Here is a 223907-nt window from a genome sequence, read left to right on the forward strand (position 1 = left end):
TTCCCCCCGCAAACCCGCAACCCACCTTCGTGAGCCACAGCGCAAGAGCCAAAGAGCAAACCAAATACTCTTCCCTCAACAGATATACAGCTTGAAAGAACAAATCCCCACCCGAGGCCAGAACCCTGACCAACGGCACCACCGCATCTCTGCGAGGGAGGGAACCACCGAAGCGGCGGGGGAGAGCATCTAGCGGATCAACCCGCCACTTGCAACCCCGCCTTCCCAGCGAACCGATCAGAACCGTGTGGCTCGTCGTCGGTGGCGGGCTTCTACGGCCCACAACGCACACTGTCAACGGACCCCCGCACATGCCGTCACATGTCTGCCATAACCGCCAACCCCTTGACATTGCTGCCGACGTTACATTGCGGGAATGCCTTTCCTGTTGACTTGCCGGCCGCACCCCAAGAAGTTCCCCGCCGGGACCACTCGGGACATGACAACAGTATGATATCGAACCTGCGCCTCGCCCTGTGCCTCTGCGTCGCATTTGCTGTCCCGGCAGCCCAGGCGACCGCATCGGACCCGCCGGCGGAGGCGCAGCGCATCGTCACCGTGGAACCAGGTGACACGCTGGGTGGCCTGCTGGGCGATGCCGGCGTCGATTCCGCGGAGGCACATGCGGCCATCGCCGCCCTCACCCCCGTGTTCGAGCCGCGCCACCTGGCCGTCGGGCAGGAAGTCGGGCTGCGGATGGATGAGGAGAACGCCCTCATCGGTCTCGAGATCGCGCCCCGCCCCGGCCACACCATCTCGCTGCAACGCCAGGATGAGGGCTGGGCGGTGCAGGAAGTGGTGACGCCGCGCCTGCGCCACCTCGCTCGCGTCGATGCGCAGGTCACCGGCGGCGTGTTTTCCGCCCTCACCCGCGCCGGGCTGCCGGCGCCGCTGACCCACTCGCTGATCCGCGCCCTGTCGCATGAGGTGGATTTCCAGCGTGACCTGCAGCCGGGAGACCGTGTGGCTGTCGCCTTCGAGCGGCTGCGCGGCCCGGATGGGGACCTGCTCGGGCACGGCCAGCTCCACTACGCGGCCCTCACCTTGTCCGGCCGCGTGCTCGAAGTCTGGCGGCATGCCCGGCCCGATGGCGATGTCGCCTGGTACCGCGCCGATGGCCGGCCGCTGCGGGGCGGCTTCCTGCGGACCCCGCTGGATGGGGCCCGGCTGACCTCCGGCTTCGGCATGCGCCGCCATCCGGTGCTGGGCTACAGCCGCCGCCACACCGGGCTGGATTTCGGCGCCCCCAGCGGCACGCCGATCTTCGCCGCCGCGGACGGCACCGTGGCCTCGATGCGCTATGAGCGTGGCTATGGCCGCACCGTGCGGCTGCGTCATCCGGGCGGCGTGGAGACCGTCTACGCCCACATGTCGCGCTTCACCCGCGGGCTGAAGGCGGGTGCGCGGATCAGGCAGGGGGCGGTGATCGGCGCAGTGGGCTCCACCGGCATGTCGACCGGTCCGCATCTGCATTACGAAATCCGCATCGCCGGCGTGGCACAGAATCCGGCCCGGGTCGCCCTGCCGGGCGGGGAGCCGCTGCGCGGTCGCGAACTCACCGCGTTCCGCGAACACCGTCAGGTGCTCGGCCGGCAGATGGCGGGCCTGACCGCCGCCCATACCGAGGTCGCGCTCGCCGCCGATTGAGGCGCCTCAGTCACCGCCGGCCAGGCTTTCCTCCAGCCGCACTTCGGGGGAGAGCCGGCTCGGCAGCAATTCGCCCCGGCGTTCCAGCAGCGGGTGGGCGACCATCGCGAAATGCGCGCCGATCCGGCGCAGGTCCCGCACCGCATCCAGCAGCAACCCGGCCGCCGCGCCACCTTCCGCCGCGCTGCGGTCCGCCGCCTCCGCCATGCGGGCGAGGGCCAGGCGCTCGGCGTCGCGCAGAGCCTCCTTCTCCCGCACCAGGCGGCGCGCCGCCTCCGCATCCTCCCGCATGAAGACCGCGACGGCGAGCCGAAGCTGCGCCTGCAGGCGCTGATGCAGCGCGGTGATCTCGGCGGAGATATCGGGCGGCAGCACCAGGCCGCGCCGCACCCGCTTGGCCGCCAGCCCGCCCAGGTCGCGATCCAGCACATCCCCGGCATGTTCGAGCGAGACGGCGAAGGCGCGGATCTCGGCCAGGCGCCTGCCCTCCTCCTCCCCCAATATCTCCTGCGGGATGCGGGCCAGGTAGAACTGCACCTGGCGATGCAGCCGGTCCACCACGTCATCCAGGCGCTTGGCGGCCTTGGGACCTTCCCGGCTGCCATCCTGGAAGGCGGTGATGGAGGCGGCGAGCATCGCCTCCACCGCATCGGCGATCCGCAGCACCTCCCGCGCCGCATTGGCCAGGGCCACCGGCGGCGTCTCCAGCGCGCCGGTATCGAGGTAGCGCGCCGCGCCGGCATCCTCCGCCTGCGGCCGGTCCGGCACCCAGCGTTGCAGCAGGCGCGACAGCGGGCCGAGCAGCGGCCAGGCCAGCACCGCGGTGCCCAGGTTGAAGGCCAGATGCGCCTGCGCCGCAGCCAGCGCGCCCACCGGGCCGAGCAGCGCCGCCGCCTGCGGCAGCAGCGCCAGCACCAGCGCGGCCCCCACCACCCGATTCACCAGATTACCCAGCGCCACGCGCAGCCGGGCGCGATCCGGCCCGGCATCGCCCAGCGCGGCCAGCAGCGGGTTCAGCGCGCTGCCGAGATTGGCGCCGAGCACCATGGCGATGCAGGCCTCCGCCCCCACCGCGCCGGAGGCAGCCAGCGCCGCGATGAACAGCATGGCGGCGACGGAGGAATGCGCCGCCCAGGCCAGCACCGCCGCCACCAGCAGGTTGGGCAGCGGCATGGCGGCGATTGCCCCCAGCACCTGGTGCAGCGCCGGGGAGGCCTCGACCGGCGCCATCGCCTGGCCGAGCAGGTGCAGCGAGGTCAGCATCAGCCCGAGCCCGATCGCGACCCGCCCGAGGTCCCGCAACCGCCCGGCCGCGCCGCGGCGGAAGGTGACCACCCCGGCCAGCACCAGGGCCGGCGCCAGGAAGCCGGTCGGGAAGGACAGCACCAGCACGATCAGCGCCGTGCCGAGGTTGGCACCGAGCATGCCGGCCAGCGCCGGCGCCAGCGCCACGCCGGCCCCGGCGGCGAAGCTGCCGAGCATCAATGCCGTGGCGGTGGAGGATTGCAGCGCGGCGGTGATCGCCAGCCCCGCCAGCACCGCCCGCCCGCGTCCGCCGAGGCCGATCCCCAGCACATGGCGCAGCCGCATCCCGAAGCCGCGCTGCACGCCGGACTGCACCATGTGCAGCCCCCACAGCAGCAGCGCGGCGTGACCAGCCAGTTCCACCAGCAGCAGCGCCTGCGACACCGCCTCAAACCCCTATTGCATGACCGGGCAGCCCGGCTTGTCATAAAACTGCAATATTGAAGTCTAGGCCTCGCCTCCTGGCATGCAAGCTCCGATCGCGGCTTCCGGTTCCGGGGCGACGACGGCCAGTGGATGGATTTCCCGTAACCCCTTCCCCCCGGCAGCCGCGCAGCCCATCTTGGCGCGATGAACTGGACCCTGATCCTCGGCGCCGTCGGGTGCCTGGCGGCCTGCTTCGCGGCGGCTTCCACTGGCGCCATCTTCAAGCCTGGGGCCTGGTACGCCAGCCTCCGCAAGCCGTCGTGGAACCCGCCCAACTGGCTGTTCCCGATCGCCTGGTCGATCCTGTACCTGATGATGGCGGCCGCCGGCTTCCTGGTGTGGCGGGAGGATGGGCTGGGCCTGCCGATGCTGGTCTGGGCCGGGCAGCTCGTGCTGAACGCCGGCTGGTCCGCGGTGTTCTTCGGCCTTCGCAAGCTGGGCTGGGCCGTGCTTGAGGCGGCGGCGCTGTGGGCCGCGATCCTCGCCTGCATCCTGCTGTTCGCGCCGATCTCCGCCACCGCCGCCTGGCTGATGGTGCCCTATCTGGCCTGGGTCAGCTTCGCCGTCTTCCTCAGCTACACCATGTGGCGGCTCAACCCCGGCCCGCATCCGGTGATGCGGCGGGACGAGGCGGGCACCCTGACGCAGCGGGCGCAGATGTAGCCTGTCGGATTTCTTGACGGCAGGCGCCTCGCCTGCCGGAGGCCACCGGCCAAGCCGTTGATTTGACACCACGTTCCGGTGCGGCATTCATGTTGCTTTTCCCTTGGACATATCGTTTTTCCTGTCCATGGGAACATTATTGATGCACATGAGAAGCCGGATCTTTGCCACTCTCGCGCTGCTCGGCGCCAGCGTCGTGGCCATGCCCGCTTTGGCCGGGCCGCTGACCGCGACCGACATCCTGCGGCAGTTCAACTTAGTCACAATTGGCGATTTTTCCAGCAATTCGGACGTCGAAGGGCGCAGCGTCATTGGTGGCAACCTCACCGGCGGCGCCACCTTCTTCAACAATCCCGGTGCCGCCGCACCCTCCGATTTCCGCGCGCTGACCGTCTATGGCAGCTCCACCACGGGCGGCCCGATGAACGTCAACAATGGTGGCGGCGTCACCATCGCCGGCTCGGCCGCCGGCATCATCAACACCAATGGCGGCGGCGGGCGCTCCATCAATGGCGGGCCGGATGCCCCGGCGCCGGGTCCGCTGCCGGGCTTCGCCGAGACCTTCGCCGCGCCGCTCAGCGCGCTTTCGGCGGAGCTGGCAGGCCTGGCCGCCAACAGCGCACTGCCCGGCCCGGCGACCCCCGGCTTCCCGAACAACGTGCCGATCACGGCCAGCGCCGGCCCAGGCCTTGCCGTGTTCAACGTGACGGTGGCGGAGCTGTCCGCCTTCGCCTCCTTCAGCCTGAACCTGAACGGGCGCGATGGTGCGGTCATCAACGTGACCGGCGGGTCCTATACCGGCCAGGCCAATTTCCTGAACGCCACCAGCGTGGCGCGGGACGTGATCTGGAACTTCGTGAATGCCACCAGCATCGACTTCCAGCGGCAATGGGGTGGGACCGTGCTGGCGCCGAACGCGACCGTCCGCAACCACACCCCGATCGAGGGCAGCCTGTTCGCCGCCGCCTATGATGGGCGTGGCGAATTGCACAGCCAGCCGATCCGCTTCGACCTGCCGACCAGCGACCCTGTTCCCGTGCCGGAACCGGCGAGTCTGGCGCTGTTCGGCCTGGGCCTGGCGGGCCTCGGCCTGGCGCGCCGGCGCCGCCGCGCCGCCTGAAGCGCGGCTTCAGCAGCCTGCCAGGGCACGGTCCGTCGCTTTGGACGGATCACGCCCTGGAAGGGGGCTCAGCGCCGGGTTCTCGTCCTGGCTGGCGCCGGGCGCGCGGCATGGCGGCGAATCGTGCCGTCACGCTGCGGTACCGCCAGGGGCGTCACCCGCACCCGCGCCGTGCCGCTCTGCCGCATTCCAAGCTGGCGTGCGGTCCGCGGGCTGACATCCAGGATACGCCGGCGGGACCGCGGCCCCCGGTCCTCGATCCGCACCCGCGCCGTCTCACCATTGTCGAGGTTGGTCACGCGCGCCACCGTGCCGAGCGGCAGGGTCCGGCTGGCCGCCGAATCGGATCCTGCGTCGAAGCGCTCGCCATTGGCCATGCGCTGGCCATGGAAACGCGGGTGGTAGAAGGACGCCTCGCCAAGCTGGATGCGGCCGGTGGTGTCGTCCCCCGGCCTTGCCCGTAGCTCATCGGCCAGGGCGTAGCCGCCCATGCAGGCGAAGCCGACCAGTGCCGCAAGCCATTTCCGTGGACCGGACATCGAAACCCCCTCGCTGCCTGTCACCAGACAGGACGCGCCAGAGGGCAGATGGTTCGATCAATCAGCCCAGTAGAGGCGGTTCGGATTGTCCACCGTCACCCGGCGGATCAGGTCGGGGTCGTCCGTCATCGCGCCCAGCAAATCCACCAGGTCGCCATCATTCGGCATGTCGCCGGCAATATTCGGGTGCGGCCAGTCGGTGCCCCACAGGCAGCGATCCGGCGCGGCGGCCAGCAGCGCCTGGGCGAAGGGCACCGCATCCAGGAACGGCGCGCCGGCAGAGGACACCCGCTCCGAACCGCAGATCTTCACCCAGGCCAGCGGGTTCTTCATCAGCTCCAGCAATTGCTGGAAGGCCGGTTGCGCCACGCCGTCCTTCGCCTTCACCCGGCCCATATGGTCGATGACGAAGGGGATGCGGATCGAGGATATGGTGTCGGCCAAGGGCACGATGTCCTGCGCATCCAGGTGCAGCACCACATGCCAGCCCAGCGCCTCCGCTTGTGAGAGTACGCGCTGGAAGAAATCCATGTCCGGCATGCCGCCCAGGTGGCGGACGAAGTTGAAGCGCACGCCGCGGATGCCGCCTTCATGCAGCCGGACGAGCTCCGCATCCGTCACCCCCTTCTCCACCACCGCGACGCCGCGCATGGTGCCGCCGGATCGGGCGATACCGTCCAGCGTCACCGTCATGTCGCTGCCATGGCAGGAGGCATGCACGATGACGGCACGGGACACGCCGAGCTTGCGATGCAGCGCCACCAGCCCCTCGAAGGGCGCATCGGGCGGCGTGTAGGCGCGGTCCTCGGCATAGGGGAAGACGGCGCCGGGGCCGAAGACGTGGCAGTGGCTGTCACAGGCACCGGGCGGCAGCACCAGGCGCGGGGTGCGGGTGTCCGGGTCCGGGCCCTTGCAGGTGGGAATCTCTTTCTTCATTGGCGAGGGATTCCAGCCTTCTCGATCACTTCGGTCCAGCGCGCCGTATCGGCCCGCAGCAATTCGCCCATCGCCGCCGCCGTGCCACCGCGCGGCTCCACGCCCACGCCGGTCAGCGCAGCGCGCAGCTCCGGCGTGGCCAGCGCGGCATTCACCGCCTGGTTGAAGGCGGCGATGGCCTCGGGCGGCGTGCCGGTGCGGGCGACCAGGGCGTTCCAGGACGCCACGTCGTAATCCGGCACCCCGGCCTCCATCAGCGTCGGCACATCCGGCAGGTTCTCGGCCCGCGTCGCGGAGGTCACCGCCAGCACGCGCAGCGCGCCGGCCTGGATCTGGCCCATGATCGGGCCGGTGATCTCGAAGGCCGCATCCACATCGCCGCGGATCAGCGCGGTGGTCAGCGCCGGGGTGGCGGGGAAGGCGATGGTCTCGAACTGCGTGCCGGAGCGGATCTTGAACAGCTCCGCCGACAGGTTCTGCGTGCTGCCCGCGGTGATGCTGCCGATGTTCAGTCTTCCGGGGTTTGCCCGCAGCCGCGCCAGCAACCCGGCGATGTCGCGGTCCGGCGAATTGGGCGCAACGACGACGGCGATCGGGAAGGCCCCCATGGTCACCACGGGGGCGAAATCGGTCAGCGGATCAAAGGGCAACTGCCGGAACAGTGCCTTGCTGATCGCGGTGCCGTTGGAGGCGACGAGCAGCGTGTGCCCATCTGCCGGCGCCGCCATCAGCTGCTGCGCGGCGACGATGCCACCGGCGCCGGGCCGGTTGTCGATCACCGCCGGCTGGCCGAGCCGTTCGGAAATCCGCTGCGCCACCGCGCGCGCCGTCAGGTCCGCGACGCCGCCCGGCCCGAAGGGCACGACGATGCGGATCGGGCGGCTGGGGGACCAGGCGGATTGCGCGCGGGCCGTGCCGAGGGCCGGCAGGGCCAGCGCGGCGCCGAGCGTGGCGCGACGGGTGATCCGGGTCACCGGCCTATTCATTCGTCACATTGGCGCGGCGGATCACATCGCCCCAGCGCTCGCGTTCGGAGATGATCAGGGCGCGGAACTGCTCCGGCGTGCCGGGCGCGGCATCGGCGCCTTCCGCCGCCAGGCGCGGCTTCAGCTTCTCGCCCTGCAGCGCCCGCGTGCTGGCGGCGTTGACGCGGTCGATGATCGGCCGCGGCGTGCCGGCGGGGGCCACCAGCCCATACCACTGCACGGCGTCGAAGCCGGTGATGCCCTGCTCATCCAGCGTCGGGATATCGGCGGCGCTGGACAGCCGCGTCAGGGACGACACGCCGATGGCGCGCAACAACCCGCCACGCACCGGCGGCAGGATCGGCGGGCCGCCCGTCATCGTCATGTCGATCTGGCCGGCGATCAGGTCGTTCATCATCGGGCCGGTGCCGCGATAGGGCACATGCGTCAGCTCGATGCCCGTCGCCAGGCAGAAGGCCACCACGGCGGTATGCGCGGCCGATCCATTGCCGCCGGAGCCATAGGTGATGGTGCCCGGCGAGGCCTTGGCGCGCGCGATCAGTTCCTGCGCCGTGGTGATCGGCAGCTTGCGCGTGTTCACCGCCAGGATGTTCGCCACATTCGCCACCAGCACGATGGGATCGAAGGAGGTGACGGTGTCGTAGGACAGGTTGCGGTACAGCGACGGGTTCACCGCCAGCGTGCCGATATGACCCATCATCAGCGTGTAGCCATCCGGCGCCGAGCGGGCCACCAGGTCGCTGCCGACCGTGCCGCCGGCGCCGGCCCGGTTCTCCACCACGAAGGGCTGGCCGAGCGCGTCCTGCAATTCGGCGCCGATCGCGCGGGCCAGGATGTCCGTGCTGCCGCCGGGGGTGAAGGGCACCACCAGCCGCACCGGCCGCTCCGGCCAGGCACCCTGGGCGCGCAGGATGCCCGGTGTCGCAAGCAGGCCGGCGCCGGCGAGCAGCGTGCGGCGGGGCAGGTGCAGGTGCAGCTTGGTCATGTTGTTTCCTCCGGTTGGATCAGCGCGCCGTCGCGCGCCAGGTCGGTGATTTCTTGGGCCGAAAGGCCGGCCTCGGCGAGCAGGTCGGGCCCGGCGGCGCCCAGGCGCTGCGCGGCGGGCAGGGTCGGCGCCATGCCGCCCGACAGGATATTGGGCGCGCCGATGGCGAAGGTGGCGCCCTCCGTCGGGTGCTCCTCCTCCCGCACCATGCCGGTGGCGCGGAGGTGCGGGTCGGTCAGCAGGGATTCGATGGTGTTGTAGGGCATGGCCGGCACGTCGTGCCGGGTGAACAGCTCCAGCCATTCGGCGGTGGTCCTGCCCACCAGCGCGGTCGCCCGCAGCGCAAAGTAGTCTCTGGTATGCGCCGTTCTGGCCGCGACATTAGCAAAACGCGGATCCTCGATCAGTTCCGGCCGGCCGATGGCGCGGAAGAAGCCATGCGCCTGCGCGTCGGTATTGGCAGAAACGGCGATGAAGCCATCCGCCGTCTTCAGCGGCCGCGCCTCCGGGCTCAGCACGCGCTGGTCGCCGGGCGGGCCCAGCGCGGGCCGGAAGGACATCGGGCCCAGATGTTCCTGCAGCACGAAGGCCGCCATATTCTCGAACATCGGGATTTCGAGGCTCTCGCCGCGCCCCGTCTTCTCTCGCCGGTACAAAGCGAAGCCGATCTGCTGCGCCGCGATCAGGCCGCAGACATGGTCCGCCACCAGCATCGGCACGTAGCGGGGTTCGCCCGTGGAGGCCTCGAAGCAGCCGGCGATGCCGGAGACGCCCTGGATGACCGTGTCGTAGGCCGGCTTGCCGGCATAGGGGCCATCGGTCCGGAAGCCGACGATGGAGCAATGGATCAGCCGCGGCAGTTTCTCCGCCATGGTCGCGGCATCGACGCCGAGTCGCTTCTGCGCATCGGGCCGGATGTTGGTCACCAGGATGTCGCAGCGCGCCGCGATGCGCGCCAGCACCGCCTTGGCGCGCGGATGCTTCAGGTCCAGGCAGATCGAGCGCTTGCCGCGGTTGAAGTTGAGGAACTTCCCCGCCATGCCCGGCGTGCGCCCCTTGCCGCCGAGCTTGCGCAGCAGGTCGCCATCCGGGCTTTCCAGCTTGATGACCTCCGCGCCCTGTTCCGCCAGCACGCCGGTGCAGACGGGACCGACGACGACGGAGGACAGGTCGAGGACACGCAGCCCGGCGAGCGGTCCGCTCATCTCAGACCAGCTCTTCGAGGGCCTGCGGGAACAGGCGCATATACGCCTCGCCATGGACCATCGGCTTGCCGGAATTGCGGCCGCCCTGCATGCCGCGGTTCAGCGCCACGCGTTCATAATACGCCCAGAGGTGCTTCTGCGCCGGCAGGCACTGGAAGGCCTTGAACTTGGTCTCCCACACCTCGGAGATGTTCAGCAGCACATCCGGTTTGAAGTCGCATTGCTCGGGCTGATGCGGCTCGAACAGGAACATGGCCGGCGCGGAATAGGTGTAGTCGGCCTGCGGCTTGTGGCCCATCGCCTGGGCGATAACGCGCGCCTGCTGCGCGAAATGCGCGGCCTCGGGGTGATCGAAATTGTACGGGTCCTTCAGCGCATGGCTGAGAACGAAGCTCGGGTTCAATTCGCGGAAAATATCGATGGCGCGGTCGAGCATCTCGGGCGTCCGGCCCAGCGGATAGTCGCCGGCATCCATGAACTCGATCTCGGCACCGAGCACCGCGGCGGCCGCCTCGGCCTCCGCCTTGCGGCCGGCCTTCACGCCTTCCAGCGTCGCGCCCTTCTCCTTCCACGCGAACTGGCTTTCGCCCCGCTCGCCATAGGACATGCAGAGGATCTTCATGCGGTAGCCGCGCTTGGCGTGCAGCGCGATGGCGCCGCCGGCGCGCCAGACGAAATCGCCCGGATGGGCGGTGATGACGAGACCGGTCTTGGACATGCGATTTCCTCGGGTGGCGCGGTTGGCCCGGAGAATGGCGGCCCGGGGCGGATGCGACAAATGGAAAGAACGGGAGGACTATGCCGTTTTGTGCATGTTCCGTGCCCTCAGGCGCCGGGCGCCGCCTTTGGCGGGCGCAGGTTCCAGTATGCCCTCAGGCGCCGGGCGCCGCCTCCCGCGGCTTGGCTGCGCGGCATCAGCCGCGGCGGCCATTCGGCCGCTCGCCCGCCTTTGGCGGGCGCAGGTTCCCGCATGCCCTCAGGCGCCGGGCGCCGCCTCCGGCGGCTTGGCTGCGCGGCATCAGCCGCGGCGACCATTCGGCCGCTCGCCCGCCTTTGGCGGGTGCAGGTTCCCGCATGCCCTCAGGCGCCGGGCGCCGCCTCCCGCGGCTTGGCTGCGCGGCATCAGCCGCGGCGGCCATTCGGCCGCTCGCCCGCCTTTGGCGGGCGCAGGTTCCCGCATGCCCTCAGGCGCCGGGCGCCGCCTCCGGCGGCTTGGCTGCGCGGCATCAGCCGCGGCGGCCATCGGGCCGCTCGCCCTCAGGCGTCGGGCGCCGGTCCCGATGCCACCTTGTCCCGCGGCCTGGCCCGGAAATGCCGCCGCAGCAGCGTCAGCAGCGCCTCCGCTGCCGGAGACAGCGGCACCCCGCGGCGGGACACGACGCCGAGCCGGCGCAGCACCCCCGGGTCGCGCAGCGGTACCGCGACCACGCCCGGCGACCGCGCCGCATCCACGGCCAGAAGCGGCACCACCGCCAGCGCCAGGCCGGACTCCACCATGCTGATGGCGGTGGCCAGGTGCTGCACCTCATACCGCCAATCCATCGCATCCCGCCTGGCGCCCAGCGCCTCGTCCAACAAGGCGCGGTTGCCGGTATGCGGCGCCACGCGCACCAGCGGGCGGCCCTCCAGATCGGCCCAGGACAGGTGCGGGCGCGAGGCGAAATCATGCGCCGCGGGGCAGGCGACGACGAACGGCTCAGTCAGCAGCGGCACGATATCCAGGTCCCAGCGATTGGCCGAGACGATGGTGATGCCGAACTCCGCCTCCCCCCGCGCCACGCCATCGGCGATCTCGCTGGCCGAATGGTCGAAGACCTTCACCGTCACCGCCGGATGCGTCCGCGCGAATTCCACCAGCAGGCGGGGGATGTGATGCACCGCGATGGTCGGCAGGCAGCCGATGGTGACGGATTGCTCGCCCCGCCCCGCGCCGGCGCGCAGTTCCGACAGCACCGCCACCAGCGCCTCCACCGGCCCGCGCGCCCGCCCGGCAAGTTCCAGACCCGCGGGTGTCAGCGTCACCTGCCGCGTGGTGCGCGCCAGCAGGCGGCAGCCCAGCGCATCCTCGAACTTCCGGATGCGGTGGGACAGGCCGGTCTGCGAAAGGTTCAAATGCGCCGCCGCCTTGCGGAAGGACCCGCGCTCCGCGATCGACAGGAAGGCCTCAAGCCCGAGGAAATCGACCGCCATCTCAGGCCGTGCGGCCCTGGTCGAGCCGGATGCAGACCTGGTCGTCCTCGATCGTCACATCCCAGACCAGCAGCGGCTCCCAGCAAGGTTCGGCGGTGGCGCGGCCGGTGCGGATGTCGAAGCGGCCGGCATGGGCGGCGCATTCCACCTCATCGCCCAGCACCCGGCCCTCACCCAAATGGCCGGGCCCGTGGCTGCACGCATTCTGCGTGACGAAGAAGACGCCGCCCAGGTTGAAGACCGCGAAGTCGCCTTCCTCCGTCTCCACCTTGCGGCCCTGGCCTTCCGGCACATGGTTCGTGGCACAAAGCCGCAGCATCATTCCGCCGCCGGCCGCAGCCGCCCCGGCAAGGCGAGGCCGGTCAGGTCGCTCACACGGGCGAAGCCGCGCCGCTCGCAGAAGGCTTCCAGCCCCTCCAGCACGGCCGGCATGGCGTTCGGGCTGACGAAGCTGGCCGTGCCGACCTGCACCGCGCTGGCCCCAGCCATCAGGAATTCCACCGCATCCTCCGCATTCGCAATGCCGCCCACGCCGATCACCGGGACGCGCACCGCCTGCGCGCATTGCCAGACCAGGCGCAGCGCGATCGGCTTGAAGGCCGGTCCCGAAAACCCGCCCATGCCGGCACCCAGCTTCGGGGCCATGCGGTCGATGTCGATGGCGAGCCCCAGGATGGTGTTGGCCACCACCACCGCATCGGCCCCCGCTTCCTCCACCGCGCGCGCGACGGCGGCGATATCGGCGGTGTTGGGCGACAGCTTGGCCCAGATCGGCAGCGCGCAGGCGGCCCGCATGGCGGCGATGGCGGCGGCGGCCGATTCAGGGTGCATGGCGAAGGCGCGGCCATCCTCCTCCAGATTGGGGCAGGAGATATTGGCCTCGATGGCGGCGACGCCGGGGGTCGCCGCCAGCCGTGCCGCGGCCTCCGCGAAGGCCGCGACCGAATCGGCGGACAGGGAGACCACCAGCGGCGGCGTGAAGCGGCGCCAGTCGGCCATTGCCTGGGCGCAGAAATGGTCCAGCCCCTTGCCGGGGATGCCGATGGAATTCAGCACCCCTGCCTCCGTCTCGCATAGGCGCGGCAGGGGATTACCCTCCCGGTATTGCGGCGTGACGGATTTGGTCACCAGCGCACCGAGCCGGTTGAGGTCGAACACCTGCGCCAGTTCCGGGCCGAAGGTGCCCGAGGCCGGCATCACCGGGTTGGCCAGCGTCATCGGGCCGATGCGGACCGCCATGTTCACCATGCCAGCGCCGCCTGCAGGTCGAAGACCGGCCCTTCCGCGCAGACGCGCAGGTTCTGCACCGTGCCATCCGGCGCGCGGATCTGCCGCACGCAGCAGAAGCACATGCCGAGGCCGCAGCCCATCTGCTGTTCCAGCGCGATCTGCCCGGGGATGCCGTATTCCGCCGCCAGCCTTTGCAGCAGCAGGAACAGCCGGTTCGAGCCGCAGGTGAAGACCCCATCCGGCGGGTCGTCTTGGAAGCGGGCGCGCAGCAGCGCCTCCACCGCCGGCACCGCGCCGCTGCCGTCGCTGTCGAAGACGGCGGTGATCGCGGCGCCCGAATCGCCCGCGAATTCCTCCGCCATCAGATCCTCCGGCGCCTGTGCGGACAGTACCGCCTGTACCGCGACGCCCTGCGCCGCGGCCGCTTCCGTCAGCGGCGCCAGGGTGGCGAGCCCGACGCCGCGTGCAACGATCAGGATGCGGCGCCAGCCCGGCCCCAACCGAAAACCCTGCCCGAGCGGCCCGAGCAGCGAGAGCCGGTCCCCCGCCCGCAGCGCCGCCAGCGCCGCCGTGCCGCGACCCTTCACATGCAGCAGGAAGCCGAGATCCCGCCCCGGGCCGCAGCGCCAGATGCTCATCGGCCGCCGCAGATAGGGGCCGTTGCCCGCCCCGTCCCGGCACAACAGGTGAAAGAACTGCCCGGGTCGGCTGGCGGCGGACAGCGCCGGGGCGTCCAGGATCAGGCGGTGGTAGCGACGGCCGACCGGTGCGCTCTCCAGCACCCGCGCCTCCGCCTCCACCACCGGAAAGCCCGCCGGCCCGAGATCCATGCCTGCTCCTTCCCTGGCTCCTAGACCATGATCCGCGAACACGGATCATGGTCTAGGCTTTGCTGCGAGGGTGATTCACCGCTACGGCGATTCCGCCTTCGCGGATCACGCTCTACCGCAGGCTGCGGTTGCGCCGGGGCGTCGGGCCGCGGAAACGCGCGGAGGGTGCCTCCCCCAGCCCGAAGCGCAGGCCAAGCCGGCGCAGCCGTGCCTTGCGCCAGGCCAGCGCCGCCAGCACGAGATCGCCGATCGCCATGCCCTGCAGCACCGCCAGCACGTTCTGGGCGGCATCACCCCGCCCCGGCGCCAGGCCCGCCGCGACCAGCCCGAGATCCGGCCCGACCTGCCGCGCCAGCGCCAGTTCCGTGGTCGCGCCAGCGGCGATCCAGGCGCCGAGATTGCCGCCGGGGCGGCTGAAATCGGCGCTGTCCACGAAGAAGGCCCCGGCCCAGCCGAGCACATCCGCCGCCACATCCGCCTGGCCCAGCGCCACCAGCGTGGCCCCCGCCTGCAGATCGGCGGCACGGATCACCGGCGCCTCCGCGCTGCTGACGGTGATGACGAGGCCGGCCTTCGCCGCCGCTTCCGCCGGAGTGGCGGCGGGCTGCAATTGCAGGGGGAGCATGCCCTGGTGGCCGGCGCAGAAGGCTTCCACCGCCTCCGCCTGCCTGGCCGCGACATGCAGCGTGGTCAGCCCTGGCAGGGCGGCGGCCAGCGCCGCCGGCAGGTGCGCGGCGATTTGGCCGGCACCGATCACCGCGGCGCTGGTCACGCCCGGCGCCACCAGCAGCCTGGCCGCCAGCGCCGCCGTGCTGGCGGTGCGCAGCGACCGCAGCCAGGACGCCTCGATCAGCGCCAGCGGCTGGCCCTTGGTGTCGGCCATCCAGAACCAGTCGCGCGCCGCCTCGCCTTCCGACAGCAGGCGGAAGCCGGCCAGCCCCGATTCCGGCAGCACCGCGCCCTTCACCCGGAATTGCGCCCCCGGCGTCGCCAGGTGCAGGCTGGGCGGGTCGGACAGCACCTGGCGGGCCTGGCCGTATTCCTTCCAGGCATCCTCCACCGCCTCCAGCGCTTCCTGCGGCGTTACCAGGCCCTCGGCCTCTCCGCTGCGGAGGATGAGGAAATCGTCGTTGTCCATGCGGCGCCCGGCCCAGTAAAAATCCCCCTAATGGTGCGGCGGCGCGGCGCGGATGCCAAGGGCCACGAACCAGGGGCCACAATCGGAGCCGGCACCTTGCCACCCAGGCCACCCTGGGCAAGCCTGCCCGGATGGACTCCGCCTTGCCCCCCATCGCCCCGGATCTGGCCGAACTCGCCCGGCGCCTTTTCGCCGAGCTGCGTGCCGCCGACCATGATGGCACCGGCATCACGCGGGAGACCTATGGCCTGGGCGAAACCGCCGCGATGCGCCGGATCGAGAAGCTGGCGCAGCAGGCCGGGCTGGCCACGGAATGGGATGCCGCCGCCAATCTCCACATCACCCTGCCCGGCACCGATCCCTCCCTGCCCGCCGCCGCCTGCGGATCGCATCTGGACAGCGTGCCGCAGGGCGGCAATTTCGATGGCGCGGCGGGGGTGATTGCCGGGCTGCTGGCCCTGCTCGGCGCCCAGCGGGATGCACAGCGGACGGGGCCGCGCGCCCGGACGCTGCTGCTGCTGGTGATGCGGGGCGAGGAAAGCGCCTGGTACGGCCGGCCCTATCTCGGCTCCTCCGCCCTGTTCGGCGCCTTCGACCCGAAATGGCTCGACCTGCCCTGCCTGCAGGATTCTTCCCGAACGCTGCGCGACGCCATGGCGGGCGAAGGCGCGGAGGTCGCCGTGGTGGCGGCGCGGCGGAAGCTGCTGGACCCCGCAAGCCTCTCCCACTTCGTCGAGCTGCATATCGAGCAGGGGCCGGTGATGGTGGCGCGCGGCGTGCCGGTGGGCCTGGTCTCCGGCATCCGCGGCAATTTCCGCCACCCCGGCGCCCGCTGCCAGGGCGAGGCCGCACATTCCGGCGCCGTGCCGCGCTGGCTGCGGCGGGATGCGGTGCTGGGCGCGGCGGACCTCGCCATGCGGCTTGATGCCAGCTGGCGCACCCTGCTGGAACGCGGCGAGGACCTGGTGATGACCTTCGGCATCTTCACCACGGACCCGCGCGAACACGCCATGACGCGGGTGCCCGGCGAGGTGCGCTTCACGCTGGAATACCGCAGCGAATCCGAGGCGACGCTGGAGGATTTTCTCGCACTTGCCGAATCGGAGGCGGCCGAGATCGCGCGCGAACGTCGCGTGCGGATCGAGCTCGGCCCGGCGGTGCGTACCCCGCCGGCGGTCATGGATGCGCGGTTGCTGGCCCACGCCCAGGCGCTGTGCGGCGCCGCGGGCCTGCCGCACGAAACCCTGGCCAGCGGCGCCGGGCATGATGCGGCGATCTTCGCCAATGCCGGCGTACCCAGCGCCATGGTCTTCGTCCGCAACGAGCACGGCAGCCACAACCCGCATGAGGCGATGGAGATGGAGGATTTTCTCGAAGGCGCCGCGGTGCTGCAGGCCCTGCTGCTGCAGGGCGCGGAGGTGGTTGGCCGATGACCGAGGAACAGGCCATCGGCCGCCGCACGGCGCGCATCCTGCTCGATACCGGCAGCATCCTGCTGCGGCCGGACCGGCCCTTCATGCTGTCCTCCGGCTGGGCCAGCCCGGCCTATCTCGACATGCCGCGCGCCCTGTCCTTCCCGCTGGCGCGGCGCGCGCTGCTGGCCGGCGCGGAGGAGCGGATCCTGGCCGAGATCGGCTTCGACGGCTTCGACGCGGTGGCGGCCACCGAACAGGGCGGCATCGCCATCGGCGCCATGCTGGCGGAGCGCTTTCACCTGCCCTTCGTCACCGTGCGCAGGCGGGCGCAGGGCTTCGGCGCGGATGCGCATATCGAAGGCGCGCTGCGGCCCGGCGCGCGCACGCTGCTGGTGTCCGACGTCACCACCGATGGCCGCAGCAAGGCCGGCTACAGCCGCGCGCTGACGCGTGCGGGGGCGGAGGTGACGCAGATCTTCGTGCTGTTCAAATGGGGCATCTTCGACCGCGTGGTGACCGACATCGCCGATGTCGGCGCGCGGCTCTTCGCGCTGGCGACCTGGGAGGATGTGCTGCCCGAGGCCGAGGCGCGCGGCGCGCTGCCGCCCGCGGCGCTGGCGGAGCTGCGCCGCTACCTGGCCGACCCCTTCGCCTGGTCTGCCGCGCATGGCGGGCTTCCGGCGCCGTGAAGGCCCTCTCCCCCATCCTTCATGGCGAAAGGGGTGCGTGAGGGGCTGCGCAGGGCGGCGCAGGCGTGGCCGGTCGGCAGGCCCCCTCACCCAACCGTTGGACCCATGCGTCCAACCCCCCCCTCCGGGGGAGGTGGCTCTCGTCAGGCGGCGATCTCGACGCCCGAAACGGCGATCAGCGCGCCGCAGCGCAGCGTCTCCCGCAGTGCGGTCCAGGCCACCGCCATCTCCGCCAGCGGCGCCGAGAGCAGGGAGACGGTGAGCCGGGCGCCGGCCGGCGTTTCCAGCACTGGGTTGGCATGCAGCACGGCCAGCGCAGCGCCGAGCGCGCCCTGCGCCACCAGCTCATCCCCGTTTTCCGCCGTCAGCAGGTAGACCAGCTCCAGCCCCAGCTCCGGCCGCGCGGCGCGGGTGCCGTGCGGATCGAAGCCGAGCGGCCGGTTGGCCAGGCGCGCATCCGGCCGCAGATGCAGCAGCCGCAGCGAAATCCCCTCCGCCCCCTCGGCGGCGGAAAGCAGGACCGGCTGCGCCGGTTGCAGCCGGTCCCGCAGCAACGCGACCAGCGCGGCGGAGGCATCGGCGATGGAGGTGGTCCGGTCCTGGCCTGGCATCACCGCTGGCTCCCCTTGTGATGCCGCATGGTGCCGCCGGCCGGGGGCCGGCGGCAAGATGGGGTCAGGGGCGCATGCGGACGTGGCGCAGTTCCAGATCCTCATTCGCCCGCAGCGGCAGTTCCGCCACCGTGTCGCGCACGGCGAAGATCTGCGGTTCCTGGTGCAGCGGGATCATCGGCAGCAATTCCTGGAAGCGCGCCCAGTATTGGCCCGAAAGCGCCTGCCGCTTCGCCTGGTCCGTTTCCACCGCGATCTGGCGCAGCAGCTCGGCCATGCGGTCGTCCTGGAAGCCGCCCCAGTTGAAGGATCCCTCGCCCAGCAATTCGCGGCCGGGATTGGTGATGTCGAAATTCCCGGGCGTCCAGCCCAGCATGTAGAACATGTATTCCTTGTTCGCGCCGCGCTGCAGGAAGCGGCCGAAGGGAATGCTCTCCAGCCGCGCCTGGATGCCGACGCGCTGCAACATGCCGATCGCGGCCTGGCAGATCGCCTCGTCATTCACGTAGCGGTTGTTCGGGCAGCTCAGCGTGATGGCGAAGCCATTCGGGAAGCCGGCTTCCGCCAGCAGCCGGCGCGCGGCAGCGGCATCGAAGGGCAGGCGCTGGTTCTGCTGCTCCACGAAGCCGCTGATCGCGGTGCCGATCGGCAGGCCGGAGGCGACGGTGGAGTTGCGCAGGATCACGCGGGTGATCGTGCCCATGTCGATCGCCTGGTACATGGCGCGGCGCACGCGCACGTCGCGCAGCGGGTTCGGCGTGCCCGGCGCATCGGCGTTCTCGGCGCGGTTCACGTCGAAGGCGAAGTAGATGGTGCGCGCCGTCGGCCCCTGGATCAGGCGGAGACCCGGCGCCTGCGACACGCGCTGCACATCCTGCAGCGGCACATGGTACATCGCGTCCAGCTCGCGCGACAGGATCGCGGCGACGCGCGTCGGCGGGCTCGCCACCGGGCGGAACACGGCGCGGGTGATGCCATGCTGCGCGCGGTCCCACCAATCCGGGTTCGGCACCAGCACCGTGCGTTCATCGGCCAGCCGCTCCGTCACGCGGAAGGGGCCGGTGCCGTTGGTGTTGAGCTGCGCGAAGGTGCTGGTGGCACCGGGCTGGCCGGCGCGCGCCACGGCCATGGCGTTGTTCGCCTCGATCCAGGACTTCGAGGTGATGAAGAACAGCGTCAGGTCCTGCAGCAGGATCGGATTCGGCCCGCGCGTCTCGAACTCCACCGTGTGGTCGTCGACCGCGCGCACCGCGGCGACCGACTGCACGACATAGGCCATGTCGTTCTGCTTCACGCGTTCCGCCGCATGCACCACATCGGCGGCGGTGAAGGCCTCTCCGCCATGGAACTTCACGCCGCGGCGCAGGTGGAAGCGCCAGACGGTGGGGGAGACCAGCTCCCACCGCTCGGCCAGCGCCGGGGAGAGCGAGCCATCCGGCTCCCGCCGCACCAGCGGCTCATATACGTTGGACTTCATGGCGTTGGTGACGCCGTGATTGTTGGCGTGCGGGTCCAGGCCGAGGATGTCGTTCGCGGTCGCCCAGGTGAAGGTGCTGGCCTGCGCCGGCGCCATCGGTGCCCCGGCCAGCAGCGCGCCCAGCGCCAGCGCGCCCAGCGCGCCGCGCAGCGTCATGCGGGTGTTTCTACGCATCATTGTGCCTTTGTTCCCTGTCTTCGCAGGGCGGCAGGATGCGCAAGGCGCCGGCATTCTGTCCAGCGCATCGCGGCGCTCCCGTGCCGGCATCACCCGGCTTCGGGCGGTGCCAGCGGCAGCAGCAGGTGGGAGGGCTGGTCGGCGTCCACGAACAGCGTGTTGACCGCCACCCGCATCCGCCGCGCCTGGCCTTCCGGTTCCCCGGTCTGCGGGTTGATGTCGTAGTGGGGGAACTCGCTGGCGGCGATGTCCAGCCTGATCCGGTGCCCGGCCAGGAAGCGGTTGGCGGTCGGGAAAAGCTCCACCGTGATGGCGGTGGGCACGCCCGGCTGCATCGGGCGCGGATTGGCAGGGTCGTCGCGGTAGCGGCAGCGCAGGATGCCCTCGCACAGATTCATGACGAAGCCCTGCGGGTAGTCCACGCTGGCGGGATGCACATCGATGAGCTTGGCCGTGATGTCCGTATCCGGCGCATCGGTGGCCACCCAGAGCCGCGCGGTGACCGGGCCGATCACCTCCACATCCACCTCCAGCGGCGGGGTCTGGAACACCAGCACATCGGGGCGGCTGGCCAGCGGCAGGAAGGGCGCGCGGCAGCCGAACAGATCCGGCCTTTCCCGCTGGTCCATCGGCCCGCCGGCGATGACCGGCTCCATCGATGTGATGGCCCCGCCGATGGTCGGCACCGGGTGGCGCGGATCGGCATCCCAGGTGAGCGGCGCGGCATCGGCTTCAGGCGGGGCTTCCGCCAGCGTCCCGTCGCCATGGAGGTGGAAGGGCAGGATGCGCGTGCCGGGCAGCGGCCAATCCGCCCCGCTGCGCCAGCGCCCGCCATGGTCCAGCAGGCCCTTATCCGTGCGCCGGCCGCTGCCGCCGCCCATGACGAAGACGCGGATGGCGGGCTCCGCCTCGACGCCATTCGGTGCGTCCTTCAGCCAGCGGTCGAAGACCCGCAGGCGGAAGGCGCGCCAGTCGCCGGCCCAGGAATCGATGGTGGCGTCGGGGCCGAACTCCACCTCGCCAAACGCCGTCTCGCTGCGATTGCCATGCGTCCAGGGGCCGAGGATCAGCGAAGGCGTGCCGCGCCCGGCATCGCGCAGCCCGCAGAAATTCTCCGTCGCGGTGCGCGGATAGGGGTCGTACCAGGAGGACATGTGGATGGTCGGCACCGCCGCGTAGCGGTCGTGCCAGCCGCGCGCATAGATGCCGAGGCGCTGCCAGTATTCATCCCGCGCGCCGTGTTCCCATTGCTCAAACAGGTAGTCCTCGTAATCCGGCGCATGGCGCACGGGCGAATGGCCGCGCTTCCAGGGGAAGCGGTGAAACCATTCCACCAGATCCTCCGCCGCCAGGGCGGCCGCGCGCACCGGGTCCGCCTTGGTCTCCGGCGCCAGGCGGGCCTGGTTGAAGGCCCAGCTCGCCTGCTTCAGCTCGAAGGCGCCGCCCCGGCGGATGCCGCCCTGCCAGGCATCGGAGAAGCCGCCGGAATCGAGGATCTGCACGGCCAGGCCCGGCGGGTCCAGGCAGCCCAGCGCCGCCTGGGTATGGGCGGCATAGCTCAGCCCCATCGTGCCGATGCGGCCATTGCACCAGGATTGCTCGCATATCCAGGCGCAGCAATCGTAGCCGTCCTCGCCGTCGGACAGGTATTTTTCGAAATTCCCTTCGCTGCCGTAGCGGCCGCGGCAATCCTGGTAGACCACCGCGTAGCCGTGCCGGACGAAGTACGCGGCAATCGCCTCCCGCGTCTGCGGCCCGGGGTCCGCCGCGGTGCGTTCGGAGCGGGAGGTTTCGCGCTTGCCGTAGGGCGTGCGCTCCAGGATCACCGGCCAGGGGCCGTCGCCTTCCGGCAGCCAGGCGTCGGTGGACAGGCGCACGCCGTCGCGGCAGGCCACCATCGCCTCGATGCGGCGCATCTCAGCGCACCGGCGCCAGGTGGTGCGCCAGGGTGCTTTCCTCGACGCCGCCGGCATAGGTGAATTCCGCCCGGTGCGCCCAGACATTGTCCGGGAAATGCAGCGGGATGATGCCGGTCTCCCGCGCCGCGATCTGCTGCGCCTGGCGCAGCAGCGCATCGCGCCTGGCGCCATCCACCACGCCGCGCGCCTCGCCCATCACCGCATCGAATTCGGCGCTGGAGAAGCGCCCGCGGTTCAGCCCGCCAAGGCCGCGATCCCGGTCGAAGCTGTGCAGCACCTGCGACATGCCGAGCCAGGCATCGCCCGTGGTATGCCCGAAGCCGATCAGAAACGCGGAAAATTCGCGCCGCCCGGCGCGGGTGAAGAAGACGTTGGAGGGCATCACCTCCACCCGCGCATCCAGCCCGATCCGCGCCCAGAACTGCGCCACCGCCTGCGCCGTCTTGTCATCCTCGACATAGCGGTTGTTGGGCGAGTGCAGCGTGATCCGAAAGCCCTGCGGATAGCCCGCCTCCGCCAGCAGGCGGCGCGCCGCCGCAACGTCGTAATCCGGCACCGGCAAATCCGGGTCGAAGCCCACCTGCCCCCGCACCGCCAATTGCCCGGTCGGCCGCGCCGCGCCGGCCAGCACGCGTTCCGCGATGGCGGTGCGGTTGATGCCGATGGACAGCGCCTGGCGCACCCGCATATCCTGCAGCGGGTTGGCCGCCAGCGCGCTGCCATCCCGCGCGGTGACGAAGGGCGAGGGCACATTCGCCTGGTCCAGCCCGAGATAGATCATGCGCGAGGAGGGGGAGGCGGTGACCCGCACCTCCGGCCGCGCCCGCAGGCGCGCGATCTCCCCGGGCGGCACCGCCTCGATCAGGTCGGCATCGCCGGCCAGCAGCGCCGCCATGCGGGCTGCGTCATTCGCCACCGGGCGGATGGTGGCGGTGGCGAAGGCGGGCTTTTCGCCCCAGTAGCCGTCGTGGCGCGCCAGCCGTAGCGCCTGGCCGCGCTGCCATTCGACGAAGCGCCAGGGGCCGGAGCCCACCGCCGCGCGGCCGCTGTTGAAATCCGCCGTCGTCGCATCCGCCGCCGCGCGGGCGGAGACGATCCAGGCCGTCATCGCATTCAGCGGGATGGAGGGGTCGGAGCCACGGGAGCGCAGGCGGATGGTACGCTCATCGACGATCTCGATCGCCGTCACGCTGCCCGCCAGGCGGATGAAGGGCGCCGGGCTGTTCGGCACGCGCGGCATGCGTTCCAGCGAGAAGCGCACATCCTCCGCCGTCACCGGGGTTCCGTCATGGAAGCGCGCATCCGGGCGGATGCGGAATTCCCAGACATCCGGCTCCGGGTTGGAGAATGTGGTCAGCCCCGCGGTTGGCTTCAGGTCGCGGTCGGAGGCGACCAGCGCCTCGAAGATCTGTCGCGCCACGGCCTGGTTGGCGCCGACCAGTGCGAAATGCGGGTCGATCGAGGAGGTCTCGGTCTGGATCGCGATCCGCGCCTCCTGCGCCATCGCGGGAAGGCCGAATACCAGGCTGGCGAGGATCAGGGGAAAGCGGCGCATGGGCGGGACTCCGCGGGCGTGGAAGCCCGCAGCGTAAGGCGGGTGCCGTCAGGCCGCCAGCGCTCGCCGGGGCGCCAGTGGGGGTGCCAGTGGGGGTGCCAGTGGGGGCCCCAGCCGCGCCTCCCAGGCGCCCCGCGCGCGTTGACCGACGCGGTCATGCAGCAGCAGCGTCGCCAGCGCGGATTGGCCGGCCTGCAGGCAGGCCTGGATCAGGATGCGCTCGAACAGGTCGCGCTGCGCGTCGCTGCCGCCGAGCCGCTGCATCTGCGGGCGCAGCGGCAGCAGCAGCGCCACCGCCTCCGCCGCATCGCCGCGCAGCGCGGCGGCGATGCCCTGGGCTGCGGGCAGGCCGAGCGGCGCCAGCAGCCGCGCCTGGGTATCGGTCTGCGCCAGGGCGCGCAGCCGCATCGCCGCCAGCTTCGCCTCCAGCTCCGCCACCCGCCCGGCGGCGCCCAGCGCCAGGACGTGATGCAGGTCGATGAAGGCGAGGCCCGGATCGGCGGCCTGGCGCGCCGCGACATCCGCCAGCGCCGCCCAGCGCGCGGCGCCCACCGGCAGGCCCTGCGCCTCCAGCCGCCAGAGCAGGGAGGCGGCATTGGCGAAGTCGCGCACCTCCTCGGACGGGGCGGCGGCCACATGGTGGTCGAACAGCGCCAGCGCCGCCTCCGCCTGGCCGAGATGCAGGTGGAACAGCGCGGCATGCCAGTGGATGTGGCGGCCGAAGGCACCGCCGGCGGCGATGCGCGGGCCGAGCTCCGCGATCCAGTCCAGCCCCGGCCCGGCACGGCCGGCGCGTTCCAGCACATGCGCCACCGCATGCGCGCCCCACAGGTCATCCGGCGCCGCGGCCACCGCCTGGCGGCCGATGCGCTCCGCCGCCGCGGCCTCGCCGGTTTCCTCCAGCGCGAAGGCATGGCAGCCGAGGATGTAGCCATGCCCGGGCACGGAGGCATCCCAGGCCGGCAGCGCGGCCTCCACGGCCAGCCGCATGGCGGGGGCATCGCCCAGCATGAAGCGGATGGCATGCGCCAGCTTCAGCGCCAGGGCATCCAGCGGATCGGTCCGCAGCAGGGCTTCCAGCCGGGTGGCCGCCGCCGGCATGTCGCCCTGCACCGCCCAGGCCTCCAGCGCATCGACCAGCGCCGCCTCCCGCACCGTGCCGCCACGCTGGCGCAACGCCGCGCGCGCCGCGCCGAGATGCGTCAGCGCGGTGTCCTGCAGGCTGCCCCGGGCCTGGATCAGGGCGCCGAAGCCGCCCAGGCAGCGCGCCGCGACCAGGCCCGGGTCGGCCTGCAGGGCGCGCTGCACATGGCCGCCGGCATCGGCGCGGTGCGCCAGCAGCGCCGCCACCGCCTGATCCAGCGCCGCCACCGCGGCCGGCGCATCGGTGGTCATCTCCAGGCCCCGTACATCGCGCATCGCCAGCCCCTCTCGCTTCCACGGGGGCTTCGCGGCGAAGGGGCGACCGGTTACGCGGCGGGGCGGATCAGCCCTGCGAACGGTCCAGGAAGCGCTGCATCACCTGCTGGCTGGCGCCGTCGCTGAACGCCTCCCGGTGCAGGCGGCGGGCGGCGGCGAAGGTGTCGTCGAAGCCGGGCTGGGTCACCTCCCGGAATCGCTGCTTGTTCAGGCGGAAGGCGAGCTTCGGCTTGGCGGCGAGTTCTGCCGCGATGCGCAGCGCGGTGGCGCGCACCTCGCCAGCCGGCACCAGGTGATGCAGCAGGCCGAGGCGATGCGCTTCCTCCGCCTCCATCATGCGGCCGGTCAGCACCAGCTCGGTGGCGCGCGACAGGCCGAGCATCTCGCGGATGATCCAGAAGCCGGTGGCGCTGACGATGCCGGAATTGATCTCGGGCTGGCCCATCTTCGACCCGGCATGACCGACGCGGATGTCACACAGCAGCGCGACCTGGAAGGCGGAGCCGGCGGCCAGGCCGTTCAGCGCGCAGACCATCGGCTTGTCGAAGGCGCGGATGGCGCCGTAGAGCGCGCGCCATTCCTCGATCCAGCCCTCGGCGCGGTCGCCGTCGAAGTTCTTGCCCTCGTTGAGATCCTGGCCGGCGCAGAAGGCGCGTTCCCCGGCGCCGGTCAGCACCACGGCCTGCACATCCGCATCGGTTGCCGCCTCCGCCAGCAGGGACAGAAGGCGGGCGCGCATCGGCGCATCCCAGGCATTCAGGCGCTTCGGGCGGTTCAGGGTGATGATGCGGAGCCCGGCCTCGGTGCTGGCCAGGACGTGGTCTTCGGCGGTCTCGGACATGTTGCTCCTGCCTGGCGGCGGCGTTACCCAACCGGATAGCCGCAAACGGGGTGCGATCAAAGTGGCCGAGGGGTTTCTCGAATTGCTGCGGGCGGCGGTGGCGGCGGAGCCGGATCGCGTCTTCGCCCGCACGGAACAGGCCACGCTGACGCTGGCGGCGCTGGATGCGGAAAGCGATGCGCTGGCCGCCGGGCTGCGCGCGCGCGGCGTGGCGCGGGGGGACCGGGTGGCGGCGGTGCTGCCGAATGCGCTGGACTCGCTGGCGCTGATTTTTGGCATGGCCAAGGCCGGCATCGCCTGGGTGCCGCTGAACCCGCAGCTCAATGAGGCCGGGTTGCAGCACATCCTGTCGCTGACCCGGCCGAAGCTGGTCCTGCAGGACGGCGAGGCCCCGCGCGCAGCCGGCGGCTTCCACGAAGCGCCACCGGACGCCGCCGAGGATTTCGCCATCTGCACCACCTCCGGCACCACCGGCCCACCCAAGGGCGTGCGCGTCTCCCACCGCATGCTGCGCCTGGCGGGCGAGGGCGTGGCGCTGGTGGCGGAGGCACGGGACGGCGACGTGATGTTCCTGTGGGAACCGCTGCACCATATCGGCGGCGTCCAGATGCTGGTGCTGCCGCTGCTGAAGCGCGCCGTGCTGCACCTGGTGCCGCGCTTCAGCGCCAGCGCCTTCTGGGGCCAGGTGATCGCCGCGCGCGCCACGCATCTGCACTATCTCGGCGGCATCCTGCAGATCCTGCTGAAGCAGGACCCGACGCCGGCGGAGCGTGCCCACCACCTCCGCATTGCCTGGGGCGGCGGCTGCCCGGCGGAGCTGTGGCCGCAGGTGCAGGCGCGCTTCGGCGTGGCGCTGCGCGAATGCTACGGCATGACGGAGGCCTCCTCCTTCTCCAGCTTCAACGCCGATGGCACGCCGGGCTCCGTCGGCCGCGCCATGCCGTGGTTCGAGCTGGCGGTGGTGGATGAGGCGGGCCTCGCTGTGCCGCCCGGGGCGCGCGGGCAGATCGTGGTGCGGGCGAAGGACCCGCTCGCGCTGACACAGGGCTATCTCGACAATCCCGAGGCCACGGCGCGCGCGCTGCGCGATGGTGCGCTGTTCACCGGCGATTCCGGCAGCCTCGATGCGGCGGGCAACCTGTTCTTCCACGGCCGCATGACGGACAGCGTGCGGGTGCGCGGCGAGAATGTCGCGGCATGGGAGGTGGAGACGATCGCGGCCCAGCACCCCGATATCGCCGACTGCGCCATGATCGGCGTCGCCGCCGAGATCGGCGAGCAGGAGATCAAGCTGTTCCTGCAACCCCGCCCCGGCGCCACGCTGGACCTGCCCGCCTTCGCCGCCTGGCTCGCCCCGCGCCTCGCGCGCTACCAGCGCCCGCGCTACCTGGCCTTGGTCGCGGATTTCCCGCGCACGCCGAGCCAGCGCATCCAGAAATTCGCGCTGCCCACGGGCACCACTGACGCCTTCGACACGCGCGCATGACCGCGCCCTGCATCCTGGCCGCCGATCTCGGCGGGTCGAGCCTGCGCGTCGCGCTGATCGGCCGCGACGGCGCCGTGCTGGCGCTGCACGCCACGCGCCACAGCCTGGGCATCGAGGCCGATGCGGAGGATTGGTGGCGCGGCCTGCGCGACGGCGCCGCGGCGCTGCGCCGCGAGGCCCCGGCGGATTTCGCCCGCATCGGCGCGGTGGCGATCAGCGCCTTCACCCGGTCCCTGGTGCTGGTGGATGCCGTGGGCCAGCCGACCCGCCCGGCCCTGCTGTTCACCGATGCCCGCGCCGCTGAGGCCCTGCCCGGCCTGCTGGCCCGCCTGCCGCCGGACCATCCGGAGCGCCCGCAGATCAATGCCTTCCACCCGCTGGCCCGCCTCGCCTGGCTGGAACAGGCTGATCCGGCGGCGCTGGCGCGCAGCGTGGCGGTGCTCGAGCCGAAGGATTTTCTCAATTCTCGGCTGACCGGGCGGATGGCCTCGGACCGCGTCTCCTCGGCAAGGCTGGCCGCCAGCGCGGATCTGCTGCCGGCACCGCTGCTGCCGCCGCTGCTGCGGCCGACGGAGGTGCTGGGCACCGTGCAGCCGGGCACCATCGAAGGCCTCGGCCCGGTGCCGGTGCTGGCCATGGCGAATGACACCTGGGCGGCGGTCGCCGGCCTCGGCGCGCTGCGGGATGGCCATGCCTATTGCATCTCCGGCACCACGGAGGTGCTGGGCCTGCTGCACCACAGCCCCGCCCAGGCCGCCGGCCTGCTGACGGTGGAATGGGACGGGCTGTTCCAGATCGGCGGGCCCAGCCAGCACGGCGCCGATGCGCTGGCCTGGCTGGCCGGGCTGGGCCTCGACGTGATGCGCGGCGACCCGCCACCCGCCGACCCGATCCCGCTGATCTTCCTGCCGACGCTCGCCGGGGAGCGGGTGCCGCATTGGGACCCCGATCTGCGCGGCGCCTTCCTCGGCCTGCGGCGGGACCATGGCGCGGCCGAGCTGGCGCGGGCCGTGATGCAGGGCATCGCCTTCAACAACCGCACCGTGCTGGACCGCGCCGAGGCCGCCGCGGGCCGCCAGGCGGTGGCGCTGCATCTCGGCGGCGGCGGCGCCACGCCGGGCTGGGCGCAGCTGCGGGCCGATGTGCTCGGCCGGCCGGTGCTGCTGCCGGCCACCGCCGAGCCCGGACTGCTCGGCGCCGCCATCGTGGCCTTCGCGCATCTGGAAGGCACCGGGCTGGCGGCGATGCAGGACGCGCTGGCCCGCCCCGCCGCGCGCATCCTGCCCGATGCGGCACGGCATACGGAGGCGACGCGGCTGCACGCCATCTTCCAGGCCGCCGAGGCCGCCGTCGCGCCAATCTCCCGCCGGCTGGCTTGACGCGCCCCCCGCGAGACCGAGGATGGCAGGATGACAGGCTTTCTCACACGCTATGGCGCGGCCCTGGCCGGCGTCGCCCTGTTCTGCGGCTTCGCGCTGGCCTCCCCGGTGTTCCTCACGGCCGGCAACATGGCGGTGGTGTTCAAGGAGACCGCCTTCCTCGGCATCCTGGCGGTGGGCTTCACCCTGGCGCTGGTCACCGCCGAGATCGACCTCTCGGTGGCGGAGGTTGCCTCGCTGGCCGCGGTGGTAACCGGCGCGCTGGTGCATGGCGGCCAGGCGCCCTGGATCGCGATCTGCGCCGGGATGGCGGTGGGCATCGCCTGCGGCGCGGCGAACGGCCTGGCCGTGACGGTGCTGAAGGTGCCGTCGCTGATCGCGACGCTGGGCACCGCGGCCATCGCCAAGGGGCTGGGCTTCATGCTGACCCAAGGCGTCGCGTTTGTGGGGCGCTGGCCCACCTCCTTCACCGGGCTGGCGCGCGGCAATACGGCGGGGCTGCCGAACCTGGTGTGGTGGCTGGGCGGCGTCGGGCTGGCCGCGTGGGTGCTGGTGAAATGGACCCGCACCGGCGCGCATCTGGTCGCGACCGGGGAGGCCGATGAGGCCGCGCGGCTGGCCGGCATCCGCACGCTGTCCATGAAGCGCCTGGCGCTGACGCTGGCCGGCGCCTGCGCGGGGCTGACGGCGGTGCTGCTGGCCTCCTCCCTGTCTTCCGCCGCGCCGGGCATGGCCAACGACCATTTCCTCTATGCCATCGCGGCGGTGCTGCTGGGGATGAGCATGTTCGAGCCGGGCCGGCCGAATATCCCGGGCACCTTGTTCGCGGCGCTGACGCTGAAGGTGCTGGGCAACGGGCTGGTGCTGCTGGGCGCCGAATACTACTGGCAGGACATCGTGCTGGGCACGATCATCCTGGCCTCCGTGGCGCTGTCGGCCGCCGGCACCGGCCGCGCGCCCTTCGTGAAGAAGCTGAATTTTCGAACGGGGAAATGACCATGACCGAGACCACACGCCGCGGCGTCCTGCTGGCCGGCGCTTCGCTGCTCGCCGCGCCCGCCCTGGCCCAGGCGGCAACGGAAATCGCCATCATCGGCTTCCAGATGAGCAGCGAAACGCACGCCCGCGCCGCCAATGCCGCGGCCAGCGCCGCCCGAGCCAAGGGCTGGAACGCGACCGTGCTGAACAGCGAGGGCGCCCTGCCCCGCCATGCCGAGCAGCTCGACACGCTGATCCAGCGCCGCCCGAAGGCCATCATCGTCGCCATGGGCAAGCCGGTGGAGGCGGAGGCGCAGTTCCAGCGGGCCAAGGCGGCGGGCATCCCGGTCGTCACCATCATGGCCGGTGCCTCGCCACACACCGTCTTCGACATCCAGGTGAACGAATACAAGGTCGGCGCCGATGCGGCACTGTGGCTGCTGGGGGAGCTCGGCTACCAGGGCAACATCCTGACCCAGCGCTTCGAGGGCAATGTCGGCACCCGCATCCGCGGCAAGGTGCTGGATGCGGTGCTGTCGGAGAATACCGGCGTGCGCGTGCTGGCCACCCACACCATGGCCCGCACCGCCTCCTGGCGCGACGATGTCCGCCAGGGTTTTTCCGGACTTCTGCTGCGGCATGCCGCGAACACGCAGGGCATTTGGGCCAGCTTCGACGGCCAGGCCTTCGTCATCGACGACCTGCTGCAGGCGCGCGGCGTGAAGAAGGGCGACATCAAGTTCGTCTCGATCGATGGCGGCGCCGAGACCTATCGCCGCATCGCCGACCCCGAGAGCACGCTGATGGCCACCGTCACCATCCCCTTCGAGGAAATGGGCAACAAGGCGGTGGAGGCGGTGGACCGCATCGTGCTGAAGGGGGAGGCGAAGGGCGCCATGGCGTCCGGCCCCTACCTGTTCCTCGATTCCCAGCTGGTGGACGGCAACAACGTGCAGCGCTTCCTCTGACCATGGCGCTGCTGTCCCTGCGCGGCATCGGCATGCGCTACGGCGCCGTGCAGGCGCTGACCGGCATCGACCTGGATGTGACGGAAGGCGAGGTGCTGGCGCTGTGCGGCGACAATGGCGCCGGCAAGTCCAGCCTGGTGAAGATCCTCTCCGGCGCGCAGGCGCCGAGCGAAGGCAGCATGGCGCTGGATGGCGACGCCACCCGCTTCCGGGGGCCGCAGGATGCGCTGCGGCGGGGGGTGGCCACCATCTACCAGGACCTGGCCGTCGCACCGCGCCTGTCCATCTGGCAGAACGTGTTCCTGGGATCGGAGCTGACGCGGCCGCCCTTCGGCCTGCTCGACAAGCGCCGCATGGCGGAAGCCAGCCGCGGCTACCTGGCGCGGCTGGCGGTGGACATCGCGGAGATGGACACGCCGGTGGAGCGGCTTTCCGGCGGCCAGCGCCAGGCGGTGGCGATCTGCCGGGCGCTGCGCTGGGATGCGCGCATCATCATCATGGACGAACCCACGGCGGCCCTCGGGGTGAAGGAGACGGCGCAGGTGCTGGACCTGATCCGCCGCCTGCATGCCGAAGGCCGCACCGTGATCCTGGTGAGCCACGCAATGGGCGATGTGGTGGCAGTGGCGCAGCGCGTGGTGGTGCTGAAGGGCGGCCGCAAGGTGGCCGACCGGCCCGTTGCCACCCCCGATGGGGCCCTGCGGGCGGAGGAGTTGGCTCAGCTCATCATACGTGGCGCCGCATGACGAGAATGTTAACAGCAGCCTAGCGTTTCTGAGATAGTCTCACCGCCCGCAGAACATCGCGCGAATGTGAGAAAATATGGTGGAGCAACCGGCGTCCGCTACTGCACGTTCCTGCCAAGATGCTGCGGTGCCACATGCGCGCAGCCATCCGCAGGAATGCAACCGATGACCGAGCGTGAGCTGGACCAGAAGATCGCGGAATTGGACCGCATGCTGAACGACCCGGAAACCCGCATGGACCCGCACAAGGTCTGGGCTCTCCTGGCCGAGATCAGCCGCCAATCCGTAACCTCGGCCATCGGGCCGGCCCATGCACCGGGCCTCGGCGCGACGCGCGCCGCCTGACCCTCAGGCCTTATCAGCCCTTCCGGGCCGCGATGAGGAATTCGCGGTTGCCCTCCGGCCCCAGCAGCGGGCTGGCTTCCACGCCGAGCACCTTCCAGCCGGGCAGTTCGGCCCACCAATGCCGGATGCCGGCGCAGACGCTGTCATGCACCCGCGCATCCCGCACCACGCCGCCCTTGGCGACATTCGGCCCCACCTCGAATTGCGGCTTTATCAATGCCACCGCCCATGCCCCCGGCGCCGCCAGGGATAGCGCCGCCGGCAGCACGGTGCGCAGGCCGATGAAGCTGGCATCGCAGACCACGGCGCCGGGCGCCTCGGGGATATTGGTGGTGTCGATGTAGCGGGCATTGGTGCGCTCCATCACCACCACCCGGGGATCGTTGCGCAGCTTCCAGGCGAGCTGCCCATGCCCGACATCCACGGCAAACACCTTCGCCGCGCCATGATGCAGCAGCACATCGGTGAAACCGCCGGTGGAGGCGCCGACATCCAGGCCGGTGGCGCCAGCGCAATCCAGCCCGAAATGCGAAAGGGCGTGCGCCAGCTTCACCCCGCCGCGGGATACCCAGGGATGGTCCTGGCCGCGCACCTCCAGCGGCTGACCCTCCTTGATGGTGTCGCCCGCCTTGCTGACCCGCGCCTCGCCGGAGAATACCTTGCCGGCCAGGATCAGCGCCTGCGCCCTCGTGCGGCTTTCCGCCAGGCCCCGATCCACCAGGGCCTGATCCGCGCGCTGCTTCGGAATCCCGCCCATCAGGCGGCGAAGCGCTTGAGGACGGCACGATCCACGCTGATTCCAAGGCCGGGCCCCTGCGGCACCTGCACCATGCCGCCGGCGAAGCCGATAGGCTCCGCCAGCAGCGCATCCCGCACCGGATGCGGCGAGCGGTCCAGTTCCAGCAGCGGCGGGCGGGGGAACAGCCCGGGCGGGTTGTCCGGGATCACCGCCAGCAGGTGCAGGGACGCCGCCAGAGCGACGCCGGTGCCCCAGACATGCGGGTTGATCCGGACGCCGAAGGCATTGGCCATGTCGGCGATCTTCTTGAGCTCCGAAATGCCGCCGCAGGCCGCCACGTCGGGCTGCAGGATATCCGCGACGCGCCGCGTGATCATGTCGCGGAAGCCCCAGCGGGTGAAGGACGCCTCGCCGCCCGCGACCGGGATCGGCTGGCCACGCTTGACCTCCAGGTAGCCGTCCAGATCCTCCGGCTGCACCGGCTCCTCGAACCAGCCGATGTCGCAGTCTGCCACGGCGCGCCCGAAGGCGATGGCGGCGGGCACGTCATAGGCGTGGTTGCAATCCACCAGCAGGCCGATGTTCGGGCCGATGGCGTGCCGGAAATCCCTGGTCAGCGCGATATCCTCGTCCAGCCCCCAGCCGGTCTTCAGCTTGAGGATGGCAAAGCCTTCCTCCAGCCGCGCCTCGGCTTCCTCCGTCAAATAGTGCAGGTGGTCGCGGCGTTCACGGCGATAGAAGCCGGTGGCATAGGCCTGCACCTCGGTGCGGATCGGCCCGCCCATCAGCCTGTGCACGGGCAGGCCGAGCGCCTGGCCGGCAATGTCCCACAGCGCGATGTCCAGCGCAGAGATCGCCTCGATCACCAGCCCGCGCTGGCCGTGGTCGCGCAGCCGGTTGTACATCGTCTGCCACAGCGCCTCCCGCGCCATGGCGTCCTGGCCCACCAGCAGGGGGGCGAACCAGGCGCAGATCGGCGCGGTCAGTTCCGGCGGGCCGAAGGCCTCGCCCCAGCCGACGATGCCATCCTCCGTCACCACCTCCACCAGCATGGCGCCGCGGCGGCGGTACCAGGCCTGGGAATAGGCGAAGGGCTCGGCGAGGTCCGCCATCAGCACATGCGGCGTGACCGACCTGATCCGGGTCCCGCGCATCATCGTCCGCAAACGAGTCGAGCTTGAGGATCAATGCCCGCTGCGCTCATGCGCGTTGTCCCCCGGTGTCGGCCCTGCCGGGCAATAATCCGCAAGCTCTCAGGCGCGCGCCGGCTGCGCCTTGGCATGCTCCATGCCCAGCGCGGCCTGCGCCGTCGCCACGATGTGCCGCGCATTCAGCCCGGCCTGGTCATACTGCACCTTCGGCGCGGCATGGTCGATGAAGGTATCCGGCAGCACCATCGGGCGGAGCTTCACCTGCCCGTCGAGCAGCCCCTTCCACAGCAGATGATGCGCGACGAGGCTGCCGAAGCCGCCGACCGAGCCTTCCTCGATGGTGATCAGCACCTCGTGGTTCTTCGCCAGGCGTTCCACCAGGGCGCCATCCAGCGGCTTGGCGAAGCGCGCATCGGCGACGGTGCAGGACAGGCCCTGCGTCGCCAGCTCATCCGCCGCCTTCATGCATTCGGCCAGCCTGGCGCCATAGGACAGGATGGCGACGGAATTGCCTTCCCGCAGCACGCGGCCACGACCGATCTCGAGCGGCGTGCCGCGCGCCGGCAGCGTCAGGCCCGTGCCCTCGCCGCGCGGGTAGCGGAAGCCGCTCGGCCGGTCGTCGATCTGCGCGGCGGTGGCCACCATGTGCATCAACTCGAGCTCATCCGCCGCGGCCATCAGCACCATGTTCGGCAGGCAGCCGAGATAGGCGATGTCGAAGCTGCCGGCATGGGTGGCGCCGTCTGCCCCCACCAATCCTGCCCGGTCCATGGCGAAGCGCACCGGCAGGGATTGCAGCGCCACGTCATGCACCACCTGGTCGTAGGCGCGCTGCAGGAAGGTGGAATAGATCGCGACGAAGGGCTTCAGCCCCTCCGTCGCCATGCCCGCCGCGCAGGTCACGGCGTGCTGCTCGGCGATGCCCACATCGAAGCACCGCTTCGGGAATTTCTTCGCGAAAAGGTCGAGACCGGTGCCGGCCGGCATGGCGGCGTTGAGCGAGACGATCCGCTCATCCGCCTCCGCCTCCGCGATCAGGGCATTGGCGAAGACCTTGGTGTAGCTGGGCGGGCCGGGCGGGGCCTTGGCCTGTTCGCCGGTGATGACGTTGAACTTCTGCACGCCATGGTACTTGTCGGCGCTGGCCTCGGCGGGGGCGTAGCCCTTCCCCTTCTGGGTCACGACATGCAGCAGGATCGGCTGCGCATCCTCCGCATCCCGCAGGTTGCGCAGGATCGGCAGCAGGTGGTCCAGGTCATGGCCGTCGATCGGGCCGACATAGTAGAAGCCCAGCTCCTCGAACAGCGTGCCGCCGGTCAGCAGGCCGCGGGCGAATTCCTCGGCCCGGCGGGCGGTGCGCTCGATCGGCCGCGGGAAGCGCCGCGCCAGCTTCGCCATCATCTCCCGCACCGAGAGGAAGGGGCGGGAGGAGACGACCTTCGACAGGTAAGCGCTCATTGCCCCCACCGGCGGGGCGATCGACATGTCGTTGTCGTTCAGGATGACGATCAGCCGCGCCTTGACCGCGCCAGCATTGTTCATCGCCTCATAGGCCATGCCGGCGGACATCGAGCCATCGCCGATGATGGCGATGACATGCCGGTCATCGCCCTTCATGTCCCGCGCCATGGCCATGCCGAGGCCGGCGGAAATCGAGGTCGAGGAGTGCGCGGCGCCAAACGGGTCGTATTCGCTCTCCGCCCGGCGGGTGAAGCCGGACAGGCCACCTTCCTGCCGCAGGGTGCGGATGCGGTCGCGCCGGCCGGTGAGGATCTTGTGCGGATAGGCCTGGTGGCCGACGTCCCAGATCAGCCGGTCGCGCGGCGTCTCGAACACCGCATGCACGGCGACCGTCAGCTCCACCACGCCCAGCGAAGCGCCCAGATGCCCGCCCGTCTGGCTGACGGCGTCGATCGTCTCGGCGCGCAACTCCTCCGCCAGTTGCTTGAGCTGCTCCCCCGAATAGTTGCGGAGATCGGCCGGAACGCGGACCCGATCGAGCAGGGGAGTCACGGGGGGCGCCATGGTTGTCAGCTCTTCCTCTCGATGGTGTAGGCGGCCAGGTCACGCAACAGATCGGCACGCTCACCGAAGCTGTCCAGGTGGTCCCGTGCCTGGGCCACCAGCCGTTCCGCCTGCATCCGGGCCCTGTCGAGCCCGAGCAGGCCGAGCAGCGTGGCCTTGCCCGCCTCGGCATCCTTGCCGGTGCGCTTGCCGGTTTCCGCCGCGCTGGCGGTCGCGTCCAATAGATCATCCGCGATCTGGAAGGCGGCGCCGATATCACGGCCGAATGCGGCCAGCGCATGGCGCTGGGCCGAGGGCGCCTTGCCAAGGATCGCCCCCGCTTCGGCGGCGAATTCGATCAGCCGCCCGGTCTTCAGCAGCTGCAGCCGCCCGACCTGCACCTCGTCCAGCGGTTCGGACGCGGCTTCGGCCAGCATGTCCAGCATCTGCCCGCCGCACATGCCGCGCGCGCCGGCCGCCTTGGCCAGGCAGCGCACCAGTTCGATCCGCACGGCGGTATCGGCATGGGTCTCCTCATCCGCCAGCGTGCCGAAGGCCATCGCCTGCAGGGCATCGCCCGCGATGATGGCGGTGGCCTCGTCGAAGGCCTTGTGCACGGTGGGCTTGCCGCGCCGCAGGTCGTCATCATCCATCGCCGGCAGATCATCATGCACCAGCGAATAGGCGTGCAGCATCTCGATCGCCGCCGCCACGCGCAGGGCCGCCTGGCGGGAGACGCCGAATTGCCGCGCCCCTTCCAGCACCAGGAAGCCGCGCAGCCGCTTGCCGCCGCCGATCACGGCATAGCGCATCGCCGCCAGCAACGGCGCCTCCGGTCCCTCGGCCGCGGGCAGGATGTGGTCGAGGGTGGCGTCGATCTCGGTGGCGGCCTGGGCGAGGGCGGCCTGCAGCGGGGGCATGATCGGGGTGTCCGGCATCAGGCCATGTCACGCAGGCCGGCGGCGGAACCCGGGGGCGATTCGACGATGGCCTGCACCTTGGCCTCGGCCTCCGCCAGCTTCGCCTCACAGTGGCGGCGCAGCAGGGCACCGCGCTCATAGGCCGCCACCGCTTCCTCCAGCTTGCCCTTGCCTGCTTCCAGGTCCTTCACGATCCCCTCCAGCTCCGCCAGCGCCTCCTCGAAGGAAAGGGAGGCGACCTGCCTTGCCGTGTCAGGCTGAGTTGACATCAGTCTTGTCTTCCATGGGAAGGGAAATATCTCGGCCCGGCGTAGCCGGGCGGAAGGCGGCTGTAAAATGCTGCCATCAGGCGCGCATCAGCGCGCGGACATGGGCCGCCGTGGACAGGGCCAGCGCCTCCAGGTCGTAGCCGCCCTCCAGCAGGCTCACCAGCCTGCCCGAGCAATGGCGGTCCGCCAGGCCGCAGAGCGCTTCCGTCAGCCAGGTGAAATCCGCCTCCCGCACCCGGAGCTGCGCCAGCGGGTCGCTGGCATGGGCGTCAAATCCAGCTGACACCACGATGAGGTCAGGGGCGAATCTGTCAAGCGCAGGCAACAGATCATCCTGCCAGGCGGCGCGGAAGGCGGCGCCGTCGGCACCCGGTGGCAGGGTCGCGTTGAAGATGTTGCCCACCCCGGTTTCATGCACGTCGCCGGTGCCGGGGTAGCACGGCCATTGATGGCTGCTGGCGTAGAACAGGCTGGCATCGGCCTCGAAGCAGGCCTGGGTGCCATTGCCGTGATGCACGTCGAAATCCACCACCGCCACGCGAGCCAGGCCGTGCGCCGCCTGGGCGTGCCGCGCCGCCACCGCCGCATTGGCGAACAGGCAGAAGCCCATCGGCCGCTTCGGCTCCGCATGGTGGCCGGGCGGGCGGGTGGCGCAGAAGACGCGGCGCACCTCCCCGGTGCAGACCGCATCGACCCCGGCGATGGCGGCACCCGCGGCGCGCAGCGCGGCCTCGGCGCTGCCTGCGCTCATCAGCGTGTCGGCATCCAGCGCGACGATCTCATCGCCCTCCGGCCGGATGCCGAGGATGGCATCGACATAGCCGGCGGGATGCACGCGCAGAAGCTGCTCCACCGTCGCCAGCGGCGCCTCTGCCCGGATCAATTCGAGAAACTCGCCGGCATCCAGCGCGCGCAGCACGGCGCGCAACCGGTCCGGACATTCCGGATGGCCCTCGCCGGGGTCATGGCGCAGGCAGGCGAGGTGGGTGAACAGCAGCACGCTCATGCCTCGGGCTCGGCCTGCGCGGGCGGGTCTTCCCGCTTGCGCAGGGTGAAGCGGAACTGGCCCTTATCCTCGGAAAAGCCGACCAGCGCATGGCCGGTTTCCGCCGCATAGGCGCGGAAATCCTTGACGCTGGCGGGGTCGGTCGCCAGCACCACCAGCCTTGCGCCGGCGGGCAGCGACCGCAGCGCCTTGTTCGCCTTCAGCACCGGCAGGGGGCAGGTCAGGCCCTGAACATCCAACAGCGTCTCGCTCATGCGCCTGAATCCACCACCGCGCGGCGGAAAGGGCAAGCGCGCTTGCGGCAGGCGCCGCCGGGCGGCACCCTGGGCGCATGAATTGGCGCATCGGCATCGATCTCGGCGGCACCAAGGTGGAGGTGGCGGCGCTGGACCCCGGCGGGGCGCTGCGCCTGCGCCGCCGCCTGCCCACCCCCGGCACCTATGCCGAGACGGTGCGCCGCATCGCGGAGATGGTGGCGGCGGCGGAGGCCGAGATCGGCGCCACAGCGACCATCGGCTGCGGCATCCCCGGCAGCGTCAGCCCCGCCACCGGGCTGATCCGCGGCGCCAACTCCACCTTCCTCAACGGCCAGCCGCTGCAGGCCGACCTGGCCGCCGCCATCGGCCGGCCGGTGCGGCTATCCAACGACGCCAATTGCCTGGCGATGAGCGAGTTTCACGACAGCAAGGGCAGCGGCTTCGCCGTCATCCTCGGCACCGGCGTCGGCGGCGGGGTGGTGGTGGAGGGGCGGCTGGTGGAGGGCCGCAACCGCGTCGCCGGCGAATGGGGCCATACCCCCCTGCCCTGGATGACCGCCGCCGAATTCCCCGGCCCGGCCTGCTGGTGCGGCCAGCACGGCTGCATCGAGACCTTCCTCTGCGGCCCCGCGCTGGCCGCCGATGCCGATGGCCCCGGCGCGCGGGATGCCTCCGGCCTGCCCTCCCGCGCCGCCGCCGGCGATGCGCGGGCACAGGCGGCGCTGGACCGGCATGTGGACCGGCTGGCCCGCGCGCTGGCCGGCGTGATCAACCTGCTGGACCCGGAGGTGATCGTGCTCGGCGGGGGCCTGTCCAACATGGCGCATCTGTATGAGGCGCTGCCCCGGCTGATTCCGCGCCACGTCTTCTCCGACAGCTGCACCACCCAGGTGGTGCAGGCGCGGCATGGCGACAGTTCCGGCGTGCTGGGCGCCGCGCGGCTGTGGTGACGCGCCAGGCCATCGCGGATCTGCTGATGGCCGGCGCGGTGGCGCTGATGCTGGTGGCGATGTGGCACCTGCTGCAGGCCATGGCCGCCACCTTCCGCGCGATGCGCGCCGGGCATGGCGGCGCCTGGCTGCTGTGGGACGCGCCGCGCTTCCACGATGCCGACCGCGCGCCGCCGGCAGCCCGGCCGCATGTGCGGGCGGTGATGGCGCGCTTCCACCGGCTGTGGCCCTGGGCGCTGGCGGCGATGGCGCTGGCGATTCCGGCGGCGATCCTGGCGCCCGCCTGATGCCCGCGCTGTGCCGGGACTGCCTGGCCCGCGACCCGCCCGGCGCCACCTGCCTGGCCTGCGGCGGGCGCCGGATCATCCGGCATGATTCGCTGTTCACCCTGCCCATCGCCCATGTCGATTGCGACGCCTTCTATGCCAGCATCGAGAAGCGCGACCGCCCGGAACTGCTGGCCCACCCCGTGATCGTCGGCGGCGGGCGGCGCGGCGTGGTCTCCGCCGCCTGCTACCTGGCCCGCACCCGCGGCGTGCGCAGCGCCATGCCGATGTTCAAGGCGCTCGCAGCCTGCCCCGATGCGGTGGTGATCAGGCCGGACATGGCCAAATACGTCGCCGTGGCCCGCGAGATGCGGGAGATGATGGAGGCGCTGACCCCCCTGGTGCAGCCGCTGTCGATCGATGAGGCGGTGCTCGACCTCTCGGGCACGGAAGCGCTGCACCGCGCCCCGCCCGCGGTGGTCCTGGCCCATTTCGCGCGGGAGGTGGAGCGGCGCCTGCGCATCACCGTCTCGATCGGCCTGGCGCCGAACCGGCTGCTGGCCAAGCTGGCGGCGGAACGCGACAAGCCGCGCGGCTTCGCGGTGCTGGGGCCGGAGGCGCGGGACTGGCTGGCGGGGCAGCCCGTGACGCTGCTGCCCGGCGTCGGCCCCGCGCTCGCGCGCAAACTGACCGCCGCCGGCTTCACCCGCCTCGGCCAGCTGGCCGGGCTGGATGCGCGGGAGGCGGCGCGGCGCTTCGGCGAGGATGGACCCGCCCTGGCCGCCCGCGCCCGCGGCGAGGACAGCCGACGGGTCGATCCGGCGCGGGAGGCGAAGAGCATCTCCGCCGAGACCACCTTCGAGACCGACCTGCGCGCCCTGGCGGAGCTGGAGGCGCCGCTGTGGCAGCTGTGCGAGAAGCTCGGCCGGCGCCTTTCGGAAAAGGGCCTGGCGGCGGCCGGGGTGGTGCTGAAGCTGAAGACCGACAAATTCGAGACCCGCACCCGCACCGTGCGCCTCGGCCGGCCGACGAAGCTGCCGGAGATGCTGTTCCGCGCCGCTCAGCCGATGCTGGCGAAGGAGGCGACGGGCGCGGCCTTCCGGCTGATCGGCATCGGATCGCAGCCGCTGGCGCCCGGCGACCAGGCGGATCTGCCGGACCTGGCGGACCCGGATGTGGCGCGGCGGGCCGGGCGCTGGGCGGCGGTGGAGAAGCTGCGGGCCCGCTTCGGCGCCGATGCGGTGATCAGCGGGCGGGCACTGGGCGGCCGGAAGCGGGACGCGGAGTAGGCACGGCAGCAGCCCGTTTTGCTGCTGGATTGAGCTTCTCAACCGGAAAGCCAACGAATCGGGCGTCGCTCCACCCAGGCGAACACAATTTGTGTTTTAGGATTATTTTCACGTTCCGGCGAGATTTCCTGCCGGATATGGAAGTGGCGCCTCGGCTAAATCATGCTGTTCCGACGTTTCCTGCATCATGTTCAGGCAGGTAGCGGCTTTGACGGCAGGGCCAGGGATCCATGAATACGGCATCACAGGCTTCGCCCTTGCCACCCCGGGAATTCACGTCGCGACAGGGCGCCGTGCAGATCCTCGGCGATCTGGGCTGGAAGGTCTTGCAGGAGGATCCGGGGCCGGACGCCCCGGTGCAGGTGGATCTTGTCCTGGCGCACGCGAATTATGGGGTGGCGCTGCTGGACCTGGAGCCGCGCCCCACGGCCGCGCCGGTGCAGATGCTGCACGAAAGGCTGCGCTCCATCGGCTTCCGGCGCAACTGCTCCGGCACGGTGCCGGTGATTCATCTGGTGCTGGGCGAGCGCGACATGTGGCGCCTGCTGTTGATGCTCGACCATGCCTTCGCCGCGGCGCCGGCGATCGCCCAGGCGGGCGACCCGAGGGGGCTGCGCTGGATGGAGCAGGTTCGGCTGGCCCTGCGTCCGGCGCCCACTGCCCCGGAAGATGCCCAGGGAGGAAGCAAGAGAGGGAGCCAGAGAGGAAGCCAGGGAGCCGCCCCGGTCGGTAGGGCGACGGCGTCTGCGCCACGGGCTGCGAAGCCGGCGGATGCGACGACGCCCGATGTTGCGGCCGCCATCGCGGCGTTGCTCTCCGCGGCGGATGACGGCGCTCCGGAGAATGCGGGCAAGCCGCCGCATCGCGCTCCCCCCCGCCGCCTTCTGGTACCGATCGCGGGACTGTCGCTGGTGGCGTTCGGCATGGCGGGTGCTTTCCTGCATGCCCCGGCCACCGCGCCGCTGCCGGCAACCTCCGTCACCCAGGGGGCCGCCGGCACCCAGGCGGCGGCCGACACCCCCTTGCAAGGCGCGCCTTTGTCGTCGGACCCGGCTGCCCTGGCGGAGCCCGACCCGCCGCCCCTGACCCTCGCCGCCTATCGCCAGAAGGTCGAGGCGGACCTGTCGTCCGAGCCTGCCGGGACACCACCTGCCACCGTCACGCGGTCGCCGGAACGCGACAAGCCGCGGCTGACGCCCGCAGTCGAGGCGCGAGCCGCGACGGCCGATCCCGTTGCGGTGGAGGCCCAGGCGGCGCTGCCGCCAAGCCCGGCCCCAGGCGGAGAGGCCGCCGACGCGCCCGTGCCGACGGCCCAGCTTCCCCCTGCGGCGGCGCCAGGCGACATCATCCTGTGGCAGCGGCCGCCCGAAGCGGAAGCTGCGGCGGATGGCGCGGCACAGGCAGCCTCGCCGTCGGCAGACGCGCCGGAAGCAGCTGAGCCCGCACCCGCGCTCCAGGAGCCGGACGAGGCCCGGCCGGAAATGCGCCTGGCGGAACTTGCGGCCGCGGCCGCTCCGGACGACGTCACGCCGCCAGCGCCCGGCACCGCGCCGCCCCCGGCCAGCCGGCCCCCCGAAAGCCCGTCCGCGGAGGGCGAGCCCGAGCCCCTCGCCGCCCGGGCGACGACCCTGCCGGCCGCTGCCGCATCGGGAACGCAGGCGACGGTGCCGCAACCCACGACCGCAGCCGCCAGCCTGACCTCAGGGGCCGAAAGCGAAGGCTTGGCCGCGGCCGAATCGGGCATTCAGGAGGCGGTGCCGGCGGACACAGCCGCACCACAACCCGCGACTGCGACCGCCAGCCTGCCCCCGGCGACCGGGAGCGAAGGCTTGGCCGGCTCTGGGGCCACCCCGCCGGCCGAACCGGGCATTCAGGAGGCGGTGCCGCCGAACACACACGCACCGCAACTCACGACCGCAGCCGCCAGCCTGACCTCAGGGGCCGAAAGCGAAGGCTTGGCCGCCTCTGGGGCCACCCCGCCGGCCGCGGCCGCATCGGGTATGCAGGAGGCGGTGGTACCAGGCGCCGCTGCGACAGGACCAACGGCCGCAGCAGCGAGCTGGGCCTCGGCAACCCCAGTGCCTCAGGCCGAGACCACGCATCTGGCGGCCTCGGGGGCGGCTATGTCGGCCGCGGACGCCAGCTCGGCTTCCGAGAGCATGGCAGCCGGGAATGAGCGTGAGCCCGCCGCCGGATCAGGGGTGGCCCTGCCGGCTGCTTCCACGGAGGTGACGGTGTCACCGGCACCGGAGCCAGTGGCCGCAGCCGCCAACCTGGCCTCCGAAAGCCCGGCTTCCGCGGACGAGAGCGAGCCCCGCCTGGCACAGGGCGCGGCGCCGCCGGCCTCAGCGGCATCGGGGGTGCAGGAGGTGGTGCAGCCGGACCCTCCTGTACCGGAACCTGCTGCTGTCGCCTCCAGCTTTGCCTCCGGAAGTCGGGCATCCGAGGCGGATCACGCGTCCTCGGCCGCCTCGGGGACAGCCCTGCCAGACGCTTCCGCAGCGGAAACGCAGGCGACGGAGCGGCCGGATGCTCCGGCACCGGCGCCCGCAGCCGCAGCAGCCAGCATGGCCTCCGGAAGCTCCGCATCCGAGACGGAGCGCGCGTCCTCGGCCGCCTCGGGGACAACCCTGCCGGACGCTTCCGCAGCGGGAACTCAGGCGACAGAGCGGCCGGATGCTCCGGCAGCGGTGCCTGCGGCCGCAGCAGTCAGCATGGCCTCCGGAAGCTCCGCATCCGAAACGGAGCACGCGTCCTCGGCCGCCTCGGGGACAACCCTGCCGGACGCTTCCACAGCGGGAAGGCAGGTGACGGAGCGGCCGGATGCTCCGGCGCCCGAGGCCGCAGCAGCCAGCATGGCCTCCGGAAGCTCCGCATCCGAGATGGAGCGCGCGTCCTCGGCCGCCTCGGGGACAACCCTGCCGGACGCTTCCGCAGCGGGAACGCAGGTGACGGAGCGGCCGGATGCTCCGGCACCGGCGCCCGTGGCCGCAGCAGCCAGCATGGCCTCCGGAAGCTCCGCATCCGAGACCGAGCGCGCGTCCCTGGCCGCCTCGGGGACAACCCTGCGGGACGCTTCCGCAGCGGGAAGGCAGGTAACGGAGCGGCCGGATGCCCCGGCACCGGTGCCCGCGGCCGCAGCAGCCAGCATGACCTCCGGAAGCTCCGCATCCGAGACCGAGCGCGCATCCCTGGCCGCCTCGGGGACAACCTTGCCGGGCGCTCCGGCACCGGTGCCCACGGTCGCAGCCGCCAGCGTGGCCTCCGAATATTCGGCGGTGCGAGAGTCGCTTGCGGCACCGGAGGGATCCATGCCGGCCGCTGCCACGCCGCGTGCGCCGGTGGCGACGGCACCGGAGCCCGCGGCCGCCGGCCCGGTCGCCGCCGACCCGGTCGCTGAAGGTCCGGTCGTCGAAGGTCCGGTCGTCGAAGGTCCGGTACCGGGGGGCGAGCGTGCGCGCGTTGCCGCTCCTGAAGCGACCGTGTCGGCCGTGGCAGTGCAGGCTGTACCATCTGCGCCGCCGCAGCCTGCGGCACCGCAGGCGCCGGCCGAGGTCCCGGCAGCGGCGCGCGTGGCGCCGAGGCCTGCGAAGTCGGACAAGCCGATGTCCGGCAAGGTCGCCAAGCCCTCCGCGGCGCCACGACCCGCGCCGGTCCAGGTGGCGCCGGCGGCGCCCTCAGCGCCGGCCGCCGTGGCGGAACCCGCCCCGACACCAGTTCCCCCCACACCGGCCACCCCTCCACCGGCCACCCCTCCACCGGCTGCGGCCACAGCGGCTGCACCTGCGCCTGCGCCCTCCCCACCGGCTGGCCCGGCAGGCCCGGCCTCGGTGCAGACCGCGCCAGTGGCGGCAGTACCCGCCGAACCGGCACAAGCGGAGGCGGCTCAGGGCGGCGCAGCGCCCGGGGAGACCGCCGCCGCGGCACCGGCCTTCGTGCAACCGGCGCCCGCAGCTGCCCTGGCGCCCGAACCCGCGCCAGCGCCCTCACCTGCCCCAGCCCAACCTGGCCCCGTCCTAGCTGCGCCCGCCCAAGCTGCCCCCGCCCAACCTGCGCCCGCCCAGCCTGCGCCCGCCCAACCTGCGCCCGCCCAACCTGCGCCCGCCCAACCTGCCCCCGCCCAACCTGCCCCGGCCCAGGCTGCGCCGCCGGTGGCCAGGCTTGCGCCGGCGATCGTGGCGCTGCTGATCGCGCGGGGGGATGAGATGCTGGCGCGGGGCGATATCTCAGCCGCCCGGCTGCTCTATACCCGTGCCGCCAGCGCCGGCAGCGCCGCCGCGGCCACCGCGATGGGCCGCAGCTTCGACCCGGCGGTGCTCGGCGAGCTCGGCGCGCGCGGCATCCGGCCGGACCCGGAGCAGGCCGCCTACTGGTACCGCCGCGCCACCGAGCTCGGCGCGACGCGGCAATGAGGCGCCGCGCGAAACTTCACCACCGCAACGCAGGAGGATCGGCATGAGCGGCACGTCCCGGATTGGCGCCTCGCCCGAGATGGCGCGCCGCAAGCTGCTGCTGGCGCTGGCCGGCGGCCTGGTGGCGCCGGCGGCGCTGGGTGCGGGTTCGGCGCTGGCGCAGCCGATGCCCGGCAATTCCATCACCCGGCTGAACGCGATGGCGGCGCGCGCCAATGCCGGCACGGTCGGGCTGATCGCGGGCGGGGTGGACGGCACCTATATCCGCATCGCGGCCGACCTGGCGGCGGTGCTGGACGATGGCGACCGGGTGCGGGTGATCGCGATGATCGGCCGCGGATCGGTGCAGAACATCGCCGATATCATGGTGCTGCGTGGCGTGGACCTCGGCATCGTGCAATCGGACGTGCTGGCCTATGCGCGGCGCGAAAGCCTGTTCCCCTCCGTCGAGCGGCTGATCCAGTATGTCTGCAAGCTGTATGACGAGGAGATCCACATCCTCGCCCGCCCGGGGATCGAAAGCGTGCGGGACCTGGCGGGCCAGCCGGTGAATGTGGATCTGCGCGGCAGCGGCACGGCGATGACCGCCTCCCTCGTGCTCGGCGCGCTGGGGATCGAGGTGCAGGAACAGAACGCGCCGCAGGATGTGGCGCTGGAGCGGCTGCGGCGCGGGGAGATTGCGGCGCTGGTCTATGTGGCGGGCAAGCCGGCGCGGCTGTTCACCGGCATCGCGGCGGATTCGGGCCTGCGCCTGCTGCCGCTGCCGGCCGAGGCGGCGCTGCTGGAGACCTACCTGCCTTCCCGCTTCACCGCCGCGGATTATCCGGCCCTGGTGCCGGAGGGCGGAATCGACACCATCGCGGTGGGCGCAGTCCTGGCCGCCTATGCCTGGCCCGCGGGGTCCGAGCGCCACCGCAAGGTTTCCCGGTTTATCGCCGCGCTGAACGCCAATTTCGACGCCTTCCTGCGCCCGCCGCGGCACCCGAAATGGCGCGAGGTGAACCTTGAGGCGACGGTGCCGGGGTGGACGCGGTTCGAGGCGGGGCCGGGGTAGGCGCCGAAACGCCTTGCCGCTGACCAACTGGGGCACTATTTCTGCCCATGTGGTCGGAGGCCGGGCAGCATGCTCACCAATTACGATGCGAAGGCGGTGGCGGCGCTGATGGGCATCGCCTTCCTGCTGGACGCCGAGGCCCCGCGCGACGCCACGGGCGGGGATGCGGATTTCGTGATCCGCCTGGGCGACGCCACCCTGCGGATCGTCGAGGGCCGGACCCTTGCGGCCTTCGGCGGCGGCCGTGAGCGCAAGCCGCGGCCCGGGCCGCACAGCGTCTCCCTCCCCTCCGCCGCGCTGATCGAGAAGGCGGTGGAGCGCGGGCTGCCGCGGCAGGCGCTGCGGCATGTGGCGGAAAGCCTGGCCGGCGGCGACAAGGCCCATGCCACTAGCCTGGAATGGGGCGTGGTGCCGAAGACGACCCTGGAACGCCGGGCGACGCAGCTCTCGCCGCAGGAAAGCGAGCGGACGGAGCGGGTGGCCCGGCTGTTCGTCCATGCCCGCCGCGCCTTGGGGACGGAGGCGGAGGCGCGGGACTTCATGACCACCCCGCACCCCGCGCTGGACGGGCGCAGCCCGGTGGATGCGGCGCGCAGCGACCTCGGCACGCGGCGGACGGAGCAATTGCTGAACGCGCTGGAATACGGGCTGGCGCTGTAGCCGCGTGCGGCTGTGGCGCATCGTGACCGGGCCGCACCCGATCTGGTCCGGCGAGGGCGCCCGGCTGTTCGGGCAGCGCTGGAATCCCCCCGGCCTGGCCGCGATCTACGCCGGCAGCATTTTTGCCCTTTGCCTGGTGGAGGTGCTGGTGCACGCCAACCGCAAATCCCCGCCGAGTGCGGCACGCTGCGTGATGGCGGAGGTGCCGGAGACGGTTTCGCGGGAACGCTTCGACCCGGCGCGACATCCGGGCTGGGATGATCCGTTCGAGACCTCCGTGGCGCAGGGCTTTGGCGGGGCCTGGCTGCGGGAGGGACGGTCGGCGCTGCTGATCGTGCCGTCCGTGGTCACGGGCGGGCGGGATGAGAATGTGGTGGTGAATCCGGGGCATCCGGATTCGTCCCGAATTGTGGTGGGGGTGGAGGAGCGGGTGGTGATGGATCCGCGGATTTTTGGGCGGTAAGGCATCCGCCTCGAAATGCTTCTAGCTGCTTTCGAGACTTGGTAATGTATCAGAATACCGGGCGTGGGTGATGGCGTCACGCAAAAGCATCGTCATTCGCCTGTGCAGATATACAAAGCGCCGAAGCGCATCTTGGCCCGGAGCCGACGAGTCACGGGGACTTAGCGGCATCTCAATGAAGGGATAGATAATTCCTTCCCGCTCATACACGTCGTATCGAAGCCACCGCGCGCTTTCCATCGCGCCAAGCGGACGCCTATGGAGAAATTCATTGCGATACTCCGTGAGATCATATAGCCAAGAATTTTTGTTGGTCATGTCATCGATCTTAATTATCTCGGCCACCATGGGATCTGATTGAAGGTGCGCATTACTGGACTTCATGACCCAATCCTTAAACCGGTTCATGGCGTCAATTTTGGCCGGCGCGCCCATCTGACAAGCGAGCAGGGCCGCGAAATAGTCACGAGCGCTCGCAAGTTCAGAAAGGACCGAATGAAACGCAAGCTGTAGATCGCTCAGCGGGATATTACTAAAAAGATTGCCCGGCTTTTGCTTTACTTGGATCGCAGCGATCAGTTGTGCCCTGTAGTGGTCGGATGCATCGCGAAGCCGTATGCCTGCCGCCCTCAGGCTGAAGGATATATGGTCCGCAAGCTCGGCGTATCGCTTGTCGCCTGCCAGTTCGGCGTTACTCGCGATGGACAGCCATTGATCAGCTGGCTGACGCCGGTCCTTGCCGAGGCCATCAAATGGCGTCCAATGTCTGGATAGTAGCGGCCCTTCAAGCCCGCTGATTTCGTCGCTGCCGAACAACTCCGCGCCGAGCGTCTGCGCCAAATCTGCAATTGACGCGATCGGCAGAGGCTTAAGTAGACGCTTGGTTCCGCCTACAATCACGGGGTTCCATGTCCAGAATCCCTCGCGAACGCCGAAAGCCCTAATCCCACCGGTTACGTGCAGCTCATGAGCTACACGAGTTGTCCCTATGAGGATTTCGTCCGCTCGGGTTGGTCGATTGGTGGCAGGCATAGCGGATCGGCTCGCTCCGCATCTACTTTCGCGACAGGTAAGCGCGCTGCCGGTTCATGACTATCTCCCTCACCTCACCATCCGCACCACCCCCGAAAAATCCACGCCCCCGCCCCCCTCCTCCACAAACCGCCGGTAAATCTCCAGCGCCTTCTCCCCCACCGCCAATTCCAGCCCCTCAGCCTGCGCCGCCCCCACCGCCAGCCCCAGATCCTTCAGCATCAGGCTCGCCGCAAACCCCGGCGCGTAGTCCCGGTTGGCCGGACTGCCCGGCACCGGCCCCGGCACCGGGCAATAGGTCGTCAGGCTCCAGCTCTGGCCGGAGGATTTCGAGGCCACGTCGAACAGCGCCTGGTGCGAAAGCCCCAGCTTCTCGGCCAGCACGAAGGCCTCGGCGGTCACGATCATGGTCGCGGCCAGCATCATGTTGTTGCAGGCCTTGGCCGCCTGCCCCGCGCCGGCCGCGCCGCACAGGATCGCCGTGCGGCCCATCACCCCCAGCAGCGGCTCCACCGCCGCGAAGGCGGCCGCATCGCCGCCGACCATGAAGGTCAGCGTCCCGGCCTCTGCCCCCATCACCCCGCCGGAGACCGGCGCATCCAGGAAGGCGCGGCCGCATTCGGCGGCCAGGGCGCGGGCCGTCGCCACGTCGATGGTGGAGCAATCGACCAGCACCGCATCCTCCGGCGCCGCCGCCGCCACGCCGCCGCTGCCCAGCAGCGCGTCCCGCACCTGTGGCCCGGCGGGCAGCATGGTGAAGACGAATTCCGCCTGCAGCGCCGCGGCCGCGGCACTCTCGGCCGGCGTGGCGCCGGGGATGGCGGCGATGGCGGCCGGGGACAGGTCGAACACCGTCACCGCATGCCCCGCCTTCACCAGGTTGCGCGCCATCGGCGCGCCCATATTGCCGAGGCCGATGAAGCCGATGCGCGCCATGGCGACGTTCCCTCTCCTGTGTTGGCCGAAACGCTACGCCGGGTGCAGCGCCACGTCACCGGCCGCCACCACGAAGCGGGCGCGGTCCTCCACCGGGGCGCCGGGGCTGCTCACGAAGGGCAGGGCGCGGAAGGTCGCGAAGCAGTGCCGGCCGGTGAAATGCTGCAGCGTGTAGCCGCGGCGGTTGTTGTGGAAGGCGATATGCGGGTTGGCCGCCAGCAGGGCCGCGCTGCCGCGCCGCTGCTCGCTGCCATCGCCCTCGCTGCTGATGGAGGTGGCGGTGAATTCGCAGGCCAGCGCCGGGCCCTCCGGCTCCGCCGCCACCGTGGCGGCATAGGCGCTGTGCACGTCGCCGGAGAGCACCACCAGGTTGGTCGCGCCGCGCTGGTGCAGCCCGTGCAGCAGGCGGGTGCGGGCGGCGGGGTAGCCATCCCACTTGTCCATGCCGATGGCGCCGTTGGGGAAGGTGCGCGCGAACATCGGCACCTGCTGCGCCAGCACCTGCCAGGTGGCGGGGCGGGCGGCGGCACCGTCCAGCAGCCAGGCTTCCTGCGCGGCGCCGAGCATCTGCGCCTCCGCCCGCGCCACCTCCGCGCAGGGGGGTTTCGTGCCGTCGCCGCAGGGCTGGTCGTCCCGCGCGCCGCGCGTGTCCAGCAGGTGCAGCGCCAGGTTGCGGCCGAAGTGCAGGCGGCGATGGGCGGTGATGCGCGGGCCCTGCGGCAGGGCGCTGCGGCGCACCGGCATATGCTCGTACCAGGCCTGGAAGGCGGCGGCCTTGCGCAGGTCGAAGTCGGGGCCGGTCTCGCCGCGGCCACCGACATCGCCGGTCCAGTTGTTCGCCACCTCATGGTCGTCGAAGGTGACCGCGAAGGCGTGCGCGGCGCTGGCGGCGGCGAGGTCCGGGTCCAGCCGGTACTGCGCGTAGCGGGTGCGGTAGTCGGCCAGCCCGAAGGTCTCGCCACCCGCATGGCTGCGTACCGTGCTGCGGCCGGAGGAGACGGCGCCGATCGGGCGGCCGGCATATTCATAGATGAAATCGCCGTAGTGGAAGACGAGGTCCACCTCCTCCTGCGCAATGTGCCGCCAGGCGGTGAAGAAGCCGTGTTCGTAATGCTGGCAACCCGCGGTCACCATGCGGAAATCGGCGTCGGCGGTGGGCAGCGGCGCGGTGCGGGCGTGGCCGGTGGGGCTGGCCTCGCCGTGCAGGCGGAAGCGGTAGAAATAGGGGCGCTGGGGGCGCAGGCCCGTCACCTCCACATGCAGGCTATGCGCCCATTCGGGCCGGGCGAGCGCCTGGCCGGCGGCGGCGATGCTGCGGAAGGCCGGGTCCTCCGCCACCTCCCACGCCACCTCCACCGGGGCGGGGGGCATGCCGCCATCGGGGGCGAGCGGGTCCGGCGCCAGGCGGGTCCAGATCACGAAGCCGTCGGGCTGCGGGTCCCCGGCGGCGACGCCGAGGCGGAAGGGCTCGCTGGTCATTCCCCCTGGCAGGCGCGATTCCGCCCTGGTGGAGAAGGCCGGCCCGAGTGCCGCCAGCCCCGCCAGGCCGGTGGCGCCGCGCAGCAGGCCGCGCCGGGATAGATCGGCCAGATGTCGCCGCACCGATGCCATACCGAATCCACCTTCCCCCGTCGCAATGCAAGCTGTGCGGCGGAGCGGGTGGCTCGGCAAGAGGTGAGGGTCGGGCATGAGCGAGGCGGGTGGCAGCGTGGCGCGGGCTGGCCTATGCAACGGGGCCATGGCAATCCCCCGCACCCTTCTCCTGCTGCTGCCCGCCCTGGCCCTGGCCGCCTGCCGCCCGAGCTATTCGCCGGACGACTACGCCACCGCCGCCGTGCAGCAGATGAACCGAGTCGAACAGGCCGTGATCATCGGGCGCCGCCAGGTGACGGTGACGGCGGAAGGCAACACCGGTGCCGCCACGGGCGGCGCGGCGGGCGGGATTCTCGGCTCGCAGGCGCCGGGCGGCAACATGGCGGGCGCGATCGGCGCGGTCGGCGGCGCGCTGGTCGGCGGGTTGTTCGGCGCGGCGACGGAACGCGTGGCCGGCAACACCACGGCCTATGAATACATCGTCCGCAAGCCGAACGGGGACCTGCTGTCCGTGACGCAGCGGGACGAGATCGCGCTGGCGATCGGAGAGCGTGTGCTGGTGATCGCCGGGGCGCAGGCGCGCATCGTGCCGGACTACACGCAGCCGGTGCCGGAAGAAGGCAGCGGCACCCCGACGCCGGCCACCCTTCCGGCGGCGATCCCCTCGGCCGCCACGGCGCCGGGCCCCTCGGCCGCCACGGCGCCGGGCCCTGCGAGTGTGGCCCAGCCAGACCAGGTTCCGGCGCAGCTGAACCAGGGTCCGCAACAGCCAGACCAGGGTCCGGTGCAGCCGAACCAGGGCCCCGCGCTGCCGGAGGATGAGGCGCCGTCGCCCGCCCGCCTCGCGCCGCCCCCAGGCACGCCCGCCCCGGTCGAGGCTGCGCCCGGTACGGAACCGCTGCTCGCCCCCTCGGCCGCCCCACCCGCCGCCACCCCCTAGCCATCTGGCACGCGGCTTGCGCTGCCCGGCGCATGACCCGCACCCTCCTGACCCTGCTGCTGATCCTGCTGCCCGCCACGCTGCACAGCCAGGCCGCCGGCGCCCAGGCGCCCCGGGCCGAGCCAGGCCTGCTATGCCGCGCCGCCATCCAGGCGGCGGAACGCGCCGCCGGCATCCCGGCGCATCTGCTGACCGCCATCGGCCGCGTCGACTCCGGGCGGCGGGACCCGGAGACGGGTTCCTTCCACCCCTGGCCCTGGACCATCAATGCCGAGGGGCGTGGGCAGTTCTTTGCCAGCAAGGCGGCAGCCATTGCCGAGGTGCAGGCCCTGCAGGCCCGCGGCGTGCGCTCCATCGACATCGGCTGCATGCAGGTGAATCTGCGCCACCACCCGGATGCCTTCCCCAGCCTGGACGCCGCCTTCGACCCGGCGACCAACGCCCGCTACGCCGCGCGCTTCCTGACCGAGTTGCATGGCCGCACCGGGGATTGGACCCGCGCCGCCGCCGGCTACCATTCCATGACGCCGGAACACGCCGAGCCCTACCGCGAAAGGGTGCTGGCGGCCTGGGCGCGCGAACAGGGCCAGCCGCATCCGCCGGTGGCACTGCCCACAGCCACGGCCCGCGCCACGCCCCCGGCGATTCCTCCCGGTTCCGGTGGCGCCGGCCTGTCCAATGGGGCGGAGCGGGCGGCCGTGATCGCGGCACCCTCCGGCACCGCCGGGCGCGGGCTGGATGCCTATCGCAGCCTGCCGGTGCCGATCGCCGGGCGCACCCGCGGCCTGCTGATGTCGCGCCGCTAACCTCGTCTTCAGAAGGCGCGGCCTAGCCTGCTCTTCATCCCGGAACCGCAAGGAATGCGGCGCCCGGGCATGGAGCCAACGATGTCCCTGCGGGTAAAAATCCTTCTGCCGGTGCTGCTGCTCGGCCTGGGCCTGATGTTGATGCTGGGGCAGGCGGGCCTCGGCGCCTGGCAGGCGATGCAGTTGGCGGATCGGCAATTGCAGGCCGAAGCGCAGGTGGCGCAGTTGGTCGAAGCCGGCATCGCGCTGGCGGTGGAACGCGGCACCACCAATGGCATCCTCGGCAACCCCGGGGCGGCCCCCGCCGCCGCCTACGCCACGGCCCGCGCGGCCCGGCAATCCGCCGAGGCGGCGCTGGATACGGTGCTGCCGGCGCTCGGTGACCAGCCGGTGCTCGCCCCCACCCTGGCCCGGCTGGCGGAGGCCCGCGGCATCGTCGCGCGGATGCGCGCCGCGCTGGATGCGCCGCGCGGCCCGCAGGCCCCGCCTCTGCCCCGCCCCGCCGAATGGTTTCCCGCGACCACCGCGCAGATCGACGCCATCGCCGCGCTGCGCCACGGCATCGAACTCGCCACCACCGGCGCGGCGGATCAGCGCGCCCGGCTTGCCGCGCTGCGCGGCGCGCTGGCCGATATCGCGGAGCAGGCGGGCCGCGAGCGCGGGCTGATGAACGGGCTGATCGCGCAGGGCCGCCCGCCGACCGCGGCCGAGCACCGCACCCTGGGCGGCAACATGGCCCGCGCCGCCGAAGGCTTCGCCGCTGCCGCCAATCTCGCCAACGGCCTGCCCGATGCCGTCGCCGCCCCCCTGGCCGCCGCCCAGGCCGCCTGGCGCGACGGGCTGCTGCCCCGGCGCAAGGCGGTGCTGGACGCGGCGGATGCCGGTGCCGCCTATCCGCTGACCCCGGCCGAATGGTTCGCCGAGGCGACCCGCGCCATCACCGCCGTGGTCGCCGCCCAGCGCGCCGCCAGCGCCGCGCTGGCCGAGGTGGTGGCCGCCGGACGGGCGGCCGATGGCCTGCAGCTCTGGTTGCATGCCGCCGCGCTGCTCGGCGGGCTGTGCGTGGCGGCGGGTGCCCTGGCCTTCCTGAGTGGCGGCGTCGCCCGGCCGCTGCGGCGCGCCATGCAGGCGCTGCGCCAGGTGGCGGAGGGGCAGCTCGACCACCCCATCGCGCAACGTCGCGCCCCCGGGGGACGCGGCGCGGATGAGGTGGATGGCGTGCTGGCGGCGGCGGAGGCCCTGCGCCACGTCGCGCTGCGTGCCCGCGCGGCGGCGAATGAGGCCGAGGCGCAGCGCCAGGCCGCGGCGGAGGACCGCATCATCACCATGCGCGACATGGGCGACCGCATGGATGGCGAGGTGCGCGACGCCGTCCAGATCGTCTCGGACCGCATGGAACGGCTGCGCCAGGGCGCCGATGCGGTAGGCGAATCCGCCTCGCTGATCGCCCAGGACAGCGCGACGGTGGCCGCCGCCGCCGAACAGTCGCTGACCGCGGCGCAATCCGTGGCCGCGGCGACCGAGGAGCTGACCGCCTCGATCGGCGAGATCGCCCAGCAGGTCAGCCGCACCGCCGCCGCCGCGCGCAATACCTCCGAGCTCGGCCGCCGCGGCGCCGAGACCATCGCGGGGCTGGCCGCCGCCGTCGGGCGGATCGGCGGCGCCGCATCCCTCATCGCCGATGTCGCGGCCCGCACCAACCTGCTGGCGCTGAACGCCACCATCGAGGCGGCCCGTGCCGGGGAGGCCGGCAAGGGCTTCGCGGTGGTCGCCAGCGAGGTGAAGCAGCTCGCCGCGCAGACCGCCCGCGCGACGGAGGATATCGGCCGGCAGGTGGCCGAGGTGCGACAGGCGACGGAAGCGGCCACGCGCGCCGTCCACGACATCGCCGGCTCCGTCGCCGAGGTGGATGTGGCCGCGGGCGCGATCGCCGCAGCTGTGGAGGAACAGGCGACGACGACGCGGGAGATCGCCGGCATCATCGCCCAGACGGCGGAAGCAGCGCGGGAAGTGGCGCAGCGGATCGCCGGCGTGTCACGGGAAACGGCGCGCACCGATACCCTGCTGACCACGGTACGCGACGACACCACCGGCGCCGGCGCGGCGGTTACCGCGCTGAGCAGCAAACTGGTGCGGGCGGTGCGCAGCGCGACGCGGGAGACGGATCGACGGATCGCCCGGCGCTACGCCTCCACCGCCGCGGCGAGGCTGTTGCTGGGCGCCATGGAGGTTTCCGGCCGGCTGATCGACATCTCGGAAGCCGGCCTCGCCGTGGCCTGCGATGCCACCCCCGCCATCGGCAGCCGGCTGCGGGTGCAGGTGGCTGAGCTCGCCATCGATGCCACGCTGGTGGTCGTGCATGCCGGCCAGGGCTCGGTGCGCGGCAAGCTCGAAGGGCTTTCGGCCGCCGCCCGCCAGCAGCTTTCACTGCTGGCGGAGGCAGCCGAGGCACCGGATCACGCGGCGGCCTGAGCCGTGTCGCCCTCGCCCACGGCCACCGGCCGCAGTTCCAGCCCATCCGGGCTGGCGCTGACGCGCACCACAGTGCCGTCATGCAGGGTGCCTTCCAGCAGCAGGCCCGCCAGCTTGTCCTGCAGGCTGCGCTGGATCACGCGCTTCAGCGGGCGGGCGCCGTAGCTGGGGTCGTAGCCAGCTTCCGCCAGCCACTCCCGCGCCGCCTCGTCCAGCTCCAGCGTGATCTTGCGATCCTCCAGAAGCTTCCGCAGGCCGCGCAGCTGGATGTCCACGATCGACGCCATGTCGCTGCGCGCCAGGCGCCGGAACAGCACCACCTCATCCAGCCGGTTGAGGAATTCCGGCCGGAAGCGTTCCCGCACCGCGCGCATCACGGCCGGCCGCGCCGCCTCGATATCCGAGGTTTCGGGCAGTTCCGCGATTGCCTGGCTGCCGAGGTTGCTGGTCAGCACGATGATGCAGTTGCGGAAATCCACCGTGCGGCCCTGGCCGTCGGTCAGGCGGCCATCATCCAGCACCTGCAGCAGGATGTTGAAGACATCGTCATGCGCCTTCTCCACCTCGTCGAACAGGATCACCTGGTAGGGCCGCCGGCGGATCGCCTCGGTCAGCGTGCCGCCTTCCTCGTAGCCGACATAGCCGGGTGGGGCACCGATCAGCCGGGCGACGGCGTGCTTCTCCATGAACTCGGACATGTCGATCCGGGTCATGGCGCGCTCGTCGTCGAACAGGAAGCTCGCCAGCGATTTTACCAGCTCGGTCTTGCCGACGCCCGTCGGGCCGAGGAACAGGAAGGAGCCGATCGGGCGGTTGGGGTCCTGCAGGCCGGCGCGCGCCCTGCGGACAGCCTTGGCCACTGCCTCCAGCGCCTCCTCCTGCCCGACCACGCGCTGGCGCAGCTGGTCTTCCATCTTCAGCAGCTTGGCGCGCTCGCCCTCCAGCATCTTCTCCACCGGGATGCCGGTCCAGCGGGAGACGACGGCGGCGATGGCTTCCTCCGTCACCGCCTCATTCACCAGCCGCGCATCGCCATCGCCGGCTTCCGCCAGCTTCTTCTCCAGCTGCGGGATGACGCCGAAGCGCAGTTCGGAGGCCTTCGCCAGGTCGCCGCGATTCTGCGCAAGGTCGAACTCGGTACGCGCGTGATCCAGCTGCTCCTTCAGCTTCTGGCTTTCCACCACGACGGATTTCTCCGCCTCCCAGCGCTGGGTCATCTCGTCGGAGCGTTCCTCCAGCTCGGCCAGCTCCTTCTCGAGCTTCACCAGGCGGTCCTTGCTGGCAGCGTCGCTTTCCTTCCGCAGCGCCTCGCGCTCGATCTTCAGGCGCATCAGGTCGCGGTCGATCGCGTCCAGCTCCTCCGGCTTGCTGTCCACCTGCATGCGCAGGCGCGACGAGGCCTCGTCCATCAGGTCGATCGCCTTGTCCGGCAGGAAGCGGTCGGTGATGTAGCGGTTCGACAGCGTGGCCGCGGCCACCAGCGCCCCATCCGTGATGCGGACGCCGTGGTGCAGCTCGTACTTCTCCTTGATGCCGCGCAGGATGGAGACCGTATCGGCCACGCTCGGCTCGCCCACCATCACCGGCTGGAAGCGCCGCGCCAGCGCCGCGTCCTTCTCCACATGCTTGCGGTATTCATCGAGCGTGGTGGCGCCGACGCAATGCAGCTCGCCACGCGCCAGCGCCGGCTTGATGAGGTTGGAGGCGTCCATGGCGCCATCCGCCTTGCCGGCGCCGACCAGCGTGTGCATCTCGTCGATGAACAGCACGATGTCGCCGGCGGCCTCCTCGACCTCCTTCAGCACGCCCTTCAGGCGTTCCTCGAACTCGCCGCGATACTTGGCGCCGGCCACCATGGAGCCCAGGTCGAGCGCCATCACCTTCTTGTTCTTCAGCGCCTCCGGCACGTCGCCGCGGACGATGCGCAGCGCCAGGCCTTCGACGATGGCGGTCTTGCCGACGCCCGGCTCACCGATCAGCACCGGGTTGTTCTTGGTGCGCCGCGCCAGCACCTGGATGGTGCGGCGGATCTCCTCGTCCCGGCCGATGACGGGGTCGAGCTTGCCCTCGCGCGCCAGCTGGGTGAGGTCGCGCGCGTATTTCTTCAAGGCCTCGAACTGCTCCTCGGCATTCTGGCTGTCCACGGTGCGGCCCTTGCGGAGCGTCGCGATGGCCGATTCCAGCTTCGCCACCTCCGCCTTGGCGGCACGCAGCGCGCGGCCGGCCGGGCCGTCGCTGGCGGCGAGTGCCACCAGCAGGCGGTCCTGCGCCACGAAGGCGTCGCCCGCCTTGGTCGCGGCCTGCTGCGCCGCATCCAGCACGCGGACGATATCCGGGGTGAATTGGGGCTGGCCGGCACCGGCGCCCTGCACCTTGGGCTGGCGCGCGATTTCGGCATCCACGGCCTGCTTGGCCACGGCGGGATCGCCGCCGGCGGCACGGATCAGCCCGGCCGCGGCGCCCTGCTCGTCATCGAGCAGCGCCTTCAGCAGGTGCTCAGGGGTGACCCGCTGGTGGAATTCGCGGATCGCGATGGTCTGCGCCGATTGGAGGAAGCCGCGGGCGCGGTCGGTGAATTTCTCGATGTCCATCCTGATGTCCCTCTCGTGAGCGGACTGGGGCGCCCCTCGCCCCCGATCGGGCAGCGGGGAGGTCGCTTGTGAAGATGATGTGGTAAGCGGGGAGCCTGCGCTTCAAGGGCTTTCGACATGCGCGTTGAACGGATTTCCCGCTACCCGGTGAAGGGCCTGTCGCCCGAGGTGATGGAGGAGGTGGCGTTGCGGCCCGGGGACGGCCTGCCGGATGACCGGCGCTTCGCCTTCGCCCAGGGCGACAGCCCCTTCGACCCGGCGGCGCCCGTCTGGCTGCAGAAGCGGCACTTCGCCTGCCTGATGGCGAATGCGCGGGTCGCCGCCATCCGCTCCGCCTATGATTCCGCCAGCCACACCCTGCTGCTGCGGGCGGATGGCGTGGCGCCGCTGGAGGCGCCGCTCGGCACGCCGGAGGGGCGGGATGCCGCCGCCGCCTGGATGACGGCGTATCTGGGGCCGGAGGCCCGCGGTGCGCTGCGTTTCGCGGAAGCTCCGGGCCACGCCTTCACGGATATCGCCGCGAAGGCGGTGTCGCTGGTCGGCCTGGCCTCGGTGCAGGAACTCGGCGCCCGCTTCGGCATGGCGCTGGACCCGCTGCGTTTCCGCGCCAACATCCTGTTCTCCGGCGCCGCGCCCTTCGCCGAGCTGGACTGGATCGGCCGCGAGATCCTGCTCGGCGGCGCCCGGCTGCGCGTGTTCAAGCGCACCCAGCGCTGCGCCGCGACCGAGGTGAACCCGACCACGGCGGAACGCGACGCGAAGCCGCCGAAATGGCTGCGCGAGCAGTACGGGCATGCCGATCTCGGCATCTATGCGGAGGTGATCGAAGGCGGTCGCGTCGCGACCGGCGATGCGCTGGAGCCGGTGCAGGCCGAGCTGCTCGGCTGAAGGCGGTGTGAATGGAGGCCGGACGCCGAGGCGCCCGGCTGGCCATTCAGTCCTCGCGGTCCTCGCGCTGGTCCGGCCCGGCATCATCCCGGTCGCGATCGCGGTCACGGTCCCGGTCGCGATCCCTGTCGCGGTCCCGATCCCGGTCACGATCCTGGCCGTTGCCGTTCTGATGCGCATAGGGGGTGGATTGGGCGACGGAAACCGCGCCTTCGCCCTGCTCCGCCTGCGGCTGCTCGCCGCCTTCCTGGTCCTGGCCCTGGTAGCGGCGCTGCGGCGGGTAGGGCTGGCCGCCCTGCTGCTGCTGCGTCGCCTGGCTCATGGCGTTCAGGATGCGGAAATAATGCTCGGCGTGCTGGAAATAGCTCTCCGCCATCACCCGGTCGCTGGCCCCGGTCGCGTCGCGGCCAAGCTGCAGGTACTTCTCGAACAGCTGCTGCGCCGTGCCGCGCAGGCGCATATCCGGGCCGTTGCTGTCGAAGATATGGTTGCGGTTCATCGGCTGATGACCGCCGCCACCCCCGCCGCCGCCGCCGCCGCCGCCACTCTGGCGATACGGCCCACCGCCGCCGCCGCCCCCGCCACCATGGCGATTGCCGCCACGGCCGCGCATGCGTTTCATGTTCATCGGTATGGCGTTCGCCGTCTCGCAATCGCGCCGCCGGACCAGGGGGAACCCTGCCGGGAACGCGGGATTATCGGGTTGCGTCGTCGCGGCAGGCCTTCATGCGACGGGGGTCAAACCGAACCCGTATCGTCGCGCTCGCCCGGCCGCTTCTGCCGGCGGTGGGGGGCCGTGCCCCTCTCCGCCACAGCAACTTAATCCCGCGCAGCCGGACCGCCAAACGGTTTTTTTGCAAGAATCAGTGCCCGATCCACGCCGCCGAGGTCTTTTCGGCAGCCGAGAAGCCCCAGCCCGGCCTGCAGCGCCAGAGATTCCACCGCCGCGCGCTGTCCCTGGCCCAGTTCCAGCACCGCGACGCCGCCCGGCGCCAGGAGATTCGGCAGCGCCTGCGCGAGCACGCGGTAGGCAGCCAGCCCATCCGCCCCGCCATCCAGCGCCAGCCCCGGCTCATGCCGCGACACCTCCGGCATCAACCCGGCGATGGCGGCCGATTCGATGTAGGGCGGGTTGGACAGCACCAGGTCGAAGCGGCCGGCCAGCGCCGCATCCCAATCCCCCGCCAGGAAGGCGGCCCGACCGGCCAGCCCATTCTCCCGCGCATTGCGTGCCGCCAGCGCCGCCGCTTCCGGTTCGCGATCCACGCCGATACCGAAGGCGGCCGGCCGTTCGGCGAGCACCGCCAACAGCAGGCAGCCCGTGCCGGTGCCGAGGTCCAGCACCCGGAGCGGCGCCGCCGCATCCGGAAAGGCCTCCAGCGCCGCCTCGACCAGCGCTTCCGAATCGGGGCGCGGGATCAGCGTGGCGGGGGAAACGGCCAGATCCAGGGTCCAGAAGCCCTGCCGGCCGAGGATATGCGCCATCGGCACATGCGCCAGCCGCGCGGCCAGCGCCGCGCCGAAGCGGGCCACGGCCTCCGGCGGCACTTTCTGGCGCGGGTCGCGCAGAAGCTGCTCGGGCGTGGCGCCCATGGCGTGGCCGAGCAGCAGGCGCGCCTCCAGCCGGGGGCTCTCGATGGAAGCGGCGCGCAGAACCTGGCCGGCCTGGCAGAGAAAGGCGCCGACGCTCTCACCCGGCTCAAGACCATCGGGTTCGCAGGTGGTCATTCGCCCTCGGCGGCCAGGCGGGCGGCCTCATCCTCCGTGGTCAGGGCGCCGATGATCTCCTCGAACTCGCCCAGCATCACGCGGTCGATCTTGTGCAGGGTCAGGCCGATGCGGTGGTCGGTCACGCGGCCCTGCGGGAAATTGTAGGTGCGGATGCGCTCGGACCGGTCGCCGGTGCCGACTTGGCCCTTGCGGTCCGCCGAGCGCACCCCGGCCAGCCGCGCGCGCTCCGCCTCATACAGCCGGGCGCGCAGCACCTTCATGGCCTTGGCCTTGTTCTTGTGCTGCGACTTCTCTTCCTGCATCGCCACCACCACGCCGGAGGGGATGTGGGTGATGCGGACGGCGCTGTCGGTCTTGTTCACATGCTGCCCACCGGCGCCGCTCGCCCGGTAGGTGTCGATGCGGAGATCGCCCTCATTGATGTGGACGTCCACCTCCTCGGCCTCGGGCAGCACGGCCACGGTGACGGTGGAGGTGTGGATGCGGCCCTGGGTTTCCGTCGCCGGCACCCGCTGCACCCGGTGCACGCCGGATTCGAATTTCAGCTTGGCGAAGACGCCGCGCCCCTCGATGCCCGCTGTCGCGCCCTTCACGCCGCCGAGGTCGCTGGCGTCGTAATCCAGGATCTCGAAGCGCCAGCCCTGCGACGCCGCATAGCGCTGATAGGCGCCGAACAGCTCCGCCGCGAACAGCGCCGCCTCATCGCCGCCGGCGGCCGGGCGGATTTCCAGGATGGCGCTGCGGCTGTCCGCCGCATCGCGCGGCAGCAGCATCAGGCGGATCTCGCGCTCCAGCTGTGGCAGGCTGTCGCGAAGCTGGTAGTACTCGGCCTCCGCCAGCTCCCGCATCTCGGGGTCAGCCAGCATCGCCTCCGCCTCGTCGCGCGCCTTTTCTGCGGCGCGGTAGGCCGAGACCTTGGCGACCAGCGGTTCGAGCTCGGACAATTCCTTGGACAGCGCGCCGACCTGGGCGCCATCCGCGGTGTTCAGCGCGTGCCGCACCTCATCCGCCCGGCTCAGCAGCCGGTCGAGTTTCTGGGGCAGGCTCATGCGGTCAGGCGGCTGACCGCCTCCGCCAGGGGGATGATCTCCTGGCTGCCGGCATCGAGGTCGCGCAACTGCACGGATCCCTGCGCCAGCTCATCCTCGCCGAGGATCAGCGCCGCGCGGGCCGAGAGCTTGTTGGCGCGTTCCATGCGGCGCTTGAGGTTGCCCTTGTAGGCGATCTCCGCCACCACGCCGGCCCGCCGAAGGTCCTGCAGCAGGCCCAGCGCGGCGGCTTCCTGCGCCTCCCCCACCGGAATCACCGCGACCGGGCGCGGCGCCGGGGGTGTGGCGGCCAGCAGCATGGCCAGCCGCTCCACCCCCGCCGCCCAGCCGACGCAGGGGGTGGCGGGGCCGCCCATTTCCTCGACCAACCCGTCATACCGGCCGCCGGCCATCACCGTGCCCTGGGCGCCCAGGCGATCCGTGACGAATTCGAAGGCGGTGTGGCTGTAGTAGTCGAGGCCCCGCACGATCCGCGGATTCTTCCGAACCGGCACGCCGAAGGTCGCCAGGTGGTTCAGCACCGCCTCGAAGAAGGCGGCCGCCTTCTCGGTCAGGAAGGGCTGGATGGTGGGCGCGGTGGCGACGATGCGGCGGTCGCCCTCATCCTTGCTGTCCAGGATGCGCATCGGGTTCTTCTCCAGCCGCACGCGGCTGTCGGCCGAGAGACCCTCCTGATGCGCCGTGAAATGGGCGACCAGCGCGGCGCGGTAGGCGTCGCGGCTTTCCGCATCGCCCAGCGTGTTGATCTCCAGCACCACGCCGTCGCTGATGCCGAGGTCCTGAAGGATGTGCCAGCCGGCGGCGATCACCTCCGCATCCGCCAGCGGCTCCGCCGCGCCCAGCACCTCGGCGCCGATCTGGTGGAACTGCCGGTAGCGGCCCTTCTGCGGGCGCTCGTAACGGAACATCGGGCCGGCGTAGAACACCTTGCGCGGCAGGTTGGACTGGGTGAGGCCGTTGGAAACCAGGGCGCGGCAGATGCCGGCGGTATTCTCCGGCCGCAGCGTGATGGAATCGCCGCCGCGATCCTCGAAGGAATACATCTCCTTGGAGACGACGTCGGAGGTCTCGCCCAGGCTTCGGGCGAAGACGCCGGTGCTCTCGAAGATAGGGGTGGCCCATTCCTCGTAGCCATACAGCGCCATGATCCGGCGGGCGGCCGAGATCACATGATGATGCGCGCGGAAATCCTCGCCGATCAGGTCACGGGTGCCGCGGACGGGCTGGAGCGGGGGATTGGCCATGGCGTGGCGCGTAACGCGGCGCGGGCCGTGCGGCAAGGCCCTGGACGCGGTGGAGGGCGGCGCCCTGCCACGGGCATCGCCCCGAGTGGGGTACCAGCCAGGCGGATCGCAGCCCGGACCCGACGACTGAGCAAGAGATCCGGGCATCCGTTCCCGAGGCACGGCAAAACTCAACTTTCCTTACGAACCATGCGACATCTTTGCTGCCGGCATGTGTTCCCAAACCAAAGCACCGCCGTTATATTGAATAATTGTTCTGATGAGGAAACAAGCCATGCGCCTGGTGCGGTTTGAGCGGCCTTCGGAGTCGCAGCCGGACATCTACATCAACCCGGATTACGTGATCCGCGTCCGGGAATGGGGCAAGCCGGAAGACCCGCAGACGGCGATTTTCCTCGAAGGTGACGAGCCGCGCATCGTCGTGGTGGGCGAAATCGCCGAAGTAACCGCCAAGCTGGTGGGCGAATCCACCAAGTAATTCGCCCGTTTTTCTGCGATCCCCGCCGGGGATCGCTCCACGGGAACTGGCGCGGCTGTGGGCGGCGGCCTGGGCGCGGCCGGCGCCGCTACTCCGCCGCCTGCGCGGTTGCCGCCGCCGCTTCCGCCGCCTTCGCGTCCCGCATGGCCGCGGCGCGCTTTTCCACCAGTTCGACGATGTGCTCCACCATCTCCTCGGTCTTCACGGTATGGCTGGTCTTGCCCATGCCATAGACCATGTGCGTGCCCGCCCCGCCGCCGGTCAGGCCGATATCGGTCATCAGCGCCTCGCCCGGCCCATTCACCACGCAACCGATGATGGACAGGCTGATCGGCTGGTCGATATGCGCCAGCCGGTCCTCCAGCTTCTCCACCGTGCGGATCACGTCGAAGCCCTGCCGGGCGCAGGAAGGGCAGGAGATGACCTTCACGCCGCGGTGGCGGATATGCAGGGATTTCAGCAGGTCCCAGCCCACCGAAACCTCCTCCTCCGGCTCCGCCGACAGCGAGACCCGCAGCGTGTCGCCGATCCCGGCCCAGAGCAGCGAACCCAGCCCGATGGAGGATTTCACCGTGCCCGCCCGGCGCCCGCCGGCCTCAGTGATGCCGATATGCAGCGGGTGGTCGCAAGCCTCCGCCAGCTGCTGGTAGGCGGCGACCGCCAGGAAGACGTCGGACGCCTTCACGCTGATCTTGAACTCGTCGAAGCCTTCCTGCAGCAGATGGTCGGCGTGCCACAGCGCGCTTTCGACCAGCGCCTCCGGATTCGGCTCGCCGTATTTCTCCAGCAGGTGCTTCTCCAGGCTGCCGGCATTCACGCCGATGCGGATCGAGCAGCCATGGTCGCGGGCGGCCTTCACCACCTCCTTCACGCGTTCCTTGCTGCCGATATTGCCCGGGTTGATCCGCAGGCAGGCGGCGCCGGCCTGGGCGGCTTCGATGGCGCGGCGGTAGTGGAAATGCACATCCGCGACGATCGGGACATTCACCTCCCGCACGATCTCGGCCAGCGCGGCGGTCGCTTCCTCCGTCGGCACGGAGACGCGGACGATATCGACGCCCGCTAACTCCGATTTGCGGATCTGCGCGATGGTCGCGGCCGCGTCCTCGGTCGGCGTATTGGTCATGGTCTGCACGGTGATCGGGCTGTCGCCGCCCACCGGCACGCGGCCAACATGGATCAGCCGCGACTTGCGGCGAGTGATCTCCTGGTAGGGGCGGTAGGACATGGGGTTTCCCTGATCTCTGCCGAGAGCCGCGACATCTCGCCCTTCAGCATAGGGTGTCGGGGCGGAGTCTCACAGGGGGAGGGCTGCCGTCAGCGCCCCGGGCTGGCCGCGGCGGTGGGACCCTGCGGCCGCTGGCGCAGCCGGTCGGGCGCCAGCGGAATGTTGCGGCGGACGCCGACCTGGCCTTCCAGCACCTCCGACAGCACGCCATCCACCACGATTTCCAGCCCCTGCGCGCGGCCGACATCCAGCAGAAGATTGTCCCGCGCGGGCACCGCCCAGAATTCGCCGGGCCGAAGCACGCGGTTCACCAGCACCTGGCCCGAGCGCTGGTCGCGCACCTGCACCCAGGCGCCGTCGGGGCCATCCGTATTGGCACGCAGCGCGACGCGGGTGCCGTCCGGCAGGCCGGGGATCACGATCGGCGGCGGTGCGGCCGGCACCGGCGGCGCGGCGACGACCGGCGCCGGCGGCACCACGGGCGGCGGCGCGGTGGGTACCGGGTTGCTCGGCACGGTGGCGGCCTGGGCCGAGGTATTGGCGCTCGACCCACCCTGGCCTTGCCCACCCTGGCCTTGCCCACCTTGGCCCTGGGCAGCCAGCCCGCCAGGTGGCGGCAGCGCGCCCATGGGCAGCGCGCCGACCGCCGCCGTGGAAGGACGCGTGGCGTCGCCGCCGGGAAGCTGGCTGCGGCCCTGCTCGGCCGCGGCCTCCAGCCGTTGCGGCACCGGCGGCACCACATCCACAGTACGGTTGCCGCTGCCGGAAATATTGTACCAGGCGACATAGGCGCCGATCGCCAGCACCGCGCCCACCACCACCACGGCCCCGGCCGGCACGCCGCGTTCCGGCACCGGTTCCGGGAATACCAGATTGGTCTTGCGGTTCACCGCCGCGCCGGACAGGTCGCGGAAGCGCCGCACCATCTCATCCGCATCCAGGCCGAGCGCCACCGCATAGGCGCGCACGAAGCCCACCGCGTAGGCGGGGCCGGGCAGGTCGCGGACGCGGCCTTCCTCCAGCGCTTCCAGATAGGGGCGGCGGATGCGAAGCCGCTGCGCCATTTCCTCCACCGAAAGGCCGAGGGACAGGCGCGAGTCGCGCAGTTCCTCGCCCACGCGGGCCGTTTCGGCGCCGCCGGTCTCGATGTGTCGCTGGGTGCGTTTCAGGTCATAAGCCACGGTTGTGACACCTACCGCGCGGCCCCTTGGCCCGCAAACCGATTCCGGCCGGCGCCGCGCCGAATCTGCCGAAGCGCCGTGCTACCTGCGTCGCGCCGCCAGCGCCATGGCGGCCTGCGTGACGAGTTCCTGAACGATCTCGGCCACCGGTTGTTCCCGCGTCACCAGGCCCACGCTCTGCCCGGCCATCAGCGAGCCATTTTCCACATCGCCATCGATCACCGCGCGGCGCAGCGCGCCGGCCCAGAAATGCTCGATCTCGAGCTGCGCCGCGCCCTTCTCCACCTCGCCGGCCAGGAAGCGGCGGATGGTTTCCGCCTGGTGCTCCAGGAAGCGCTTGGTGCCCCCATTCTGCAGCGCGCGCACCGGGATCACCGGAAAGCGTTCATCGAGCTGGATGGTGGGCAGCGCATCGCGCGCGGCACCGCGGATGAACGCCTTCTTGAAGTTCGCATGCGCGATCGATTCGGTGGCGCAGACGAAGCGCGTGCCCAGCTGCGCGCCGGCCGCGCCCATCTCGAGGTAGGACAGGATCGCCTCGCCCCGGCCGATGCCGCCGGCGACGAACACCGGCACGTCGCGGATATGCGGCAGGATCTCCTGCGCCAGCACGGTCAGCGAGACCGGGCCGATATGCCCACCGGCCTCGCTGCCCTCGATCACCAGCGCATCGGCGCCGGAGCGCACCAGCTTCTTGGCCAACGCCAGCGCCGGGGCGAAGCACACCACCTTGGCGCCGCCATCCTTCGCCGCCTTGATGGCCGAACCGGGCGGGATGCCGCCAGCGAAGACGATGTGCCCGACCTTGTGCTCGATGCAGGTCTGCACGAGCTGTTCCAGCCGCGGGTGCATCGTGATCAGGTTCACGCCGAACGGCTTGTCCGTCAGCGCCTGGGTGGCCACGATCTCCTCCGCCAGCCGCGGCGGCTCCATCGCGCCGCAGGCGATCACGCCGAAGGCGCCGGCATTGGACAGGGCCGCCACCAGGTTGCGCTCGCTGACCCAGGACATCGCCCCGCCCATGATGGCGTAGCGGCTGCCGAAAAAGGCGGCGCCGCGCGCCATCAGCGCATCCACGGCGGCCAGGCACTCGGCCGGCGGGGCCTCGGCAACCGGGGTCTGGGTCAGCGCATCCATCCTCTCAGCCCTCGCCGCGGCGCGCGGGTTCCGGGCCGTCCAGCCCATAGGCGGTGTGCAGCGCGCGGACGGCCAGTTCGGTGTAGTCGGCGGCCACCAGCACGCTCACCTTGATCTCGCTGGTCGAGATCACCTGGATGTTGATGCCCTTCTCCGACAGCGTCTTGAACATGGTGGATGCGACGCCCGCATGGGTCCGCATGCCGATGCCGACGACGGAGATCTTCGCCACGTCCGGATCGGCGATCAGCGCCTCGAAGCCGATCTGCGCCTGCTGCTTTTCCAGCAGGTCGCGGGCGCGCGGCAGGTCGGACCGGCCGAGGGTGAAGGTCATGTCCGTGCTGCCATCGTCGCCGATGTTCTGCACGATCATGTCCACATTCACATTGGCGGCCGAGAGCGGGCCGAAGACGGAGGCGGCGATGCCGGGCCGGTCCGGCACGCGGCGGAGCGTCACCTTGGCTTCGTCCCGCGAATAGGCGATGCCGGACACGATGGGCTGTTCCACGATCTCATCCTCATCCACGACAAGCGAGCCTGGCTTGTCCTCGAAGCTCGACAGCACCTGCACCCGCACCCGCTGCTTCATGGCGAGTTCCACGGAACGGGTCTGCAACACCTTGGCCCCCACCGAGGCCAGTTCCAGCATTTCCTCGTAGGAAATCCTGTCCAGCTTGCGGGCGCGCGGCACGATGCGGGGGTCGGTGGTATAGACGCCATCCACGTCGGTGTAGATGTCGCAACGATCCGCCTTCACCGCCGCGGCGATCGCCACCGCCGAAAGGTCGGACCCGCCACGGCCCAGCGTGGTGATGCGGTTGTCAGGGCCGATGCCCTGGAAACCAGCGACAACCGGCACCTGGCCCATCTGCATCCGCTCGATCAGCAGCGCACCCTCGATGCTGTCCACGCGCGCCTTGCCGTGCGCGTTGTCGGTGCGGATCGGCACCTGCCAGCCCTGCCAGGACCGCGCATCCACGCCCACCGTCTGCAGCGCGATGGCCAGCAGCCCGATGGTCACCTGCTCACCGGTCGCCACCACCGTGTCGTATTCCCGCGCATCATGCAGCGGCGACAGTTCCTGGCACCATTTCACCAGTTGGTTGGTCACGCCGGACATGGCGGAGACCACCACGGCGACCTCGTTGCCAGCCTCCACCTCGCGCTTCACGCGGCTTGCCACGTTGCGGATACGGTCGAGGTCGGCGACGGAGGTGCCGCCGAACTTCATCACGATGCGGGCCATGCTCGGGTCCGGGGGGTGGGTCCAGGGGGTCGGGCGAGGCAACCCCTGTTGCGCCTCGCCGGGACGCGGACAGATAACGGGGGGACGGCCGGCGGGCAACCATGTCCCAGCCAAACGCGGGGCCCAGACGGAGGGAATGCAGCCATGAGTGGCACGACGCTGGAGGCCGAGCGGGCCAAGTTCGACGCGCTGGCTGGCCAATGGTGGGACCCGGACGGCCCGATGAAGCCGCTGCACCGGATGAACCCGCTGCGGACGGGCTGGATCGCGGACCGCCTCGGCGGGCGCGATCTTACCGGCAAGACCATCCTGGATGTCGGCTGCGGCGCCGGCCTGGCGTCGGAGGCCTTCGCCCGCATGGGCGCCACCGTCACTGGCCTGGACGCCGCGGGCGCCGCCCTGGCCGCCGCCCGCGCCCATGCGGCAGCCGGCGGCCTGGCGATTGACTACCTCCAGGGCGGGCCCGAGGATCTGCTGGCCGAGGGCGCCCGCTTCGACGCGGTGGTGGCGCTGGAGGTGATCGAGCATGTGGAGGACCGCGCCCAGTTCCTCGGCGCGCTGGCGGCATTGGCGAAACCCGGCGCGCCGATCTTCCTCTCCACCCTGAACCGCACCGCGCGGTCCTTCCTGTTCGCCAAGCTCGGCGCCGAATACCTGCTGCGGCTGCTGCCGATCGGCACGCATGACTGGCGCATGTTCGTGACGCCCGGCGAACTCGGCGCGGCGCTGCGCCCCACCGGCTACCGGATCACGGAACTCGCCGGCATGAGCATGTCGCCCGCCGGGCAGTGGCGGGCAACGCGGGATCTGGCGGTGAACTACCTGGCGATGGCGCGGCGCTGAAGCCCGGCCCGGGACCGTCCATCGGGCGCCCCTGGGCAAAACCTGCCGGTCAAGGGGCAGGTTATCCCCAAAGCCGGGGATTTCCCTGGGGATAAACCGTGGCATGTCCTGTGGAACCCCTGGCGCCAGCTTGCCGCGCTGCGATGTTCCTTTTGTGTTCGCGCAACGGTGTAAAATATCATCCGGCCCGCGAAGTGTATCCGCAGCGCCACAGAAGAAGTTTTCCACATTTCCGGGGGTAAAGCTGTGGAGAAAGCGGCGGGAAACTCCCGGGAAGATATCCGCCGAAAGTCGATTGACACCAAGAAGATGCAGGCTGGTCAAAGCGGATGGAAGACCATCCTGGCAGACTCAACGATGATATTTCGAAGTCTTAACGGCGACCTAGCCAGGGCGCGAATTCCCCGGCGAGCCATTCCGCCTGCGCCGGAGTCAGCTCCGCCGCGTGCCGGGCGGGTACCGCCTTGTTGCGGTAGGTGAAGGCGAATCGCTGCACCCACAGCCGCACCAGCCAGTTCGGGCAGGCTATCCCCAGATCGGCCTTGATCGCCTCCACCGCCTCCGCCATGCGGAAGGCGCAGATGGCATAGTCCAGCGCCAGGGTGCGCGGCAGCGCCGCCCAGATCGCCTGTTCGCGCAGGTAGCGGTGCACCCCGGCCACCGCATCCGCCAGCGTCACGAACTCCGCAAAGGCCTGCTCGCCGCGGCTGCGCGCCAGGCGGCCGGCATCCAGCAGGGACAGGCAGATGTCGCGCGGGTCGCGGTGGTTCACATGGGCGGAGACCAGCCCGCGCGCCGCCAGCGCGCGGTATTCCGCCACCCATTCCGGGCCGGGGCAGGCATGGGTCTTGACGATGCGGATGCGCCCTTCCGCCGCCGCTGCCAGGGCGCGCAGCGCCGCCGGGTCCAGCGCCTGGGCAAAGTTCACCTTGTGGCCGCCGGGCAGCAGGTGGCGCGGCAGCAGGGGCTGGCGGTGGCCGCCGAGGCGGGCCACGGCCTTGGCCAGTTCAAAGGCGAGCGTGCTGCCGGATTTCGGGATGCCGTAGCTGAAGACGAGCATCGCGCGCCCCCCGTACAGATGCCCGCCTCAGCCGTCGGCGCGCGGGACCCAGGGCAGGCGGGCGATGTCGATACCGTCCTCGGCCAGCGCCTCGGCCTCGGCTTCCGTGGCCTCGCCATAGATGCCGCGGACCTCGACCTCGCCATTGTGGATCTTGCGGGCCTCCTCGGCGAAGCCGTCGCCGACATAGTCGCAGGATTTCTCCACCTCGGCCCGCATGCGCTGCAGCATCGCCAGGAGCTGGGCCGGGATCGGCCCGGCCGCGACGCGCTGGGACATGCCCCCGCCATCGGGCGGCGAGCTGACCGGGGGTGTGGGGGCCGGCGCCTCGGCCGGCTTCTCCGCCGCCTCCTCCACCACCGGCGCCGGGGCGGCCTTCTTGCGGGATTTCCGTACAGCGGGCGCCATCAGCGCGCGGCTGACCTGGGTGCTGCCGCAATGCGGGCATTCCACCAAGCCGGCGGCTTCCAGCTTCTCGAAGCCGGCACTGTCCTGGAACCAGCCGTCAAATTCATGCGCTGCGCTGCAGCGAAGCTGATAATGGATCATGCCATCCCGCCCCCGGACAACCGGCCCCTGCTCAACCAGCCCGTGCTCAACCAGCCCGTAACGGCGCCCGCAGCTTGCCTCATCCGGCCAGGAGCGGGTCGAGCCCACCCTTGCGGTCCAGCGCCATCAGCTCGTCGCAGCCGCCAATATGCCGGTCATCGATGAAGATCTGCGGCATGGTGGTGCGGCCGCCGGAGCGCGCCTGCGCCTCCCGCCGTGCCTCGGAGCCATGCGGCGCGGGCTTCTCCTCAAAGGCTGCGCCCTTGCGCGTGAACAGCGCCACGGCGCGGGCGCAGTAGGGGCAGAAATCCTGGGTGTAGATCTCGATCTTGGCCATTCACCTGAAATCGGGCCGCGCGCGGCTCCGGTCAAGCCTCCCCTGGGGTCAAGCCCCCCTTGGGGTCAGCCTTCCGCCTGCAGCCGCGGGTCCGGCACGCGGGCGGCGGCCAGCACGTCCACCGCCGTGGCACCCGCCGCCAGCAATGCCCGGGCGCAGGCTTCCGCCGTGGCGCCGGAGGTCATCACATCATCCACCAGCAGCACCCGCAGCCCGGCCACGCGCCGCGCGCCGGCCGGGGTCAGGCGGAAGGCGTCCTGCAACAGGGCCGCGCGTTCCGCCGCGCCCCGATCGCCGAGCGGCGGGGTGGCGCGCGGACGGCGCAGCAGGTCCGGGATGCAGGGCAGGCCGGAGAGGGCGGCCAGCCGCCGGGCCAGCAGCGCCGCCTGATTGTAGCGCCGCGCCACCAGCCGCCGCCAATGCAGCGGCACCGGCACCAGCAGATCGGCGCGGCCCAGCAGCCCCGCCCCCGCGCGCGCCATCATCGCCGCCAGCGGCCCGGCGAGTTCCGGGCGGTCCGCATGCTTGAAGGGCAGCACCAGGCGCTGGGAGCCGGCATCGTAGCGCAGCGCGGCGCGGGCGGCGGCGAAGGCGGGCGGGCGGGCGAGACAGGCGGGGCACAACCCGCCCGGCCCGGCCTGGCCGGCATGGATGAAGGGCACGCCGCAGCGGGCGCAGAAGGGTGCCGTCACCCGCGTCAGCAGCCGGAAGCAGTCGCCGCATTGCGTGCCCTGGCGCTCCACCGGCGCCTCGCAGGTCAGGCAATGCGGCGGCAGCAGCGCATCCAGCGCGGCGCGGCCCAGCCGGTTGAGAAGGGTGCTACCAGGCGCCGAAGGGGGCATCGCCGTCGCGTTCCACCGCATGCACCAGGTCGATCTCCCAGGCCAGGTAGGCGCGCATCGCGTCCTCGACGCCGCTGTTGCGGTCATAGGGGCGCAGATAGGCATCGACGCATGCGTCGTCCGGCGGGTCGGTGCGGCCCGCTTCCAGCGGGAAGCCCGCCGCCTGCCAGGCCGCCGTGCCGCCATCCAGCACCGCCACCTCCGCCACGCCCAGCCCGCGCAGCTCCGCCGCCCCCAGCGCCGCCAGATCGGCCGAGGGCGCGGCGACCGCCACCGGCCGCCCAGCCGGCAGGCGCGGCAGCACGGCATCGAGGCGCGTCCGCACGCCCCAGATCGCGCCCGGGATATGCCCGGCCCGGAAGGCCAGCGAGCGCGCCAGATCCACCACCGCCACCGCGCCCGCCCGCACCGCATCCGGCGCCACGCGGGGGATGTCGGGGCGCAGCGCCTCCGGCAGGCGCGGGATGACGGCGCCGGTCTCCAGCGCGCCCTGCAGGCCATCCGTCAGGACGAAGACCTCCCACCCGCCCAATTGGCGCAGCCAGCCGGCGGTCATCGCGGCGCGGGTGCCGGTATCATCCACCAGCACGATCCGCGCGCCGCGTACCGCTACCCAGCCATCGGTCGCCTGCACCAGCTGCCCGCCCGGGGCGCTGAGCGAGCCCGGCAGGTGGCCGGCGGCGAATTCGGCCGGGTCGCGGACATCCAGCAGATAGGTGCTGCGCCCCCCTGGCCCCTGGGCCTCCGCCTGCATCGCGGCCAGCCCGGCGCGGTCCGTCCAGCGCACCCCTGCCCCCTCCGCGAAGCGCCGGGCGCGGGCCAGGGTCTCCGCGGCATCAGCCGGCGTGCCCTCGGCATAGCGTTCGGCGCGGCCGCGGTTGCAGGCGAAGCCGGCCAGTTCCCAGCCCATGGTGCCGTTGCGCAGCGCCACCACCCGGTTCGGCAGCCCGGCGCGGCGCAGGCTTTCCGCGCCGAGAATGGAGCGTGTGCGGCCGGCGCAGTTCACCACCACCGTGGTGCTGGGCCGCGCCAGCATGCCCGGCACCCGATAGGCCAGCTCCGCCCCCGGCACATTGGTGGCGCCGGGGATCGACATGGCGTGGAATTCCGCCATCGGCCGGCTGTCCACCACCAGCAGATCCTCCCCCGCCGCCTGCATCGCGGCGAGCTCCGCGGCATCGACGGAGGGCGTCTCGTAGTGGTGCTCCACCCATTCGCCGAAGGCCTTGGAGGGGACGTTCACGCCGGAGAACAGCTCAAATCCCGCCGCCTGCCAGGCCGGCGTCCCGCCCTCCAGCACCGCCACATCGGGCACGCCCAGGCTGTGCAGAACGGTGGCCAGACGATCGGCATGGCCCTCCCCGCCATCGGTGCAGACCACCCGCACATCGCGCCGCGGCAGCAGGCCCGGCGCGCGCAGCTCCGCCTGGGACAGCGGGCAGGGCACCGCCCAGAACAGATGGGAGGCGCCGAATTCGCCCTCCTCCCGCGCATCCAGGATGGCGAGTTCCCGTCCGTCCCGCAGCCAGGATTTGAGGGTGGCGGGGGCAATCCTTGCGGTCATCGGGGGCGTGTCCTCATTCGTTGCGGGCAGGCTAGACCGGCTTGTCGCCGGGGCGAAGCGGGCGCATCTGCGGGGGATGGATGCGATGCAGGTTTTCGACCGCAGGCTGGTGCGCCGCCGCCGCGACCGGGCGGCCGCCACGATGGACCAGGTGGCGCCGATCCTGGCGGATTGCGCGGATCGGCTGCTGGACCGGCTGGACGACACCACCCGCCGCTTCAGCCGCGCGCTGGAGATCGGCGGCCGCGGCGTGGTGGCGCCGATGCTGCGCGCGCGGGGCATTTCGTCGGTCATCTCCACCGACCTGTCGCCCGCCATGGCCGCGCGCGCCGGCGGCCTGGCAGTGGCGGCGGATGAGGAATTTCTGCCGTTTGCGCCCGAAAGCTTCGACCTGATCGTCGCCTCCCTGTCGCTGCACTGGGTGAACGACCTGCCGGGGGCACTTATTCAAATCCGGCGGGCGCTGGCGCCGGATGGGTTGTTCCTCGCCTCCCTCCCCGGCCTCGGCACCCTGCAGCCGTTGCGCCAGGCGCTGGCGGAGGCGGAGAGCACGCTGCGCGGCGGGCTCTCGCCACGCGTTTCCCCCTTCCCGGAGTTGCGCGACGCCGCAGGGCTGTTGCAACGCGCCGGCTTCGCTTTGCCGGTGGCGGATATGGAGGAAGTGGGCCTGGCCTACCGCACCCCCCTCGCCCTGCTGGCGGATCTGCGGGCCGCCGGGGAAGGCAATGCCGTTCTGGCGCGCGACCCGCGCACTCCGCCGCGCGCCCTGTTCCCGATGGCCGCCGCCGCGCTGCCGGCCGGTCCGCAGGGCATCGCGCCCGGCCTGCGCCTGCTGATGCTGACCGGCTGGGCGCCGCATGAAAGCCAGCAGAAACCCGCCCGCCCCGGCAGCGCCACGCATCGGCTGGCGGATGCGCTGGGCACGGTGGAACGCAAGGCGGGCGAGCGGCCGAATTAGGGCGCAGCCCCCTGCGGAGCGGCAAAGCTAAACGCTGCGGAGCAGCGAGGCTCAACCACGCAGCCCAGCTTCCCACCCGCCGCGCCTTGCAACACCGGGGACCGCAGCGCATCTTCACCGCCATATTTTTGGCATCAGATCCGGACGGTCAGCACATCATGGAGCAGCAGGGCGGCGAGAGCCGTCGCATCACCCTTCACGCCCCCGCGGATTTCGAGGGGATGCGTCGCGCCGGCCGGCTTGCGGCGGAGACCCTCGACATGATCACCCCGCATATCCAGCCGGGGATCTCGACGGAGGCGATCGACCGGCTGATCCACGACTACATCCTGGCCCATCACGCCATACCGGCGACGCTGGGCTATCGCGGCTACACCAAATCCTCCTGCACCTCGATCAACCATGTGGTCTGCCATGGCATCCCGGGGGATCGGGTGCTGGTGGATGGCGACATCGTGAATATCGACGTCACGGTCATCCTGGATGGCTGGCACGGCGATACCAGCCGCATGTATGTGGCCGGCACCGCCTCCACCAAGGCGCGGCTGCTGATGGATGTCACCTATGAATCCATGATGCGGGGCATCGGCGTCATCAAGCCGGGCGCCACGCTGGGCGATATCGGCCACGCCATCCAATCCTATGTGGAGCGCAACCGCTTCTCCGTGGTGCGGGATTTCTGCGGCCACGGCATCGGGCGGCGCTTCCACGAACCGCCCAACGTGCTGCATTTCGGCCGCCCGGGCGAGGGCCCCGTCCTGAAGCCCGGCATGTTCTTCACCGTGGAGCCGATGGTGAATGCCGGCCGGCCCGAGGTGAAGGTGCTGGATGATGGCTGGACCGCCGTGACCCGCGACCGCAGCCTCTCGGCGCAGTTCGAGCACATGGTCGGCGTGACGCAGGATGGCGTGGAGATCTTCACCATCTCGCCCACCGGCCTGCACAAGCCGCCCTTCGGCGCCTGAGGGGCACCCGACGCGCAAAGGTTGAACATCCCCCGGCTTCGTTGCACCCTCGGTGCAGAGCCAGGGGAGCCAACATGGCCCGCAAGCCGCAATTCTCGGAGGCCGGCGCCAGCTTCGGCGGGCTGTTCACGCCCGTCCTCGACGGCGCCGGGCCGGAGCCGCCGCCGCCCGGCCATCTCGGCCATCGCGCCCGCATGCGGACCCGGCTGCTGACCGCCGGGCCGGACAGCCTGCTGGACCACGAGATGCTGGAGATGCTGCTGTTCCAGGCACTGCCGCGCCGCGACACCAAGCCCATCGCCCGTGCCCTGCTCGCCCGCTTCGGCAGCTTTGCCAACGCCATCGCCGCCCCGGCGCGGGAATTGCAGCAGGTCGAGGGCATGGGGGAGGCCGGCACCGCGGCGCTGAAGACCGTGCACGGCGCGGCACTGCGGATGATGCGGGCGGAGGTCAAGGACCAGCCCGTGCTCAACAACTGGGACCGGCTGATCTCCTACCTGTCGGCCGCCCTCGCCCGCGAATCCATCGAGCAGTTCCGCCTGCTGTTCCTCGATTCCAAGAACCGCCTGATCGCGGACGAGGCGCAGGCCCGCGGCACCGTCAACCACACGCCGGTCTATCCGCGGGAAGTGGTGAAGCGCGCGCTGGAATTGCAGGCGACGGCGCTGATCCTGGTGCACAACCACCCCTCCGGCGATCCCACCCCCTCCCGCGCCGATATCGAGATGACGCAGGAGGTGAAGGCGGCGGCGGCCGTGCTCGGCATCGCGGTGCATGACCACCTGATCGTCGGCAATGGCCGGCACCTGTCCTTCCGGCGGGAGGGGCTGCTGTAGGTTGCCAAGCGCCACGAAGCAGGCGCAACCTTTCCCGCATCGTGGGACGGACGCAGATCCGCCCGAACGGAGGGAACGATGATGCACAAGCTGCTGCGCGCCTGCGCGCTGGGCCTGGGAAGCCTCGCGCTGCCGGCCAATGCCCCCGCCCAGGCCGAGGTCATCCGCTTCGAGACGCTGGAAAGCGCGCCGGCCTTCCAGGGCCGCAGCTTCGAGGGCACCGGCCCGTACCTTCGCATCACCGGCCGCGCCACCATCGCGGTGGACCCGGCGGACCCGCGCAATGCCGTGATCGCCGATATCGACCGCGCGCCCCGCAATGCCCAGGGGCGGGTGGAGGCGATGGCCGATGTGGTGCTGCTGCGCCCGGCGGACCCGGCCCGCGGCAATGGCACGCTGCTGGTGGATGTGCCGAATCGCGGCCGCAAGCTGGCGCCCCAGCTGTTCGACGATGCCGCGCAGCCCGGCGCCAACCGGGCGGAGCAGGATGCCGATGCCGGCATCGGCTTCCTGCACCGGCAGGGCTATTCCATGGCCTGGATCGGCTGGCAGGCGGACATCCCCTCCCGCCCCCTGCAGCTCGCCTTGCAGGCGCCGACGCTGACCGGCGTCACCGGCCCCTCCCGCGACGAATTCCTGTTCGACCACCTGCGCAACCCGGTGACCGCGACGCTGAGCTGGCCCATCGCGGACCCGGCCAGCCTGCGCGTGACGGTACGCGGCCACTGGTCCGAACCGCGGCAGACCCCCGAAGGCCTGGCGATCCGCGCCACCGGCGACCGCACGGTGGAGATCACCCGCCCCGCCAGCGGCTTCGATGCCGGCGCGCTGTACGAGGTGACCTACACCGCCCGCGACCCGATCGTGACCGGCCTCGGCTTCGCCGCCATGCGCGACGTCGCCGCCTTCCTGCGGCGGGAGGGCGGCCCGGAGAATCCGCTGGCGCATCAGGGCCGGCCCACCGTGCAGCGCGCCATCGGCTTCGGCGTCTCCCAATCCGGGCGCTTCCTGCGCGACTTCCTGTGGCTCGGCTTCAACGAGGATACCAGCGGCCGCATGGTGTTCGACGGGCTGATGCCGCATGTCGCCGGCGCGCGGCGCATGGCCACCAACTACCGCTTCGGCCATCCGGGCCGGAATGCCCGCCACCCGCAGGACCCCGCCTGGCAGGCCGACCTCGGCCCCTTCACCTATGCCACGATGCAGGACCCGATCACCGGCCGGCGCGACGGGCTGATGCTGCGCTGCCGGCTGAACGCCACCTGCCCGCGGGTGATGCAGACCGACAGCGAGCATGAATGGTGGGCCTCCCGGGCTTCGCTCCTCGTGACGGATTTCGAGGGCCACCACATCGAGCTGCCGCCGGATGTGCGCGCCTACATGATTGCCGGCACGCCGCATTACGCCGGCCCCGCCGAAACGGTGCGCCGCGCGCCCACCATGGCGCTGCCGGTGAACCCGATGGATGCCGGCCCGCCGATGCGCGCCCTGCTGGTGGCGATGCAGGACTGGCTGGCCGAGGGGGTGGAGCCGCCGGCCAGCCGCGTGCCGATGCGCGCCCATGGCACGCTGGTGGAGGCCGCGCAGGCGGTGCCGGTGAACATCCCCGGCCTGCCCTATGCCGGCCTCTTCACCGGCGCCGCCTTCTCCGACCAATCGGTCTTCCCGCCGAAGCTGATCGGCGAATACCCGGTCTTCGTGCCGCTGGCGGATGCGGATGGCATGTCCATCGCCGGCATCCGCATGCTGCCGCTGGCCGTGCCGCGCGCCAGCTACACCGGCTGGAACCCGCGCGCCGAAGGCCATGGCGCCGGCACGCTGTTCCCGCTGCAGGGCGCCGTCGCCCCCTTCGCCGCGACCCGTGCGGACCGCATGGCGGCGAACGACCCGCGCCCGTCGCTGGCCGAGCGCTACGCCGATGACGCGGCCTATGTCGAGGCGGTGCGCCAGGCGGCGGCGCGGATGGTGGCGGAGCGCCTGCTGCTGCGGGAGGATGCGGCGCGGGCCGCCGAACGGGCCGCTTCGGGGCGGCTGGCGCAACTCGGCCAATAGGCGAGCGACGCATGAAACGCGGCGCAGCGGGCGACGCCCCCTGCGACGTTGACCGGCGGGGGCGGAACTCGGCATGGTGTCGAAACATGCCCCGCCCCATCACGCTGATCCCCGCCCTGCTGCTCGGCCTGCTTCCCGCCCTCCTGACCGGCGGCGACGCCTTCGGCCAGGGCAAGCCGCCGCCGAGCAACGCGCCAGGCTTCCGCCAGGGCTTCCCACCGCTGCCGACCAGCAAGCCCCCGGCGCTGGCGCCGGGACCGCAGGCCGGCACAATCCCGGGCAAGCCGGGCGCCCCGCCCTCGGCTGGTACCGGGCGCATGCTGTCCTCCGGCACCGGCTTCGTCGTGGCGCCCGGCCGGGCGCTGACCAACGCGCATGTGGTGGAACGCTGCCGCGGGGTGCGGGTGCGGCTGGCCGATGGCACGGACGCCACCGCCCGCGTGCTGCGCGCCGACCGCCAGCGCGACCTGGCGCTGATCGAGGTGCCGCGCGAAGCCGGCCCGGCCCTGTCCTTCCGGCGCGAGATGAACATCCGCCGTGGCGAGGGCGTGGTGACCTACGGCTTTCCGCTCGCCGGCATGCTGTCCTCCGGCCCGACGCTGACCACCGGGGAGGTCTCGGCCCTGGCCGGGCTGGCCGATGACCAGCGGCAGTTCCAGATCTCCGCTCCGGTGCAGCCGGGCAATTCGGGCGGGCCGCTGCTCGACCTGTCGGGCAATGTCGTGGGGGTCATCGTCTCCAAGCTCAACGCCGCCCGCGTGGCGCAGCGCACCGGCGACATTCCGCAGAACGTGAATTTCGCGGTGAAGGGCAACGAGGCGGTGGATTTCCTGCGCGATGCGGGCGTCACCCCCAGCCTCGGCGATGGCCCGGCGCGCACGGCGGCGGAGGTGGGCGAGATTGCCCATCCCTCCACCCTGTTCATGCGCTGCATGGGGTAGAACGGGATCCGCGAAGGCGGATTCGCCGTAGCGGTGAATTACCCGCTCAGCAAAGGCCAGGCCATGATCCGCCTTTGCGGATCAGGGTCTAGGCCTTCCGCAGCATCCCCGCGACCACGGCAGCCAGCAGGACGGAGGCGACCCACCAGGGTTGCCAGACGCCGAAGGAAAGCTGCCAGGTCACCACGGCGGACACCGCCATGCCGAAGCCCGCCGGGCTGGCGCCGGCGGCCAGCAGTGCCGCGGCGCCCAGCGCGGCCCCCAGCAATGCACCGACCAGCCCAAGCTCCAGCCAGATCTGCAGCGCGGCATTGTGGGTGTGCAGCGGCAGGCGACGGGCGGCGGGCACGCCAAACCAGTGGCGCGCCTCGGGCGAGGTCAGGCCGTATTCCACCAGTGTCTCAGGCGCGAAATTCTCGCTGCCGCCGGGAATTGCGCGGCTGGATTCCATGCCCCAGCCGAGCAGCGGCTTCTCCGCGATCCGGTCCACCACGAAATCCCAGATCAGGATGCGATGCGCGGCCGATCGCGGCAGCGGCTCCAGCGAGGGCGCCTGGGACAGGCCGAAGGCGAAGACCAGTGGCGCGGCCAGGCTGAAGGCGGCAAAGCCCAGCGCCGCCAGGCGCGGCACGGCGCGCGGCAGGACCATCGCCAGCCCGGCCGCCGCCACCCCGGCCAGCGCCGCGATCTTGGCGGAATCCGCCGGCAGCCACAGCGCCACCGCCAGCCCCGCCGCCACCAGCAGGCCGCGCAACGCCCAGGCCATCGGCACCGCCAGCACCAGCGGCAGCAGCAGCACCATGAGGGACACGGCCGGCTTCAACCCGAAGCTGATCGCCGGCATGTCCGGAAAGCCGCGCACCGCCAGCCGCAGCCAATTGCCGCTGGCATGGTCCGCCGCCGCCAGCGCCAGCCCCAGCGCCAGCCCGCCCGCCAGCGCGAAGGCCAGGCGCCGCGGCGCCGCCTCCTCCGCCAGGGCGCGGGCCGTCATCAGCGCCAGGCCGAGCAGCGCCGCCAGCCCGCCGATGGTCTGCAGCGCCCGCACCGGCTCCGGCGACCAGATCATCGCCACCCCGCACCAGCCGAGCAGCGCCACCGCCAGCCAGGCCGGGCGCCCCATCCGCGGCCAGGGCCACGCGCCCCGCACCCGCCGATGCGTGACCACCGCCAGCACCAGCGCGACGGTCACCGCCAGCGCCATGGCGCGGAACTGCGCCACCGCCAAAGCCGGCGCCACCGCCAGCAACACCGCCACCGGCATGGTCGGGCTACGATGCCAGGGAAGAGTCACTTCCGCCCCCCATGCCGCTCCGGCTCCAGCCGCGCCTTCAGGTAGGACAGCAGCGGAAAGGCCCCCGTGCAGAAGGCCAGCAGCACGCCCCAGGCGCCCTCCCGATACCCTTTCCGACTCACATAGGATTTGAACGCGCGCGAGACGAAGCGTCGCAGATTGCCGGCCAGCGAGCCGATATTCCCGCTTTCCAGCAGGTCCGCCGCCTTGGCCGAGGAATACTTGTCCAGCCGCCGCAGCATGTCCGACACATCCCGGTCGACCAGATGCACCAGCGCCCCCTGCTCGATCCGCGGCCCCTGCCGGCCCACCCAATCCAGCCCCGGATGCACCCGCTGCGCTCGCCACTGCTTGGCGCCGCGCCGGAACAGCCGCGGCACCGAGGTCGTGCCGAAACTGCCGGCCCAGCCATGCCGGATCAGCCGGTCGCCCACGTAATTTTCGACCATCACCTGATGCCAGGCGAACCCCGACTCCCCAATCACCCGCCGCACCGCCAAGGCCAGATCCGGACTGACCCGCTCATCCGCATCGACCTCCAGCACCCAATCGCCGGTACACGCCGCAATGCCAGCATTGCGCCGCGCGCCCTCCAACTCCCACGCCCCCTCCAACACCTGCGCCCCCGCAGCCCGCGCCAAATCCGCGGACCCATCCGTGCTGCGATCCAGCACCACCACCACCTCATCCGCAAAGGCCACCGACGCCAGACACGCCGGCAAACGCTGCTCCTCATTCCGCGCGACAATCAGCGCAGACAGGCGGGGGTGGGACATCGGGAGGGCCTTCAGTGGGTGCGCGGGCTGTTTGCAGGAGGAACGCTGTTCCCCCTGCACCCCCTTGCCAGGGGCCTCGGGCCCCTGGACCGCGAGGACTTTAAGCGGAGAAGCGGAGGGGGCTTGAGGAAACGTCGACCAAACGGTCGTTCCGGCCCCCTCCGCTTCTCCGCTTATGACTCATGGGTTCAAAGGGCCAAAGCCCTTTGCGGGGAGGTGCAGGAGGGGCAGCGCCCCTCCTGCGAACCACCCGCACAACCCACTCAGGCCGTCCGATCCCCACCCCCGCTCGTCAGTGCCGCCTGGGCGGCCGCGAGGCGGGCGACGGGGACGCGGTAGGGGGAGCAGGAGACGTAGTCGAGACCGACGGAGCCGCAGAAGTGGATGGAGGCCGGGTCGCCGCCGTGTTCGCCGCAGATGCCGAGTTTCAGGTCCGGCTTGGTCTTGCGGCCTTTCTCGGAGGCGATCTGCACCAGGGCGCCGACGCCGTCGATGTCGATGGAGACGAAGGGGTCTTTCGGCAGGATGCCCTTTTCGACGTAGAAGGGCAGGAACTTGCCCGCGTCGTCGCGTGACAGGCCGAAGACGGTCTGCGTCAGGTCGTTGGTGCCGAAGCTGAAGAAGTCGGCGGCTTCGGCGATGCTGTCGGCGGTGAGCGCCGCGCGCGGCAGTTCGATCATCGTGCCGACCTGGTAGATGATGTGGTACTTCGTCTCGGCGAAGACTTCCTGGGCCACGCGGTCCACCAGGGCGCGCAGGATTTCCAGCTCGCGCCGCACGGCGACGAGCGGGATCATGATTTCCGGCACGGGCGCCTTGTGGGTTTCCTGGCCGATGGCGACGGCGGCCTCGAAGATGGCGCGGACCTGCATCTCGTAGATTTCGGGATAGGTCAGGCCGAGGCGGCAGCCCCGGTGGCCGAGCATCGGGTTGGCTTCCGAAAGGTCCGCCGCGCGGCGCTGCATGGCGGCGACATCGGCGCCGAGGCTCAGCGCCACTTCGGCGATCTCGCTGTCCCGGTGCGGCAGGAATTCATGCAGCGGCGGGTCGAGCAGCCGGATGGTGACGGGCAAGCCCGCCATGATCCGGAACAATTTGAGAAAGTCGTCGCGCTGGAACGGCAGCAGGCGGGACAGCGCGTCGCGGCGGCCGTCTTCCGTATCCGCCATGATCATCTGGCGCACGGCGCCGATGCGCTCCGGGTCGAAGAACATGTGCTCGGTCCGGCAGAGGCCGATGCCCTCGGCGCCGAATTTGCGGGCGGTCTCGGCGTCCAGCGGGGTTTCGGCGTTGGCGCGCACCTTCATCTTGCGGACGCCGTCGGCCCATTCCATCAAGGTCGCGAAGTCGCCGGAAAGCTGCGGCTCGATCATGGCGACGGTGCCGGCGAAGACTTCACCGGTGGCGCCGTCCAGCGTCATGGTGTCGCCGGCCGCCATGCGCTTGCCGCCGGCGGTCAGCGTCTGGCCGGCATAGTCCACGGTGATGGAGCCGGCGCCGGCGACGCAGGGCCGGCCCATGCCGCGGGCGACCACGGCGGCGTGGCTGGTCATGCCGCCACGGGTGGTCAGGATGCCCTTGGCGGCGTGCATGCCGTGGATGTCCTCGGGCGAGGTCTCGATGCGGACCAGGATGACCGCCTCGCCCTTGGCGGCGCGGGCTTCGGCCTCATCCGCCGAGAAGACGATGACGCCGCAGGCTGCGCCCGGGCTGGCCGGCAGGCCTTTCGCCAATGCCTTGCGCGCGGCCTTGGGGTCGAGCGTCGGGTGCAGAAGCTGGTCCAGCGCCTTGGGGTCGACGCGCTTGATCGCCTCGGTCCGGTCGATCAGCCCCTCGCGCGCCATGTCCACGGCGATCTTCAGGCTGGCGGCGGCGGTGCGTTTTCCGTTGCGGGTCTGCAGCATGTACAGCTTGTTCTGCTGCACCGTGAACTCGATGTCCTGCATGTCCGCATAGTGCTTTTCCAGCTTCTCGCGGACGGCGACGAGCTCGGCATAGGCGTTCGGCATGGCGAGCTCCATGCTGCGTTCGCCGGGCTTGGCGCGGGATTCGGCCATGGGCTGCGGCGTGCGGATGCCGGCCACCACGTCCTCGCCCTGCGCGTTGATCAGGTATTCGCCGTAGAAGAAGTTCTCGCCCGTGGAGGGGTCGCGGGTGAAGCAGACGCCGGTGGCGCAATCCTCGCCCATATTGCCGAAGACCATCGCCTGGACGTTCACGGCGGTGCCCCATTGCGCGGGGATGTCGTGCAGGCGGCGATAGGTATTGGCGCGCGGGTTCATCCAGCTGCCGAAGACGGCGCCGATCGCGGCCCAGAGCTGGGCATGCGGGTCCTGCGGGAAGGGCTTGCCGGTGACTTCCTCGACCATGTCCTTGTAGCCCGCGACCACGCGGTGCCAGTCCTGCGCGGTGAGGTCGGTGTCCTCCATCACGTCGCGGTCGAGCTTCACATGCTCGATGATCTCCTCGAAGCGGTGGTGGTCCACGCCGAGCACGACGGAGCCGAACATCTGGATGAAGCGGCGGTAGCTGTCCCAGGCGAAGCGCGCATCGCCGGAGGCGGCGGCCAGGCCGTCCACCGTCGCGTCGTTCAGGCCGAGGTTGAGCACCGTGTCCATCATGCCGGGCATGGAGACGCGGGCGCCGGAGCGGACCGAGACCAGCAGCGGCTTGTGGTGATCGCCGAACTTGGCGCCGACGGCCTGTTCGATGCGGCCCAGGGCTTCGGCGACGGCGCTGCGCAGCTCCGGCGGGTAGGACTGGCCGTGGTCGTAGTAGTAGGTGCAGACCTCGGTGGTGATGGTGAAGCCGGGCGGGACGGGCAGGCCGATGCTGGCCATTTCCGCGAGGTTGGCGCCCTTGCCGCCCAGGAGATTGCGCATGTCCGCGCGGCCCTCATTGTGGCCGGCGCCGAAGCTGTAGACCCATTGAGTCATGGAACGGCGTTCTCCTGTTTGGACTGTTACGGAGCTTCCCGGGGGAGGTCAGGATGGGGTGGGAGGGAGGGCGCCGCTTTTCAGCCTTCGATCCTGGAAAAGTCTGCAACGGTATCCATGCCGCCCCTGAGCCGTGCGAGCAAGCGCAGCCGGTTGGCGCGAGTTGCCGCGTCGGGGTCATTGACGATGACCTTCTCGAAGAAGGCGTCGAGCGGGGCGCGCAGCGCCGCCAGGGCGGACATGGCGGCGGCGAAATTTTCCGCAACCAGCGCCTGGGCAACGACGGGTTCCGCCTGGTCCAGCGCCCCGGCCAGCGCCTGTTCCTCCGGCGCCGTCAGCAGGTTTTCGGCAATCGGGCCTGTGTGAGGACCGTCCTTCTTGTCCTCAATTCGCAGAATGTTGGCGGCGCGCTTGGCGGCGGCGAGCAGGTTGGGGCCGTCCGCCCCCTCCACCAGCGCCTTCAGCGCCTCGGCGCGGGACAGCAGGCGCAGCAGGTCGTCCTCCCCTGCCTGCGCGAAGGCGGCGGCGACCAGGTCGTGGCGGGCGCCTTCGGCACGGAGCTGGACGCGGAGGCGCTCGGCGAGGAAGTCCAGCAGCCCGGCGGCGAAGGCGGCCACCATGGGCGGGTGTGCGCTGCCACGGGCCGGCTGCCAGCCGGTCTTCAGTTTGTCCTGCGCGACGGCCATGCCGAATTCCGGGGTGGCGGTTTCGCCCAGCGCCTGGGGGAAGCCGAAGAAGGCCTCGGCCAGAGCATCCTCCAGCCGCAGGCGCAGCCGGTTCTCGCGGATGATGCGGATGATGCCGAGCGCGGCGCGGCGCAGCGCGAAAGGGTCGCCGGAGCCGGTGGGGCGTTCATCCACGGCGAAGAAGCCGGCCAGCAGGTCCAGCTTGTCCGCCAGTGCCACCGCGATGGCGACGGGTTCCGCCGGCACCGCATCGCCCGGGCCGAGCGGCCGGTACTGCGTGCCGATCGCCTCCGCCACCCGCGGGTCCTCGTTCTGGTGCAGCGCGTAGTAGCGGCCGATGGTGCCCTGCAATTCGGGGAATTCGCCGACCAGCCCGGAGGCAAGGTCCGCCTTGGCCAGCTTCGCGGCGCGGGCGGCCAGCGCCGGGTCGGCACCGACATGCGGCGCCAGCCAGCGCGCCAGCTTCTCCAGCCGCGCCACGCGCTGCCCCTGGGTGCCGAGCTTGGCGTGGAACACCACCGTATCCAGCTTCGGCAGGAAATCCTCCAGCTTTTGCTTGCGGTCCTGGTCCCAGAAGAAGCGCGCATCGGACAGGCGGGCGCGCAGCACCCGTTCATTGCCGGCAACCAGCGTCGCCCCACCATCGGTGGCGGCGATGTTAGCGACCAGGCCGAAGAAGGGCGCGGCGCTGCCATCCGGGCGGGTCAGCGCGAAATAGCGCTGGTTAACCCGCATGGTGGTCCGCATCAGCTCCGGTGGCAGGTCCATGAAGGCGTCGTCGATGCGCCCCAGCAGCGGCACCGGCCATTCGACCAGCCCGGCCACCTCCTCCAGCAACCCCCGGTCCGGCACCACCGCCACACCCTGTCCGGCGGCGAGCTTCGCGAGGCCCTGCTCGATCAGCGCCATGCGCTCGGCGGCATCCGGCACCACGAAGCGGGCGCGCAGGCCGGCTTCGTAGTCGGCGAGGCCGGTCACGGCGAAGACGCGGTCCTCGGCCGCCATGATCCGGTGGCCCTCGGTGAGGTTGCCGCTGTCCATCCCCGGCAGCGCGGCGATGGCGAAGGGCACCACGGCGCCGTCCAGCAGGCACAGGATGCGGTGCAGCGGGCGGACCCAGGTGAAGGGGCCGTTCCAGCGCATGGATTTCGGCCAGCCGAAGCCGCCGACCAGCCCGGGCAGGACCTGCGCCAGCAGCGCCGCGGCGGCGACGGTCTCGCCCGGTTTTTGGAGCACCCAGAAGCCGTTCTGCTCCACCAACTGCTCGCGGGAGGCACCGTGCTTGCGGAGGAAGCCGTCCAGCGCCGCCGGTGGCGCGGCGGTGCGCGGGCCGCGCTCCTCCTTGCCCTCGGTCGTCACCTCGGCGCGCAGCGTGGCGGACAGGCCGATGCGGCGTGGGCCGTAGAACGGCTTCGGGGCGCCTTCCAGCAGCGGCGCCGCGGCAGCGGCGAAGGCTTTCGCCAGGTCTTCGGCCCCGCGCGCCTGCATGCGCGCCGGGATCTCCTCGGAGAAAAGTTCGAGCAGAAACTCCGGCATCAGATCGCGGCCTTCACATCGGTCTCGGAAAAATCAGCGCCCTTGAACAGCAGCGGCGCGTTGCGCTCCCGCGCCAGGGCATAGGCGAAGCAATCGCCGAAATTCAGCGCGGCCTTGTGGCGGCCCTTGCCGAAGCGGCGCCAGGCTTCCAGCGCCAGGCGCGCCTGGGTTTCGGTGAAGGGCACGACCTCCGCCTCCGCATCGGCCAGAAGCCGGTCCACGCACGGCCGTATCGCCGGGCCGGCCTTGCCCTCCGCCACCATGCCCAGCTCCAGCAGGGTGCCGGCGGAGATCGCCACATCCGGCGCCTCGGCCAGCAGCGCCGTGAAACGCTCGGCCTCCGGCTCCTGCCGCAGAATGGCCATGAATGCGGAGGTATCGACGATCACCTGGGCAGGCCGTTCTCGTCATAGAGGTCGCTGTGATCGCTGGTCGCGCCGGGCGGGAACAGTTTCGCGGACTCCCGACCAATCGCCACCAGCGCCTCGTACTTCCGGCGCACCTTGTCTTCCCGCGCCGCGCGTTCGGCGGCCAGGCGAACCTGCACCGCTTCCCGCAGCGCCGCGGTGGTGCTGGTGCCGAGCAGTTCCGCCAGCGCCTTCGCATCGGCGATCAGCGCATCGTCCTTGATGTTCAACTGGCCCATGGCGCCCTCACGGTAGAACGGATGGCAATCATGGTATAAAAACCCGGAAAAGTCACGCGGACTCGCCCGCGACCCAGGCCTCGCAGCAGCCCTTCGCCAATGCCCGGACGCGGCCGATATAGGCGGCGCGTTCGGTCACGCTGATGGCGCCGCGGGCGTCCAGCAGGTTGAAGCGATGGCTGGCCTTGATGCACTGGTCATAGGCGGGCAGCGCCAGCGGCGGGTCATAGGCCAGCAGGGACTGGCATTCCTTCTCGGCGTCGGCGAAGTGCTGGAACAGCATCGCCGTGTCGGCGGCCGTGAAATTGTGATGGCTGTATTCGACCTCGGCGCGGCGGAACACCTCGCCGTACTTCACGCCGCGGCCGTTGAAATCCAGCTCGTACACGTCGTCCACGTCCTGGATGAACATCGCCAGGCGTTCCAGCCCGTAGGTCATCTCGAAGGACGGAACCTCGCAGGTGATGCCGCCGACCTGCTGGAAATAGGTGAACTGACCCACCTCCATCCCGTCGCACCAGATTTCCCAGCCCAGGCCCCAGGCACCCAGCGTCGGGCTCTCCCAGTCATCCTCGACGAAGCGGAAATCGTGCTTCATGGGGTCCAGGCCGAGGTCGCGGTAGCTCGCCAGCAGCAGGTCCTGCGCATCCGCCGGGCTCGGCTTCATGATGACCTGGTACTGGTAGTAATGTTGCAGCCGGTTCGGGTTCTCGCCGTAGCGCCCATCGGATGGACGGCGGGAGGGTTGCACATAGGCGGCCGACCAGGGCTTCCCCCCCAGCGCCCGCAGCGTGGTGGCCGGATGGAAGGTGCCGGCGCCGACTTCCATGTCGTAGGGCTGCAGGATCAGGCAGCCCTGCGCGCTCCAGAATTTATGGAGGCGCAGGATGATGTCCTGGAAGGAAGGGGGTTTTTCGGACATGCCGGGTACGGGTCTTGCCGGGAAGGGTTAGGCCGCTTCAATACCCCCCCGCCGCCCTGCCGAGCAAGCGAGGGCCCGGCCAGCAAGGGACGCCGCGCCTGACCGAGACCGAGCGCCTGATCCGCGCCTACTACGCCGCCTTCGACGCAGGCGACCGCACCGCCATGCTGGCCCTGCTGACCGACGACGTGGTGCATGACCCGAACCAGGGCACCCGCCGCACCGGCAAGCCTGCCTTCGCCGCCTTCCTGGCGCAGATGGATGCGGCCTATGCCGAGCGCATCGCGGACCTGGTGGTGATGGTCGATGCCACCGGCACCCGCGCCGCGGCGGAGTTCACCGTGCTCGGCCGGTACCAGCGCACCGATGAGGGCCTGCCCGAGGCGCGCGGCCAGACCTACACGCTGCCCGCCGGCGCCTTCCTGACCATCCGCGACGGCCGCATCGCGCGGGTGGCGACGCATTACAACCTGCCGGACTGGATCCGTCAGGTTTCCGCCTGAGCCACGAAATCCAGGATCAGCCGGGCCAGCGTCTCCGGCGCCTCGATCGGCAGCATGTGGCCGCTGCCCTCGACGACATGCAGCCGGGCACCGGGGATGCCGGCGGCGAGTTCCTCGGATTCCGGCACGGATCGCAGCGCATCCTGCGCCGCGGCCACCACCAGCGTCGGACAGGTGATCTCGCCCAGCCGGTCATCGAAGGCCGGGCGCGGCAGCAGCGATTGCCGCAGGAACACCGCGCCGCCCAGCCGGTCCCCCATGCCGCGCAGCCGGTCCACCAGCGCCATGTCGCCGGCGCGGTCGGGGTGCAGGCCGCGGGCGATGGCGCTGCGGCTCATGCCCCGGAACGCCTGGTCGGCCGGGCGGCCGGCGATGGCCTGGCGGCGGGCGCGCTGGGCGGCGCTGTCGCCGCGGGCGGAGGTGGCGACCAGCACCAGGGCGCGGACCCGCTCCGGCGCCATCCGCGCCACCTCCCGCGCCACGAAGCCACCCATGGAGAAGCCGACCAGCACGAAGCGCCCCGGCACCTCCGCCAGCACGCGCGCCGCCATGGCCTGCATGGTGTCGTCCTGGAACAGGTCGCCGTGATGGATCGGGCCGAGCGGCGCCAGCAGCGGTGCCATCTCCTCCCACAGCCCGGCATCCAGCATGAAGCCGGGCAGCAGCACCACGCTCATGCCTTCGGGCCCGCGTTCGGCCGGCATGCGCTTGGCCTCGTCGGCGGCCGGACGCAGGATGCGGTGGAGAAGGAGAACATCATGCCCGAGATCATCATCTATGCCGTTGCCGGCCGCACCACCGAACAGAAACGCGGCCTGGTCAAGGACATGACCGAGGCGATGGTGAAGAATTTCGGCGTGCCGGCCGAGGCGGTGACCATCCAGATCGTCGAATCCGACAAGGATTCGAAGGCCAAGGGCGGCGTGCTGTTCAGCGAGCGGTAGCGGCCGGCGCCCCGCCCGAATCCTGCTCACCTACCGGTGAAGGCGCGCGGGGTCCGACCTTACGGCGCCAGACAGAAATGGTTAATAGCGGCCACCCTAATTCCCAGCAGGGTGCGGCTTCCGCACGTCAGCGCGGGAGTTCTGCATGTTCCAGCTCTATGACTGCGTCACGAACATGCACGACCCGCGCATGGTCCTGCTGGCGGCGCTGGTCTGCATCCTTGGTGCCCATGCCTGCTTCGCCCTGCTGCGCCATGTGCAGCAGCATCCCGGAAGCGGGCGCCTGCGCGGCATCGCCATTGCCGCCTTCGCCAGTGGCAGCGCGACCTGGGCGACGCATTTCATCGCCATGCTCGCCTACCAGCCGGTCGCGACCATCGGCTACGACCCGGGCCTCACGCTGTTCTCCCTGCTGACGGCCCTGCTGGTGGCAGCCTGCGCCTTCGCCCTTGCGCTGCGCGGCGGCGCCTGGCACCGGCTGACGGGCGGCGCGCTGCTCGGCCTCGGCATCGGCACAATGCACTACACCGGCATGGCCGCCTGGCGGGTGGGCGGCGCGGTGCTGTGGGATGACGGCACCATCGCCATGTCGCTGCTGATCGGCGTCGGCTTCGGTGCGCTGGCGCTGCGCCTCGGCCTTGCGGAAGGGCGCGCGGCGAGGCTGCTTGGCCCCATCCTGCTGACGCTGGCGATCTGCGGCCTGCATTTCACCGGCATGACCGCCATGCTGGTGCTGCCCGACATGGCGCTGATCGAGCAGTTGCCGCCGGCCGATTCCCGCTGGCTTGCCTACCTGGTCGGCGCCGGCGGCATCGCCATCCTGCTGCTCAGCCTCTACGGCCTGGCGCTGCAGCGCCGCGACCAGCGGCAGCGGCACGATGAGATGCTGCGCATGCGCCATCTGGCCGATGCGGCGGTAGAGGGGCTGCTGGTCTGCGACGGGGAACGGCTGGTTACCGCCAACCAGAGCCTGGAACTGGTGTTGGGCCGCAAGCCCGACGACCTGGCCGGCCTGCGCCTTGAAGACCTGGTGCCGGATTCGGCTACGCGCAGCCTGCTGCTGCAGGACAATGCGCGGGCGGAGGGTGATGCGCTGGATGCCGAGGGTCGCAGCATCCCGATGGAAATGGTCTCCCGCACCATCAGCTATGGCGGCGCGCCGCATCGCGTCATCGCCTTCCGCGATCTGCGCGACCGCCGTGCGGCGGAGGCGCAGATCCGCCACCTGGCGCATCACGACGCGCTGACCGGCCTGGGCAACCGCGCCAATTTCGGTGAGCGGCTGGCGCTGATGGTGCAGCAGGCGCACACCCAGAAGACGCGCTTCGCGGTGCTGGCGCTGGACCTCGACCGCTTCAAGCTGGTGAACGACACGCTGGGCCACCCGGTCGGCGATGCGTTGCTGGTCGAGGTGGCGTCCCGCCTGCGGGACACGGTGCGCGACACCGACCTGATCGGCCGGCTGGGCGGTGACGAATTCGCCGTGCTGCAGAGCGGCGGCGAGCAGCCGGAAGCCGCCACCGCACTCGCCTCCCGCATGGTTTCGGCGCTGGCGCGCCCGTTCTTCGTCGATGGCCAGGTGCTGAACATCGGCACCAGTATCGGCATCGCGCTGTTCCCGCAGGATGGCGCGGATTCCGCCGCGCTGCTGCGCAACGCCGATCTCGCTCTGTACCGTGCCAAGACCGATGGCCGCGGCGTCTTCCGCTTCTTCGAGAAGGAGATGGACGCCCGCATGCAGGAGCGCCGGCGGATGGAGCTGGATCTGCGGGAGGCGCCGAAGCGCGACCAGTTCGAGCTGGCCTACCAGCCGCTGCTCGGCCTGGACAGCAACCGCATCACCGGCTTCGAAGCGCTGCTGCGCTGGCGCCACCCGGAGCGCGGCCTGATCCCGCCCGCGCAATTCGTGCCGCTGGCCGAGGAGACGGGGCTGATCGTGCCGATCGGCGAATGGGTGCTGCGCGAGGCCTGCCGGGAGGCGGCAAGCTGGCCGGGCGAGATCGACGTGGCGGTCAACCTCTCCGCCGTGCAGTTCCGCAGCCCCGACCTGCTGGCGATGGTGCAGGGCGCCTGCGCCGCCGCCGGCCTGCCACCGCAGCGGCTGGAGCTGGAGATCACCGAGAGCGTGCTGCTGGCCGATACCGCCGGTACGCTTGGCGTGTTGCATGCGCTGCGTGCGCTCGGCATCCGTGTCTCGCTGGACGATTTCGGCACCGGCTATTCCTCGCTGAGCTACCTGCGCAGCTTTCCCTTCGACAAGATCAAGATCGACCGCTCCTTCATCGCCGACATGAACAGCAACCCGGATGCCGCCTCCATCGTAAGGGCGATCCTCGGCCTTGGCCGCAGCCTCGGCATCCGCACCACGGTGGAGGGTATCGAGACCGCGGCGCAGCTGGAGTATGTGCGGGAGGAGGGCTGCGACCAGGTGCAGGGCTATCTGATCGGCCAGCCGAAGCCCGCGAGTTCCGTCGCCGGCCTGCTGCGCGAGGCTCGAATCGCGGCCTGAACGGCGTGCCGGCGGTGTTGCAGGCGATGGCGCAGCTGCACCGGCCATGCCGTTCCAGCAGGTCGCGGCCCGTCACCACCACGCGGCCAGCCGGCCGGGTAGAAGTCGGGCGTGTCCAGCTCCGGCGTGCGGTGCCTCGCGAATGCCCCGGCGCTCAGTCGCGCGGCAGGTACAGCGTCACGCAGGTTCCGGCGCCGGGGCTGCTCGCCAACTCCATGCCGCCGCCGATCTGGCGCAGCATGCCATCCACCATGCTCAGCCCCAGCCCGCTGCCGCGACCGGGCGCCTTGGTGGTGAAGAAGGATTCCCGCGCGCGCGCCAGCACCCCGGCCGTCATGCCCTCCCCGGTGTCGGCGACATCGATGGCGACGTAGGCACCGGCCTCCATCCCGGCGACCGGCGGCTGTCCAGCGTCCAGGTTCCGGGTGGTGATGATCAACCGGCCTCCCTCCGGCATGGCGTCGCGGGCGTTGATCGCGAGGTTCAGGATCGCCAGTTCGAACTGGTTCCGGTCCGCCCTGGCGGGCCGCAGGTCGGGCGCCGCGCGCAGCAGGACGCGGACGCCCCGACCCAGCGTGCGGTCCAGCAGCGCCGCCATCTCCGCCAGGGACTGGTTCACATCCACCGGCTCCGACGCCATCGGCTGTTGCCGCGCGAAAGCCAGCAGCCGGGTGGTGAGCGCGGTGCCGCGCTGCACGCTGCGATGTGCTTCGGCCAGCAGGGCCGCGGCGCCGGCGCCATTGCTCTGCCGGCCGAGCAGCTTCAGGCAGCCCGCCATCGCCAGCAGCACGTTGTTGAAATCATGCGCCACGCCGCCCGCCAGCTGCCCCAGCGCCTGCATCTTCTGCGCCTGCAACAGGGATGCTTCCAGTTGCCGGCGCTGCGTGATGTCCCGCGCCCGGCCCAGAATGCCCCGCACGGCGCCATCCGGCCCCGGCAGCGGCATGTACACCGCCTCGTAGGTCAGGGTTTCACCGCCATAGGTGACGGTCGGCTCGTAGGCATAGGCCTGGCCGGTCGCGCGCACGCGCTCCAGCCCCTCGGTGATGAGGCCGCCAAATTCGTCGCCAAGGACCTGCACGGGTGTCCTGCCGAGAACATGTTCCGGCGCGGCGCCGATGCGCGCCAGGGCCACCGGATTGAGCGCCTCATAGACGAAGCTCCGGTCCTGCATCACGCGGACCTGGAACAGGCATTCGGGCGCATGGTCGAAATACACCTGCAGCGTGTCGGCGGCGGCTGTGGCGGCTGCGGCGGGTGGAGCCGGACCGGATGCCTCGCCGGGCGTCACGGCCTGCGCCTTCAACCGCCCGGGCCTGGCCGGTTTATGGAGCCGGGGTGGCCGCTCCAGCCTGGCGTCCGCCAGATGCAGCGGCTTCAGGCTGGGCGGGCTCCGCCCTCCCTTGGCCACGTAGGCGGCCCTCCAGGCCTCCAACCTGGCAGGGTCGCCAGATGCATCAGAACCGTTCCCCGCCGCATAGCCTGTCGTGAACTGGCGCATGGCGAAACCCGAGCCGTTGTGAAACGAAGGTAGCGCCAGCTCCTTACAGGAAAAGAATATATCTTAAACGACCTGTCTCAATTTGCTGTGACTGGATCATTCATTGTCAGGCTTAGAGGCCGAGCCGCGCCCAGGCCGCACGGGTCTCCACCGCCTCCATCGCGCCTTCGGCGAATGCGGCGCCCGAGAGAAGCCGCAGCGGCCAGGGCGGGCGGCGGGCGCCGATTGGGATGATCTGCGCCTTGTCGCCATGCCGCGCGCGGAGTTCGGCCGTCACCTCCCCCAGCCGGTCGGCCAGGCCGAGTTCCACCGCACGGCGGCCGCTCCAGAAGCGGCCGTTGAACAATTCGGCCTCCGGCGCCTTCAGCTTCGCGCCGCGGCGGCTGCGGACCCAGTCGCGGAAGACTTCGTGCAGTTCGGCCAGCAGCGTCTCCAGCCGCGCCACATCCTCCGGCCGCTCGGGGCGGAAGGGGTCGAGGAAGCTCTTCTCGGTGCCCGCGGTGTGCATGCGCCGCTGCACGCCGATCCGGCCGATCGCCTCCTCCAGCCCGAAGCCGGCGCTGATCACGCCGATCGAGCCGAGGATGCTGGCCGGGTCGGCCACGATCTCATCCGCCGCGCAGGCCAGCCAATAGCCGCCGGAGGCCGCGGCATCCTCGACATAGGCGGTGACCTTCACCTTCTTCTTGTCCGCCAGCCGGCGGATGCGCTGCGCCACCAGGCTGGACTGCACCGGCGATCCGCCAGGGGAATTCAGCACCAGCGCCACCTCCGCCAGGCGCTTCATGCCGAAGGCGCGGTCGATCAGCGGGCCGCTGGCCTCGGCGCTGATGCCGGTGGTGGCGAAGGGGCTGGCGCCGCGGGCGGTGATGGCGCCCGACAGGCGAAGCAGGGCGATGCGGGGCGGCCTGGGCAGGAAGGGAAGCTTCATCCCGGATAGATGCGCCGCCGCGACGTCCACACAAGCGTCCCCCTTCCGCCGCAACCGCCCGCGCGCCATTGTCGCAGCGATACCTGTGAGAGACCGATGGCCAAGCCCCTTCCTGTCCTGATCGCCGGCGCCGGTCCGGTCGGCATGGTTGCCGCCGCCTACCTGGCCGGGGAAGGCATACCGGTCACCATCGTCGAACAGGCGAAGGACCTGCCGACCGACCTGCGCGCGTCGACCTTCCACCCGCCGACGCTGGACATGCTCCGCCGCTTCGGGATGGTGGACAGCCTGATCGAACAGGGGCTGGTCTGCCCGCAATGGCAGTTCCGCGACCGCGCCACCGGGCCGATCGCCACCTTCGACATGGGCGTGCTCTCGGCCGATACGGACCACCCCTATCGCCTGCAATGCGAGCAATGGCGGCTGACCCAGATGCTGCGGGACCGCATGGCGGCGAACCCCGATGTCAGCTTCATCTACGATGCCCGCGCCGCGGATGTGGCGCAGGATGCGGATGGCGTGACGCTGGTGATCGAGCGCCATGACGGCAGCACGGAGAAGCTGGCCGGCAGCTACCTGATCGGCGCCGATGGCGCGCGCAGCGCCGTGCGGCGCGCCGTGGGCACCGAGTTCCGCGGCCAGACCATCCCGGAAATCTTCCTGTCGCTCTCCACCACCTTCGCCTTCCATGAGGCGATCCCGGACCTCGCCGACATCTCCTACATCTCGGACCCCGAGGAATGGTTCGTGCTGCTGCGCACCGCGACACTCTGGCGCGTGCTGTTCCCGACCGATCCGGAGGAGACGGAGGAGCGCATGACATCCCCGGCGCGGATGCAGGAAAGGCTGCAGGCGGTGGTGCCGAATGCGGCGGGCTATGAGGTGGTGCACCGCACCGGCTACCGGGTGCATGAACGGGTGGTGGACGAATACGTCCATGGCCGCGTCTTCCTGGCCGGCGATGCCGCGCATATCAACAACCCGCTCGGCGGCATGGGCATGAATGGCGGCATCCATGATGCCTTCAACCTGGCGCAGAAGCTGGTCGAGGTCTGGCGCGGCGCACCGCTGGAGAGCATGGGCCGCTACGGGCGGCAGCGCCGCAAGGTGGCGCTCGACGTGGTGCAGCAGCAGGCGTTGCGGAACCGGCAGATCCTGAACCAGCGCGACCCGGCGGCACGCCGCGCCTACCACGACGAATTGCGTGCCACGGTGGCCGACCCGGCGAAGCATCGCGCCTACCTGCTGCGGTCCTCGATGATCCAATCCCTGCGTGACCTGGAGGCGGTGGCATGAGCGGACACCCCGAGGCCGAGATCTACCACCGCCAGGGCATGGGCCAGACCGCCGGCATGGGCAACCGCCCGGCGCTGGTGATCGTCGATTTCGTCGTGGGCTTTGCCGATCCCGAGCATTTCGGCGGCGGCAACATCGCGCCCGCCATCGCGCAGACGGTGCATCTGCTGGCCTTCGCGCGTCGCCACAAATGGCCGGTGGCGCATACCCGCGTGGTCTATGCCGAGGATGGGTCCGATGCCGGCGTCTTCACGCTCAAGGCGCCGTCCCTGCTCAAGCTGACCGAACATTCGCCGCTGTCGCAGATCGTGCCGGAGCTGACGCCGGTGGCTGGCGAGCACATCGTCCGCAAGCAGGGCGCCAGCGGCTTCTTCGACACCAACCTTGCATCCTGGCTGCGCTTCCAGGGCGCCGATACCGTGGTGGTGGCGGGCTGCACGACGTCCGGCTGCGTGCGGGCGACGGTGGTGGACAGCCTGCAGCACAATTTCCGCACCATCGTCCCGACCGATTGCGTCGGCGACCGCGCGATCGGCCCGCATGAGGCGAACCTGTTCGACATGGGCCAGAAATACGCGGACCTGAAGATGCGGGCGGAGATCGAGGCGGCGGCGCGGTAGGACGCGCAACCAATCGTTCCGAGCCCCTCTATCATGGGAAGGCGGGAGGTGGTGAGGTCCGGCCCATATTCCGCACAGGTGAACCGCGATGCCCGGCCTGACCTACCTCTATCTTCCGGTCGGCTCCGCGGAGATGATGGATTTCGCCAATGACTGGAACGCCGATCTGCGCCGCACCGGCCGGCCGGAATGCCCGGTCATTTCGAACACCAGCTCGGGCGGGCTGAAGGCGGTCCGGCGCCTGTTCGGCCAGGGCATGCTGAAGGTGCTCGGCACCGAGGACACGCTGTTCGTCATCGCCCATGGCGCCGCGCGCGGGTCCCGCCGCATCGGGGCGGACCGTGGTGGCGTGCAGGTCGGGCGGGAATGGGAGGGCGGGGTGATGAAATCCTGGCTCGCCACCGAATTCGCCCGGCATCTGGAGAAGGAGGGGCTGCGGAAGGATTTCGTCGATCTGCGCCTGTTCGCCTGCGGCTCCGGCCTCGCCGCGCAGGCCACCGGCATTTCCTACGCCGAGGCGCTGTGGAACGAGATGCGCCGCACCGGCTATGCCCGGCTGGAAATGACCGGCTATCTCGGCTCCGTCCGCACGTCGTTCCTCGGCCAGCCGGTGGTGGAATATGCGCCGCGCGGGGGCGTCACCATGCTGCCGGTGCATGAGGCCTGCGTGCACTACCCGCAGGTGGCGACGCGGCCCCGACGCTGAGAGGCCCCAACGCTGAAAGGCCCCGACGCTGAGAGGCCCCGGCGCTGAGCGGGGAACCGGTCGCCGGCATCATTCCGCCGCGGCCGGCACCGGCAGCTTCATCCAGCCGGGCACGAAGGGCGTCAGAAGCGCCCCATCGGCGGTCAGCGTCACGCCCGGCGCCACCGCATCCAGCCGCAGCAGCGCCAGGCCGTGGCCGTCCCGGGCGGAGCGCATGACACCCACCTCGACGCCATCCCGCAGCACCGGCGTGCCGGCCGGCGGCAGGCCGCCTTCCACCCGCACCGGGATGATCCGGCGCTTCAGCAGCCCGCGATACTTGGTCCGCGCCGTCAGCTCCTGCCCCATGTAGCAGCCCTTGGTCCAGGACACGCCGCCGAGTTCGTCGAAGCCACCTTCCAGCAGCACGGATTTCTCCGGCTCCAGGTCGCGGCTTCCATCGGGCAGGCCGAGCCGCAGGCGGTGCAGGTCGTAATCCGCCTCCGTCGCATCGGCGGCCACCTGCTGCGCCACCAGCGCGCGCCAACCGGCCTCCGGCAGGCGCGGGTCGGGCGCGGACAGGGTGCCGGGCGGCGGCACCGCGCCGCCCCAGCCCGCCAGCACGGTGAAATCGGCGGAGGCATCGCGCAGGGTCACCTTGGCGCGCAGCCGGAAGCGGGACAGGCGCTGCACCAGCAGCGGCACCTGCGCGGCCTCCGCATCCAGCAGCAGGCGCTCCGCCTCCGCCAGGATGAAGAAATCCGCCAGCCACTTGCCCTGCGGCGTCAGCAGCGCGGCCCAGACCGCACGGCCCGGGCCGGCGGCGGCAACATCATTGGACACCAGGCCCTGCAGGAAGCCGACCCGATCCGGGCCGGCCACTTCCACAACGCCGCGTCCGGTCAGAAGGGTGATCGGCATGCCCGGCAGATGGGCAAGATGCGACCGCGTTGCAACCAGCCCGAAGCCGGGAGCCGCTTGGGGCGATTCCGGGCGCCGTGCTAGGCAGGCGGCGCATGCGCATCCTTTTCGTCACCGCCACCCGCATCGGCGATGCGGTCCTGTCCACCGGGCTGCTGGACCATCTGCTGCGCGCCCATCCCGGCGCGCGCATCACGGTGGCCTGCGGCCCGGCGGCGGCCGGGGTCTTCGCCCGGATGCCCGGGCTGGAACGGCTGATCGTGCTGGCGAAGAAGCGCTTCTCCGCCCATTGGCTGGACCTGTGGTGGCAGGTGGCGCGTACCCGCTGGGACCTGGTGGTGGACCTCCGCGCCTCGGCGCTCGCCTGGATGGTGCCGGCGCGGCGGCGGCTGACGGGCAAGGGCGGCAGGCGGCCGGGGCACCGGCTGACCCATCTCGGCGCGCTGCTCGGCCTGGCGCCGCCGCCGCTGCCCGTCGCCTGGACCGCCCCGGCGGATGAGGCGCGCGCCGCCGCCCTGCTGCCGGGCGGCCCCTGGCTGGTGCTGGGACCGACTGCCAACTGGTCCGAGAAGGTCTGGCCGGCCGCGCGCTTCATCGCGGTGGCCCGCGCGCTGACCGGGCCCGGCGGCGCCCTGGCCGGGGCGCGCATCGCCATCCTCGGCGGGCCGGGGCCGGGCGAGCGCGCCATGGCCGCGCCGGTGCTGGACGCCTTCCCGGAGGCGGTGGACCTGGTCGGCACCCTGGCACTGCCGGAGGTGGCGGCGGTGCTGCGCCGGGCGGCGCTGTTCCTCGGCAATGATTCCGGCCTGATGCATCTGGCGGCGGCCACCGGCGCGCCCACCATCGGGCTGTTCGGCCGCAGCAGTGCCGCCGAATACGGCCCCTGCGGCCCCCGCGCCGTGGCGGTGGAGGCCGATGGCCCGCCCTTCGAGTCACCGATGACGGCCCTGCCCGAATCCCGCGTGCTGGCGGCGGCCGAACGCCTGCTCGCCGCGCCGATCCCCGCCTCCGCTGAACCGGCATGAGGGTTGCGCATGTCATGGCTGGCGCCGTGCAGGGCGGGGCGGAGGCCTTCTTCGAACGGCTGGTGCTCGCCCAGCACCGCGCCGGGCTGGACGTTCTGGCGGTGATCCGGCGCGAGCCGGGCCGCGCCGCGCGGCTGGCGGCGGGCGGGGTGGCGCCGGTGCAGCTCGGCTTCGGCGGGCCGCTCGATTGGCTGACGGCGGGGCGGCTGCGCGCCGCGCTGCGCGGCTTCCGGCCGCAGGTGGTGGTGGCCTGGATGAACCGCGCCGCCGGCTTCGCCCGCGCCGCCACCAGCCCCGGCGATGGCTGGGCGATGGCCGGGCGGCTCGGCGGCGCCTATGCGCTGAAGCACTACCGCGGCTGTGACCTGCTGGCCGCCAATACCCAGGGTCTGTGCGACTGGATCACCACCCAGGGCTGGCCGGCGGATCGCGTGCGGCTGGTACCGAATTTCGCCGCCGACCTGGCCGGCACGCCCCCCGCCGCCCTGCCCTTCCCGCCCGGCGCGGTGCCACTGCTGGCGATGGGCCGGCTGCACCCGAACAAGGATTTTCCGACGCTGCTCCGCGCCATGGCACTGCTGCCGACACCGGTGCATCTGGCGCTCGCCGGTGAGGGGCCGGAACGGGCGGCGCTGGAGGGGCTGGTGCGGGAACTCGGCCTCGGCAGCCGGGTGGCCTTCCTCGGCTGGCGCCAGGATGTCGGCGCGCTGCTCGCCGCCAGCCGGATGCTGGTGGTGCCATCGCGGATCGAGCCGCTGGGCAATGTGGTGCTGGAAGGGTTTTCGGCCGCGCGCCCCGTGGTGGCGACCGCCGCCGATGGGCCGCGGGAGGTGATCCGCCCCGGCGAGACCGGGTTGCTGACCCCGATCGGCGACCACGCCGCTTTGGCCGCCGCCATCACGCAGCTTCTGGACGACCCGGCCCGGGCCGAGGCGATCGCCACCGCCGGCCGCGCCGCCTTCCTGGCGCGCCACGCCGAAGGGCCGGTGCTGGCCGCCTGGGCCGCCTTCCTGGCCGAGGCGGCCGCGCGAAAGGAACAGGGCTGATGTGCGGCATTGCCGGCTTGGCGCTGAAACAGGGCCTGACGCCCGACCCCGCGATCCTGCACGCCATGCTGGCCGCGCTGGCGCATCGCGGGCCGGATGGGCAGGGCGTGCATATCGCGGACAATGTGGGCCTGGCGCATAACCGCCTGGCGATCATCGACCTGGCGACCGGCGACCAGCCCCTCTTCGCCGGTCCCACCACGCTGGTCGCGAATGGCGAGATCTACAACTACATCGAATTGCGCGAAGCCCATGCGCTGGTCTGCGCCACCGGCTCCGACTGCGAGCCGCCGCTACACCTGTATCGCCGGGACGGCGTGGCGGCCACGGCGCAGGCGATGCGCGGCATGTACGCCATGGCGCTGCATGACCGCGCGACCCGCCGCCTGATCCTCACGCGCGACCCCTTCGGCATCAAGCCGATGTACCTGGCCGAGGTGCCGGGCGGCATCGCCTTCGCCTCCGAACCCCAGGCGCTGCTCGCCGCCGGGCTGGTGCAGCCGGTGGTGCGGGCGGAGGCGCGGGACGAACTGCTGCAGATCCAGTTCACCACCGGCGCCGAGACCATCTTCGCCGGCATTTCCCGAATCCTGCCCGGCGAAACCGTGGTGATCGCCGATGGCGCCATCGTCGAGCGCCATCGCCGCGCCGCGCTGCCGGAAGGCGGGCCGGTGGCGGTGACGGAGGAGGAGGCGCTGGCCCGGCTGGACGCCGCCTTCGAGGACAGCGTCCGCCTGCACCAGCGCAGCGACGTGCCCTATGGCCTGTTCCTGTCGGGCGGCATCGATTCGGGGGCCGTGTTGGCGATGATGGCCCGGCTGAACAGCCAGCCGGTGCGCGCCTTCACCGCCAGCTTCGACGTGCCGGGGGCGGCGGATGAACGCGCGGCGGCGGAAGCGGCGGCGAAGGCGCATGGCGCCATCCACACCCTGGTCACGGTGACCGAGGCCGAGGTCTGGCGGCACCTGCCGAAGATCGTCGCGGCGATGGACGACCCGGCGGCGGATTACGCCATCATCCCCACCTGGTTCCTCGCCCGCCGCGCCCGGCAGGATGTGAAGGTGGTGCTGTCCGGCGAGGGCGGGGACGAGCTGTTCGGCGGCTATGGCCGCTACCGCAGCGCCATGCGGCCGCTCTGGCTCTGGGGCCGCCGGCCGCGCGCCACCGGCGCCTTCGACCATGTGAAGGACGTGCTGCGGGAGGCGCCGCGCACCTGGCGGGACGGCATCGCGGCGGCGGAGGCCGCAACCGCCCTGCCCGGCCGCACCCGCCTGCAGGCCGCCCAGGCCGCCGATATCGCGGACTGGCTGCCGAACGACCTGCTGACCAAGCTGGACCGCTGCCTGATGGCGCATGCCGTGGAAGGCCGCACCCCCTTCCTGGACCCGGAAGTGGCCGCCTGCGCCTTCCGCCTGCCGGACAACCTGAAGGTGCGCCGCCGCACCGGCAAATGGCTTTTGCGCGCCTGGACCGCCCGGCATGTGCCGGGGGCGCAACCCTTTGCCGCCAAGCAGGGTTTCACCGTGCCGGTCGCGGCCTGGATCGGCGGCGTGGGGGACCGGCTCGGCCCGCTGGTCGCCGCCCAGCCCGGGGTGGCGGAGGTGGCGAAGCCTGACCGGGTCGCCAGCCTGTTCCGCAATGCCGCCGGCGACAAGCACCGCGGCTTCGCCGCCTGGCACCTGCTGTTCTACGCGCTGTGGCACCGTGCCCATGTGGAGCGGCGGGACGTGGCGGGCGATGTGTGGCAGGTGCTGGGGGGCTGAATCGGGTGTCGCCGAATTGGGGGCGGGATGTCTCCTCTCGACCCTTCTCGGCGGTTACGACCTCGTCCTGAGCCTGGCTCCGGGAAGTCGTTCCGTTCGTGCCCGGAGCGCGCATTCCGGCACCTCGCCCCTGGAACTCGCAGAGAGCGTGGGAAGGGGCAGGTCGTCCCTGCCCGCTAACTCAGGGGCGGCCCGACCAGCTCGACACCATGGCGAAGGCAGGCCTCGGCGAGGGCTTCGGCCTGCTCGGGCGAGGGTGGCCCCGCGGCATCGGGCAGGCCGTCCCGTTCGGCGGGTCGGCCGAGCGCGCGGACGAGGCCCTCGAAGTCGCCGCCCCGCACGATCGTCAGGAAACGCGCTCCACCTGGGGATTCGGCCCGGTAGGTGTGCGGGACGCCCTTCAGTGTGAGGAGGCTGTCGCCTGCATGGGCGCGAAGCTCCCGCGCGCCGGCGAGAAAGCGGAGCTCCCCCTCAAGCACGTGGAAAACCTCGTCCTCGTTGCGGTGGACGTGGAGTGGCGGCGAATCCCCGTAGGGGACGCGATGCTCGAGCACCGAAAGGCCGTCCGTCCCGTCCGTGTGGCGGATGCGAAGGATGACCTGCGTGTTCAGGAACCAGAGGTGCTCCAGCGGGTCTTGATCGGTCGGCATTGCTTCAGCCCCGACGCTTTGAGGGTCTCGCAGCCTGCAACATCTCTCAGCTCAGTGCCAGCGTGGAACGGTCAGGTCCGCTCCGCCTTCACGCCGAGCCGGCCCCTGAGTGACTGTGCCGCGCGCTGCGGTACGCTTATAGAAACCGGGACAGCAGAGGACAGCGCCGCCATGACCCAGACCTATGACCTCGTCCTGCGCGGCGGCACCGTGGTCCTGCCCTGGGGGATGGAGGCCACCGATGTCGGCGTCCGCGCCGGCCGCATCGCCGCCATCGGCGACCTGCGCACCGCCAGCGCCGCCGAGACCATCGACTGCACCGGCCTGCATGTGCTGCCCGGGCTGATCGACAGCCACGTCCATCTGCGCGAGCCGGGCGATGCGGCGGTGGAGACCATTGCGACCGGCACCAGGGCCGCGGTGCTCGGCGGCCTGACCACCGTCTTCGACATGCCGAACACCAATCCCTCGATCACGACGCGGGAGAAGCTGGACTGGAAGCGGGACTTCGTCGCCGGCCGCGCCTGGTGCGACATCGGCTTCTATGTCGGCGCCGCGAAGTCCAACATCGCCGAGCTGGCGGCACTGGAAGCCGAGCCGAATGTCTGCGGCGTGAAGGTTTTTGCGGGCAGCTCCACCGGCGACCTGCTGGTGGAGGATGATGCCAGCCTGGAAGCCGTGATGCGCAGCGGCCGGCGGCGCATCAGCTACCATTCCGAGGACGAGTACCGACTGCAGGCGCGCAAGCCCGCCTACACCACCGGCATGCCGCACCGGATGCATGCCGAATGGCGCGATGTGGAATGCGCCTTCCTCGGCACGCGGCGGCTGATGGCGCTGGCCCGCAAGACCGGGCGGCCGGCGCATATCCTGCACGTCTCCACCGCCGAGGAACTGAACTACCTCAAGGATTTCCGCGATGTCTGCACGGTGGAGGTGCTGCTGAACCACCTGACCCAGACGGATGAGGCCTATGACCGCCTCGGCGGCTACGCCGTGATGAACCCGCCGATCCGCGACGCGCGCCACATGGAAGCAGCCTGGGCGGCGGTGGCGGATGGTACGGTGGACAGCGTCGGCTCCGACCACGCGCCGCATAGCCGCGCGGCGAAGGAGCGCCCCTGGCCGGAATGCGGCGCCGGGCTGACCGGGGTGCAGACGCTGGCGCCGCTGATGCTGGACCATGTGAATGCCGGCCGCCTTTCCCTGCCCCGCATGGTGGATCTGCTGAATGCCGGCCCGGCGCGGGTCTTCGGCCTGGTCGGCAAGGGGCGGCTCGCCGCCGGCTACGATGCCGATTTCACCGTGGTGGACATGAAGAAGACCCGCACCATCGAGGAAAGCTGGATCGCCTCGCCCTGCGGCTGGACTCCCTTCGCCGGGCAGAGCTGCACCGGCTGGCCGGTGATGACCATCATCCGCGGCCAGGCGGTGATGCGCGAGGATGCGGTGCTGGGCGAGCCCGCCGGCATCCCGGCCCGCTTCGCCCCCTGAACCGCCTGCATCCATCAGCGGTTGAGGCGCCCCTTCGCGACTGGTAGACGCGACGGGGGGATCGGGAGATGGTGATGGCGCAGCAGGACAAGGGTGTCGTGGATTGGGCGGCCCGGCTGCGTGCCTCGCTGGCGCCGCGCCAGGCGGCGGTGGAGCCGGTGGCCCAGGCTGCCGGGGAAACCAGCCCGCCGGAAGATCTGGCGCCGCCCGATCTTGGCCCGCTGGCCGCATTGCTCTCCGTGGCGCCGCCGCCCCCGGCGTCGCAGCCCCCGTTGCTGATCCCGGCCCCGGCTTCCCCCCCGACCCCGGCCCCGGCCTCGCCGCAGATCCCGCCGGAGGCCACCACGCCGCCGCCGCCGGCCGGGTTGCTGTCCTTCCTGGCCACCGCCCCCGCCAAGCCCGCCGCGCCGATCTGGGCCAGCCCCCTGCTGGCCGCTCTCGGCGGCCGCAACTCCGACCCCACCGAGACGCCCGCCACCGACTTCGCGCCGTCCGCGGCCCCCTCCGCCGTGCCGATGCCGGCGCAGTCCGAGGCGTCGATGCCGGCGCGGTCCGAGGCGCCGATGCCGGCTCGGGGCGATGCGGCCCCTGTGGAAGCGCCCCCGGTACAGGCGCCCCCACTCCAGGCGCCTCCGGTCCAGCCCTCCCCCACCGAGGCGCCTCCGGTCACGCCCCCTGGGACCGCCGCTCCGCCGGTCGCGGTGCCCGTGCAGGCGCCGGCCGCGGCACCTACGCCGCAGACCATCCTTGCCAGCCGTCCGGTCCTCAAGGCCGCGCCGGCGGCGGCAGTTCAGCCCGCGGTGCCCGTGGGCAAGACGCCCGCGCCGGAGGCGCCGGCGAGCAAGCCGCCCGTGACCCGCGCGCCAGAAGCCAAGACGCCCCAAACCCAGGCGACCGAAGTCGTGGCTCAGGAAGCCAGGGCGACCGAAGCCAAGGCCGCGGAAGCCAAGGCGCAAGCGGTGGAACCACCGCCCGTCGTGCAGCCCAAGCCGGCCGCACCCGCTGCCGCCAAGCCCCCCACCCCCGGAACACCCACGCCCGGAACACCCGCGCCAAAGTCCCCGGCGGCAGTTGCACCCGCAGCACCCAAGCCCGCGGCGCTTGCCAAGCCTGCGGTCCCACCGAAGGCTGCGCCGCCGAAGCCCGCGCCTGCGCAGGACCCGCTAGGCCCGGCGCAGGTCGCCGCGGCGCATCTGGCCGTGCTCGGCAGCGCCATGCCGGCCGGGGCGACCGGCGAGGGCGCCGACTGGGTCGGCCTCGACCGCAGCCTGCAGGAAGCGCGGAAAAGCTGGCGGGCGCTGTTCCTGGGCGTGCAGCCTCCCGAATTGCCGCTTGCCGCGGCGCTCGCCTCCCGCCGGCGCGGGCTGGTGCCTGTGGTGCATGCCACGGAATCCGACCCCGGCCGCTTCGGCCGCCTGCTGACGGCGCTGCAGGCGGAGGGTCTGGAGGCCGGGGCAGCGCGGCTGCTGCAGGCCGCGGTGGGCGCGGACCCGGACAAGCTGCCGCCCCGCGGCGCCCTGGCGCAGGACCTGCTGGAGCGGGAGGAGACCTGGGACTACCTCCGCGTCGGCGTGCCCCGCCTGCTGTCGGGCCTGGTGTCCCGCGCCCTGCCGGCGCTCAGCGCGCGGGTCCGCTGGCTGATGCTGTCGCCGATGAACCGGGGGGAGGAAGCGGTCGCCATCAAGATGCTGTCCGGCACCTGGCGGCTGGTGGCGGAACGCCCGGTCGTGCTGAACCTGGCCAATCCCCGGGTTGGGGAAGGCCCGGGCATCCAGCTCTGGCGCGGCCCCCTGGCCTGAGCCTTTTTCAGGACCTGGGCTCCGGCAGGCTCAGGGCGCAGGCGGGTCCGCCACCTGCCGGCCGGCGTTGAAGGGGCGCGTGGTCCAGCAATCCGTGCTGCCGAGCGACCGGGTGCAATAGGCGGCCGGCGCCGGCGGGGCGGCTGGCGGCGCGCACCAGCTTTCCCGTCTCTCGAGCCGCACCAGCGAGCAATCCCGCCCGGTCACCAGGCTGGCCACATGGTCCACCGGGGTGCGCCCGGTCAACACCAGGGAAGCTCCGCTGACCACCAGCACCGGCCCCGCGCTCGCCGCCACCGTCGGCCCGACCTGGCAGCCGCCCAGGGCAAGGCCGCCCAGGGCGAGCAGCAGGGGCGCCACCGCGGGCAGCTTGCGCCGGGCGAACCGGGCCGAAGGGGCGCTTTCGGGGCAAGGCGGGCTGGGCATGGGCGGGAACCTACGGCGCCGGGCTTAACGTGACCTGTACGGACAGCTATGGTCCGGCCCCTTGCGGACCAAAGGATTGCCCGTGCCCGATATCTTCGACGAGATCGAAGAGGATCTCCGCGCCGATCGCACCCGCCGCCTGGCCAAGCGCTGGGGTGGCGTCGTGATCGGCGTGGTGCTGCTGGCGCTGGCCGGCGCCGGTGGCGTGCAGGCCTGGCGCTGGAGCGAGGCGCGGCAGGCCGCCACCGCCGCCAATACCTACCTGGCCCTGCACCGTACCGCGGAAGCGCCGGGCGCGGACCTGCCCGCCGTGGCCGATGGCTTCGGTGCCCTGGCGCGCGAGGCCCCCGATGGCTACCGCACCCTCGCCCGGCTGCGTGCCGCCGCGTTGAAGGCTGAGACCGGCGACGTGCCGGCGGCGCTGGCGCTGTGGGACCAGGTGGCCGGCGACAGCGCGGCGGAGGCGCTGTACCGCGACCTCGCCACGCTGCTGTATGTCGGCCACGGGCTTGAAACGGCGGACCCGGCGCAGCTGGCCGCCCGCATCGCGCCGCTGACCCAGCCGGGCAATGCCTGGCAGGCCCCGGCGCGGGAAATGGCGGCCCTCGTCGCCATTCGCCGCGGCGACACCGCGGAGGCGCGGCAGCAATTGCAGGCGCTGGCCGCGGATACGGCGGCGACACCTGGGCTGCGCGAACGCGCGCAGCGGCTGGCGGCGGGGCTCGGATCATGATGATGAACAAACTCTCCCGCCGCGCCGGGCTGCTTGGCGCGGCCGCGCTGCTGTCCGGCTGCTCCGGCCTCAATAATCTGTGGGGCAGCAGCAAGACGCCGCTGCCCGGTGAGCGCCGCAGCGTGCTGACCGCCGACCCGCCGCTGGCCGCCGATAGCGGGGCGGAGGGCAATGTGGCGCTGCCGCCGGCCTCGGCGCTGGCGGAGTGGCCGCAGGCGGGCGGCCCGCCGAGCCACGCGCCGGGACACGCCGAATTCACCGCGGAGCCGCGCCAGGCCTGGCGGGCCTCGATCGGCGGCGGCTCCGGCTACCGGTCGCAGCTCACCGCCGGGCCGATCATCGCGGGCGACACGGTCTATGCCGTCGATGCCTCCGGCCAGGTTTCAGCCTTCGCGCTGGCCGATGGCAGCCGCCGCTGGCGGGTGGAGACGACGCCGGAGGATGAAAGCGCCGGCACGGTCGGCGGCGGCGCCGCCTTCGCCGATGGCGTGCTGTATGTGGCGACCGGCATGGCCGAGGTGCTGGCCCTGTCGCCGGAGGATGGCGCGGTGCGCTGGCGGGTCCGCACCCCCGCGCCGACCCGCGGCGCGCCGACCGTGGCGGGCGGGCGGATCTTCGTGGCGACGCTGGAGAACCACCTGCTCGCCCTGTCGACGGAAGACGGGCGCCGGCTGTGGACGCATCGGGCCGGGGCGGCCAGCACCCTGCCGCTCGGCCTGCCCGCACCGGCGGTGGAAGGCGAGGCGGTGGTGGCCGGCTTCGGCACCGGCGAGCTGACCGCGGTGCGTGCCTCGGATGGGCGGCTGCTGTGGTCCGAGGGGCTCGGCACCATCGGCGCCACCAGCCTGGCCGATATCGTCGGCGTCACCGGGCTGCCGGTGATCGATCGCGGCCGGGTGCTGGCAACCGGCATGGCCAATACCACCATCGCGGTGGATCTGCGCAGCGGGCGGCGGCTGTGGGAACGCACCTTCGGCGGCGGCACTGGCCCGGCCGCGGCGGGCGATTGGGTGTTCTCCGTCACCCGCGCCGGGGAAGCGGTGGCGGTGGGGCGGGATGATGGCCGCATCCGCTGGGTCTCGGAACTCGACCCCTCCCCGGCCGGTGGCCGGCGGGATGAGGCGGCGCGCTTCGGCCCGCCGATCCTGGCCGGCGGCTATGTGATGGTGCCGTCCAGCCGCCGCGAGGTGCTGATGCTGGCGCCCGGCGATGGCAGCATCGCCGGCCGCGTGCCGCTTTCCTCCGGCGTCACCCTGCCGGCCGCGCTGGCACAGGGCACGATGGTGCTGCTGGGCGATGACGGGACGCTGATGGCGCTGCGCTGAAGCGGCTTCCGAGATCAGGGACCGCGGCCGGCATGTTCCGCCGGCCGAGGGGCGTGGCCCGTCCGGCCAGCGAGGGCATGGACCGCCGCGCCGGGGCGCCATGACGAGCAAGCGCGCGCCAGATGGCGCGTGCGGTGCTATGTAGGAGCTTGGCCGCGCGCACCGCGGGGCCTGGACCTTTGGAATACCATGCAGACCGTCGCCATCCTCGGCCGGCCCAATGTGGGCAAATCCTCGCTGTTCAACCGCCTGGCCGGCCGGAAGATCGCGCTGGTGGACGACACCCCCGGCGTCACCCGTGACCGCAAGGAGGTCGAGGCCGAGATCGGCGGCATCCCGGTGCGGCTGATCGATACGGCGGGGCTGGAGGAAGCGGCGCCGGATACGCTGGCCGGGCGGATGACCGCGAGCAGCGAGGGCGCGCTGCGCCAGGCCGACCTGGTGCTGTTCGTGGTCGATGTCCGCACCGGCCTGACCGCCGCCGACCGCGCCTTCGCCCAATGGCTGCGCAAGGCGCCCTGCACGGTGCTGCTGGTGGCGAACAAGGCCGAGGGCCGGCTGGGCATGCAATCGGCGATGGAGGCCTATGAACTCGGCCTCGGCGACCCGATCGCGGTCTCCGCCGAACATGGCGACGGTTTTGGTAATCTGCATGACGAAGTGCGGGACCGCTTGCAGGCGGAACCGCGCCGCGGACGGGGGGAGGAGCGCGAGAGGCCGCTGCGGCTGGCAATCCTCGGCCGCCCGAATGCCGGCAAATCCACCCTTCTCAACACGCTGGTCGGCGAGGAACGGATGATCACCGGGCCGGAGCCGGGGCTGACACGGGATGCGATCAGCGTCGAATTCCGCGACGCCGAGGGGCCGATCCGGCTGGTGGATACCGCTGGCCTGCGCAAGAAGGCCCGCATCGAGAAGCATCTGGAGAAGATCTCCACCGAGGCCAGCATCGCCGCGCTGAAGGAAGCCGAGGTGGTGATCCTGGTGGTCGATGCGATCCAGGGCATGGACGAGCAGGACCTCCGCATCGGCCGCCTGGCGGAACGCGAGGGGCGCGGCCTGGTCATCGCCTTCAACAAATGGGACGCGGTGGAGGATCGCACCGCGACGCGCCGCAAGCTGGAGGACACGCTGACCGCCAGCTTCGCGCAGATGAAGGGCATCGCAGTGGTGCCGCTATCTGCCGCGAATGGCCGGGGCCTCGAGAAGCTGATGCCGACGGTCCGCACCGTCTATGACCTGTGGAACCGCCGCGTGCCGACCGGCGAGCTGAACCGCTGGTTCGAGACGATGAAGGAACGCCACCAGCCGCCGCTGGTGGAGGGCAAGCGCATCAAGCTGCGCTACGCCACCATGCCGAAGGCCCGCCCGCCCACCATCACGGTGTTCGGCACCCGCGCCGAGATGCTGCCCGAAGACTACCGCCGCTATCTGGTGAACAGCTTCCGGGAGAAATTCGACATGCCGGGCGTGCCGATCCGCCTGCATCTGCGCGGCACGGACAACCCCTACGGCGAGGAAGAGTAGCCGGCGCGAAGCCCGCTCCACCCATGAAGAATGGCGGAGCGGGCCATACGCTCACCCGCCCAGGAAATCCTTGATCGCGGCGTCGTACTGGTCATCCCGCTGCCACCGCTTCGTCGCCGCGTTATCCGGCAGGCCGCGCAGATCCTTCGGTGCGGTGCCGTCCCGCAGCGCCTTCAGCGTGTCATGCACCGCCTGCATCGCCGCCGGGAAGGTGGCGTGGCCCTGCAGCGCCACCCGCCCGCCATGCGCCGCGAAGGCCGCCGCGCCGCCAAGGCCCGCCTTGGCATTGCCGACCAGGATCGGCAGGCCCGTCGCCTCCCGCAGCGCATCGAGCTGGGCGAGGTCGGTCAGGCCGGTGATGAAGATGCCGTCGGCGCCGGCCTCGGCATAGGCGCGCGCACGCGCCACCGCATCCGCCACCCCGGTCAGCGACAGGGCGGAGGTGCGGGCGACGATCACCAGCGCGGGGTCGCTGCGGGCGGCGAGCGCCGCGCGGATCTTGCCCAGGCCCTCCTCCAGCGACAGCAGCGCCGGCTTGTCCGGGCCAAAGGGGCGCGGCAGCAGCGTGTCCTCGATGGTCAGGGCGGCTACGCCGGCCGTCTCCAGCTCCTCCACCGTCCGCATCACGGACAGGGCGTTGCCGTAGCCATGGTCGGCATCCACCAGCAGCGGCGGGGCGCCGGCGCGGGTGATGCGGCGGATCAGATCGGCGAATTCGGTCAGCGTCAGGATGATGTGGTCCGGCGCGCCGAGCACGGCGAGCGAGGCGACGGAGCCGCCGAGGATCGCCGTCTCGAAGCCCAGCTCCGCGGCGATGCGGCCGGAGATGGCGTCGAAGACGCTGGCCGGATGGACGCAGGTGGAGCCTGCCAGCACCGCCCGGAAGGCCTGTCGCCGCTCGGTCGCATTCATTGTTCTGTCCCGTCCCGCTTCAAGGCGTCTTCGATCCGGCGGCACGCCGGAGGATCTGGAAGACGCGTCCTGGATCGGGCGCAGGGTAGCGCGCCGCCGGGCGGCTGACAGCCCACCCGGCGGCGCCCTCCGCCCGGCCCGCCATCATGCGGCGCCGGACGGCATTCGGTCAGCCCTGGCCTTCGAGCGGCAGCGCCACGAAGGCGTTGCCCGACTCACGGGAGAGCTGCAGGGCGATGGCCGGGCGGCCCTCGCGCCGCGCGGCGGCCACCGCCTCCATCACGTCGCGCGGGCTGCTGACCTCGCGGCCGCCGGCGCGCAGGATCACATCACCGGGGCGCACGCCGCGGCTGGCGGCGACGCTGCCGGGATCGACGCCGGCCACCTGCACCCCCTGGGCCGCGTCCTGGCCCTGCAGCTTGCTGTTGGGCAGGGCACGCTGCGCGGGGGCCAGGCGCAGGCCGAGCGAGCCGGGGCGCTCTGCCTCCTGCTGTGCCTCCGCCTGCTGCTGCGGCTGTGCCCGCAGGCCGATGGTCACCGCCTGTTCGGTGCGTTGGCCATCGCGCAGCAGGGTGAAGGTGGCGCGGCTCTCGGGCTCCAGCTCCGCCACCGCCAGCGCCAATTCGCGCGGCGTGCCGATCTCCTTGCCTTCCAGGCCGACCACCACATCCCCGGCGCGCAGGCCGGCGCGGGCGGCAGGGCTGTCCGGCTCCACGCTGGCGACCAGCGCGCCGCGCTGGTTCGGCAGGCGCAGCGCCGCGGCCAGCTCGCTGTCGATCGGCTGCATCGCCACGCCCAGCCAGCCGCGCGCCACCACGCCATCCCGCTGCAGATCCTCGATCACATGGCGCGCCATGCGGGACGGCACGGCGAAGCCGATGCCGACATTGCCGCCGCCCGGCGCGTAGATGGCGGTGTTGATGCCCACCACCTCGCCATTGCCGTTGAACAACGGGCCGCCGGAATTGCCAGGATTGATCGGCGCATCGGTCTGGATGAAGTCGTCATACGGCCCGGCGCCGATCTGCCGGCCGCGGGCGGAGACGATGCCCGCGGTCACCGACCCGCCGAGGCCGAAGGGGTTGCCCATGGCCACCACCCAGTCGCCCACGCGGGTGGCATCGCTGTCGCCCCAGGTCAGCGTCGGCAGCGGCGAACCGGACTCCACCTTCAGCAGGGCGAGGTCGGTCTGCTGGTCGCGCCCGACCACGCGGGCCGGCAGGTCACGGCCGTCGGCCAGCTCCACGCGCACGGTGGCGGCATCGCCCACCACATGGTTGTTGGTCACGATGTAGCCGGCGGCATCGATGATGAAGCCGCTGCCCTGGCCCATGCGGGCGCGGCCCTGCGGCGCCTGGCGCGGGCCGGGCTGGCCCGGGCGCTGCTGCTGCTGGAAGCGGCGGAAGAACGGCTCCAGCGGCGTGCCGCGCAGCTCGGGCGGAATCTCCGCCACCGCGGCGGCCGGCGCCTCCCCGGTCACGGTCACGCGCACCACGGCGGGGGCGACGCGGGCGGCGAGGTCGCCGAAGCCAACCGGGCCGGCCTGGCGCGGCAGGGTGATGGCGGTATCCGGCGTGGATTGGCCCGGCGCGGATTGACCCGGCGCCGTCTGGGCCTGGCCGGTGAAGGGCAGCACGGTCAGCGCGCTGGTGCCGAGTGCGAGCGACAGCAGGCCGGCGGCCAGCACCTTCCGGTTGCACGGGGTCTTGTTCAGGGTGTTGCTCATGACGTGGTCCTCTGCGATGCGGGATCGGCCCGTTCTGGACATCTCGGGTGTTGGGCATCTTGGGGGGCCGCCTCACACCCGCCTCGCGGCTGGCCTACGAATTGGTAAGGTTGGAGGAGCGCCCGCTTGCGGATCCTGCTGGTGGAGGATGATGCCGGCACGGCGGCCGAAGTGGCGCGCGGGCTGACCGGAGCCGGGCATCTGGTGAACCATGTGCCGGATGGCCGCGCCGGGCTGATGGAGGCGATCGGCGGCGGCTACGACCTGCTGGTGGTGGACCGCATGCTGCCGGGCCTCGACGGGCTGGGGGTGATCCGCGCCCTGCGCGCCGCCGGGGTGGCCACGCCTGCACTGATGCTGACCGCCCGCGCCGGCCTCGGCGACCGGGTGGAGGGGCTGGATGCCGGCGCCGACGACTACCTGGCGAAACCCTTCGCCTTCGCCGAGCTGCTGGCCCGGGTGCATGCGCTCGGCCGCCGCCCGCCGCTGAACGCGGAACCCAGCCTGCTGCGCGTGGCCGATCTCGAAATGGACCTGCTGCGCCGCAGCGTGACCCGCGGCGGCCAGCGAATCGACCTGCAACCACGGGAGTTCCGGCTGCTGGAGGTGCTGCTGCGCCAGGCCGGGCGGGTGGTGACGCGCAACATGCTGCTCGAGCAGGTCTGGGACATCCATTTCGACCCGCGCACCAGCGTGGTGGAGACCCACATCAGCCGCCTGCGCGCCAAGCTGGGTGAACCGAGCCTGATCCACACCATGCGCGGTGCCGGCTATGTGGCGCGGGCACCCGATGCATAAGGAAACGCCAGCCCGCTGGTGGGCCACCACCGGCTTCCGCATCACCCTGCTGCACCTGGCGCTGACGCTGCTGGGCACCCTGCTGCTGGCGGGCATCGGCTTCTGGGCCTCCTCCCGCTTCGCGGTGCAGCAGATCCAGGCGGAGATCGAGCGCGATGCCGGGGTGCTGCTGAACGCCGGAAGGCTGGGCGGGCCGGCCTCCATCGCACTGTCGATCGAGGCGCGGATCGCCTCCGACCGCAGCGGCACGCAGTATTTCCTGCTGTCGGGGCCGGATGGCGGGCGGATCGCGGGCAATCTGGCGGCGGCACCGCGCAGCGCCGGCTGGGCGACGATGGGGCTGGATGCCGCGACGGATGAGAGCGTGCTGCTGGCGCTCGGTACGCCGCTGCCGGCCGGGCACTTCCTGCTGGTCGGCCGCGACCTGGCCCCGGTGCGGGATCTGGAGTCGCGGCTGATCGGCGCCGCCGGCTGGGTCGGCGGGGCGGCGCTGCTGCTGGCGCTGGGCGGCGGGCTGGTGATCGGGCGCAGCGTGGTGCGCCGCGCCGCGCAGATGGAGCGCGCTTTGGCGGAGGTGGAGCAGGGAAGGCTCAACACGCGGCTGGTGGCGCGGCCGGGCGGCGATGAATTCGACCGGCTGGCGCGGCGGGTGAACGCCACGCTGGACCGGCTGGCCGCCACCATGGCGGCGCTGCGCCAGGTGACGGATGACATCGCGCATGACCTGCGCACCCCGCTGACCCGGCTGCGCCAGCGGTTGGAATCGCTGGAGGGGCCGGAGGCGGAGGCTGCGGTGGCCGAATGCGACCGCATCCTGGAGATTTTCGCGGCCTTGCTGCGCATCGCCCAGATCGAGAGCGGCGCCCGCCGCGCGGCTTTTTCGAACGTCGACCTGCATGCGGTGATGGAGACGGTAGCGGAGCTTTACGCGAGTGCGGCCGCCGAGCGCGGTCAGGCGCTGGAGACGGACCTTGCGCCCGGCGTGACGATGCAGGGGGACCGGGATCTGCTGGCGCAGATGCTGGCGAATCTGGTTGAGAACGCCATCCGCCATGGGCGGGAGGGCGGCCGCGTGGTGCTGGCGCTGCGGCCAGGACCCGAAATCACCGTGGCGGATGACGGGCCGGGCATCCCGGATACGGAAAAACCCCTGGTTTTCCGCCGCTTCCACCGGCTGGACGCCGCCCGCAGCACGCAGGGCGCGGGACTCGGCCTGGCGCTGGTGGCGGCGGTGGCGGAGCTGCATGGGCTGGCGGTGACGCTGGAGGATGCCAGCGCGGCGTCACCGCCCGGGCTGCGGGTGCGGCTGAAAGCGTAAGCTACGCCGCGACCTTGGGCAGGATGCGCCACTTCGCCTCGGCCCAGTCGAAATACAGCGTCCGCGCCTTCTGGCAGAGCGGCCCCGGCTGCATGTGGCGGCCCTGCCAGTTCGAGCAGGGCAGCACCTTGCCGTAGTTGCCGGTGGAGAAGATCTCGTCCGCCGTCTCCAGTTCCTCCGGCTTCACGGCGCGTTCCTCGACCGTCACGCCGGCTTCCCGCAGCAGGGCGATGACGCGGGCGCGGGTGATGCCGGCCAGGAAGGTGCCGTTCTCGGCGGGGGTGATGACCTTGCCATCCTTGGCGAACATCAGATTGGCATGGGCGAATTCGGCGACATGGCCGATCGGGTCGCAGACCACCGCCGCCTCATACCCCTTGTCATGGGCGAAGGCGGAGGCGCGGGAGCCGTTGGGGTAGAGGCAGGCGGCCTTGGCGTCGGTCGGCGCCTGGTCCGGCGCCGGGCGGCGCTGCGGCGCCAGGCAGGCGGAGAAGCCTTTGTATTCCGGCAGCGGCGCGTCGTAGATCGCCAGGATGAAATCCGTGCTGTCCGGGTCCGGTCGCGCCGCCCCCAGGCCGCGGCGGATGAAGAACATCGGGCGGATATACAGCTCCGCCTGCGGGCCCATGCGGCGGATGCCCTCGCGGCACAGTTCCTCGATCTCGGCGGGCGTTTTCGTCGGCTTCATCAGCATGTTGCGGGCCGATTGCACGGCGCGGGCGCAATGCAGGTCGAGGTCCGGCGCGACGCCGCCGAAGGACCGGCCGCCGTCGAAGATCACGCTGCCGAGCCAGAAGGCGTGGTCCATCGGGCCGATAACCTTCGGCTCCTCGGTAGACCAGTTGCCGGCATACCAGTAGACGCCCGCCATGGCGGCAGCCCCTTCTTCCCGTGTGTTCCCGCCGCCCTGAATGACACGTCGCGGGGGCAGGTTGAAGGGGGCGGGCGGCGGGCCTAGGGTGCGCGCTCCAAGGGTCACCGGGGGGATCGATGCAAATCCATTTCGTCGTCCATGATGAGGGCGACAGCGTGGGCGTGGTGGTGGTGGAAGGCCTGAAGGCCGGCACCAGGCTGAATGGCTGGATCATGGACCAGGACAAGATGATGGAGTTCGACTCAAAGTCGGACATCCCGATCGGCCACAAGCTGGCCATCCGGTCCATCGCCAAGGGCGACACCATCATGAAGTACGGCACGGATATCGGCCGCGCGGTGGCCGATATCGGCGCCGGCGAGCATCTGCACGTGCACAACGTCAAGACAAAGCGCTGGTAGGGGAACGGAACCGATGGGCCTGAACCTGAGGGACGCCTCCTTCGAAGGCTGGCGGCGCGAGAACGGCCGGATGGGCGTGCGCAACCACGTCATCATCCTGCCGGTGGACGATCTTTCGAACGCTGCCGCTGAGGCGGTGGCGAACAACATCAAGGGCGCGCTGGCCATCCCGCACGCCTATGGCCGGCTGCAGTTCGGCGCTGACCTCGACCTGCATTTCCGCACGCTGATCGGCACCGGCACCAACCCGAATGTCGCCGGCGTCATCGTCATCGGCATCGAGCCGGGCTGGACCGGCAAGATCGTCGAGGGCATCGCCAAGTCGGGCAAGCCGGTCGAGGGCTTCGCCATCGAGCAGAATGGCGATATTTCGACGATTGCCAGCGCGTCCCGCGCAGCATATCGGCTGGTCAAGCACGCCTCGAAGCTGAAGAAGTCGAAGGCGCCGCTGGTGGAGCTTTGGGTTTCCACGAAGTGCGGCGAGAGCGACACCACCTCCGGCCTCGCCTCCTGCCCCACCGTCGGCAATTCCTATGACAAGCTCTGGGCCAACGGCAATACGCTGGTCTTCGGCGAGACGACGGAGCTGACGGGCGGCGAGCACCTGGTGGCCGCGCGCTGCAAGACGCCCGAGATCCGCACGCAGTTCATGGCGATGTTCGACCGCTACCAGCGCGTGGTGGAAGCGAACAAGACCAGCGACCTGTCGGACAGCCAGCCGACCAAGGGCAATATCGAGGGTGGCCTGACCACCATCGAGGAAAAGGCCCTCGGCAACATCACCAAGATCGGCAAGAAGTGCACGGTCGATGGCGTGCTGGACAAGGCCGAGGTGCCGACCCATTCCGGCCTGTGGTTCATGGACAGCTCCTCGGCCGCCGCCGAGATGGTGACGCTCTGCGCGGCTTCCGGCTTCGCGGTGCATACCTTCCCGACCGGCCAGGGCAATGTCATCGGCAACCCGATCCTGCCGGTGATCAAGCTGACGGCGAACCCCCGCACCCAGCGCACCATGTCCGAGCACATCGACGTCGACGTGACCGGCCTGCTGCAGAAGCAGATGAACATGGACGAGGCCGGGGAGGCGCTGCTGGACTGCATCCTGCGCACCGCCGATGGCGAACTGACGGCGGCCGAGCTGCTCGGCCACCGCGAATTCAGCCTGACGCGGCTCTACGAGAGCGCATGAAGCCTTCGGCGCCGGGCCTCGGCCCGGCGCCGCATCGCGGGGATGATGCCACGCCGTGACCCCGGCCATCTTCGCAGACCTGCAGCACCGCCACGCGGAACCGCATCGCGCGCATCATGACTGGGCGCGCATCTCCGGCATGCTGGCCATGGCGGAGGAGGTTTCCCACGCGCTGTCGGACAAGCCGGCCTTCATCCTGGCCATCCTGTTCCACACCGCCATCTTCGACCGCGCCAATCCGGAGGCGGAGGCGCAGAGCATCCGCGTGATGCACCGCCATCTCGGCCGGACCCTGCCGCGGCACATGCTGGCGCGGGCGGAGACGCTGATCCACGCCGTGCTGCGCCAGGAAGCGCCGGAGACGGACGACCCCGGCCTGCGCGCCGATGCGGCGCTGCTGCTCGACATGGACAATGCGGTACTGGGCGAGACGGCTGCGCGCTTCGACGCCTTCGAGGCCGCGAACCGCCACGAATACGCGCATCTGCCGGATGACCGCTACCGCGCCGGGCGGATCGCCGCGCTGCAGATGCTGCTGTGGCGCGACCGCATCTACCACACCGACCGCTATTGGCTGGAGCGCGAGAAGCGGGCGCGGCGCAACATCGAATACGCGTTGGTCCAGCTCGAAGGCCGCTGAGGCCGGCGAATCGCGACCGGGGCTGTCTCAGGCGGCCCGCAGGGCCTTGGCTCGCCGCGCCGGCGCCCGGCGCCTGAGGGCAAATCAGTGATGAATAAACACCGGGCAGCGCGCGCGGCGCAGCAGGGCGTGGGTGGCACTGCCGGTGAACAGGCGGCGCAGGCCGCTTTCCTCGAAGGACCCCACCACCAGCATGCGTGCCTGCAGGGCCTCCGCCTCGGCCAGCAGCAGGTCGGCCGGGCGGCCGCCGACCATGGCGAGCGGCGTAGCCTCCAGCCCATGGCGGCGCAGATAGGTGCAGCCCTCCTCCGCCATGGCCAGCGCTTCCTCCCGCGTCTCGGCGGCGGAGGCGACGCGCAGCGGGGCGCCCTCGGCCAGTCCGAGCAGAGCAAAAAGCTGCAGCGCCACCATGGCAGGGATCGAGGCGTCGTAGCCGACCAGCACCGGACCCTCCGCCAGCACCGGCGCCGGGGGGATCACCAGCAGCGGGCGGGCACCTTCCAGCAGCAGGCGCTCGATCACCGGCGCGACGCCTTCCTCCGTCGCTTCCAGGCCGAGGGTGCTGTCGCGGCCGATCACCAGCAGGTCATGGGTGGCGCCGGCGCGCAGCAGGGCCGGCTCCGGCGCGTCATCCAGCTTCACTTCATCATAGGGGTGGCCGGCCGCCGCGGCGGCGCATTCGGCCAGCGCCAGCTGCGCGTCTTCCTGCGCCCGCTTGACCCGGGCTGCGTCGCGCTTCGCCTTGAAGGCGGCACCACCGAGCGGGACGAGTTCATGCTCGCTTTCGGTATGCGGCCGGTCCAGCACCACCGCAGCGGTCAACACGGCCCCGGTGCGACGCGACAATGCGATGGCGGCATCGCGTGCCGCCTTGGCACCGGGCGTGTCATCCAAAGCGACCAGAATGCTACGCAGCATAGGCGATCCTCCTGCCCGCCCATCCTAACGCAGCATTGGCGCCGGCGGCACCCTGCCCCCGGAGCCTGACCCATAAGGTCGGCGGCTGAGAGCCGGTCGCGGATTTTTCGTCCTGGCCAGGACGGCGACGCCGCCAGGGCTGAAAAGCCGCACTGGACCGACCCGCCGATCTTCCGGGTCAGGCTCAGTGGCAGGCGGCGCAGGTGCCGGCGGCCAGGCGGCCGATTTCGCCCGGCGCCTGAACGCCCTGCATCAGCAGCCAATGCCCAAGCAGCGCGACACCCGCCAGCACCACCAGCAGCCCGACCAGCCTGAGCATGGCAAAGCCCCTTTCCCGGATGGCGCGCAGGCTACAGAGCGCGATGGCGGGCTGACAGTTACGACAGCGGGAAGCCGGCCGGCAGCAGCCCGGCCGCGCCGAGCAGCCGCAGCGCCGCCTCGCGCCGGAAGTCCCGCAGCGCGGCCATGTCCGGTGCCGTCGTGTGCAGCGCGAAGGCCACGGGCGGCGCGGCCTGCCGGCGCAGGAAGCCGACATACCAGCCCTCCGCCCCAGCAGGCCGTCGCGGACCGGCGCCGGTCTTGCCGTGCAGTACCAGGCCCGGCGCCGCGCCGGCGCGGCTGGCCTCCTCCAGCGCCGCCAGGCTGGCGGGGCTGACGCCGAGGCGGCCTTCCAGCAATGCGGCCAGGAAGCCCACCTGTTCCCGCACCGAAATCCGCAGCGTGCCGTCCAGCCAGAAGCGGTCCGATCCCTCTGCCGCCACCGCATTGCCGTAGCGCCAGCGGGCCAGCGTCGCCCGGTAGCGCGCGCCGCCCACCGCCTGCGCCAGGTCGCGGAAGTACCAGACGGTGGAATCGGCGAAGGCGCTGCGGAGCGTCTGGTCGCGGCGCCAGGCGGCCGGCCACCAGGCGGCGGCCGGGCGCCGCGCCGGGTTCCAGCGCCGGGGCGTGTCCAGCCCGTCCACCACGCCTTCCTCCAGCGCGATCAGCAGATTGGGGATCTTGAAGCTGGACCAGGTCGTGTGGCGGCGGTCCAGGGCGCTGCCCGCCAGCACCCATGCGCGGCCGCCGACCTCCTGCGCCAGGAAGCTGACATCCCGCCCGGAATCGGCGCCGAGCGCGATGCGCGGCAGGGTCTGCTCCGCCTGCGCCAGCACCGGCCGCGCGGCCAGCGCCGCCGCCCCCGCCAGGACCAGACGGCGCCTCATCGGGGCCTCATCGGGGGCGAAGTGCCAGGAAGCCGAGCGAGCACACCACCAGCCCCGCTGCGAAAGTGGCCAGCGCCGCGGCCGGGCCGCCCCAGCCGGCCATGGCTCCCGACAGCGCCTGGAACACCGCGGCACCGGCGAAGAAGAACAGGTTGGCGGCGGAAAGCGCCCGCCCCGCCTGCTCCGGCGGCACCGCCGAGCGGACGATGGAGAAGGCCAGCACCTGGAAGGAGATGACGGCGCCGAAGGCCACCAGCAGCGCCGCATCCCAGGCCACCGGCAGCATCGGCCGGCCCAGCGCCTCCGCCAGCCAGCCGCCGGGGCCGCCGCCGATGATCAGCAGGATGAAGCCGGCACAGAGCAGGTGGCTGCCCGCCAACAGGGCGCGGGCATGGCCGATGCGGCGCAGCACCAGCCCGGCCAGCAGCGGGCCGATGGTCAGCGCCACGGTGCAGGCCAGCAGCACATTGCCGGCATCGACGCGGTCCAGCCCCTTGCCCTCCATCAGCCAGGGCCCGCCCCAAAGGCCCCGCAGGCCCAGCACCGCGGCGAAGGAGGCGAAGACGAAGACCATCACGCCGCGCAGCGCCGGCTGGGCGGCCATATGCGCCACCTGCCGCACATCCTCCGCCAGGCTACGCGGTGGCTGCGCTTCGGGCCGGTCCCGCGGCACCAGCAGCGCCACCAGCGGCAGGGCGAGCGTCGCGATGCCGGCGCAGGCCCAGAAGCCGGCGCGCCAATCCACCGCCTCGATCAGCAAGGCGAGCGGGCTGGCCGAGAGCAGCATGCCGGTATTGCCCACCGCCTGGATCAGCCCGGACCAGACCGCGAAGCGGGAAGTGGTGAGGCCGCGGGCGGCGAAGGTGATCGGGCACATCAGCATGCCCGAGCACCCGGCCCCAAGGACGATCTGGGCAAACAGCATGGACCAGGGCCCGGTCGCCAGCGCCCCCAGCACCGCGCCGCATCCGGCCACCGTCAGCAGGCCGAGGGCCACGCGCTGCACGCCGAAGCGATCGAGCGCGATGCCGACCGGGATCATCACCACGGCGAAGGCCAGCGGGAAGGCGCCGGTGATCTGCGCCAGCGCCTCCGCCCCCAGGCCGAGGTCGCGCATCAGCACATCCGCCGCCACCGCCGGAATCGTCCGCACGGCATTCGAGAAAATGTGGCCGAGGCACAGCACCAGGATGGGCAGCGCCATCCCGGCCTGGGCGGGGGACATCACCTCAATTCCGGAACATCTTCCCCGGATTCATGATGCCCTTGGGGTCCAGCGTCGCCTTCAGGCTGCGCATCACGGCCAGCGCCTCCGCGCCATGTTCCGTCTCCAGGAATTCCCGCTTGCCGAGGCCGATGCCATGCTCGCCGGAACAGGTGCCGCCCAGCGACAACCCGCGCGCCACCACGCGCCGGTCCATGTCCCAGGCGCCTTCCAGCCCCTTCGGATCCTCCGGATTGTAGAGGATCATCTGGTGGAAATTGCCGTCGCCGACATGACCGACGATGCAGGTGGTGTGGCCGAGTTCGGTGGCTTCCTGCTTGGCGCCGACCAGCGCCTCCGCCAGGCGGGAGATCGGCACGCAGACATCGGTGGTCAGCGCCTTGTGGCCGGGCTTCCAGGCGATGCCGGCCCAGTAGCTGTCATGCCGGGCCTTCCACAGCTTGGCGCGCTCCGCCGGGTCCGTCGCCCAGCGGAAGCCGCTGCCGCCATTGTCGCTGGTGATCGCCTCGACCAGCCCGGCCTGTTCGGCCACGGCGGCCTCCGTGCCGTGGAATTCCAGGAACAGCGTGGGCAGGGGCACGAAGCCCTCCAGCTTCGAGAAGGCGATGGAGGCAGCCATCATGTCGTCGTCCAGCAGCTCGATCCGCGCCACGGGGATGCCGAGCTGCATGACCTGGATGGTGCTTTCCACCGCCCCGGCGAGCGTCGGGAACTGCACCACCGCGCTGCTCATCGCCTCCGGGATGCCGTGCAGGCGCAGGCGGACCTTGGTGACGACGCCGAGTGTGCCCTCGCTGCCGACGAACAGGCGGGTCAGGTCATAGCCATTGGCGGCCTTGCGGGTGCGGCCGCCGGTGGTGATGACCCGGCCATCGGCCAGCACCACTTCCAGCCCCAGCACGTTTTCGCGAATGGTGCCGTAGCGCACGGCGTTCGTGCCGGAGGCGCGGGTCGCCACCATGCCGCCCAAGGTGCAGTGACTGCCTGGGTCAACCGGGAAGAACAGGCCCTTATCCCGGAGAAATTCGTTGAGCTGCTGGCGCGTCACGCCCGGCTCCAGCAGGCAGTCCATGTCCTGCTCGTTCACCTCCAGCACCGCCGTCATGCGGGACAGGTCCAGGCTGACGCCGGCGCGCACCGGGTTCACATGGCCTTCCAGGCTGGTGCCGGCGCCGAAGGGCACCACGGGCACGCCATGCTGGTGGCACAGCGCCAGAAGCTGGCTGACCTCCTGCGTCGTCTCCACGAAGGCGACGGCATCCGGCATGGTCGGCGTGGAGCTGTCCTCGCCATGGCTGTGCTGCTCGCGGATCGCGGCGTTGATCGTCATGCGGTCACCCAGGAAGGCGGTGCCGGCGGCGATCACGGCATCGACCGGGCGGGGGGAGATGGTGTTCATGCGGCGCAGCTTGCCATGCGGAAACCTGCCTCGCAAAGCGCCCCAGGCGCGTTGACGCCCCAACGGCCCCGGCCTAGCGTCCCAGTCATCATACAACCACCCGCGGGGGAACGAAGAAAATGGCAAACGGCGTCAAGGCGGCCTGGGCAGCAGGCAAGCCGGTGGTGAACGGGTGGCTCGCCATCCCGAGCGGCTTCACCGCCGAGGTGATGGCCCTGGCCGGCTGGGACAGCCTGACGGTGGACATCCAGCACGGCCTGCAGGACTACATGTCCATGGTCGCCTGCTTTCAGGGCATGCAGCCGCATGGCGTCACGCCGATGGTCCGCGTGCCGTGGAACGAGCCGGGCATCATCGGCAAAGTCTTGGACGGTGGGGCCAAGGGCGTGATCTGCCCGATGGTGAACACGGAAGCCGAGGCCCGCGCGCTGGTCTCCTATTGCCGCTACCCCAACAAGGGCACGCGCAGCTTCGGCCCGATCCGGTCCGGCATGTATGGCGCAGCGGCCGACACCGATGCGGCGAATGAGGACGTGCTGGTGATCCCGATGATCGAGACCAAGACGGCGCTCGACAACCTGGAAGCCATCGTCAATGTGCCGGGCGTGGACGCCATCTATATCGGCCCGTCCGACCTCAGCCTGTCGCTCGGCATGGCGCCGCTGCAGGACCGGCGGGAGCCGGAATTCCTGGCGGTGCTGGACAAGATCCGCACCACCGCCCAGGCGGCCGGGGTGAAGGTGGGCATCCACACCATGACGGGCCAGTACTCGAAGGAGATGTTCGAGCGCGGCTTCAACCTGGCGACCATCATGAACGACAGCGGCCTGATGCTGACGGCCGCGAAGGCGCAGGTGGCGGTCGCGCGGGGCTGAGCCTCCCGGACAGGGACAGGGGCTTCGGCCCCTGTCTCAATGAGGCCAAGCTAGGCGACGATTCCGCCGCCTCGCATGACCTTCTCGAACTGGAAGGCATCGCCATCGGGCAGGTCGTCCTGGGCCGGGTGGTTCGGGTCGGAATGGTGCTTGTTGAAGAACTCGATAATCCTGAAGCCGCACTTGTTGACGTAGAAGTGGATGTTTCGCTTCTCGAAATACGGGGTGTGCGTCTGCCATGTGATCGTCTCGGGATATCTCTGCTCGATGGCGCGCCAGGCCTCGAGGCCGATACCGCGACCCTGCTCGCCCACCCGCAGGAAGAACAGGTCGAGCGCGTTGTGATGGGTTGTCGTGTCGATGGTCAGCACGGCGCCGCCAACCTTCTGACCGTTGCACAGGATGCGCAGCACCACGGCGCCCGGGGCATTCATCGCATTGGCAAGATCTTCGTCCGATGGGATGGGCCCGTCCGGTAGCGATCCGAACTCATCGACCACAGCCACCGCGAAGGCGTCCTGCAGTTCCTTCTTGAAGTCGGCGACGTCGCTGGGTTCCGCAACGGCGAGGGTGATCAGGTCTTCGCTCATGGCGTAAGCCTATATCGCCATGCACCCGAGGTTTAGTGCGGCACAGGGGCAAGAGCGGTCGCCTGGTGCATAAACCAGAACGTCTGCCCGAGGCTGATCCCGCCGAAGCCCTCCCCCACGCTTGCGGGGAGCTGCGGCGCTGCAGCAGCGCCGCAGGCTGGTTGGGTGGGGGGCAAGCCCCTCACCCATACGGCGTCCCCTGCGTATTCACATACAGGCTGTAGAGCGACCTGCTCGCCGGCATGAACAGCCGGTTCCGAAAACGCCCGCCGAAGGCGACATTGGCGCAGCGTTCCGGCAGACGGATATGCCCGATCGGCGTGCCGCCCTTGTCCAGCACCCGCACCCCATCCAGCTCCGGCGTGCCCATGCCCCAGCCGCACCACAGATTGCCGTCCACATCGACGCGGAAGCCATCCGGCGTCTCGCCATCCCGGCACTGGTAGAAGGTCCGGCTATTGGACAGGCGGCCGTCATCGCCGACATCGAAGGCGCGGATCACCCGCGGCGTCGCCGCCGCCTCCACCACATACAGGATGCGTTCATCCGGCGAGAAGGCCAGGCCATTGGGCCGGCCGACATCGCCGGTGGCGACGCTGATGCGGCCATCGGGGGCCACGCGATAGACGTTGGTCGGCAGTTCCGGCTCCGCCCGCTCGCCCTCATAGAAGCCGAGGATGCCGAAGGGCGGGTCGGTGAACCAGATGCTGCCGTCCGACTTCACCACCACGTCGTTCGGGCTGTTCAGCCGCTTGCCGTCATAGCGATCGGCGATGACGGTGATGCGGCCATCGGGCTCCGTGCGCGTCACGCGGCGGGTCAGGTGCTCGCAGGTCAGCAGGCGGCCCTGGCGGTCGCGGGTATTGCCATTGCTGTTGTTCGAGGGCTCCCGCAGCACATCGACGCGGCCCGTCGTCTCATGCCAGCGCATCAGCTTGTTGGAGGGGATGTCGGACCAGACCAGGCAGCGCTGGTCGCCGAACCAGGCCGGGCCCTCGCTCCAGCGGAAGCCGGTGGCAAGCCGTTCCACCGCGGCGAGCACCAGGCGGTAGCGGTTGAAGGCGGGGTCGAGCACCTCGATGGCCGGATCGGGGTAGCGGCCGGGCGGCTCGCGTTGCGCGAGGGCGGGCGTGGCGAGCACGGCCCCGGCGGCGCCCAGCAGGGCGCGGCGGCTGGCATGCATCTTCTCGAATTCCTTCCCTTGAACGCGGCCTCTGCGGGCCGGCGGGGAAGGCTGGCATGCGGCGGCGCGAGGCGGCCAGCCCGCCGCGGCGCCGCGGCCATGCACCGTGGCGTGAGGCTGGTGTCAGCCGCGCAACAATTCCTCCACCATCGCCCGCGTCGGCGTGGCGCCATCCCGCGCCCGCAACCCGCCGGCGGCGGAGGCGAAGCGCATCGCCTCCGCCACGCCCTGGCGTTCCGCCATGGCCAGCGCATAGGCGCCGTGGAACACATCGCCGGCGCCGGTGGTATTGGTGGCCTGGACGCGGAAGGCGGGGGTGACGCGCGGCTCCGGGTCCGCCGCCGTCAGCCACAGCGTGCCCTTCTCGCCCCGTGTCACCGCGGCCGTCTGGCAGCCGGCGGCGATGGCCTTGCGCAGCCCCTCCACCGGGCGCGCGCCGGGCGCGTAATTGGCCAGGCCGGGCTGCGAGAAAATCGCGTGGTCGGCGCGCGGGATGAGGTCCACCAGCAGCCGCGTCTCGCTTTTCTCGCCGTCGATCACGGTCGGCACGCCGTGCAGGCGGGCGTGGTCCAGGGCGCGGGCGGCGCCCTCCGGCCAGCGCGGGTCGCACAGGAAGGCCTGCGCCGTTTCCAGCAGGTGCAGCGGCAGCCACTCCGGGTCCGTGCCGAGGTTGTCGCCGCGATAGGAATAAATACTACGCTCCCCGACCGGGTCCACCAGCACTGCGGAAACCGGCGTGCGCGCATGGGTCGCGACATGGCAGTGGGAGACATCGACCCCCTGGGCGGCCAGCGCCTCCAGCAGCGGCTTGCCGTTGAGGTCATCCCCCACCCGCCCCCAGAAGATGCAGCGCCCGCCCAGGCGCGCCACCCCCACCGAGGCATTGGCCGCCAGCCCACCCGCGCCCAGGCTGTAGCCGGTGGCGCGGTTCTTCGATGGCGGCTGCACGATATCCTGCACGAGGAAAGTGTGGTCCATGACGACACTGCCGAGGCAGACAACGATTGGTCGGAGATCAGGCTCGTTCATGCCACCCAGGGTTCCACCAGCGGGCAGGTTTCGCCAAGCGAAGATTGCTGCACCGCCAAATCTTCCGCCGTGGTTGCAGGCGCGCATCCTGCATCTGGGGCCGGAGCTGCTGGTGCTGGACAAGCCCGCGGGGCTGCCCGTTTCCGCCCGGCAGGGGGAGACGCTGGAGACCTGGCTGCCGGCGCTCAGCCTCGGCAAGAAGCGGGTGCCGCAGCCGGCGCACCGGCTGGATACGGACACCGCCGGCTGCCTGGTGCTGGGCCGCACCGCGCCGATGCTGGCGCGGCTGAACGCCCTGTTCGCGGCGCGCCAGGTGGGCAAGGCCTATTGGGCGGTGGTGCGCGGCGGGCCGGCGGGCGAGTCGGGCGTGGTGGAGGCGCCGCTCGCCAAGACCAGCAGCGCGGCACGGGGCTGGCGGATGCAGGTGGATGCGAAGGGCGATCCGGCCCGCAGCCTCTGGCGGGTGCTGGGGCGCGGCGCCGGGCTCACCTGGCTGGAGCTGGTGCCGGAGACCGGGCGGACGCATCAGCTGCGGGTGCATTGCGCGCATCTCGGCTGCCCGATCCTGGGGGATGGGATGTATGGCGCCGATGGGGAACGGGGCGAGGCTGGGGGGCTGCACCTGCTGGCGCGGTCCCTGACCCTGCCGCTGGACCCGGCGCAGCATTTCGAGGCCCCGGTGCCCGCGCATATGCAGGCCGCCATCAAGGCCTGCGGCACGGCGGTAGGCTGAGCGCCTGCCCCCACCCCGCCCCCCCCCCGCAAGCGGAGGAGGGAGATGCACTTACCCTCCCCTGCAAGGCGGGAGGGTGGGGGCCAGCCGCCCCCCTACCGCACCCGCAGCTCCGCCCCCGCCGCCACGCCATCCGCATCCAGCACCGTCACGCGGTAGAAGCCCGGCCCGGGCGGCACCCAGGCGGCCTCCCGCCGCGCCCGGTGGTGGTCCAGCGGCGCGCCATCCACCAGGAAGACCAGCGGCCGGCGCCCCCCGGCGGCGCGCAGCGTGACGGGACCACCCTCCGCCAGCACCGCCCCCGGCATGGGGAAGACCAGGCGCAGCCGGTCGGCGGCCTCGGCGAAGGGGCGCGGCGTGGCGCGCACCGCAAGCGGCTGGCGCGGCGCGGCCGGCAGCCGGGCAAACAGCGCCGCCAGCGCCGGCAGCGCCACGCCCCGCCCGGTCAGGCCCGGAACCGGCGTGCCATCCGGCCGCCCGACCCAGACACCCGCGACATGCCGCGCATCCAGCCCCAGCGCCCAGCCATCCCGCCCGCCCCAGGAGGTGCCGGTCTTCCACGCCACCCCCCGCGGCCCGCCACCCGGAAACGGCTGCACCAATATCCCCGCCACGCTCGCCGCGGCGCGCGGCAGCACCACCTCGGGCCGCTCGGCCGGTGGCGTGGGAACGGCCACCAGCGGCCCGGCCCGGCCCGCATCGCCGAGCAGCGCATACAGCGCGACCAGTTCTCGCAGCGTGGTCCCTGCCCCACCCAGCGCCAGCGGCAGGGAGGGTTCGGCCCCCCGCGCCAGGCGTGGCGGGCTGCCGGCCAGCTTCAGCGCGGTGGCGTAGCGCAGCACGCCCAATTCGCTCAGCAGCGCCACGGCCGGCAGGTTCAGCGATTGCCGCAGCGCGTCGGCGGCGGTGATGCGGCCGACGAAATCGCGGGAGAAATTCTCGGGCGCATAGCTGCCGAAGCGGAAGGGCAGGTCCGCCACCAGCGTTTCGGGCCGCGCCACCCCGGCCTCGAAGGCCAGCGCATAGAGGAAGGGTTTTTGGGCCGAGCCGGGGGAGCGCACCGCGCGCGTCAGATCCAGCATGCCGGCGCGGGTCTCGACGCCGAAGCTGCCGCCGACCAGGGCGCGGATTTCGCGGGATTCGATTTCGGCTACCACCATCGCCATGGCGGCGTGGTCGGACAGGGCCAGCAGGCGGTCTTCCGCCAGCGCCTCCGCCGCGCGTTGCAGGTCGCGGTCGAGCGTGGTGGCGATGCGGGCGCCCGGCGCGGCGTCGCGCGCCAATTGGCGGGAGAGGTGCGGCGCCAGGCGCGGCATGGGGTGGCGGGCGCCGGGCACCGGGCTGGCCAGCGCCAGGTCGCGCTCCGCCGGGCTGACCTGGCCGGCGCCGGGGGCGCGCTGGCGCAGCAGGGCGTCGCGGGCCGCGCGTGCAGCCTCCGGGTGCCGGTCCGGGCGCAGCGCCTCCGGCCGCCGGGCCAGCGCCACCAGCAGCGCGGATTCGGCGGCGTCGAGCTGGCCGGGCGGGCGGCCGAACCAGGCGAAGGCGCCGGCGCGCAGCCCCTCCAGATTGCCGCCCTGGGGGGCGAGGGTGAGCCAGATCCCAAGGATCTCATCCTTGCTGAACCGCGCCTCCAGCTGCAGGGCGCGCAGCATCTCGATGGCCTTGCTGCGCAGCGTGCGCGGGCGCGGCTCCAGCAGCCGGGCGGCCTGCATGGTCAGCGTCGATCCGCCGGAGACGACGCGGCCGGCGCGCACCCATTGGAAGGCGGCACGGGCCAGCGCCAGCGGATCGACGCCCGGATGCCAGCGGAACCGCGCATCCTCCGCCGCGACCAGCATGGCGAGGAGGTGGGGCGGCACATCGGCCGGCGCGGTGGGCAGGCGCCAGATGCCGCCCGGGGCCGGCAGGGTGGAAAGGGTGCGGCCGTGGCGGTCCAGCACCTCCACGCCGGAATGCAGGCGGGCGAGGTTGGGGGGGAAGGCGCGGTCGAGGAAGAACAACCCGATCGCAAGCGACATGGCTGCGAAAGCGAGGGGTCTCCCTCTCCCCCCGCGGAGGGGGGAGGGTCGGGGTGGGGGGGGCTGCGAGGGACGCGGGTCGCCCCCGCCTTCCAAGGCCCCCCCCACCCAACCAGCCTTCGGCGTCGCGGCAGTGCCGCGACCCCCTCCCTTCGGGTGGAGAGGGCTTTTTCCGCCCGCCCCCATCACTCGCCCGGCAGCACCGTGATGCGCGCCGCGTTCTGCCGCGCGAAGATGCCCGGCCGGTACATGTCCTGCGCCTCCATCCCCGGCAGCTCGAAGCTGCCGGCAGTCACCGCCCGCACCCGCACGGCGAAGCGGGCCAGCGGGCTTTCGGCGGTCAGTTCCAGCGCAGCGGCGTAGCGGTCATCCCGCGCCGGCTGGGCATCCGGGTCGGTCAGCGTGCCGAGCCACGGCATGCCCTGCACCTCGCCCGGGCCGAGCCGCCCGGCAATCTCCCACCCCGCCGGCAGGCCCTGGATCACCATGGCCAGGTGGCGCTCATTGTCGGTGGCCCGCGCCTCCATCAGCAGCACGAAGCCGGTGCCGGCGCGCAGCGCATCCAGGTTCAGCGGCTGGCCATCCAGCGCGAAGAAGCGCCGCGCCACCCGCATGCCCTGGCTGGCCGCCGGCAGGGGGGAGGTCGGCACGCCGGCGATCGACACCGCCTGCACCACCGGCGCATCGCCACGGTTGCGCGCCTCCCCGGCCGCCGTCAGCGGCGCCGTCACCACGCCCGCCACCGGCAGGTCCCGCCCATCCAGCGTGATCCGCGCGGGCCGACCGTCGCGGCCCAGCACGAAGGCCGCGGCGACGGCCCAGGCCTGTTCCTGGGTGTTGCTGACGGCGGGCGTGAATTCCGCCCCCGGCAGGCGCGCGAGCAGCGCCGGCAGCCGGTCCTGGGCCACGCCGGATTCGCGTAGCAGCAGGGCGGTGGCCAGCGCATCCCGCGCCGCGCTGCCGAAATCGGCGTGCCAGACCTGCCGCGCCGGGGCTTCCAGGCTGGCCGCGAAGATCGCCGCCGCGCGGTCCCGGTCGCCCGCACGGGCGAAGGCGCTGGCGAGCTGCGCCTTGGCGAGCGGCGTCGGCAACTGGTCGAGCTGCTCCGCCAGCCGCCGCGCCGCACCCAGCCGGTTGCGGCCGGCCAGCGCCAGCACGTGCACGCGGTACGCCTGGACGGCCAGGTATTCCGGCGAGTTGCCGCTGCCTTCCAGGTCATCCTCCACCGATTGCAGCGCCGCGTTCAGCGCCGCCTCCGGCACCGGGGCGCCATTGGCGCGGGCGCGCAGCAGGGCCTCCGTCGCATACAGGCTGGCCCAGTCATGCACGCTGCCCTCGGCGCTCCAGTAGCCGAAGCGCCCGGAATAGGTCTGCCGGTCGAGCACCGAGGAAATCGCCCGGCCGAGCAGCGCCGCATCCTCCTGCGCCGTATCCGGGTTGGCCGGGGCGTAGGACAGCGCCAGCAGGCGGGATCCGGCCTGCTCGACGCAATCCAGCGGGAAACGCTTGAGCCCCGCCAGCAGCGCCTGCGGATCGTAGCGCACCGGCGCGCCCCAGCTTGCCGTGGCGCGCCAGGTGCCAGCCAGGAAACGGGAGGATGGCAACGCCACGGGCGCGGTGGCGCCCGGCGCCAGGGTGCTGATGGCGACCTCGCTGACCGCGGGGCGGGAGGAGCGGACGGTGATCTCCGCCTCCCGCTCCGTCCTGAAGCCGCCGGGGCCGGTGACGGCCAGGCGCAGCGTGCCCTGCCCGACCGATACGCCGCGCAGGCTGGTGGCCGGCACGGCGCGGGCGCCAGCGGCGAGCTTGGCGTCCAGTGTCGCCGGCCCGGCCAGCGCGATCGCCCCGGTGGCGGTCAGCGTGGCGCGGAAGTCGCCGGGCGGCAGTTCGACATTGTGCAGCAGCACGGGCAGCCGGACTTCATCGCCCGGCGCCAGGAAGCGCGGCAGCAGGGCCTCCGCCACCGCCTGTTCGCGGATGGTCATCGGCCGGGCCGCGCTGCCGATGCGGGCGCCGTCCCAGGCCACCACCATCAGTCGCACCTCGCCGGCGAAATCCGGCAGGTCGAGCGGGATGGTCGCGGTGCCATCGGCGGCCACTGCCACCGGCCCCTGGAACAGCGCCACCACGCGCTGCGGCACCTGCAGCAGCGCGCTGGCATCCATGCCGTCGCCACCCTGGCGCAGCACCGCGGCCTCGCCCTCCGCCGGGGCGATCAGGCGGCCGTAATCGTCCCGGATATCGAGGCCGAGGCGCCGCCGGGCCAGGAAATGGCCCACCGGATCAGGACTCGAAAAGTTGGTAATTCGGAGAATGCCCTCATCCACCGCCGCCAGCGTCACCATCGCGGAGGCACCGGCGCCGGGGAGGCGGATCGGCACCTCGATGCGCGTGCGCGGCCGGGCCAGCGGCGGCGTGTCGATCGCCACCTCCAGCCGCCGCGCCGCCGGGTCCAGCCCGAGCCAGGCGAGCCCCAGCGCGCGACCCGGCCGGCCCGCACCGGCGCCCCCACCGGCACCGGGCCGGAAGACGGTGACGGCGACATGCGCACCGGGGCCCCAGGCGGCGTCAACCGGCACCTCGATTTCGGCACCGGCTTCCGGCACCTCGATCTCCCGCAGCGAGACCACGCGATCCGTCAGCACGGCGATGCTGGCGCGCCCGGCGAAGGGCGGGGTGATGCGCAGCCGGGCGGTGTCGCCGGCGCCATAGGCGCGGCGGTCGGCGGCGACATCCACGCGGTCCGGCACCTCCGCCGCCTCCGCCTGCGCCCAGCCGGCGCGGAAGCGGTAGCTGGCGATGCCGAGGCCGTTCGGCTCCGTCACCTCCAGCCGGTAGCGGCCGAAGGACAGGGTGCGGGCGAAGCGGGCGGGGCGGCCGGGGGCGACCTGGACCTCGGCGGAATCCACCGGCTCGTCGCGCCACACCGTCTCGTAGCGGGCCAGGCGTTCGCGCATCACGATCCGCCAATCGGGCCTTTCGCGCACCAGCCGCACGCGCAGCGTGCCGGCGGTGGCCTCGCCCGCCGGGTTCACGGCGGCGATGTCGAAGGCGGCCTCCGCCCCGTCATTCACCGCGCCGCCCTCGAAGGCCGGGCGGATGGCGAGCAGCGTGCCGCGGGCGCGCACCGGCAGGGACAGGCGCGTTCCGCTGGTCCGGCCACCGGGTTCGGACATCAGCACCGACACATCGGCGCGCAGCGGCCGCGTGGTGTCAGGCGCCTGGGGCAGCAGCAGCGACAGGGTCGCCTTGCCCTCCGCATCCGTCTCCGGCACGTCGAAGACCTGCAGGTCGGGTGTGAAGCTTTCGTCCATCAGGCCGAAGCGCCAGCCGCGCCAGGCCTCGAAGGGCTCCGGGTCCACGGACAGGCGCAGTTCCGCCGTGCCGGTCAGGCCGGCGCCCGGCGCGCCGTACAGGAAGCGGGCGGCGACGGGAATTTCCATCTCCTGCCCCGGCACCAGCGTGCCGGGGGCGGGGCCAGCATTCACCTCCAGCCGTTCCGGCACGAAGGCATCGACGCGGAAGCTGGTGGTGCCGATCGGCGGCGCGTTGGGGTCCGCCAGCACCTCCACCGTCCAGGCGCCGGCCGGGGCGCTGGCCGAAAGGGGCACGGGCGCGACGAAGGCGGCGCCCTGCACGCGGTCCGGCACCGTCTCGAAGAACACCTGGCCGTTCGGGCGCTTCACCCGCAGCCGCACCGGCAGGTCCACCGGCTGCCCGCCGCCATCGCGCAGCAGCGCGCCCACCTGCACCACCTCGCCCGGGCGGTAGATGCCGCGGTCGAGCCAGAGGAAGGCATCGAGCGGCCCCGGATGCGGCCGCCCCTCGGCGCCGCGATCGGTCAGGTCGAAGGCGGCGCTTTCCAGGTTGAGCGTGGCGAAATCCTCGCCGGAGAAGGCCTGCACCGCCACCGGCGCCAATTGCCCGGCACCGCGCAGCACCGCCGCGTTGAACCGCGCCAGGCCATCCGGCCCGGTCATCGCTTCCGCCAGGATATCGTTGTTGCGGGCCAGCAGCACCGTCCGCACCGCGCCGCGCGGCACGGCATCGGAAAAGCCGCGCACCTGCACGGCCAGGCCCTGCGGCCCACGCCAGGCGGTGATGCCGAGATCCGTCGCCATTACGGCGAGCGAAGCGCTGCTGCCGCGCTGCGTGCCGTCGCCGGGCAATGCCACCAGCACATACATGCCGGGGCCGGCGGTCCGCAGCGCCTCGGGCAGTGGCAGGGCGTTGCGCGCCATGCGGTTGGGCTCCGCGGCCGGCAGCTCGGCGCGGCCTTCCCACACCACGCGGCCGAGATCCTCGGAGAGGTTCTCCGCCATCCAGTCGTCCATCGTGGTGCCCGGCCGCCAGTCGCGCATCAGCGGTACCAGGTTCCGCTCCGTCACCCGCACCAGCTTGAGGCGCAGGGCGGCGACGTTCACGGTCGCGACCGTCACGCGGGGGTCCTGGCCCGCTGCCTGTGGAGCCCGGGGCAGCAGGAAGGCGCGGTTGTCGAAGGCGATGCGGGCCGGACGGTTCGGCATGGCGATGCGGTAGGTCAGGTCACGCTGCACGCGCAGCCCGTCTTCCCCCGGCAGGCCGGCGCGCACCACCAGCCGCGTGGTCTCGCCCCAGGGCAGGCCGGCGACGCAGAGTACGTCGCCTTCCCGCGTCACCGCCATCGCCGGCAAGCCGGGTTCGGCGCGCAGCCAGTCGGCCGGCTGCCAATCCGCGCGGCGGGCGGGGGCGGAGGTGAAGGCGAGGCAGGCGCGGGCCGGTTCGGCATCCGGTTCCGTCGTGATGCGGCGCACCAGCAGGCCGGCGGTGCGGCGGGCGCTGGCCAGCGCCTCCCGGTGCCGCGCATCCTCCGGCGCACGCTCGACCACCGCCTCCAGCGCCTCGATCTGCCAGACCGGCTGGTCCATCCGGCGCAGCGCCTCCGCCATCGCGAGCAGCGAGGGGATCTCCGGCGCGCCGCCTGGCACCATCATGTAGGCACGCCATGCCGCCTGCAGCGCCCGCCGCGCCTCCGGCGGGGTGCGGGAGAGCTGGGCGCGGGACAGCGCGAGCCAGGTGTCGCCGGAGGCATCGCCGGCGCCGACCCTTTCCTCCCACGCCGCGACGGCCGCGGCCCAATCCTTGCGGGCTTCCGCCGCGCGGGCCCGGGCTTCCGCCTGGGCGCGCTGCTGCGGCGTGCCGCCGGCGGGGAAGCGGCGGGTCAGTGCGCCTTCGTACTGGCCCGCATCGTCGGAGAGCCCAGGGGGGTCGAAGGCCTGGGCGGAAAGCGGCAGCAGCCAGCCGAGCAGCAGCAACAAGGGCAGCAACAAGCGGGGCGACATGGCGGGCTCCTGCGCGGCGTTTTCCGCAGCATGGCACGGCGCTTGCGCTTCGTGCAGCCGTCACGGACGGCGCATGCCCAGATTCCGTTGCGCGTCGTTTCGCCGCGCCATTCACCCTTTCGCAAGCCGTACCGGGGCAGCCTGACCCGGGGCACCGCATGAGGCGGGCCGGCAGCAAGGACCCGCAGCATGAAGCGCGCGCGCAAACGCGTCCTGATCACCGGCGGCGCCGGCTTCCTCGGCTCCCATCTGTGCGAGCGGCTGCTGGCGGAGGGCGAGGAGGTAATCTGCCTCGACAATTTCTTCACGGGATCGCGCGACAATATCCGCCACCTGCTGCCGCATCCGCATTTCGAGGTGATCCGCCACGACGTGACGCAGCCGATCCAGCTGGAGGTGGACGAGATCTACAACCTCGCCTGCCCCGCCTCCCCGGTGCATTACCAGCATAATCCGGTGCAGACGGTGCGAACCTCGGTGCATGGCGCCATCAACCTGCTGGAGCTGGCGAAGCGGCTGGGCGCGCGGATCTTCCAGGCTTCCACCTCGGAAGTGTACGGCGACCCTGCGGTGCATCCACAAACGGAAAACTACCGCGGCAACGTCAACCCCATCGGCATCCGCGCCTGCTACGACGAGGGCAAGCGCTGCGCGGAGACGCTGTTCTTCGACTACCACCGCCAGGACGGCGTCGATATCCGCGTCGCCCGCATCTTCAACACCTATGGCCCCCGCATGCATCCGAATGACGGGCGCGTGGTGTCCAACTTCATCGTCCAGGCGCTGCAGGGCGAGGCCATCACGCTGTATGGCGATGGCAGGCAGACCCGGTCCTTCTGCTATGTGGACGATCTGATCGACGGCATCATCCGCCTGATGCGTGCGCCGGATGGCATCACCGGCCCGGTCAATCTCGGCAACCCCACCGAATTCACCATCCGCGAATTGGCGGAGGAGGTGACGCGGCAGACCGCATCCCGCGCCGGCTACGTGCTGCGCCCGTTGCCGCAGGATGACCCGATGCAGCGCTGCCCGGACATCACCCTGGCGCGCAGCCTGCTCGGTTGGCAGCCGGAGGTGCCGCTGGAAGCCGGGCTGCGCCGCACCATCGCGTATTTCGCCGAGACGCTGGGCCTGCGCGTGCCGGAACCGGCGCTGCTGCGCGTGGTGGCGGGGCGCTGATCGCGCGCCGATTTACCAGGCGTCCATACCGGCCGCGATAGGCTGCGCGCATGACGATGGCCGACAGAAGGTTGGCACCGGAGCTCACGGCGCTGCGCTGCGTGTTCCTGGTGGCCATGCATCACGGCCTGCAGCTTGCGCCGGATGAGCTGCCGCAGCCGGGACATGGCGACATGGTACCGGCGGTGCTGCGGACGCTGCATGCCGCGGGGCTGAAGGGCCAGGCGCTGCGGCGCGCGGGGTGGGAAAAGGCGGCCGGGCTCGGCACCGCCTACCCGGCCATGGTCGTCCGCAATGACGGCAGCTGGATCATCCTGATCCACACGCTGGACGGCGCGGATGGCGAACCCGTGGCCGCGGTGCTCGACCCGACGCGGGAAGCGGATGGCGTGCAGCTTCTGACGCGCGCCGCGTTCCTCGCCGAATGGTCGGGAACACTGGTGCTGGTCAAGCGCGTGCATGCGCTGGATGATGAGGAACAGCCCTTCGGCCTGCGCTGGTTCCTGCCCGAGATCATCCGCCATCGCCGCCTGTTCGCCGGCGTTGCCATCGCGGCGCTGGTGGCGAACCTCATCGGCTTTACCATCCCGCTGCTGTTCCAGGTACTGATCGACAAGGTCATCACCCACCAAGCCTGGAACACGCTGTATGTCGTGGTGGGGGCCTTCGTGCTGCTGACGGCCTTCGATGCCATCTTCGGCTATATCCGCCAGCAATTGATGCTGCTGGCCAGCAACAAGATCGATGCCCGGCTTGGCGCGCGCACCTTCGGGCATCTGCTGTCGCTGCCACTGTCCTTCTTCGAGACCCATGCCGCCGGCGTGGTGGTGCGGCACATGCAGCAGACGGAAAAGCTCCGCCACTTCCTGACCGGTCGGCTGTTCCAGACCCTGCTGGATGCGGCGCTGCTGCCCGTGCTGCTGGTGTTCCTGGCGCTGTATTCCGGCGTGCTGACACTGGTGGTTCTCGGCTTCTCGCTGGCCATCGCGCTGGTCATCGGCGGCATGGTGCCGACCTTCCGCGCCCGGCTGAACCGGCTGTATGCGACGGAAGGCGCGCGACAGGCGCATCTGGTGGAAACCCTGCACAATATGCGCGCGGTGAAGTCACTGGTGCTGGAGCCGGCGCGGCAGCAGGCCTGGGACCGCAAGCTGGCCGCCGCGGTGCGCCAGCATGCCAGCGTCGGCCGCATCGGCGCACTCGGCAGCGTGGCGACGGGTGCGCTGGAGAAGCTGATGCAGATCGCCGTGCTGGCCACCGGCGCCACGCTGGTCTTCGACGGCGCGCTGACCATGGGCGCGCTGGTCGCCTTCACCATGCTGTCCGGCCGCGTCTCCGGCCCGCTCGTGCAGATCGTCGCGCTGATCAACGAATACCAGGAAGCGGCGCTGTCCGTGCGCATGCTGGGCACGGTGATGAACACGCCGCCCGAACGCGGCGCCGCCACCCGCAGCGCCCGCCCCACCATTACCGGCCGCCTCGCCTTCGAGGATGTGACCTTTCGGTACCCCGGCGCGGCCGTGCCGGCTCTGGACCGGGTTTCCTTTGCCGTGCAACCCGGCCAGGTGATCGGCGTGGTCGGCCGATCCGGTTCCGGCAAGACCACCATCACGCGGCTGATCCAGGCGATCCACGCACCGCAATCCGGGCTGATCCACCTGGATGGCGTGGATATCCGCCATATCGAGCTGAACCACCTGCGCCGCGGCATCGGCGTGGTGCTGCAGGACAACCTGCTATTCCGCGGCACCATCCGCGACAACATCGCGGCCACCCGCCCCGATGCGGGCCTTGATGAGATCATCGAGGTCGCGCGGCTCGCCGGCGCGCAGGAATTCATCGACCGCCTGCCATTGTCCTACGACACGATGGTGGAGGAAGGCGCCAGCAACTTCTCCGGCGGCCAGCGCCAGCGCATCGCCATCGCGCGCGCGCTGCTGACCCGCCCGCGCCTGTTGATCTTCGATGAGGCAACCAGCGCGCTGGACCCGGACAGCGAAGCGATCATCCAGCGCAATTTGGCGGAGATCGCGCGCGGCCGCACCATGGTCATCGTCTCGCACCGCCTGTCATCGCTGGTGACGTCGGATGCAATTCTCGTCCTCGAACAGGGCAGGCTGCTGGATTGCGCGCCGCATGGCGTGCTGCTGGAGCGCTGCGAGATCTACCGGCACCTATGGCAACAGCAGACGCAGCACCTGCGGTGATGCGCTTGCGCCGCAGCAGACCCCCGCCGCGGCGCCTGGCGGCGGAGGCGGTGGCGTTCCAGGACGATCTGGAGGCGCTGATCGCCGAGCCGCCCTCGCCTTTCCTGGGCGGCGCACATTGGTGGCTGGCGCTGCTGGCCCTCGCGCTGCTGGCCGGCGCGGCGCTGGCGCGCATCGACGTGGTGGTGACCGGCAGCGGCCGCCTGGTGCCTGATGCGCCGCCGCTGGTGCTGCAACCGATGGAACGTGCGGTGCTGCGGGAAGTGCTGGTGCGGCCCGGCCAGGCGGTGCGGCGCGGCGACGTGCTGGCGCGGATGGACGCCACCTTCGCCGAAGCCGACCAGCAGGCGCTGGCGGCCCAGGCCCGGTCGCTGCGTGCGCAGCTCGGCCGCGTGGAGGCCGAGCTGGCCGGCGCGGAACCGGCGCGCGGCGAGAACCCGGACAGCGCCCTGCAGGCCGTGCTGCACGCCCAGCGCCAGGCGCTGCGCGCCGCCCGGACGAATGCGCTGGACCAGGACATCCAGGCGCTGGAGGAAGGGCTGCGCGCCACGCGCATGCAGCAGGCTTCGCTGGCCGAGCGCGCCGCCATCGCCCGGGACGTGGAGGCGATGCGCCTGCGGCTGATGGAGGGTCAGATCGGCTCCCGCCTCAACCTGCTCGCCGCCCGCGTGCAGCGGATGGAGGCGGAGCAGGCGGAGGAGGCGGCGCGCAGCCGCGAACAGGAACTCGGCCACAGCCTGGCCGCGCGGCGTGCCGAACGCGAAGGCTTTCGCGATGAATGGACACGGCTGCTGCTGGAAGATGCGGTGCGGCTGCGGGGCGAGCTGGTGCGAGTGGAGGAATCGCTCGCCAAGGCCACGCGCATGCAGGCGCTGACCACGCTGCTGGCGCCGGCGGATGGCGTGGTGCTGGAGGTGGCGCGCCGTTCCGCCGGCTCCGTGCTGCGGGAGGCGGAGCCGCTGGTGGTGCTGGTGCCGGCCGATGCGCCGCTGATCGCAGAGATCACGCTGCGTTCAGCCGATATCGGCCATCTGCGCGTGGGCGATCCGGTGGTGCTGAAGGTGGATGCCTTCCCGTTCCAGCGCCACGGCCCGCTGCTCGGCACGCTGCGCGCCATCAGCCGCGACAGCTTCGGCGCCAACCAGCCCGGCGGCGGCGAGCCGCTACCGGGCGGGCCCACCGTGCATCGCGGCCAGGTGGAGATCGCGCCCGGCGCCGTGCTGCGGCTGGAGCCCGGGCTGGCGCTGATCCCGGGCATGACGCTGGCAGCCGAAATCAAGATCGGCGACCGCAGCGTGCTGGGCTACTTCCTCACACCGTTGATCCGCGGGATGCGGGAAAGCCTGCGGGAGCCTTGATCATACCAGATCCCACTTATCGGAACCTGCGCCCGCCGAAGGCGGGCGAGCGGCCGAAGGCGGCGATCGGTCACGATCGCCGGGATTTGGTATCAGGCTGCGAGAGACAGCGAAAGCTGCACGGCCCTGCGCGGCTTGCGCAGCACGCCGATGAAGTAGCCATTGTGCCAATCGCTGTCCTTGAACGCGATCTCCGGATGCGTGTTGTCCAGCGTGGTGCGGATCTCCGCGCCGTACAGCATCTGCAGCCCGCCCTGCACGATGGCGCGATGCGTGCCGGCGCGCACCGGCCACCAGTTCCAATCGTCGCAGATGAAGACGAACTCCTCCGTCAGCGCCGGCAGGGCGGCGATCAGCCCGTCATGCTGATCCTGTTCCTCATGCGGACCGTCGAACAGATAGACCTCGAAGGGCGTGTGACGGGCCGCCAGATCGGCGAAGGGCACGGCGCGGAAATCCGCCTCGATCACCTCCACCGCCGCCGCCTCCGTGCGGAACTGCGCGAGGTTGCCGAGGAAGGCGTCGCGCGGGCCGCCGAACTGGCTCCAATTGTCGATCGCGACCGCACGCACGGCGTTGCCATGGATGGCGCTGCACAGCGTCGATCCCATCCAGCTTCCCACTTCCAGATAGCCGGTACGGCCCAGCTTGCGGAGCAGGCCGTTGATGAAATGGCGGTAGCGCGCGCCGGACATGCCGTCGATCGTGTAGAAGCCCTGCGCCCGGTCGATCGGCGCTGCCAGCGCCTCCGACAGCGCGAGGCGCAGCGGCGCGACCAGCCGGGCCTCCGGCTCGATGAGGATTTCGCTGAGATGGGTCATCGGGGATTTTCTCCGCATGCGGGGCTGCGCCATATCTGAGCCGCTTTGGCTGAATCGAGCGTGAATGCGCGCGCCTCCAGCATTGGGTAATCCTTTGCCGCCAGACTGCCCGGGAACCCGCCCGGAAAATCCGAGACCATGGAAACCCTGCCCTCCTCCCGCCCCGGCGCCCTTTCCAGCCGCCTCGTGCTGCATGTCGGCTGTGGCGCCGCGGCACCGGACAAGTTGCCGGCGCATTTCTTCCCGGCCGGCGAATGGCGGGAGATCAGGCTGGACATCGACCCGGATGTGGCGCCCGACGTGCTTGCCTCGATCACGGATATGGAGGCCGTGGCCGATGCCTCCGTCGATGCCGTGTGGTCGTCCCACAATCTGGAGCATCTGTTCCCGCATGAGGTGCCGCTTGCGCTGGCCGAGTTCCGCCGCGTGCTGAAGCCGGGCGGCTTCGCGCTGATGACCATGCCGGATCTGCAGCAGATCGCGAAGCTGGTGGCGGAGGACCGGCTGATGGAGGCGGCCTACCTGTCCCCGATGGGACCGATCACGCCGCTCGACATGCTGTACGGTCATGGCGGGTCGCTGGCGCAGGGCAATGTCTTCATGGGCCATCGCGGCGGCTTCACCGCGCGGTCACTGGAATCGGCGCTGCTGACCGCCGGCTTCCCCATCGTCCGCGTGGTGCGCGATGACAGTTTCGCGCTGTGGGCCACAGCCTATATGGGCGGCGTCACGCTGTAAGCCGTACCGTCTCCAGCGCCGCTTCCAGGCGGCGCGTGAAGCCGGCGCAGTCGCCCAGCGTGCGCGCCCAGGCATCACCCGCCAGCACATGCCGCGCCGCCTCGTGGCGGGCGGGATCGGTGGCGAGGGCGATGGCGCGGGCGACATAATCCTCCCGCGTTCCCGTGATGCCATCGGTCAGGCCGATTGCGGTCAGCAGGCTGCACGCCATGCGCGCGGCGAAGGCCTTGCCCGCCAGGGTCAGCAGCGGCAGGCCCATGCGCAGCGCGTCGCTGGCCACCGTGCCGGAATTATAGGGCGTGGTATCCAGGAACAGATCTGCCAGCCGCATCCGCGCCAGGTAGCGCGCCGGTTCCACGCGCGGGCCGAACACCAGGCGCTCCGGGCCGATGCCCGCCGCCGCCGCGCGGGCGCGCAGATTGGCGCTGGCACCGTGGCCATCTTCCGCCAGCCACAGCACGGCGCGCGGCACGGCGTGCAGGATGCGCATCCAGTCGCTGAACATCTCCGCCGTGATCTTGTAGAAATTGGCGAAGCAGCACAGCACGAAGGCGTCTTCCGGCAGCCCTTCGCCGGCGCGGGTCAGCACCGGCAATTCCGGCATGCGGCTGTCATTCGCCTGGTACAGGCCCTCGATCGCCAGCGGCTTCGGCGCGTAGAGATGCGCCACATCCGGCGGCACCGCGATGGCATCGCACAACAGGAAATCCAGCTCCGGCAGTGGCACGCTGCCGATATAGCCGAGATAGGTGCCCTGCACCGGCGCCGGCTTCCAACGCAGCGCGCCCAGCCTGGCGCCGCGCGTCAGGCCGTTCAGGTCGATCAGGATGTCGATCTCGTCCGCGCGGATGCGCCGCGCGGCCGCCTCGTCGTCCATTCCCGCGATGCGGACATGATGATCCAGCGCCGCGACGACGCGGGCGCGGATGTCGCTGCCATCCTCGGGCGATGAACAGTAGCCGAAGATCTCGAATCGCCCGCGATCGTGGCGTTCCAGTACCTCCGCGATCAGGAAGCTCATCGCATGCCGGCAGAAATCGGAGGAGACGTAGCCGATGCGGATCCGGTCATGCGCATAGCCATGCCGCGGCGCCAGACGCTGCGGCGCGGCTGGCACCTTGCGATCCAGCCAGGTGGCGACGATGCGGCGTTGCAGGTCGATATCGTCGAACAGTGCCAGCGCGCCGAGCGGCCCGGCATGCAGCGCCGCCTGTTCCATCGTCAGCCCGGGAGTGTCGCCGGCATGCACCGGCCACAGGCACAGTTTTTGGCGCAGATGCGACCAGTGCTGCAGCACGTCGGGCTGGTCGGCTTCGCTGATCAGGCTCTCGCGCAGCGCCCGCTCGGCCTCGGCGAAGCGTCCCACCTGTTCCAGAACGCGGCCGCGCTGGTTCAGCAATTGGCGCCGCGTGGCTTCCGGTTGCAGCGCCTGCTGCCAGGTGGCCAGCGCAGCATCCGTCTGCCCTGCCGATTCCAGCGCCAGGCCGAGGTTGATGGCCGCCTCGTGGAAATCCGCCTTCAGCGCCAGCGCGTTGCGGTAGCAGGTGGCGGCCTGGCTGAATTCACCGGTCTGCGCAAAGGCAACGCCCAGATTGAACCAGGCGGCCATCGCCTGCGGATGCGCGGTGTTGGCGGCGAGCCAGGCCTTGTAGCCGCCGATCGCGACGGATTGCCGCCCTTCCCGGCTTGCCTGTTCCAGCAGCGGCAGCAGGCCCTCGAGGCGGATGGCGCGCAGCCCGCGCTGGCGCCGCGCCTCCTCCGCCGGCGGCAGCAGCGCCGGCCATTCGGCGCGGGCGAGAAGGCCCGCGAGCCAGCCGATATCCAGCGTATCGGATGCCGTCAGCGCATTCATGGCGTGCTCCACATGCGGCCATCCGCCGGCAGGTGCTGGAAGGCGTTGCGCCGCGCCAGTCTGTCGCGCCAGCGCGCCACATAATCCGGCAGCGTGCCGGTCTCCTGCGCCTCATGATCCTCGGCAGCGCCGAGATCGAGATAGGTGTCGAGGTTGCGGAGATCCGGCCGCGGCAGGCGGCCTTCGCGGAAATCCTGCCACATGCCGTCGAAGGCCTGTTCGATGTGCCGGACGAAGTTCCCGGTGTCGAACAGCAGCGAGGTCTGCCGCGCCGCCAGCAGCCCCGCCCGCAGGCCGCGCAGCCGCGCCGGGTCCCGGCCCAGCGCGATGGCCTGGGCGACGTAGTCCGCCGGCGTGGCGCAGACCAGCTCCGGCAGGCCGGCGGCGCGCACCAGGCTGGCGCAGACGCGGCTGGCGAAGCCGCGGCCGGGCATGGTCAGCACCGGCGTGCCCATCCACAGCGCGTCGGATGCGGTGGTATGCGCGCCATAGGGCGCCGTATCCAGGAACAGGTCGGCCGCTGCGTAGCGCGCGACATGCTCAGCATTGCCGGCCATCGGCGCGAAGATCAGCCGCGTCGCGTCGATGCCCGCCGCTGCGGCCCGTTCGCGCAGCTTCACATCCACCGCATCGCTGGATTTCAGCAGCCACAGCACGCTGCCCGGCACGCCGCGCAATACCTGCATCCAGCGATCGAAGCCGAAGCGGGTGATCTTCTGCGTGCCGTTGAAGCTGCAGAACACCACGACATCCTCCGGCAATCCCAGCGCGGCGCGGGTGGGGGGCGTTGCGACCTCGCGGTGGCGGTCATTCGGCTGGTAGCAGGGCAGCCGTCGCACGGCTTCGGAGTAATAGATCTCGCTGCCTGGCGGGATGATGACCTCGTCGGCCAGGATGTAGTGATGGTACGGCGTGCCCATGGTGCCGGCATAGCCGAGCCAGTTGACGATGACGGGCGCCGGCCGCCGCGACAGCAGCCTGGTGCGCGCGCCGCGGGTATGGCCGTTGATGTCCACCAATATGTCGATGCCGTCCGCCAGCATGCGCGCCAGCGCGGCATCGTCGTCCATCGGCGTGATGTCCAGCCAATGTTCCACGCTGTCGCGGATGCGCGCCTTCACCGCATCCTCCTGCGGGATGCCGCAGTAATAGACGAAGACCTCGTAGCGGCTGCGGTCATGCAGCCGGTACATGTCCGCCGTCAGATGCCCGATGGCGTGCGAGCGCAGGTCCGAGGACAGGTAGCCCACCCGCAGCCGCGGCGCCGCCGGCCGCTGCGCGAAATCCGCTTCCGTCTGGAAACTCGCCGGCACGCCGAATTCGGCGCGGCTGTAGGCGGCGGAAAGCGCGAGCGCCAGTATCGGGTCGTCGGTATGGGTGATCAGGCTCAGCGGCGCCATGCCGCGCAGCAGCGCCGCGCGGTCCAGCGTGCCCACTGGCTCCAGCAGCGGCCATGCGCATTGCCGTTGGCGCAGGCTGATCCAGTGCTGCACCACGTCGCGCTGCCTCGGCGCGAGTTCGATGATCTGGCGCAGATGTTCCTCCGCCTGCGCATGGCGCTGGGCGCCCTCCAGCACGCGGGCGATGTGCTTCAGCGCGGTGGTCTTGTAGGCCAGGCTGTCGCCGGACAGCGCGGCCAGGCTCGCCGTGGCATGCGCCCAATGGCTGATCGCGGGCTCCGTCGCGCCCAGCCTTTCATACACCACGCCGAGGTTGATGAAGGGCGGCAGGAAGGTGGCGTTGCGACGGATTGCCTCGCCGAAGGCGATGGCCGCACCAGCCAGGTCATCGAGGCCCGAGAGCAGCACGCCATAGTTGAAGTAGACCGCATGGCCCAGCGGGTCCGCCGGGTTGCACGCCAGCCATTCCCGGTACAACGCGGCCGCCTGCGGCGCCTGGCCCGCCAGGGTCAGCCGATGCGCCGTGCCGAACAGCTCGGCCACACTCTCATTCTGCATGCTTCCGTCCTGGCGCGCTGCAACCTGCCGCAGCAGCCTGACGCGGTCGGGTGAAGATTGCGTTAGCGCTTTCACGACGCGTGGATTCATCACCCGTCAAGGCTTCCTCGCCTACCTTCCCGCGACGCCGGGACGACAAGATGTCCACCCCGTTGCGACCACGCCGTTTCTGCCGGGCTTGCTGGGCCCTGGCGTGGCCGATTTTCCCCGGCAGGGAGTGATGGCGATGGCGCTGTTCGATTCGTTGACCACCACGCAGATCGGTCAACTCACGACCACGACCATTGCCGCGCTGCGGACCACCGAGATCCGTAGCCTGGCCGCGACGCAGATCGCGGCGCTGACAACGACGCAGATCGGCGCCCTGGCTGCGACACAGCTCGGCGCGCTGTACACCACGCAGGCCGCGGCGCTGGAGACGACGGATATCGCCGTGCTGACCAGCGCGCAGCTCCGCGGCCTGGTTTCCACCCAGATCGCCGCGCTGACCACCACGCAGGTCGGCGCCCTGACCTCGACGCAGTTCGGCGCCCTGAGCTCGCTTCAGGCCGCGATGTTGTCGACCACGCAGGTGGCGGCGCTGACCACCACGCAGCTCGGTGGCCTTGGCACCACCCAGGTGGTCGGCCTTACTTCGCAGCAGATCGCGGCGCTCACCACCACCCAGGTCGCCGTGCTGACCTCCACGCAGATCGGCGCCATCGGCGCGACGAAGATCCGTGGGCTGGAGACCTCCGACATCGAGGCGCTGACCACCACGCAGATGGCCGGGCTGACGACGGCGCAGCTTGCGGCGCTGACCAGCACTCAGGCGGCGGCGTTCGAGACGACGGATCTGGTGGCGCTGACCACCACCCAGCTGCGCGGCCTGGTCTCGACGCAGCTTGCCGCACTGACCACGACGCAGGCAGCGGCGCTGACCACCACGCAGCTTGGTGGCTTGACCTCGGTCCAGATGGCGGCGCTGAGCAGCACCCAATTGTCGGCGCTGACCACGACGCAGGTGAGCAACCTCGGCACCACTCAGGTCGCCGGCCTCACCTCCGGGCAGATCGCCAGCTTCACCACCACGCAGGTAGGCGTGCTGACCTCGACGCAGATCGGCGCGATCCGTTCCAGCCAGATCCGCGGCCTGGAAACCACGGACCTTGCCGCGCTCACCACCACCCAGGTCGCCGGCCTCACCAGCCTGCAGCTTGGCGGGCTGAGCGCGACGCAGATCCTCGCGCTGGAGACGACGGATCTGGCGGCGCTGACGACGACGCAGATACGCGGCCTGACAACGACCCAGATGGGCGCGCTGACAACGACGCAGACGGAGGCGCTGACCACGACGCAGCTTGCCGCGCTGGGCACGACGCAGGTTGCCGGCTTCGGGTCGCTGCAAATGGCGGCGCTGACCACCACCCAGGTCGGCGCGCTGACCTCCACCCAGATCGCCGCCATCGGCAGCGTCGCCCTGCGCGGCATGGAGACCACCGACCTCGCCGCCCTCACCACCACCCAGGTCGCCGGCCTCACCAGCCAGCAGCTCTCCGCGCTGACCTCGACCCAGGCGGTCGCGCTGGAGACCACCGACCTCGCCGTCCTCACCACCACCCAGCTGCGTGGCCTCACCACCACCCAGATCGGTGCATTGACCACCACCCAGGCGGTGGCGCTGACCTCCACCCAGGTCGCCGGCCTCACCTCCACCCAGTTCGCCGCCATCACCACCACTCAGCTCGCCGCGCTCACCACCACCCAGGTCGGCGCCCTCGGCACCACCCAGGTCGCCGGCCTCACCTCCACCCAGCTCGCCGCGCTCACCACCACCCAGGTCGGCGTGCTCACCACCACCCAGATCGCCGCCATCCGCTCCAGCCAGATCCGCGGCCTGGAGACCACCGACCTCGCCGCCCTCACCACCACCCAGATCGGCGGCCTCGGCACCGCCCAGATCGCCGCCCTCACCACCACCCAGGCCGCGGCGCTGGAGACCACCGACCTCGCCGTCCTCACCACCACCCAGCTCGGCGGCCTCACCTCCACCCAGCTCGCCGCGCTCACCACCACCCAGCTCGCCGCCGTCACCACCACCCAGGTCGCCGCCCTCACCACCACCCAGGTCGGCGGCCTCACCACCACCCAGGTCGCCGCCCTCACCACCACCCAGGTCGGCGCCATGGGCACCACCCAGGTCCAGGGCCTCACCACCGGCCAGCTCGCCGCGCTCACCACCACCCAGGTCGCCGCGCTCACCTCCACCCAGGTCGGCGCCATCCGCCGCAACTGGATCCGCGGCATGGAGACCACCGACCTCGCCGCCCTCAACACCACCCAGATCGGCGGCCTGTCCTCCGACCAGCTCAACGGCCTGACCAACACCCAGCTCGCCGCGCTCGAGACCACCGATCTCGCCGTCCTCACCACCACCCAGCTGCGCGGCATCACCTCCACCCAGCTCGCGGCGCTGACCACCACCCAGGCCACCGCCCTGACCACCACCCAGGTTGTGGGTCTCGCCACCACCCAGCTCACCGGCCTGACCAGCACACAGGTCGCGGCCTTCACCACCACCCAGATCGGCGCGCTGACCACCACCCAGATCGCCGGCCTGGCCACCGCCACCATCCGTGGCATCGAGACGACCGATCTGGCCGCGCTGACCACCACCCAGATCGCCGGCCTCACCAGCCAGCAGCTCTCCGCGCTGACCTCGACCCAGGCGGTGGCGCTGGAGACGACGGATCTGGTGGCGCTGACCACCACGCAGCTGCGCGGCCTGGCCAGCACCCAGCTTGCGGCGCTGACCACCACCCAGGCCACCGCGCTGACCACCACACAGGTCGCGGCCCTGACCACGACGCAGGCGGCGGCGCTGACCACCACACAATTGGCAGTGCTGACCACGACGCAGATCGGCGGGTTGGGCACCACCCAGTTGGCCGGCCTCACCTCCGCCCAGCTGGCCGCGCTCACCACCACCCAGGTCGCCGTGCTGAGCTCGACGCAGATCGGTGGCATCAGCAGCGTGGAGATCCGCGGCCTGGAGACGACCGACCTGGCGGTGCTGACCACCACCCAGTTCGGCGGCCTGACTTCAACGCAGCTCTCCGCGCTGACCTCGACCCAGGCCACCGGCCTGACCACCACCAGCCTCGCCGCGCTGACCACCACCCAGCTCGGCGGCCTGACGGTGACGATGGTGGGGGCGCTGACCACCACCCAGGTGGCGGCGCTGACCAGCACCTCCATCACCGCGCTGACCACGAAGCAGATGGAGGGGCTGACGACGACCCAGCTCGCCGCCCTCAGCACCACCCAGGTCACGGCGCTGGAGGTGGCGGACATCACGGCGCTGACGGACACGCAGGTGGCCGGCTTCACCACGACGCAGATCGGCGCGATGACCGCCAACCAGGTGAACGCGCTGTTTGCCTGAAGCTGCGGCCGGAGGGCGGGGGGCAATCCCTCCGCCACGGCAGGGCGAGAGGGAATTGCGGGCGGCGGGGATCGAACCCGCATGGCACTGGGCCGAGGGTTTTTAAGACCCTTCCGTCTACCGTTCCGGCACGCCCGCCTGTGGGCCGACTATGCCGTGCCTGGCGTCACCTCGCCAGGGCGGGCCCGGCCGGGGAGGGAAGACGAGCCTCCGCCACATCGGTCTGCGGCAGGATTGATTCGATGGGCCGCAGCACGGTCCACCACTCGCACTGCTCCTCCCGCCCCCGTGCGGCGCACCAGATGCGGCCGACGCCAAGCGGGCGCATGCCCAGGCCGCGCAGCACGGCGCGGGAGGCGGTGTTGTCCGGCTGCACCGCGGCACGCACCTCGCTGACGCCAAGCTGGCCGAAGATGGCCGCCAGCGCCGCCGGCGCGGCTTCCCGCATCAGGCCCTCGCCCTGGAACCGGTCGCCCAGCCAATATGTCAGCACGGCACGGTTGCGGTCGGCCTCGGAACGTGCGGCACTGATCCAGCCGACGATCTCGCCGCCATCGCGACGCGTGATCACCATCGGCAGGGCCAGCCCGGCCATCGCGGCCGCGCGGGCTTCACCCAGCCGGGCGGCCGCCGCCTCGGGCGCCAGATGGACCGGCCAGGAGGCCAGCCTGGCGCTGATATCGGGCCCCATCAGGCTGGCAAGCGGTGCCGCATCTTCCGGAAAGGGCAGGCGAAGGCACAGCCTGGCCGTGCATACCTCCCGAACCTGATCCCCTGATGCGTTCATGAATCGAGTCTGGCATCGTTAACGTCTTCCCACCAGCCTCGCGATCAACCGGTGGGCGAGTCTTTTTCTAGGAAGATCAAAGACACGCGCCAGACTCCAGGCACCATGCCGAACATGTGATCTTGCTTCGGAAAAGGTAAAAAATCCTTGTTTTCCGTGATAGCGCCCCTGCCCTGAGGCGCCTGTTCCGCCGAATCCCAGGGCGGGAAACGCCGCATATTCGACCGTCCGGCCGCTGACCAGGGCGCCGGAACGGGTGGCGGCGCCCACCGCCGTGCGCTCCGCCCGGCTGGCGCCGAACAGGTAGATCGCGAGGGGCGCCGGGTGGGCGTTGATCCAGCCGATCGCCGCCTCCAGCCCCGCCATTTCCTCCACCGCCAGGACCGGGCCGAACACCTCCTCCCGCCCCAGCGCATCGCCCGGCTGCGGGAAGGCGAGCGTCAAGGCGCGCTGCCGGCCAGGGCCATCGGGGCCGAGCGGTTGCTGCGCCACCCCCTGCAGCAGCCGGTCCAGCCGCGCCGCCTGGGCATCACTGGCCAGGCCCGATTCGGGCAGAGCGAGGCCGCTGGCGCGGCAGGCGGCAGTGAAGTCAGCGATGGTGTGGCCGACCAGCAGCACGGTATCCGGCGCCACGCAGGTCTGCCCGGCATTCACCGCCTTGCCGACCAGGATATCCCGCGCCGCCACGGCCAGATCCGCCCCCGGCAGCACCACCGCCGGGCATTTGCCGCCGAGTTCCAGCGTCACCGGCACCAGGTTGCGCGCGGCGGCCTCCGCCACCTTGCGGCCGGTTTCCGTGCCGCCGGTGAACATCAGGTGGTCCCAGCGCTGGGCGGCGAAATCGGCCGCCACATCCGGCCCGCCCAGCACGGTGGCGGCGATCTCCGGACCCAGCGCCGCCTCCAGCACCTCCGCGATCAGCGCGGCGGTGCGGGGCACGGCCTCGCTCGGCTTCACCGCCACGCGGTTGCCGGCGGCCAGCGCATCCACCACCGGCACCAAGGCGAGCTGCACAGGGTAGTTCCAGGGCGCCATGATGCCGACGATGCCCTTCGGCACCGGCTCCTCCCACGCGCTGGCCGGCCAGAAGGGGTAGGGCACGGCGACGCGGCGGGGCCTGGCCCAGCGGCGCAGGTGGCGCCGCGCATGGCGGGCGGCATCGACGGTGCAGAGCACATCGGCCAGCAGCGTCTCCAGCCGGGACCGCCCGCCGTAATCGGCGTCGAGCGCGGCGGCCAGATCCTCCGCCCGCGCCAGCAGGGTCTTCGCCAGCCGGTCGAGCAGGTCGCGCCGCCGGTCCAGCGCCAGCCGGCCATCGCGCGCCTCCGCCGCGCGCAGCTGCGCGAGTGCCGCGGCGGGTGTGCGGCATGGCATCAGGCGGCGACGGCCTGGCGCGCCTGGGCGGAGAGCAGGGCCGCCGCGGCAGCCTCGCCGGATCGGATGGCGGCCTCGATCGTCGCCGGCAGGGCAGCCAGCGTCCAGTCGCCGGCCAGGGCGAGGTTGGGCAGCGGGCGGCGCGGCGGGGCCGGGGGCGGGTTCAGCCCGTGCCGCGGCGTCGCCCGGCGTTCGCGCACCGCCCGCGCCGGGGGCGATTCCACCGGCCAGTCGCCGGGCAGGCCGAAGCGCAGCGCCGCCTCCCGCACTTCCGGCCAGATCCGCGCCGCAGCCTCCGAATCGTTCAGCCCGACACTGTCATCCGCCGCGCTGACGGTGACGGAGACGCCGGAGGGCCGCACCAGCACCCATTGCGCCAGCCCGCCCAGCAACCCGAGGAAGCGCACCGGTCCTTCCTCGAGCCGGTTGAAATGCACGTTCAGGATCGGCGCATGGCGGGTGGGCACCGGCAGGTCGGGCAGCAGGCGCACGGCTTCCCAGGGCGGCAGGGCCAGCACCACGGCATCGGCGGGGCCGATGGGCTGCACCGCCTCGCCCAAATCCAGCCCGGTGACGCGCCCGCCTTCCTGCACCAGCCCGCGCAGCCGGCTGCCGGTGCGGAGGTTGGCGCCGTGGCAGGCGAGAGTCGCCAGCGCCGGCGCCACCAGATCCGGCCCGAGGCCCTGGCGCGCCACCAGCAGCCGCGCCGCGCCCTTGCCGCCGAGCCGCCGCAGCACCGCACCCAGCCGCCGGGCGGAGGCTTCGCCCACCGGGGTGTTCAGCGCCGCCACCGTCAGCGGCTCCACCAGCGCGCGCAGCAGCTTCGGGTGGTGGGCGAAGGCGTCCGCCACGCTGCGATCCGGGCCGGGCAGCGCCAGGCGCAGCAAGGCGAGCAGGCTGCCCAGCGTCACCCCTTCCGGCCGCCGTGCCGCATCGCCCCAGCCGAGGGGGGAAAGCGCCACGCGGCGCGCGCTGCCATTCTCCAGGTCCAGCACCGGCAGGCCGCCCGGCTCCGGCTCCACCCAGCCCTCCCGCGCGCCGATCTGCACCAGGAAGCGCAGCGCGGCGCGGTTGGCGCCGAGCAAGGCGTGGGTGCCGTTGTCGGTGCCATCCGGCAGGGCACGGCAGCGGCCGCCGGCCACCGGAGCGGCCTCATGCAGCGCGACGCGCTGGCCGCCGCGCACCAGGGCCAGCGCCGCCGCCAGCCCGGCCACGCCGGCGCCAATGACGTGCACCGTCATCTGGGCACCGTCATGCGTGCAGCCTCACGGCTTCACCGCCAGCCAGGCCATGCGCAGCTTCTCCGTCCGGGTCAGCCGCGGCCGCTGGCGCGGATGCGCGAAGCCTGTGGCCAGCATGCGGTCCAGCAGCCGGCGGTAGCCCCACATCATGATGCGCGCCGGTTTCATCGCCTGGGCGTCATGCTCCCGCAATTCCAGTTCCGCCCGCGCGAAGCCGGCCGCCGCCCGCGCCGCGAGGTCCTCGCAGCATAGCGCGAAATTCGGGTGGGCGACGATGGCAGATGGGGTAGCCGGCGGCACATCGTGGCGAGCAAGCAATGAGGCCGGGACATAGACGCGGTCGATCGCCGCATCCTCATCCACGTCGCGCACGATGTTCACCAGCTGGAAGGTGCGGCCGAGCGCCAGGCCGAACCGCTCCGCCCCCGGGGCGCCGAAGATGCGTACCGCCATGGCGCCGACGCTGCCGGCGACGCGGCGGCAATAGGCATCCAGCGCCGCCTCGTCCGCCAGGCGCAGCCCGGGGGTCGCGTCCGTCTCCATGCCGTCGATCATCGCCACGCATTCGGCCAGCGGCAGCGCGAAGCCGGCGCGCGCCCAGGCGAGTTCGGCCGACAGCGCGCAATCCGGCTGCACCAGCTTGCCGCGCCAGGCGGCGAGAAGGCGGCGCTTCTCCGCCTCCGGCATCGCGCCATCCGCGATGTCGTCCACCGCGCGGCAGAAGCCGTACACGGCGTAGAGCGCCCGGCGGCGCTCGCCCTTCAGCACCGCCATGCCGCGGCCGAAGCTGCTGCCGGCGCGATCGACGCGGGCGCGCACCACGGCGGCATTCCCGGGCGGCGGGCGCAGCAGGCCGGTGAAGGCGGCGGCGAAATCGGCGCGACGCAGCGCCACCCGCCCGGCCACCGGGTCCGCCGCGCGCAGCCGGGCCAGCAGCCGCCAGGCCAGCGCCAGGGTCACCGCCGCCTGTCGCTTCAGGCGGGAGCGCAGCAGGCGCGGCAGCGGGGCCGCCACCTCCAGCGCCGCCTCCACCCGGTCCAACGCCGCATCCAGCACGGCGCGGCGATGTGGGTTTGCCGGGGCGAAGAAGGCATCCTCCCCGCCCGCCAGCGCCATCCAGGAGCAGGGCAGGTAGATGCGATCCATCGCCGCGCGATCCGGCACCAGATCCTGCAGGTGGTTCAGGATCTGCAGCGCCGTGCACAGCGCATCGGCGGCAGGCGCGGCCTGCGGATGCGCCTCCCCATGCAGGCGCAGCAGCATGCGGCCCACGGGTTGCGCCGACCGCGTGCAGTAATCCTCCAGCGCGGGCCAATCCGCGTAGCGCGACTGGACCGAATCCTGCCGGAAGGCGGAGAGCAGCAGCCGGGCCTCCGCCGTGCCCACCTCGGCCAGGGGGCCGCGCGGATCGTCCAGCAGCCGCTCCATCGCATCCAGCCGCGCGAGCTTCGCTGCGGGCGCCAGGTCCGGCGCATCCGCGATATCGTCGGCGGTGCGGGCGAAACGGTAGAAGGCGAGCACCTTGGGCCGCAATGCGGGCGGCAACAGGCGCGAGGCGACGGGGAAATTCTCCGTCGTCTCCGTCCGGTTCGGCGCACCGGCGGCAGGCCCGGCCGCGAACTCGGACTGGTCCATGGTCAGGGCAGGATGGGGATTGGGCGTGGGGGGCGGGCGAGCGCGCGGTTCATTGCGGCCCCCTCACCCAACCTGGGGCGGCTATTACGCCGTGCCATAGGCGCGCCCCTTCCAGCCGGCGGGCTTGCCCATCAGCGCGCGGGCCAGCGCCACCCACTGGATGGACAGCGCCACCAGCACCGTCAGCGGATGCAGGGGAATGGTCCACCACGGCTCCCGCACCCGCAGCGTGACGGCGGCGCGCAGCGCGAAGCCGAGCGCGAGCGCCAGCACCGCGGCGCTGCGCGGCAGGAAGAAGAACGGCCAGAGATGCGCGCCGGCGAGCATGACCGTCCAGATCGGCAGGCCCACCGGCGTCGCCATGCCCTCCCGCGCATTCTTGATGAACCCGGCCCAGCTGTCGCGGAAGTTGGTGTACATGCGGCAGGTGGCGAGGCCGTGGCCCTCCACGATCTCGGTCGCCAGGCCGTGGTCGCGCATGCGGCGCGCCAGCGCCAGGCCATCATGCAGCACCCCGCGCACCCCCTCATGCCCGCCACTCGCAAAATAGCCCTCCCGTTCCACCAGCAGAAGCTGGCCGCAGGCCGCGGCCATGCCGGGCCTGCGGGTGAAGGCGCGGCCACCGCCGGGCAGGTAGCAGAACAGCAGGAAATTGATCATCGGCACGGTCAGCGCCTCGCCCAGCGAGCCGATCACCTGCTTCGGCACGCCGGTGACCATCGCCGTGCCGGTGCGCGCGGCATGGCCGGCCATGCAGGCGGCGGCCTCCGGCGCCAGGCGCACATCTGCATCGATGAACAGGAAATGCGTGCCGCGCGCGGCATCGGCCAGGCGGGCGCAGGCATGCACCTTGCCGGTCCAGCCCGGCGGCAGGGCGGGCGCCGATTCCAGCCGCACCCGCGCATCCCGCGCCGCATAATCGCGCACGATCCGGGCCGTTGCATCGGTGGAGCCATCATCCATCACCACCACCTCCACCGCCACGTCGCGGGAGGCAAGGGCGGCATCCAGGCAGCCGGCGATGTTCGCCCCCTCGTTGCGCGCCGGAATGAGGATGGAGACCAGCGCGCCTTCCCGTGGCGTACCGCGCGGCGGGCGCACCAGGAACAGGTTCACGACGCCCATGGTGGCGGGGAACATGGCGAGGGCGAGCGCAATCCAGGCCCAGGTGAATTCCAGATCCATCGCCTAGCCCGCCCCTCCCGTGGGATCCCCTTTGGGATCATGTCTTGGATCGAATGATTGTCCCTTCGCCGCCGAAAGCAAGCGCCGCCACATCTGGTAGATGCCGCCCATGCCTTCCGGGCCACGCAGCAGCGTCTCGAACCGCGCGGGATCGCGCGCGATGGCATCCTCCGCCAGGCGGTCCATGGTGGCGGCCAGCGAGTCCGACAGCACCAGCAGCCGATCCTCCCGCCGCAGCGCCGCCAGGCTGGTGGCCTCGATGGGCGGGCCGAAGGCGCACAGCATCTCCGCCTTGCGCTCGGTCCAGAACGGGTAGTCCAGCGCCAGCGGCACGAACAGCGCATCGGGCGCCATCTCCGCCAGGCGGGACATGCCGGGGGCGATCGGCACCGGGCGTTCGCGCACGTCGCTGAAACGGCCGGGAGCGTTCATCCACAGCATGCGGTCCGGCGCCGCCAGCACCTGGCGCGCGGTGCGCAGGAAGGCGACGGCGCCGCGCGGGTTGCCGTTCTCCACGCCGAACACGCCGATGCGCGTCATGAAGCGGTAGCGGGACAGCGCCGCCGCATCCATCGGGATGAACATGCGCCGCCCCGGGAACAGCCGCTGCGACAGCAGCATGAAGGCGACGCCGTCCCACCAGCCCGGATGGTTGGCGAAGACCACCAGCGGCCGCGCGCCGTAATCCTGCGGCATGCCCCAGCGCGCTACCCGCGCGGCCCGCATATGCGTGCGGAAGAAGCGGGTGAACATGTAGTGGAAGAACGCCATGCGGCGCGGGTCGTAGAGCGTGACGGGACTTGCGCCCGCCTCCCCCCCGGCCCTGTCCGGCATGGCGTTCATGGCATGGCTACTCCGCCGCGGCGGCCAGCTCCGCCTCCCGCCGCCCGGCCTCGCGCGCCGCATCGGACATGCCGCGCCCGCCACGGTCGCGATCCAGCGCATCCGCGGCGATCCAGCCGGACATCATCACCATCGGCATGCCCGGCCCCGGATGCGCGGCGCCGCCGCACAGATACAGGCCCTTCACCATCTTGGAGCGATTGCCCGGCTTGAAGGCGCCGGTGAAGCTGCCATGGCTGGCGAGGCCATAGATCGCGCCGTCCAGCACCTTGTAGCGCTCATGGATATCGACCGGCGTGAGCTGGCTTTCGACCACGATCCGCTCCTCGATATCCTCCAGCCCCGCGGTGCGCTTCAGCTTGTCCAGGATGGTCTGGCGATACTTCGGGAAGATCTTCGACCAGTCGTGGTGCGGCCGCAGATACGGGGTGTGCACCAGCACATACAGCGCCTCCCCGCCCTCCGGCGCGGTGCCGTCATCGCTGCAGGATGTCGCCGCGAGATACGCGGTCGGGTCGGGGGCCGGCTCGCCCTTATTGTAGATCGCGTCGAATTCCTCCTCCGCATCGCGGGAGAAGACGAAGTCATGATGCGCCAGGTGGTCGTAGCGCTTGTTCAGGCCGAGATAGAGCACCACGCCGGAACAGGCCGGCTCGAATTTCCGCTTCGCATATTTCCGGCCGGGCGCGCCGCCCACCAGCTCCGTGTAGGTCCGCACCGCATCCATGTTGGAGATCACAGCGTCGCAGGCGATCGTCTCACTGCCCAGGCGAACGCCCTTGATGGCGCCGTTCTCGATATCAAAGCCGGTCACTTCGGCATTGGTGCGCAGCTCCGCGCCCAGCTCGCCGGCCAGCTTCGCCAGGCCCTCCGCCACCGCGCGCGTGCCACCCACCGGATACCAGACGCCCTCGCTGGCCTGCATGTCGCCGATCGAACACACCACTGCCGGCGCCAGATAGGGGGAGGACCCGATATACTGGCAGTAATGATCCAGCATCTGCGCCAGCCGGGCATCCGGCACATGGCCGCGGATGACCTTGGCCGCGGTCTGGCCCATCTTCAGCGACAACACGTCCCGGATCGTGCCCGGATTCATGTTGGCCTTCATGTCGATGGTGTCCGTCACCCCCTCGACCGGCCGCCAGAAGAAGAACTTCTCGGAGACGCCATGCAGGTGCCGGCTTTCCTCCTGGAACTTCCGGTAGCCCTCGCCCAACCCACGCCCCGGCGCGAACTTCTCGATCTCCGCCTGCATGGTGGCGACATCGGCCATCAGGTCGATCTGCGTGCCATCCTCGAAGAAACAGCGCCATTGCGGGTCCAGCCGGATCAGCGGCAGCTCCCGCGCCTGGTCGCGCCCCGCCTCCGCATAGATCCGCCGCAACACCCGCGGCACCGTCAGGATGGTCGGCCCCATGTCAAACCGGAACGACCCGGACCCATCCGGCGCCTCCAGCTTCAAAACCGCCGCCTTCCCCCCCATCCAAGGGTTCTTGTCCAGCACCGTCACCTTGTGCCCACGCGCCGCCGCAACACAGGCCGCGGCCAGCCCACCGAGGCCACCCCCCACCACCACCACCCGGTCTGCCATGCGTGCGTCCTCCGTGTCGTCCGAAGTCTTAACAGGTTTGCGCGGGTGGTTCGCAGGGAGGGCGCTGCCCTCCCTGCGAACCACCCGCAAAGGGCTTTGGCCCTTTGAACCCGGGGATGAGGGGTGGAAGGGAGGAGGGGCAACACGGGACCACCGGCCCAGCGGACGCTCCACGCCCCTCCTCCCTTCCACCCCTTAATGGGATTCCAAAGGGACCACTGTCCCTTTGGCGGGGGTGCAGGGGGCAGCGCCCCCTGCAGGCCACCCGCGGTAACCAGGTTAAGGCTCCGCCGCCACCGGGGTTGCCGGCTGGAAGCCGCTGCCGGGGGTGGGGCGGCTGGGGGCGGCGGACAGGCCGAGGTCGGCGGCGAGCAGGCCGGTGGTGATGCGGGCGCCTTCGTAGATCACCGGCAGGCCGCTGCCCGGGTGGGTGCCGCCGCCGACCAGGTACACGCCCTCCACGTCGCGGAAGCGGTTGCCGGGGCGGAACAGCAGCATCTGCGGCAGTTCATGCGACAGGTTGAAGGTCGCGCCGAAGCCGACGTTGTAGTCGCTCTCCCAATCCTGAGGGGCGACGATGCGCTCGTACTTGATGTGCGGCCGCAGGTCGCCGAGGCCGAGCACCTTCAGGCGATCCAGCGCGATCTCCCGGAAGCGTGCGCTCTGCTGCGCCCAGTCCGGCTGCACGATCAGGTTCGGCACCGGCACCAGGACATACAGCGCGGAGTGGCCTTCGGGGGCCAGGGTCGGGTCCGTGGCGCCGGCGTGCTGGACATACAGCGACGGGATCTCCGGGATCTCGCCGGATTCAATCTGGCCGATATTCTCCCGGTACTGCTCGGACAGGATGACATTGTGGTGGGCGACGCCCGGCAGGGTCCGGTCCAGGCCGAGGTAGAGCATGAAGGTCGAGCAGGAATAGCGCGCCTTGCCGATCTTCTTGTCGGTCCAGGTCTTGCGCAGGTGGTTCGGGATCAGCTTCGGGATGGCGCCGGCGAAGTCGGCGTTCACCACCACCGCATCGGCATCATGCCGCGTGCCGCCGATCTCGACGCCCTTGGCGCGCTTGCCGTCGAAGGCGATGCAGTCGATCGGGCTGTTCAGGCGGATATCGGCGCCGAGGCGCTCGGCCACCCGCGCCATGGCGTTGGAGACGGCGCCGCAGCCGCCGATCGGGTGGAAGACGCCGTGCTCGTATTCCAGGAAGGACAGGATGGTGAACAGCGCCGGGCATTTGAACGGCGACATGCCCAGGTATTTGGTCTGGAAGGAGAAGGCCAGGCGGACCCGCGGGTCCTTGAAGTGCCGCGCCAAGTCCCGGTCCACGGTGGACCAGGGCTTCATCAAGGGCAGCGCCTTGATCATGTCCGGCCGGATCATGTCGGCGGCGGTGGAGAAGGCGCGTTCCAGCACTGGCCGGAAGGCTTCCAGCTTGGCGCGGTTTTCCGCCATGAAGGGGCGCAGGCCCTTGGCATCGCCCGGCGAGATGCGGGCGATCTCGGCTTCCATGCGCTCCAGATTGGCGCTGGCGTCGAGCTTCGTGATGTCGCCGCCCTGCTCGAACAGCAGTCGGTATTGCGGCTCCAGCCGCCGCATATCGACTTCCTGTTCGAGATCCGCGCCGCAGCGGGAGAAGATCTCCTTCAGGATGCGCGGATACAGGAAGAAGGTCGGCCCCAGGTCGAAGCTGTAGCCTTCCGGGGAGGTCAGGGTGCGGGTACGCCCGCCCACCACCTCATCCTTTTCATAGACCGTGACCCTGGCGCCGGAGGCGGCCAGCAGCATGGCGGCGGCGAGGCCCCCGGGTCCGGCGCCGATAATGGCCACCTTGGGACGGGAGCGGTGAAGGGCGGGGGAGGACAAGGGTGCGGTCATATCGGTTGGCAGCAGATGCGTCCGGTCCGCCAGGGCGCAAGAGGCATGATCAACTGGTTAATGCCGCGAGGCCGTGGGCAGCGCCGCGCCCTGTTCGATTTCCATGCATCGCGCTTCCGCCCGGGGCAGCAGCCGGGCCAGGTAGAAATCCGCCAGGGCGGCGCGATCCGGGCTGGCGGAGGCGGCACGGGCCAGCATCCAGCCACCCAGCAGCCAGCCGCAGGCATCCAGATAGGCGGCCGCCAGCGACTGCGCCGCATCCGGGTCCCGCCCCTGCAGGCCGAGCAGCAGGTCGGTGACCGCAGCAAGCCGGGCGGTGGCATGGGCCAGGCGCGGATCGGTGGCGGCGACCTCCGCCAGCAGGGCGCGCATGGCGGCACCCCCGTCGCGGGCCAGCTTGCGAACCAGCAGGTCGATCGCCTGGATGCCGTTGGTGCCCTCGTAGATCGGCGCGATCCGGGCATCCCGCATCACCTGCGCGGCGCCGCTGTCTTCGACGAAGCCCATGCCGCCATGCACCTGGATGCCGAGGCTGGCGGTCTCCACCCCCCGATCCGTGCACCACGCCTTCACGATGGGGGTCAGCAGGGCGAGCCGGGTGGCGCCGGCCTCCTCGCCCAGCAGGTGGTGGCGATCCAGCGCCGCGGCGGCCTCCAACGCCAGCAGGCGGCCGGCCAGGGTGGTGGCGCGCATCTCCGCCAGCATGCGGGCCACGTCCGGGTGATGGTCGATGTTGCGGCCGTTCTGGCTGCGCTGCGCCGCGTAGGCTTCCGCCAATGCCAGCGCCCGCGCACCCTGGCCGACGCCCTGCACGCCCACGGCGAGGCGGGCGGCGTTCATCATGGCGAACATGGCGTTCAGCCCGCGCCCCGGCTCACCCACCAGCTCCGCCTCCGCACCATCGAACAGCATGATGCAGGTGGGGGAGGCGTGGATGCCCATCTTGTGCTCGATACCGCCGCAGCGCAGCGCGTTGCGGCCGCCCTGGGGCAGGATGCGCGGCGCGGCGAACAGGGAGATGCCCTTCGATCCCTCCGGCGCGCCGGGCAGCCGGGCCAGCACCAGGTGCAGGATGTTCTCCGTGAGGTCGTGCTCGCCCCATGTGATGTAGATCTTCTGGCCGTGCAGGGCGTAGCGCCCCTCGCCAAGCGGCTCCGCCCGGCAGCGCAGCGCCGAGAGGTCGGAACCCGCCTGCGGTTCCGTCAGGCACATGGTGCCGGTCCATTCGCCGGAGACCAGCCTGGGCAGCCAGCGCGCCGCCTGGTCCGGCGTGGCGTGGCCCGCCAGCAGGTCGATGGCGCCGGCGGTCAGCACCGGGCCGAGGAAGAAGGCCATGTCGGCGGCGGAGGCGAGTTCCGTCACCGCGATCCACAGCGCATGCGGCAGCCCCTGCCCGCCATGTTCGGTGGGGGCGGCGATGCCCTGCCAGCCGCTGTCGATCCAGTCCCGCATCAATTGGGTGTAGTGCGGCGGGCAGGTGACGGTGCCGTTGGCGTAGCGGGCGCCGTGGCGGTCCGCCTGCTGCCAGCCCGGGGCCATCTTCTCCCCCGTGAAGCGCGCGGCTTCCTCGACCAGGGCGGCGATGTCCGCCGCCTCCAGCTTCGCGCCGGCGGCCTCCGTCAGGCCGGGCAGGTCGATCACATGCGTCAGGCCGAGGACCAGGTCGTCGGTCACGCTCATGCCGCTTGTTCCTGTTCGAGATCGGCCAGCAGCCCGGGCGGCGGCGGCGTGGCACCGGCGGCCCATCCGGCCAGCCCCGGCGCCAAGGCGGGGTCGCCCGCCGCCCGCGCCAAAGCCAGGCCGAGCAGCGCGCCGAATTTGAAGCCGTGGCCGGAGAAGCCGGACATGACGAAGGCGCGTTCTCCCAGCCGCTCCACCACGAATCGTTCCTCCGCCTCGACGTCATAGTAGCAGGCGGCGGCGGAGATCACGCGATAGCTTTCCAGGTCACGGATGCGATGGCGGGCGAGGCCGAGAATCTCCGCCGCCTCCGCCGCCGTCGCCTCCCGCGGTGCGTCCGGGTCGGTGGTGGGGGCGAAGCGGTGGTCGCCGATCTTCAGCGGCGTGCCGGCCACGGGCGGGACAGCGTAGAAGCCGCCATCCCCTGCAAGGTCCAGCAGCATCGGCGCCGACTGCCAGGCGGCCTCGTGTTCCGGTGGCGGCGCCAGGCGGACGATGATCTGCCGCGTCGGCCGCACCCGCGCGGCCAGGCCTGGCACCAGGCGCGGCGCCCAGGGGCCGGCGGCGAACACCAGCAGGTCGGCCTGCAGCCGCACGCCATCCGCCAGCGTCACCGCGCCATGGGCGGGGTCCACCGCAATGGCCTGGCCGCGGCGGATATCGATGCCGCGCGCGGCCAGCCGGCGCGCCAGCAGCTCCACGATGCGCCGCGCCAGCAGCACGCCGCCGGAAGGCAGGTGGAAGGCGGCGGCGATGCCGTCCGGCATAAGGAAGGGGTGCCGCGCGGCCACCGTTGCGGCGTCCAGCTCCGTCACCGCATGGCCATCGCCGCGCAGTGCGGCGCGGCTTTCGGCCAGCCAGCCGCCCGGACCGTTCGCCAGGGCCAGCACGCCGGTCGGCACGTAGGGGCGTTCGCCGGCCTCGGCGAACAGCAGGTCCCAGGCGGCGAAGGCCGGGTCGATCATCCGCATGTAGCCGGTGGCGGCGCCATAGGCGTGGCGGATCAGCCGGTGGTCATCCACCGAACTGCCGCGCGGATTGGGGACCGGGTCCTGGTCCACCACCCGCACCGACCAGCCGGCGCGGGACAGCGCCCAGGCGGCCGAGAGGCCCATGACACCGGCACCGAGCACGAGAGCGCTTTGCATGGCGCCAGTCTGGCCTGCCCTGCCGTGGTTGTGGAAGGGGGGTCGCCGGTTACACCAATAGCAGGCTTGCCCCGCCCCGCAGCGCCGCGCCCGGCGCCAGCACATGCATCGGGCCGTACGCGGCGATGTGGGGGCGGTTCACCGCATCCGGCGCGTGGCTCACCGGCTCCACGCACAGCACCGGGATGCCGCGCGGGGCATAGACCTGCAGGTTGCGCGCCCAGTCGCCGGTGGCGCGCAGTTCCAGGTCCGGGCCGCCCGGGCGGGTCATCACCGCCACGCCATCCCAACCCGCGAAATGCGTGTCCAACCCCTCCAGCACCGCCTCCCCGCCATTCAGCCCGGCGCAGGGGCGCGGGGCGATGGCCAGGTTGCGGGCGTCGCGGCCGAAGATGGTGCTGGCGGCGAAGCGCAGCCTGGTGCCGGTGGGGCGGGTGAAGAAAGGGTGCCAGCCGATGCCCATCGGCGTCGGCGCGTCGCCGGTATTGGTCAGCGTCAGGTCCAGGGTCAGGCCCTCGGGCGCCAGCGCCACCTCCAGCCGCGCGGCGCAGCGGAACGGCGCATGGTCCACGGTGCAGGCCAGCACCGCGCGGTCCGGCGCCTGGGCTTCCACGGCCCAGACGCGTTCCCGCACGAAGCCGTGCAGCGCATGCCCTTCCAGCGGCCGGTTGATCGGCATGACGTAGTCCCGGCCACCCACGGAAATCCGCCCATCGGCCAGGCGGTTGGTCCAGGGCGCCATCAGGAAGGCGCTGTGCAGCCCGCGGTTCGGGCTTTCGCCCTCCGGCACCGGCTGCACGATGTCCTGCCCGCGCCAGGACAGGGCGCCGATCGCGGCGCCCTGGCTGACCAGGACCGTCGCGTCCCAGTCGCCGGAAGCGATCCGGATCATCGTTTGCCCTCAAGCGCCGGGCGCCGGCTCCGCCGGCTTGGCTTCATGCCCTCAGGTGCCGGGCGCCGGCTCCGCCGGCTTGGCTGCGCGACACTTGTCGCAGCGGCCGTTCGGCCGCTCGGCCGGCACGAATGCCGGCCGCAGGCCGGATCCCCGATCGCGGCCATCACTCGAGGTCGAATTGGTCGCGGGGGGAGAAGCCGCCCTTGCGGCTGTATTCGATCGAGGTGTAGCCGCCGCCCTGATACCGCTCCTCCACCGCGTCGTCGGAGACGATGTGGCCGACCTCGGCGCGGAAATCCTCGGCAGTATCCTGCGGCGCCCAGCCTAGCCGGTCCCGGTGGTCCTCGGCCCAGAAGCTGTCCGGGTTCTTCGAGGCACCCCAGACCACGCAGTGCCCGACGCGCTCGGCCTCGATGGTGCGGGCGATGAGGCGGGCCAGATCGGGGTAGGACAGCCAGGTGGCCAGCATCCGCTTGTTGATCGGCTTCGGGAAGCAGGAGCCGATGCGGATGTTGACGTTCTCCACCCCGTGCTTGTCCCAGTAGAGCCGGCCCATCAGCTCCCCATACACCTTGGACAGGCCGTAATAGCCATCCGGCCGGAAGGCGCAGTCGGCGTCCAGCTTCGCGGCATTGCCCTGCGGCCTTTCATGGAAGCCGATGGAGTGGTTGGAACTCGCGAAAACCACGCGGGCGCCGAACATCCGGGCGGCTTCGTAGATGTGGTACAGCCCGTGCAGGTTGGGGCCGGCCACTTCCTCGAAGGGCCGTTCCACGCTGACGCCGCCGAAATGCAGGATGGTGCCGCAGCCTTCCGCCTGGCGCACGATCGCCAGCGAATCGGTCAGGTCCGCCTTCACGAAGCTGGCGCCCTTCGGCAGTTCGTCCGGGAAGGGCACGATGTCCGTCAGGCGCAGCGTGTAGCCGGCGGCCGACAATTCCTTCGTCAGCATGCGGCCGAGATTGCCGGAGGCGCCGGTCAGCAGGATGGGCTTGGTGTCGGGCATGGTGGGAATCCTCAGTCGGCGAAGCAATGGATGGCGGTACCCTGGCCCAGACCCTCGGCGCGGAACAGCCCACCCAGCGACGGATGCGCCGTCAGCGTCGCCGCATCCTGCCCGGCGCGCAGGCTTGTGACGAACAGGCTGGCGAGCCCGGGCCCGGCGAAGCAGGGCATGGTGGGGGTGGGCACCGGAAAGGCGAAGTGGCGCAGGATCGCGCCCTGCGGCGAGATCACGTTGATGCGCCCGGCGGAGACACCGGCGGACCAGTAGTTGCCCTCGGCGTCGCAGGCGGCGCCATCGGGGCGGCCGGTCGCCTCGTCCAGCTCGCGCACGCGCCGCCAGGGGCCGATGGCGCCCGTCGCCGGGTCGAAGCCGGCGCTGTCGAGCACGGCGCGGCGACTGTCGGATTGCCAGATGGTCCGGCCATCCGGCCCCCAGGCCAGGCCGTTCGACACCACCAGCCCATCCCGCCGGCGCTCCACGCCGCCATCGGGCGTGACGCGCCACAGGATGCCGGTGGGCTGCTTCTCCGGCCGGTCATCCATGCTGCCGACCCAGTAGCAGCCATCGGGGCCGACCTTGCCGTCGTTCAGCCGATTGTGGCCCGGCTCATCATTCATGCTGGCGAAGGGGGTGATGGCGCCGGTGGCGGGGTCGAGCCGCACCACGCTGGCGCGCTGCGCCACCAGCAGCGCACCGCTGCGGCACAGCGCCAGGCTGCCGCAGACCTCCGGCACCGGAATGCGGCGGGTGACGCCGGTGGCAGGGTCGAAGCGGATGACGCAGGGGGCAAGGATGTCCACCATCCACAGCACGCCGCGCTTCGCATCCCAGACCGGGCTTTCGCCGACCTGCGCGCGCAGGTCGGCCGCCAGGCTGAACACCCCGCTCAGCCCTCGTAGCCCAGCAGCAGCCGCGGCAGGGTCAGCGACACGGCCGGCCAATAGGTGGTCAGCACCAGCGCCAGCGCGATGGCGCCGTAGAAGGGCCAGATGGTCTTCATCACCGCCTCGATCGGGATGCGGCCGATGGCGCAGCCGACGAACAGCACGGCGCCGACCGGGGGCGTGGTCAGGCCGAGGCCGAGGTTCATCATCATGATCATGCCGAACTGCACAGGATCCACGCCAATGGCGACGACGACGGGCAGGAAGATCGGCGTGGTGATCAGGATCAGCGCCGCCATGTCCATGACGCAACCCAGCAGCAGCAGGCACAGGTTGATCATCAGCATGATGACGACGGGGTTGGAGCTGATCGCCAGCATCCCTTCCGTCAGCAGGTCCGGCAGGCGGTACAGAGCCAGCAGATAGGCGAAGGCGGTGGCAGTGCCGACCAGCAGGAACACCACGGCGGAGGTGCGGACACTTGCGGCGACAGCGACCTTGAAATCAGCCCAGGTCAGGCTGCGATAGACCAGCACTGTCACGAGAAGTGCCCAGAGCGTGCCGAAGGCCGCGCTTTCCGTCACGGTGAAGACGCCCGACAGCACGCCACCCAGAATGATGAAGGCGGTGAACAGCCCCGGCAGCGCATCGACGAAGCGCCAGAACAGGTGGCGGAAGCCGGCCCAGGGCTCCGACGGATAGCCGCGGCGCACAGCCATCACATAGGCGGCGATGGCGAGGAATCCGCACATCAGCAGCCCCGGCACGATGCCGGCGACGAACAGTGCGGTGACGGAGATGCCGCCGCCCGCCGCCAGGCTGTACAGGATCATGTTGTGGCTGGGCGGGATCAGGATGCCCGCGATCGAGGAGGTCACGGTCAGCGATACCGCATAGTCCACCCCATAGCCCTTCGCCTTCATCGCCGGGATCAGGATGACGCCGGTGGCGGAGGTATCGGCAACGGCGGAGCCGGATATGCCGCCGAACAGCATGGAGGTGGAGACATCGACCATGCCGAGCCCGCCGCGCATCCAGCCGACCGCGGCGGAAGCCAGCGCCACCAGCCGGCGCGCGATGCCGCCATGCAGCATCAACTCCCCGGCGAAGATGAAGAACGGGATCGCGAGCAGCGCGAAGATGCTCATGCCGCTCGCCATCTGCTGGAAGGCGACGGCCGGGTTGATGCCCTCATACAGAAAGCCGGCCAGGGCCGCGATGCCCAGCACGAAGGCTACCGGCACGCCGGAGACGACACCGAGGACGAAGATCCCGAAGATCAGGAAAAGGCCGAATTCCACGCGAGTCTACTCCAGGAAGGCCGCGGCGATACCGCGCTGTTCGGGGCCGTCCTTGTTCAGGATGTCGCGCAGCACCTGCTCGATGGCGAAAAGCGTCACCAGCCCGCCGCAGACCTGCAGGGGCACATAGGTCCAGCCCTGGCTGATGCCGAGCAGCGGGATTTTGAAGTTCCAGACCATCTCCACCAGTTCCTGCGAGTAGATCATCATGGCGAAGCCGAAGACGCCGACGGTCGTGTCGCAGCCCACTGCGATCCAGCGCTGTGCCTGCATCGGCAGCGCCTCGCGGAAGCCGAGCACCGAAAGATGGAAACGCTCCCGCACGCCGACGGCGGCGACCGGCAGGGCGATGCACAGGATGGAAAGGGTCGCGGCGCGCTCGATCCAGGTCGGCGTGTCGTTCAGCACATAACGGCCGAACACCATCCAGCCCATCATCACCACCAGCCCGACCAGGGCGCAGCCGGCGACGACCACGACGACATGGCAGAAGGCATCGAGCACGCGTGAAAACATCGCCATGGCGTATTGCATCCTGGCAGCGGAAGGGATGGCGAGGAGAAAAAAAAGGGGGCGGCCGGGCCGCCCCCTTCGGCGCATCACGGCAGGGCGCGGATCGCCTGCACCATGCCGGCCAGGCGCGGCGTCGACGCATACTTCGCGTAGACCGGCTCCATAAGCTGCGACCACGGGCTGCGATCGGTCAGCTCGATCACGGTCACGCCCGCGGCCTCGACCCGCTGGCGCGAAACCCGCTCCCGCTCCGCCCAGAGCTGGCGCTGCAGGGTGGCGCTTTCGCGGGCGGCATCGCGGACGATGTTGCGCTCCTGCTCATTCAGGCGGCGCCAGCGCTGCTGCGACACGGCGAGCACTTCCGGCACGTTGGAGTGTTCCGTGGTGGTGTAGTAGCGCGCCACCTCGAAATGCCGGGTGCTTTCATAGGACGGGAAGTTGTTCTCCGCCGCGTCGATGACGCCCGACTGCAGGCTGGTGAACACCTCGCCGAAGGGCAGCGGGGTCGGGTTGGCGTTCAGCGCACGCATCAGGTCGATCCACAGATCGCTGGTCTGCACGCGGATCTTCAGGCCGCGCATGTCGGCCGGCGTGCGGATCGGGCGGGTGGAATAGACGCTGCGGGCGCCGCCATCGTACCAGGCCAGCGCGATGATGCCGATCGCCTCGAGGTCCTTGGCAATCTCCTGCCCGGCCACACCATCGATCGCGGCGTGGCTGTGCGCCACGTTGCGGAACAGGAAGGGCAGCGTCACCACATTGGTGGACGGCGCCAGGTTGTTGAAGGGCGAGAGGTTGAAGTTGCCGAAGTCGATGGAGCCCAGCCGCATCTGCTGGATCGCCTCATCCTGCTGGCCGAGCTGCGCGGAATGGTAGGTGCGCATGCGGATGCGGTTGTTGGTCCGCTGCATCACCAGCTGGCCGAAGCGGTCCAGCCCCTGGCCATTCGGGTAGTCCGCCGCATGGATGTTCCAGCCACGCCATTCCTGCGCCGCGGCGGGGGTGGCCGCCAGGGGCAGCAGGGCGGCAGCCGCAAGGGCCGCCGCGCAAAAGGCCGTGCCGGCCTTGGCGCCAATCGCGCGCAGAGCTTTCATGGATTGTCTCTCCTTCCCCTCCCGCGGCCTTCTGGCAACGGGTTATACGACATCATACAACCGGCTCGCGCCGCTTTGTCAATTCGCGCCGCGCAACCCCCGCCCCCCTGGCGCGCTGACGCCGTGTGGGATGCCAGGAGGGCAGCATGGACCGCGACAGCACCATCGAGGAAGCCGAGGCCGGCGGCGTCCGGTTGCTGCCCGCCGGGCTGATCGGCTTCCTGGTCTATCCGGCCGTACTGGAGCTGATCGTTGCGCATCCGCCGGCCAACGACCAGATGGCGCCACCCGCCCAGGGCTGAGCCGCCAGCGCTGAACCGCCAGCGCCGCCCGCCCAGCGCTGAACCGGCGGAGCGTCCTGCGGGCTTGCCCCCGCCGCCCATCCTGGCCAGCATCCGGCGCATCCCAGCCGGAAGCGCCCGCCCATGCCGCCTATCACCCTTGCCGAAGCCGCCGCCGACCTCGCGGCCGGCCGCACCACCGCCGCCGCGCTGACAGAGGCGGCGCTGGACCGGATCGCCGACCCGGCCGGCGAAGGCGGGCGTGCCTTCCTGGTTGTCCACGCCGACGCCGCGCGGGCTTCGGCTCAGGCGATGGATGCGCTGCGGCGCGCCGGCCGCACGCCCAGCCCCTGGGCCGGCATCCCGATCAGCATCAAGGACCTTTATGACGAGGCCGGCCAGCAGACCCGCGGCGGGTCCCGGGCGCTGGCGGATGTGGCGCCGGCCACCGCCACCGCACCCAGCGTCGCCCGGCTGCAACGAGCCGGGTTCGTGGTGCTGGGGCGCACCAATATGGTGGAATTCGCCTTCTCCGGCCTCGGCCACAACCCGCATTTCGGCACGCCGCGTAGCCCGTGGGATCGCGCCACCGGGCGGCTGCCGGGCGGGTCTTCCTCCGGCGCCGCGGTGGCGACGGCGGATGGGATGGGCTTTGCCGGGCTGGGGTCCGACACCGGCGGGTCCTGCCGCATCCCTGCCGCGCTGTGCGGCCTGGTCGGCTGGAAGCCCACGGCGAAGCGGGTGCCGCTGACCGGCACGCTGCCGCTTTCCTTCTCACTGGACAGCCTCGGCCCCATCGCGCGCTCCGTCGCCTGCTGCGCCGTGATCGACAGCCTGATGGCCGGCGAGGAAGCCTGGTCGCCGGGCCTGCCCCTGCCGGTGGCCGGGCTGCGCCTCGGCGTGCTGCAGGGCTATGTGACCGAGAACTGGGATGCCGGCGTGACCACCGCCTTCGAGGCGGCGCTGGAAAAACTCTCCGCCGCCGGGGCGCGGGTGGAGCGGCTGGTGGTGCCCGAACTGGCCGAGATCCCGAAGGCCAATGCCACCGGCGGCTTCGCCTCCTCCGAGGCCTATGCCTGGCATCGCGGCCTGATCGAACGGCAGCGCGACGCCTATGACCAGCGCATCCTGGCCCGCATCCTGCGCGGCGGGCAGATGTCAGCGGCCGACTACATCCAGCTCGGCCAGGACCGTGCGCGGATCATCGCGGGTTTCGCGGCGCGCACGGCGGGCTTCGATGCGGTGGTGTCGTCCACCTGCCCGCTGGTGCCGCCGGCCATCTCCGAGATCGAGGATGAGGCGGAGTATGGCCGCATCAACCTGCTGCTGCTGCGAAACACCAGCGTCGGCAATTTCCTCGACCGCTGCGCCATCAGCCTGCCCTGCCACCGCGCCGGGGAGGCGCCGGTCGGCTTCCAGCTGATGGGCGAGCATGGCGGCGATGCCAGGCTCTTCGCCGTGGCGCAGGCGGTGGAGGCGGCGCTGGCGGCGTGAGCCCGCGCTTCGGCAATCTGGCGGAAGGCGAAGCCCCGGCGGAGGGCGCCGAGAGCTTCGCCACGCTGCTGGAACAGGGTGGCGTGGTGGTGCAGCGCATCGCCTCCCACCGCGCCGCCAGCCCGGACGGCTTCTGGTACGACCAGCCCGGGACGGAATTCGTGCTGCTGGCGCGGGGCACCGGGACGCTCGGCTTCGCCGATGGCACGCGGCGCGCCATGGCGACGGGGGATTGGGCGGTGCTGCCGGCAGGCTGCCGGCACCGGGTGGAGGCGACCGGCGCGGATGCGCTGTGGCTGGCGGTTCACCTGCCGTCCGGCTGAGAGACCTCTGAGAACACTGGCGGGTCGGCTGCATTCTCAAACGGTCTCTCAACCTCCAGCAGCGGCACCACCGGCTGTTCATCCTTCAGCGCCACGCCCGTGGCGCCCAGGCTTCGCGCGGCGGCGACCAGCCAGAGCAGTTTCGCCGTGGCCTCCGCCACGCTCAGCCCGCCGGGGCGGATATTGCTGATGCAGTTGCGCTCGGCATCGGTGCGGCCAGGGCGCGGGGCGTGGGTCAGGTAGATGCCCATGCTGTCGAGTGCGGACAGGCCCGGCCGCTCGCCGATCAGCACCGCGACCATGGCCGCGCCCAACGCCTGGCCGATGGCATCCCCTATGGCGACGCGCGCCTGGGTGGCGATGACCGGCGGCGCCACATCCCACCCCGCCGCCTGCAACCCCGCGGACAGCGCCGCGACCAGCGCGGGCGCCTGGGCCTGCACCCCGGTGGCGCAGAGGCCATCGGCCACGACGATGGCGAAGCAGCCGGGCCGCGGCGCCAGCACAGTACCCTCCGCCAGGCGCCGGCCGAGATCCGGGCGCAGCAGGTAGCCGCGCCGGTCCGGTGCCGCGCTCGCCACCACCTGCGCGCCCAGCGCCGCCTGCAGCGCGGGCACATCGAGCTTCGACCAGACCGCATCGCGCGCCTGGGCATGCGCCTCCTGGAAATCCAGATGCGCCGCGGTGGGCAGCCCGTTGCCGACGCGGCCGAGCGCGACGCGCGCCGCGGTGAAACGGCGCAGGTCACGCCAGAGGGTGGGTGCGCTCACAGCAGGCCGGCCGTGGCCATCGCCGGCGGCAGTAGGTCCGGCGTGCGGTCCCCCAGCCCCATGCGGTGCAGCCAGACGGCGAATTCGGGGGCCGGCTTCTTGCCCAGCGCGGCGCGGACATAGAGCCCGTCATGGAAGGAGGTGGATTGGTAGGCGAGCATGGTGTCGTCCGCCCCCGGCACGCCCATCACATAGGTCACGCCGGCCACGCCGAGCAGCGTCAGCAGCGCGTCCATGTCGTCCTGGTCGGCCTCGGCATGGTTGGTGTAGCAGACATCCACCCCCATCGGCAGGCCGAGCAGCTTGCCGCACATATGGTCCTCAAGGCCCGCACGGGTGATCTGCTTGCCGTCGAACAGGTATTCCGGGCCGATGAAGCCGACGACCGAGTTCACCAGCAGCGGCCGGAAGCGGCGCGCCACGGCATAGGCGCGGCATTCCAGTGTCTGCTGGTCCACGCCGTGATGCGCATCGGCCGACAGCGCGCTGCCCTGGCCGGTCTCGAAATACATGCAGTTGTCGCCCAGCGTGCCGCGCTTCAGGGACAGCGCCGCCGCATGCGCCTCCGCCAGCAGGGACAGGGACACGCCGAAGCTGTCATTCACCGCCTGGGTGCCGCCGATGGATTGGAACACCAGGTCCACCGGCGCACCGCGCTGCATGGCCAGCAGCGTGGTGGTGACATGCGCCAGCACGCAGGTCTGGGTGGGGATGGCGTAGCGGTCGCGCACCGCATCCAGCAGGCCCAGCACGCGGCACAGGTTGTCCACATTGTCGGTCGCCGGGTTCACCCCGATCACCGCATCCCCGGCGCCGAGCAGCAGCCCGTCCAGCACCTGCGCCGCGATGCCCTTCGGGTCGTCCACCGGGTCGTTCGGCTGCAGTCGGATGGACAGCGTGCCGGGCAGGCCGAGCGTGTTGCGGAAGCGCGTCGTCACCCGGCATTTGGCGGCGATCGCCACCAGGTCCTGCAGCCGGCAGATCTTCGACAGTGCCGCCACCATCTCGGGCGTCAGGCCGGGCGCGAGGGCGGCCAGCGCGGGCGCATCGGCCTCCGCCAGCAGCCAATCCCGGAAGCCGCCGACCGTGAGGTGCGCGACGGGGGCGAAGGCGGCGGCGTCATGGCTGTCCAGGATCAGCCGCGTCACCTCATCCGCCTCATAGGGCACCACGGCCTCATCCAGGAAATGCCGCAACGGCAGGTCTGCCAGGGCGCGCTGCGCCGCCACCCGCTGTGCTGCGCTTGCGGCCGCGACACCGGCCAGCGCATCGCCGGACCGGAACGGCGTGGCGCAGGCCAGAAGCTGGCGCAGGTCGGCGAAGACATGCCGCGTGCCGCCGACCGTTGCGGAAAAACCCATGCCACCCTCTCCTTCACCCCAACCCGCGCCCGGGTTCACCCCACCCCGCGCCCGGGTTCACCCCACCCCGCGCCCGGGTTGCCACCTGAAGCCTCCGGGGGGAGGATGCCACAGATACGGAGGAACGGTATGGACCGCGAGAAGCTGGAAATGCGCCCGGATGCGGCCGCGGAATGGCCGGATGGCATCTACGCGGCGCTGAAGGCCAATGGCATCACCCAGGTGGCCCTGGTGCCGGATGCCGGCCACAGCCGGCTGATCAAGCGCTGCCTCGCCGACAATAAGATGACGGTGGTCACTCTGACGACCGAGGAAGAAGGCGTCGCCATGCTGTGCGGCGCCTGGCTCGGCGGCGTCAAGGGCGTGCTGCTGATGCAGTCCTCCGGCGTCGGCAACTGCATCAACATGCTGTCGCTGTCGCATATCCACCGCACGCCGCTGCCGATGATCGTGACCATGCGCGGCGACTTCGCGGAATTCAATCCGGCGCAGATCCCGATGGGCCAGGCGACCCAGACGGTGCTGGAGGCGATGGGCACCATCGTGCACCGCGCCGACCGGCCGGAGGATGTGGCCGCCACCGTCGATGCGACGCTGCGCCTGGCCTTCAATACGTTCCGCCCGGCGGCCACGCTGCTCGGCCAGCGCCTGATCGGCGCCAAGACCTTCGGGAAGGACTGAGCCATGGCCGAATACCCGAACCGGCGCGATCTGGTGCGCGCGCTGCTGGAAGACCGTGGCGAGCTGATGGTGATCGCCGGCCTCGGCGCCTCCGCCTGGGACATCACCGCCATCGGCGATACGCCGCGCAATCTTCCCCTATGGGGCGGCATGGGCGGCGCCGCGATGATGGGGCTTGGCCTGGCGCTGGCGCAGCCTTCCGCGAAGGTGCTGGTGATCACCGGTGATGGGGAGATGCTGATGGCGCTCGGCGCCATGGCCACCATCGCGGTGCAGAAGCCGAAGAATCTGTCGATCGTCGTGCTGGACAATGAGCATTACAGCGAGACGGGCAACCAGGAGACGGCGACGAAGCACGGCGTGGACCTCGCCGCGATGGCGCGCGGCGCCGGTCTGAAGGAAGCGCGCACCTTGACGAGCCTGGCGGAAGTGCCCGCCCTGCGCGCGCAGATCCATGCCGGCGCGGGTACGGTCTTCGCGGTCACGAAAATCGCGCCGGGCAATCTGCCGCTGGTGCTGCCGCCGCGCGACGGCGCCATCCTGCAGGCGCGATTCCGCGAGGCCCTGCTCGGCCCCGCCGCCCACCACCAGCTTTGAAGGCCCGACCATGCCGCATGTGATCTGCGTCCGCCCGATCCACGAGGAAGCCATCGCGCGGATGCGCGCGACACCGGGCGTGACGGTGGATGTCCTGATGGACCTGTCGCCCGAAAGCCTCGCCGCCAACCTGCCGAAGGCGGACGCGCTGATCGTGCGGACCATCCGCATCGACCGCGCCTTCCTGGCGCATTGCACCAATCTGAAGATCCTGGTCCGCCACGGCGTCGGCTACGACATCGTCGATGTGCCGGCGCTGACGGAACGCGGCATCCCGCTGGCCATCACGCCGGAGGCCAATGCGGTTTCCGTCGCCGAGCATGCGCTGATGATGATGCTGGCCTGCGCCCGCAAGCTGACCAGCTTCAACGCCAATATGCGCGCCGCCACGCCGGTCTGGGGCTCGCAGCCCGGGCTGCCGACCTTCGACCTGCAGGGCAAGACCGTGCTGGTGGTGGGCTTCGGCCGCATCGGCACGCGCGTCGCCAAGCTGTGCGCCGCCTTCGGCATGCGCGTGCTGGTGCGCGACCCGAATATCGGCAAGGGCAGCATCCGCGGCCTGGGCTTCGAGCCGGTGGATGATGCGGCGACCGCGGCGGCGGAGGCGGATATCGTCACCGTCCACGTCCCGAGCGGCCCGGCCACGCGCAACATGATCGACGGCGCCTTCATGGCGCGGATGAAGCCGGGTGCGGTGCTGGTGAATACCGCGCGCGGCACCATCGTGGACCAGGTGGCGCTGGAAGCCTCACTGCGCGCCGGGCACCTTTCCGCCGCCGGAATCGACGTGTTCGAGGAGGAGCCGGTGGAGACGCCGATCAGCCTGCTGTCCACGCCCAACCTCATCATGACCCCGCATGTCGCCGCCAGCACGGCGGAGGGGCTGCGGCGCATGGCGCTGGACAGCGCGGCCGCCGCCCTGGCCTGCTTCGACGGCACGCTGGACCCGGATGTCATCGTGAACAGCGAAGTCCTGGCACGCAGGAACTGACCGCCATGCGCCGCCTGATCCTCGCTGCCCTGCTGCTGGCCGCGCCCGCGGCGGCGGAACCCGCGCGCGCCACGCGTCAGATGGCCGCCACCGCCAGCCCGCATGCGACGCAGGCGGCACTGGCGATGTTGCGCGCCGGCGGGTCGGCGGTGGATGCGGCGATCGCGGCACAGGCGGCGCTGTCGGTGGCGGAGCCGCATGCCAGCGGCGTGCTCGGCGGCGCCTTCGTGCTGGTCTGGGACCAGGCGGCGGCCCGACTGCGCTACTATGAGGGCATCTCCAGCGCGCCCGCCGCCAGCCAGGACCGGCTGACGGCGGGCGGCATCGGCCCCGCCACGGTGGCTCGGTCCGGCCGCGCCGTCGCGGTGCCGGGCACGGTGGCTGCACTGGCGCTGGCGCATGCGGCGCATGGCCGCCTGCCCTGGGCGGAGCTGTTCACGCCCGCCATCCAACTGGCGGAGGAAGGCTTCCCCCTGCCACCCTATCTGCACCGGGTGATCCGCAACCGCGCGGCGGAGCTGGCCCGCGTGCCGGCGATCCGCGCGCTGTATTTCGATCAGGAAGGCCAGCCGCTGGCCGCCGGCGCCACCTTCCGCAACCCGGACCAGGCGGAGGCGCTGCGCCTGCTGGCCAGCGAGGGCCCCGCCACCCTGTATGGCGGCACGCTGGGCCGCAGCGTGGTGCGGGCGGTGATGGACCACGCCGTGCCGGGCTGGATGACGCTGGCCGACCTGGCCGCCTATCGCGCCGTGGAACGCACGCCGGTCTGCGCCGAGGCCTTCGCGCGCCGCATCTGCACCGCGGCCGCGCCGTCCTCCGGCGGCATCGCCGTGCTGCAGACGCTGGGGCTGGCCGAACGGCTCGGCATCGCGCAGGCGGAGCGCGACAGCGCCCAGGCGACGCATATCTTCATCGAGGCCAGCCGCCTCGCCACCGCCGATCGTCGCCGCTGGATGGGCGACCCGGACAAGGTGCCGGTGCCGCAGGCCGGGCTGCTGGCGCGCGACTACCTCGATGCGCGCGCCGCGCTGGCCGGGCCGGGACGGGCGCTGGAAACGGTGGCGCCCGGCACGCCGGCGGAACGCCACGGGGCGCTCCCCACCCCCAGCGACCCGATGGCGGAGGCGGCGACGACGCAGGTTTCCATCATCGACGCCGCCGGCAATGCGGTGGCCTTCACCACCACCAACAACCTGAACTTCGGCGCCGAGCTGCTGGCGATGGGCGTCACGCTGAACAACGGCATGACCAATTTCGCGGTCAATCCGGGCACCGCGGAGGCACCGGCGCAGAACCGCCTGGCGCCGGGCAAGCGGCCCGTCAGCACCATGGCGCCGACCATCGTCTTCGGCGCCGATGGACGGCCGGAGCTGGTGCTGGGCGCCGGCGGCGGCGCGCGCATCCCGGATGCGGTGGCGGCCGCGGTGATCGAGGTGCTGGCCTTCGGCGCCGATGCCGAACGCGCCACCGCCCGGCCCCGGATCGGCGCGCAGACCGGCACGGTGGAGCTGGAACAGGGAACACCGCTCGCCGCCTTGGCACCGGCCTTGCAGGCGATGGGCCATGCGCCGCGCGTGGCGGTGATGAATACCGGGCTGCAGGTGATCCGGCGGCTGCCGGATGGCACACTGGAGGGCGCGGCCGATCCGCGGCGGGATGGGGTGGCGGCGGGGGATTGATCCCACCTCCTGCGCCAACCGGCCAATGACATCGCGACCTGCGGCCCGGAGGGCCGAGGCCGCGAACGCGGCCCGCCGCCTATGCGGCGAAGCCAAGCCGCGCGGATGCGCGGCGCACGGCGCCTGAGTGGCAGGAAGGCTTCGCCTTCCTGCCCGAAGAATCAGTCGAACTGGATATTCGCGCGCCGGATCACCTCGGCGTATTTCGCGGCATCCCTTCGCAGCAGCGCCGCGGCATCGGCGCTGGTGCCGCCGCCGGGGATGAAGCCGGCATCGGCCACGCGCTGGCGCAGGCCGGGGTCGGACAGTGCCTTGTTCACCGCCTGCACCCAACGCTCGCTGATGGCGGAGGGCAGGCCGGGCGGGCCCATCACCATGTACCAGACGGCCGCGTCGAAATCGGGGAAGCCGCTTTCGGCGATGGTCGGCACATCCGGCAGCGTCGGGACCCGCTCCTTCAAGGTGGTGGCCAGCGCCCGCACGCGGCCGGCGCGGATATGCGGCAGGTAGGTGGGCAGGGTGTCGATGGCGATGTCGATGCGCCCGGCCAGCACCTCGTTCACCGCCTGGCCGGTGCCGCGGAACGGGATATGCGTCATGTCCAGCCCGGCCGCGAAGGACAGGGCCGCCGCCGCCAGGTGCTGCTGGGTCGCGATGCCGGAGGAGGAGTAGTTCAGCTTCCCCGGATTCGCCTTCGCATGCGCGATGAACTGGTCGAAGGTCTGCGCCGGCGAATCCAACGGCACCACCGCCACCAGCGGCACGGTGCCGGCCAGCACCACGGCGGTCTGGTCGGCGATGATGTCGAAGGGCGGCGGCTTCATCGTCGGCGGCACGACGGCGGATGCGCTGACCGTGGTCATCAGCATCTGGTAGCCATCCGGCCGGCCGCGCGCATTGGTCGTCGCCGCGATGGTGCCGGACCCGCCGGCGCGATTCTCGATGGCGATGGCCTGGCCGAATTCCGCCTGCAGCGCGGGCTGCAGCAGGCGGGCGATGATGTCCGTGCCGCCGCCCGGCGCGAAGCCGACAAGCAGGGCGACGGTACGGGTGGGGTAGCTGCCCTGGCTGCTACCTTGGGCCAGGCCCGGCAGTGGCAAGGCGACAGCGCCCGCCGCCGCCAAAAGGCCGCGTCGTGAGAACATGGTTCCTCCGGTTTTTACTTATGGACCGAAGGATGCCGTGCGGTCAGGTTCCCGTCCAGACCGGCTTCCGCTTGGCGAGGAAGGCCTGCACCCCTTCGCGGAAATCATTGCTGCCGAAGCACATGGTCACCAGGTCGTCGCCCTCGATGGTGCCGGCCGCCAGGCGCAGGCGCTTCAGCGCCACCTTGGTCGCGGTCAGCGTCAGCGGCGCCATGCCGGCGATCTCCTCCGCCAGCTTCTCGGCGCGCGCCGCGAGGGCTTCGGGCGTGTCCAGCATCTCGGAGATGAAGCCGGCGGACAGCGCCTCCGGCGCATCCATCAGCCGCGCGGTGAAGATCAGGTCCTTCAGCTTGGCGGGGCCGATCAGCGCGGCGAAGCGGGAGATGTTCATGGTGGACAGCGTATTGCCGAGCGTGCGCGCCACCGGCACGCCGAAGCGCGCATTGGCGCTGGCGATCCGCATGTCGCAGACCCCCGCAATCCCCAGCCCTCCGCCGACGCAGGCGCCGGCCACCGCGGCGATGACGGGCTTCGGGCAATCCTCGATCGCGGACAGCACGCGGTCGATCCGCGTCTCATAGTCCAGCGCGTCCTGGCCGGTGGTGAAGTTCTGGAACTGGCTGATGTCGGTGCCGGCCGCGAAGGCCTTGCCGCCGGCGCCGGTGATGACCCAGCAGCGAATCGCCGGATCCTTCGCCACCGCGGCGGCCTGTTCGAACAGCCCCTCATACATCGGGAAGGTCATGGCGTTACGCTGGTCCGGGCGGTTCAGCGTGGTCCAGGCCACCGGGCCGCGGGTCTCGTGCAGGATATCGGGCATATTGGTTCCTCCTCCCCCTCTTGTGCGCCCCCTCTTGTGCAGTGGTCGGGTGCGGGGCGACAAGTCCGGCAACCGGATGGAGACCGACAAGAATGCGTATCGTCAGCGTCAAGCAGGGCATTGCCCCGATCGCGAGCGACATCGCCAATGCCTATATCGACTTCTCGAAGATGACCGCCTCCATCGTCGCGGTCACCGTGGAAGGCGAAGGCGGGGCGCGGGCCACCGGCTACGGCTTCAACTCCAATGGCCGCTACGCCCAGCCCGGCCTGCTGGCCGAACGCTTCGTGCCGCGGCTGCTGGAGGCGACGGAGGCGCAGGTCACGGCCCCGGATGGCAAGCTGAACCCGCAGGGCGCCTGGTCGGCGATGATGAAGAACGAGAAGCCCGGCGGGCATGGGGAGCGCAGCGTCGCCGTCGGCGTGCTGGACATGGCGCTGTGGGATGCCGCGGCGAAGCTGGAGGGTGTGCCGCTGTGGCGCCTGCTGGCCGATCGCTACAATGGCGGCCAGGCGGATGACGCGGCCTGGGTCTATGCCGCGGGCGGCTACTACTACCCCGGCAAGGGGGTGGATGCGCTGGTCGAGGAGATGAAGCGCTACCTCGGCATGGGCTATGCGACCGTGAAGATGAAGATCGGCGGCGCCCCCGGCACCGCCCTGGCCGATGCGCTGGCCGAGGATATCGAGCGGATCGAGGCGGTGGTGAAGCTGCTCGGAGGCGATGGCAGCAAGCTTGCTGTCGATGTGAATGGCCGCTTCGACCTGCAGGCGGCGCTCGCCTATGCCGAAGCCTTGGCGCCGATGAAGCTGCGCTGGTACGAGGAACCGCTCGACCCGCTGGATTATTCCACGCATGCGACGCTGGCGGAACATTATGGGCCGCCGATCGCGACCGGCGAAAACCTGTTCTCCATGCTGGATGCGCGCAACCTGATCCGCCATGGCGGGCTGCGGCCGGATCGCGACATCCTGCAGATGGACCCGGCGCTGTCCTATGGGTTGTGCGAATATCTGCGGACGCTGGATATGCTGGCCGCCCATGGCTGGTCCCGCCGCCGCTGCGTGCCGCATGGCGGGCACCAGTTCGCGCTGAACATCGCGGTGGGCCTCGGGCTGGGCGGCAATGAAAGCTATCCGGAGGTTTTTGCCCCGTTTGGCGGCTTCGCCGATGACGTGCCGGTGGTGGAAGGGCGCGTGGCCATGCCGGATATTCCCGGCGTAGGCTTCGAGGCGAAGAACAAGCTGTACGACGTCTTCAAGGGCCTCGGCTGATGCCCCAGCGCGCCATCCCCGCCGTCTTCATGCGCGGCGGCACCAGCAAGGCCATCATGTTCCACGCCCGCGACCTGCCGGCGGATCGCGCGGAATGGGATGCGATCTTCATGGCGGCGCTGGGCACGCCGGACCCCTATGGCCGCCAGCTCAACGGCATGGGCGGCGGCGTGTCCTCGCTGTCGAAGATCTGCGTGCTGGCGCCCTCGGCGCGGGATGACGCGGATATCGACTACACCTTCGCCCAGGTGCTGATCCGCGAGGCGCGGGTGGATTGGAAGGGCAATTGCGGCAATATGAGCTCCGCCGTCGGCCCCTTCGCGGTGGATGAGGGCCTGGTGCGGCCGAATGGCACGCAGGCCACGGTCCGCATCTACAACACCAATACGAAGAAGATCATCCACAACACCTTCGAGCTGGAGGATGGCCGCGCCAAGGTCCTGGGCGACCTGGCCATCCCGGGCGTCGGCGGCACGGGCGCGCCGGTGCGGCTGGATTTCGTGCAGCCGGGCGGCGCCACCACCGGGCGGCTGCTGCCCTCCGGCCAGGTGCTGGACGTGCTGGAGGTCCCGGGCTTCGGCCGGATCGAGGCCTCCCTCGTCGATGCCGCCAACGCTTCCGCCTTCATCCGGGCGCGGGATATCGGCCTGACGGGGCGCGAATTGCCGGGGGAGCTGGAGGCGCGGCCGGAAATCCTGGCGCTGCTCGATGCCATCCGGCTGCAGGCCAGCATCCGCATGGGCATCGGGGCGGACCTCCCGGCGGCCAAGGCGATCAGCTCCGTCCCCTATATCGGCTTCGTCAGCCCGCCCGCCGATGCGCCGACCCTGTCGGGGGAGACCATCGCGCAAGGGCAGATCGACCTGGCGGCGCGCATCATCTCCAACGGCCAGCCGCACCGGGCGCTGCCGCTGACCGGGTCGCTGTGCACGGCCGTCGCGGCACGCATCGCGGGGACGCTGGTGGCGGAATGTCTCGGCGAAGGGGTGGCGGCGGGGCCGATCCGCATCGGCATGCCGTCCGGCGTGCTGACGGTTGGCGCGGATGTGGTGCAGGAGGCGGGGGCCTGGGTGGCCCGCGCCGGGTCCTTCTACCGCACCGCGCGGCGGCTGTTCGATGGCCGGGTCTGGATTCCGGGCTGACCTTCAGCGCGCCAGCCACTCCCGGGAAAAACGGTCGGCACCGGAGGGCAGCGGCGCTGCGGGATCAGCGGTGAACGCCAGGATATCGCCCACCACCGCCGCCCGGTTGCTGTCGGTCAGCAACAGGTGAAACCCCTCCTCATGAATGCCGATCCGCACCGGGCTGTCCGGTGGCAGGGCGTTCAGGGCGCGGCGGACCGGGCGGGCCGGGATTAGCGAATCCTTGTCGCCATACAGCAGCAGCACCGGCACCGGGCGCTGCGCGGCATCGCGGCAACAGGTGGGCAGGGCGGCCGTCGCCGCATCCATCAGGTCCACCAGCCCGACCGCGGCATCCACCCGGGTGCTGCGCAGCACCAGGGGGTCCCGTCCCAGCCGGCGCAGCGCCGCCATGTTGTCGCTGGCGACGATGCCGCCCACCCCGCCCTGGAAGCCAAGGATCGGCATGGTCCGCGCCGCCACCCAGAGCCCGCCGCGCATCACCGCATTCATGCTGGCCCGGCCCCATAGCGCGGGGGCGAGCAGCACATAGCCATCCACCGGCGGCGGATCGGCGCTGGTGCCGGCCACCACCGCCACGGCGCCGCCCATGCTTTCCCCCATAAGGAACAGCGGCAGGCCGGGGTGGCGGGCGCGCAGCAGGCGGGCAGCGGTCGCGGCGTCCTCCGCCAGCGTCGCCTCCCCCGGCCAGTAGCCACGGTTGGGGGACCGGCCGAAGCCGCGCTGGTCATAGGCATAGACCAGCAGCCCGCCCGCATTGAGCTGGCCGATGCTGTCGGTCAGGAAATTGCCGGAATGGTCGTTGAAGCCGTGCAGCGCCAGCAGCACGGCACGCGGCGGCACCCCATCCGCCCGCCCATCTGGCGGAAAGGCGCGCATCGGCAACCGGGCGCCATCGGCCGCCACCACCGCATCCTGCGCCAAGGCGGGCGGGGCGATGGCAGGGCCCATCGGCATCACCACCGGCGTGCAGGCGGCCCCCAGCAGCAAGGCGAGGCAGGCCAGGACCACCCGGGGGGAGGCGATGGGTCGCATGCCGCAGGGGTAGCGCGAACCGCCCGGGCTGGTCCATCGCCCCCGGCCCCCCTATGTTCCGGGTCGCCACACAGACCACCGCAACAGCCCACCAAGGACCGCCATGCGCGATGCCCGCCAGACCGGCTATACCCCGGTCGCCCTGCCCGGCGTGACGCCGGAGGAAACCATCACGACCACCAGCCGCACCGTCGGCTGCGACGGCGGCGGCGGCGCGCTGGGGCATCCGCTGGTCTTCCTGCGCATCGAGCAGCACCAGGTGACCTGCCCCTATTGCTCCCGCACCTATGTCCTGGCCGAAGGCGCGGGCGACGACGGCGGCCATTGAGATGAGCGAGGTCGCCGCGATCCCGAACGGTACCGTGGCGGTTCCGCCGGTCGCACCGGGCCAGAAGCGGCTGATCCTGGTGGATGGCTCGGGCTACATCTTCCGGGCCTTCCACGCCTTGCCGCCGATGACGCGGCCGGACGGCACGCATGTGAACGCCGTCTTCGGCTTCACCCAGATGCTGTCGCAATTCCTGTCCCGCCACGCCGCGACGCATATCGCCGTGGTCTTCGACAGCGCGCGGCTGACCTTCCGCAATGATTTCTACCCCGACTACAAGGCGCACCGGCCGGAACCGCCGCCGGAGCTGATCCCGCAATTCGCCCTGATCCGCGAAGCGACGGAGGCACTCGGCGTCTGCCAGGCGGAGCAGCCGGGATTCGAGGCGGACGACCTGATCGCCGCCTATGCCCGCGCCTTCGTGGCGGAGGGCGGCGAGGTCTCCATCGTCTCCTCCGACAAGGACCTGATGCAGCTCATCGGCCCCGGCGTGCAGATGCTGGACCCGATCAAGCAGAAGCCGATCCGCGAGCCGGAAGTGTTCGAGAAGTTCGGCGTGACCCCGGACAAGGTGGTGGAGGTGCAGGCGCTGGCCGGCGACAGCACCGACAACGTGCCGGGCGTGCCGGGCATCGGCATCAAGACCGCCGCCCAGCTCATCAACGAGTACGGCGACCTGGAAACGCTGCTCGCCAATACGGCGAAGATCAAGCAGCCGAAGCGGCGGGAAGCGCTGGAGCAGAATGCGGAGAAGGCACGCATCAGCAGGCGGCTGGTGCAGCTCGATGCCGACGCCCCGCTACCCTGCCCGATCGAGAAGATGGAAACCCGCGCGCCGCATCCGCCCACGCTGGAGAAATTCCTGCGCGAGAACGGTTTTCGGAGCCTGCTGGCCCGCCTCGGCCTTGGGGATGCCAGCGCCGTCACGCGCAACGGCTACCGCCCGCCGGCGCCGGCCGCCGAAATGCCGACGGCCCCCGCCGAGGCGCCGCCCTTCACGGGGTATGAGACCGTCACCACGCTGGACCGGCTGCGCGCATGGGTGCGGGAGGCGGAGGCTGCGGGCGTCATCGGCTTCGATACGGAAACCGACAACCTCAACGCCATGAAGGCCAGCCTGGTTGGCTTCTCGCTGGCCACCGCGCCGGGCCGCGCCTGCTACGTGCCGCTGCGGCATGAGGGCAGCGGCGATCTGATGGGCAGCGGCACGCCGGAGCAGATCGACCCGGATGCGGCGATGGAGGAGCTGAAGGGGCTGCTGGAGAACCCGGCGGTCCTCAAGGTGCTGCACAACGCCAAGTACGACCTGGAAGTGCTGTGCCGCGCGGCGCATGGCGGCATCGCCGTGGCGCCGGTGGATGACACCATGCTGATGTCCTACGCGCTGCGCGCCGGCAAGCACGGGCACGGCATGGATGAGCTGGCGGGCCAGCACCTCGGCCATAGCTGCATCAGCTACGACAGCTGCACCGGCACCGGGCGCAACCGCATCCCGTTCAGCAAGGTCGCACTGGACAAGGCCACCGCCTACGCCGCGGAGGATGCCGATGTGACGCTGCGGCTGTGGCACGCGCTGCGGCCCGAACTGCGCCCGGCCCGCGCGCTGGCGCTGTATGAGCAGGTGGAGCGCCGCATGGTGCCCGTGCTGCGCGACATGGAACTCGCCGGCATCAAGATCGACGCCGCCGAATTGTCGCGAATTGGCGCCGATTTTGCGGAAAAGCTGGTCCGTTACGAACGCGAGATTCACGAACTCGCCGGCAAGCCCTTCAATGTCGGCTCGCCGAAGCAGCTTGGGGAAATCCTGTTCGATGACCAAAAGCTGCCGGGCGGCAAGCGCAGCAAGCTGACCGGCGCCTGGGGCACGGATGCCGGTGTGCTGGAGGAGCTGGCGGCGCAGGGCCACGCTTTGCCGCGCCGGGTGCTGGACTGGCGGCAGATCGCCAAGCTGAAATCCACCTATGTCGATGCGCTGGCCCAGGCGGCGGATGCGCAGGGGCGGGTGCATACCGATTTCGCCATGGCGCTGACCTCCACCGGGCGGCTGTCCTCCAGCGATCCGAACCTGCAGAACATCCCGGTGCGGACCGAGGAAGGTGCGCGCATCCGCACAGCCTTCGTGGCGGAGCCGGGGCATGTGCTGCTGGCGGCCGACTACAGCCAGATCGAGCTCCGCATCCTGGCCCATGTCGCTGATGTGCCGGCGCTGAAGGAGGCCTTCGCCACCGGCCAGGACATCCATTCCCGCACGGCGGCCGACATCTTCCACCTGGCCCCCGATGCGGTGGACAAGGAAGCGCGGCGGCGGGCGAAGACGATCAATTTCGGCATCATCTACGGCATGTCCGCCTTCGGCCTCGGCGCGCGGCTGGGCATCGGGCCGGGCGAGGCGCGGTCGATCATCGATGCCTATTTCGACCAGTACCCCGGCATCCGCGCCTGCATGGAAAAGCTGAAGGAGGATGCACGCACCAACGGCTATGTGCAGACCCCCTTCGGCCGTAAGCTGTGGATCGCGGACATCGCCAGCAAGGACCCGGTGCGCCGCGGCGGGGCGGAACGCGCCGCCATCAACGCCCCCTTCCAGGGCGGCGCGGCGGAGGTGATCAAGCGCGCCATGGTGCGCCTGCCCCTGGCGCTGCGCGAAGCCGGCCTCGGCGCGCGGATGCTGCTGCAGGTGCATGACGAGCTGGTGTTCGAGGTGCCGGAGGCGGAGGTGGAAGCGACCTCCGCCCTGGTGAAGCGCATCATGGAAGGCGTCGCCAGCCTGACCGTGCCGCTGGCGGTCGAGATCGGGCATGGCAGGTCCTGGGCCGAGGCACACTGAGCCTGGCGGGCCGGCACCGCCTGATCGCCCCGGGCAGGTTCGGAGACGGCCCCGCTTCACCATAATGTTCCGCAGGAAGACCGATGCAGTCCGTTGCCATGGATCTCCGGCCGAATCCGAGGGCCTGCGTCATTGGAACCTCGAACAGCGCCGGCGCGGGAAGCTATGCGGGCGAGCTGGCGCGCGACAGCTGGTTCCGCGGCGTGGAGAACCGCGCCCTGGGGTTCTGTACGAGCGATCTCTTTGCCTTTCGCAAGGTCAGCCTGGATTTCGCCGAATTCGACCTCTGCATCCTGGACTTCGCCCCGAATGATGGCGCGCTGCTGGCCGGCAAGCGCCTGGACACGGACCGGATCGAGCAGGCGCTGACCTCCGCGATCTCCGAGATCTCGCGGGCCGGTTGCCTGCCCGTCCTCATGATCCTGCCGATCGTCAACCTGATGCCCGAAGGCCGGGGGATACGCCGCCTCTGCACGAAGATCGCGGAACGCCATGGCATTCCCTTCTTCGACGGATTCGCCTTCCTGAACCGCCTGCTGGCGGTCGAAGCGGATGCGCCGCAACCCGGCCTGTTCAAGGACCGGATGCACTACACGCTGCCGGTCGCCAAATTCATCGGCGAATGCCTGGCTGACGCGCTGCGCCAGCTCTGGGCGGGGCCCATCGCCTTCGACGCGCCATTGACCACGGCCAGGGGGAACGACCACAGCTTCCTGCCCGCCGAGGTCCTGTTCCCGGACCATCCGATCGTTCACAGCAGAACCGCCATGGTCGAGACGAAGCTCGTGCATCTGACGGGCGATACGACGCTGCGCCTGAAGGTCCCGGCCGGCAGCGAGATCACCTCGCTGGTCGCCAATTTCCCGCGCTGCCGCGGCGTGCTGTCGATCACTGGCGAGGGCACGACGCGCCTCGGCATTTCCAGCTCGACCTTCACCGACGATCCCGCCGCGAAGATGACACTCGGGATCTACCCGCTTCCCGCCACGGTGCGGTCGATCGACGGTGAGATTGAACTGGCCCTCACGGCGGCCGGCCCGGCCGAGCATTCCGTGGGCGCTCCGGCATCCCCCCTCGACAGCGCCAGCCTGATGATCGCCGGGCTGGTCGGACGCGGGCCGCGCGGCCTGGTACCGATGCGGCGCATGCTGCCCGACGCCGTGGAACTCGGCGCGTTCATCCCGGATGAGCGGCTGGTGGCCGCGAGGGCCCGGCTCGCCCCGCCCACCGCCTTCGTCACGACCGGCAAGCTCGGCTACGACTAGGCCGCGCGCGAGGCATGGCAGTGAGCGCAACCGGGCGATGCAGCCGCCACCGGTCTGCCCCCGGCCAGGCGCGGCTGGTCGGATCGGCGGGCCCGCCTATAGTCGGTGGCAAATCCAAGAGAGTGCGCCATGCAACACCAGCCGAGCGCCGTCCCAGCGGCCGGGGTGACCTGAATGTCCGCGGTCACGCAGGATGCCGTGCCCCTCCGCTGGACCCAGCCGGAGCGGCGCACCCTCGGCGCCATCGGCGCGGCGCATGCCGTCAGCCATCTGCACATCCTGGTGCTGCCGCCGCTGTTCCCGCTGCTGCAGGCCCGCCTTGGCGTCAGCTTCATCGAGCTGGGCCTGGCGATCACGCTGTTCAGCATCGTGTCGGCGCTGACCCAGGCGCCGATGGGCTTCCTGGTGGACCGGATCGGGCCGCGGCGGGTGCTGGCGGCGGGGCTGGTGGTGGGCGGCGCGGCCTTCGGGCTGGTCGGGCTTTCGCCGAGCTATCCGATGGTGCTGGTGGCCGGCGCGCTCGCCGGGCTGGCGAACGCCGTCTACCACCCTTCGGACTACGCCATCCTCAACACCGTGATGGCCGGGCCGCGCATGGGGCGGGCCTTTTCGCTGCATACCTTTGCCGGTTTCGCCGGGGGCGCCGTGGCGCCCTTCATGATGCTCGGGCTGGCCAGCTGGCTCGGCCTGTCCGGCGCGCTGCTGGTGGCGGGCGGCATCGCCTGGCTGGTGGCCGTCTGGGTGCTGGCAACCTGCCCGCCGGACCCGGTGAAGGGCGTCGCGCCGAAGGCGGTGGCCGGGCAGCAGACGCGGGTGCTGAACTCCGCGGTGATCTCGCTCACCGGCTTCTTCGTGCTGATCTCGCTATCCGTCGGCGGCATGAACGCCTTCGCCATCGCGGCCCTGGTGGCGGCGGGCGGCATGAGCCTCGGCATGGCTTCCACCGCGCTGACGGCGCTGCTGGCGGGTTCCGCCGCCGGCGTGCTGATCGGCGGCGCGCTGGCGGATCGGGCGAAGCGGCACGGGCTGGTGGCGATGGGCGGTTTCGGGCTGGCAGGGGTGCTGACCATCGGCGTCGGGCTGCTGGCCCTGCCAGGCTGGCTGGTGGTGGTGGTCCTGGGGCTGGCGGGGATCATGACCGGTCTCTGCATGCCGTCCCGCGACATGATGGTTCGCGCCGCCGCGCCGCCCGGCCAGGCCGGCGCGGTGTTCGGCATTGTCTCCACCGGCTTCAACATCGGCGGCATGATCGCCCCGCCGATGTTCGGCTGGCTGGTGGATAGCGGGCGGCCGGAGGCGGTGTTCCTGCTCGGCGGCGCCTTCATGCTGGCGACCGCGACGATGGCCCTGGCGCAGGAGATGCGGCGCAAGGCTATTTGAGCGGGTCGTGGCCCCAGTTCATCAGGCTGTAGCGCCAGCGGGAGGTTTCGACATTCTCCGCCGGGCCGCCCTGGGCGAGGTGACGGTGCACATAGCCGGTGACCTTGCGCATATGGGCGTGGTCCTCCGCGGTCAGATCCGCCTGGCGCTTGCGGCGGATTTCCAGGATGCGGCGGCCGGATTGGTGGCCGACGGATTCCGATTCACCCTCGGCATGGAAGCCGACGGAGGCGCTGTCCTCCGTTGCCAGCCAGCGCTCCAGCTCCGCCGGCGCCATGTTCACGGCCGCCTGGAAATCGTGGCGGATGGCGGCTTCGTCATCTGAATCGATTTTCGCCATGGCGCGATCCTCCCATGCTGGGAACGGCGGCAAGGCTGGCGGGTTTCGGCGCGCCGGCTATGCGGCGGAAGGGCCGGGCGGCAGCCGCTCGAACAGGCCCATCCGCAGGCTGCGGGCGATGCGCCGGGCGCGTTCGATGAAGGCCTGCGCCGTCGCCTCCGGGAACAGGTCCCGGCAACTGCCCTCGAACAGTGCCAGCCAGGCATCGAACATGGCCGGCGTCAGCCCGGGCAGGCGCAGATGCGCGCTGTAGGGGTCGCCGTGATAGGCGCCGCTGCGCAGCATCACCGCGGACCAGAAGCGGCGCAGCTTTTCCAGATGGGCGTCCCACTCCGCGCCGATCGCGGCCTGGAACACCGGGCCGAGGGACGGGTCGCGGCGGACCCGGGCGTAGAAGTGGTCCACGAGGCTGGCGATCTGCGCATCCGTGATCTGCACGCTCACAGGAAGGGCAGCACGGCGAGCACCGCCACCAGGTTCCAGACCAGCATGTTGACCAGGGTGCGCAGCATGACGCGGCTGTCCTGGTCCTCGATGTGCAGCGCGTCGCTGGCGAGGTTGCCGGGCAGCAGGAACAGACCGATGGGGCTCATCGCAGCCTCCTAAGATGTATTGTCCATACATCTTATGCCCCGCGACGCTTGCAAAGCAATATGAAAAATGCATCTTTAAACCATGCGCCTCACCACCCTCACCGACTACGCCCTCCGCATGCTGGTCCACCTGGCGGTCGCGCCGGAGGGGCGGGCGACCATCGCGGCGGTGGCGGAAGCCTTCGGCATTTCCGAGAACCACCTGATGAAGGTGGCACATCAGCTCGGCCAGTCCGGCCATATCCTGACCCTGCGCGGCCGTGGCGGCGGGCTGGCGCTGGCCCGGCCGGCGGAGGCGATCACGGTGGGGGATGTGGTGCGGCGGATGGAGCCGGACCTGGCGCTGGTGCCCTGCATGGGCGGCGGCGCCTGCGCCATCCTGCCCGCCTGCCGCCTGAAACAGGCGCTGCATCAGGCCAGGGCGGCCTTCCTGGCGGTGCTGGATGGCACCACCCTGGCCGATATCGCGCAGCCCCAGGCGGAACTGCGCGAATTGCTCGGCCTGCCCGCCTGATACTAAATCCCATTGATGGGAACCTGCGCCCGCCGAAAGGCGGGCGAGCGGCCGAATGGCCGCCGCGCCAAGTGGCGCGTAGCCAAGCCGGCGATTGAGGCTGTGATCGGTCACGATCAACGGGATTTGGTATGACTCAGCTCATGCTGGCGGTCACGCCGCCATCGACGAACAGCAGCTGCCCCGAGACGAAGTCCGACGCCGGCGAGGCCAGGAACACCGCGGTCCCGGCGATCTCCTCCGGGTCCGCATAGCGCCCGGCCGGGCAGCGGCGCTGCACCATGGCAAGCCATTCCGGGTTGGTCAGCAGTGCCTTGTTCATCTCCGTGTCGAACCAGCCCGGCCCGATCGCATTGCACTGGATGTTCCAGGGCCCGAGTTCCACCGCCAGCGCCCGGATGAACATCTTCAAGCCCCCCTTGGCCGAGGCATAGGGCGTGATGGTGGCGCGGCCGAGGTCGCTGGCCAGGCTGCCGGTGGCGATCACCTTGCCACGGCGGCGTTCCTTCATCCCCGGCACGATCAGGCGGGACAGCCGCCACAGCGCCGTCAGATGCGTGTCGATCACGCTGTGCCAGCCTTCCTCCGTCGTCTCCTCGATCGGCGCGCGGTGCTGGTTGCCGGCGTTGTGCAGCAGGATGTCGATCGGCCCGAGGCCAGCCACCGCCGCCTCCACCGCGCGCCCATCCGTCACGTCGAAGGCGCTGATCCGGCAGGCGAGGCCCTCGGCCCGAAGCGACTCGGCCTGCGCCTCCAGCGTCGCGGCATTGCGGCCGTTCAGGATCACCTCCGCCCCCGCCTGGGCCAGCCCGCGCGACATGGCGGCGCCGAGGCCGCGGGACGCGCCCGTGACCAGCGCGACCCGTCCGGTCAGGTCGAAGCGTTGCATATGAACCTGGTGCATGACTTTCGTTTCCCCCTTGCGCGCCGCAGTCTGGCGGCTGACACCGCGACGGTCCAGGAGCCCCCCCGAGAGCCACGAGGATGTTCGCCCGCATGATCCCGCATGACTACGAAGCCGGCTTCGCCAAGGCGCGGCTGCGTGACCCGGAGATGGCGGAGACCTATCTGCGGCACACCAGGCTGGGCGATCCGCTGGCCGATGCGGCGCTGGCCGCGATGGCGGAAAGCGGGCGGCGGGACTGGATCAGCCTCGGCATCGAGCAGGGGCCGGCCGCGCTGGCCGAGGCACCGGAGGCGGTGCGCGCCTTCTTCAACGAAGCCGAGCGTGTGCCGGACTGGTTCGACCCGGCCGCCACGCTGGCCGGCTGCCGCGCCTTCCACGGCAATTCGGAGATGCTGCTGGGCGCCTTCGTCGGGGCCGTGCTGATCGAGGGTTTCTCGACCCTCATCAGCAAATCCTTCGCCATCACCGGGCGGGTGACGGACCAGGGCGTGCGCAGGCTGAAGCAGAACAACCGGCATCTGGTGGAGATCTTCATGCCGGGCGGCCTCGACCGGCAGGGCGACGGCTGGAAACTCTCGGTCCGCATCCGGCTGATGCACGCCCGGGTCCGCCAGCTTCTATCCGCCTCCGAGGAATGGGACGAGGCCGCCTGGGGCACGCCGCTGCACGCCGCGCATATCGGCCTGGGCACCGCCACCTTCTCCGGACTTCTGCTGCACCGCGCCCGCCAGCTCGGCGTGCGGTTCACGGCGGAGGAGGCAGAAAGCTTCATGCTGGTCTGGCGCTATGCCGGGCACCTGATGGGCGTGCCGCCGGCGCTGCAGGCGGCGACGGAGGCGGAGGCGATGCGCCTGGCCAGCATCGCCCGGATCTGCGAGCCGCCGCCGGAGATGGAGGCGATCCTGATGGCCAACAGCCTGATCAACTCCGCACCCCTGGTCGCCGGGAAGTCCGAGCCGGCCGAACGGCGCGCGCTGGCGCGCTACATCTACCGTGTCTCGCGCGCGCTGATCGGGGATGAGCTGGCGGACCAGCTTCACTATCCAAAGACATCCCGCTTCGGCGTGCTGCCGCTGCTGCGGCTGCGCAACCGCGCCGACCAGCTGATGCGCCGGCTGCCATGGATGGACCAGTACCGCCGCGCCGGGCAGTTCACCCTGATGCTCGACGTGTCCTTCGCCGAGCAGGGGCAGATCAACTACCGCCTGCCCGGCGCGCTGCATGCCGAGAAGGATGGACCAATCGGATGACGCGGCGCGCCGGACGGCGCGCCGCGCCCTTCAGCCTCAGGCGGCCGCGCGGATCGCGGCGGCCTTCACGTCGTCGCTGACGGCACCGGCAAAGGTCTCGAAGTTCTTCTCGAACAGCGAGACCAGCTGCTTCGCCTGCTGGTCATACGCCGCCTTGTCGGCCCAGCTCTCGCGCGGGTTCAGCACGTTGGACGGAATGCCCGGCACCGCCTTGGGGATCGACAGGCCGAAGAACGGGTCGGTCTCGAACTCCACCTTCGCAAGCGAACCGTCCAGCGCCGCGCGCAGCAGGGCGCGGGTGTGCTGGATCGACATGCGCTTGCCGGTGCCATAGGCGCCGCCGGTCCAGCCGGTGTTCACCAGCCACACCTCGGCGCCGTCCTTGGCGATCCGCTCGGCCAGCATCTTGCCGTAGACTTCCGGGTGGCGCGGCAGGAAGGGGGCGCCGAAGCAGGTGGAGAAGGTGGCCTGCGGCTCCTTGCCCAGGCCCTTTTCCGTGCCGGCGACGCGCGCCGTGTAGCCGGACAGGAAGTGGTACATGGCCTGCGCCGCCGTCAGCTTGGCGATCGGCGGCAGCACGCCGAAGGCATCCGCCGTCAGCATCACCACGGTGCGCGGCTTCCCCGCGACGCCGCCCGGGACCGTGTTCGGGATGAATTCGATCGGGTAGCAGGACCGGGTGTTCTCGGTCAGGCCGTTGTCGTCCAGGTCCAGGCTGCCGTAGTCGTCGCCGACCACGTTCTCGAGCACCGCGCCGAAGCGATGGCTGGCGTCCCAGATCTGCGGCTCGGCCTCGCGCGACAGCTTGATGACCTTGGCGTAGCAGCCGCCCTCGAAGTTGAAGACGCCCGAATCGGACCAGCCATGCTCGTCATCGCCGATCAGCTGGCGCTCCGGGTCGGAGGAGAGCGTGGTCTTGCCGGTGCCGGACAGGCCGAAGAACAGCGCCGTGTCGCCGCCCTTGCCGAGGTTGGCGGAGCAATGCATCGGCAGCACGCCGCGATCCGGCAGGATCCAGTTCATCACGGTGAAGATCGACTTCTTGATCTCGCCCGCATAGCTGGTGCCGGCGATGCAGATGGTGCGCGCGGCGAAGGACAGCGCGATCAGCGTGCTGGTGCGGCAGCCATCCACGCCCGGGTCGGCCTCGTATTCCGGGGCGTGCAGGATGGTGTAGTCCGGCTTGAAGCTTGCCAGTTCCTCGCGCGCCGGGCGAATGAACATGTTGCGCGCGAACAGCGCGTGCCAGGCATTCGTCGTCACCAGCCGCACCTTGATGCGGTGCGCCGGGTCGGCGCCGGCATAGAGGTCCTGGGTGAACAGCTCCGGCTTCTCGCCCAGCCAGGTGCGGACCTTGGCGGTGAAGGCCTTGAAATTCTCGACCGGCAGCGGGCGGTTCACCTTGCCCCACCAGACGGCGTCATGCACTTCCGGGTCATCCACGACGAACTTGTCCTGGACGGAGCGGCCGGTGTGCTGGCCGGTGACGGCCATGAAAGCGCCATCCGCCGAGAGCCGCCCCTCGCCCCGCCGCAGCGCATGGGCATAGAGACCCGGCGCCGTCAGGTTGGCATGGATGGTCGCCGGGCCGGAAACGCCGGTCCCGGTCAGGGCGGATACGTCGGATGTCATCGCTAGCCTCCAAAAGAGTGCGTCAGGACAGCGAACGCGCCAGCCGCACCATGCGTCCCATGATGGGCGCCCGTGGCGGCCAAATTAGGGCGGGTAAGCTGCCATAATCAACGCGAACCGGCTGGTTACTTTGTTCAACCTTCGCTGTTTAGCCGATTCATCTCCCGTGCCCGCCGCGTCGCGGCCACAAGCTCCACGCGAACTCCGCCGGCATCCGCAACCGGCGCGGGCCAATCGAGACGGGCCACAACCTCCCCCGCCACCAGGTCGCAGCCGTCCGGGTCCACGCCTGTCATCCGCCATTCGCCCGGCTGCTGGCCGAGCAGCCCGGTGGCGATGGCGGCCAGCGCATCTGCATGGTCCTCGTTCACATGGCCGATGATGCCGGCCTCCGCCGCCGCCAGGGCCGCGACGGCGGCGGCATCGGGCAGCAGATCGGCCTGGCGCAGCCGGGTGGCGCGGGCGAAGCCGGCCACCAGCAGGGCCGCGGCGGGGCGGATGCGCCACAGGCGGAAATCGCCGAAATCGGCGTAGAAGGCCGCATAGGGGTGGCGCGCCAGCCAGCGCGGCTTGAGTTCCGCCGGCGCCGGCTCCGCCAGGCCCGTGATGGTCACGCGCGGCGCGGTCTGCGGGTTGGCATTCTCCGGCACCCCCTGGGCCAGCAGCGAACAGCGTGGCTCCGCCTTCAGGTGGCGGGTATGCTCGGACAGGTCGGACAGCAGCAGCAGCACGGTCAGGTCGGGCAGCACCGCGGGTGTCACCAGGCTGGCGAAGGGCTGGCCCTCGGCGGCGGTCGCCAGCGTGGCGGAGGAAGCCCCGCGCAGCAGGCGCCGGGCGATGAATCCGTGGTCATCCTCGGTCATTTCGTCGTCAGCCCTTTGCGTGACCCGGCTTTGCCACAATCTGCGGTTACAGAGAATCGCAGCGGCGCGTCCGCGCCCACCGTATCGGCGCCCTTGCGCCATGAGGAGCACCCCCGTGCCGCACACCATTGCCCTGGTGGATGACGACCGCAACATCCTGACCAGCGTCTCCATGACCCTGGAGCAGGAGGGTTTCACCGTCCGCACCTTCACCGATGGGGAAAGCGCGTTGCAGGGGCTGATGGCCCGGCCGGCGGACCTCGCGGTGCTCGACATCAAGATGCCGCGCATGGATGGGATGGAGCTGCTGCAGCGGCTGCGCCAGCGCAGCGCCATGCCGGTGATCTTCCTGACCAGCAAGGATGACGAGCTGGATGAGCTGATGGGCCTGCGCCTCGGCGCCGATGACTACATCACCAAGCCCTTCAGCCAGCGCCTGCTGCTGGAGCGCATCCGCGCCCTGCTGCGCCGGAACGAGGCCGGCCGCGCCGAGGGCAGCGGCACCCCCGCCGGCGGCATCATCGCCCGCGGCGACCTGGTGCTGGACGAGACCAAGCACACCTGCATGTGGAAGGGAAAGCAGGTGCAGCTGACGGTCACGGAATTCCTGCTGGTGAAGGCGCTGGCCGTCCGCCCGGGCATGGTGAAGAACCGCGACCAGCTGATCGACGGCGCCTATGGCGAGAACATCTATGTCGATGACCGGACCATCGACAGCCATGTGAAGCGCGTGCGGAAGAAGTTCCGGCAGGTGGATGACGAGTTTGCGCAGATCGAGACGCTGTACGGGCTGGGCTACCGCTACAAGGAAGCCTGACTCACAGGTAGCGCCGCAGCGCCGGCAGCGCCTGTTCGGCGCAGGCGCGACCTTCCAGGATCGCCTCCCGCCCCCGATGGAAATCCATCAGCGCCAGGTTGCGTAGCCGGGGCAGCATCAGCACATGCGGCGGCTCCGCGGCTAGCCGGGTGCGGGTGATCTGGTCCTGCATGATGTTGATCGAATTCGCCAGCACGTCGAAATAGCCGGGGCTGGCGGGGCCGTTCCGCCCGGCTGCGGGTGGGAACAGCCGGGCGCCCAGCGCCGCCGCCTGCACCCGCAGCGCCGCCGGAAGCTGGCCGAGGGCGCGGGCCAACCCCTCCCCGCTCGGGGCTGGCGTGGCGGGGGGCGCAGGCGGGGTGGCCTCGAAGCGCCGTCCCACCAGATCGCCGTTCAAATTGACGGCGATGATCACATCCGCCCCCAGTGCCCGGCAGACCGAGACCGGCACAGGATTGCACAGCCCGCCATCCACCAGCCATTTGCCGTCCCGCAGCGCCGGGCTGAACAGGCCCGGCAGGGCGGCCGAGGCGCGCACCGCCGCATGCATCGGCCCGCTCTGCAGCCAGACCTCCCGCCCGGTGGCAAGCTCCGTCGCCACGGCAGCGTAGCGGACGGGCTGGCTCTCGATCGGGCCGGCAAGGCCGAGCCCGTTCAGGAAGGCCAGCAGCTCCTTCCCATCGATCAGCCCGCCGCCGGTCAGCCGCACATCCAGCAGGCCGACGATCTCCCGCCAGGTCGCCGCTTCCACCCATTCGCGCAATTGCGGCAGGCGGCCGGCGACATGCGCGGCGCCGACCAGCGCGCCGATCGAGGTGCCGCAGACGATGTCGGGCACGATCCCCGCTTCCGCCAGCGCATCCAGCACCCCGATATGCGCCCAGCCCCGGGCCGAGCCGCTGCCGAGGGCAATGCCGAGGCGGGGCCGTGTCATGTCACGCTGTGGCGCCGCCATCGACGGTGAAGCGGGCTCCGGTGACGTAGCTGGCCTCGGGGCTGGCGAGCCAGGCGACCATCGCCGCCAGCTCCTCCGGCCTGCCATAGCGGCCGAGCGCGATGCCGGCGCGCTGCGCTTCCGCCTGCGGGCCGCCGGCGGGGTTCAGCTCGGTATCGGTGGAGCCGGGATCGACCAGGTTCACGGTGATGCCGCGCGCCCCGAGATCCCGCGCCAGCCCCTGCGTGAAGCCGACCAGCGCCGCCTTGCTCATGGCATAGAGCGTCAGCCCCGGCGTGCCGACCTGGTGCGCGATGGTGGAGCCGATGCTGATGATCCGCCCGCCTTCGGTCATGTGGTGCAGCGCCTGCTGCGCGCCGATGAAGGCGGCCTTGACGTTCACCGCCAGCACCCGCTCCAGCTCGGCCTCCGTCACCGCCTCGGGCGGCCCATAGGGGAACAGGCCGGCGCTGTTCACCAGCACGCGCAGACCGCCCCATTCGCCCGCCGCGCGGTCCACCGCCGCACGGATCGCGGCGGGGTCGGCGCTGTCGGCCTGGATCGCCAGGCCGCGGCGGCCCTGGGCGGCGAGTGCCGCCACCACGCGCTCCGCCGCCGCCGCGTTGGACTGGTAGGTGATCGCGACGTCATGCCCCGACGCGCCGAGGCGCAGCGCGATGGCCGCGCCGATTCCGCGGCTGCCGCCGGTCACCAGGGCCGTGCCCGTCATCATCCGAATCCCTTGTCGTGCTGGCGGCAGGCTAGCGCGGCGTCAGGGCACGCCGAAATACCCGGCGAACCGCTCCCGCAGCTTCGTCTTCAGGATCTTGCCGGTGGCGGTGTGCGGGATTTCCTCCACCACCACGACATCATCCGGCAGCCACCACTTCGCGACATGCGGGGCGAGGTGCGCCACCATCGCCTCCCGCGTCACCTCCCGCCCCGGCTTGGGCACGACGACCAGCAGCGGACGTTCGTCCCATTTCGGGTGGCGGGCGGCGACGACCGCGGCCTCCGCCACATCGGGGTGGCCCATCGCCAGGTTCTCCAGCGCGATGGAGGAGATCCACTCGCCGCCGGACTTGATCACGTCCTTGGTGCGGTCGGTGATGTGCATGTAGCCGGCGGGGTCGATGGTCGCGACATCGCCCGTCTCGAACCAGCCGTCTTCCGTCAGTGCGTCGCCGGTCCGAAAGTAGCCGCGCGTCACGGTCGGGCCGCGCACCTGCAGGTTGCCGAAGGTCACCCCGTCCCAAGGCTTCTCCACGCCGTCATCGCCGACGATCCGCATATCCACGGTGAAGGGCGGAAAACCCTGGGTCTCCTGCAAATCCAGCACGCCCTCCGCATCCCGCCCGGCCACTTCCGGCTTCACGCCGCAGATGGTGCCGATCGGGCTGGTCTCGGTCATGCCCCAGGCGTGCACCACATGGATGCCGCGCTGCTCGAAGGCGGCGGTCAGCGCGCGCGGGCAGGCGGAACCGCCGATCACCACCCGCTTCAGCGTGGTCAGCGCCGCCCCCGTCGCCTCCATGTGCTGCAGCAGGCCGAGCCAGACGGTGGGCACCGCGGCGGTGAAGGTGACGCCCTCCGCCTGCATCAGGCCGTGCAGCGAGGGCCCGTCCAGCTTCGGCCCTGGCAGCACCAGCCCGGCGCCGGTCAGCGGTGCGACGAAGGGCAGGCACCAGCCATTGGCATGGAACATCGGCACCACCGGCATCACCCGGTCCATCGCCGACAGCCCCATCATGTCCGGCGCCGCGACGGCCAGGGCGTGCAGCACGTTGGAGCGGTGCGAATACAGCACGCCCTTGGGTTCGCCCGTGGTGCCGGAGGTGTAGCAGAGGCCGGCGGCGGCATTCTCCTCGCCCTCCAGCCAGCTGAAGTCGCCATCCGCCTCCGCCAGCCAGGATTCGTAATCCACCGCGCCGGGCAGGCTGGTTTCCGGCATATGCGCCGCATCGGTCAGCACGACGTAGCGCGTGATCTGCGGCAGCTTGGCCGCGATCCCCTCCGCCAGGGCGATGAAGGAAAGGTCCAAAAGCATCAGCCGGCTTTCGGCGTGGTTCAGGATCCAGGCGATCTGGTCCGGGAACAGGCGGGGATTCAGCGTGTGATAGACCGCACCGGCGCCGGTGATGCCGTACCAGGCCTCGATGTGGCGCCAGGTGTTCCAGGCCAGCGTGGCCACCCGGTCACCGGGTCGCACCCCCTCCCGCACCAGCCGCTGCGCCAGGGCCAGCGACCGGCGGCGCAGCGTGGCATAGTCGGTGCGGTGGATCGGCCCCTCCACGCTGCGGCTGGCAACGGTCCGGCCGCCATGATGGCGGGCGGCGTGGTCGATCAGCCGGTGGATCCGAAGCGGCCAGTCCTGCATCAGCCCGAGCATCGTGGCGTGTTCCCCCTGGTTTCTTGCCCGCAAGTCTTGGCCCTTCGCGGCCGCCACGCAACCGCCATGGCCTTGAGGCAGGATGCCGCGTTACCTTCCCGCAAGCAGCCACAGGAAACCGCAGACCCATGCCCGATGCGGGCGGCGCCCCCCCTCCCCCCGTCACGGAAAAGCGGCGCCGGCGCTGGCTGTCGCCACTGCTGCGCCGCATCCTACTGATGAACGCGCTGCCGCCGGCCCTGCTGGCGGCCACCCTGCTGTACCTGGACCAGTACCAGAACGGCCTGCTGGCGGCGGAGGTCGAGTCGCTGCGCACCCAGGCGCGCATCTATGCCGCCGCGATCGGCGAGGCCGCGGCCCGCCCGCGCGACGACCGCACCATCCTGGTGCCGGAAGCCGCCCGCCCGCTGCTGCGCCGCCTGGTGGAGCCATCGCCGAACACCCAGGCCAGGCTGTTCGACAATACCGGCCTGCTGGTGGCCGACAGCCGCGTGCGCGAAGGCCCCGGCGGCGCCATCGTCACGGAACCGCTTCCCCCGCCGGAGCCGCGCGGCGCCTTCGCCGGCACCATCGCCGGCATCTACGAGCGGATTCTGGCCGTGCTGCCGCGTGGCGCGCAGGACGATGTGCTGGTGGATGTGAACCCCAACGCACCCTCCTTTGACTGGCAGCCAGAATTCGGCGGCACCACCGGCACCGACCGCAGCGGCACCGATCGGCGGGAGGAGCTGCGCCTGGCGCTGGAGGGCGGCGTCCGCCCCTATATCCGCCGCACGGCGGAGGGCCGCCTGCTGGTTTCGGTCGCCGAGCCGGCCCGCCGCGGCGCCGCCACCGTCGGCATCGTGCTGCTGACGCGGGAGGCGCGGGAGGTGGATGCCCGGCTCCTCGACATCCGCGTTTCCGTCCTGGCGCTGTTCCTGCTGGCGCTGGTGCTGACGGTGCTGCTTTCGATGTACCTGTCCCGCACCCTGGCGACGCCGATCCTGCAGCTCGCCAAGGCCGCCGCCGCGATGCGAGAGGGCGAGGGCCGTGGCGGCAGCGTCCCCGCGCCCCTGCTGCGGCGGGAGGATGAGATCGGCGTGCTGGCGCGCGACCTGCAGACCGCGGCCCGCGCGCTATGGGCGCGGATCGACGCCAATGAACGCTTCGCGGCCGATGTGGCGCATGAGCTGCGCAACCCGCTGACCAGCGTGCGCAGCGCCATCGAGACGCTGCGCCGCATCGAGGACCCGGTGAAGCAGCGCCGGCTGCTCGCCATCATCTCCGACGACGCGGTGCGGATGGACCGGCTGATCAACGACATCGCCGATAGTTCGCGGGTGGATGCCGAGCTGTCGCGCACCATCGCGACGCCGGTCGATGTCGCCCCCATCCTCGGCGCGCTGGGTGAATTGCACGCCGCGACGCGGGCTGAGGAGGACCCGACGCTGGAGATCGAGGCGCCGGCCGAAGGGCTGGTTGTGCGGGGGGTGGAGGGGCGGCTGGTGCAGGTGTTCCGCAACCTGATCGGCAACGCCATCTCCTTCAGCCCGAAGGACGGCCATGTTGTGGTGCGGGCCCGCAATGTGGGGCAGATGGTGGAATTCATCGTCGAGGACCAGGGGCCTGGCATTCCGGACGCCAAGCTGGAATCGATCTTCGACCGGTTCTACAGCGAGCGCCCGACCGGCGAGGTGTTCGGCCAGCATTCCGGCCTCGGCCTGTCGATCTCGAAGCAGATCGTGGAAGGGCTGCGCGGCCGCATCGCGGCGGAGAACCGGCGGGATGCGAATGGCGCCATCCTCGGCGCCCGCTTCATCGTGCGGCTGCCGGCGAAGTAGTCCACGCCCTATGCGGTCCATAGCTTCTGACGATTTGCATGGACATCTCGACCACGGGAAGGTGGCGGCAACGATGCCGGCGCGTAACGCCTCACCCCCGGCGAGATAGGAAACACACCATGCCCCTGGAAACCGGTGACATCATCTACATGGATGGGGGGGCCTTCGGCCATATCGGCATGGCCTATGATGCCAATACGGTGATCCACGCGCAGATGCAGGGAAACTTCCACAAGGACCCGAACCAGACGATGGAGGGCGGCCGCATCAGCTACATGGTGGATGGCCCCAATACGCGGGTCTTCCGGCCGCCCTGGGCCAAATGCGCCAACGCCGATGCGCGAAAGCTGGAGTTGAAGCAAGTGGCGGATGCCATCGCGGCCGGTGCCGTTTATGGCGCCTATCGCGCCGTGCGGCTGCTGATCGGCTCGTCGGATTTCGGCCCCGGCGCCTATGGTCGCTTCATGAAATACCGGGACCGCTACAACGCCAACAAGGGCACGCCCGCGCGCTTCGCCGAGGCGGGGCGGGAGGTCATCAAGACCGTGACCTGCTCCGAGGCGGTGATCGTCACCTACCAACTGTCCTTCCCCCTGGGCGAGAAGCCGTTCTTCATCGGGCTGGACGGCGCCCACGCCATGCCGCGCACGCTGCGAACCTGGCTTGCCGCCAATGGCTGGACCACGGTTTGATCGCGCGGCCTGGTCCGTTATGCGGACAGCAGAACCGGCCGCGCCCGTGGGTTCCAGGAGATACCGGCCGCGGCCAGTGAGGCTGCCAGCATGTCCCGGTCCAGCCGCGCATGGCGCACCAGCAGGCCCACATACAGGCCGACGAAATCCGGGCCATGGTCGCCCGGGGTACCATCGTCCCGATCGGCCAGCGCATGGGCGATCTCGTGCAGCAGCACCCAGCTCGGCAATTCAGCCGGCGCCTCGATCGCCAGGCGGCTGCCGGTGGCGATCGTGGCGCGGGTGGCCTTGCGGGGGCGGATGCGGGGCGGCCAGCGCAGGCCTTCCGCCGCCCAGACATGGTCGATGATCGCCTGCATCTGCGCGAAGGGCACGCGCGAGCGATCCAGCGGGGCCACCACCCGGTCCTCCCAGGCATAGACCCGGCGGGCATCGGCCTTCATGGCGCCCTCAGCCGCGCGGCAGCACGCGCCGCCCAGCGCCGGCGCCCACCGGCCGCTCCAGGCTGACCCGCCCGCCCGCCTGCTGCCCCTGCCGATAGGCGCCACGGTCGGAGACGCGGCGGGTGGTGGAGCGTGACCGCAGGCGGATGCCGAGGTCGCGGAAAGCCTCCTCGATCCGCCGCTCCTTCACCACCACCAGTGCGGTACTCGTTGAACCGGGCTGTTGCGCGGCGGCCTCCGCCGCCTCCCGGTGCGCGGCGATCTCCTCCATCCGGGCGGAGACGCGCTCGGCGAAGCCGTAGCGGAAGCTGCGGAGACGTTGCTGCGGCGCCTGGCGACTGCGGCTGTAGGCCTCGCTGGCCCGGAAGACCGCTTCCTCATGGTCCACGGCGCCGGCCACCAAGTGCAGAAGGTATTCGCCCATCAGCACATCCGGCTCCAGCCCGAACAGAACCAGGTTGCCGCGGCCATTGGTCCAGCCGCGGGTGCCGGTCAGGCGGATGACGGCCATGAAGATGATGGAAACCGCCTGCAGCCGCGGCCCGGTCATGGTCACCTGGCGCTGCAGGCAGGTCTCCTGCCGCAGCTCCACCTCGGACATGGTGAGGCCATAGACCTCCAGCAGCTCGCCCACCTTGCGGGCGGCGATCAGCGCCTCGGCCTCCGAGCAGCCGCGGTCGATGGTCTTGGCGGCGAGGGCGCGGATGCGGCCCTTCACCTTCTCCAGTTCCGACTGCTGGCTCATCCGCGCTGTCCCATCGGCGGGGACATAGCGCGGCGAGGGCCAGGCCGGGAAGCGGGTGCCTTAGAGGGCGCCGCCCTTGCGCCCCGCCATGGCACCGAGCCGCAGCCGCAGCGCGTTCAGCTTGATGAAGCCCTGGGCATCGAACTGGTCGTAGGCGCCCTGGTCGTCCTCGAAGGTGACGTGCTTCATCGAATACAGGCTGTTTTCCGAGCGCCGGCCATCCACGATGGTGTTGCCCTTGTACAGCTTCAGGCGAACCGTGCCCGACACGCTGTGCTGGCTCTCATCGATCAAGGCCTGCAGCATCCGCCGTTCCGGGCTGAACCAGAAGCCGTTGTAGATGATCTCCGCATAGCGCGGCATCAGGCTGTCCTTGAGGTGGCAGGCCTCGCGGTCCAGCGTGATGGATTCCATCGCCCGGTGCGCCGTGTGCAGGATGGTGCCGCCCGGCGTCTCGTAGCAGCCGCGGGACTTCATGCCGACGAAGCGGTTCTCCACCAGGTCGAGCCGTCCGATGCCGTTCTCCTTGCCCAGCGCGTTGAGCTTGGTCAGCAGGGTGGCCGGGGACATGCGCTCCCCATTGATGCCGACCGCGTCGCCGCGCTCGAACTCGATGGTGATCTCGGTGACCTTGTCGGGGGCGTCCACCGGGCTGACGGTGCGCTGCCAGACCATCTCATCCGGCGCGTCCCAGGGCTCCTCGAGGATCTTGCCCTCGGAGCTGCTGTGCAGCAGGTTCGCGTCGACGCTGAACGGGCTCTCGCCGCGCTTGTCCTTGGCGATCGGGATCTGGTGCTGCTCGGCGAAGGCGATCAGCGCGGTGCGGCTGGTCAGCTCCCACTCGCGCCAGGGGGCGATGATCTTGATGTCCGGCTTCAGCGCGTAATAGCTGAGCTCGAAGCGCACCTGGTCATTGCCCTTGCCGGTGGCGCCATGCGCCACGGCATCGGCGCCGACCTGCTCCGCGATCTCGATCTGGCGCTGCGAGATCAACGGCCGGGCGATCGAGGTGCCGAGAAGGTACATCCCCTCATACAGCGCATTGGCGCGGAACATCGGGAAGACGAAATCCTTCACGAAGGTCTCGCGCAGGTCGTCGACGAAGATGTTCTCGGGCTTGATGCCGAGCAGCAGCGCCTTGTCGCGTGCCGGGCCCAACTCCTCGCCCTGGCCGAGGTCGGCGGTGAAGGTCACCACCTCGCAATTATAGGTGGTCTGCAACCACTTCAGGATCACGCTGGTGTCGAGCCCGCCGGAATAGGCGAGCACGACCTTCTTCACGTCCTTGACGCGCATCGGGGGTCCCCTGGTCGGCCGGGGCCAGCGGCTTGCACCACCCCCCGGGAAAGGGGGCGGAACATGCCGGTCCTGCCGCTCCGGGGCAAGGGAGCTTCTGCCGCTCCGCGGCGGGGGGGAGCTTCTGCCGCTCCGCGGCGGGGGGGAGCTTCTGCCGCTCCGCGGCGGGGGGGAGCTTCTGCCGCTCCGCGGCGGGGGAGCTTCTGCCGCTCCGCCGCGGGGGCCGCGGCATGAATCTCGCTGGACAGACCGGCTGCGGTCTGGTTCCATCGGTTCACGGCATGTTGAAGATAGTTCACTCCTTCGTGCTAAGCCTTTTCACCCTGTGCGCCGCCGGGGTGGCGGGACACGCCCAGTCACCAGCGCCGAATCCGCCTTCCGTGATGCCCCCTCTGCTGGATTCGCAACGGGTTCCGCATGTCGGCGAAGGCGGCCGGGCCGACTACCGGCAGTTCCTGATGCAGCCCACCCCGCGCGCCTACGCCCTGGCCCGCAACGGCGCCTGGGGCTGGGCCGCGGCCATCGACAACGATGCGCAGGCCACCGCGAACCGGGCGCTGGAAAATTGTGCTGCCTATGGCGGCAGCGATTGCCGGATCTACGCGCAGGACCTGGCGGTTGTGTGGCCTGGCGCCGCGACGCCCGCGCCCGTCGCCCCCACCGCACCGCTCGCCGGCGGCGCGGGCTGGTCGCTGGTGCCGGATGACCGCTTCCTGTGGCAGGGCGCCGGGGCGGCTCGCGGCGCCTATCTCTGGGCGCATGGCCGCGCCGCCGGCGGTGCCGATAGCCGCGGCAGCCAGCCGCAGCCGCATGCCCGCGCCTTCAACAATGCCGGCTACGACGTGCTGCGCCTGGACCGGGACCCGGAGACGGATGAGACGGAGGCCGGCGCCCGGCGCATGCGTCTGGCGCTGGCCGCCCTCCGCGCCCGTGGCTACGACCGTGTGATCGCCGCGGGCCAGTCCCGCGGCGCCTGGGACGCGCTGTCCGCACTGGATGCGCCCGGCCGCGCCGATGCGGTCATCGCCATCGCCCCCGCGGCGCATGGCCCCACCGGCAGCCCGGCGCATGCCTGGGCGCTGGATGACCTGTCCCGCATCGTCGCCGCGGCGCGGGCGCCGACCACGCGGGTGGCGGTGGCGACCTTCGCCGGCGATGAATACGCCCCCGACCCGCCCGGCCGCGCCGCCGCCTTCGCCCGGCTGGCGCCCCGCACCGGCGCGTTGCTGTTGCTGGACCGGCCGACGGGGCTGCAGGGCCACGGCGCCGGCGGCGACGCCCGCTTCACCCTGCGCTATGCGGCCTGCCTGCTGGAATTCGCGGAGGGGCGGCGCCAGGGCTGCTGAGAACCAGGGCTGCTGAGAACCAGGGCTGCTGGCGAAGCGGGCCGGCTTCAGGCCGCCCCGATTTCAGGCAGGGCGCCGCCGGAACACCCCCACCACCCGCGGCACCAGGCCCGGAATCGCCCAGGCCACCGCCAGCAGCGTCAGCACGCAAAGCGCCATGCTGATCGGCCGGGTGAAGAAGGGCGAGATGTCGCCGCCGGTCAGCACCAGGCCGCGCAGCAGGTTCTTGTCCAGCAACTCGCCGAGCACGATGCCCAGCACCAGCGGCGCCATCGGGAAGCGCAGCTCGCGCAGGATGAAGCCGACCAGGCCCGCGCCCAGCATCACCCAGATATCGAACAGGCGGGAGGTGATGGCGAAGGCGCCCACCGTGCACAGCGTGAAGACGATGGGCATGAGGCGCGAGCGCGGGATCAGCAGCACCCAGAGCAGCGGCTTCACCAGAACCAGCCCGTAGACCAGCTTCACCATATCCGCCACCACCAGCATGGCGACGATCTGGTAGATGAATTCCGGCGCGGTGATCGCCAGCATCGGCCCGGGGTTCAGCCCGTGGATCATCATCGCCGCCATCAGCACCGCCGCCGGCGCGGAACCCGGCACCGCCAGGGTCAGCACCGGGATGATGGCGCCGGGCACGCAGGCGCTTTCGCCCGTCTCCGCCGCCATCAGCCCCTCGACGCTGCCCTTGCCGAACAGGTCCCTTTCCTTCGAGGCCCGCTTGGCCGCGGCGTAGCTGGTCCAGGCGGCGATATCCTCGCCCAGCCCCGGCATGGCGCCGATGAAGGTGCCGAGCGCGCCGGAGCGCAGGATGGTGCGCCAGTACTGCGTCACGTCGCGGATGCGCGGGATGACGCTGTCGATCTTGGCCGAGACGGCCTTCACGGCCGGCCCGCGCATGGCATTCAGCACCTCCGCCACGCCGAACACGCCGACCAGCACCGGCAGCAGCCCAAGCCCGCCGGCGAGGTCCGCGTTGCCGAAGGCAAATCGAGGAAATGCGTGGTTGGTCTCCTGCCCCACCGTCGCCGCCAGCAGGCCGATGAAGCCGGCGATGTAGCCCTTCAGCGGATCGCCGCCCGAAAGACTGCCGGCGATGACGATGCCGAACAGCGCCACCCAGAACATCTCGTAGCTGCCGAACTGCAGCGCGAATTCGCCGAAGCTGGGCGCGAACATCGCCAGGATCAGCGTGCCGAACAGCGTGCCGAACCAGGACCCCAGCGTCGAGATACCCATCGCCCGCCCGGCCAGCCCCTGCTTCGCCAGCGGAAACCCATCCAGCGTCGAGGCTGCGGATGCCGGCGTACCGGGGATGTTGAGCAGGATGGCGGATCGGCTACCGCCATAGATCGCGCCCACATAGACGCAGACCAGCACCAGCATGGCCACCTGCGGCCCCATGGTGAAGGTCAGCGTGGTCAGCAGCGCCACGCCCATGGTCGCCGTCAGCCCCGGCAGCGCGCCGACGACGATGCCGATCAGCACCGCCCAGAAGGCATGGAAGATGGCGCCGCCGGACAGGACATGGGCGAAGCCGTCGCCCAGCATGGTGATGGGGTTGTTCAAGGACCTGCGCTCACCTTGCCGGGATTACGGTAGCCGCACCAGGAAGATGCGCTCGAAGACCAGCGTCACGATGCCGCCGGTGGCCAGCCCCAGCACCGCCGCCTCCACCAGCCGCCGCACCCGCCCGACCGGCCCGGCCGGCCATTCGAAGGCGGCGGTGAAGGCGAAGACGAAGAGTGAGGTCGCCATCCAGAACGGCACACGCCCGACCAGCACGCCGGCATACAGCACGCCGAGCAGGGCGGCGGTGCCGAGCTGGCGCGCATCCTCCCGGCTCCAGGCGCGGGACTGCGATGCGCCCGGCTTCAGCGCGCCGCGGCGGATGGCGCGCAGGCCGAGCAGCACGGACAGCACCGCCAGCACCGTCGCATGAAAACCCGGCACGATGCCGGGCGCGGTCAGGCCGGTGCCGGATTGCTCGACGAAGGTCGGCATGCGCCAGGCCAGCGCCATCACGCCAAGCCCAAGCGCCAGCAGCACTGCCGCCGTCGCGAGGTCCACCCGCGGCGGCAGAGGCTCGCGGTCGCTGCTCCCACTCAAAGCCGGGCACTCAAAGCCGGGCACTCAAAGCCGGGCGATGCCCAGCGTGTCGGGGCTGACGCGGGCCTTGCCGCCGTCGAAGTACAGCCAGGCGGTCTGCCGGACCATCTTCCACGCCTCGTCATAGGCGTTCTGGCCGGACAGCGGCGCGAAGACGGCGGCGCGCTGGTTGGCGTAGTCCTTCAGCCGCTGGCTGTTGGCGATCTTTTCCGACCAGACCTGGTTCATCGTGGCGATGACATTGTCCGGCACGCCCTTCGGCGTCCAGATGCCGAAATAGTTCAGCGGCGCGGGCACGTTCGGCAGCCAGCGGCGGATCGAGGGAATCTCCCCCACGCCCTGCAGCGTCACCGCCTGTTCGGATTGCACGGCCAGCGGCACCAGGCGGCGGGCGCGGATCATCTCGGCGGCCTCCACCAGCAGCACGGCGCCCATCGGCGTCTCGCCGCTGACGGTCGCGATCATCGCCGGGTTGCCGCCATCATAGGTGGCGTGGCGGTACTGCACCTGGGATGCGGCGCGGATCGCCTCCATCATGTTGTGCCCGGCGGAGGACACGCCGGCGGTGGCCACCGAAACCCCCTGCCCACGCGCCTTCAGCGCCTCCATCGCCGCGCCGAAATCGCGGAAGCCGGCGGAGGGGTTGGCGACCAGCACATTCACATTGGCCACCGCGAAATACAGGTTCCAGTCCTTCAGCTCGGTATCGAGCAGGCCCAGCACCTTGTAGCAGCCGACATCGACGGCGGCGCCGGCGGCCCAGGTCATGCCATCCTTCGCCGCTTCCAGCGCGTTGCGCGTGCCGATGGAGCCGGAGGCGCCGGGCTGGTTCACCACCACGAAGCGCTGGCCCAGCGCGGCCTCGAGCTCCGTCGCCACGATGCGCGCCATCTGGTCGGTGGACCCGCCGGCAGCCCAGGGGACGATGACCGTGACCGGCCGGTCCGGCCGCCAGCCGCCCTGCGCCTGGACGATGGACGGCGCCGCCAGGCCTGCGCCGGTCGCCGCCAGCCCCGTGGTCGCCAGCAGCGTCCTGCGTGTGATCGAGATGGTCATGCCTGCCTCCCCTGGATGGTGGTAACCCACCGGTTACCTGGATGGTGTGACGCAGCAGCGGGTGCCGTCAACCGAACTCCGGCCCGGCCAGCACAAAGTTTTGGACGGCCTGCCCATCGGGCAGGTCCAGCGCGCCAATCGCCATCCGGGTGAACGGCCGCTGCGGCGCGCCACCCGCAGCGGCGAGGCCCTTGCGGAATGCCGCGGCCTCGTCCGGCACGTCCAGCACGACGGGCCCGCCCAGCGCGGCCTGCGCGGCGGCCAGTAGCGCCAGGGCGGTGGCCGCATCGGGTGCCACCAGCGGGCCGATCTGCGGCGCGCGAAGCCCGTCCCGCGCCAGCACGAAGCCGCCGGGCGCGACCAGCGCGGCCTGCGGCAGGCGCCGGGCGAAGCTGTGCAGCAAGGCCGGGCGCGGCGCGCCGAAGGCGGCTTCATCGAGCGCCAGCACCCCCGGCCAATCAGCCTCCTGCATCGGCCGCACCGGGACCGCGCCCGGCGGCAGGGCTGCGGGCAACAGCCAGCGGGCGAAGCCGAAGACGTCGGTGAAGCCGATCGGGCCATAGACCTCCCGCCCCGCCGGCGTCGCATCCAGCGCGAGCGTCAGCCCCGGCCGCGCATCCATCGCCCAGCGCAGCAGCGCGCTCGCCAGGCCGCGGCGCCGCTGGTCCGGCCGCACCAGCACCATGGAGATCCAGGCGAGGCGCGGGCCATGCGGCAGCAGCGCGGCGCTGGCGGCCAGCGCATCCCCCGCGCCATCCTCCAGCACCCGCACCAGGCCATGCTCCAGGAAGAAGGCCCAATCGGCCTGCACCTGGTTCCAGCCGATGGCGGCGGATAGCGCGGCGGCGCGTGGCAGGTCCTCGGGCACCGCGGCACGGAAATCGAACATGGCGGAAGGCTCGCGCGGGTCCCGCGCAGGGTCAAGCGCTTGACCGGACGCAAGCGGCTTGCGGAGATGGTGCATGACCCGCCTGCTCCTCATCGGCTGCGGCGCCTTCGGGCGCGTTCATCTCGCGGCGTTGGCGCGCCTCGGGCAGGACGTGTCGGTGCTGGAGCCCGACCCGGCGATGCGCGCGGCCGCCCCGCCCGGCACGCGCTTCGTGGAGGGGCTGGAGGCCGCGCTGCGCGACTGCGAGGCCGCGATCCTCGCCACGCCGCCCGCCACCCATGCGCCCCTGGCGGAGGCGGTGCTGCGCGCCGGGCGCGACCTGTTCCTGGAAAAGCCGGCCACGGAAACCGCCGCGCAATCCGCCGCCCTGCATGCGCTGGCCGGGGGGCGCATCGTGCAGCTCGGCCTGTATTTCCGCTTCCATCCGAAGGCGCAGGCCATCCACCGTCTCGCCCGCGCTGGCGGCTTCGGGCGCATCCACCACCTCTCCGCGCGCATGTCCGGGCTGAAGCGCGCCCGCGGCGATTCCGGTGCGTTGCTGAACGACGCCGTGCATTTCGCCGACCTGCTGCCCTGGATCGCCGGCGAGGCGCCTTCGCATGTCTTCGCCACGCTGTCGGACCCGTTGCACCGGGGGCGGGAGGATCTGGCGGTGATCCAGCTTCGCTTCCCCTCCGGCGCCACCGCGCTGATCGAGGCCGGCTGCGTGCTGCCCGGCGAGCACGCCGATGCGGTGGTGCCGGGCGCCGAGACGCGCAAGCTGCTCGCGGTGGCCGGTGACGCCGCGCTGGCGGAGGTGGATTTCATGGCGGAGACGCTGCGCCTGCGCCGCGGCGCGCATCACCCGGCGCAAGGCGGTGCCTGGCTGCCGGACCACGCGCCGGCCGAGGATCTCGGCGCCGCGGCACTGGACCCGGTGGGCGTGGTGGCGGCGCAGCTCGCTGCCTTTCTGCAGGCGGTACGAAGCCGCGTGAAGCAGGGGCCCGATCTTCACGAAGGCGGGGTGCTGCCGCTGCGCATACTGGACGCCGCCCGGCGATCCGCGCATGAGATGCGGGTGGAGGAACTGCCCTGAACATGCGAATTTCATTGTGCAACGAAGTCGTTGCGTCCCTGCCCTTCGCCCAGCAGACGAAGCTCGCCGCTGCGCTTGGCTATGACGGGCTGGAAGTGGCGCCCTTCACGCTGGATGCCGAAGCCCCGCATCTGCTGCCGGCCGCACGGCGCGCGGAGCTGCGACGCATCGCGGCGGAGGAAGGCGCGCCCATCACCTCCCTGCATTGGCTGCTGGTGGCGCCGGCGGGCCTGTCCATCACCACCGCCGATGCCGCGACCCGCACACGCACGCTGGATGTGATGCAGCGCCTGGTCGGCCTCGCCGCCGATCTCGGCGCGACGCTGCTGGTGCATGGATCGCCGAAGCAGCGCCAGGTCACGGCAGATGGCGATGCGCAGCGGGCGGAGGAGGCGATGGCGCAGGCCGGCGCCTGGGCCGCGCAGCATGGCCTCACCTATTGCCTGGAACCGCTCGATGCCGGCCAGACCAACTGGGCGCGGACAGTGGCGGAGGCGGTGGAGATCGTCACCCGGCTGGATGTGCCGGGGCTGGCCACGATGCTCGATGTCAGCGCCGCCGGAAATGGCGAACAGGACAGCGCCGCCGCGCTGCTGCGCCGCTTCATCCCCGGGGGGCGCATCGCCCATGTGCATCTGAACGATCGCAATCGCCGCGGCCCGGGCCAGGGCAGCGATGCGTTCCGCCCCGTCCTCGATGCGCTGATCGATACGCGTTATTCCGGCTTCTGTGCGGTGGAACCTTTCGACTACCATCCGGATGGCGCCACCAGCGCCGCACGCGCCATCGGCTATCTGCGGGGAATTCTCGAGGAATGAAGCCAAATCCTGCGGATCGTGACCAATCCGCCCTCGATCGGCGGCGCGCGCATTCGCGCGCTTGGCTGCGCGCCCCCGGGCGCAGCGCCCATTCGGGCGCAGGTCGCAGCCTGCAGGATCTGGCATGAGCCTCCGCTTCACGCTGCTCGAAACCCAGCGCTTCGAATGGCCCTTCACCCTGCGCCTGCCTTTCCGCTTCGGCGTCATCACGGTGACGCAGGGACGGCAGGCGGTGATCCGCGCGCGGATCCGGCTGGAGGATGGCAGCGAGGCCTGGGGCGTGGCGGCGGAGACGCTGGCGGCGAAGTGGTTCGACAAGGACCCGAAGCTGTCCGACTCGCAGAACGAACAGCAATTGCGCCGCGCGCTGGAACTGGCGACGGAGGCCAGCCTGGCCGCCGGCGCGGACACCGCCTTCGGTCATTTCGCCAATAGCTATGCGGCGGTGACGCAGGCGGCGGCGGCGGAAGCGCTGAACCCGCTGGTCGCAAGCTACGGCCGCGCGCTGCTCGACCGCGCCATGCTGGATGCGGCTTTGAAGGCGAAGCGCGTGTCCTTCTGGGCCGGCATGCGCGGCAATATCGGTGGCATGGCGCCGCATGACGTGGCGCCCGACCTCGCCGGCTTCGATTTCGCCGCGATGCTCGCCGGGCAGTCGCCGCTTGCCCGCCTGCATGCGCGGCATACGGTGGGGCTGGTCGATCCCATCACGGCGGCGGACCAGGACAGCCGGGTGAATGACGGGCTGCCGGAAACGCTGGAGGAAGTGGCGACCGGCTACGGCCATCGCTACTGGAAGCTGAAGGTGGGCGGCAATATCGCGGCCGATGTTGACCGGCTGTGCCGCATCGCCGCCGTGCTGGACCGCGCCCATGGCGGCTACCACGCCAGCCTGGACGGCAACGAACAATACGAGGATGCGGAGGGCGCGCTGGCGCTGTGGCGCGCCATGCAGGCGGAGCCGCGGCTGGCGCGGCTGTGCCGGTCCATCCTGTATATCGAACAGCCGGTGAAGCGCGCCCGCGCGCTGGAGACCGGCATGGCGGCGCTGGCCGCCGAACGCCCCGTCATCATCGACGAAAGCGACGGCCCGCTGGACGCCTTCGTCACCGGCCGCGCCCTGGGCTATGCGGGCGTGTCCTCCAAGGCCTGCAAGGGCGTCTGGCGGTCCCTCATCAACCTGGCGCGCTGCCGCGCCTGGAATGCGGAGGAGAAGCGCGAGCGCTACTTCATGTCGGCGGAGGACCTGACCACGCTCGCCGGTGTCTGCGTGCAGCAGGATCTGGCGCTGGTCGCCCTCCTCGGCCTGCCGCATGTCGAGCGCAACGGGCACCATTTCATCGATGGCTTCTCCGGCCGCCCGAAGGCGGAGGCCTATGCCTTCCTGGAGGCGCATCCGGCGCTCTACGCCGACACCGCGCATGGCCCGAGGCTGGCCATCCGCGACGGGATGCTGGATATCGCGAGCCTGGACACGCCCGGCCTGGGCGCGACGCTGGAGCCTGATTTCACCGCGATGGCGCCGATGCCCAAGGCCGCCTGGCCCAATTGAGACGGAGAGAGTGATGCGCCAGGAAATCCTCGACGCGATCCGCGCCTACGAGCCCGAATTGAAGGAAATCCGCCAGGACATCCACCGCCACCCGGAAACCCGCTTCGAGGAGCACCGCACCGCCGCCCTGGTCGCCACCAAGCTGCGCGAATGGGGCATCGAGGTGACGGAGGGCATCGGCGGCACCGGCGTGGTCGGCACGCTGAAGGGCAGCCGCCCGGGCCAGCGCGCCATCGGCCTGCGCGCCGACATGGATGCGCTGTTCATCCAGGAGGAAAACGACTTCGCGCACGCCTCCACCGTGCCCGGCAAGATGCATGCCTGTGGGCATGACGGCCACACCACCATGCTGCTCGGCGCCGCGCGCTATCTGGCCGGCAAGCCGGATTTCGCCGGCACCGTGAACTTCATCTTCCAGCCGGCGGAGGAGGCCGGCACCGGCGCGCCGGCGATGATCAAGGACGGTCTGTTCGATCGCTTCCCGGTCGATGCCGTCTATGGCCTGCACAATTCGCCGGGCCTGGCGGTCGGCAGCTTCGCGACGCGGCCGGGGCCGATGCTGGCGGGCGCCGATTTCTGGGGCGTGGAATTCCACGGCACCGGCGGCCATGGCGGCGCCGCGCCACACCTGGCGACCGATGCGACGGTGGCGCTCGGGCAGTTCCTGCTGGCGGTGCACACCATCCTGCCGCGCAACCTGAAGCCCACTGCCAGCGCCGCGCTGTCCGTCGGCCATGTCTCGGGCGGCAGCTTCGACTCGCCGAATGTGATGCCGGCCAAGGTCGTGGTGCGCGGCACGGCGCGGTATTTCGAGAAGGGCGACCAGGGGATCATCCGCAGCCGGCTGCAGGCGCTGGCGGAAACGCTGGCGGCGGCGCAGGGCTGCACCGCGACCTTCACCTATGTGCCGCTCTGCCCGCCCACGGTGAATGCGGCCGAGAAGCTGCCGACCGCCATCGCGGCCGCCGCGGCGGTGGTCGGCGCGGACAAGGTGGGCGAGGTCGGCCTCAGCACGGGCGGCGAGGATTTCGCCTTCATGCTGCAGGAAAAGCCCGGCGTGTTCATGCGGATCGGCAATGGCATGAATGCCGATGGCAGCTTCCACAACGTCCACACGCCGCAATACGACTTCAACGACGGGATCCTCGCCCTCGGCGCCGCCTATTGGGCGAGCCTGGTGGCGGAGGAGTTGAACTGGGCGGAGCAGTAGTCACCGCGCCGCCTGCCATTCCTTCACGGCATCCAGTGGCCAGAGCAGCATCAACACGTTGAGGGTGAGGTTGTCGCGGATCACCAGCGCGACACCTACCTCCATCGCCAGCAGCAGCGCGACGCTGGCCCAGACCGGCAGCCGCGCGGCCAGCGCGAAGCCAAGCCACATGGCGACGATGTCCATGGTCGAGTTCAGGACGCTGTCGCCGAAATAATCCAGCGCGATCGTCGCCTCGCGGTAGCGCTGGATCACCGCATCGGTGTTCTCCAGGATCTCCCACCCCGCCTCCACCACCGTCGCGATCACGGCGCGCGGCAGCAGGCCGAGGCGCCGCGCCACCAGATGCAGGGCCGCGTAGAAGATCAGCCCATGCGCCACATGGGATGGCGTGTACCAGTCCGTGATGTGCTGGGAGTTCTCGGCGCTGATGACCTCGCCATGCCACAGCTTGATGCTGCCGCATTTGCAGATCGGCTCCCGCCCCATGGCCAGCAGGATCGCCGCGGTGACGGCCAGCAGGCCGAGCAGGATGGCAAACCAGGCCCAACGGGGCAGCGAACGCATGCGGCGAGGCCTTGAAAGGTGCGGCCGCAGGGTGGCGATGCTGCGGCCGCCGTCAAGCCAGGCGTCAGTTCACGGTGATCCGCGCCTCCCGTACCACGCGGCCCCATTTCGCCGTCTCCTCCCGCATCGTGGCGGCGAGCTCGGCAGGGGTGGAGGTCACGGCCTCCGCGCCGGCAGCGCGCAGCCGCTGCTGCACGCCGGGCTCGGCCAGCACGTCCCGCAGCACGGCGGAGAGGCGTTCCGTCGTCGCGGCCGGCAGGCCGGCGGGGGCCATCACGGCGCCCCAGGAGGTGGCCTGCGCATCGGCCAGCCCGGCCTCGGCGAAGGTTGGCAGGTCCGGCAGCAGGGTGGAGCGCTTCGGGCCGGTGACCGCCAGCGCCCGCACGCGGCCGCCCTGCACCTGGGCGAGGGCGGAGGGAAGCTGGTCCAGCATCACCTGCACATTGCCGGCCACCGTGTCGTTCAGCGCCGGCGCGCTGCCGCGATAGGGCACATGCTGCATCTCGACCCGCGCCACCAGCTTGAACAGCTCCGGCACCAGGTGCGTGGAGGATCCATTGCCGCCGGAGCCATAGGACAGCGCATTGGGCCGCGCCCGCAGCAGCGCCAGGAACTCCGCCAGATTCTGCGCGGGGACGGAGGGATGCACGATCAGCACATGGTCGGTGGCAAACGCCATGCCGATCGGCGCCAGGTCGGAGGCCGGGTTGAAGCCCATATTGGTGTAGAGATGCGGGTTGATGGTCAGCGTGCCGGTGGTGCCCATCAGCAGCGCGTATCCATCCGCCGCGCTGCGCACCACATTCTCCACGCCCACATTGCCGCCGGCGCCGGTGCGGTTTTCCACCGTCACGGGCTGGCCCAGCTTCTCCTGCATCCGGTCGGCCAGCACGCGCGCCACCACATCGGTGGCGCCGCCCGGCGGGAAGGGCACGACGAAGCGCAGCGGCCGCGTCGGCGCCCAGCCCTGCGCGAGCGCAGGGGTCGCGAGCGCCGTGCCGAGCAGGGCGCGGCGCGTGAGGCGGAAACCGTTCATTCTTGTCTCTCCCGTTCTTCTTGTTGGATCAGACGGCGGAGGCGTGGCGTTCCTTCAGCAGCGGCAGCACCATCTCGGGGTCCTGCTGCCACCAATGCTTCGACAGGATCTCGACTTCCGCGAAGCTGTCATAGCCCTGCACCTCCACCATGCGGCGGATGGCGGGGATGTCGATGCAGCCTTCACCGGGGATGCCGCGGTCGAACACCGTGTCCGTCGTCGGCACCTTCCAGTCGCAGACATGGAAGGCGGCGATGCGCGACCCGGCGCGCTGGATCAGCGCGGCGAGCTGCGGGTCCCACCAGACATGATAGACATCGAGCGCGATGCCCATGCCCGCGCCGAACTCGTCGCAAAGATCCAGCGCTTGGCCGAGCGTGGACAACACGGAGCGATCCGCGCAGGTCATCGGGTGCAGCGGTTCCAGCGCCAGCGTCACGCCGGCCGCACGCGCATCCGGCAGGATTTTCGCCAGCCCCTCGCGCATCATCTCGCGCGCGCCGGGCAGGTCCTTGGAGCCGGGCGGCAGGCCGCCGCCGAGCACCACCAGGCATTTCGCGCCGATCGCATGCGCCTCCGCGATGGCGCGGCGGTTGTCCTCGATGGCGGCATCGCGGCCGGTCTGGTCATTGGCCGGGAACATGCCGCCGCGGCAGAGGCCGGTGACGGTCAGCCCCGCATCGCGAATCTGCTTCGCGGCACGTTCGACCCCCATGGCGCCGAGCACGTCGCGCCAGGGGGAGATTCCCGGAATGCCGTGGCGGGCGCAGCCCTCGATCAGCTCGGGCAGGCCCCATTTCTCCTTCACGGTGACGGAATTAAGCGAGATCTGCATGGGGCGATTCATCCTCTGCCGCCCGGCGGGCGTGGCCTCCTCTCCCGCAGGGCGGGAGAGGGTCGGGGTGAGGGTGGGAAGGTACGCGCCCCCTCACCCAACCCTCTCCCCCCCGTTGCGGGGAGAGGGCTTTCGAGGTCAGGCGGCACCGTGCAAGGCGAGCAGGGTCTTCATGCGCGCCACCGCCATATCCGGGTCGCGCAGCAGCCCGGCCTTGTCGGCCAGGCGGAACAGCTCGGAGAAATGCCGGATGCTACGGGTGGATTGCTGGCCGCCGACCATGACGAAATGGTCCTGGTGGCCGTTCAGCCAGGCCATGAAGACCACGCCGGTCTTGTAGAAGCGCGTCGGCGCCTTGAAGATGTGGCGCGACAACGGCACCGTCGGCGCCATGATCGCGTCATAGGTCGCGCGGTCGTTATGCGACAGCGCCGCGAGGGCACCGCCGACGGCGGGCGCGATCGGGTCGAAGATGCCGAGCAGCGCGTCCGAATAGCCTTGCGCGTCGCCGGCGATCAATTCGGGATAATTGAAGTCGTCGCCGGTGTACATGCGCACGCGCTGCGGCAGGCGCCGGCGCATGGCGATCTCCTTCTGGTCGTCCAGCAGGGAGACCTTCACGCCATCCACCTTGTCCGCATGGGCGTGGATCACGGACAGCGCCGTCTCCATCGCCGCCATGTGGTCGTGGTTGCCCCAGTAGCCTTCCAGCGCGGGGTCGAACATCTCGCCCAGCCAATGGATGATGACGGGCTGCTTCACCTGGGACAGGATGCGGTCATAGACTCGCTCGTAATCCGCCGGCGACTTCGCGGCTTTCGCCAGGGCGCGGGAGGCCATCAGGATGATGCGGCCGCCCATCGCCTCCACGGCGGAGCACTGCTCCTCATAGGCGCGGATCACGTCATCCACGGTGACGTCGGGGCCGGGGGCCAGGTGGTCCGTGCCGGCGCCGCTCGCCATCACCGCGCCGGGATGGTCCTGCATCGCGTCGAGCGAACGGCGGATGAGTTCCTGCGCCGCGGTCCAATCCAGCCCCATGCCGCGCTGGGCCGTATCCATCGCCTCCGCCACGCCGAGGCCAAGCGACCACAGGTATTTGCGGAAGGCGATGGTGCGGTCCCAGTCGATCTTGGCGTCGAGCCAGGGGTCCTGCTCGGCCAGCGTATCCGCCACCACATGTGCGGCGGCCAGCGCCAGGCGGGGGAAGGGCGGCGTCGCCTTCGGGAAGTCGCGCGGGCCCTGCAGCGCGTAGTCGCCTTCCGGCAGCTTGATGCTCGGCATGGTCAAACCTCCAGCTTCGGCAGGTCGATCCAGCGGCGCTCCGCCCAGCTCTGCAGCCCGGCCTCCGCAAGCTGCACGCCTTTGGCGCCGGCCAGCAGATCCCACGGATACTCCGCGACATCGCCTGCCAGGTATTTGAAGAACAGCTCCCACTGCACCCGGAAGCCGTTCGGCATGGGCTCGGTGTCAGGAATTTCCTGCCAGCCCTCGAAGAAGTTGATCGGCTGCGGCGTGTCCGGGCTCCAGACCGGCTTCGGCGTGTTCACGCGGGACTGCGTCCAGCATTTTTGCAGGCCGGCCACGGCGCTGCCATGCGTGCCATCGACATGGAAGGTCACCAGGTCGTCGCGCCGCACGCGCGTCACCCAGCTCGAATTGATGTGCGCGATCACCCCGCCTTCCAGCTGGAAGGTCGCATAGGCCGCGTCATCCGCATCGGCCTTGTAGGGCTTGCCCGATTCATCGATGCGCTGCGGGATATGCGTCGCACCCAGGCAGGACACGCTCTCGACATTGCCGAAGAGGTTGTCCAGCACGTAGCGCCAGTGGCAGAGCATATCGAGGATGATGCCGCCGCCCTCATCCTTCTTGTAGTTCCAGGAGGGGCGCTGGGCGGGCTGCAGGTCGCCCTCGAAGACCCAGTAGCCGAATTCGCCCTTCACGCTGAGGATCTTGCCGAAGAAGCCGCTGTCGATTGCCATCTTCAGTTTGCGCAGCCCGGGCAGGAACAGCTTGTCCTGCACCACGCCGGCCTTGATGCCCTTCTGCTTCGCCAGCTTCGCGACGGCCAGCGCATCCGCCAGATTGTCGGCGGTCGGCTTCTCGCAATAGATGTCCTTGCCGGCCTCGATCGCCCTGGTCAGCAGCCCGGCGCGCATCTGCGTCGTCGCCGCATCGAAGAACAGCGTATCGTTCGGATCGGCCAGGCAGGCATCGAGGTCCGTGGAGACGCGGGCGATGCCATGCGCGCGCGCCAGCGCCTCCAGCTTCTCCCGGTTCCGGCCGACCAGGATCGGGTCCGGCATCACCCGGTCGCCATTTGCCAGCACCACGCCGCCATCCTTGCGGATCGCGGCGATGGAGCGGATCAGGTGCTGGTTCATGCCCATGCGCCCGGTGACGCCGTTCATGATGAGGCCGATGCGGCGTTCCGCCATTTCGCAAAAATCCTTCAGGAGAGCCAGGTGTTGAGATTGGCGCGGACGAAGGCGTCGTCCGTCAGATGCGGGTAGCGCTCGGCGACCGCGGTCAGAAGCGCCGCCTGGCCGGGGGACAGGCCTTCATCCGGGTCCAGGCACCAGATGCCGTCCAGCAGGCCCTGGCGGCGGAGGATTTCGTGGCAGCCGGCGATCACGCCGTGGAAGTTGTGCGCCACGTCGAAGACGGCGGCGTTCATCTCCGTCACCTGCGCATCCAGCGCCAGCAATTCGGGCGTCGCATCGGCGCCGCGGCAGCGCGCATGCAGATCCACCGCCGCCTTGGTCCAGACGCTCCAATGCCCCAGCAGCCCGCCCAGGATGCGCAGCGGCTTCTCCGCCCCCGCCAGGGCGAAGGGCGTCAGCAGGTCCGCCACGATGTGGTCGTCATTGCCGGTGTAGAGCGCGATCCGGTCCTGCGCGCCGGCCTCCAGCACGCCGCGCAGCACATCCAGCGTCGCGTAGCGGTCGAAGGGCGCCATCTTGATGGCCACCACATTCTCGATCGCGGCGAAGCGGCGCCAGAAAGTCAGCGGAAGCGGCACGCCGCCCACCGCCGGCTGCAGGTAGAAGCCGAAGACCGGCATCTCCGCCGCCACCGCCTGGCAATGGGCGATGATCTCGTCCTCCGAGGCGCCCTTCCAGGCGGCGAGGCTCAGCAGCACGGCGTGATAGCCGAGGCCACGCGCGATCCGCGCCTCCCGCACCGCCTGTTCCGTGCGCCCGATGGCGCCGGCGATGAGGATGGGCGCCTCGTCCCGCTCCGCCGCCGCTTCGGCGGCCAGCGACAGCACCGTCTCGAACAGCCTGACCTGGCGGATGGCGAATTGCGTGGTGTGGACGCCAACGGCGAGACCGCCCGCGCCGGCCGCCAGATAGTAGCGGGACAGCGCCCGCTGGCGCAGCGGGTCCAACTCCCGCCGCGCATTCAGCGCCAGCGGGTGCGCCGGGATGGCGCAACCTTGCCGCAGACGCGCGAGCACGCTCTCCGGCCAATCCTGCCAGCGCAGACCCACTTGCCTTTCCCCCCAAACCGGTAACCAGACGGTTACTTTGTCGCGGGTGGACGATCAGGTCAAGGCCGCAGATAGCCCAGCACCACCTCCGCGATATGCGCCTCCCGCGCCGCGATGGCGGCTTCGGTGTCCAGTGCGGCGCCGAAGATGGTGGACAGGGTGTGGCGGTTGGCGACGTAGAAATGGCCCAGCGCCAGGATCGAGATGTAGAGCTGCATCGCATCCACCCCACCCCGGAACACGCCGGCCGCCGCGCCGCGCTCCAGCACCGCGGTCAGTGCCGCCAGCATCGGCGAATACAGCGCCGGCACCTGCTCGGACCGGCTGAGATAGGCGGCGCGGTGCAGGTTTTCCTGGTTCAGCAAGGCCACGAATTCGGGGTGGCGGCTGGTGTAGCGCAGGTTGAAGGCCACCAGCCGCGCCATCGCCTCCAGCGGCGGCAGGCTGTCCACCGAAAGCTCCCGCTCCTCCTCCCGCTTCGCGGCATAGGCGCGTTCCAGCACCGTCAGCCACAGCTCCTCCTTGCTGCCGAAATAGGCGTAGAGCATGCGCTTGTTGGCACCGGCCCGCGCCGCGATCTCATCCACCCGGCTGCCGGCCATGCCCTTCTCGGCAAATTCCACCAGGGCGGCGTCCAGGATGCGCTGGCGCGTGGCGCGGGCGCGGCTCGAGAGCTGGTCCTCCGCGCGGAGCGCCATGGTGGTCGTGCCGCGGGGGGCGGCGCTAGAAGCGGCCATCCCGAACCTCGAACTTGGTCGCCTTGCCGAGTGCGCGGCCGCCACCCGCCACCCAATCCGCCACCCAATCCACCAGGGTCAGCAGCGGCACCGTGGGGTAGCCGAAGGCCTGGAAGGCGCGGGCGGCGTTGGAGAGCAGGGCGGTGGGCGCCTCCGTCCCGGTGAATTCCGCGGTGCGGTCCATCCGGCGGGCCAGTTGCTCGGCCAGCCAGCGGACCGAGACCATCTCCGGCCCCGTCACGTTCAGGATCGGGCAGGTCGCGTCGGCTCGGGATAGGGCGCGCAGCGTCCAGGCATTGGCGTCGCCCTGCCAGATGACATTGGCATGGCCCATCGCCAGCGGCACCGGCGTGCCGGAGGCGACTTTCGTCGCGATGTCGTGCAGCACGCCGTAGCGCAGGTCGATCGCGTAGTTCAGGCGGATGCCGAAGCAGCGCGTGCCGCGCGTGGCCGCCGCATGCTGGAAGGCGCGTTCCCGGCCGAGGCAGCTTGCCGCGTAGTCGCCGATCGGCGACGGCGTGGCGTCTTCATCCGGGGCCGGCCCGTTCACCGGCCACATCGGCTGCACATTGCCGGTGGAGAAGAACACGATGCGCGATGCAGCCCAGCGTGCCGCGACCCGGGCCGGAAGCTGGACGTTCATCGCCCAGGTCAGCGCCTCATTCCCCGTGCTGCCGAATTTCATCGCCGCCATGAACACCACGTTTTCCGAATCGGGCAGCGCGGCGAGGGCGGCGTCATCCATCAGGTCGGCGGCCAGGCATTCGATGCCCCAGGATTCCATGCGGTCCCGCAGCCCGGCCTCGGACCAGCGCGCCACCGCGATGACGCGCCGCGCCGGGTCCGCCCGCTTGGCCAGGCGGCACAGCGTCGGCCCCATCTTGCCGGCGGCGCCGAGTACCAGCAGGTCCCCCGGCACAAGGGCGAGGTCGGCCAGCAGCGCCGGGTCGGGCCGCGACATCACCTCCTCCAGCGTCGCTTCATCCGCGATACGCCGTGGCAGATCGCCCATGGTTTCCCTCCCGCCCATATCGGGCCAGCATCGCGGCTGGCCGCGTCTGGCAGCATGGCGAGGACACCGCCCGGCGCCAAGACCGCCCCATTGAGGAGACACGCCATGACCTGGCAGGAAAGCCTGCGCTACCCCGACCCCGCCATCCGCACCCTGGACCCGGCCTTCAACAAGCTGCGCCTGCCGCTGAGCTCCGTCGAGCGGCTGTGGACCGGCAGCCGCTGGGGTGAGGGCCCCGTCTGGCTCGGCGACCAGCGCTGCCTGCTGTGGTCGGACATCCCCAACAACCGCGTGCTGCGCTGGGATGAGGAAACCGGCCAGGTCAGCCATTTCCGCAAGCCATCCGGCAATGCCAACGGCCATACGCGGGACCGCCAGGGCCGCATCATCGCCTGCGAACATGGCGGGCGGCGCATCATCCGCCACGAATACGACGGCGCTATCACCGTGATCGCGGATAGTTTCGAGGGCAAGCGGCTCAACAGCCCGAACGACGTGGTGGTGAAGTCGGACGGCAGCATCTGGTTCACCGACCCGCCCTTCGGCATCGGCGGCTTCTATGAAGGCGAGAAAGCCACCCCCGAGCTGCCGCACACCAACGTCTACCGCGTGGATGGCGATTCGGGAAAAATCACGCTGGTGGCGGATGATGTGGACCACCCGAACGGCCTGGCCTTCAGCCCCGACGAATCCATCCTCTACATCATCGAGAGCCGGTCGGAGCCGCGCAACATCCTGGCCTATGACTGCGCCGGCACCACGCTCCGCAACCGCCGCGTCTTCGTGGCCTGCGCCCCGGGCGAGACGCCGGACGGCTTCCGCGTGGATGTGGACGGCAACCTGTGGTGCGGCTGGGGCATGGGTGGGCCGGGCATGGACGGCGTGAAGGTGTTCAACGCCGCCGGCACGCCGATCGGCTTCATCGACCTGCCGGAACGCTGCGCCAATGTCTGCTTCGGCGGGCGGCACCGGAACCGGCTGTTCATGGCGGCGGCGCATTCGCTCTACAGCCTGTACGTCAACACCCAGGGTGCGCCGGGCGGATGAGAGCGGCGCTGGCCTTCGTGCTGGTGGCGCTGGGCTTCGCGCTGGCGGCCACCGGCGGGCTGGCGCTGTTCAGCATCGCGACGGGGTGGGAGATCCGCACCCGCGGCACCGGCGGCACGCCGGGCCTGGCGGTGCCGACGGATCTGGACTTCGCCCTGGTCTTCGGCGGCATCGGCCTGGTGCTGCTCGGGCTGGGCTGGCTTGTCGGACGGCAGCGCTAAGGTTCCTGCTGCCAGGCCGGCGGCCAATCCTCCAGTTCATCCACCGCCTGGTCGGCGGCCAGGACGGAAAATTGCAGGTCGGGCAGGTACGGGTTGAGCCGCAGCCGCAGGGGCTGGCCCTCCTGCTCCGCCTGCCACGGGAACAGCGCATCGCCGGTCGGCATCCAGCGAATCGGCAGCGCCCGGCGCCGCATCGCCAGGCGGTGCCGCCAGGCCGCCACCAGTTCGAGGAAGGCGGCGCGGTCCAGCTCATCGAGGTCCGCAGCCCCTTCGCGCAGCCGGGCGTAAAGGGCGAAGCTGGGCAGGAAGGCTCCGGTGGCGGGATGCATCTCCCGCACGCCCAGCGCGCCTTCGGCATTCCGCACCTGCATCACCGGCCGGCCCGCCAGGGCGAAATAGCGATCCGGCACCCATTCCTGCGCCATGGCGCCAGCCTGCCGGGGCGGCGACGGGCCGGCAAGCGGGGCGACACGGAACGCAACACGCGGACAACGACCGGCGGCTAGGCTGCGCCGGATGCTAAGGGGCTTTCGGCATGGTGGGGATGGTGCTGGCGACGGCCGGTGGCGTGGCGCTGGTCTATCTCGCCATGATCCACCGCGCCGCGGCGCGGCAACGGGCGCGGCGGCGGCGGGGTGCGACGGAACATCTGGCCGCCCGCATCTTCGCGCCGCATGCGCAGGCCACGCTGGCCCAGGACGCCACGAACTGGTTGCGTGGGCTGGTGGATGACCAGCCGCGCGCCCTGCCGCTGCTGGCCGCCATCCTGGCCGGCGCCCTGCTGCTCATCCTGGCGCTGGACCCGATCCTGGACGACCCGATGTTCTTCCCCGCCCCCCTGCCTTTGCCGGGCTGGGTGAAGGGGATCTGGGCCGGTGGCGTGGCGCTGCTGGTGGTGGGGCATGCCGTCTGGGTGTTCCTGCACGCGCCGCGCTGCCTCAGCCGGCACTGGCTGCTGCTGCATCCGGATGGCGCGATCACGGCCCGAGGAAACGAAGGCGGCGCCGCCCTGCCCCGCATCGACCCCACCCGCCCGGTCCAGGTGTTCGATGGCATCACCATGCCGGCGCGGGACAACCAGCCGGAAGGCTGGGCGGAGGGGGCGGTGCTGGCGCAGGGCGATGTGGTCGCCGCCTTCGTCACCCAGCCGCACCCGCCCGGCGCCGGCGACCTGCGGCGCCTGGCCCGCACCGCGCCCGGCTGGTGGAGGGTGGAGCTCGCGCCCGATCCGGCCCGGTTCGATCGCTTCCTGCGCCGCCACTACCCGCCCTCAACCCGCGCCCTGGCGCCGGGCTGGCCGCCTTGATGCGGCCCCGGCCTCCGTCCAGGCTGCCTGCAACCATCAGGCCCGCAACAAACAGGAACATCCGCCACATGATGCCTTTCCGCGGCCTCCTCGCCCTGCTGCTCGCCACCAGCGCCCTTGTCGCGCCAAGGGCGGCCGAACTGCCGGTGCGCGGGGTCACGCTGTCCTCCGCCGGGCTGGCGCAGATCGACCGCGCCGGGCCGGTGGCGCCCGATGATCCGGCGCTGAGCTTCCGCGTCCCGCTGGCCGATGTGGACGACATCCTGCGCTCCCTGGTCGTCGCCGATCCGGCCGGGCGGGTGGAGGGGCTGCGCCTGCCGGCCCAGGACCTCGCCGCCGAGGCCTTTCGCGGCCTGCCCGTGAAGGCCGAGGATTTCACCAGCCGCGCCAGCCTGCTCAGCGCACTGCGCGGTCAGCGCGTCGCGGTCGGCGAATCGGAGGGCCGCATCGCCGAGGCCTCGGAGGGCAAGGACGCCCTGCGCCTGACCCTGCTCACCCCCACCGGCCTGCGCAGCCTGATGCTGCGGGAACATGAGGAGGTGCGCCTGCTGGATGGCGACCTCGCCGCCCGCATCGCCCGCGCGGCGGAGGCGCTGGCCGAGATGCGCGGCACCGAGACCCGCCGCCTGTCCGTCGCGCTGCGGCCCGGTGCCGCCGAGGCGCGGGAGGTGACGCTGAGCTACGTCGCCGGCGCGCCGCTATGGAAGCCATCCTGGCGCCTGGTGGTGCCGGGGGTGGGGGAGGAAGGCGCCGAGGCGCGGCTGATGGGCTGGGCGGTGGTGGAGAACCACAGCGGCTCGGACTGGGACGGCATCCGCCTGTCGCTGGTCTCCGGCGAGGCGGCGTCCTTCCGCCAGGCGCTGTACACGCCGGTGCTGCTGCCGCGGCCGGAGCTGCCCATCCTCGGCAGCGGCCAGGTGGTGGTGCGGCCGGATAGCGGTGGCCGGCCGGTGCCGCCGCCGCCCCCCATGGCCCTGCCAAGCCCGGCCCCCGCCGCCGAAAGCCGGATGTTCCGTGCCGCGCCCGCCGGCGGCGCCCAATCCGCGATCGCCGATGCGGCGCCGGCGGCGGCCCAGGCGGTGGCCGCAGCCTCGCTCGGCCGGGTCGCCTTCAATCTGGCGGAACCGGTGACGATTCGCGCGGGGGAGACGGCGAACCTGCCCTTCCTCGATGCAAGGCTGGCGGCGGAGCGGGTCTGGTGGGTGCAGGAGCTTGGCGGGCGCCACCCGTTGCAGGCGGTGCAGGTCATCAACGACACCAACAACCCGCTGCCGGCCGGCCTCGCCACCGTCTACGGCCGCAGCGGGCCGGAGGCGGGCGGCTTCCTCGGCGATGCGGAACTGCCGGCGACGCCGCCGGGCGAGACCCGCCTGGTCGCCTTCGCGCGGGACCGGGACGTGCAGTACACGGTGGCGCGGCGGGATGCCGGCGCCCCCGTCTCGGTCGCGCTGCGCCGCGGCCAGGTGGCGGTGACGCTGCGCCAGCTCCACACGGTGACGCTGGCGGTGGATGCCGGCACCACGCGCGGCCGCATGGTGGTGGATCTGCCGGCGCGGCGCGGCGAGACGCCACGCTTCACGCCGCTGGCGGAAGGCGATTTCGGCCTGCGCGTCGCGGCCCATCTGCCGGGCCGGCCGACCACGCTCGAATGGGAATGGGAACGCAGCCAGGCGCAGACCATTCCGCTGTGGGATGCGGCGCTGGCGGAGCCCTTGCCGCCGGTGTGGCGGGAACTGGCTCTGGACCGCGACATCGCCCGCCTGCCCGGCGGCACGGACCGGCTGCAGGCGCTGCGCGGCGTGCTGGAACGCCTGCCGGCGGAGGCACCGGGCCGTGCCGACCTCGCCGCGCTGATCGAGGATTTCGCCGCGGCCCGGCAGCTCATGGACGGCTTCCGCAGCGCCGCCCGCGCGCATGCCGCCGCCGAGGCGGCGCTCGGGCGCGCGCGCCAGGCGGTGGAGGATCGCAGCGGCGCAGCGCGGGAGCAGGCACGGGTGGCGCTCAACGCCGCCTCCGTCGCCGCCGGCCGGACGGGAGCGGAGGCCGATCGCGCCTGGGCGGCGTGGCGGGAAGCGGCGCAGCGCGTGGTGACGCGGGGTGGAGGCTGAGGCGGGGCCGGGCTAGCCTGCCGCCATGGCCCATCTGCTCCTCATCGTCTCCGGCAGCGTCGCCGCCTATAAGGCGCTGGAACTGGTGCGTCTGGCGCGCCGCGCCGGCCATGCCGTGACGCCCATCCTGACCGCCGGCGGCGCCCGCTTCGTGACGAAGGAGGCGATGGCCGGCATCTCGGGCGCCCGGGTGCATGACGATCTGTGGGCGGCGGAGGCCGAGATCGGCCATATCCGCCTGGCCCGCGCGCCGGACCTGGTGGTGGCGGCGCCGGCCTCGGCCGACCTGCTGGCGAAGATGGCAGCGGGGCTGGCCGATGATTTGGCGACAACGGTGCTGCTGGCGACGCGCGCGCCGGTGCTGGTGGCGCCGGCGATGAATCCGGCGATGTGGGCGCATCCGGCGACGGTGGCCAATATGAAGACCCTGGCCGCGCGCGGCGTCGCCGTGGTCGGGCCGGAGGATGGGCCGATGGCCGAGCCGGAAAGCGGGCCGGGCCGGCTGGCGGAACCGGCTACCATCCTGGCTGCCATCCAGGGCCTGCTCGCCAGCGGGCCACTTTCCGGGCGCCATGTGGTGGTGACCAGCGGCCCGACGCAGGAAGCGATCGACCCGGTGCGCTACATCGCCAACCGCAGCAGCGGCCGGCAGGGCCATGCCATCGCCGCGGCGCTGGCCGCCCTCGGCGCGCGCGTCACGCTGGTCTCCGGCCCCGTCGCGGTGCCGGACCCGGCGGGGGTGACGGTGGTGCGGATCGAAAGCGCACGGGACATGCTGGCGGCGGTGGAAGCCGCACTGCCGGCGGATGCCGCGGTCTTCGCCGCCGCGGTGGCGGATTTCCGCCCGGCCGATGTCGGCACGCAGAAGATCAAGAAGGTGCCCGGCGCGCCGCCGCCCGGAATCACGCTGACGCTGAACCCGGACATCCTGGCCACCATCGCGCAGCGCCAGGTGCAGCGCCCGGCGCTGGTGGTGGGCTTCGCGGCGGAGACGGAAAACGTGGTGCCGCATGCGCAGGACAAGCGCCGACGCAAGGGCTGCGACTGGATCGTGGCGAATGACGTCTCCGGCGACGTGATGGGCGGCGTGGAGAATACCGTGCACCTGGTCACGGAAGCCGGGGTGGAGGATTGGCCTCGCCTGCCAAAGGATGAGGTGGCTCGGCGACTGGCGGCGCGGATTGCGGAGAGTCTGGACTGAAATGGTCGAAATCCTGGTCACCCGCCTGCCACATGCCAAGGGCCTGCCGCTGCCCGAATACGCGACGCCCGGCG

At 71.1% G+C, this 223907-nt stretch carries 203 protein-coding genes and 1 tRNA gene (1 of these 204 running past the window's edge); 84 read left to right on the forward strand and 120 right to left on the reverse strand.

From position 1 onward, the window contains the following. Nucleotides 1-450 precede the first annotated feature (450 nt). Nucleotides 451-1647, forward strand: coding sequence for a M23 family metallopeptidase (locus HB662_RS09015; protein ID WP_168049423.1), 1197 nt, complete (start codon nucleotides 451-453; stop codon nucleotides 1645-1647). Between the two features lie 6 nt (nucleotides 1648-1653). Here HB662_RS09015 and HB662_RS09020 read toward each other — a convergent pair whose 3' ends face one another. Further along, nucleotides 1654-3336 carry a Na/Pi symporter gene (locus HB662_RS09020; protein WP_168049424.1) on the reverse strand — a complete coding sequence of 561 codons (1683 nt, stop codon included), beginning with the start codon at nucleotides 3334-3336 and terminating at the stop codon, nucleotides 1654-1656. A gap of 186 nt (nucleotides 3337-3522) precedes the next feature. Between HB662_RS09020 and HB662_RS09025 the strand changes: the two genes are divergently transcribed. Both HB662_RS09025 and HB662_RS09030 read left to right on the forward strand, forming a co-directional pair. Then, a complete protein-coding gene (locus tag HB662_RS09025; RefSeq protein WP_168049425.1) occupies nucleotides 3523-4041 on the forward strand; it encodes a TspO/MBR family protein in 519 nt (172 codons plus the stop codon). 142 nt (nucleotides 4042-4183) lie between these two features. Further along, nucleotides 4184-5161, forward strand: coding sequence for a choice-of-anchor A family protein (locus HB662_RS09030; RefSeq protein WP_168049426.1), 978 nt, complete (start codon nucleotides 4184-4186; stop codon nucleotides 5159-5161). Nucleotides 5162-5229: 68 nt separating this feature from the next. Here HB662_RS09030 and HB662_RS09035 read toward each other — a convergent pair whose 3' ends face one another. From HB662_RS09035 to HB662_RS09085, 11 genes are all read right to left on the reverse strand, one after another. Then, nucleotides 5230-5700: a septal ring lytic transglycosylase RlpA family protein gene (locus tag HB662_RS09035; protein WP_245185545.1), complete on the reverse strand. Its 471-nt coding sequence runs from the start codon at nucleotides 5698-5700 to the stop codon at nucleotides 5230-5232. A 57-nt stretch (nucleotides 5701-5757) separates the two neighbouring features. After that, complete coding sequence (locus HB662_RS09040) at nucleotides 5758-6636, reverse strand: amidohydrolase family protein (RefSeq protein WP_168049427.1); 879 nt, start codon at nucleotides 6634-6636, stop codon at nucleotides 5758-5760. Next, on the reverse strand, nucleotides 6633-7610 hold the full coding sequence (locus tag HB662_RS09045) for a Bug family tripartite tricarboxylate transporter substrate binding protein (RefSeq protein WP_342449477.1): 978 nt from the start codon (nucleotides 7608-7610) through the stop codon (nucleotides 6633-6635). Before HB662_RS09045 ends, HB662_RS09040 begins: the two co-directional genes overlap by 4 nt. 4 nt (nucleotides 7611-7614) lie before the next feature. Next, on the reverse strand, nucleotides 7615-8607 hold the full coding sequence (locus HB662_RS09050) for a Bug family tripartite tricarboxylate transporter substrate binding protein (RefSeq protein ID WP_168049429.1): 993 nt from the start codon (nucleotides 8605-8607) through the stop codon (nucleotides 7615-7617). Beyond that, on the reverse strand, nucleotides 8604-9812 hold the full coding sequence (locus HB662_RS09055; RefSeq protein WP_168049430.1) for a CaiB/BaiF CoA transferase family protein: 1209 nt from the start codon (nucleotides 9810-9812) through the stop codon (nucleotides 8604-8606). The genes HB662_RS09050 and HB662_RS09055 overlap by 4 nt, the downstream gene beginning before the upstream one ends. 1 nt (nucleotide 9813) lies before the next feature. Next, nucleotides 9814-10530, reverse strand: a complete 717-nt coding sequence (locus tag HB662_RS09060; protein ID WP_168049431.1) for a PIG-L deacetylase family protein — start codon at nucleotides 10528-10530, stop codon at nucleotides 9814-9816. Nucleotides 10531-11069: 539 nt separating this feature from the next. Next, nucleotides 11070-12002 (reverse strand): LysR family transcriptional regulator, encoded by a 933-nt coding sequence (locus HB662_RS09065; RefSeq protein ID WP_168049432.1) that lies wholly within the window; start codon nucleotides 12000-12002, stop codon nucleotides 11070-11072. A 1-nt stretch (nucleotide 12003) separates the two neighbouring features. Next, complete coding sequence (locus HB662_RS09070; RefSeq protein ID WP_168049433.1) at nucleotides 12004-12324, reverse strand: non-heme iron oxygenase ferredoxin subunit; 321 nt, start codon at nucleotides 12322-12324, stop codon at nucleotides 12004-12006. Then, nucleotides 12321-13250 (reverse strand): dihydroorotate dehydrogenase, encoded by a 930-nt coding sequence (locus HB662_RS09075; RefSeq protein WP_168049434.1) that lies wholly within the window; start codon nucleotides 13248-13250, stop codon nucleotides 12321-12323. Before HB662_RS09075 ends, HB662_RS09070 begins: the two co-directional genes overlap by 4 nt. Then, nucleotides 13244-14062 carry an iron-sulfur cluster-binding protein gene (locus HB662_RS09080; RefSeq protein WP_168049435.1) on the reverse strand — a complete coding sequence of 273 codons (819 nt, stop codon included), beginning with the start codon at nucleotides 14060-14062 and terminating at the stop codon, nucleotides 13244-13246. The genes HB662_RS09075 and HB662_RS09080 overlap by 7 nt, the downstream gene beginning before the upstream one ends. Nucleotides 14063-14174: 112 nt before the next feature. Further along, the gene (locus HB662_RS09085) at nucleotides 14175-15200 is read right to left on the reverse strand and encodes a hypothetical protein (protein ID WP_168049436.1); all 1026 of its coding nucleotides are present in this window, start codon (nucleotides 15198-15200) and stop codon (nucleotides 14175-14177) included. 143 nt (nucleotides 15201-15343) lie between these two features. On the opposite strand from HB662_RS09085, the gene HB662_RS09090 reads away from it, so the two are divergent. Both HB662_RS09090 and HB662_RS09095 read left to right on the forward strand, forming a co-directional pair. Next, on the forward strand, nucleotides 15344-16633 hold the full coding sequence (locus HB662_RS09090) for a Zn-dependent hydrolase (protein ID WP_245185546.1): 1290 nt from the start codon (nucleotides 15344-15346) through the stop codon (nucleotides 16631-16633). Then, on the forward strand, nucleotides 16630-17304 hold the full coding sequence (locus tag HB662_RS09095; RefSeq protein ID WP_168049438.1) for an orotate phosphoribosyltransferase: 675 nt from the start codon (nucleotides 16630-16632) through the stop codon (nucleotides 17302-17304). Before HB662_RS09090 ends, HB662_RS09095 begins: the two co-directional genes overlap by 4 nt. A gap of 143 nt (nucleotides 17305-17447) precedes the next feature. Here HB662_RS09095 and HB662_RS09100 read toward each other — a convergent pair whose 3' ends face one another. The 6 genes from HB662_RS09100 to HB662_RS09125 form a co-directional block, all read right to left on the reverse strand. Next, a complete protein-coding gene (locus HB662_RS09100) occupies nucleotides 17448-17915 on the reverse strand; it encodes a Pvc16 family protein (protein WP_168049439.1) in 468 nt (155 codons plus the stop codon). Nucleotides 17916-17979: 64 nt separating this feature from the next. Beyond that, on the reverse strand, nucleotides 17980-19569 hold the full coding sequence (locus tag HB662_RS09105; RefSeq protein WP_168049440.1) for an ABC transporter substrate-binding protein: 1590 nt from the start codon (nucleotides 19567-19569) through the stop codon (nucleotides 17980-17982). Nucleotides 19570-19658: 89 nt separating this feature from the next. Further along, nucleotides 19659-21485 (reverse strand): CocE/NonD family hydrolase, encoded by a 1827-nt coding sequence (locus HB662_RS09110; protein WP_168049441.1) that lies wholly within the window; start codon nucleotides 21483-21485, stop codon nucleotides 19659-19661. 1 nt (nucleotide 21486) lies between these two features. After that, nucleotides 21487-23043, reverse strand: a complete 1557-nt coding sequence (locus tag HB662_RS09115; protein ID WP_168049442.1) for an ABC transporter substrate-binding protein — start codon at nucleotides 23041-23043, stop codon at nucleotides 21487-21489. Between the two features lie 48 nt (nucleotides 23044-23091). Continuing rightward, complete coding sequence (locus HB662_RS09120; RefSeq protein WP_168049443.1) at nucleotides 23092-24462, reverse strand: tetratricopeptide repeat protein; 1371 nt, start codon at nucleotides 24460-24462, stop codon at nucleotides 23092-23094. A gap of 67 nt (nucleotides 24463-24529) precedes the next feature. Beyond that, nucleotides 24530-25303 (reverse strand): enoyl-CoA hydratase/isomerase family protein, encoded by a 774-nt coding sequence (locus tag HB662_RS09125; RefSeq protein ID WP_168049444.1) that lies wholly within the window; start codon nucleotides 25301-25303, stop codon nucleotides 24530-24532. 61 nt (nucleotides 25304-25364) lie between these two features. Here HB662_RS09125 and HB662_RS09130 point away from each other — a divergent pair, with 61 nt between their 5' ends. The 6 genes from HB662_RS09130 (at nucleotide 25365) to HB662_RS28765 (ending at nucleotide 31205) form a co-directional block, all read left to right on the forward strand. After that, on the forward strand, nucleotides 25365-26789 hold the full coding sequence (locus HB662_RS09130) for a class I adenylate-forming enzyme family protein (RefSeq protein ID WP_342449478.1): 1425 nt from the start codon (nucleotides 25365-25367) through the stop codon (nucleotides 26787-26789). Continuing rightward, the gene (locus HB662_RS09135; RefSeq protein WP_168049446.1) at nucleotides 26786-28168 is read left to right on the forward strand and encodes a xylulokinase; all 1383 of its coding nucleotides are present in this window, start codon (nucleotides 26786-26788) and stop codon (nucleotides 28166-28168) included. The genes HB662_RS09130 and HB662_RS09135 overlap by 4 nt, the downstream gene beginning before the upstream one ends. A 30-nt stretch (nucleotides 28169-28198) precedes the next feature. Next, nucleotides 28199-29164: an ABC transporter permease gene (locus HB662_RS09140; RefSeq protein WP_168049447.1), complete on the forward strand. Its 966-nt coding sequence runs from the start codon at nucleotides 28199-28201 to the stop codon at nucleotides 29162-29164. Between the two features lie 2 nt (nucleotides 29165-29166). Beyond that, nucleotides 29167-30114: a sugar ABC transporter substrate-binding protein gene (locus HB662_RS09145; RefSeq protein WP_168049448.1), complete on the forward strand. Its 948-nt coding sequence runs from the start codon at nucleotides 29167-29169 to the stop codon at nucleotides 30112-30114. A 2-nt stretch (nucleotides 30115-30116) separates the two neighbouring features. Then, nucleotides 30117-30860: an ATP-binding cassette domain-containing protein gene (locus HB662_RS09150; protein ID WP_168049449.1), complete on the forward strand. Its 744-nt coding sequence runs from the start codon at nucleotides 30117-30119 to the stop codon at nucleotides 30858-30860. A gap of 165 nt (nucleotides 30861-31025) precedes the next feature. Further along, the gene (locus HB662_RS28765; protein ID WP_209443203.1) at nucleotides 31026-31205 is read left to right on the forward strand and encodes a hypothetical protein; all 180 of its coding nucleotides are present in this window, start codon (nucleotides 31026-31028) and stop codon (nucleotides 31203-31205) included. A 13-nt stretch (nucleotides 31206-31218) separates the two neighbouring features. On the opposite strand, the gene HB662_RS09160 is transcribed toward HB662_RS28765, so the two are convergent. From HB662_RS09160 to HB662_RS09190, 7 genes are all read right to left on the reverse strand, one after another. After that, nucleotides 31219-31962, reverse strand: coding sequence for a TlyA family RNA methyltransferase (locus HB662_RS09160; protein WP_209443204.1), 744 nt, complete (start codon nucleotides 31960-31962; stop codon nucleotides 31219-31221). Further along, entirely contained in the window at nucleotides 31962-33056 is a 1095-nt protein-coding gene (locus HB662_RS09165) for a mandelate racemase/muconate lactonizing enzyme family protein (protein ID WP_245185547.1), read from the reverse strand. Before HB662_RS09165 ends, HB662_RS09160 begins: the two co-directional genes overlap by 1 nt. Nucleotides 33057-33197: 141 nt before the next feature. Beyond that, nucleotides 33198-35120 (reverse strand): 1-deoxy-D-xylulose-5-phosphate synthase, encoded by a 1923-nt coding sequence (gene dxs, locus HB662_RS09170; RefSeq protein ID WP_168049450.1) that lies wholly within the window; start codon nucleotides 35118-35120, stop codon nucleotides 33198-33200. 5 nt (nucleotides 35121-35125) lie between these two features. Beyond that, the gene (locus HB662_RS09175) at nucleotides 35126-36037 is read right to left on the reverse strand and encodes a polyprenyl synthetase family protein (protein WP_456305469.1); all 912 of its coding nucleotides are present in this window, start codon (nucleotides 36035-36037) and stop codon (nucleotides 35126-35128) included. After that, nucleotides 36037-36288, reverse strand: coding sequence for an exodeoxyribonuclease VII small subunit (locus HB662_RS09180; protein ID WP_168049451.1), 252 nt, complete (start codon nucleotides 36286-36288; stop codon nucleotides 36037-36039). Before HB662_RS09180 ends, HB662_RS09175 begins: the two co-directional genes overlap by 1 nt. 76 nt (nucleotides 36289-36364) lie before the next feature. Further along, nucleotides 36365-37294 (reverse strand): histone deacetylase family protein, encoded by a 930-nt coding sequence (locus tag HB662_RS09185; protein WP_168049452.1) that lies wholly within the window; start codon nucleotides 37292-37294, stop codon nucleotides 36365-36367. Continuing rightward, nucleotides 37291-37548 carry a sulfurtransferase TusA family protein gene (locus HB662_RS09190; protein WP_168049453.1) on the reverse strand — a complete coding sequence of 86 codons (258 nt, stop codon included), beginning with the start codon at nucleotides 37546-37548 and terminating at the stop codon, nucleotides 37291-37293. Before HB662_RS09190 ends, HB662_RS09185 begins: the two co-directional genes overlap by 4 nt. Nucleotides 37549-37625: 77 nt before the next feature. Here HB662_RS09190 and HB662_RS09195 point away from each other — a divergent pair, with 77 nt between their 5' ends. The 3 genes from HB662_RS09195 to HB662_RS09205 are packed head-to-tail and all read left to right on the forward strand — an operon-like array spanning nucleotide 37626 to nucleotide 40056. Then, nucleotides 37626-38501 carry an ROK family protein gene (locus tag HB662_RS09195; RefSeq protein ID WP_168049454.1) on the forward strand — a complete coding sequence of 292 codons (876 nt, stop codon included), beginning with the start codon at nucleotides 37626-37628 and terminating at the stop codon, nucleotides 38499-38501. Then, nucleotides 38498-38788, forward strand: a complete 291-nt coding sequence (locus HB662_RS09200; RefSeq protein ID WP_168049455.1) for a hypothetical protein — start codon at nucleotides 38498-38500, stop codon at nucleotides 38786-38788. The genes HB662_RS09195 and HB662_RS09200 overlap by 4 nt, the downstream gene beginning before the upstream one ends. Continuing rightward, nucleotides 38788-40056: a DNA polymerase IV gene (locus HB662_RS09205; protein ID WP_168049456.1), complete on the forward strand. Its 1269-nt coding sequence runs from the start codon at nucleotides 38788-38790 to the stop codon at nucleotides 40054-40056. The genes HB662_RS09200 and HB662_RS09205 overlap by 1 nt, the downstream gene beginning before the upstream one ends. 242 nt (nucleotides 40057-40298) lie before the next feature. On the opposite strand, the gene HB662_RS09210 is transcribed toward HB662_RS09205, so the two are convergent. Both HB662_RS09210 and HB662_RS09215 read right to left on the reverse strand, forming a co-directional pair. Further along, nucleotides 40299-40619, reverse strand: coding sequence for a hypothetical protein (locus tag HB662_RS09210; protein WP_168049457.1), 321 nt, complete (start codon nucleotides 40617-40619; stop codon nucleotides 40299-40301). Nucleotides 40620-42712: 2093 nt separating this feature from the next. Next, nucleotides 42713-43369, reverse strand: coding sequence for a hypothetical protein (locus tag HB662_RS09215; RefSeq protein ID WP_168049458.1), 657 nt, complete (start codon nucleotides 43367-43369; stop codon nucleotides 42713-42715). Nucleotides 43370-44207: 838 nt separating this feature from the next. On the opposite strand from HB662_RS09215, the gene HB662_RS09220 reads away from it, so the two are divergent. From HB662_RS09220 to HB662_RS09235, 4 genes are all read left to right on the forward strand, one after another. After that, nucleotides 44208-44468, forward strand: coding sequence for an SEL1-like repeat protein (locus HB662_RS09220; RefSeq protein WP_168049459.1), 261 nt, complete (start codon nucleotides 44208-44210; stop codon nucleotides 44466-44468). Nucleotides 44469-44511: 43 nt separating this feature from the next. After that, complete coding sequence (locus HB662_RS09225; RefSeq protein WP_245185548.1) at nucleotides 44512-45522, forward strand: TAXI family TRAP transporter solute-binding subunit; 1011 nt, start codon at nucleotides 44512-44514, stop codon at nucleotides 45520-45522. Between the two features lie 69 nt (nucleotides 45523-45591). Beyond that, complete coding sequence (locus tag HB662_RS09230; protein ID WP_168049460.1) at nucleotides 45592-46182, forward strand: antitoxin Xre/MbcA/ParS toxin-binding domain-containing protein; 591 nt, start codon at nucleotides 45592-45594, stop codon at nucleotides 46180-46182. A 4-nt stretch (nucleotides 46183-46186) separates the two neighbouring features. Further along, the gene (locus HB662_RS09235; protein WP_342449479.1) at nucleotides 46187-46645 is read left to right on the forward strand and encodes an RES family NAD+ phosphorylase; all 459 of its coding nucleotides are present in this window, start codon (nucleotides 46187-46189) and stop codon (nucleotides 46643-46645) included. 21 nt (nucleotides 46646-46666) lie between these two features. Here the strand turns inward: HB662_RS09235 and HB662_RS09240 are convergent, their stop codons facing one another. From HB662_RS09240 to HB662_RS09250, 3 genes are all read right to left on the reverse strand, one after another. Then, nucleotides 46667-47545, reverse strand: coding sequence for a hypothetical protein (locus HB662_RS09240; RefSeq protein WP_168049462.1), 879 nt, complete (start codon nucleotides 47543-47545; stop codon nucleotides 46667-46669). Nucleotides 47546-47746: 201 nt separating this feature from the next. Continuing rightward, a complete protein-coding gene (mmsB, locus tag HB662_RS09245; RefSeq protein WP_168049463.1) occupies nucleotides 47747-48613 on the reverse strand; it encodes a 3-hydroxyisobutyrate dehydrogenase in 867 nt (288 codons plus the stop codon). A gap of 33 nt (nucleotides 48614-48646) precedes the next feature. Further along, a complete protein-coding gene (locus tag HB662_RS09250; RefSeq protein ID WP_209443205.1) occupies nucleotides 48647-50215 on the reverse strand; it encodes an alkaline phosphatase D family protein in 1569 nt (522 codons plus the stop codon). A 136-nt stretch (nucleotides 50216-50351) separates the two neighbouring features. Between HB662_RS09250 and HB662_RS09255 the strand changes: the two genes are divergently transcribed. From HB662_RS09255 to HB662_RS09265, 3 genes are all read left to right on the forward strand, one after another. Continuing rightward, entirely contained in the window at nucleotides 50352-51146 is a 795-nt protein-coding gene (locus tag HB662_RS09255) for an outer membrane lipoprotein (RefSeq protein ID WP_168049465.1), read from the forward strand. A gap of 32 nt (nucleotides 51147-51178) precedes the next feature. Continuing rightward, nucleotides 51179-51952 carry a transglycosylase SLT domain-containing protein gene (locus HB662_RS09260; RefSeq protein WP_168049466.1) on the forward strand — a complete coding sequence of 258 codons (774 nt, stop codon included), beginning with the start codon at nucleotides 51179-51181 and terminating at the stop codon, nucleotides 51950-51952. Between the two features lie 81 nt (nucleotides 51953-52033). After that, on the forward strand, nucleotides 52034-54424 hold the full coding sequence (locus tag HB662_RS09265; RefSeq protein WP_168049467.1) for a methyl-accepting chemotaxis protein: 2391 nt from the start codon (nucleotides 52034-52036) through the stop codon (nucleotides 54422-54424). Here HB662_RS09265 and clpB read toward each other — a convergent pair. Continuing rightward, entirely contained in the window at nucleotides 54409-57015 is a 2607-nt protein-coding gene (gene clpB, locus HB662_RS09270) for an ATP-dependent chaperone ClpB (RefSeq protein ID WP_168049468.1), read from the reverse strand. The two genes, HB662_RS09265 and clpB, sit on opposite strands and share 16 nt — an antisense overlap. Nucleotides 57016-57132: 117 nt before the next feature. Here clpB and HB662_RS09275 point away from each other — a divergent pair, with 117 nt between their 5' ends. Beyond that, on the forward strand, nucleotides 57133-57903 hold the full coding sequence (locus HB662_RS09275; RefSeq protein ID WP_168049469.1) for an MOSC domain-containing protein: 771 nt from the start codon (nucleotides 57133-57135) through the stop codon (nucleotides 57901-57903). 46 nt (nucleotides 57904-57949) lie between these two features. Here HB662_RS09275 and HB662_RS29115 read toward each other — a convergent pair whose 3' ends face one another. From HB662_RS29115 to hisS, 4 genes are all read right to left on the reverse strand, one after another. After that, a complete protein-coding gene (locus HB662_RS29115; protein ID WP_408871624.1) occupies nucleotides 57950-58531 on the reverse strand; it encodes a DUF4167 domain-containing protein in 582 nt (193 codons plus the stop codon). Nucleotides 58532-58722: 191 nt separating this feature from the next. Continuing rightward, entirely contained in the window at nucleotides 58723-59631 is a 909-nt protein-coding gene (gene prmC, locus HB662_RS09285) for a peptide chain release factor N(5)-glutamine methyltransferase (protein WP_168049470.1), read from the reverse strand. Next, nucleotides 59628-60683 (reverse strand): peptide chain release factor 1, encoded by a 1056-nt coding sequence (gene prfA, locus HB662_RS09290; RefSeq protein WP_168049471.1) that lies wholly within the window; start codon nucleotides 60681-60683, stop codon nucleotides 59628-59630. Before prfA ends, prmC begins: the two co-directional genes overlap by 4 nt. Then, the gene (gene hisS / locus HB662_RS09295) at nucleotides 60680-61927 is read right to left on the reverse strand and encodes a histidine--tRNA ligase (RefSeq protein ID WP_168049472.1); all 1248 of its coding nucleotides are present in this window, start codon (nucleotides 61925-61927) and stop codon (nucleotides 60680-60682) included. The genes prfA and hisS overlap by 4 nt, the downstream gene beginning before the upstream one ends. Before the next feature lie 274 nt (nucleotides 61928-62201). On the opposite strand from hisS, the gene HB662_RS09300 reads away from it, so the two are divergent. Beyond that, nucleotides 62202-62405 (forward strand): hypothetical protein, encoded by a 204-nt coding sequence (locus HB662_RS09300; protein ID WP_168049473.1) that lies wholly within the window; start codon nucleotides 62202-62204, stop codon nucleotides 62403-62405. Between the two features lie 88 nt (nucleotides 62406-62493). Here the strand turns inward: HB662_RS09300 and ispG are convergent, their stop codons facing one another. The 4 genes from ispG to HB662_RS09320 all read right to left on the reverse strand — a co-directional run bounded on the left by ispG (nucleotide 62494) and on the right by HB662_RS09320 (nucleotide 67197). Further along, nucleotides 62494-63633, reverse strand: a complete 1140-nt coding sequence (ispG, locus tag HB662_RS09305) for a flavodoxin-dependent (E)-4-hydroxy-3-methylbut-2-enyl-diphosphate synthase (protein WP_168049474.1) — start codon at nucleotides 63631-63633, stop codon at nucleotides 62494-62496. Nucleotides 63634-63722: 89 nt separating this feature from the next. Next, a complete protein-coding gene (locus HB662_RS09310) occupies nucleotides 63723-64814 on the reverse strand; it encodes a RodZ domain-containing protein (RefSeq protein ID WP_168049475.1) in 1092 nt (363 codons plus the stop codon). Nucleotides 64815-64895: 81 nt separating this feature from the next. Further along, entirely contained in the window at nucleotides 64896-65951 is a 1056-nt protein-coding gene (locus HB662_RS09315) for an NAD(P)H-dependent flavin oxidoreductase (protein ID WP_168049476.1), read from the reverse strand. Between the two features lie 4 nt (nucleotides 65952-65955). Further along, nucleotides 65956-67197, reverse strand: a complete 1242-nt coding sequence (locus HB662_RS09320) for an aspartate kinase (RefSeq protein ID WP_168049477.1) — start codon at nucleotides 67195-67197, stop codon at nucleotides 65956-65958. Between the two features lie 144 nt (nucleotides 67198-67341). On the opposite strand from HB662_RS09320, the gene ubiG reads away from it, so the two are divergent. Continuing rightward, nucleotides 67342-68040 (forward strand): bifunctional 2-polyprenyl-6-hydroxyphenol methylase/3-demethylubiquinol 3-O-methyltransferase UbiG, encoded by a 699-nt coding sequence (ubiG, locus tag HB662_RS09325; protein WP_168049478.1) that lies wholly within the window; start codon nucleotides 67342-67344, stop codon nucleotides 68038-68040. Between the two features lie 373 nt (nucleotides 68041-68413). Here ubiG and HB662_RS09330 read toward each other — a convergent pair whose 3' ends face one another. From HB662_RS09330 to HB662_RS29670, 5 genes are all read right to left on the reverse strand, one after another. Beyond that, nucleotides 68414-69100, reverse strand: coding sequence for a hypothetical protein (locus HB662_RS09330; protein WP_168049479.1), 687 nt, complete (start codon nucleotides 69098-69100; stop codon nucleotides 68414-68416). Between the two features lie 27 nt (nucleotides 69101-69127). After that, nucleotides 69128-69649, reverse strand: coding sequence for a DUF1178 family protein (locus tag HB662_RS09335; RefSeq protein WP_168049480.1), 522 nt, complete (start codon nucleotides 69647-69649; stop codon nucleotides 69128-69130). Between the two features lie 79 nt (nucleotides 69650-69728). Further along, complete coding sequence (gene grxC / locus HB662_RS09340; protein WP_168049481.1) at nucleotides 69729-69986, reverse strand: glutaredoxin 3; 258 nt, start codon at nucleotides 69984-69986, stop codon at nucleotides 69729-69731. 65 nt (nucleotides 69987-70051) lie between these two features. Beyond that, entirely contained in the window at nucleotides 70052-70828 is a 777-nt protein-coding gene (locus HB662_RS09345; RefSeq protein WP_168049482.1) for a double zinc ribbon domain-containing protein, read from the reverse strand. Beyond that, nucleotides 70806-72392: a rhodanese-like domain-containing protein gene (locus HB662_RS29670; protein WP_168049483.1), complete on the reverse strand. Its 1587-nt coding sequence runs from the start codon at nucleotides 72390-72392 to the stop codon at nucleotides 70806-70808. Before HB662_RS29670 ends, HB662_RS09345 begins: the two co-directional genes overlap by 23 nt. An 85-nt stretch (nucleotides 72393-72477) precedes the next feature. On the opposite strand from HB662_RS29670, the gene HB662_RS09355 reads away from it, so the two are divergent. The 5 genes from HB662_RS09355 to HB662_RS09375 all read left to right on the forward strand — a co-directional run bounded on the left by HB662_RS09355 (nucleotide 72478) and on the right by HB662_RS09375 (nucleotide 78144). Continuing rightward, nucleotides 72478-73350, forward strand: coding sequence for a methyltransferase domain-containing protein (locus HB662_RS09355; protein WP_408871625.1), 873 nt, complete (start codon nucleotides 72478-72480; stop codon nucleotides 73348-73350). 158 nt (nucleotides 73351-73508) lie between these two features. Further along, the gene (map, locus tag HB662_RS09360) at nucleotides 73509-74315 is read left to right on the forward strand and encodes a type I methionyl aminopeptidase (RefSeq protein ID WP_168049484.1); all 807 of its coding nucleotides are present in this window, start codon (nucleotides 73509-73511) and stop codon (nucleotides 74313-74315) included. A 74-nt stretch (nucleotides 74316-74389) separates the two neighbouring features. After that, entirely contained in the window at nucleotides 74390-75151 is a 762-nt protein-coding gene (gene radC / locus HB662_RS09365) for a RadC family protein (protein ID WP_168049485.1), read from the forward strand. Between the two features lie 78 nt (nucleotides 75152-75229). After that, nucleotides 75230-77203 (forward strand): alpha/beta hydrolase domain-containing protein, encoded by a 1974-nt coding sequence (locus HB662_RS09370; protein ID WP_209443206.1) that lies wholly within the window; start codon nucleotides 75230-75232, stop codon nucleotides 77201-77203. A gap of 86 nt (nucleotides 77204-77289) precedes the next feature. After that, a complete protein-coding gene (locus HB662_RS09375; protein ID WP_245185549.1) occupies nucleotides 77290-78144 on the forward strand; it encodes a S1C family serine protease in 855 nt (284 codons plus the stop codon). A gap of 88 nt (nucleotides 78145-78232) precedes the next feature. Here HB662_RS09375 and HB662_RS29920 read toward each other — a convergent pair whose 3' ends face one another. The 7 genes from HB662_RS29920 to HB662_RS09410 form a co-directional block, all read right to left on the reverse strand. Then, nucleotides 78233-79435, reverse strand: coding sequence for an O-antigen ligase family protein (locus tag HB662_RS29920; protein ID WP_168049487.1), 1203 nt, complete (start codon nucleotides 79433-79435; stop codon nucleotides 78233-78235). After that, the gene (locus HB662_RS09385) at nucleotides 79432-80211 is read right to left on the reverse strand and encodes a glycosyltransferase family 2 protein (RefSeq protein WP_168049488.1); all 780 of its coding nucleotides are present in this window, start codon (nucleotides 80209-80211) and stop codon (nucleotides 79432-79434) included. The genes HB662_RS29920 and HB662_RS09385 overlap by 4 nt, the downstream gene beginning before the upstream one ends. Before the next feature lie 263 nt (nucleotides 80212-80474). Beyond that, nucleotides 80475-83147, reverse strand: a complete 2673-nt coding sequence (gene ppdK, locus HB662_RS09390; RefSeq protein WP_168049489.1) for a pyruvate, phosphate dikinase — start codon at nucleotides 83145-83147, stop codon at nucleotides 80475-80477. Between the two features lie 80 nt (nucleotides 83148-83227). After that, nucleotides 83228-85369, reverse strand: coding sequence for a glycine--tRNA ligase subunit beta (glyS, locus tag HB662_RS09395; protein WP_168049490.1), 2142 nt, complete (start codon nucleotides 85367-85369; stop codon nucleotides 83228-83230). Then, entirely contained in the window at nucleotides 85369-85734 is a 366-nt protein-coding gene (locus HB662_RS09400) for a type II toxin-antitoxin system VapC family toxin (RefSeq protein WP_209443207.1), read from the reverse strand. The genes glyS and HB662_RS09400 overlap by 1 nt, the downstream gene beginning before the upstream one ends. A gap of 20 nt (nucleotides 85735-85754) precedes the next feature. Then, entirely contained in the window at nucleotides 85755-86015 is a 261-nt protein-coding gene (locus tag HB662_RS09405; protein WP_168049492.1) for a type II toxin-antitoxin system VapB family antitoxin, read from the reverse strand. 52 nt (nucleotides 86016-86067) lie between these two features. Next, complete coding sequence (locus tag HB662_RS09410) at nucleotides 86068-86937, reverse strand: glycine--tRNA ligase subunit alpha (protein WP_168049493.1); 870 nt, start codon at nucleotides 86935-86937, stop codon at nucleotides 86068-86070. A 98-nt stretch (nucleotides 86938-87035) separates the two neighbouring features. On the opposite strand from HB662_RS09410, the gene HB662_RS09415 reads away from it, so the two are divergent. After that, a complete protein-coding gene (locus HB662_RS09415) occupies nucleotides 87036-87440 on the forward strand; it encodes a ketosteroid isomerase-related protein (RefSeq protein WP_168050043.1) in 405 nt (134 codons plus the stop codon). Here the strand turns inward: HB662_RS09415 and HB662_RS09420 are convergent. Continuing rightward, on the reverse strand, nucleotides 87425-88144 hold the full coding sequence (locus tag HB662_RS09420) for an alpha/beta fold hydrolase (RefSeq protein WP_209443208.1): 720 nt from the start codon (nucleotides 88142-88144) through the stop codon (nucleotides 87425-87427). The two genes, HB662_RS09415 and HB662_RS09420, sit on opposite strands and share 16 nt — an antisense overlap. 54 nt (nucleotides 88145-88198) lie before the next feature. On the opposite strand from HB662_RS09420, the gene HB662_RS09425 reads away from it, so the two are divergent. After that, the gene (locus tag HB662_RS09425) at nucleotides 88199-88384 is read left to right on the forward strand and encodes a tautomerase family protein (protein WP_168049494.1); all 186 of its coding nucleotides are present in this window, start codon (nucleotides 88199-88201) and stop codon (nucleotides 88382-88384) included. Between the two features lie 145 nt (nucleotides 88385-88529). Continuing rightward, nucleotides 88530-90893: a bifunctional diguanylate cyclase/phosphodiesterase gene (locus HB662_RS09430; RefSeq protein ID WP_168049495.1), complete on the forward strand. Its 2364-nt coding sequence runs from the start codon at nucleotides 88530-88532 to the stop codon at nucleotides 90891-90893. Nucleotides 90894-91047: 154 nt separating this feature from the next. On the opposite strand, the gene HB662_RS09435 is transcribed toward HB662_RS09430, so the two are convergent. Together HB662_RS09435 and HB662_RS09440 are read right to left on the reverse strand one after the other, a co-directional pair. After that, nucleotides 91048-92199 carry a two-component system sensor histidine kinase NtrB gene (locus tag HB662_RS09435; RefSeq protein ID WP_168049496.1) on the reverse strand — a complete coding sequence of 384 codons (1152 nt, stop codon included), beginning with the start codon at nucleotides 92197-92199 and terminating at the stop codon, nucleotides 91048-91050. A 307-nt stretch (nucleotides 92200-92506) separates the two neighbouring features. Continuing rightward, nucleotides 92507-93325, reverse strand: coding sequence for a S49 family peptidase (locus HB662_RS09440; protein ID WP_168049497.1), 819 nt, complete (start codon nucleotides 93323-93325; stop codon nucleotides 92507-92509). A 96-nt stretch (nucleotides 93326-93421) separates the two neighbouring features. Between HB662_RS09440 and HB662_RS09445 the strand changes: the two genes are divergently transcribed. The 3 genes from HB662_RS09445 to HB662_RS09455 all read left to right on the forward strand — a co-directional run bounded on the left by HB662_RS09445 (nucleotide 93422) and on the right by HB662_RS09455 (nucleotide 95947). Next, entirely contained in the window at nucleotides 93422-94621 is a 1200-nt protein-coding gene (locus HB662_RS09445) for an FAD-dependent oxidoreductase (RefSeq protein WP_168049498.1), read from the forward strand. Beyond that, the gene (locus HB662_RS09450) at nucleotides 94618-95241 is read left to right on the forward strand and encodes an isochorismatase family protein (protein WP_168049499.1); all 624 of its coding nucleotides are present in this window, start codon (nucleotides 94618-94620) and stop codon (nucleotides 95239-95241) included. The genes HB662_RS09445 and HB662_RS09450 overlap by 4 nt, the downstream gene beginning before the upstream one ends. An 88-nt stretch (nucleotides 95242-95329) precedes the next feature. Continuing rightward, the gene (locus tag HB662_RS09455; RefSeq protein ID WP_168049500.1) at nucleotides 95330-95947 is read left to right on the forward strand and encodes a hypothetical protein; all 618 of its coding nucleotides are present in this window, start codon (nucleotides 95330-95332) and stop codon (nucleotides 95945-95947) included. A 69-nt stretch (nucleotides 95948-96016) separates the two neighbouring features. Here the strand turns inward: HB662_RS09455 and ygfZ are convergent, their stop codons facing one another. Beyond that, nucleotides 96017-96847: a CAF17-like 4Fe-4S cluster assembly/insertion protein YgfZ gene (gene ygfZ, locus HB662_RS09460; RefSeq protein ID WP_168049501.1), complete on the reverse strand. Its 831-nt coding sequence runs from the start codon at nucleotides 96845-96847 to the stop codon at nucleotides 96017-96019. Nucleotides 96848-96942: 95 nt separating this feature from the next. Here ygfZ and HB662_RS09465 point away from each other — a divergent pair, with 95 nt between their 5' ends. The 3 genes from HB662_RS09465 to asnB are packed head-to-tail and all read left to right on the forward strand — an operon-like array spanning nucleotide 96943 to nucleotide 100681. After that, complete coding sequence (locus HB662_RS09465) at nucleotides 96943-97872, forward strand: glycosyltransferase family 9 protein (protein WP_168049502.1); 930 nt, start codon at nucleotides 96943-96945, stop codon at nucleotides 97870-97872. Further along, nucleotides 97869-98918 carry a glycosyltransferase gene (locus tag HB662_RS09470; protein ID WP_168049503.1) on the forward strand — a complete coding sequence of 350 codons (1050 nt, stop codon included), beginning with the start codon at nucleotides 97869-97871 and terminating at the stop codon, nucleotides 98916-98918. Before HB662_RS09465 ends, HB662_RS09470 begins: the two co-directional genes overlap by 4 nt. Further along, nucleotides 98918-100681, forward strand: coding sequence for an asparagine synthase (glutamine-hydrolyzing) (gene asnB / locus HB662_RS09475; RefSeq protein WP_168049504.1), 1764 nt, complete (start codon nucleotides 98918-98920; stop codon nucleotides 100679-100681). Before HB662_RS09470 ends, asnB begins: the two co-directional genes overlap by 1 nt. Before the next feature lie 176 nt (nucleotides 100682-100857). On the opposite strand, the gene HB662_RS09480 is transcribed toward asnB, so the two are convergent. After that, nucleotides 100858-101331, reverse strand: coding sequence for a cupin domain-containing protein (locus HB662_RS09480; protein ID WP_168049505.1), 474 nt, complete (start codon nucleotides 101329-101331; stop codon nucleotides 100858-100860). A 171-nt stretch (nucleotides 101332-101502) separates the two neighbouring features. Here HB662_RS09480 and HB662_RS09485 point away from each other — a divergent pair, with 171 nt between their 5' ends. Both HB662_RS09485 and HB662_RS09490 read left to right on the forward strand, forming a co-directional pair. After that, nucleotides 101503-102825, forward strand: coding sequence for a dihydroorotase (locus HB662_RS09485; RefSeq protein WP_168049506.1), 1323 nt, complete (start codon nucleotides 101503-101505; stop codon nucleotides 102823-102825). Between the two features lie 74 nt (nucleotides 102826-102899). Further along, on the forward strand, nucleotides 102900-104624 hold the full coding sequence (locus tag HB662_RS09490) for a hypothetical protein (protein ID WP_168049507.1): 1725 nt from the start codon (nucleotides 102900-102902) through the stop codon (nucleotides 104622-104624). A 30-nt stretch (nucleotides 104625-104654) separates the two neighbouring features. Here the strand turns inward: HB662_RS09490 and HB662_RS09495 are convergent, their stop codons facing one another. Further along, nucleotides 104655-105050 (reverse strand): hypothetical protein, encoded by a 396-nt coding sequence (locus tag HB662_RS09495; RefSeq protein ID WP_168049508.1) that lies wholly within the window; start codon nucleotides 105048-105050, stop codon nucleotides 104655-104657. 82 nt (nucleotides 105051-105132) lie between these two features. On the opposite strand from HB662_RS09495, the gene HB662_RS09500 reads away from it, so the two are divergent. The 3 genes from HB662_RS09500 to der all read left to right on the forward strand — a co-directional run bounded on the left by HB662_RS09500 (nucleotide 105133) and on the right by der (nucleotide 108635). Continuing rightward, entirely contained in the window at nucleotides 105133-105783 is a 651-nt protein-coding gene (locus tag HB662_RS09500; protein ID WP_168049509.1) for a tetratricopeptide repeat protein, read from the forward strand. Further along, on the forward strand, nucleotides 105780-107108 hold the full coding sequence (locus HB662_RS09505) for an outer membrane protein assembly factor BamB family protein (RefSeq protein ID WP_245185550.1): 1329 nt from the start codon (nucleotides 105780-105782) through the stop codon (nucleotides 107106-107108). Before HB662_RS09500 ends, HB662_RS09505 begins: the two co-directional genes overlap by 4 nt. Before the next feature lie 189 nt (nucleotides 107109-107297). Then, the gene (gene der, locus HB662_RS09510) at nucleotides 107298-108635 is read left to right on the forward strand and encodes a ribosome biogenesis GTPase Der (RefSeq protein WP_168049510.1); all 1338 of its coding nucleotides are present in this window, start codon (nucleotides 107298-107300) and stop codon (nucleotides 108633-108635) included. 51 nt (nucleotides 108636-108686) lie between these two features. Here the strand turns inward: der and HB662_RS09515 are convergent, their stop codons facing one another. Together HB662_RS09515 and HB662_RS09520 are read right to left on the reverse strand one after the other, a co-directional pair. After that, complete coding sequence (locus tag HB662_RS09515; protein WP_168049511.1) at nucleotides 108687-109547, reverse strand: isocitrate lyase/PEP mutase family protein; 861 nt, start codon at nucleotides 109545-109547, stop codon at nucleotides 108687-108689. Between the two features lie 169 nt (nucleotides 109548-109716). Then, a complete protein-coding gene (locus HB662_RS09520) occupies nucleotides 109717-111273 on the reverse strand; it encodes a Do family serine endopeptidase (protein WP_168049512.1) in 1557 nt (518 codons plus the stop codon). Between the two features lie 126 nt (nucleotides 111274-111399). Between HB662_RS09520 and HB662_RS09525 the strand changes: the two genes are divergently transcribed. Next, entirely contained in the window at nucleotides 111400-112071 is a 672-nt protein-coding gene (locus tag HB662_RS09525) for a winged helix-turn-helix domain-containing protein (protein ID WP_168049513.1), read from the forward strand. After that, nucleotides 112064-113389 (forward strand): sensor histidine kinase, encoded by a 1326-nt coding sequence (locus HB662_RS09530; RefSeq protein WP_168049514.1) that lies wholly within the window; start codon nucleotides 112064-112066, stop codon nucleotides 113387-113389. Before HB662_RS09525 ends, HB662_RS09530 begins: the two co-directional genes overlap by 8 nt. Nucleotide 113390: 1 nt before the next feature. On the opposite strand, the gene HB662_RS09535 is transcribed toward HB662_RS09530, so the two are convergent. Further along, nucleotides 113391-114260 (reverse strand): branched-chain amino acid aminotransferase, encoded by an 870-nt coding sequence (locus HB662_RS09535; RefSeq protein WP_168049515.1) that lies wholly within the window; start codon nucleotides 114258-114260, stop codon nucleotides 113391-113393. Between the two features lie 119 nt (nucleotides 114261-114379). On the opposite strand from HB662_RS09535, the gene HB662_RS09540 reads away from it, so the two are divergent. Genes HB662_RS09540 through HB662_RS09550 form a run of 3 tightly spaced genes read left to right on the forward strand, consistent with a single transcriptional unit; the run spans nucleotide 114380 to nucleotide 116493 of the window. Continuing rightward, on the forward strand, nucleotides 114380-114664 hold the full coding sequence (locus tag HB662_RS09540; protein ID WP_168049516.1) for a UxaA family hydrolase: 285 nt from the start codon (nucleotides 114380-114382) through the stop codon (nucleotides 114662-114664). 13 nt (nucleotides 114665-114677) lie between these two features. Next, nucleotides 114678-115853, forward strand: coding sequence for a UxaA family hydrolase (locus HB662_RS09545; RefSeq protein WP_168049517.1), 1176 nt, complete (start codon nucleotides 114678-114680; stop codon nucleotides 115851-115853). A gap of 55 nt (nucleotides 115854-115908) precedes the next feature. After that, a complete protein-coding gene (locus HB662_RS09550) occupies nucleotides 115909-116493 on the forward strand; it encodes an HD domain-containing protein (protein WP_168049518.1) in 585 nt (194 codons plus the stop codon). An 84-nt stretch (nucleotides 116494-116577) separates the two neighbouring features. Here HB662_RS09550 and HB662_RS09555 read toward each other — a convergent pair whose 3' ends face one another. From HB662_RS09555 to HB662_RS09570, 5 genes are all read right to left on the reverse strand, one after another. After that, complete coding sequence (locus HB662_RS09555) at nucleotides 116578-117411, reverse strand: universal stress protein (RefSeq protein ID WP_168049519.1); 834 nt, start codon at nucleotides 117409-117411, stop codon at nucleotides 116578-116580. Between the two features lie 184 nt (nucleotides 117412-117595). Then, nucleotides 117596-117730, reverse strand: coding sequence for a hypothetical protein (locus tag HB662_RS29675; RefSeq protein ID WP_280864039.1), 135 nt, complete (start codon nucleotides 117728-117730; stop codon nucleotides 117596-117598). A gap of 58 nt (nucleotides 117731-117788) precedes the next feature. Then, nucleotides 117789-118616, reverse strand: a complete 828-nt coding sequence (locus tag HB662_RS09560) for a penicillin-binding transpeptidase domain-containing protein (RefSeq protein WP_168049520.1) — start codon at nucleotides 118614-118616, stop codon at nucleotides 117789-117791. A gap of 7 nt (nucleotides 118617-118623) precedes the next feature. Continuing rightward, nucleotides 118624-119841 carry an MFS transporter gene (locus HB662_RS09565; protein ID WP_168049521.1) on the reverse strand — a complete coding sequence of 406 codons (1218 nt, stop codon included), beginning with the start codon at nucleotides 119839-119841 and terminating at the stop codon, nucleotides 118624-118626. A gap of 4 nt (nucleotides 119842-119845) precedes the next feature. Beyond that, nucleotides 119846-121240: an FAD-binding oxidoreductase gene (locus HB662_RS09570; protein WP_168049522.1), complete on the reverse strand. Its 1395-nt coding sequence runs from the start codon at nucleotides 121238-121240 to the stop codon at nucleotides 119846-119848. A gap of 119 nt (nucleotides 121241-121359) precedes the next feature. Between HB662_RS09570 and HB662_RS09575 the strand changes: the two genes are divergently transcribed. Further along, nucleotides 121360-122115: an HpcH/HpaI aldolase family protein gene (locus HB662_RS09575; RefSeq protein WP_168049523.1), complete on the forward strand. Its 756-nt coding sequence runs from the start codon at nucleotides 121360-121362 to the stop codon at nucleotides 122113-122115. A gap of 50 nt (nucleotides 122116-122165) precedes the next feature. On the opposite strand, the gene HB662_RS09580 is transcribed toward HB662_RS09575, so the two are convergent. From HB662_RS09580 to HB662_RS09590, 3 genes are all read right to left on the reverse strand, one after another. Further along, nucleotides 122166-122705 carry a GNAT family N-acetyltransferase gene (locus HB662_RS09580; RefSeq protein ID WP_168049524.1) on the reverse strand — a complete coding sequence of 180 codons (540 nt, stop codon included), beginning with the start codon at nucleotides 122703-122705 and terminating at the stop codon, nucleotides 122166-122168. A 181-nt stretch (nucleotides 122706-122886) separates the two neighbouring features. Further along, entirely contained in the window at nucleotides 122887-123888 is a 1002-nt protein-coding gene (locus HB662_RS09585) for an SMP-30/gluconolactonase/LRE family protein (RefSeq protein WP_168049525.1), read from the reverse strand. A gap of 123 nt (nucleotides 123889-124011) precedes the next feature. Beyond that, on the reverse strand, nucleotides 124012-124917 hold the full coding sequence (locus tag HB662_RS09590; protein WP_168049526.1) for a PfkB family carbohydrate kinase: 906 nt from the start codon (nucleotides 124915-124917) through the stop codon (nucleotides 124012-124014). 73 nt (nucleotides 124918-124990) lie between these two features. Between HB662_RS09590 and HB662_RS09595 the strand changes: the two genes are divergently transcribed. Beyond that, on the forward strand, nucleotides 124991-125650 hold the full coding sequence (locus HB662_RS09595) for an RluA family pseudouridine synthase (protein ID WP_245185551.1): 660 nt from the start codon (nucleotides 124991-124993) through the stop codon (nucleotides 125648-125650). A 95-nt stretch (nucleotides 125651-125745) separates the two neighbouring features. On the opposite strand, the gene pbpC is transcribed toward HB662_RS09595, so the two are convergent. Next, on the reverse strand, nucleotides 125746-127668 hold the full coding sequence (pbpC, locus tag HB662_RS09600; RefSeq protein WP_168049528.1) for a penicillin-binding protein 1C: 1923 nt from the start codon (nucleotides 127666-127668) through the stop codon (nucleotides 125746-125748). Nucleotides 127669-127853: 185 nt separating this feature from the next. Then, a complete protein-coding gene (locus HB662_RS09605) occupies nucleotides 127854-132989 on the reverse strand; it encodes an alpha-2-macroglobulin family protein (RefSeq protein WP_168049529.1) in 5136 nt (1711 codons plus the stop codon). Nucleotides 132990-133178: 189 nt separating this feature from the next. Between HB662_RS09605 and HB662_RS09610 the strand changes: the two genes are divergently transcribed. The 3 genes from HB662_RS09610 to HB662_RS09620 are packed head-to-tail and all read left to right on the forward strand — an operon-like array spanning nucleotide 133179 to nucleotide 137736. After that, nucleotides 133179-134171, forward strand: coding sequence for a UDP-glucuronic acid decarboxylase family protein (locus HB662_RS09610; protein ID WP_168049530.1), 993 nt, complete (start codon nucleotides 133179-133181; stop codon nucleotides 134169-134171). Between the two features lie 50 nt (nucleotides 134172-134221). Next, on the forward strand, nucleotides 134222-136378 hold the full coding sequence (locus HB662_RS09615; protein ID WP_209443210.1) for a peptidase domain-containing ABC transporter: 2157 nt from the start codon (nucleotides 134222-134224) through the stop codon (nucleotides 136376-136378). Nucleotides 136379-136383: 5 nt separating this feature from the next. Beyond that, entirely contained in the window at nucleotides 136384-137736 is a 1353-nt protein-coding gene (locus tag HB662_RS09620; RefSeq protein WP_168049531.1) for an HlyD family type I secretion periplasmic adaptor subunit, read from the forward strand. 92 nt (nucleotides 137737-137828) lie between these two features. Here HB662_RS09620 and HB662_RS09625 read toward each other — a convergent pair whose 3' ends face one another. Further along, a complete protein-coding gene (locus tag HB662_RS09625) occupies nucleotides 137829-138557 on the reverse strand; it encodes a class I SAM-dependent methyltransferase (protein WP_168049532.1) in 729 nt (242 codons plus the stop codon). Between the two features lie 138 nt (nucleotides 138558-138695). On the opposite strand from HB662_RS09625, the gene HB662_RS09630 reads away from it, so the two are divergent. Further along, a complete protein-coding gene (locus HB662_RS09630; protein ID WP_168049533.1) occupies nucleotides 138696-139295 on the forward strand; it encodes a class I SAM-dependent methyltransferase in 600 nt (199 codons plus the stop codon). On the opposite strand, the gene HB662_RS09635 is transcribed toward HB662_RS09630, so the two are convergent. Together HB662_RS09635 and HB662_RS09640 are read right to left on the reverse strand one after the other, a co-directional pair. After that, nucleotides 139285-141147, reverse strand: coding sequence for an O-linked N-acetylglucosamine transferase, SPINDLY family protein (locus HB662_RS09635; protein ID WP_168049534.1), 1863 nt, complete (start codon nucleotides 141145-141147; stop codon nucleotides 139285-139287). The genes HB662_RS09630 and HB662_RS09635 overlap by 11 nt on opposite strands. Continuing rightward, nucleotides 141144-143105: an O-linked N-acetylglucosamine transferase, SPINDLY family protein gene (locus HB662_RS09640; protein ID WP_168049535.1), complete on the reverse strand. Its 1962-nt coding sequence runs from the start codon at nucleotides 143103-143105 to the stop codon at nucleotides 141144-141146. The genes HB662_RS09635 and HB662_RS09640 overlap by 4 nt, the downstream gene beginning before the upstream one ends. 226 nt (nucleotides 143106-143331) lie before the next feature. On the opposite strand from HB662_RS09640, the gene HB662_RS29680 reads away from it, so the two are divergent. Beyond that, nucleotides 143332-146529, forward strand: coding sequence for a beta strand repeat-containing protein (locus HB662_RS29680; protein WP_168049536.1), 3198 nt, complete (start codon nucleotides 143332-143334; stop codon nucleotides 146527-146529). Nucleotides 146530-146585: 56 nt separating this feature from the next. Here HB662_RS29680 and HB662_RS09650 read toward each other — a convergent pair. The 17 genes from HB662_RS09650 to HB662_RS09730 form a co-directional block, all read right to left on the reverse strand. After that, a tRNA-Leu gene (locus HB662_RS09650) sits at nucleotides 146586-146667 on the reverse strand. A gap of 28 nt (nucleotides 146668-146695) precedes the next feature. Beyond that, a complete protein-coding gene (locus tag HB662_RS09655; RefSeq protein WP_168049537.1) occupies nucleotides 146696-147316 on the reverse strand; it encodes a GNAT family N-acetyltransferase in 621 nt (206 codons plus the stop codon). An 18-nt stretch (nucleotides 147317-147334) separates the two neighbouring features. Beyond that, the gene (locus tag HB662_RS09660) at nucleotides 147335-148690 is read right to left on the reverse strand and encodes an aldehyde dehydrogenase family protein (RefSeq protein WP_168049538.1); all 1356 of its coding nucleotides are present in this window, start codon (nucleotides 148688-148690) and stop codon (nucleotides 147335-147337) included. After that, nucleotides 148690-149931, reverse strand: coding sequence for a hydroxysqualene dehydroxylase (locus HB662_RS09665; protein WP_168049539.1), 1242 nt, complete (start codon nucleotides 149929-149931; stop codon nucleotides 148690-148692). Before HB662_RS09665 ends, HB662_RS09660 begins: the two co-directional genes overlap by 1 nt. Nucleotides 149932-149955: 24 nt before the next feature. After that, the gene (locus HB662_RS09670; RefSeq protein ID WP_168049540.1) at nucleotides 149956-151566 is read right to left on the reverse strand and encodes a squalene/phytoene synthase family protein; all 1611 of its coding nucleotides are present in this window, start codon (nucleotides 151564-151566) and stop codon (nucleotides 149956-149958) included. Between the two features lie 84 nt (nucleotides 151567-151650). Beyond that, nucleotides 151651-152751 carry a glycosyltransferase gene (locus HB662_RS09675; protein WP_168049541.1) on the reverse strand — a complete coding sequence of 367 codons (1101 nt, stop codon included), beginning with the start codon at nucleotides 152749-152751 and terminating at the stop codon, nucleotides 151651-151653. A 3-nt stretch (nucleotides 152752-152754) separates the two neighbouring features. Then, entirely contained in the window at nucleotides 152755-153594 is an 840-nt protein-coding gene (locus tag HB662_RS09680; RefSeq protein ID WP_245185553.1) for a lysophospholipid acyltransferase family protein, read from the reverse strand. A gap of 7 nt (nucleotides 153595-153601) precedes the next feature. Next, nucleotides 153602-155188 (reverse strand): phytoene desaturase family protein, encoded by a 1587-nt coding sequence (locus tag HB662_RS09685; protein ID WP_168049542.1) that lies wholly within the window; start codon nucleotides 155186-155188, stop codon nucleotides 153602-153604. 279 nt (nucleotides 155189-155467) lie between these two features. Continuing rightward, nucleotides 155468-157063, reverse strand: a complete 1596-nt coding sequence (gene crtI / locus HB662_RS09690; protein ID WP_168049543.1) for a phytoene desaturase family protein — start codon at nucleotides 157061-157063, stop codon at nucleotides 155468-155470. Nucleotides 157064-157120: 57 nt separating this feature from the next. Then, nucleotides 157121-158743, reverse strand: coding sequence for an acyl-CoA dehydrogenase (locus HB662_RS09695; protein WP_168049544.1), 1623 nt, complete (start codon nucleotides 158741-158743; stop codon nucleotides 157121-157123). Then, nucleotides 158740-159891: an FAD-dependent oxidoreductase gene (locus HB662_RS09700; protein ID WP_168049545.1), complete on the reverse strand. Its 1152-nt coding sequence runs from the start codon at nucleotides 159889-159891 to the stop codon at nucleotides 158740-158742. The genes HB662_RS09695 and HB662_RS09700 overlap by 4 nt, the downstream gene beginning before the upstream one ends. Nucleotides 159892-159940: 49 nt before the next feature. After that, the gene (locus HB662_RS09705) at nucleotides 159941-160783 is read right to left on the reverse strand and encodes an aldose 1-epimerase (protein WP_168049546.1); all 843 of its coding nucleotides are present in this window, start codon (nucleotides 160781-160783) and stop codon (nucleotides 159941-159943) included. A gap of 166 nt (nucleotides 160784-160949) precedes the next feature. Continuing rightward, a complete protein-coding gene (locus HB662_RS09710; protein ID WP_168049547.1) occupies nucleotides 160950-161792 on the reverse strand; it encodes an NAD-dependent epimerase/dehydratase family protein in 843 nt (280 codons plus the stop codon). Between the two features lie 11 nt (nucleotides 161793-161803). After that, on the reverse strand, nucleotides 161804-162673 hold the full coding sequence (locus HB662_RS09715) for an SMP-30/gluconolactonase/LRE family protein (protein ID WP_209443211.1): 870 nt from the start codon (nucleotides 162671-162673) through the stop codon (nucleotides 161804-161806). A gap of 5 nt (nucleotides 162674-162678) precedes the next feature. Then, nucleotides 162679-163977: a TRAP transporter large permease subunit gene (locus HB662_RS09720; RefSeq protein ID WP_168049548.1), complete on the reverse strand. Its 1299-nt coding sequence runs from the start codon at nucleotides 163975-163977 to the stop codon at nucleotides 162679-162681. A 6-nt stretch (nucleotides 163978-163983) separates the two neighbouring features. Continuing rightward, nucleotides 163984-164499, reverse strand: coding sequence for a TRAP transporter small permease (locus tag HB662_RS09725; RefSeq protein ID WP_168049549.1), 516 nt, complete (start codon nucleotides 164497-164499; stop codon nucleotides 163984-163986). A 77-nt stretch (nucleotides 164500-164576) separates the two neighbouring features. Then, a complete protein-coding gene (locus HB662_RS09730) occupies nucleotides 164577-165584 on the reverse strand; it encodes a TRAP transporter substrate-binding protein (RefSeq protein WP_168049550.1) in 1008 nt (335 codons plus the stop codon). A gap of 146 nt (nucleotides 165585-165730) precedes the next feature. Here HB662_RS09730 and HB662_RS09735 point away from each other — a divergent pair, with 146 nt between their 5' ends. The 3 genes from HB662_RS09735 (at nucleotide 165731) to HB662_RS29685 (ending at nucleotide 167682) form a co-directional block, all read left to right on the forward strand. After that, nucleotides 165731-165886: a hypothetical protein gene (locus HB662_RS09735; protein WP_168049551.1), complete on the forward strand. Its 156-nt coding sequence runs from the start codon at nucleotides 165731-165733 to the stop codon at nucleotides 165884-165886. 123 nt (nucleotides 165887-166009) lie between these two features. Beyond that, a complete protein-coding gene (locus HB662_RS09740) occupies nucleotides 166010-167359 on the forward strand; it encodes an amidase (RefSeq protein WP_168049552.1) in 1350 nt (449 codons plus the stop codon). Then, nucleotides 167356-167682, forward strand: coding sequence for a cupin domain-containing protein (locus HB662_RS29685; RefSeq protein ID WP_168049553.1), 327 nt, complete (start codon nucleotides 167356-167358; stop codon nucleotides 167680-167682). Before HB662_RS09740 ends, HB662_RS29685 begins: the two co-directional genes overlap by 4 nt. Here HB662_RS29685 and eutC read toward each other — a convergent pair. Both eutC and eutB read right to left on the reverse strand, forming a co-directional pair. Beyond that, nucleotides 167664-168452 (reverse strand): ethanolamine ammonia-lyase subunit EutC, encoded by a 789-nt coding sequence (gene eutC, locus HB662_RS09750; protein WP_168049554.1) that lies wholly within the window; start codon nucleotides 168450-168452, stop codon nucleotides 167664-167666. The two genes, HB662_RS29685 and eutC, sit on opposite strands and share 19 nt — an antisense overlap. Then, complete coding sequence (gene eutB, locus HB662_RS09755; protein ID WP_168049555.1) at nucleotides 168449-169813, reverse strand: ethanolamine ammonia-lyase subunit EutB; 1365 nt, start codon at nucleotides 169811-169813, stop codon at nucleotides 168449-168451. Before eutB ends, eutC begins: the two co-directional genes overlap by 4 nt. A 129-nt stretch (nucleotides 169814-169942) precedes the next feature. Between eutB and HB662_RS09760 the strand changes: the two genes are divergently transcribed. Genes HB662_RS09760 through HB662_RS09775 form a run of 4 tightly spaced genes read left to right on the forward strand, consistent with a single transcriptional unit; the run spans nucleotide 169943 to nucleotide 173761 of the window. Further along, nucleotides 169943-170494 carry a thiamine pyrophosphate-binding protein gene (locus HB662_RS09760; protein ID WP_168049556.1) on the forward strand — a complete coding sequence of 184 codons (552 nt, stop codon included), beginning with the start codon at nucleotides 169943-169945 and terminating at the stop codon, nucleotides 170492-170494. A 3-nt stretch (nucleotides 170495-170497) separates the two neighbouring features. Then, the gene (locus HB662_RS09765) at nucleotides 170498-171091 is read left to right on the forward strand and encodes a thiamine pyrophosphate-dependent enzyme (RefSeq protein ID WP_168049557.1); all 594 of its coding nucleotides are present in this window, start codon (nucleotides 170498-170500) and stop codon (nucleotides 171089-171091) included. 10 nt (nucleotides 171092-171101) lie between these two features. Then, complete coding sequence (locus HB662_RS09770) at nucleotides 171102-172082, forward strand: hydroxyacid dehydrogenase (protein WP_168049558.1); 981 nt, start codon at nucleotides 171102-171104, stop codon at nucleotides 172080-172082. Between the two features lie 5 nt (nucleotides 172083-172087). Next, nucleotides 172088-173761: a gamma-glutamyltransferase family protein gene (locus HB662_RS09775; RefSeq protein ID WP_168049559.1), complete on the forward strand. Its 1674-nt coding sequence runs from the start codon at nucleotides 172088-172090 to the stop codon at nucleotides 173759-173761. 161 nt (nucleotides 173762-173922) lie between these two features. Here HB662_RS09775 and HB662_RS09780 read toward each other — a convergent pair whose 3' ends face one another. Continuing rightward, on the reverse strand, nucleotides 173923-174906 hold the full coding sequence (locus tag HB662_RS09780) for a Bug family tripartite tricarboxylate transporter substrate binding protein (RefSeq protein WP_168049560.1): 984 nt from the start codon (nucleotides 174904-174906) through the stop codon (nucleotides 173923-173925). A gap of 43 nt (nucleotides 174907-174949) precedes the next feature. Continuing rightward, complete coding sequence (locus HB662_RS09785; protein WP_168049561.1) at nucleotides 174950-175726, reverse strand: enoyl-CoA hydratase/isomerase family protein; 777 nt, start codon at nucleotides 175724-175726, stop codon at nucleotides 174950-174952. Nucleotides 175727-175818: 92 nt separating this feature from the next. Between HB662_RS09785 and HB662_RS09790 the strand changes: the two genes are divergently transcribed. Together HB662_RS09790 and HB662_RS09795 are read left to right on the forward strand one after the other, a co-directional pair. Beyond that, a complete protein-coding gene (locus HB662_RS09790) occupies nucleotides 175819-177000 on the forward strand; it encodes an enolase C-terminal domain-like protein (RefSeq protein WP_168049562.1) in 1182 nt (393 codons plus the stop codon). Further along, entirely contained in the window at nucleotides 177000-178142 is a 1143-nt protein-coding gene (locus tag HB662_RS09795; protein ID WP_168049563.1) for a 2-methylaconitate cis-trans isomerase PrpF family protein, read from the forward strand. Before HB662_RS09790 ends, HB662_RS09795 begins: the two co-directional genes overlap by 1 nt. Nucleotides 178143-178145: 3 nt before the next feature. Here the strand turns inward: HB662_RS09795 and HB662_RS09800 are convergent, their stop codons facing one another. After that, complete coding sequence (locus HB662_RS09800; protein ID WP_168049564.1) at nucleotides 178146-179177, reverse strand: alpha/beta fold hydrolase; 1032 nt, start codon at nucleotides 179175-179177, stop codon at nucleotides 178146-178148. Between the two features lie 103 nt (nucleotides 179178-179280). Between HB662_RS09800 and HB662_RS09805 the strand changes: the two genes are divergently transcribed. The 4 genes from HB662_RS09805 to HB662_RS09820 all read left to right on the forward strand — a co-directional run bounded on the left by HB662_RS09805 (nucleotide 179281) and on the right by HB662_RS09820 (nucleotide 184977). Beyond that, entirely contained in the window at nucleotides 179281-179505 is a 225-nt protein-coding gene (locus HB662_RS09805) for a zinc-finger domain-containing protein (RefSeq protein WP_168049565.1), read from the forward strand. Between the two features lies 1 nt (nucleotide 179506). Continuing rightward, nucleotides 179507-182332, forward strand: a complete 2826-nt coding sequence (polA, locus tag HB662_RS09810) for a DNA polymerase I (protein WP_168049566.1) — start codon at nucleotides 179507-179509, stop codon at nucleotides 182330-182332. 203 nt (nucleotides 182333-182535) lie between these two features. Beyond that, on the forward strand, nucleotides 182536-183597 hold the full coding sequence (locus tag HB662_RS09815) for a hypothetical protein (RefSeq protein ID WP_168049567.1): 1062 nt from the start codon (nucleotides 182536-182538) through the stop codon (nucleotides 183595-183597). Between the two features lie 174 nt (nucleotides 183598-183771). Next, nucleotides 183772-184977, forward strand: coding sequence for an MFS transporter (locus HB662_RS09820; protein ID WP_168049568.1), 1206 nt, complete (start codon nucleotides 183772-183774; stop codon nucleotides 184975-184977). Here HB662_RS09820 and HB662_RS09825 read toward each other — a convergent pair. Genes HB662_RS09825 through HB662_RS09835 form a run of 3 tightly spaced genes read right to left on the reverse strand, consistent with a single transcriptional unit; the run spans nucleotide 184970 to nucleotide 185910 of the window. Beyond that, entirely contained in the window at nucleotides 184970-185317 is a 348-nt protein-coding gene (locus HB662_RS09825) for a DUF3140 domain-containing protein (RefSeq protein ID WP_168049569.1), read from the reverse strand. The two genes, HB662_RS09820 and HB662_RS09825, sit on opposite strands and share 8 nt — an antisense overlap. 57 nt (nucleotides 185318-185374) lie before the next feature. Further along, on the reverse strand, nucleotides 185375-185761 hold the full coding sequence (locus HB662_RS09830) for a group III truncated hemoglobin (protein WP_209443212.1): 387 nt from the start codon (nucleotides 185759-185761) through the stop codon (nucleotides 185375-185377). Continuing rightward, nucleotides 185758-185910 (reverse strand): hypothetical protein, encoded by a 153-nt coding sequence (locus HB662_RS09835; RefSeq protein ID WP_168049419.1) that lies wholly within the window; start codon nucleotides 185908-185910, stop codon nucleotides 185758-185760. Before HB662_RS09835 ends, HB662_RS09830 begins: the two co-directional genes overlap by 4 nt. An 82-nt stretch (nucleotides 185911-185992) precedes the next feature. Between HB662_RS09835 and HB662_RS09840 the strand changes: the two genes are divergently transcribed. Continuing rightward, the gene (locus HB662_RS09840) at nucleotides 185993-186424 is read left to right on the forward strand and encodes an Rrf2 family transcriptional regulator (RefSeq protein ID WP_168049570.1); all 432 of its coding nucleotides are present in this window, start codon (nucleotides 185993-185995) and stop codon (nucleotides 186422-186424) included. 136 nt (nucleotides 186425-186560) lie between these two features. Here HB662_RS09840 and HB662_RS09845 read toward each other — a convergent pair whose 3' ends face one another. Then, nucleotides 186561-187328: an SDR family oxidoreductase gene (locus HB662_RS09845; RefSeq protein ID WP_245185554.1), complete on the reverse strand. Its 768-nt coding sequence runs from the start codon at nucleotides 187326-187328 to the stop codon at nucleotides 186561-186563. 92 nt (nucleotides 187329-187420) lie between these two features. Between HB662_RS09845 and HB662_RS09850 the strand changes: the two genes are divergently transcribed. Further along, nucleotides 187421-188581: an oxygenase MpaB family protein gene (locus tag HB662_RS09850; RefSeq protein WP_168049571.1), complete on the forward strand. Its 1161-nt coding sequence runs from the start codon at nucleotides 187421-187423 to the stop codon at nucleotides 188579-188581. Nucleotides 188582-188617: 36 nt separating this feature from the next. Here HB662_RS09850 and HB662_RS09855 read toward each other — a convergent pair whose 3' ends face one another. Then, entirely contained in the window at nucleotides 188618-190213 is a 1596-nt protein-coding gene (locus HB662_RS09855) for a phosphoenolpyruvate carboxykinase (RefSeq protein WP_168049572.1), read from the reverse strand. Between the two features lie 134 nt (nucleotides 190214-190347). Then, complete coding sequence (locus tag HB662_RS09860; RefSeq protein WP_168049573.1) at nucleotides 190348-191076, reverse strand: HugZ family pyridoxamine 5'-phosphate oxidase; 729 nt, start codon at nucleotides 191074-191076, stop codon at nucleotides 190348-190350. A 100-nt stretch (nucleotides 191077-191176) separates the two neighbouring features. On the opposite strand from HB662_RS09860, the gene HB662_RS09865 reads away from it, so the two are divergent. After that, the gene (locus tag HB662_RS09865) at nucleotides 191177-191893 is read left to right on the forward strand and encodes a response regulator transcription factor (protein WP_168049574.1); all 717 of its coding nucleotides are present in this window, start codon (nucleotides 191177-191179) and stop codon (nucleotides 191891-191893) included. 1 nt (nucleotide 191894) lies between these two features. Here HB662_RS09865 and HB662_RS09870 read toward each other — a convergent pair whose 3' ends face one another. From HB662_RS09870 to HB662_RS09880, 3 genes are read right to left on the reverse strand one after another with little or no spacing between them, the layout of a single operon-like run. Beyond that, entirely contained in the window at nucleotides 191895-192827 is a 933-nt protein-coding gene (locus HB662_RS09870) for a patatin-like phospholipase family protein (protein WP_245185555.1), read from the reverse strand. A 1-nt stretch (nucleotide 192828) separates the two neighbouring features. Then, nucleotides 192829-193557, reverse strand: a complete 729-nt coding sequence (locus tag HB662_RS09875; protein ID WP_245185556.1) for an SDR family oxidoreductase — start codon at nucleotides 193555-193557, stop codon at nucleotides 192829-192831. 42 nt (nucleotides 193558-193599) lie between these two features. Further along, the gene (locus HB662_RS09880; protein ID WP_168049576.1) at nucleotides 193600-195216 is read right to left on the reverse strand and encodes a long-chain-fatty-acid--CoA ligase; all 1617 of its coding nucleotides are present in this window, start codon (nucleotides 195214-195216) and stop codon (nucleotides 193600-193602) included. Between the two features lie 128 nt (nucleotides 195217-195344). Here HB662_RS09880 and HB662_RS09885 point away from each other — a divergent pair, with 128 nt between their 5' ends. After that, nucleotides 195345-197036: a stimulus-sensing domain-containing protein gene (locus tag HB662_RS09885; protein ID WP_168049577.1), complete on the forward strand. Its 1692-nt coding sequence runs from the start codon at nucleotides 195345-195347 to the stop codon at nucleotides 197034-197036. 119 nt (nucleotides 197037-197155) lie between these two features. Further along, a complete protein-coding gene (locus tag HB662_RS09890; RefSeq protein ID WP_168049578.1) occupies nucleotides 197156-197728 on the forward strand; it encodes a hypothetical protein in 573 nt (190 codons plus the stop codon). A 17-nt stretch (nucleotides 197729-197745) separates the two neighbouring features. On the opposite strand, the gene HB662_RS09895 is transcribed toward HB662_RS09890, so the two are convergent. The 3 genes from HB662_RS09895 to HB662_RS09905 are packed head-to-tail and all read right to left on the reverse strand — an operon-like array spanning nucleotide 197746 to nucleotide 200212. Continuing rightward, nucleotides 197746-198171: a hypothetical protein gene (locus HB662_RS09895; RefSeq protein ID WP_168049579.1), complete on the reverse strand. Its 426-nt coding sequence runs from the start codon at nucleotides 198169-198171 to the stop codon at nucleotides 197746-197748. A 7-nt stretch (nucleotides 198172-198178) separates the two neighbouring features. Then, the gene (locus HB662_RS09900) at nucleotides 198179-198916 is read right to left on the reverse strand and encodes a DUF2786 domain-containing protein (protein WP_168049580.1); all 738 of its coding nucleotides are present in this window, start codon (nucleotides 198914-198916) and stop codon (nucleotides 198179-198181) included. A gap of 60 nt (nucleotides 198917-198976) precedes the next feature. Further along, the gene (locus tag HB662_RS09905; protein WP_168049581.1) at nucleotides 198977-200212 is read right to left on the reverse strand and encodes an argininosuccinate synthase; all 1236 of its coding nucleotides are present in this window, start codon (nucleotides 200210-200212) and stop codon (nucleotides 198977-198979) included. A gap of 383 nt (nucleotides 200213-200595) precedes the next feature. Between HB662_RS09905 and HB662_RS09910 the strand changes: the two genes are divergently transcribed. Then, nucleotides 200596-201558 (forward strand): alpha/beta fold hydrolase, encoded by a 963-nt coding sequence (locus HB662_RS09910; RefSeq protein WP_168049582.1) that lies wholly within the window; start codon nucleotides 200596-200598, stop codon nucleotides 201556-201558. Nucleotides 201559-201621: 63 nt separating this feature from the next. Here the strand turns inward: HB662_RS09910 and HB662_RS09915 are convergent, their stop codons facing one another. From HB662_RS09915 to HB662_RS09930, 4 genes are all read right to left on the reverse strand, one after another. Then, the gene (locus HB662_RS09915) at nucleotides 201622-203127 is read right to left on the reverse strand and encodes a tripartite tricarboxylate transporter permease (RefSeq protein ID WP_245185557.1); all 1506 of its coding nucleotides are present in this window, start codon (nucleotides 203125-203127) and stop codon (nucleotides 201622-201624) included. A 24-nt stretch (nucleotides 203128-203151) separates the two neighbouring features. Then, nucleotides 203152-203667, reverse strand: coding sequence for a tripartite tricarboxylate transporter TctB family protein (locus HB662_RS09920; protein WP_168049583.1), 516 nt, complete (start codon nucleotides 203665-203667; stop codon nucleotides 203152-203154). Between the two features lie 24 nt (nucleotides 203668-203691). Next, entirely contained in the window at nucleotides 203692-204723 is a 1032-nt protein-coding gene (locus HB662_RS09925; protein ID WP_209443213.1) for a Bug family tripartite tricarboxylate transporter substrate binding protein, read from the reverse strand. 67 nt (nucleotides 204724-204790) lie between these two features. Beyond that, a complete protein-coding gene (locus HB662_RS09930) occupies nucleotides 204791-205612 on the reverse strand; it encodes a GNAT family N-acetyltransferase (RefSeq protein ID WP_168049584.1) in 822 nt (273 codons plus the stop codon). Between the two features lie 73 nt (nucleotides 205613-205685). Between HB662_RS09930 and HB662_RS09935 the strand changes: the two genes are divergently transcribed. The 4 genes from HB662_RS09935 (at nucleotide 205686) to HB662_RS09950 (ending at nucleotide 210267) form a co-directional block, all read left to right on the forward strand. Then, on the forward strand, nucleotides 205686-206687 hold the full coding sequence (locus tag HB662_RS09935; protein WP_168049585.1) for a Gfo/Idh/MocA family protein: 1002 nt from the start codon (nucleotides 205686-205688) through the stop codon (nucleotides 206685-206687). A gap of 2 nt (nucleotides 206688-206689) precedes the next feature. Continuing rightward, a complete protein-coding gene (locus tag HB662_RS09940; protein WP_168049586.1) occupies nucleotides 206690-207505 on the forward strand; it encodes a sugar phosphate isomerase/epimerase family protein in 816 nt (271 codons plus the stop codon). 124 nt (nucleotides 207506-207629) lie between these two features. Further along, complete coding sequence (locus HB662_RS09945; protein ID WP_168049587.1) at nucleotides 207630-209057, forward strand: enolase-like domain-containing protein; 1428 nt, start codon at nucleotides 207630-207632, stop codon at nucleotides 209055-209057. 13 nt (nucleotides 209058-209070) lie between these two features. Beyond that, entirely contained in the window at nucleotides 209071-210267 is a 1197-nt protein-coding gene (locus HB662_RS09950; protein WP_168049588.1) for an amidohydrolase, read from the forward strand. Here HB662_RS09950 and HB662_RS09955 read toward each other — a convergent pair whose 3' ends face one another. The 8 genes from HB662_RS09955 to HB662_RS09990 all read right to left on the reverse strand — a co-directional run bounded on the left by HB662_RS09955 (nucleotide 210268) and on the right by HB662_RS09990 (nucleotide 217950). After that, nucleotides 210268-210834, reverse strand: coding sequence for a DUF2585 domain-containing protein (locus tag HB662_RS09955; protein ID WP_168049589.1), 567 nt, complete (start codon nucleotides 210832-210834; stop codon nucleotides 210268-210270). A 64-nt stretch (nucleotides 210835-210898) separates the two neighbouring features. After that, complete coding sequence (locus tag HB662_RS09960) at nucleotides 210899-211870, reverse strand: Bug family tripartite tricarboxylate transporter substrate binding protein (RefSeq protein ID WP_168049590.1); 972 nt, start codon at nucleotides 211868-211870, stop codon at nucleotides 210899-210901. Between the two features lie 28 nt (nucleotides 211871-211898). Further along, entirely contained in the window at nucleotides 211899-212705 is an 807-nt protein-coding gene (locus HB662_RS09965) for a sugar phosphate isomerase/epimerase family protein (protein WP_168049591.1), read from the reverse strand. Between the two features lie 138 nt (nucleotides 212706-212843). Beyond that, nucleotides 212844-213989 carry a dihydrodipicolinate synthase family protein gene (locus HB662_RS09970; protein WP_168049592.1) on the reverse strand — a complete coding sequence of 382 codons (1146 nt, stop codon included), beginning with the start codon at nucleotides 213987-213989 and terminating at the stop codon, nucleotides 212844-212846. Nucleotides 213990-213991: 2 nt separating this feature from the next. After that, nucleotides 213992-215146 (reverse strand): Gfo/Idh/MocA family protein, encoded by a 1155-nt coding sequence (locus tag HB662_RS09975; RefSeq protein ID WP_168049593.1) that lies wholly within the window; start codon nucleotides 215144-215146, stop codon nucleotides 213992-213994. Between the two features lie 14 nt (nucleotides 215147-215160). Continuing rightward, nucleotides 215161-216201 carry a dihydrodipicolinate synthase family protein gene (locus HB662_RS09980; RefSeq protein WP_168049594.1) on the reverse strand — a complete coding sequence of 347 codons (1041 nt, stop codon included), beginning with the start codon at nucleotides 216199-216201 and terminating at the stop codon, nucleotides 215161-215163. Between the two features lie 59 nt (nucleotides 216202-216260). After that, nucleotides 216261-216938 carry a TetR/AcrR family transcriptional regulator gene (locus HB662_RS09985; RefSeq protein ID WP_245185558.1) on the reverse strand — a complete coding sequence of 226 codons (678 nt, stop codon included), beginning with the start codon at nucleotides 216936-216938 and terminating at the stop codon, nucleotides 216261-216263. Further along, complete coding sequence (locus HB662_RS09990; RefSeq protein ID WP_209443215.1) at nucleotides 216925-217950, reverse strand: NAD-dependent epimerase/dehydratase family protein; 1026 nt, start codon at nucleotides 217948-217950, stop codon at nucleotides 216925-216927. Before HB662_RS09990 ends, HB662_RS09985 begins: the two co-directional genes overlap by 14 nt. A 105-nt stretch (nucleotides 217951-218055) precedes the next feature. On the opposite strand from HB662_RS09990, the gene HB662_RS09995 reads away from it, so the two are divergent. Continuing rightward, nucleotides 218056-218997, forward strand: a complete 942-nt coding sequence (locus HB662_RS09995; protein ID WP_168049596.1) for an SMP-30/gluconolactonase/LRE family protein — start codon at nucleotides 218056-218058, stop codon at nucleotides 218995-218997. Beyond that, nucleotides 218994-219218 (forward strand): hypothetical protein, encoded by a 225-nt coding sequence (locus tag HB662_RS10000; protein WP_168049597.1) that lies wholly within the window; start codon nucleotides 218994-218996, stop codon nucleotides 219216-219218. Before HB662_RS09995 ends, HB662_RS10000 begins: the two co-directional genes overlap by 4 nt. Here HB662_RS10000 and HB662_RS10005 read toward each other — a convergent pair. Continuing rightward, a complete protein-coding gene (locus HB662_RS10005) occupies nucleotides 219215-219643 on the reverse strand; it encodes a hypothetical protein (protein ID WP_168049598.1) in 429 nt (142 codons plus the stop codon). The genes HB662_RS10000 and HB662_RS10005 overlap by 4 nt on opposite strands. A 110-nt stretch (nucleotides 219644-219753) precedes the next feature. Between HB662_RS10005 and HB662_RS10010 the strand changes: the two genes are divergently transcribed. The 4 genes from HB662_RS10010 to dut all read left to right on the forward strand — a co-directional run. Then, nucleotides 219754-220524: a hypothetical protein gene (locus HB662_RS10010; protein ID WP_168049599.1), complete on the forward strand. Its 771-nt coding sequence runs from the start codon at nucleotides 219754-219756 to the stop codon at nucleotides 220522-220524. Nucleotides 220525-220592: 68 nt separating this feature from the next. Further along, nucleotides 220593-222632 carry a DUF4139 domain-containing protein gene (locus HB662_RS10015; RefSeq protein ID WP_245185559.1) on the forward strand — a complete coding sequence of 680 codons (2040 nt, stop codon included), beginning with the start codon at nucleotides 220593-220595 and terminating at the stop codon, nucleotides 222630-222632. 25 nt (nucleotides 222633-222657) lie between these two features. Further along, nucleotides 222658-223833, forward strand: a complete 1176-nt coding sequence (gene coaBC / locus HB662_RS10020; protein ID WP_168049600.1) for a bifunctional phosphopantothenoylcysteine decarboxylase/phosphopantothenate--cysteine ligase CoaBC — start codon at nucleotides 222658-222660, stop codon at nucleotides 223831-223833. A gap of 1 nt (nucleotide 223834) precedes the next feature. Further along, nucleotides 223835-223907, forward strand: partial view of a dUTP diphosphatase gene (gene dut, locus HB662_RS10025; protein WP_171970237.1) — the 5' end (the start) only. It continues 374 nt past the right edge of the window; 73 of the gene's 447 nt are visible here — the first part of the coding sequence; it begins with the start codon at nucleotides 223835-223837; the stop codon falls past the right edge of the window.

Origin of the sequence: Falsiroseomonas frigidaquae (genome assembly GCF_012163145.1) — a bacterium.
Taxonomy (GTDB): Bacteria; Pseudomonadota; Alphaproteobacteria; order Acetobacterales; family Acetobacteraceae; genus Falsiroseomonas; species Falsiroseomonas frigidaquae.

Bases quoted from the DNA above. Each gene is read 5' to 3' on its own strand.
- prmC (WP_168049470.1), bottom strand. From the start codon at position 59,631: ATGACCACCTGCGAACCCGATGGTCTTGAGCCGGGTGAGAGCGTCGGC.
- HB662_RS09180 (WP_168049451.1), bottom strand. From the start codon at position 36,288: ATGTCAACTCAGCCTGACACGGCAAGGCAGGTCGCCTCCCTTTCCTTC.
- HB662_RS09485 (WP_168049506.1), top strand. From the start codon at position 101,503: ATGACCCAGACCTATGACCTCGTCCTGCGCGGCGGCACCGTGGTCCTG.
- HB662_RS09630 (WP_168049533.1), top strand. From the start codon at position 138,696: ATGGAAACCCTGCCCTCCTCCCGCCCCGGCGCCCTTTCCAGCCGCCTC.
- HB662_RS09055 (WP_168049430.1), bottom strand. From the start codon at position 9,812: ATGAGCGGACCGCTCGCCGGGCTGCGTGTCCTCGACCTGTCCTCCGTC.
- HB662_RS09355 (WP_408871625.1), top strand. From the start codon at position 72,478: ATGCAGGTTTTCGACCGCAGGCTGGTGCGCCGCCGCCGCGACCGGGCG.
- mmsB (WP_168049463.1), bottom strand. From the start codon at position 48,613: ATGGCGCGCATCGGCTTCATCGGCCTCGGCAATATGGGCGCGCCGATG.
- HB662_RS09735 (WP_168049551.1), top strand. From the start codon at position 165,731: ATGGACCGCGACAGCACCATCGAGGAAGCCGAGGCCGGCGGCGTCCGG.
- HB662_RS09165 (WP_245185547.1), bottom strand. From the start codon at position 33,056: ATGGCGGACCTCGCCGAGCCCTTCGCCTATTCCCAGGCCTGGTACCGC.
- HB662_RS09730 (WP_168049550.1), bottom strand. From the start codon at position 165,584: ATGAAAGCTCTGCGCGCGATTGGCGCCAAGGCCGGCACGGCCTTTTGC.
- HB662_RS09660 (WP_168049538.1), bottom strand. From the start codon at position 148,690: ATGCCATGCCGCACACCCGCCGCGGCACTCGCGCAGCTGCGCGCGGCG.
- HB662_RS09610 (WP_168049530.1), top strand. From the start codon at position 133,179: ATGAAGCGCGCGCGCAAACGCGTCCTGATCACCGGCGGCGCCGGCTTC.
- HB662_RS09110 (WP_168049441.1), bottom strand. From the start codon at position 21,485: ATGCGCCGCATCGAGGCGATGGTGGCCTGCCGCGACGGCGTGCGCCTG.
- HB662_RS09470 (WP_168049503.1), top strand. From the start codon at position 97,869: ATGAGGGTTGCGCATGTCATGGCTGGCGCCGTGCAGGGCGGGGCGGAG.
- HB662_RS09605 (WP_168049529.1), bottom strand. From the start codon at position 132,989: ATGTCGCCCCGCTTGTTGCTGCCCTTGTTGCTGCTGCTCGGCTGGCTG.
- HB662_RS09230 (WP_168049460.1), top strand. From the start codon at position 45,592: ATGCTCACCAATTACGATGCGAAGGCGGTGGCGGCGCTGATGGGCATC.
- HB662_RS09140 (WP_168049447.1), top strand. From the start codon at position 28,199: ATGACAGGCTTTCTCACACGCTATGGCGCGGCCCTGGCCGGCGTCGCC.
- coaBC (WP_168049600.1), top strand. From the start codon at position 222,658: ATGGCCCATCTGCTCCTCATCGTCTCCGGCAGCGTCGCCGCCTATAAG.
- hisS (WP_168049472.1), bottom strand. From the start codon at position 61,927: ATGGCCAATCCCCCGCTCCAGCCCGTCCGCGGCACCCGTGACCTGATC.
- map (WP_168049484.1), top strand. From the start codon at position 73,509: ATGGAGCAGCAGGGCGGCGAGAGCCGTCGCATCACCCTTCACGCCCCC.
- HB662_RS09465 (WP_168049502.1), top strand. From the start codon at position 96,943: ATGCGCATCCTTTTCGTCACCGCCACCCGCATCGGCGATGCGGTCCTG.
- HB662_RS09080 (WP_168049435.1), bottom strand. From the start codon at position 14,062: ATGGATCTCGGGCCGGCGGGCTTTCCGGTGGTGGAGGCGGAGGCGCGG.
- HB662_RS09445 (WP_168049498.1), top strand. From the start codon at position 93,422: ATGGCCAAGCCCCTTCCTGTCCTGATCGCCGGCGCCGGTCCGGTCGGC.
- HB662_RS09905 (WP_168049581.1), bottom strand. From the start codon at position 200,212: ATGCGCGTCAAGGACGTGAAGAAGGTCGTGCTCGCCTATTCCGGCGGG.
- HB662_RS09260 (WP_168049466.1), top strand. From the start codon at position 51,179: ATGACCCGCACCCTCCTGACCCTGCTGCTGATCCTGCTGCCCGCCACG.
- HB662_RS09760 (WP_168049556.1), top strand. From the start codon at position 169,943: ATGGACCGCGAGAAGCTGGAAATGCGCCCGGATGCGGCCGCGGAATGG.
- HB662_RS09065 (WP_168049432.1), bottom strand. From the start codon at position 12,002: ATGGCGGTCGATTTCCTCGGGCTTGAGGCCTTCCTGTCGATCGCGGAG.
- HB662_RS29115 (WP_408871624.1), bottom strand. From the start codon at position 58,531: ATGAACATGAAACGCATGCGCGGCCGTGGCGGCAATCGCCATGGTGGC.
- HB662_RS09420 (WP_209443208.1), bottom strand. From the start codon at position 88,144: ATGCCGGCCGAACGCGGGCCCGAAGGCATGAGCGTGGTGCTGCTGCCC.
- HB662_RS09025 (WP_168049425.1), top strand. From the start codon at position 3,523: ATGAACTGGACCCTGATCCTCGGCGCCGTCGGGTGCCTGGCGGCCTGC.
- HB662_RS09870 (WP_245185555.1), bottom strand. From the start codon at position 192,827: ATGACACGGCCCCGCCTCGGCATTGCCCTCGGCAGCGGCTCGGCCCGG.
- HB662_RS09255 (WP_168049465.1), top strand. From the start codon at position 50,352: ATGGCAATCCCCCGCACCCTTCTCCTGCTGCTGCCCGCCCTGGCCCTG.
- HB662_RS09710 (WP_168049547.1), bottom strand. From the start codon at position 161,792: ATGCCCGACACCAAGCCCATCCTGCTGACCGGCGCCTCCGGCAATCTC.
- clpB (WP_168049468.1), bottom strand. From the start codon at position 57,015: ATGGACATCGAGAAATTCACCGACCGCGCCCGCGGCTTCCTCCAATCG.
- HB662_RS09450 (WP_168049499.1), top strand. From the start codon at position 94,618: ATGAGCGGACACCCCGAGGCCGAGATCTACCACCGCCAGGGCATGGGC.
- HB662_RS09330 (WP_168049479.1), bottom strand. From the start codon at position 69,100: ATGCTCGTCTTCAGCTACGGCATCCCGAAATCCGGCAGCACGCTCGCC.
- HB662_RS09185 (WP_168049452.1), bottom strand. From the start codon at position 37,294: ATGAGCGTGCTGCTGTTCACCCACCTCGCCTGCCTGCGCCATGACCCC.
- HB662_RS09100 (WP_168049439.1), bottom strand. From the start codon at position 17,915: ATGCCAGGCCAGGACCGGACCACCTCCATCGCCGATGCCTCCGCCGCG.
- HB662_RS09960 (WP_168049590.1), bottom strand. From the start codon at position 211,870: ATGAACGGTTTCCGCCTCACGCGCCGCGCCCTGCTCGGCACGGCGCTC.
- HB662_RS09655 (WP_168049537.1), bottom strand. From the start codon at position 147,316: ATGAACGCATCAGGGGATCAGGTTCGGGAGGTATGCACGGCCAGGCTG.
- HB662_RS09145 (WP_168049448.1), top strand. From the start codon at position 29,167: ATGACCGAGACCACACGCCGCGGCGTCCTGCTGGCCGGCGCTTCGCTG.
- HB662_RS09580 (WP_168049524.1), bottom strand. From the start codon at position 122,705: ATGAGCGAAGACCTGATCACCCTCGCCGTTGCGGAACCCAGCGACGTC.
- HB662_RS09520 (WP_168049512.1), bottom strand. From the start codon at position 111,273: ATGAGCAACACCCTGAACAAGACCCCGTGCAACCGGAAGGTGCTGGCC.
- HB662_RS09530 (WP_168049514.1), top strand. From the start codon at position 112,064: ATGCATAAGGAAACGCCAGCCCGCTGGTGGGCCACCACCGGCTTCCGC.
- HB662_RS09315 (WP_168049476.1), bottom strand. From the start codon at position 65,951: ATGGATGCGCTGACCCAGACCCCGGTTGCCGAGGCCCCGCCGGCCGAG.
- HB662_RS09975 (WP_168049593.1), bottom strand. From the start codon at position 215,146: ATGGCGGAACGCCGCATCGGCCTCATCATGAACGGCGTCACCGGGCGC.
- HB662_RS09685 (WP_168049542.1), bottom strand. From the start codon at position 155,188: ATGGCAGACCGGGTGGTGGTGGTGGGGGGTGGCCTCGGTGGGCTGGCC.
- HB662_RS09775 (WP_168049559.1), top strand. From the start codon at position 172,088: ATGCGCCGCCTGATCCTCGCTGCCCTGCTGCTGGCCGCGCCCGCGGCG.
- HB662_RS09570 (WP_168049522.1), bottom strand. From the start codon at position 121,240: ATGAACACCATCTCCCCCCGCCCGGTCGATGCCGTGATCGCCGCCGGC.
- HB662_RS09860 (WP_168049573.1), bottom strand. From the start codon at position 191,076: ATGACCGAGGATGACCACGGATTCATCGCCCGGCGCCTGCTGCGCGGG.
- HB662_RS09805 (WP_168049565.1), top strand. From the start codon at position 179,281: ATGCGCGATGCCCGCCAGACCGGCTATACCCCGGTCGCCCTGCCCGGC.
- HB662_RS09885 (WP_168049577.1), top strand. From the start codon at position 195,345: ATGCCCGATGCGGGCGGCGCCCCCCCTCCCCCCGTCACGGAAAAGCGG.
- HB662_RS09585 (WP_168049525.1), bottom strand. From the start codon at position 123,888: ATGCATGCCAGCCGCCGCGCCCTGCTGGGCGCCGCCGGGGCCGTGCTC.
- HB662_RS29680 (WP_168049536.1), top strand. From the start codon at position 143,332: ATGGCGCTGTTCGATTCGTTGACCACCACGCAGATCGGTCAACTCACG.
- HB662_RS09540 (WP_168049516.1), top strand. From the start codon at position 114,380: ATGCAAATCCATTTCGTCGTCCATGATGAGGGCGACAGCGTGGGCGTG.
- HB662_RS09075 (WP_168049434.1), bottom strand. From the start codon at position 13,250: ATGGTGAACATGGCGGTCCGCATCGGCCCGATGACGCTGGCCAACCCG.
- HB662_RS09995 (WP_168049596.1), top strand. From the start codon at position 218,056: ATGACCTGGCAGGAAAGCCTGCGCTACCCCGACCCCGCCATCCGCACC.
- HB662_RS09890 (WP_168049578.1), top strand. From the start codon at position 197,156: ATGCCCCTGGAAACCGGTGACATCATCTACATGGATGGGGGGGCCTTC.
- HB662_RS09040 (WP_168049427.1), bottom strand. From the start codon at position 6,636: ATGAAGAAAGAGATTCCCACCTGCAAGGGCCCGGACCCGGACACCCGC.
- HB662_RS09910 (WP_168049582.1), top strand. From the start codon at position 200,596: ATGCCCCCTCTGCTGGATTCGCAACGGGTTCCGCATGTCGGCGAAGGC.
- HB662_RS09410 (WP_168049493.1), bottom strand. From the start codon at position 86,937: ATGTCCGAAAAACCCCCTTCCTTCCAGGACATCATCCTGCGCCTCCAT.
- HB662_RS09440 (WP_168049497.1), bottom strand. From the start codon at position 93,325: ATGAAGCTTCCCTTCCTGCCCAGGCCGCCCCGCATCGCCCTGCTTCGC.
- HB662_RS09375 (WP_245185549.1), top strand. From the start codon at position 77,290: ATGCCCCGCCCCATCACGCTGATCCCCGCCCTGCTGCTCGGCCTGCTT.
- HB662_RS09035 (WP_245185545.1), bottom strand. From the start codon at position 5,700: ATGTCCGGTCCACGGAAATGGCTTGCGGCACTGGTCGGCTTCGCCTGC.
- HB662_RS09940 (WP_168049586.1), top strand. From the start codon at position 206,690: ATGCGAATTTCATTGTGCAACGAAGTCGTTGCGTCCCTGCCCTTCGCC.
- HB662_RS09865 (WP_168049574.1), top strand. From the start codon at position 191,177: ATGAGGAGCACCCCCGTGCCGCACACCATTGCCCTGGTGGATGACGAC.
- HB662_RS09770 (WP_168049558.1), top strand. From the start codon at position 171,102: ATGCCGCATGTGATCTGCGTCCGCCCGATCCACGAGGAAGCCATCGCG.
- HB662_RS09635 (WP_168049534.1), bottom strand. From the start codon at position 141,147: ATGAATGCGCTGACGGCATCCGATACGCTGGATATCGGCTGGCTCGCG.
- HB662_RS09400 (WP_209443207.1), bottom strand. From the start codon at position 85,734: ATGGCCATTCTGCGGCAGGAGCCGGAGGCCGAGCGTTTCACGGCGCTG.
- HB662_RS09845 (WP_245185554.1), bottom strand. From the start codon at position 187,328: ATGCACCAGGTTCATATGCAACGCTTCGACCTGACCGGACGGGTCGCG.
- HB662_RS09725 (WP_168049549.1), bottom strand. From the start codon at position 164,499: ATGGCGATGTTTTCACGCGTGCTCGATGCCTTCTGCCATGTCGTCGTG.
- HB662_RS09880 (WP_168049576.1), bottom strand. From the start codon at position 195,216: ATGCTCGGGCTGATGCAGGACTGGCCGCTTCGGATCCACCGGCTGATC.
- HB662_RS09105 (WP_168049440.1), bottom strand. From the start codon at position 19,569: ATGATGCGTAGAAACACCCGCATGACGCTGCGCGGCGCGCTGGGCGCG.
- HB662_RS09060 (WP_168049431.1), bottom strand. From the start codon at position 10,530: ATGTCCAAGACCGGTCTCGTCATCACCGCCCATCCGGGCGATTTCGTC.
- HB662_RS09190 (WP_168049453.1), bottom strand. From the start codon at position 37,548: ATGAGCGAGACGCTGTTGGATGTTCAGGGCCTGACCTGCCCCCTGCCG.
- HB662_RS09405 (WP_168049492.1), bottom strand. From the start codon at position 86,015: ATGGGCCAGTTGAACATCAAGGACGATGCGCTGATCGCCGATGCGAAG.
- ppdK (WP_168049489.1), bottom strand. From the start codon at position 83,147: ATGACTCAATGGGTCTACAGCTTCGGCGCCGGCCACAATGAGGGCCGC.
- HB662_RS09210 (WP_168049457.1), bottom strand. From the start codon at position 40,619: ATGGTCGAGCATCAACAGCAGGCGCCACATGTCGCGCTCGCCCAGCAC.
- HB662_RS09840 (WP_168049570.1), top strand. From the start codon at position 185,993: ATGCGCCTCACCACCCTCACCGACTACGCCCTCCGCATGCTGGTCCAC.
- HB662_RS09050 (WP_168049429.1), bottom strand. From the start codon at position 8,607: ATGACCAAGCTGCACCTGCACCTGCCCCGCCGCACGCTGCTCGCCGGC.
- HB662_RS09670 (WP_168049540.1), bottom strand. From the start codon at position 151,566: ATGGACCAGTCCGAGTTCGCGGCCGGGCCTGCCGCCGGTGCGCCGAAC.
- ygfZ (WP_168049501.1), bottom strand. From the start codon at position 96,847: ATGCCGATCACCCTTCTGACCGGACGCGGCGTTGTGGAAGTGGCCGGC.
- HB662_RS09320 (WP_168049477.1), bottom strand. From the start codon at position 67,197: ATGGCCCGCATCGTGATGAAGTTCGGCGGCACCTCCGTCGCCGACCTC.
- HB662_RS09925 (WP_209443213.1), bottom strand. From the start codon at position 204,723: ATGACCATCTCGATCACACGCAGGACGCTGCTGGCGACCACGGGGCTG.
- HB662_RS09785 (WP_168049561.1), bottom strand. From the start codon at position 175,726: ATGCCCGATATCCTGCACGAGACCCGCGGCCCGGTGGCCTGGACCACG.
- HB662_RS09575 (WP_168049523.1), top strand. From the start codon at position 121,360: ATGGCAAACGGCGTCAAGGCGGCCTGGGCAGCAGGCAAGCCGGTGGTG.
- HB662_RS09795 (WP_168049563.1), top strand. From the start codon at position 177,000: ATGCCCCAGCGCGCCATCCCCGCCGTCTTCATGCGCGGCGGCACCAGC.
- HB662_RS09985 (WP_245185558.1), bottom strand. From the start codon at position 216,938: ATGGCCGCTTCTAGCGCCGCCCCCCGCGGCACGACCACCATGGCGCTC.
- HB662_RS09430 (WP_168049495.1), top strand. From the start codon at position 88,530: ATGTTCCAGCTCTATGACTGCGTCACGAACATGCACGACCCGCGCATG.
- HB662_RS09835 (WP_168049419.1), bottom strand. From the start codon at position 185,910: ATGAGCCCCATCGGTCTGTTCCTGCTGCCCGGCAACCTCGCCAGCGAC.
- HB662_RS09945 (WP_168049587.1), top strand. From the start codon at position 207,630: ATGAGCCTCCGCTTCACGCTGCTCGAAACCCAGCGCTTCGAATGGCCC.
- HB662_RS09115 (WP_168049442.1), bottom strand. From the start codon at position 23,043: ATGCGCCGCTTTCCCCTGATCCTCGCCAGCCTGGTATTCGGCCTTCCC.
- HB662_RS10005 (WP_168049598.1), bottom strand. From the start codon at position 219,643: ATGGCGCAGGAATGGGTGCCGGATCGCTATTTCGCCCTGGCGGGCCGG.
- HB662_RS10015 (WP_245185559.1), top strand. From the start codon at position 220,593: ATGATGCCTTTCCGCGGCCTCCTCGCCCTGCTGCTCGCCACCAGCGCC.
- HB662_RS29675 (WP_280864039.1), bottom strand. From the start codon at position 117,730: ATGCTCAGGCTGGTCGGGCTGCTGGTGGTGCTGGCGGGTGTCGCGCTG.
- HB662_RS09120 (WP_168049443.1), bottom strand. From the start codon at position 24,462: ATGCGCGATGTACGGGGCCTGGAGATGACCACCGATGCGCCGGCCGCG.
- HB662_RS09765 (WP_168049557.1), top strand. From the start codon at position 170,498: ATGGCCGAATACCCGAACCGGCGCGATCTGGTGCGCGCGCTGCTGGAA.
- eutB (WP_168049555.1), bottom strand. From the start codon at position 169,813: ATGGGTTTTTCCGCAACGGTCGGCGGCACGCGGCATGTCTTCGCCGAC.
- radC (WP_168049485.1), top strand. From the start codon at position 74,390: ATGGCCCGCAAGCCGCAATTCTCGGAGGCCGGCGCCAGCTTCGGCGGG.
- HB662_RS09495 (WP_168049508.1), bottom strand. From the start codon at position 105,050: ATGCCCAGCCCGCCTTGCCCCGAAAGCGCCCCTTCGGCCCGGTTCGCC.
- HB662_RS29670 (WP_168049483.1), bottom strand. From the start codon at position 72,392: ATGACCGCAAGGATTGCCCCCGCCACCCTCAAATCCTGGCTGCGGGAC.
- HB662_RS09820 (WP_168049568.1), top strand. From the start codon at position 183,772: ATGTCCGCGGTCACGCAGGATGCCGTGCCCCTCCGCTGGACCCAGCCG.
- HB662_RS09970 (WP_168049592.1), bottom strand. From the start codon at position 213,989: ATGCCGAGCATCAAGCTGCCGGAAGGCGACTACGCGCTGCAGGGCCCG.
- HB662_RS09625 (WP_168049532.1), bottom strand. From the start codon at position 138,557: ATGACCCATCTCAGCGAAATCCTCATCGAGCCGGAGGCCCGGCTGGTC.
- HB662_RS10010 (WP_168049599.1), top strand. From the start codon at position 219,754: ATGGTGGGGATGGTGCTGGCGACGGCCGGTGGCGTGGCGCTGGTCTAT.
- HB662_RS09930 (WP_168049584.1), bottom strand. From the start codon at position 205,612: ATGTTCGATTTCCGTGCCGCGGTGCCCGAGGACCTGCCACGCGCCGCC.
- ubiG (WP_168049478.1), top strand. From the start codon at position 67,342: ATGAGTGGCACGACGCTGGAGGCCGAGCGGGCCAAGTTCGACGCGCTG.
- HB662_RS09790 (WP_168049562.1), top strand. From the start codon at position 175,819: ATGCGTATCGTCAGCGTCAAGCAGGGCATTGCCCCGATCGCGAGCGAC.
- HB662_RS09640 (WP_168049535.1), bottom strand. From the start codon at position 143,105: ATGCAGAATGAGAGTGTGGCCGAGCTGTTCGGCACGGCGCATCGGCTG.
- HB662_RS09545 (WP_168049517.1), top strand. From the start codon at position 114,678: ATGGGCCTGAACCTGAGGGACGCCTCCTTCGAAGGCTGGCGGCGCGAG.
- HB662_RS09175 (WP_456305469.1), bottom strand. From the start codon at position 36,037: ATGCCGGACACCCCGATCATGCCCCCGCTGCAGGCCGCCCTCGCCCAG.
- HB662_RS09215 (WP_168049458.1), bottom strand. From the start codon at position 43,369: ATGGATCCCTCCGGTGCCGCAAGCGACTCTCGCACCGCCGAATATTCG.
- HB662_RS09070 (WP_168049433.1), bottom strand. From the start codon at position 12,324: ATGATGCTGCGGCTTTGTGCCACGAACCATGTGCCGGAAGGCCAGGGC.
- HB662_RS09300 (WP_168049473.1), top strand. From the start codon at position 62,202: ATGCGCCTGGTGCGGTTTGAGCGGCCTTCGGAGTCGCAGCCGGACATC.
- HB662_RS09385 (WP_168049488.1), bottom strand. From the start codon at position 80,211: ATGTCCCACCCCCGCCTGTCTGCGCTGATTGTCGCGCGGAATGAGGAG.
- HB662_RS09225 (WP_245185548.1), top strand. From the start codon at position 44,512: ATGAGCGGCACGTCCCGGATTGGCGCCTCGCCCGAGATGGCGCGCCGC.
- HB662_RS09015 (WP_168049423.1), top strand. From the start codon at position 451: ATGATATCGAACCTGCGCCTCGCCCTGTGCCTCTGCGTCGCATTTGCT.
- pbpC (WP_168049528.1), bottom strand. From the start codon at position 127,668: ATGTCGCTTGCGATCGGGTTGTTCTTCCTCGACCGCGCCTTCCCCCCC.
- HB662_RS09425 (WP_168049494.1), top strand. From the start codon at position 88,199: ATGCCCGAGATCATCATCTATGCCGTTGCCGGCCGCACCACCGAACAG.
- HB662_RS09895 (WP_168049579.1), bottom strand. From the start codon at position 198,171: ATGAAGGCCGATGCCCGCCGGGTCTATGCCTGGGAGGACCGGGTGGTG.
- HB662_RS09490 (WP_168049507.1), top strand. From the start codon at position 102,900: ATGGCGCAGCAGGACAAGGGTGTCGTGGATTGGGCGGCCCGGCTGCGT.
- HB662_RS09135 (WP_168049446.1), top strand. From the start codon at position 26,786: ATGACCGCGCCCTGCATCCTGGCCGCCGATCTCGGCGGGTCGAGCCTG.
- ispG (WP_168049474.1), bottom strand. From the start codon at position 63,633: ATGTCCTACCGCCCCTACCAGGAGATCACTCGCCGCAAGTCGCGGCTG.
- HB662_RS09875 (WP_245185556.1), bottom strand. From the start codon at position 193,557: ATGACGGGCACGGCCCTGGTGACCGGCGGCAGCCGCGGAATCGGCGCG.
- HB662_RS09150 (WP_168049449.1), top strand. From the start codon at position 30,117: ATGGCGCTGCTGTCCCTGCGCGGCATCGGCATGCGCTACGGCGCCGTG.
- HB662_RS09825 (WP_168049569.1), bottom strand. From the start codon at position 185,317: ATGGCGAAAATCGATTCAGATGACGAAGCCGCCATCCGCCACGATTTC.
- HB662_RS09665 (WP_168049539.1), bottom strand. From the start codon at position 149,931: ATGACGGTGCACGTCATTGGCGCCGGCGTGGCCGGGCTGGCGGCGGCG.
- asnB (WP_168049504.1), top strand. From the start codon at position 98,918: ATGTGCGGCATTGCCGGCTTGGCGCTGAAACAGGGCCTGACGCCCGAC.
- HB662_RS09085 (WP_168049436.1), bottom strand. From the start codon at position 15,200: ATGGACAACGACGATTTCCTCATCCTCCGCAGCGGAGAGGCCGAGGGC.
- HB662_RS09705 (WP_168049546.1), bottom strand. From the start codon at position 160,783: ATGATCCGGATCGCTTCCGGCGACTGGGACGCGACGGTCCTGGTCAGC.
- HB662_RS09990 (WP_209443215.1), bottom strand. From the start codon at position 217,950: ATGGGCGATCTGCCACGGCGTATCGCGGATGAAGCGACGCTGGAGGAG.
- HB662_RS09900 (WP_168049580.1), bottom strand. From the start codon at position 198,916: ATGAGCCAGCAGTCGGAACTGGAGAAGGTGAAGGGCCGCATCCGCGCC.
- HB662_RS09505 (WP_245185550.1), top strand. From the start codon at position 105,780: ATGATGATGAACAAACTCTCCCGCCGCGCCGGGCTGCTTGGCGCGGCC.
- HB662_RS09565 (WP_168049521.1), bottom strand. From the start codon at position 119,841: ATGTCCCCCGCCCAGGCCGGGATGGCGCTGCCCATCCTGGTGCTGTGC.
- HB662_RS09205 (WP_168049456.1), top strand. From the start codon at position 38,788: ATGCCCGCGCTGTGCCGGGACTGCCTGGCCCGCGACCCGCCCGGCGCC.
- crtI (WP_168049543.1), bottom strand. From the start codon at position 157,063: ATGACCGCACCCTTGTCCTCCCCCGCCCTTCACCGCTCCCGTCCCAAG.
- HB662_RS09160 (WP_209443204.1), bottom strand. From the start codon at position 31,962: ATGGGCGGGATTCCGAAGCAGCGCGCGGATCAGGCCCTGGTGGATCGG.
- HB662_RS09850 (WP_168049571.1), top strand. From the start codon at position 187,421: ATGATCCCGCATGACTACGAAGCCGGCTTCGCCAAGGCGCGGCTGCGT.
- polA (WP_168049566.1), top strand. From the start codon at position 179,507: ATGAGCGAGGTCGCCGCGATCCCGAACGGTACCGTGGCGGTTCCGCCG.
- HB662_RS09370 (WP_209443206.1), top strand. From the start codon at position 75,230: ATGATGCACAAGCTGCTGCGCGCCTGCGCGCTGGGCCTGGGAAGCCTC.
- HB662_RS09855 (WP_168049572.1), bottom strand. From the start codon at position 190,213: ATGACATCCGACGTATCCGCCCTGACCGGGACCGGCGTTTCCGGCCCG.
- glyS (WP_168049490.1), bottom strand. From the start codon at position 85,369: ATGCCGGAGTTTCTGCTCGAACTTTTCTCCGAGGAGATCCCGGCGCGC.
- HB662_RS09955 (WP_168049589.1), bottom strand. From the start codon at position 210,834: ATGCGTTCGCTGCCCCGTTGGGCCTGGTTTGCCATCCTGCTCGGCCTG.
- HB662_RS09965 (WP_168049591.1), bottom strand. From the start codon at position 212,705: ATGCAGATCTCGCTTAATTCCGTCACCGTGAAGGAGAAATGGGGCCTG.
- HB662_RS09480 (WP_168049505.1), bottom strand. From the start codon at position 101,331: ATGCCGACCGATCAAGACCCGCTGGAGCACCTCTGGTTCCTGAACACG.
- HB662_RS09950 (WP_168049588.1), top strand. From the start codon at position 209,071: ATGCGCCAGGAAATCCTCGACGCGATCCGCGCCTACGAGCCCGAATTG.
- HB662_RS09195 (WP_168049454.1), top strand. From the start codon at position 37,626: ATGAATTGGCGCATCGGCATCGATCTCGGCGGCACCAAGGTGGAGGTG.
- HB662_RS09780 (WP_168049560.1), bottom strand. From the start codon at position 174,906: ATGTTCTCACGACGCGGCCTTTTGGCGGCGGCGGGCGCTGTCGCCTTG.
- HB662_RS09695 (WP_168049544.1), bottom strand. From the start codon at position 158,743: ATGAGCGTGACCGACGACCTGGTCCTCGGCCTGACGCATGTGATCGAC.
- HB662_RS09125 (WP_168049444.1), bottom strand. From the start codon at position 25,303: ATGTCCGAGACCGCCGAAGACCACGTCCTGGCCAGCACCGAGGCCGGG.
- HB662_RS09935 (WP_168049585.1), top strand. From the start codon at position 205,686: ATGACCCGCCTGCTCCTCATCGGCTGCGGCGCCTTCGGGCGCGTTCAT.
- HB662_RS09675 (WP_168049541.1), bottom strand. From the start codon at position 152,751: ATGGATCTGGAATTCACCTGGGCCTGGATTGCGCTCGCCCTCGCCATG.
- HB662_RS09455 (WP_168049500.1), top strand. From the start codon at position 95,330: ATGCCCGGCCTGACCTACCTCTATCTTCCGGTCGGCTCCGCGGAGATG.
- HB662_RS09335 (WP_168049480.1), bottom strand. From the start codon at position 69,649: ATGATCCATTATCAGCTTCGCTGCAGCGCAGCGCATGAATTTGACGGC.
- grxC (WP_168049481.1), bottom strand. From the start codon at position 69,986: ATGGCCAAGATCGAGATCTACACCCAGGATTTCTGCCCCTACTGCGCC.
- HB662_RS09095 (WP_168049438.1), top strand. From the start codon at position 16,630: ATGACCGAGGAACAGGCCATCGGCCGCCGCACGGCGCGCATCCTGCTC.
- dxs (WP_168049450.1), bottom strand. From the start codon at position 35,120: ATGGCGCCCCCCGTGACTCCCCTGCTCGATCGGGTCCGCGTTCCGGCC.
- HB662_RS09800 (WP_168049564.1), bottom strand. From the start codon at position 179,177: ATGCGACCCATCGCCTCCCCCCGGGTGGTCCTGGCCTGCCTCGCCTTG.
- HB662_RS09275 (WP_168049469.1), top strand. From the start codon at position 57,133: ATGCGCGTTGAACGGATTTCCCGCTACCCGGTGAAGGGCCTGTCGCCC.
- HB662_RS09560 (WP_168049520.1), bottom strand. From the start codon at position 118,616: ATGAGGCGCCGTCTGGTCCTGGCGGGGGCGGCGGCGCTGGCCGCGCGG.
- HB662_RS09700 (WP_168049545.1), bottom strand. From the start codon at position 159,891: ATGCAAAGCGCTCTCGTGCTCGGTGCCGGTGTCATGGGCCTCTCGGCC.
- prfA (WP_168049471.1), bottom strand. From the start codon at position 60,683: ATGAGCCTGCCCCAGAAACTCGACCGGCTGCTGAGCCGGGCGGATGAG.
- HB662_RS10000 (WP_168049597.1), top strand. From the start codon at position 218,994: ATGAGAGCGGCGCTGGCCTTCGTGCTGGTGGCGCTGGGCTTCGCGCTG.
- HB662_RS09265 (WP_168049467.1), top strand. From the start codon at position 52,034: ATGTCCCTGCGGGTAAAAATCCTTCTGCCGGTGCTGCTGCTCGGCCTG.
- HB662_RS09030 (WP_168049426.1), top strand. From the start codon at position 4,184: ATGCACATGAGAAGCCGGATCTTTGCCACTCTCGCGCTGCTCGGCGCC.
- HB662_RS09555 (WP_168049519.1), bottom strand. From the start codon at position 117,411: ATGCTGCGTAGCATTCTGGTCGCTTTGGATGACACGCCCGGTGCCAAG.
- HB662_RS09535 (WP_168049515.1), bottom strand. From the start codon at position 114,260: ATGGCGGGCGTCTACTGGTATGCCGGCAACTGGTCTACCGAGGAGCCG.
- HB662_RS09345 (WP_168049482.1), bottom strand. From the start codon at position 70,828: ATGCCCCCTTCGGCGCCTGGTAGCACCCTTCTCAACCGGCTGGGCCGC.
- HB662_RS28765 (WP_209443203.1), top strand. From the start codon at position 31,026: ATGACCGAGCGTGAGCTGGACCAGAAGATCGCGGAATTGGACCGCATG.
- der (WP_168049510.1), top strand. From the start codon at position 107,298: ATGCAGACCGTCGCCATCCTCGGCCGGCCCAATGTGGGCAAATCCTCG.
- HB662_RS09615 (WP_209443210.1), top strand. From the start codon at position 134,222: ATGACGATGGCCGACAGAAGGTTGGCACCGGAGCTCACGGCGCTGCGC.
- HB662_RS09680 (WP_245185553.1), bottom strand. From the start codon at position 153,594: ATGAACGCCATGCCGGACAGGGCCGGGGGGGAGGCGGGCGCAAGTCCC.
- HB662_RS09740 (WP_168049552.1), top strand. From the start codon at position 166,010: ATGCCGCCTATCACCCTTGCCGAAGCCGCCGCCGACCTCGCGGCCGGC.
- HB662_RS09590 (WP_168049526.1), bottom strand. From the start codon at position 124,917: ATGAACGAGCCTGATCTCCGACCAATCGTTGTCTGCCTCGGCAGTGTC.
- HB662_RS09515 (WP_168049511.1), bottom strand. From the start codon at position 109,547: ATGAATGCGACCGAGCGGCGACAGGCCTTCCGGGCGGTGCTGGCAGGC.